The 189838-nt window shown below is 68.1% G+C and carries 174 protein-coding genes, 3 tRNA genes and 1 pseudogene; 106 read left to right on the top strand and 72 right to left on the bottom strand.

All coding sequences use genetic code 11. From position 1 onward, the window contains the following. Positions 1-82 precede the first annotated feature (82 nt). The 6 genes from QLH51_RS01000 to QLH51_RS01025 all read right to left on the bottom strand — a co-directional run bounded on the left by QLH51_RS01000 (position 83) and on the right by QLH51_RS01025 (position 5224). Complete coding sequence (locus QLH51_RS01000; protein WP_125653794.1) at positions 83-811, bottom strand: AAA family ATPase; 729 nt, start codon at positions 809-811, stop codon at positions 83-85. A gap of 359 nt (positions 812-1170) precedes the next feature. Beyond that, on the bottom strand, positions 1171-1413 hold the full coding sequence (locus QLH51_RS01005; RefSeq protein ID WP_125653796.1) for a hypothetical protein: 243 nt from the start codon (positions 1411-1413) through the stop codon (positions 1171-1173). Between the two features lie 98 nt (positions 1414-1511). Beyond that, complete coding sequence (locus QLH51_RS01010; protein ID WP_125653798.1) at positions 1512-2588, bottom strand: hypothetical protein; 1077 nt, start codon at positions 2586-2588, stop codon at positions 1512-1514. Between the two features lie 413 nt (positions 2589-3001). After that, positions 3002-4360 carry a hypothetical protein gene (locus tag QLH51_RS01015; RefSeq protein ID WP_125653800.1) on the bottom strand — a complete coding sequence of 453 codons (1359 nt, stop codon included), beginning with the start codon at positions 4358-4360 and terminating at the stop codon, positions 3002-3004. Beyond that, positions 4357-4560, bottom strand: coding sequence for a hypothetical protein (locus tag QLH51_RS01020; RefSeq protein WP_125653802.1), 204 nt, complete (start codon positions 4558-4560; stop codon positions 4357-4359). Before QLH51_RS01020 ends, QLH51_RS01015 begins: the two co-directional genes overlap by 4 nt. Position 4561: 1 nt before the next feature. After that, positions 4562-5224 carry a hypothetical protein gene (locus tag QLH51_RS01025; RefSeq protein ID WP_125653804.1) on the bottom strand — a complete coding sequence of 221 codons (663 nt, stop codon included), beginning with the start codon at positions 5222-5224 and terminating at the stop codon, positions 4562-4564. 223 nt (positions 5225-5447) lie between these two features. Here QLH51_RS01025 and QLH51_RS01030 point away from each other — a divergent pair, with 223 nt between their 5' ends. The 16 genes from QLH51_RS01030 to QLH51_RS01105 all read left to right on the top strand — a co-directional run bounded on the left by QLH51_RS01030 (position 5448) and on the right by QLH51_RS01105 (position 23898). Next, positions 5448-7718, top strand: coding sequence for a hypothetical protein (locus QLH51_RS01030; protein ID WP_125653806.1), 2271 nt, complete (start codon positions 5448-5450; stop codon positions 7716-7718). A gap of 900 nt (positions 7719-8618) precedes the next feature. Beyond that, a complete protein-coding gene (locus tag QLH51_RS01035; RefSeq protein WP_125653808.1) occupies positions 8619-10646 on the top strand; it encodes a S8 family serine peptidase in 2028 nt (675 codons plus the stop codon). A gap of 786 nt (positions 10647-11432) precedes the next feature. Continuing rightward, the gene (locus QLH51_RS01040; protein ID WP_125653810.1) at positions 11433-11888 is read left to right on the top strand and encodes a hypothetical protein; all 456 of its coding nucleotides are present in this window, start codon (positions 11433-11435) and stop codon (positions 11886-11888) included. Next, a complete protein-coding gene (locus tag QLH51_RS01045) occupies positions 11885-12310 on the top strand; it encodes a hypothetical protein (RefSeq protein WP_125653812.1) in 426 nt (141 codons plus the stop codon). The genes QLH51_RS01040 and QLH51_RS01045 overlap by 4 nt, the downstream gene beginning before the upstream one ends. A 200-nt stretch (positions 12311-12510) precedes the next feature. Beyond that, positions 12511-13047 carry a hypothetical protein gene (locus QLH51_RS01050; protein ID WP_125653814.1) on the top strand — a complete coding sequence of 179 codons (537 nt, stop codon included), beginning with the start codon at positions 12511-12513 and terminating at the stop codon, positions 13045-13047. Beyond that, positions 13047-13682 carry a hypothetical protein gene (locus tag QLH51_RS01055; RefSeq protein ID WP_125653816.1) on the top strand — a complete coding sequence of 212 codons (636 nt, stop codon included), beginning with the start codon at positions 13047-13049 and terminating at the stop codon, positions 13680-13682. The genes QLH51_RS01050 and QLH51_RS01055 overlap by 1 nt, the downstream gene beginning before the upstream one ends. 105 nt (positions 13683-13787) lie before the next feature. Beyond that, the gene (locus tag QLH51_RS01060; protein WP_125653818.1) at positions 13788-14282 is read left to right on the top strand and encodes a hypothetical protein; all 495 of its coding nucleotides are present in this window, start codon (positions 13788-13790) and stop codon (positions 14280-14282) included. Positions 14283-14430: 148 nt separating this feature from the next. Continuing rightward, on the top strand, positions 14431-15060 hold the full coding sequence (locus QLH51_RS01065; RefSeq protein ID WP_125653820.1) for a hypothetical protein: 630 nt from the start codon (positions 14431-14433) through the stop codon (positions 15058-15060). Continuing rightward, positions 15057-15407 (top strand): hypothetical protein, encoded by a 351-nt coding sequence (locus QLH51_RS01070; protein WP_125653822.1) that lies wholly within the window; start codon positions 15057-15059, stop codon positions 15405-15407. The genes QLH51_RS01065 and QLH51_RS01070 overlap by 4 nt, the downstream gene beginning before the upstream one ends. Beyond that, on the top strand, positions 15404-16144 hold the full coding sequence (locus QLH51_RS01075) for an ImmA/IrrE family metallo-endopeptidase (protein ID WP_125653824.1): 741 nt from the start codon (positions 15404-15406) through the stop codon (positions 16142-16144). The genes QLH51_RS01070 and QLH51_RS01075 overlap by 4 nt, the downstream gene beginning before the upstream one ends. Before the next feature lie 405 nt (positions 16145-16549). Beyond that, the gene (locus tag QLH51_RS01080; RefSeq protein ID WP_164516029.1) at positions 16550-17071 is read left to right on the top strand and encodes a hypothetical protein; all 522 of its coding nucleotides are present in this window, start codon (positions 16550-16552) and stop codon (positions 17069-17071) included. A 73-nt stretch (positions 17072-17144) separates the two neighbouring features. Further along, positions 17145-18899 carry an ATP-binding protein gene (locus tag QLH51_RS01085; RefSeq protein ID WP_164516030.1) on the top strand — a complete coding sequence of 585 codons (1755 nt, stop codon included), beginning with the start codon at positions 17145-17147 and terminating at the stop codon, positions 18897-18899. After that, positions 18899-21040, top strand: coding sequence for a DEAD/DEAH box helicase family protein (locus QLH51_RS01090; protein WP_164516031.1), 2142 nt, complete (start codon positions 18899-18901; stop codon positions 21038-21040). Before QLH51_RS01085 ends, QLH51_RS01090 begins: the two co-directional genes overlap by 1 nt. Positions 21041-21062: 22 nt before the next feature. Then, positions 21063-21293, top strand: coding sequence for a hypothetical protein (locus QLH51_RS01095; RefSeq protein WP_125653832.1), 231 nt, complete (start codon positions 21063-21065; stop codon positions 21291-21293). Continuing rightward, a complete protein-coding gene (locus QLH51_RS01100) occupies positions 21290-23431 on the top strand; it encodes an AAA family ATPase (protein WP_164516032.1) in 2142 nt (713 codons plus the stop codon). The genes QLH51_RS01095 and QLH51_RS01100 overlap by 4 nt, the downstream gene beginning before the upstream one ends. Positions 23432-23442: 11 nt before the next feature. Further along, entirely contained in the window at positions 23443-23898 is a 456-nt protein-coding gene (locus QLH51_RS01105) for a hypothetical protein (RefSeq protein WP_125653836.1), read from the top strand. A gap of 9 nt (positions 23899-23907) precedes the next feature. Here QLH51_RS01105 and QLH51_RS01110 read toward each other — a convergent pair whose 3' ends face one another. Further along, complete coding sequence (locus QLH51_RS01110; protein ID WP_125653838.1) at positions 23908-25047, bottom strand: cysteine desulfurase family protein; 1140 nt, start codon at positions 25045-25047, stop codon at positions 23908-23910. A gap of 109 nt (positions 25048-25156) precedes the next feature. Between QLH51_RS01110 and QLH51_RS01115 the strand changes: the two genes are divergently transcribed. The 7 genes from QLH51_RS01115 to QLH51_RS01145 all read left to right on the top strand — a co-directional run bounded on the left by QLH51_RS01115 (position 25157) and on the right by QLH51_RS01145 (position 33816). Further along, on the top strand, positions 25157-26119 hold the full coding sequence (locus QLH51_RS01115; RefSeq protein ID WP_164516033.1) for a DUF4007 family protein: 963 nt from the start codon (positions 25157-25159) through the stop codon (positions 26117-26119). Continuing rightward, positions 26116-29469: an ATP-binding protein gene (locus QLH51_RS01120; RefSeq protein WP_125653842.1), complete on the top strand. Its 3354-nt coding sequence runs from the start codon at positions 26116-26118 to the stop codon at positions 29467-29469. The genes QLH51_RS01115 and QLH51_RS01120 overlap by 4 nt, the downstream gene beginning before the upstream one ends. Continuing rightward, the gene (locus QLH51_RS01125) at positions 29466-30296 is read left to right on the top strand and encodes a phosphoadenosine phosphosulfate reductase family protein (RefSeq protein WP_125653844.1); all 831 of its coding nucleotides are present in this window, start codon (positions 29466-29468) and stop codon (positions 30294-30296) included. The genes QLH51_RS01120 and QLH51_RS01125 overlap by 4 nt, the downstream gene beginning before the upstream one ends. Continuing rightward, on the top strand, positions 30284-31222 hold the full coding sequence (locus tag QLH51_RS01130; RefSeq protein ID WP_125653846.1) for a protein NO VEIN domain-containing protein: 939 nt from the start codon (positions 30284-30286) through the stop codon (positions 31220-31222). The genes QLH51_RS01125 and QLH51_RS01130 overlap by 13 nt, the downstream gene beginning before the upstream one ends. Next, on the top strand, positions 31219-31812 hold the full coding sequence (locus tag QLH51_RS01135) for a class I SAM-dependent methyltransferase (RefSeq protein WP_125653848.1): 594 nt from the start codon (positions 31219-31221) through the stop codon (positions 31810-31812). The genes QLH51_RS01130 and QLH51_RS01135 overlap by 4 nt, the downstream gene beginning before the upstream one ends. A gap of 202 nt (positions 31813-32014) precedes the next feature. Beyond that, complete coding sequence (locus QLH51_RS01140) at positions 32015-32188, top strand: hypothetical protein (protein WP_164516034.1); 174 nt, start codon at positions 32015-32017, stop codon at positions 32186-32188. Positions 32189-32199: 11 nt separating this feature from the next. Further along, the gene (locus tag QLH51_RS01145) at positions 32200-33816 is read left to right on the top strand and encodes a recombinase family protein (RefSeq protein WP_125653850.1); all 1617 of its coding nucleotides are present in this window, start codon (positions 32200-32202) and stop codon (positions 33814-33816) included. Here QLH51_RS01145 and QLH51_RS01150 read toward each other — a convergent pair. After that, positions 33787-33862 (bottom strand) — tRNA-Thr (locus QLH51_RS01150). The genes QLH51_RS01145 and QLH51_RS01150 overlap by 30 nt on opposite strands. A gap of 161 nt (positions 33863-34023) precedes the next feature. On the opposite strand from QLH51_RS01150, the gene QLH51_RS01155 reads away from it, so the two are divergent. The 6 genes from QLH51_RS01155 to QLH51_RS01180 all read left to right on the top strand — a co-directional run bounded on the left by QLH51_RS01155 (position 34024) and on the right by QLH51_RS01180 (position 46439). Next, positions 34024-35151 (top strand): PAS domain-containing protein, encoded by a 1128-nt coding sequence (locus QLH51_RS01155; RefSeq protein WP_125653852.1) that lies wholly within the window; start codon positions 34024-34026, stop codon positions 35149-35151. Between the two features lie 106 nt (positions 35152-35257). Then, positions 35258-39871: an NAD-glutamate dehydrogenase domain-containing protein gene (locus QLH51_RS01160; RefSeq protein WP_125653854.1), complete on the top strand. Its 4614-nt coding sequence runs from the start codon at positions 35258-35260 to the stop codon at positions 39869-39871. Positions 39872-40368: 497 nt separating this feature from the next. Beyond that, positions 40369-41991 (top strand): DUF5597 domain-containing protein, encoded by a 1623-nt coding sequence (locus QLH51_RS01165; protein WP_206428723.1) that lies wholly within the window; start codon positions 40369-40371, stop codon positions 41989-41991. Beyond that, positions 41991-44861 carry a glycoside hydrolase family 31 protein gene (locus tag QLH51_RS01170; RefSeq protein ID WP_125653856.1) on the top strand — a complete coding sequence of 957 codons (2871 nt, stop codon included), beginning with the start codon at positions 41991-41993 and terminating at the stop codon, positions 44859-44861. The genes QLH51_RS01165 and QLH51_RS01170 overlap by 1 nt, the downstream gene beginning before the upstream one ends. Before the next feature lie 55 nt (positions 44862-44916). After that, entirely contained in the window at positions 44917-45969 is a 1053-nt protein-coding gene (locus tag QLH51_RS01175; RefSeq protein WP_125653857.1) for an aldose epimerase family protein, read from the top strand. An 86-nt stretch (positions 45970-46055) separates the two neighbouring features. Beyond that, positions 46056-46439, top strand: coding sequence for a hypothetical protein (locus tag QLH51_RS01180; RefSeq protein WP_125653858.1), 384 nt, complete (start codon positions 46056-46058; stop codon positions 46437-46439). Positions 46440-46678: 239 nt separating this feature from the next. Here QLH51_RS01180 and QLH51_RS01185 read toward each other — a convergent pair whose 3' ends face one another. After that, entirely contained in the window at positions 46679-47596 is a 918-nt protein-coding gene (locus QLH51_RS01185) for a TraB/GumN family protein (protein WP_125653859.1), read from the bottom strand. A gap of 168 nt (positions 47597-47764) precedes the next feature. Between QLH51_RS01185 and QLH51_RS01190 the strand changes: the two genes are divergently transcribed. After that, entirely contained in the window at positions 47765-50905 is a 3141-nt protein-coding gene (locus QLH51_RS01190) for a helicase-related protein (RefSeq protein ID WP_125653860.1), read from the top strand. 157 nt (positions 50906-51062) lie between these two features. After that, a complete protein-coding gene (locus tag QLH51_RS01195; protein ID WP_125653862.1) occupies positions 51063-51827 on the top strand; it encodes an SDR family oxidoreductase in 765 nt (254 codons plus the stop codon). A gap of 83 nt (positions 51828-51910) precedes the next feature. On the opposite strand, the gene QLH51_RS01200 is transcribed toward QLH51_RS01195, so the two are convergent. Next, positions 51911-52198 carry a 4a-hydroxytetrahydrobiopterin dehydratase gene (locus tag QLH51_RS01200; RefSeq protein ID WP_125653865.1) on the bottom strand — a complete coding sequence of 96 codons (288 nt, stop codon included), beginning with the start codon at positions 52196-52198 and terminating at the stop codon, positions 51911-51913. 49 nt (positions 52199-52247) lie between these two features. Between QLH51_RS01200 and QLH51_RS01205 the strand changes: the two genes are divergently transcribed. Genes QLH51_RS01205 through QLH51_RS01215 form a run of 3 tightly spaced genes read left to right on the top strand, consistent with a single transcriptional unit; the run spans position 52248 to position 53835 of the window. Then, positions 52248-52643: a metallopeptidase family protein gene (locus QLH51_RS01205; RefSeq protein WP_125653867.1), complete on the top strand. Its 396-nt coding sequence runs from the start codon at positions 52248-52250 to the stop codon at positions 52641-52643. Next, complete coding sequence (gene ccmA / locus QLH51_RS01210) at positions 52640-53203, top strand: heme ABC exporter ATP-binding protein CcmA (protein WP_206428724.1); 564 nt, start codon at positions 52640-52642, stop codon at positions 53201-53203. Before QLH51_RS01205 ends, ccmA begins: the two co-directional genes overlap by 4 nt. After that, positions 53200-53835: a heme exporter protein CcmB gene (locus QLH51_RS01215; RefSeq protein ID WP_125653871.1), complete on the top strand. Its 636-nt coding sequence runs from the start codon at positions 53200-53202 to the stop codon at positions 53833-53835. The genes ccmA and QLH51_RS01215 overlap by 4 nt, the downstream gene beginning before the upstream one ends. Before the next feature lie 25 nt (positions 53836-53860). On the opposite strand, the gene QLH51_RS01220 is transcribed toward QLH51_RS01215, so the two are convergent. The 12 genes from QLH51_RS01220 to coxB all read right to left on the bottom strand — a co-directional run bounded on the left by QLH51_RS01220 (position 53861) and on the right by coxB (position 66592). Further along, positions 53861-54730: a class I SAM-dependent methyltransferase gene (locus QLH51_RS01220; protein ID WP_125653873.1), complete on the bottom strand. Its 870-nt coding sequence runs from the start codon at positions 54728-54730 to the stop codon at positions 53861-53863. Then, positions 54730-56124, bottom strand: a complete 1395-nt coding sequence (thrC, locus tag QLH51_RS01225; protein ID WP_125653875.1) for a threonine synthase — start codon at positions 56122-56124, stop codon at positions 54730-54732. The genes QLH51_RS01220 and thrC overlap by 1 nt, the downstream gene beginning before the upstream one ends. Positions 56125-56135: 11 nt before the next feature. Then, a complete protein-coding gene (locus tag QLH51_RS01230) occupies positions 56136-56744 on the bottom strand; it encodes an SURF1 family protein (protein WP_125653877.1) in 609 nt (202 codons plus the stop codon). Further along, entirely contained in the window at positions 56741-57124 is a 384-nt protein-coding gene (locus tag QLH51_RS01235; protein WP_206428725.1) for a DUF983 domain-containing protein, read from the bottom strand. The genes QLH51_RS01230 and QLH51_RS01235 overlap by 4 nt, the downstream gene beginning before the upstream one ends. Continuing rightward, the gene (locus QLH51_RS01240; protein WP_125653879.1) at positions 57124-58038 is read right to left on the bottom strand and encodes a cytochrome c oxidase subunit 3; all 915 of its coding nucleotides are present in this window, start codon (positions 58036-58038) and stop codon (positions 57124-57126) included. The genes QLH51_RS01235 and QLH51_RS01240 overlap by 1 nt, the downstream gene beginning before the upstream one ends. Positions 58039-58090: 52 nt before the next feature. Then, the gene (locus QLH51_RS01245; RefSeq protein WP_125653881.1) at positions 58091-58624 is read right to left on the bottom strand and encodes a cytochrome c oxidase assembly protein; all 534 of its coding nucleotides are present in this window, start codon (positions 58622-58624) and stop codon (positions 58091-58093) included. Further along, a complete protein-coding gene (locus tag QLH51_RS01250) occupies positions 58621-58755 on the bottom strand; it encodes a hypothetical protein (protein WP_277924127.1) in 135 nt (44 codons plus the stop codon). The genes QLH51_RS01245 and QLH51_RS01250 overlap by 4 nt, the downstream gene beginning before the upstream one ends. Then, positions 58752-59651, bottom strand: a complete 900-nt coding sequence (locus QLH51_RS01255; RefSeq protein ID WP_125653883.1) for a heme o synthase — start codon at positions 59649-59651, stop codon at positions 58752-58754. The genes QLH51_RS01250 and QLH51_RS01255 overlap by 4 nt, the downstream gene beginning before the upstream one ends. Positions 59652-60137: 486 nt before the next feature. Continuing rightward, a complete protein-coding gene (locus QLH51_RS01260) occupies positions 60138-61529 on the bottom strand; it encodes a DUF1501 domain-containing protein (protein ID WP_125653885.1) in 1392 nt (463 codons plus the stop codon). Beyond that, positions 61526-63286: a DUF1800 domain-containing protein gene (locus QLH51_RS01265; RefSeq protein WP_125653887.1), complete on the bottom strand. Its 1761-nt coding sequence runs from the start codon at positions 63284-63286 to the stop codon at positions 61526-61528. The genes QLH51_RS01260 and QLH51_RS01265 overlap by 4 nt, the downstream gene beginning before the upstream one ends. A 458-nt stretch (positions 63287-63744) precedes the next feature. Next, complete coding sequence (gene ctaD, locus QLH51_RS01270) at positions 63745-65403, bottom strand: cytochrome c oxidase subunit I (RefSeq protein WP_125653889.1); 1659 nt, start codon at positions 65401-65403, stop codon at positions 63745-63747. 1 nt (position 65404) lies between these two features. Continuing rightward, positions 65405-66592 carry a cytochrome c oxidase subunit II gene (gene coxB / locus QLH51_RS01275; protein ID WP_125653891.1) on the bottom strand — a complete coding sequence of 396 codons (1188 nt, stop codon included), beginning with the start codon at positions 66590-66592 and terminating at the stop codon, positions 65405-65407. Positions 66593-66796: 204 nt separating this feature from the next. Here coxB and pyrE point away from each other — a divergent pair, with 204 nt between their 5' ends. From pyrE to QLH51_RS01315, 8 genes are all read left to right on the top strand, one after another. Next, entirely contained in the window at positions 66797-67378 is a 582-nt protein-coding gene (pyrE, locus tag QLH51_RS01280) for an orotate phosphoribosyltransferase (RefSeq protein ID WP_125653893.1), read from the top strand. Further along, positions 67375-68103: a pyridoxine 5'-phosphate synthase gene (locus QLH51_RS01285; RefSeq protein ID WP_125653895.1), complete on the top strand. Its 729-nt coding sequence runs from the start codon at positions 67375-67377 to the stop codon at positions 68101-68103. Before pyrE ends, QLH51_RS01285 begins: the two co-directional genes overlap by 4 nt. A gap of 142 nt (positions 68104-68245) precedes the next feature. Continuing rightward, positions 68246-68653, top strand: coding sequence for a holo-ACP synthase (acpS, locus tag QLH51_RS01290; RefSeq protein ID WP_125653897.1), 408 nt, complete (start codon positions 68246-68248; stop codon positions 68651-68653). A gap of 8 nt (positions 68654-68661) precedes the next feature. Continuing rightward, a complete protein-coding gene (gene lepB, locus QLH51_RS01295; RefSeq protein WP_125653899.1) occupies positions 68662-69615 on the top strand; it encodes a signal peptidase I in 954 nt (317 codons plus the stop codon). Further along, positions 69612-70250: a maleylacetoacetate isomerase gene (maiA, locus tag QLH51_RS01300; RefSeq protein WP_125653901.1), complete on the top strand. Its 639-nt coding sequence runs from the start codon at positions 69612-69614 to the stop codon at positions 70248-70250. Before lepB ends, maiA begins: the two co-directional genes overlap by 4 nt. A gap of 40 nt (positions 70251-70290) precedes the next feature. After that, positions 70291-71205 carry a hypothetical protein gene (locus QLH51_RS01305; protein ID WP_125653903.1) on the top strand — a complete coding sequence of 305 codons (915 nt, stop codon included), beginning with the start codon at positions 70291-70293 and terminating at the stop codon, positions 71203-71205. Beyond that, positions 71205-71717 carry a DUF2141 domain-containing protein gene (locus QLH51_RS01310; RefSeq protein WP_125653905.1) on the top strand — a complete coding sequence of 171 codons (513 nt, stop codon included), beginning with the start codon at positions 71205-71207 and terminating at the stop codon, positions 71715-71717. Before QLH51_RS01305 ends, QLH51_RS01310 begins: the two co-directional genes overlap by 1 nt. Before the next feature lie 13 nt (positions 71718-71730). Beyond that, positions 71731-72924 (top strand): glycosyltransferase, encoded by a 1194-nt coding sequence (locus tag QLH51_RS01315; RefSeq protein WP_125653907.1) that lies wholly within the window; start codon positions 71731-71733, stop codon positions 72922-72924. Positions 72925-73057: 133 nt separating this feature from the next. Here QLH51_RS01315 and pepN read toward each other — a convergent pair whose 3' ends face one another. Beyond that, positions 73058-75646 (bottom strand): aminopeptidase N, encoded by a 2589-nt coding sequence (gene pepN, locus QLH51_RS01320; RefSeq protein WP_125654256.1) that lies wholly within the window; start codon positions 75644-75646, stop codon positions 73058-73060. A 97-nt stretch (positions 75647-75743) separates the two neighbouring features. Here pepN and QLH51_RS01325 point away from each other — a divergent pair, with 97 nt between their 5' ends. The 3 genes from QLH51_RS01325 to QLH51_RS01335 all read left to right on the top strand — a co-directional run bounded on the left by QLH51_RS01325 (position 75744) and on the right by QLH51_RS01335 (position 80078). After that, positions 75744-77417 carry a M20/M25/M40 family metallo-hydrolase gene (locus QLH51_RS01325; protein WP_125653909.1) on the top strand — a complete coding sequence of 558 codons (1674 nt, stop codon included), beginning with the start codon at positions 75744-75746 and terminating at the stop codon, positions 77415-77417. A gap of 135 nt (positions 77418-77552) precedes the next feature. Next, entirely contained in the window at positions 77553-79163 is a 1611-nt protein-coding gene (locus tag QLH51_RS01330) for a M28 family metallopeptidase (protein WP_125653911.1), read from the top strand. Positions 79164-79250: 87 nt separating this feature from the next. Beyond that, entirely contained in the window at positions 79251-80078 is an 828-nt protein-coding gene (locus tag QLH51_RS01335; RefSeq protein ID WP_125653913.1) for an NAD(P)-dependent oxidoreductase, read from the top strand. On the opposite strand, the gene QLH51_RS01340 is transcribed toward QLH51_RS01335, so the two are convergent. The 3 genes from QLH51_RS01340 to QLH51_RS01350 form a co-directional block, all read right to left on the bottom strand. Then, on the bottom strand, positions 79988-80896 hold the full coding sequence (locus tag QLH51_RS01340; RefSeq protein WP_125653915.1) for a DMT family transporter: 909 nt from the start codon (positions 80894-80896) through the stop codon (positions 79988-79990). The genes QLH51_RS01335 and QLH51_RS01340 overlap by 91 nt on opposite strands. Next, entirely contained in the window at positions 80893-81894 is a 1002-nt protein-coding gene (locus QLH51_RS01345) for a threonine aldolase family protein (protein ID WP_125653917.1), read from the bottom strand. The genes QLH51_RS01340 and QLH51_RS01345 overlap by 4 nt, the downstream gene beginning before the upstream one ends. Positions 81895-82153: 259 nt before the next feature. Beyond that, positions 82154-84313, bottom strand: a complete 2160-nt coding sequence (locus QLH51_RS01350) for a transglycosylase domain-containing protein (protein WP_125653919.1) — start codon at positions 84311-84313, stop codon at positions 82154-82156. Positions 84314-84449: 136 nt separating this feature from the next. Here QLH51_RS01350 and QLH51_RS01355 point away from each other — a divergent pair, with 136 nt between their 5' ends. Further along, the gene (locus QLH51_RS01355; protein WP_125653921.1) at positions 84450-84812 is read left to right on the top strand and encodes a DUF4440 domain-containing protein; all 363 of its coding nucleotides are present in this window, start codon (positions 84450-84452) and stop codon (positions 84810-84812) included. Between the two features lie 148 nt (positions 84813-84960). Here the strand turns inward: QLH51_RS01355 and QLH51_RS01360 are convergent, their stop codons facing one another. Beyond that, entirely contained in the window at positions 84961-85401 is a 441-nt protein-coding gene (locus QLH51_RS01360) for a DUF3291 domain-containing protein (protein WP_125653923.1), read from the bottom strand. After that, positions 85398-85964 (bottom strand): HNH endonuclease, encoded by a 567-nt coding sequence (locus QLH51_RS01365; protein WP_125653925.1) that lies wholly within the window; start codon positions 85962-85964, stop codon positions 85398-85400. Before QLH51_RS01365 ends, QLH51_RS01360 begins: the two co-directional genes overlap by 4 nt. 56 nt (positions 85965-86020) lie before the next feature. On the opposite strand from QLH51_RS01365, the gene gluQRS reads away from it, so the two are divergent. From gluQRS to QLH51_RS01395, 6 genes are read left to right on the top strand one after another with little or no spacing between them, the layout of a single operon-like run. Continuing rightward, a complete protein-coding gene (gene gluQRS, locus QLH51_RS01370; RefSeq protein ID WP_125653927.1) occupies positions 86021-86920 on the top strand; it encodes a tRNA glutamyl-Q(34) synthetase GluQRS in 900 nt (299 codons plus the stop codon). A 9-nt stretch (positions 86921-86929) separates the two neighbouring features. Beyond that, a complete protein-coding gene (locus QLH51_RS01375) occupies positions 86930-87157 on the top strand; it encodes a twin transmembrane helix small protein (RefSeq protein ID WP_125653929.1) in 228 nt (75 codons plus the stop codon). Positions 87158-87164: 7 nt separating this feature from the next. After that, positions 87165-87731, top strand: coding sequence for a cob(I)yrinic acid a,c-diamide adenosyltransferase (locus QLH51_RS01380; RefSeq protein WP_125653931.1), 567 nt, complete (start codon positions 87165-87167; stop codon positions 87729-87731). An 11-nt stretch (positions 87732-87742) separates the two neighbouring features. Continuing rightward, the gene (gene egtB / locus QLH51_RS01385; RefSeq protein ID WP_125653933.1) at positions 87743-88999 is read left to right on the top strand and encodes an ergothioneine biosynthesis protein EgtB; all 1257 of its coding nucleotides are present in this window, start codon (positions 87743-87745) and stop codon (positions 88997-88999) included. After that, positions 88999-89970, top strand: coding sequence for an L-histidine N(alpha)-methyltransferase (gene egtD, locus QLH51_RS01390; protein WP_125653935.1), 972 nt, complete (start codon positions 88999-89001; stop codon positions 89968-89970). The genes egtB and egtD overlap by 1 nt, the downstream gene beginning before the upstream one ends. Further along, positions 89967-90791 (top strand): endonuclease/exonuclease/phosphatase family protein, encoded by an 825-nt coding sequence (locus QLH51_RS01395; RefSeq protein WP_206428728.1) that lies wholly within the window; start codon positions 89967-89969, stop codon positions 90789-90791. The genes egtD and QLH51_RS01395 overlap by 4 nt, the downstream gene beginning before the upstream one ends. 114 nt (positions 90792-90905) lie before the next feature. On the opposite strand, the gene QLH51_RS01400 is transcribed toward QLH51_RS01395, so the two are convergent. After that, positions 90906-91958: a DUF1176 domain-containing protein gene (locus QLH51_RS01400; RefSeq protein ID WP_125653939.1), complete on the bottom strand. Its 1053-nt coding sequence runs from the start codon at positions 91956-91958 to the stop codon at positions 90906-90908. 87 nt (positions 91959-92045) lie between these two features. On the opposite strand from QLH51_RS01400, the gene QLH51_RS01405 reads away from it, so the two are divergent. From QLH51_RS01405 to QLH51_RS01415, 3 genes are all read left to right on the top strand, one after another. Then, positions 92046-92915 carry a 3-hydroxyacyl-CoA dehydrogenase NAD-binding domain-containing protein gene (locus QLH51_RS01405; RefSeq protein WP_125653941.1) on the top strand — a complete coding sequence of 290 codons (870 nt, stop codon included), beginning with the start codon at positions 92046-92048 and terminating at the stop codon, positions 92913-92915. A gap of 65 nt (positions 92916-92980) precedes the next feature. Next, a complete protein-coding gene (locus QLH51_RS01410; protein ID WP_206428729.1) occupies positions 92981-93397 on the top strand; it encodes a hypothetical protein in 417 nt (138 codons plus the stop codon). Next, the gene (locus QLH51_RS01415) at positions 93394-93594 is read left to right on the top strand and encodes a helix-turn-helix transcriptional regulator (protein WP_125653945.1); all 201 of its coding nucleotides are present in this window, start codon (positions 93394-93396) and stop codon (positions 93592-93594) included. The genes QLH51_RS01410 and QLH51_RS01415 overlap by 4 nt, the downstream gene beginning before the upstream one ends. Positions 93595-93727: 133 nt before the next feature. Here the strand turns inward: QLH51_RS01415 and QLH51_RS01420 are convergent, their stop codons facing one another. The 3 genes from QLH51_RS01420 to QLH51_RS01430 all read right to left on the bottom strand — a co-directional run bounded on the left by QLH51_RS01420 (position 93728) and on the right by QLH51_RS01430 (position 95932). Next, positions 93728-94030, bottom strand: coding sequence for a YggT family protein (locus tag QLH51_RS01420; protein WP_125653947.1), 303 nt, complete (start codon positions 94028-94030; stop codon positions 93728-93730). 61 nt (positions 94031-94091) lie between these two features. Beyond that, on the bottom strand, positions 94092-94988 hold the full coding sequence (gene argB / locus QLH51_RS01425; RefSeq protein WP_125653948.1) for an acetylglutamate kinase: 897 nt from the start codon (positions 94986-94988) through the stop codon (positions 94092-94094). 287 nt (positions 94989-95275) lie between these two features. After that, on the bottom strand, positions 95276-95932 hold the full coding sequence (locus QLH51_RS01430; RefSeq protein ID WP_125653950.1) for a queuosine precursor transporter: 657 nt from the start codon (positions 95930-95932) through the stop codon (positions 95276-95278). Between the two features lie 130 nt (positions 95933-96062). On the opposite strand from QLH51_RS01430, the gene QLH51_RS01435 reads away from it, so the two are divergent. Both QLH51_RS01435 and QLH51_RS01440 read left to right on the top strand, forming a co-directional pair. After that, positions 96063-97325: a NupC/NupG family nucleoside CNT transporter gene (locus QLH51_RS01435; protein WP_125653952.1), complete on the top strand. Its 1263-nt coding sequence runs from the start codon at positions 96063-96065 to the stop codon at positions 97323-97325. A gap of 98 nt (positions 97326-97423) precedes the next feature. Then, entirely contained in the window at positions 97424-97831 is a 408-nt protein-coding gene (locus QLH51_RS01440) for an Hpt domain-containing protein (protein ID WP_125653954.1), read from the top strand. A gap of 173 nt (positions 97832-98004) precedes the next feature. Here QLH51_RS01440 and bfr read toward each other — a convergent pair whose 3' ends face one another. From bfr to purL, 4 genes are all read right to left on the bottom strand, one after another. Continuing rightward, on the bottom strand, positions 98005-98493 hold the full coding sequence (gene bfr / locus QLH51_RS01445) for a bacterioferritin (RefSeq protein WP_125653956.1): 489 nt from the start codon (positions 98491-98493) through the stop codon (positions 98005-98007). 102 nt (positions 98494-98595) lie between these two features. After that, positions 98596-98766, bottom strand: coding sequence for a (2Fe-2S)-binding protein (locus QLH51_RS01450; RefSeq protein ID WP_125653958.1), 171 nt, complete (start codon positions 98764-98766; stop codon positions 98596-98598). 82 nt (positions 98767-98848) lie between these two features. Then, the gene (locus QLH51_RS01455; RefSeq protein ID WP_125653960.1) at positions 98849-100090 is read right to left on the bottom strand and encodes a DUF418 domain-containing protein; all 1242 of its coding nucleotides are present in this window, start codon (positions 100088-100090) and stop codon (positions 98849-98851) included. A 57-nt stretch (positions 100091-100147) separates the two neighbouring features. Then, positions 100148-102361, bottom strand: a complete 2214-nt coding sequence (gene purL / locus QLH51_RS01460; protein ID WP_125653962.1) for a phosphoribosylformylglycinamidine synthase subunit PurL — start codon at positions 102359-102361, stop codon at positions 100148-100150. 242 nt (positions 102362-102603) lie between these two features. On the opposite strand from purL, the gene QLH51_RS01465 reads away from it, so the two are divergent. Further along, positions 102604-102843 (top strand): hypothetical protein, encoded by a 240-nt coding sequence (locus tag QLH51_RS01465; RefSeq protein ID WP_125653964.1) that lies wholly within the window; start codon positions 102604-102606, stop codon positions 102841-102843. Between the two features lie 45 nt (positions 102844-102888). Here QLH51_RS01465 and QLH51_RS01470 read toward each other — a convergent pair whose 3' ends face one another. From QLH51_RS01470 to aroQ, 5 genes are all read right to left on the bottom strand, one after another. Beyond that, complete coding sequence (locus tag QLH51_RS01470; protein ID WP_125653966.1) at positions 102889-104481, bottom strand: phospholipase D-like domain-containing protein; 1593 nt, start codon at positions 104479-104481, stop codon at positions 102889-102891. A 385-nt stretch (positions 104482-104866) separates the two neighbouring features. Further along, the gene (arsC, locus tag QLH51_RS01475) at positions 104867-105202 is read right to left on the bottom strand and encodes an arsenate reductase (glutaredoxin) (RefSeq protein WP_125653968.1); all 336 of its coding nucleotides are present in this window, start codon (positions 105200-105202) and stop codon (positions 104867-104869) included. Positions 105203-105398: 196 nt separating this feature from the next. Continuing rightward, complete coding sequence (gene accC, locus QLH51_RS01480) at positions 105399-106748, bottom strand: acetyl-CoA carboxylase biotin carboxylase subunit (protein ID WP_125653970.1); 1350 nt, start codon at positions 106746-106748, stop codon at positions 105399-105401. A gap of 160 nt (positions 106749-106908) precedes the next feature. Continuing rightward, positions 106909-107427, bottom strand: a complete 519-nt coding sequence (gene accB / locus QLH51_RS01485; protein ID WP_125653972.1) for an acetyl-CoA carboxylase biotin carboxyl carrier protein — start codon at positions 107425-107427, stop codon at positions 106909-106911. A 43-nt stretch (positions 107428-107470) separates the two neighbouring features. Then, positions 107471-107905, bottom strand: coding sequence for a type II 3-dehydroquinate dehydratase (gene aroQ, locus QLH51_RS01490; protein WP_125653974.1), 435 nt, complete (start codon positions 107903-107905; stop codon positions 107471-107473). Positions 107906-108015: 110 nt separating this feature from the next. On the opposite strand from aroQ, the gene thiS reads away from it, so the two are divergent. After that, entirely contained in the window at positions 108016-109020 is a 1005-nt protein-coding gene (gene thiS / locus QLH51_RS01495; protein WP_125653976.1) for a sulfur carrier protein ThiS, read from the top strand. Between the two features lie 90 nt (positions 109021-109110). Further along, the gene (locus QLH51_RS01500) at positions 109111-109293 is read left to right on the top strand and encodes a CsbD family protein (RefSeq protein WP_125653978.1); all 183 of its coding nucleotides are present in this window, start codon (positions 109111-109113) and stop codon (positions 109291-109293) included. 149 nt (positions 109294-109442) lie between these two features. On the opposite strand, the gene QLH51_RS01505 is transcribed toward QLH51_RS01500, so the two are convergent. Beyond that, positions 109443-111095, bottom strand: coding sequence for a thiamine pyrophosphate-binding protein (locus tag QLH51_RS01505; RefSeq protein ID WP_125653980.1), 1653 nt, complete (start codon positions 111093-111095; stop codon positions 109443-109445). Positions 111096-111222: 127 nt separating this feature from the next. Between QLH51_RS01505 and QLH51_RS01510 the strand changes: the two genes are divergently transcribed. From QLH51_RS01510 to QLH51_RS01520, 3 genes are all read left to right on the top strand, one after another. Continuing rightward, positions 111223-111924, top strand: coding sequence for a CoA transferase subunit A (locus QLH51_RS01510; protein ID WP_125653982.1), 702 nt, complete (start codon positions 111223-111225; stop codon positions 111922-111924). Between the two features lie 119 nt (positions 111925-112043). Further along, complete coding sequence (locus QLH51_RS01515) at positions 112044-112937, top strand: 5'-nucleotidase, lipoprotein e(P4) family (protein ID WP_125654258.1); 894 nt, start codon at positions 112044-112046, stop codon at positions 112935-112937. A gap of 4 nt (positions 112938-112941) precedes the next feature. Beyond that, positions 112942-113577 carry a CoA transferase subunit B gene (locus tag QLH51_RS01520; RefSeq protein WP_125653984.1) on the top strand — a complete coding sequence of 212 codons (636 nt, stop codon included), beginning with the start codon at positions 112942-112944 and terminating at the stop codon, positions 113575-113577. A gap of 227 nt (positions 113578-113804) precedes the next feature. On the opposite strand, the gene QLH51_RS01525 is transcribed toward QLH51_RS01520, so the two are convergent. Continuing rightward, the gene (locus QLH51_RS01525) at positions 113805-115061 is read right to left on the bottom strand and encodes an MFS transporter (RefSeq protein ID WP_125653986.1); all 1257 of its coding nucleotides are present in this window, start codon (positions 115059-115061) and stop codon (positions 113805-113807) included. 141 nt (positions 115062-115202) lie between these two features. On the opposite strand from QLH51_RS01525, the gene leuC reads away from it, so the two are divergent. The 6 genes from leuC to grxD all read left to right on the top strand — a co-directional run bounded on the left by leuC (position 115203) and on the right by grxD (position 119660). Continuing rightward, the gene (gene leuC, locus QLH51_RS01530) at positions 115203-116639 is read left to right on the top strand and encodes a 3-isopropylmalate dehydratase large subunit (protein ID WP_125653988.1); all 1437 of its coding nucleotides are present in this window, start codon (positions 115203-115205) and stop codon (positions 116637-116639) included. 123 nt (positions 116640-116762) lie between these two features. Next, entirely contained in the window at positions 116763-117392 is a 630-nt protein-coding gene (gene leuD, locus QLH51_RS01535; protein WP_125653990.1) for a 3-isopropylmalate dehydratase small subunit, read from the top strand. Next, positions 117355-118350: an NADPH:quinone oxidoreductase family protein gene (locus tag QLH51_RS01540; RefSeq protein WP_206428731.1), complete on the top strand. Its 996-nt coding sequence runs from the start codon at positions 117355-117357 to the stop codon at positions 118348-118350. Before leuD ends, QLH51_RS01540 begins: the two co-directional genes overlap by 38 nt. 388 nt (positions 118351-118738) lie before the next feature. Further along, the gene (locus tag QLH51_RS01545; protein ID WP_125653992.1) at positions 118739-119062 is read left to right on the top strand and encodes a DUF1476 domain-containing protein; all 324 of its coding nucleotides are present in this window, start codon (positions 118739-118741) and stop codon (positions 119060-119062) included. Beyond that, on the top strand, positions 119062-119304 hold the full coding sequence (locus QLH51_RS01550) for a BolA/IbaG family iron-sulfur metabolism protein (protein ID WP_125653995.1): 243 nt from the start codon (positions 119062-119064) through the stop codon (positions 119302-119304). Before QLH51_RS01545 ends, QLH51_RS01550 begins: the two co-directional genes overlap by 1 nt. Positions 119305-119336: 32 nt before the next feature. After that, positions 119337-119660 (top strand): Grx4 family monothiol glutaredoxin, encoded by a 324-nt coding sequence (gene grxD / locus QLH51_RS01555; protein ID WP_125653997.1) that lies wholly within the window; start codon positions 119337-119339, stop codon positions 119658-119660. Positions 119661-119871: 211 nt separating this feature from the next. Here grxD and QLH51_RS01560 read toward each other — a convergent pair whose 3' ends face one another. Further along, entirely contained in the window at positions 119872-120156 is a 285-nt protein-coding gene (locus QLH51_RS01560; RefSeq protein ID WP_125653999.1) for a CsbD family protein, read from the bottom strand. 29 nt (positions 120157-120185) lie between these two features. Next, positions 120186-120494, bottom strand: coding sequence for a hypothetical protein (locus QLH51_RS01565; RefSeq protein ID WP_206428732.1), 309 nt, complete (start codon positions 120492-120494; stop codon positions 120186-120188). A 437-nt stretch (positions 120495-120931) separates the two neighbouring features. Between QLH51_RS01565 and QLH51_RS01570 the strand changes: the two genes are divergently transcribed. From QLH51_RS01570 to QLH51_RS01595, 6 genes are all read left to right on the top strand, one after another. Beyond that, the gene (locus QLH51_RS01570) at positions 120932-121300 is read left to right on the top strand and encodes a BlaI/MecI/CopY family transcriptional regulator (RefSeq protein ID WP_125654003.1); all 369 of its coding nucleotides are present in this window, start codon (positions 120932-120934) and stop codon (positions 121298-121300) included. Continuing rightward, positions 121297-122937, top strand: a complete 1641-nt coding sequence (locus tag QLH51_RS01575; protein WP_125654005.1) for a M56 family metallopeptidase — start codon at positions 121297-121299, stop codon at positions 122935-122937. Before QLH51_RS01570 ends, QLH51_RS01575 begins: the two co-directional genes overlap by 4 nt. Positions 122938-123061: 124 nt before the next feature. Continuing rightward, positions 123062-123919: an MBL fold metallo-hydrolase gene (locus QLH51_RS01580; protein ID WP_125654007.1), complete on the top strand. Its 858-nt coding sequence runs from the start codon at positions 123062-123064 to the stop codon at positions 123917-123919. Beyond that, positions 123904-124620 (top strand): DUF4230 domain-containing protein, encoded by a 717-nt coding sequence (locus QLH51_RS01585; RefSeq protein ID WP_125654009.1) that lies wholly within the window; start codon positions 123904-123906, stop codon positions 124618-124620. The genes QLH51_RS01580 and QLH51_RS01585 overlap by 16 nt, the downstream gene beginning before the upstream one ends. 196 nt (positions 124621-124816) lie before the next feature. After that, positions 124817-125812 (top strand): quinolinate synthase NadA, encoded by a 996-nt coding sequence (gene nadA, locus QLH51_RS01590; RefSeq protein ID WP_125654011.1) that lies wholly within the window; start codon positions 124817-124819, stop codon positions 125810-125812. Between the two features lie 110 nt (positions 125813-125922). Continuing rightward, positions 125923-126834: a LysR substrate-binding domain-containing protein gene (locus QLH51_RS01595; RefSeq protein WP_125654013.1), complete on the top strand. Its 912-nt coding sequence runs from the start codon at positions 125923-125925 to the stop codon at positions 126832-126834. Here QLH51_RS01595 and QLH51_RS01600 read toward each other — a convergent pair. The 8 genes from QLH51_RS01600 to QLH51_RS01635 all read right to left on the bottom strand — a co-directional run bounded on the left by QLH51_RS01600 (position 126744) and on the right by QLH51_RS01635 (position 139430). Continuing rightward, positions 126744-129689: an FAD-binding and (Fe-S)-binding domain-containing protein gene (locus tag QLH51_RS01600; RefSeq protein ID WP_125654015.1), complete on the bottom strand. Its 2946-nt coding sequence runs from the start codon at positions 129687-129689 to the stop codon at positions 126744-126746. The two genes, QLH51_RS01595 and QLH51_RS01600, sit on opposite strands and share 91 nt — an antisense overlap. Next, positions 129686-131017: a 2-oxoadipate dioxygenase/decarboxylase HglS gene (hglS, locus tag QLH51_RS01605; protein WP_206428733.1), complete on the bottom strand. Its 1332-nt coding sequence runs from the start codon at positions 131015-131017 to the stop codon at positions 129686-129688. The genes QLH51_RS01600 and hglS overlap by 4 nt, the downstream gene beginning before the upstream one ends. Positions 131018-131030: 13 nt before the next feature. After that, positions 131031-132452: a succinylglutamate-semialdehyde dehydrogenase gene (astD, locus tag QLH51_RS01610; protein WP_206428734.1), complete on the bottom strand. Its 1422-nt coding sequence runs from the start codon at positions 132450-132452 to the stop codon at positions 131031-131033. After that, on the bottom strand, positions 132449-133645 hold the full coding sequence (locus QLH51_RS01615) for an aspartate aminotransferase family protein (protein WP_206428735.1): 1197 nt from the start codon (positions 133643-133645) through the stop codon (positions 132449-132451). Before QLH51_RS01615 ends, astD begins: the two co-directional genes overlap by 4 nt. 215 nt (positions 133646-133860) lie before the next feature. Then, positions 133861-136509, bottom strand: coding sequence for a TonB-dependent receptor (locus QLH51_RS01620; RefSeq protein ID WP_164516035.1), 2649 nt, complete (start codon positions 136507-136509; stop codon positions 133861-133863). Between the two features lie 424 nt (positions 136510-136933). Then, positions 136934-137119, bottom strand: a complete 186-nt coding sequence (locus QLH51_RS01625) for a hypothetical protein (RefSeq protein WP_125654023.1) — start codon at positions 137117-137119, stop codon at positions 136934-136936. A gap of 89 nt (positions 137120-137208) precedes the next feature. Then, a complete protein-coding gene (locus tag QLH51_RS01630; RefSeq protein WP_125654025.1) occupies positions 137209-138357 on the bottom strand; it encodes an ABC transporter ATP-binding protein in 1149 nt (382 codons plus the stop codon). Beyond that, the gene (locus QLH51_RS01635; RefSeq protein WP_164516036.1) at positions 138354-139430 is read right to left on the bottom strand and encodes a LacI family DNA-binding transcriptional regulator; all 1077 of its coding nucleotides are present in this window, start codon (positions 139428-139430) and stop codon (positions 138354-138356) included. The genes QLH51_RS01630 and QLH51_RS01635 overlap by 4 nt, the downstream gene beginning before the upstream one ends. Positions 139431-139565: 135 nt before the next feature. Here QLH51_RS01635 and QLH51_RS01640 point away from each other — a divergent pair, with 135 nt between their 5' ends. From QLH51_RS01640 to QLH51_RS01690, 11 genes are all read left to right on the top strand, one after another. Beyond that, on the top strand, positions 139566-140843 hold the full coding sequence (locus tag QLH51_RS01640) for a hypothetical protein (RefSeq protein WP_164516037.1): 1278 nt from the start codon (positions 139566-139568) through the stop codon (positions 140841-140843). Continuing rightward, positions 140840-142123 carry an ABC transporter substrate-binding protein gene (locus tag QLH51_RS01645; protein ID WP_164516038.1) on the top strand — a complete coding sequence of 428 codons (1284 nt, stop codon included), beginning with the start codon at positions 140840-140842 and terminating at the stop codon, positions 142121-142123. The genes QLH51_RS01640 and QLH51_RS01645 overlap by 4 nt, the downstream gene beginning before the upstream one ends. After that, positions 142120-142995, top strand: a complete 876-nt coding sequence (locus tag QLH51_RS01650) for a carbohydrate ABC transporter permease (protein ID WP_125654034.1) — start codon at positions 142120-142122, stop codon at positions 142993-142995. The genes QLH51_RS01645 and QLH51_RS01650 overlap by 4 nt, the downstream gene beginning before the upstream one ends. Next, a complete protein-coding gene (locus QLH51_RS01655) occupies positions 142992-143831 on the top strand; it encodes a carbohydrate ABC transporter permease (protein ID WP_125654036.1) in 840 nt (279 codons plus the stop codon). Before QLH51_RS01650 ends, QLH51_RS01655 begins: the two co-directional genes overlap by 4 nt. 23 nt (positions 143832-143854) lie before the next feature. Beyond that, positions 143855-144913 carry a glycoside hydrolase family 130 protein gene (locus QLH51_RS01660; RefSeq protein WP_125654038.1) on the top strand — a complete coding sequence of 353 codons (1059 nt, stop codon included), beginning with the start codon at positions 143855-143857 and terminating at the stop codon, positions 144911-144913. Positions 144914-145151: 238 nt separating this feature from the next. Then, positions 145152-146144 (top strand): DUF1861 family protein, encoded by a 993-nt coding sequence (locus QLH51_RS01665; RefSeq protein WP_125654040.1) that lies wholly within the window; start codon positions 145152-145154, stop codon positions 146142-146144. Next, positions 146141-147034, top strand: coding sequence for an aldo/keto reductase (locus tag QLH51_RS01670; RefSeq protein WP_125654042.1), 894 nt, complete (start codon positions 146141-146143; stop codon positions 147032-147034). The genes QLH51_RS01665 and QLH51_RS01670 overlap by 4 nt, the downstream gene beginning before the upstream one ends. Before the next feature lie 55 nt (positions 147035-147089). Next, positions 147090-147521, top strand: a complete 432-nt coding sequence (locus QLH51_RS01675; RefSeq protein WP_206428737.1) for a DUF2946 family protein — start codon at positions 147090-147092, stop codon at positions 147519-147521. A 111-nt stretch (positions 147522-147632) separates the two neighbouring features. Then, the gene (locus QLH51_RS01680; protein ID WP_125654044.1) at positions 147633-149714 is read left to right on the top strand and encodes a TonB-dependent receptor; all 2082 of its coding nucleotides are present in this window, start codon (positions 147633-147635) and stop codon (positions 149712-149714) included. After that, a complete protein-coding gene (locus tag QLH51_RS01685) occupies positions 149711-151072 on the top strand; it encodes a PepSY-associated TM helix domain-containing protein (protein WP_125654046.1) in 1362 nt (453 codons plus the stop codon). Before QLH51_RS01680 ends, QLH51_RS01685 begins: the two co-directional genes overlap by 4 nt. Positions 151073-151124: 52 nt before the next feature. Next, positions 151125-152120 carry a ligase-associated DNA damage response exonuclease gene (locus QLH51_RS01690; RefSeq protein ID WP_125654048.1) on the top strand — a complete coding sequence of 332 codons (996 nt, stop codon included), beginning with the start codon at positions 151125-151127 and terminating at the stop codon, positions 152118-152120. Positions 152121-152926: 806 nt separating this feature from the next. Here QLH51_RS01690 and QLH51_RS01695 read toward each other — a convergent pair. Beyond that, on the bottom strand, positions 152927-153649 hold the full coding sequence (locus QLH51_RS01695; RefSeq protein ID WP_164516039.1) for a hypothetical protein: 723 nt from the start codon (positions 153647-153649) through the stop codon (positions 152927-152929). Between the two features lie 223 nt (positions 153650-153872). Between QLH51_RS01695 and QLH51_RS01700 the strand changes: the two genes are divergently transcribed. The 5 genes from QLH51_RS01700 to QLH51_RS01720 all read left to right on the top strand — a co-directional run bounded on the left by QLH51_RS01700 (position 153873) and on the right by QLH51_RS01720 (position 158473). Further along, positions 153873-154307 (top strand): DUF3576 domain-containing protein, encoded by a 435-nt coding sequence (locus QLH51_RS01700; protein ID WP_125654052.1) that lies wholly within the window; start codon positions 153873-153875, stop codon positions 154305-154307. Positions 154308-154317: 10 nt separating this feature from the next. Continuing rightward, positions 154318-156813 carry a leucine--tRNA ligase gene (leuS, locus tag QLH51_RS01705; protein ID WP_125654054.1) on the top strand — a complete coding sequence of 832 codons (2496 nt, stop codon included), beginning with the start codon at positions 154318-154320 and terminating at the stop codon, positions 156811-156813. Continuing rightward, a complete protein-coding gene (gene lptE, locus QLH51_RS01710; RefSeq protein ID WP_125654055.1) occupies positions 156810-157307 on the top strand; it encodes an LPS assembly lipoprotein LptE in 498 nt (165 codons plus the stop codon). Before leuS ends, lptE begins: the two co-directional genes overlap by 4 nt. After that, a complete protein-coding gene (gene holA / locus QLH51_RS01715) occupies positions 157304-158308 on the top strand; it encodes a DNA polymerase III subunit delta (RefSeq protein ID WP_125654057.1) in 1005 nt (334 codons plus the stop codon). The genes lptE and holA overlap by 4 nt, the downstream gene beginning before the upstream one ends. 78 nt (positions 158309-158386) lie before the next feature. Beyond that, positions 158387-158473 (top strand) — tRNA-Leu (locus tag QLH51_RS01720). 40 nt (positions 158474-158513) lie between these two features. On the opposite strand, the gene QLH51_RS01725 is transcribed toward QLH51_RS01720, so the two are convergent. Further along, positions 158514-160052, bottom strand: coding sequence for a hypothetical protein (locus tag QLH51_RS01725; protein WP_125654059.1), 1539 nt, complete (start codon positions 160050-160052; stop codon positions 158514-158516). Then, positions 160049-161755: an Hsp70 family protein gene (locus tag QLH51_RS01730; protein WP_125654061.1), complete on the bottom strand. Its 1707-nt coding sequence runs from the start codon at positions 161753-161755 to the stop codon at positions 160049-160051. Before QLH51_RS01730 ends, QLH51_RS01725 begins: the two co-directional genes overlap by 4 nt. A 147-nt stretch (positions 161756-161902) precedes the next feature. Here QLH51_RS01730 and QLH51_RS01735 point away from each other — a divergent pair. The 4 genes and pseudogenes from QLH51_RS01735 to QLH51_RS01750 all read left to right on the top strand — a co-directional run. After that, a pseudogene (locus tag QLH51_RS01735) lies at positions 161903-162919 on the top strand (glycoside hydrolase family 43 protein); the annotation flags it as partial. 215 nt (positions 162920-163134) lie between these two features. Then, on the top strand, positions 163135-165873 hold the full coding sequence (locus tag QLH51_RS01740; protein WP_125654065.1) for a TonB-dependent receptor: 2739 nt from the start codon (positions 163135-163137) through the stop codon (positions 165871-165873). A gap of 25 nt (positions 165874-165898) precedes the next feature. Continuing rightward, positions 165899-167731 (top strand): methyl-accepting chemotaxis protein, encoded by a 1833-nt coding sequence (locus tag QLH51_RS01745; protein ID WP_125654067.1) that lies wholly within the window; start codon positions 165899-165901, stop codon positions 167729-167731. Positions 167732-167734: 3 nt separating this feature from the next. Continuing rightward, entirely contained in the window at positions 167735-168742 is a 1008-nt protein-coding gene (locus tag QLH51_RS01750; protein ID WP_125654069.1) for a DUF2332 domain-containing protein, read from the top strand. Between the two features lie 14 nt (positions 168743-168756). Here the strand turns inward: QLH51_RS01750 and QLH51_RS01755 are convergent. Next, positions 168757-168830 (bottom strand) — tRNA-Gln (locus QLH51_RS01755). Between the two features lie 165 nt (positions 168831-168995). On the opposite strand from QLH51_RS01755, the gene QLH51_RS01760 reads away from it, so the two are divergent. Both QLH51_RS01760 and QLH51_RS01765 read left to right on the top strand, forming a co-directional pair. Next, complete coding sequence (locus QLH51_RS01760; RefSeq protein ID WP_125654266.1) at positions 168996-170036, top strand: Ppx/GppA phosphatase family protein; 1041 nt, start codon at positions 168996-168998, stop codon at positions 170034-170036. Further along, complete coding sequence (locus QLH51_RS01765; RefSeq protein ID WP_125654071.1) at positions 170033-170746, top strand: RlmE family RNA methyltransferase; 714 nt, start codon at positions 170033-170035, stop codon at positions 170744-170746. The genes QLH51_RS01760 and QLH51_RS01765 overlap by 4 nt, the downstream gene beginning before the upstream one ends. Here QLH51_RS01765 and QLH51_RS01770 read toward each other — a convergent pair. Then, complete coding sequence (locus tag QLH51_RS01770; RefSeq protein ID WP_125654073.1) at positions 170736-171797, bottom strand: SDR family oxidoreductase; 1062 nt, start codon at positions 171795-171797, stop codon at positions 170736-170738. The two genes, QLH51_RS01765 and QLH51_RS01770, sit on opposite strands and share 11 nt — an antisense overlap. A 97-nt stretch (positions 171798-171894) precedes the next feature. On the opposite strand from QLH51_RS01770, the gene QLH51_RS01775 reads away from it, so the two are divergent. Next, the gene (locus tag QLH51_RS01775; protein WP_125654074.1) at positions 171895-172275 is read left to right on the top strand and encodes a winged helix-turn-helix transcriptional regulator; all 381 of its coding nucleotides are present in this window, start codon (positions 171895-171897) and stop codon (positions 172273-172275) included. Positions 172276-172497: 222 nt separating this feature from the next. On the opposite strand, the gene rpoZ is transcribed toward QLH51_RS01775, so the two are convergent. After that, positions 172498-172842 carry a DNA-directed RNA polymerase subunit omega gene (gene rpoZ, locus QLH51_RS01780; protein WP_125654076.1) on the bottom strand — a complete coding sequence of 115 codons (345 nt, stop codon included), beginning with the start codon at positions 172840-172842 and terminating at the stop codon, positions 172498-172500. 122 nt (positions 172843-172964) lie between these two features. On the opposite strand from rpoZ, the gene QLH51_RS01785 reads away from it, so the two are divergent. The 3 genes from QLH51_RS01785 (at position 172965) to QLH51_RS01795 (ending at position 175157) form a co-directional block, all read left to right on the top strand. Further along, the gene (locus QLH51_RS01785; protein WP_125654077.1) at positions 172965-174113 is read left to right on the top strand and encodes a phospholipase D-like domain-containing protein; all 1149 of its coding nucleotides are present in this window, start codon (positions 172965-172967) and stop codon (positions 174111-174113) included. A 329-nt stretch (positions 174114-174442) separates the two neighbouring features. Then, the gene (locus tag QLH51_RS01790) at positions 174443-174787 is read left to right on the top strand and encodes a hypothetical protein (RefSeq protein ID WP_125654079.1); all 345 of its coding nucleotides are present in this window, start codon (positions 174443-174445) and stop codon (positions 174785-174787) included. A 34-nt stretch (positions 174788-174821) separates the two neighbouring features. Continuing rightward, a complete protein-coding gene (locus QLH51_RS01795; RefSeq protein WP_125654081.1) occupies positions 174822-175157 on the top strand; it encodes a hypothetical protein in 336 nt (111 codons plus the stop codon). 75 nt (positions 175158-175232) lie between these two features. Here QLH51_RS01795 and QLH51_RS01800 read toward each other — a convergent pair whose 3' ends face one another. Beyond that, positions 175233-175838 carry a TlpA family protein disulfide reductase gene (locus tag QLH51_RS01800; protein ID WP_206428738.1) on the bottom strand — a complete coding sequence of 202 codons (606 nt, stop codon included), beginning with the start codon at positions 175836-175838 and terminating at the stop codon, positions 175233-175235. A 16-nt stretch (positions 175839-175854) separates the two neighbouring features. Here QLH51_RS01800 and argH point away from each other — a divergent pair, with 16 nt between their 5' ends. From argH to QLH51_RS01825, 5 genes are all read left to right on the top strand, one after another. Beyond that, positions 175855-177219: an argininosuccinate lyase gene (gene argH / locus QLH51_RS01805; RefSeq protein WP_125654268.1), complete on the top strand. Its 1365-nt coding sequence runs from the start codon at positions 175855-175857 to the stop codon at positions 177217-177219. Next, positions 177216-177455 (top strand): LPS translocon maturation chaperone LptM, encoded by a 240-nt coding sequence (gene lptM, locus QLH51_RS01810; protein WP_125654086.1) that lies wholly within the window; start codon positions 177216-177218, stop codon positions 177453-177455. Before argH ends, lptM begins: the two co-directional genes overlap by 4 nt. A gap of 166 nt (positions 177456-177621) precedes the next feature. Then, positions 177622-178887, top strand: coding sequence for a diaminopimelate decarboxylase (gene lysA, locus QLH51_RS01815; protein ID WP_125654088.1), 1266 nt, complete (start codon positions 177622-177624; stop codon positions 178885-178887). Further along, a complete protein-coding gene (locus tag QLH51_RS01820; RefSeq protein ID WP_125654090.1) occupies positions 178884-179639 on the top strand; it encodes a precorrin-2 dehydrogenase/sirohydrochlorin ferrochelatase family protein in 756 nt (251 codons plus the stop codon). Before lysA ends, QLH51_RS01820 begins: the two co-directional genes overlap by 4 nt. Further along, positions 179636-180589: a CorA family divalent cation transporter gene (locus QLH51_RS01825; protein WP_125654092.1), complete on the top strand. Its 954-nt coding sequence runs from the start codon at positions 179636-179638 to the stop codon at positions 180587-180589. Before QLH51_RS01820 ends, QLH51_RS01825 begins: the two co-directional genes overlap by 4 nt. A 364-nt stretch (positions 180590-180953) precedes the next feature. Here QLH51_RS01825 and QLH51_RS01830 read toward each other — a convergent pair whose 3' ends face one another. The 12 genes from QLH51_RS01830 to QLH51_RS01885 form a co-directional block, all read right to left on the bottom strand. Next, positions 180954-181487: an NADPH-dependent FMN reductase gene (locus QLH51_RS01830; RefSeq protein ID WP_125654094.1), complete on the bottom strand. Its 534-nt coding sequence runs from the start codon at positions 181485-181487 to the stop codon at positions 180954-180956. 202 nt (positions 181488-181689) lie between these two features. Next, positions 181690-182091 (bottom strand): flagellar export chaperone FliS, encoded by a 402-nt coding sequence (fliS, locus tag QLH51_RS01835; protein WP_125654096.1) that lies wholly within the window; start codon positions 182089-182091, stop codon positions 181690-181692. Next, positions 182091-183596 (bottom strand): flagellar filament capping protein FliD, encoded by a 1506-nt coding sequence (gene fliD, locus QLH51_RS01840; protein WP_125654098.1) that lies wholly within the window; start codon positions 183594-183596, stop codon positions 182091-182093. The genes fliS and fliD overlap by 1 nt, the downstream gene beginning before the upstream one ends. Positions 183597-183647: 51 nt before the next feature. Beyond that, the gene (locus QLH51_RS01845) at positions 183648-184775 is read right to left on the bottom strand and encodes an EscU/YscU/HrcU family type III secretion system export apparatus switch protein (RefSeq protein WP_125654100.1); all 1128 of its coding nucleotides are present in this window, start codon (positions 184773-184775) and stop codon (positions 183648-183650) included. After that, positions 184772-185554 carry a flagellar biosynthetic protein FliR gene (gene fliR, locus QLH51_RS01850; RefSeq protein ID WP_125654102.1) on the bottom strand — a complete coding sequence of 261 codons (783 nt, stop codon included), beginning with the start codon at positions 185552-185554 and terminating at the stop codon, positions 184772-184774. Before fliR ends, QLH51_RS01845 begins: the two co-directional genes overlap by 4 nt. Positions 185555-185939: 385 nt before the next feature. Then, positions 185940-186209 (bottom strand): flagellar biosynthesis protein FliQ, encoded by a 270-nt coding sequence (gene fliQ, locus QLH51_RS01855; protein WP_055758396.1) that lies wholly within the window; start codon positions 186207-186209, stop codon positions 185940-185942. Positions 186210-186214: 5 nt separating this feature from the next. After that, positions 186215-187066, bottom strand: a complete 852-nt coding sequence (fliP, locus tag QLH51_RS01860) for a flagellar type III secretion system pore protein FliP (RefSeq protein ID WP_125654270.1) — start codon at positions 187064-187066, stop codon at positions 186215-186217. Between the two features lie 83 nt (positions 187067-187149). Beyond that, a complete protein-coding gene (locus QLH51_RS01865; RefSeq protein WP_055758399.1) occupies positions 187150-187404 on the bottom strand; it encodes a FliO/MopB family protein in 255 nt (84 codons plus the stop codon). Then, positions 187404-187700, bottom strand: a complete 297-nt coding sequence (fliN, locus tag QLH51_RS01870; RefSeq protein WP_055758402.1) for a flagellar motor switch protein FliN — start codon at positions 187698-187700, stop codon at positions 187404-187406. Before fliN ends, QLH51_RS01865 begins: the two co-directional genes overlap by 1 nt. Beyond that, positions 187697-188578, bottom strand: coding sequence for a flagellar motor switch protein FliM (locus tag QLH51_RS01875; protein ID WP_206428741.1), 882 nt, complete (start codon positions 188576-188578; stop codon positions 187697-187699). Before QLH51_RS01875 ends, fliN begins: the two co-directional genes overlap by 4 nt. A 78-nt stretch (positions 188579-188656) precedes the next feature. Then, positions 188657-189325, bottom strand: coding sequence for a flagellar basal body-associated FliL family protein (locus QLH51_RS01880; protein ID WP_125654106.1), 669 nt, complete (start codon positions 189323-189325; stop codon positions 188657-188659). Between the two features lie 11 nt (positions 189326-189336). Continuing rightward, positions 189337-189838 (bottom strand): flagellar hook-length control protein FliK (locus QLH51_RS01885; protein WP_283514206.1); only part of this gene is annotated, 502 nt, incomplete at its 5' end.

A 189838-nucleotide genomic window follows, 5' to 3' on the forward strand; every position in this document is an offset into this window, starting at 1 on the left:
GCAGCCTTCTTCTGTCATGCTCGCGGCGAGCGGTTTCGGTCCAGCCCATATGATCCCCGTGGTCTTCGCAACCCTCGGTGAATCACAACTGGCTGAAATCGCTCAACCTAATTTCCGGTTGGGCTCTCAGGAAATCGAGCCGTTGGAAGATGTGGCTGAGATCACGCGGCAGCGCAAGGCGGGTTTCGAAGCCGAGACTGTTGCCGATACCCGTGGTTAGATCGGCCAAATGCTCTCCGATAGAGTCCTCAAACGCGGTGCTGGAGGTCCGGAAGGTCCGCGTCGCGACTTCGGCGATGATGCTGTAGATTCGTCCGCGGAGGTCATCGAAGTAGCTCGAATCCTTAATAGCGGGCACATATTCAAATTCGATTTGCCTGAGCAGGCCGTGCGCATTTGACCTTTCCGGTATGTCGACATGCGTCCGAATTTCCCGCCCGCGGCGGTTTGTCGATAGGCGATAACCCCAGTAACGGTCTAGGTGCAGTCCGCCACTTCGCCAGCGCTTCTCCCAAGCGACGATCTCGCCATTTGTTGAGTGGTACGAGGCGGGTATATTGAGCTCGAGACGAACGACTACCTCCTTCGCCGTCTTGGCTCGCTCAGGCACAAATAGGTTGTAGTCGTCCTCAAAGTTAAAAGGCTTGCCAGGGTTCGTCACGTCGTTGAAGAATAGATTAAGGGCTCGGAGGATGTTCGACTTACCGCTATCGTTCTTGCCCACAAAGACGGAGAGTCTGTCCGCAGGTATAGTTAGGCGCTGAATGGAGCGAAAATTCTCGATGTGAATTTGGTGGATGGTTACGCTCATTTATGCCCCCTGCTGCGGCAGCCCCAGCCGCGAAAGTCACTTGATTATCATGTATTTCGTTGCAGCCAAGAGCGTCCCGACCATCGGTTTCGCCGCTGATGGCCTGCACCGGCGGATGCTGCATTGCGCTACTGAGCCCGCGCGAGAGATACCCGACGTGCGTCCTTCCGCGACGGAGCATCAGAGGCTGGTACCAAGCAGACGTGCGATCACCGACTATTTGCGCCTGCACAGGGCACATATAAGCCGTCAGCCTACAATGAACGAACGTCCGGTTGTCGGAAGCGACGACATCACTCTGAGGGTCTGCATATGGGTCAGCGTTGCCGTTCTTCCGTCATTTTGCTTCCATTGCCGCGCTACTGATGGACATCGTTAGAAACAAGCTCAACGCCTTCGATGACATCCGCCCAGTAATGCATAGGAGATAGGTAAAGATCGCACGGTCCGCCATCATAGCACCAGAACCGACCGCCGGACGGCTCGCGTCCAGGCGACCAGCGCGCAAGATAATGACGAACGCCGTCGCTGACGTACAGAAGGCGGCCGTCCTTACGATCGTCCGGCATATCGTGGATAGATTGCATCATCGCGGTAATCATGACTGGCCTCCAAGCCTAATGGCAATCCTGCCAAGATAGGGATAGGTCTTGAGGCGGCAATGATGCCGGTAGACAATCGCGACCTGACCCGCGGTTGCTCATTCGGCCATGATGACGGGAAGGACGGGAGTGCCCACGACCTCCGCCGGAAATAGCAGTCGGTAGTGATCGGCCATCAGCTCATGCAGCAGCCTGTCGAGCTCCCGCCAAGTAGTGGCCCCGCCTTCAAAGCCGAACCGACAGAGTTCACGGCTTCGCTCTAACGTGTGGGGAGCGGCCACTATCACCGTGCCGGCGGGAACCAGCGTCGTTGTGGCTCCTGTCGGCACCCCCGTCACCGGATCGTGGGTGACCCGCGTGAGAGCATGCTTGTCAGAGAGCCGCTGCGTCGTCCCGTCGATGCGCACCAATTCCGGCTCGTCATGCGCGTCGATGAAGTCGAGGTGGGCCTGCAGTATCGCGGCTGCGACTTCCAGGAACGTGTCCATCAGCCTAGCTTTTCTCAGCGCCTTCGTGCGCGCGCTGTGCGTGCGGACGGCTTGCGCCAGCTGGGCCCGCTCCTCCTCAACCCGCGACAGCTCGAAGCGAATCCGTGCTCCAGGCGCTTGCGCCTTCACCGATCGGTCGGCCAGTAAGTCGTCGAGTGCCGTCACGCAGTCGGTGGCGTTGGTGGCCTTGATCAGCCTGCTGATCGCGTCGACGATGCTGTCAAAGGCGTACAACTGGCTCCGCAGCTCGACCCGGAGCCGGTAGACTATGTCTGGTATGTAGCCGTGCTCATTGGGGATCGGCAGAAGCCAGGTCGCCGCCAAGGCCCCGCGCCTGAGCTCGAAGTCCGGAAAGTTGACAGACCGCAGGAAGCGCTCGTTCTGGGCCTCGGTGCGGCTCTGCAGGCTGCGCTCGATGCGGTCCAGGATGCCGGACACCTTCCGCTCGCGGAATGGCTTTCGGTCCTTGGCGGAGAGGACGTGCATCTCCTTCCCCTTCCGCCGGACGCGCGGCAGGGCGCTCACGTCCGATCCCGTCAGCAGGTGGTACGTAATCGAGTCCTCGTTGCCGACGGTGACCAGCACGAAGAACTCTTCGATAGGTGTGCCGTCATCCGTCGCGTAGGCAGGCGCGATGTCGTGCGAGGTTGCGTCGTCCTGCGCAAACTTCGCCTGGACGATGCCCAACCGCGGCGCGAGCTCGTCGCTGAACCGGCCGCCGCCCCTGAGCTCGACCAGGAAGTCCGCGCCGTTAGTGTCGACTGAACGGGTGGAGCACAGTGAACCGCTCGAGCAGCAGTGCGCGCACGCGCGCCTCGCTCAGCGCGCCATTCGCCATCGACTTCAGCCAGGCCGGATCGGTCGTCATTGCACCTCTGGTTTTCTTCCAGTGCCACGCGGTGGCTGGATCAGCCCTTATCGGAGGCGGGGTGTGCGTTTAATATCCTTTTCGCGAACGGCAGCCGGGCAGCGGGCTGGAGCCAGCGCTTAGCACCTCCTCCGTTGCCAACATAAACGTATGGCAGAAGCTGAAGCGCTGAAAACTGGCCACGATATGGCCGGAACTGGATCTTCTTGCCAATCGGAACCTGCAAAGCCTGTCAGCCAATCGCAACCCTATGCTCGGGTATGACGTCGAGAAGGTAGAAGGCCCGGCGCGAGTCGCCTGCCGGACCGTGATGATCGCCCGAACCGCGCAGTCCTCGCTTGCGCAGAAAGTCTCGGGACGCCTCGATGGCCTTCCACGGATTCGTAGAGTTGCGATTGCCATCGGCCAAAACGGTGCGGCGATAGAAGGCGAGCAGTCCAACCTGTCGCGCGACAGACAAGCGGCGCAGCTTGGCGCGGCAATAGGTGGGCAACGGCCGCAGGATCGTCATCGCAGGTGACGCCTTTCCGGCGATCACTGCATCGATCATGGCGGGCAGCTGCTGCTCGGCCTGGATCAGGCGGCGGATGGCGACGCTCATGGCGGCCAATCGCGGCAAGCCATACCACTCGATGGCATAGGCCTTGGCCTCGACATTGCCGGTTCGGGGCGTTGCCGTACGGGCCAGGAACGGATCGGCGCGAAGCTGCGCCGCGATCCGCTGCATCATGGCGGCGACATCGGTCGGCGACAGTCTGGTTTCAACATTCTGATCAGCCCGTCCGACATGCTTGGCGGTGCGTCGGATGATGGGATCGGTGTGCTGGGTGAGCGACATGTTGACGCCCGACCAGGCTGGCTCAATCTCGTGATTGCGCCATTCGCCCGAACCGAAGAACAGGTCGATCACCGTGTCGAGCGCGACCCGGCGATCGCGCAGGTCGTTGAGCGAACCCTCGAGTGAGCGGTTGCCCGGAAGCAGAAAGCCATAGTCCGGCGTCTTGGTCAGCCGTGCACTGACCAGTTGGACGTCATGGGCGCACCAGATCAGCGCTTGCCCAACCAGCAGGTCGCGCAGGCGCTTCGTCGCGTCGGTCACCGCGTGGCTCTGCTGGAGATGACGGACGACAGACCCGAAACGCCCGCCGACCAGCGCAGTGTAAAGACCGGGCTTCTCGGCACTCAGCTGCCAAAGCCGCTTGACGTGGTCGTCGAAGGCGCGTCCGGGCGACCCATCTCCGAACCAATCTCCGACCAGTTCATGGGGTTCGAACTCTAGCCCCGTCGCTACCATCATGCGCTTCAGAAAGTGCTCGAGATCGTCCTGGGTCGTCGGGATGAGGTCCAGCGGGACCAATGCTTCCTTGGCATCGAGGATTGCAGGCGGCAGCGTGCGAATGTCGGTGGTCGACGGGCTGAAAAGGAGGCGGTCGAACCGGTCCTGGGCGACGCCACCGGAATAGATCCGTGCGTGCATGTCGCGGACCAAGCCGACGAGATCGCCGTCGCTTGCCAGCACGCCGCCGAGCAGGCTCGGCGCATCGGTCTTGCGGCCGTTAGCCTCGAGGTGATTGCGATAGGTCGGCTTCACAGGGCACGCTGCGCCGCGTCGATACGGCCCTTCAATGCGACGGCTGCCTGGGCGAGCTTTTCGCTGAGTGCGGCCATGTTCGCGAAGGCCTCATAGCCGGTGCCGCCCGCGTTGAATTCGGCATCGAAACGCGCGACCGCCTCGTCATACTCCTCGGTGAGCCGCTTGTACGCGGCGATACCCGCGTCGATCGTGGTCATGTCATCCATTGTCGTCCTCCAGGTTGGGTGGGAGCGAAGGCTCGCACCAGTAAGTCGGGTTGCCATTGTGCAGGCGGAGCCATTCGAAGGCCTCGCCGCGGTTCTTGAGATCGGGGCCCGGCACGGCGAGAAGCTCGCAAAGGGTGGCGACGAGCCCAGCTTGGCCAATGCTGATCGGCTGGGTCCGCCACGATGCCTTCGGATCGATTGGCCCGGTCTTGAGGAAGCGCTCGACCTCCTGGTCGTAGAGAGCCTTGCGGCGGCGCCACTGCAGGATACGCCCCCACTGATCGCACCAGGCCAGCCGAGTGGGATCAGCGAAGATCGAGCTGATGATGTCACCGATCATCGGTCCCGCGCCTGCCGCAATGGCGGTGGTCATCCAGCGCGCCATACGCTCTGGATGTGCGAACAGCCCGAGGAGCGCGGTGTCGCTGATGCCGTCCAGCCCCACCATGACGAGGGTGGAGCCGAGCGCATATTTGCGAGCGTCAGCCGAGCCGGGGCCGCCACGCCGCTTGTCCGCCGCGCGGTACTGACGCCGAAGCTCAGCGGCGCTTTCGGCGACGATGGCGAGCGTGTCGGCGATCCTTTGCTCGGTCGCCGCAAGGTCGTCGGCGATCGCCTGCAACCGATCAGAAGGGGTGGTGGTGACTGGGTCCATGCCCGCAAGCGATGCCGAGCCGACGCGCTGCGCGCCTCAACCCACCCCCGGTAAAACGACCAAGCCACCATCCGACTTTTGCCCAGGGTCGGTGGAGGCACCCAAAGGCAGAACGGTGTCAGAAGGTGGGAGGTAGAGGGGGTGGTGCGCGATAAAGGTTTGTTCTGCCAGAGGCAGACAAACGACGCGCCCACCCCCTCATCCGACACGAAGGGCAAGGCGGGTGACGATCGACTATGCGGTGTTGAAGGCGCGATCGGCGGATGTTTCCGCCGCGCTTGCCGATGCACGTAGCGCGCGGAACCTGTCGAGTCGCCGGAAGCGCGCGGCCGAGCGTGACGAGCGGATCGCGGAAGGCGTGCGACGTCGACGCAAGGCGATCACGGACCAGGAGGCAGACGCGTTCCTGAAGCGACGCCTGCGGATCAGGGTCGCTGACGCCGACCGCCCACGGACGGGATCACGCACGCCGCGCCGGTTGTTTACGCGTGGCGTCGAGCAGATGCTGAAGGGGACGACGGGACTGACCGACGCCCGTGGTCCCGATGGTCGCCACGCGATCCACTATTCCTTCACCCCGCGCGGCTTCGGGTCGAAGAAGGGACGGCGATGGCGTGCCGGTGAGGCGGAGCGCGCCGCACTCTATTCGGTTCGCGAAGATGCGCTGGAGGATGGGGAACTGGGCTGGTGGTCGAACATCGCCGCCGACCGCAACGAACTCGTTGCCCATTATCGCGCGTCGGAGGCGCTGGAAAAGCACGACCGTGCCAATGCCACCGTCTACATCGTCGAGGTCATCGCGTTGCCGGCCGAACTGACTGCCGTGCAACGGCGGCGGGCAGCCGAGCGCATCTGTCACCGGCTGGAAACGTTGGGGCTGGCCTATACCATCGGGATCCACTTGCCCGATGCGGCAGGCGACCAGCGCAATTTCCACTTGCACTTGGTCTACTCGATGCGGCCGTGCCAGCGGATCGCGCCCTATGAATGGGATTTCGCCACCGCCAAGCGGACCGAGATCAATACGCCGGCCGGGATCATGCAGCGCCGTTGCGCCGTGGTGGTCGCAATCAACCAGACGTTGCGGGAAGCCGGTATTGCCAAGCGCTACACGCCATTGTCCAACCGCGAGCGCGGTATGGCGCCGCCGGAACGCGGCAAGGTCGGGCAGCAGGAAACCGCGTTGGCGCGGCGGTTGGCCGCGCTTGAGGATTGTCACGCACGCTTGGTGGCATTGCAGGCCCATACGCGATGGGTGCGGCAGACGCTGCTCGATGTCGCGGACCGACTGGATGCGGCACGCCGGAAGGTGATGCGCCATCTTGCCGCGGCGTCCATCGCACTTGGCCACGACGCCGTGGAGATCATCACGCCCACAGAACGTCTCGGCAAGGTCAGAGAGGCGCTCGATCGCGCCTATGACATCGTTGGTCGTTCAACGGCGAATGCTGATCTCCACCTAGAGTCGGCGCGGCGCGAAGTGCAAGCTCGTCGCCACTTAGCGGCGACGGATATCCCAGTGTCGATAAGTGGGATTACCCGTATCGATGATCGTGCTGGCACCATCAAACGCCTGGACGCCATCGCTATGCACGCGGACGAGACTATCCAGCAGATCCATACCGACGTCACACAAGCCCGGCAGCGAATGCCGGTGATGGAAGAGCTTATTTCCGACACGGCAACCGAGAATAACAATACAGTGACGGCCGCCGGCGACTCTGACCCCGCGGCTGCTATTCGTAGTGCTGCAACGGCATATGCCGAGTTGGCGAAGGCCGAACAGGCTGCGCAGACGATCGCGCTGGCTATGGTCGACAAGGCTCTGGCTTCACTGAAGCGCAAGGCCAAGGCGATACGGCGCGACGCCAACGGACTGTTCGTGGCCGACATAGCGGTTCTGCCCATCACCGAAAGAAAGGTATTGGCCCAGCACATGGCCGATCCACGCGTGCAGGAAGCACTGGCTGACCTGTTCGCCCGCGAGATTGCGAATGCATCGATTAGCTTGGGTGAGTTGACGACCGCAGCAGTGGGCCTCGGCCAAAACGGTCGGCTCAGCAACGAGCCCGGACGTAAACGACATGACAGAACCCATGATCAAGCGCTTCCTCACCGACGCGCCGGTATCCGATCCCCGGCAGGGCTGGCCGGCTTGCGCGTCCTGCGCGCAGTCGGTGTGGATGATCGACCGCGAGACGCCGCGGGCGTTCTGCCAGACCTTCGGCGGGATGACGTTCGGCGAGGAGGCCCGGTTCATCTCGAAGTGCGAGGCGCACCAGCCGATCGCCTGACCGATACCACAGGCATCGCGGCGACCTTAACGTCCGGACAAGCCCCGGGTCACCGTGACCCAGGGACCAGGCGAGGATTGTGGGAGCAAGCGGAGGATACTGCCCAGTATGGGGCACGCCCGCCGGCTTGGCCGAAGGGACGCGCCGATACAAGTGACGGGACGGTGTCCGGCCAAGGCCGTGACGATCACGGGCGGTAAGACGCCCGAAAAGGCGCGGCAGCAACGCGAACCTGCTTCGCGAGAGAAAGCACGGGCAGCATGATCCCACCCGACCGGGCGGTGATCCTGTTGCCGAAAGCCTTGCGATGCCCTTCTTTTTTGATCGGTCCGCGCCACAACCGCGTCCGACTGCTCGCCAACATGCTCCGGCCAATCGAATGGTGGCTGCGCTACACAGTAAAGCCATCCGCTGCACGGACGATCGGCCCTTTGATGCGCTGCGAGTCCGATACACCAGGCCTATACCCGCTCGACTGATGGGGGGCGATGAGGACAGGACACGGGTTGCCTCGCAAAAGGCTGAACACGAACGGTGATCTTGGCCGACCATTTTGTTTGCGATCACGTCTGGCGCTACGATCGTCGCTTGAGATTGTTAACCTGCTCGGGATAGAGTCGGCCTGTTCGCCAGCAGGCGGACCGAGGCGTGACAACCTCGTCGGTAAGTAGCCGTATGCCCGGCCCGAACCAGTTTCGGCCGGGGAGCGGGCGTGCATGTCCAGGGCTCTTCGGGGCCTAAAGACGCTCGCGCCTGTCTTACCGCAGGTTGTCAATCTCCGGCTCACGGGCCGGCACCGCCTCGTCAATGTGGGGCGGTGCCGCCGGCTGGGAAAGCCTGTCGGCACCGACGCGAACGGGGGTTCGGTCGTGGGTGCGATGAAAAAGGGCCGGGACAAGCGGTCGACCATTATCAGAAATACGGCGGTGGTAACCGCAACGATGCTGCTGGCTGCATGCGGTGGGGGCGGTGGCGTCAATTCGCCCGGCAGCAACGCGCCCCCGACCGGGGCGCCGGCTCCCACACCTACGCCAGCGCCCACACCGCCGCCGACGGCAGCGGACAGTGTAGAGTACAAGGCATCGGCCGGCGTTGCGGCGATGAAGGCCACCTATGCCTATGACAAAGGCATCACCGGCAAGGGCGTGACGATTGCCATCGTCGATACCGGCATCGATACAACCGGATCGGAATTTGCTGGCCGGATTTCGCCGGACAGCACCAGCTTCGATCAGAAGATTGCCCGCTGCCGGACCTGCCCGGCCGAGACGGTGCGGTTCGATCTGAAGGACGTCGATGGCCATGGTACGGAGACCGCAGCCATCGCGCTCGCCGCTCGTGACGGTCGCGGCATGCAGGGTGTGGCGCCTGACGCGACGCTGCTGGCGCTCAAGATCGCCGGCCCCGACATGACGAACGTCACGGAGACGTCGGGGCCCGTGCCACAGGGCGGCGGACCGAATTCCGCCCTGATTGGTCCGGCAGTTACCTACGCGGTGAACAAGGGCGCGTTCGTCATCTCGATGAGCCTTAACGGCTCTTCCACAGGTCAGGCCGCGATCGACCAGCGGGCGGCGATGGATCTGGTGCGGACGCAGAACAAGCTGGTGGTCCAGTCCGTTTCCAACTTCGTCGACGATAACAGTTTCAGCGGACAGATTGCGGAGACCATGGTCGGCAGCGATCTGGCCAACAAAGACTGGTTCCTGTTCGGCATTCGCGTCGACAAAAACCTACAGCCGCCCTCGGGTAACGGCACGCCGGGGCCGCTCGCGGACCGTATGCTCGCCGTGGTCGCGGCGGATGTGGCGGCCGTTGGCAAGGACGGCGAAGCTACCACGGTGACTGGCAACAGCTTCGCCGCTCCTGCGATCGCCGGTGCGGCGGCGCTGCTCAAGCAATATTGGCCGCAACTGGGCGGCAAGGAAATCAGCCGCATCCTGCTCGACACTGCTACCGATCTTGGTGCGGCAGGTGTCGACGAAAAATTCGGCGCTGGCCTGCTCAATGTCGAGAAGGCGATGCAGGCACAGGCACCGGCCAGCTCCTTCGCTGCCGCACAGTCCGTACTGGCGCGTTATTCGTCGCTCAGCGTATCGGGTCCGTTCGGCGGTGCCGCCGGTGCGGCGGCGTTGGGCGAGAAGGTTGCTGGTATGACAGTCCTCGACCGTTATGGCCGCAACTTCCAAATGACGGGTACATCCGGCATCCGTGCGCAGAGTTCTGGCCTTTTGGCCGGTGCGATGCTGACGCCGGTCGATCCGCCTTGGCTGATGCCCAGTACCACCGACGCAAGGTTCGGCTTCGTATCGCCGGCCACGACTACCGGTTACTGGCAGGGCGCGCGATCAAACCGTCCGGCTTTTGCCTCTTTTTATCCGGTACCGGGGCAGACGGTCACGCTGGGCGCGAACGTGGCGATCGGCCAAAGTGCCTCCCTTGCCGGAGCACCGTTGCGCGGGATCGGTGCGACACCGGTCGGCATGTCATCGAGTTGGGCCAGCGGGGGCTGGTCGGCGTCGTTCGCGTCAGGCATCTCGCGTGATCGTCGTACCGGGCAGCGCACTATCGCGGTGACGACGCCACTTGGGATCGGCATGGAGCTGACCAACCTTGCCGAGCATGGCCGGGCGCTGGGAATGAGCGGCGGCCTAGACCTCGGGCTGGCGGGTGCCACGACGACAATCGCGACGCTGACGATGCGACGCACCATTGCCGGGGTGGCGCTTTCGGTGCGGTCGACGGCTGCTACCACCCGCGTTTCAGGCGGATCTGCCCTGATGCGCTTCGACGAGCCAGTGTTTAGCACTGCCTTCGCGGTCGAAGGCTCGCGCGGTCTGCTCGGTGGTATGGCGACGCTCGGTCTGTCCTCACCCCTTCGTGTTGAACGCGCGCGCGCCACTATGCTGGTACCGGTGACCTACGACCTGATGTCGGGGGCGCTGGCAACCCAAATGGCGAGGGTCGATCTGGTGCCAAAAGCGCGTGAACTGGATGTGGAGCTCGGCTGGTCGGCGGCACTGTCGCCGATGTCGTCGCTGCGCTTCGGCATCGCCCGCGCTTTCGATGCCGGCCATGTCGCAGGTGCGACCGACACGGCGGGATACGTGACGCTGGTGCTGCGATGACCTGCCACCTCGCCGCACGCGCCCCGCCTGCGGGCTGACGCCGCCAGTCGGCGACCAAGTCGAAGACCACTAAAATTTGCGACGTCGGCACGGCTTCCCGGCGAACGATGTCGCGCATCCAACGAACGAGGAAGATGACGATGATCAGAACGATGGCGATCCCGACAATGATGTTGCTGGTGATAGGCGGTACGGTCAGCGTACCGAGCGTGGCACAGCCGGTGAAGACGGCACCCAAGCCGGCCAAGACGCTCGACATTGCCGGCATCCGCCCCGGCATGAAGACGGCCGACGCAGTGGCGCTGCTGCAGCGGACGGGTTGGACAGTGCGTGCCAATCCTGGCGACAGCTGGGCAGAGGTCGTAGCGGACGCGGTTGCCCGACGGCGCGATCAGATGCCGCCGAACTCCGCAAGATCCGGCGTGTATAGCTATAGCGCCGACAAGGGCGAAGAGAGCGTCTCGCTCAATATCACCCCGACGCCGGACGGTGGCCGGGTTGGTCTGGTCCAATATCGGGCGCCGCAAGCTGGCCGCAGTCACGAGCAAATTCGCGCTGAGGTGATCGCTCGCTACGGCCCGTCGATCTATGGCCCGCGCCAACGGGTACTGATCGCACCGCAGGGCAAGGACGGCGAGACGATGTCGCTCGAGGTGGACTCGACCGGGATGCACCTGACGCTGTCGCCAAGCAGCGCGGCGGACCGTGAAGCCCGCGCGCTGGTCGACCGGGCGGTGACTGCCCGGCTCGGCGCGGTCGGCACCTCATTTTTAAGCGGAGCGGCACATGCCCTACCTCATCGGCATGATCCTCGGCGATGTGCTCGGGCGGATCGGGTTCTTCCGCGCGGCGGGCGCAGCGCTGCTGCTGGGCGGGGTCGCGTTCCTCGCCTATCGTCTGGTGGCGGCGAACCTCGACCCGGCGATCGCCTACGGCGGCGGCGCAGCAGCACCGCTGGTGTTGTTCGGTTGGGCGATCTGGAATCCGGCGGCGTCGCGCTTCCGGCTATGGATCGTCGACGGCGTCTATCTCGCCGCACGGCTGGCGATGTGGTGGGCTGGCATCGCTTTCGCCATCGGCCTTGTTGCAGCCCAGTTCCGTATCGACCGCTGGCTAGCGGGGGAATGGCCGCAGGCGGCGACCGCCACCCTTTTCTGGCTGGTGCAGCGGGCACTGGGCGCGCAGGTCGCCCGCTCGCACCGGATCATGGGCGAGCGCAGCATCATTGAGGTGGACGCATGAGGTATCGGCTGACGCTGCGCATAGTCGCGGCATTGATACCCACCGTCACAGTGGCTGCCGCACCTCGACCGGTCGTGCTGGAGGCAACGACGATGGCCGACTGGCGGTCGGCCAAACTCGACGGGACCGGTTGCTACTGGTCGCCGCGTCGGGGCGGACCGATCCAATTCGTCGCTGCCGGTAACACGGCGATGACCAAAGTCGGCGGTCGCATCGTCATCCTAAAACCACGACGCGATGCAAAGCCCCTTTTCCCGTTCACCCATGACGCTTGGCGGGCCGATGACCTGACCATGCGAGTCGTGGATACCGCCCGGATTCGGGCGATGGGTTACGAAACGGTCACTACCGACGCGGTGCTGATCATCACCCGTCGCAACGTGACGATCCGGCTGCGCGGATCGATGATCTGCGGCTCGTAATCCTGATGATCACGAAGGTTTGACCAACCTTTTCCTGCATTCGGTCGAATGACGATGCGCCTTCATCGCGAAGGCGAAGGTAGACCGGCCGGCCCGGCCGGGGATGATTTGGGAAGTGCCTGCGGCTGTGCCGTAGAGGCGAAATGATGGTGCGGGGCCGGCGAGCAGCCCGCCGTTCCCGGGCAAAATCAAGGTCTTCCATGTACATCGTAAATCGAGAGCGCGAGCTCGCAAAGGCGCGCGCGCTATCCGCCGCGCTCGCCATCGCCGAGCGCGGCGGTTGGCAGATCGACCGGTCGGTGCCGATCATCCCGCCGCCCTTTCGGAATTACCTGCACATCGCCGCCGCCGAGTTGCTGCTGGTGCCGTCGATCGAGCCGTCACGCGGGGATCTCGACACCGTCGAGCGCGGCACCCGCATCGCCCGGTGCGATGCGCTGGTAGTGAAAGCGTCGAGCGCCGGACATCGAACCGTTTATTGTGCGGTCGGCGAGTGGCAGCGCCACGGTACCGTCTGGCATCACGCGAAAAGGCTGTGGCTGTCGCGCAGCAACGAGGGTTGGCTGGTGCCTGACCCGGCGGAGCCGGACGAGAGTGCGGCGGTCTTCCGCCTTTCCCCCGGGCGCCTGCGCCCGATGATGCCGGCACGGCTGTCCGCCGCTGACGGAGGTTGTGATCTGATGCCGGGGCTGGCGAGGGCCGATGCTTTCCTTGCCGCCGTCTGGGCGGATCGCTGATGAGCAAGCCGCTGCCCTGGATCAGCCCGTCGGATGCCGACGACATGGTGTACGACGACCCGCTCGGCTCGACGCCGGATTTCGGCTTCGCCCTGCTGCGCAAGAGTGCGAAGGGAAAGCGGAACAGCGTCGCCGATCTGGCCCGCGCCAAGCTGCAACCGAGCAAGCCGGCTGATACGGATTGGCTGGCAGATGGCCTGTGGCCGATCACCTGCACGATGCACCGCATCGTCACCGCGCCCGGTGTCGCGGTCCCGGCTGGCGCGCTGGAAGAAATCTTCCACGGGTATGACGCCAGAGCGAAAGCGCATCAGAAATTGCTGGCGGTCGTGCTGACCATGAGATTTCCGCATAGCTGGCAACCTGCCGACATCCTTTCGCTGGTCGGAATGTACACACTGAAAAAGCTGGCGCTGCAACGCCGACTGACCAGCATGATTGTCGTGCATATGCCAGGTGACGAACTGTCCGCTCGCCGGCCTCACGCCCATGTCGTCTGCATGGCGCGCGTCCATCGCTCCTCGGGCTGGGGCGAGGTGCACCCCGATCTTGTCGCCAAAACCGCGCAGGCGCGATTCCAGCAGGAATGGGAGGGTTTCTACGACATCTGGGTGCCACGCTACCGCGACGGCTGACTCCCTGAGGGCGGGATCCGCAGCGGTCCCGCCCGCCTGCCGGGGGCAAGAGACCAAGGAAGGAGGATGCTCCCCGATCCGGGGATGAAAATGGAGAAGACGATAATGACGACCGACAAGACCGCGATCATCCGCCGCCACACCGAGGCCGTCGCCCAGATGCTGGTCGGCAGCCGCGCGATGAAGCCCGGCGCGGCGATCCTCGCCGGCGAAATGGGCGGAGCCGAAGGGCGGCTGCGTATCGGTGCCATCGCGCACAGCAGCGGCAACGATCTGATCTATCTGGATTTCGCCGATGGCGAAGACGGCTATCAGCTGACCGGCATCACGCTGTGCGCCGTTCGCGACGGCATTTGCCACCTGCAGACCGACTGCCGCCTGTATTTGAGCCGGGGCGGATCGCGAGCAATCATTCTGCCGCAGGCGGGTATCCGCAAAGCATACCGGCTGGCGCCGGGCGAACTGATCCAACTGGCCCACCAGCCGGCCGACCGTGACGAGGGCATCGCCCGCGCCGAGGCGCGGCTCGCCAAGCTGGTCGCTCGCGACGCAATCTTCACCGATCGCGCCGCCGTCCGGACCCGGCCGCTGGCAGCCTGATCCAAACCGGCTGACACGGTCGGTCGATCATCGCCTCGACCGATCATGACGGCTCAACATCCCGGTGACAGAACCTCTCTACCTATAAAGCGGACGACCTCACAAATTCGGACAGCGGCCAATAAATATTTCATGCTTCTGTCCGAGAATGCTGAGCCGTCCGCTTTATAGAGTAAGGGAGGCCGTCATCTCAGCCGTCACGCCGACAGCAACACCGGTTCAGCCGCCCGCCGATGTCTATTCGACTGCCGAGGTCAACGCGATGCTGGAGGCACTGACGACAACCGACCATCAGCGTCTGCTGCGGCGGTCGCGCTATCTGGCGCAGGGACATTACATACTTTCCGGTGACCTGCGGCAGGAGGCGTTCGTCCGAGCGCTCGACGGTCGTCGCCAATGTCGGCGCGGCTACGACATCGTGAACTTCCTGATTGGGATCATGCGCAGCCTGACCTCGCAGGAACGGGAAGCCGAACGCGACGGCCTGCACCCGGTCCCGCTCGACCTCGACGACGATACGCTGGCGATGGCCTCGTTGGCGCCCAGCCCGGAGCAGGTCGGGCATGATGCGCTGCATTACCGGCGGACCCTGGCCGCGATCCAACAGTCGATTGGGAACGACCCGCAACTGGTCACGCTGCTGGATGCGGTGCTCGACGGTGAGAAGGGCATAGCCTTGCAGAACCGGCTGGGGCTCGACGCCAAGGCCCTCGCATCGTTGCGCAAGCAATTGCAGCGCAAGCTGGCGGCCGCCGCCAAGGACAGGAGCATACCATGATCACCGAAGCGGACGAACTGATGCAGCTGCGACTGTTGGACGACTTCCTCGACGGTGAGGATGTCGAACCTGATCTGGCCGACCTGCAGGCGGAGATCACCCGGGCGCAGTTGGCGGTAAAGAAAGCGAACCTGCGCGCGATCCGGGCCAAACTCGATGCCCGCACCGACGCTCGGGTTGTCCCGATCGATCGGGCGCGTCTGCGAGCGCAATTGCAGCAAGCGATTTCGGGCGATGCCGACCTGCGCATGACGCTCGCTGCCCGTGGCAACGACGACCATGATATCGACGACCTGATCGACGATCTCGCCGAACTTGACCATGACACCGGCGATCACCCTGCGTGACGGCAAGGTTTGAACGACCTGCCGAGCGCTTACTTCATGACCTCGGCATCACCGAACCCGGCGAGATCGACGTCGAGGTCATCGCCTGTGCCGTTGCCACGGCGGTGCGCTATCGTCGCCTTGCCGTTGGCGATGCGCGGATCGTCGGTCTGGGCGACCGGGCGATCATCACGGTCGACGACCGCGCCAGCCGCGTCCGGCAGCGGTTCTCCGTCGCGCATGAACTCGGTCATTGGCACCATCATCGCGGCCAACGGCTGATCTGCCATGGCGCCGCCGACCAACAAGACGGAGCGGCGGGCTGCGAACGCGAGGCGGACGGGTATGCTGCGGACCTGCTAATGCCCCGCTTTATGCTGGAACCATTGGTTGCTGGTGTCCCGATGTCATTCGATCTCGTCTATCAAGTTGCCGCCGCGTTCGGCGTCAGCGCGATGGCGGCTGCCTTGCGGCTTGCCGGTGTTCATCCTGCGGCATTCGCGCTTGTTGTCGAAGAAGCGGACGGGCGCCGATGGTTCAGACGGTCAGCCACCCTAAACCACCGTTGGTTTGTTCGGTCGAATGCACCATGCATGAGCGTGACGGCCGATCGATGTGGATTGCCTCATCCGAATGTCCCGTTCGCTGTGCCAGCGCCGCAATGGTTCCTGGGTCAGGGCGTGAAAGACGCGCAAGCGCTCTACGCCATCGACCGGATGGCATGCGGTCGGGCAACGCATCTTATCGTGGTGGTTTAGTCCGAGGGCACGCTACGGAAGATACTTGATGGATTGTGACTCGTCCGCTTTGGGCCGCAAACCTTACATAAGCTGCCTTTCGTTCATCAGAAGCCGATCGGCTGGACGGGATTCGATCGCTGCAGGGTTGGTGAGTGCGATCAGCAACCTAGGGTTGAGACCACTTCCGGCGCCAGCAGGTCCTTGGCCAGGCTCTGCAGGCCAGCCGGGCGGTCAGGAACTGCATCGTGCGCGTCCTGCGGTCGTTCAGCCCCAAGGCGTCGGAACTTTCCTTCCCCATCCTGAAAACGTGCGCCATACACCTTAGGGGAGACAATCCGTTTGCGGGTCGTTTTCCCCGTGATCGCCATGTTGGCGGTCACAACTCTCCGGGTGCCGCTGGTGCCCTTAATGGGAGCAACATTGATGCTTACTTTTTCTCGCGCGCGCGAGCGCGCCCTCCTGTCCCTCTACAGCTATATGCGCCGTCGCCGCGAACAGCGTCAGGCTGACATCGGCGAGCACGCCATAGGGCTCGCGCTCAGCGAGCGCCGGTCCGACCCGTTCCTCGCGCGCAACGCGATCCGCAACGCCCGCTGCACGCTACTCCGCCGCGTGCGGCGCGACGTCGAGCACCGCAAAGAGCTTTCCGCGGACCCGGACGGTGTCGACTCCGCGTTCGACCGCGTGATGGCGGGTGACACCATCAGCAAGGCGGCGCAGCTGCCTTCTCCCGAGCGCCGCTTGCTCATCGCCGATTCCTTGAACATGCTGCTCGATGAGGTCGAGCGGAGGCTAGGTGCCGACGGCCGCACGGTCGCCGAGCGCTTCCAGGACCCGGTCGACGAGGTGGCCGAGGAACTGGGCTTGCAGCCTTGGCGGGTGAAGGAGTTGCGCGCCGGTGTGCGTGCGATCGCCCTGCGCCTGACCGACGAGATCCGCCCCTGACCGGGACGTGATCGCTTGATTAAAAACGGACGCCGGCGGCCGCGCTGCCGGCGTCCACACTGGGATGTTGACGATGGCCAAACCGGTTCTCAAGCCAAAGCCGCAGCCCGCGCCGCTGAAGCCCGAGCCCGTGATTCAGACGGTCCAGGCATTGTTGGCGTTGCGCGATTCCGGCTTCACACTCGCGGCCGCCTTGGCGGAGGTGATCGACAATTCGATCGAGGCGAAGGCGACCAACATCCAGGTGACGCTGCACGAGGCCGTAGGCCGCGGCGGCAAGAGTTACGTCGATTACATCACCATCGTCGACGACGGCATCGGCATGTCGCGCGAGGTGCTCGCCAAATATCTGGTGATCGGCTTCAGCACCCGTTGGATGCAGAAGACGACGATCGGCAAGTATGGCGTGGGCGCGAAGCTCGCCGCGCTGAACTTCGGCCGCTGCATCGACGTCTGGAGCAGGGAGAGCGCGAAGGGCAGCTGGCAGCACGTCAGCATGGATCTAGGCGACATGGAGGATGCCGAGAGGCGCGGAGACCCGGATGCGGTTACTATCGCGCCGCCGGTCGCCAAGCCGGTGCCGGCGAGCTGGGTTGCCAAGCCGCCCTCCGGGACCGGCACCGTCGTGATCTGGAGCGACGTCGACCGCCTTGAGGCCGGGCGCGTTCATGACAGCTTCGACGCGCTGGTGCGCGACGCGCGAAAGGAACTCGCACGGATTTTTCGTGAATTCATTAACGGGGGTCTGACACTGACGGTCAACGGGTTCGACCTGCTGGCCGCAGATCCACTATTCCTGATGTCGGAGTCCTTCGCTGACGAACTACTGGCGAAGGAGGCCAAGGCCGCCAAGCAGAAGCCGCGTGGCCACTACGCCCCCCGCCTCGTGGTAGCGGAGGAGGAGGAGATTTACATCAAGGAGGCCGATGCGTCGGCGTGGCTGACCGTCACGGTCGCGCCGCCCGAGGTCCTGCGCGAGCGCGGCAGGGGGGGCGACGCGCTAGCCCGGTCGCTCAACATCAATGAATCGCAGGGGATGATCAGCTTCGTGCGGCTGAAGCGCGAGATTTCCTACACGATCGTCCCCCGGATGTTCCCCGGCGGCATCAAGGAGTCGGATCGGTTCATCGGCATCGAGGTTGCGTTCGACCCCGAGCTTGATGAATATTTCGGCGTCCGCAACGTCAAGCACGGCGTGGTGCCGCAATACGAACTGCGCAACCGCATTCGGCAGATGCTCAAGCCGTATGTCGGCACGGCTAGGAAAGCGATCCAGGACCAGTGGCGCGAGCAGGACAACAAGGACAACTCGACTGGCGGTGAACACGAATCTGTAGTTAACCGCGCAGGCGCGGTCGACAAGGGCCTGCCCAAGGCGCGGGCGCAGCCACTGTCCGAAGCGGCAATTCTCCAAATCTACCGTGAACTCGCCAAGGACGTCGGTCACAGCGATCCGAAGGCGGTGGACGAGTATGTCGAGCGCGTCAGCGCCCGCCCGTTCACGGTGGAGACCGTGGAGGGGTCCGGCAAGGACTTCATCGACATCATGTATCTCGGCGGCAGCAAGGTCGTGGTGCGGGTCAACAAGCGACATAAGTTCTATCGCGAAATCTGGGCCAGGCTGCTGGCCGTGTCCGAGGGCGAGGTCGAGGCGTCGGACGAGATGAAGGCGCTGGCGCGCCGGGCGACCGACGCGTTCACCCTGATGGTGATCGCCTACGCCCGTGCGACCGCGATGGACGACGATCCCGAGCAGTTCGAGGAGCTCAATACATGGTGGGGCAAGTTCCTCGACACGCTCATGTCCAAGGTCGTGAGCGACGCGTGATGACAAGCGCATCCACATCCGGCCCGGCGTCGGGCCGCGGGCTGCAGCACCTTAGCGATATCCGCCCGCTGCTGATCCTGCCCGATGACGACCTGCCCGGCGAGGTGCTGATCCCGGCGTTCCGCTCGAGCACGGGCGCGTTGTGCATGATGGGGTTCTTCTCGTCCGCGTCGCTGGCCGAGCTGGCGCCAGGGCTGGCGACGTTCCTGAACGAGACCGACGGCGTGCTCCGATTGATCGCCAGCCCTTTCATCTCGGCCGCCGACCAAGCCGCGATCGAGGCGGGCACGGCCGAGGCCGCCGCCGTCGCCGACGCCGCCCTGTCGAAGGTGGTCGTGACCGAGGATGCGCTCGCGCGCCACACGCTCGACTGCCTTGCGCACTTGCTGAAGGTCGGACGCCTGCAGATGCGCGTGGCGGTGATGCGCGACGGCCTCTTCCACCCCAAGGTGTGGGTGTTCACGGACGGTGCCGATCAGCTCGCGGTCCATGGTTCGGGGAACATGACCGCGGCCGGCATGACCTCGAACTACGAGCAAATCTCGGTGTCCAAGGACTGGGCCGACACCACGCAGCACTTCGTCGTCGACAAGCTGCAGCGGCGGTTCGACCGTCTTTGGAAGAACGTCGACGACCACTGCGTCGTGCTGGGCGCCTCCGAGGCGGTGCGCGCGGGCATTATGGCAGCGCTGCGCCCGGGCGAACCCAGGGAGCCGGATTTCGGCGCGCTGTTCGACCGTGCGAAGGCCGCCGCCGTCGAGGTGGTGTCGCGTCAGCCGCGCGGCTTCGCGATCCCGGCCGGCCTGCGCTACGAGGACGGTCCGTTCGCCCACCAGGGTGCCGCCGTCCGGGCGTGGGTCGATGCAGGGCACCGCGGCATCCTTGAGATGGCGACCGGCTCGGGCAAGACGATCACGTCGATGATCGCGGGGCAACGTCTCGTCGAGGCGGTCGGTCCCACGCTCATCGTCGTCGCCGCGCCCTACCGTCCCCTGGTCGACCAGTGGTGCGACGAGATCGAGCCGTTCGGGATCACGCCGGTCAACCTGACGCTGCTGTCCGGAGCGGCCGCGCGGGCAAGCGCGCTGTCGAAGACGGCGCGGAGGCTGAAGCATGGGCTGTCGAAAGCCGAGGCCGTGGTGGTCAGCCACGACACGCTGTGCACGCCCGAGTTCGCCGACGCGACGCGCAAGCTCGGGGTGCGGCTGCTGCTGATAGCCGACGAGGCGCACAATCTCGGCCGGGAGGGTTTCATCAACGAGCCGCCCGAGCACTTCGAGCACCGGCTCGCGCTGTCGGCGACGCCCGTCCGGCAGTATGACGACGTCGGCACCGCCGGGCTGGTCCGATTCTTCGGCGACGTGGTCTACAAGTTCACGCTGGAGCAGGCGATCGGCAAGTGCCTGGTCGAATACGACTACCACCTCGTGCCGACCTACCTCGACGAGGAGGAGATGGACCGCTGGTATGACCTGACGGCGCGCATCAAGCAGAACGCCTGGCGCACCGACGGCGGCAAGCCCGACGACTACCTCGCCAAGCTGTTCCGCGACCGGCGCGAGCTGCTCGAGACGAGCGGCGGCAAGATCGTCGCGCTCGACCGTGCGCTGGGCGGACTCGATACGCGCGCTCTGCGGCACACGCTAGTCTACGCGACCGACAAGAGCCCGCGGCAGCTCGAAGAGGTGAATGCGCTGCTTCGCCGCAGGGGCATCGCCTTCCACCAGCTGACCGCGACCGAGACCGGCGACCGCGCCAAGACGAGGGCGGTGATCGCGGCGTTCCAGGCCGGCGACATCCAGGTGCTGACGGCAAAGCGGGTGCTCGACGAGGGCGTCAACATCCCGCAGATCAGGCGCGCGTTCGTGCTCGCTTCGACTACCGTCGAGCGGCAGTGGGTGCAGCGCCGAGGTCGATTGCTGCGAACCTGCTCGTTGATCGGCAAGACGTCGTCGGACATTACGGATTTCCTTGCGCTTCCGCCCGGAATGGATGCGGGCGGCCTGGACGATGACGCGAAGTCTCTCGTAAGATCAGAGCTGAAGCGCGTACAGGAGTTCGGGGGATTGGCGCGCAACGCAGGGTCGAACGACGGGCCGCTGGCGCTGACCGCGAAGCTGGTCTCGGCAGCATTCGGATGATGGGGGGACTGCAACTATGCCAATGAACGATCGCAAGATCATTTCGATCATCCTGGAGGAGGCGCAGTCGCTGCCCGAGCGGTGCGATGGCTACCGCGAGGAAGTCGTGGCCGCGATTAGCGACGTCCTGGAGAACGAGCGCCAGCACCGCGTTGCCGGCACCAACATCCAGCAGAAGATCAACGAGAAGTGCAACGCGGTCGGCCGGTATCTCGCCGAGCGCCGGGCCGTCAGCGGGGGAGACAAGGCGTGAAGCTGTTGAAGGCCCACTTCTCGAATTTCCGGCTGCTGCGCGACCTGACGGTCGACTTCTCGGTGTCGGAACAGAAGCCCCTCACCGTCGTGCGCGCCGCGAACGAGAGCGGTAAGACGACGATGCTGAACGCGCTCCAATGGGGCCTCTATGGCGACGTCGCGCTGCCGAGCGGCGGCGCCGACATGCGCCTCCACCCGATCGACTGGGACATCGAGGCCGACGGCAGCCGCGTGCCGATCATGGTGACCATCGAGTTCGAGGTGACGTCGGTCCGCCGGTCGCCGACCGGGTTCAAGGAAACGCGCAAGCGCTACCGCCTGATCCGCTCCACGACCGAGGAGATCGACGGCGACGGGTTCACCCGCGCGCAGCCCTCGGTGCGGCTGCTGGTGATCACCGACACGGGCGACACCCCGCTGACGCAGCCCGAGGCGATCATCGCAGACGAGCTGCCGATCGAGCTGCGCGACGTGTTCTTCACCGACGGCGACCGGGCGCTCAGCTTCATCGAGGCAGACGTTGCGCTCACCACCAAGCGCGACCGCGTGCAGCGCGCGATCCGCTCGCTGCTAGGCCTCGGCGTGATCAAGGATGCGATGCGGCACGTCGAGAAGGCGGCGGTCGAGATCAACAAGTCTGCGAAGAAGCTCGGCGGCAGCGACGAGCTCGGCACGATCGCCAACCGGCTCGACGAGATCGAGGTCGACCGCGAGCGGCTGGCTGCCGAGCTGGTCGACGCGCGCAGCTCGCACGCGAACCTCGACGGGCAGATCGCGGAAATCGACCGCCGCATCGCGGCGGCGCTCGCCAAGGGTGATCGCGAGAAGCTCGGCCAAGACATCGAGTCCACCCGCAAGGAGATCGGGAAGATCGATGTGCAGCTCGATGCTGCCGTCAAGGAGCACGCCGCGCTTTTTCGCGGCATCGACGTCGCGCGCGGCGTACTCGGCGCGACGCTTGCGCCGGCCTACGCCAAGCTCGACACCCTCTACGACCGCAAGGAGATCCCGAGCGCGACGATCCCGGTGCTGGAGGACCGGCTCGACATCGGCTCGTGCATCTGCGGCGAGAGCCTGTCGGAGGTCCACGAGGACGGAGCGGCGCGACGCGCGCGCGTCAACGAGCTGATCGAGAAGAGCCGCCGCGCCGACGACATCCAGAAGATGGTAACCGCGCTCTACTTCGGCGCGAAGGCGCTGCAGTCGCCGGCGGACGGAGAGGCCCGCGCCTTTGGCGAGGCGTTCACTGCCGTGGTCGAGAAGCGCGATGGCCTGCAGGACCTGCGCGACGAGAATGGCCGCAAGCTGCGCGCGCTCGAGCTGCAGCTCGACGAGATGCCGGACACCGACGTCGCGAACCTGCGGAAGGCTCGCCGCGAGTTCGAGAACCAGAAGGACCGGGTCAAGTATCGGGAAGGCCAGATCGACACGCAGCTGTCGGGACTGGTCGCCGAGCGCACCGGTTTGGTCGAGCGTCGCGACGCACTGCTGCGCGAACAGTCGAAGGGTGCCAGAATCATCGCGGAGCTCGACGTCGCCAAGGACATCACTGGTGTCCTGCGCCGCGCCTTCGACCGCATCACCGACGAGGAGCTGATCAAGGTCAGTGACCTGACCAACGAGATATTCCTCGGCATGATCGGCGCCGATCCGGATCAGGGTGCGCTAATCCGGCGCGCCGAGGTCAGCAAGGAGTTCGACATCCTGGTCTACGGTCCGAGCGACCGGAAGCTCGACCCCGACCGCGACCTGAACGGCGCCTCCCGGCGCGCTCTGACGCTGGCCTTCATCCTCGCGCTGACGAAGGTCAGCGAGGTCGAGGCGCCGAACGTGATCGATACGCCGCTAGGAATGATGAGCGGCTTCGTGAAGCGGTCCGTGCTACGCAAGGCTTCGACGCTGAGCGCGCAGCTGATCCTCTTCCTCACCCACTCCGAGATCGAGGGTTGCGAGGCGATCCTCGACGAGATGGCGGGCGAGGTGGTCACCCTCACCAACCCCGCCCACTACCCTCGGATGCTGGTGAACGATCCGAGGTCGCCGACGCGGCAAGTGCTGCGCTGTGACTGCGATCACCGCTCGCACTGCGAGCTGTGCGAGCGGGTGGACGACGAGACGCCGGTGCTGGTAGCCTGAGGAGGGAAGCGATGTCAGACAAGTATTTCAACCCGTTCGCCAGCGTCGACATCCTCGTACCCGTCGAGTTCAAAGACGAGTTCGCGCGCTACTGCCAGACCGGGGGCCGCGCGGTGATCGACCACAGCCCTTTCCCGAGGATGGTAGACCTGTGGTTCCTTGCCGTCTGCTTGGCCGCCCGCCGGAACCTTGATCCCGTCGAGATAGACCGGCGCGACACCTACAAGATCATCGACGGCAGCATCTTCTCGAGCGACCCGTGGCGCGTGCACACGCTGATGCTGATCGCCATCGCCAAGTCCGACGAGGTCGGGATCGTGGTCGAGCCGCGCAGGATGATCAACCTTGCCAACGGGCTAGCGTCCGCTGGCTTCCCGCACGTGATGGACATGCTGAAGGAGGGGGCCGCCGAGCCGATCTGGAATCTGTCCGAGGCCGTCGAGCAGCTCGAGCGCGACGCCGCCTGAGCGCGGGCGTCAGGCGGCCGCGCGGGTCCTGACCGCATTGGCGATCGCCGCGATGGCTTGCTCGATCTCGCCGGTCGTCGTGTAGCGCCCGACCGACAGCCGGATCGTCCTCTCGGCGGCGGCCGCGTCCAGCCCGATCGCGCGCAGCACGTGGCTCGGCTCGGGGATGCCCGAGGTGCAGGCCGAGCCGGTCGACGCCGCCACACCGGGCTGCAGCCGCGCGATCACTGCGTCGGCGTCGCCCTCCGGCAGCGTGAGGCTAACGTTCCCGGGATGGGAGCCGGGGCCGCCGCCGTTGCGGACCGAGCCGGGGATCACGGCAGCCAGCGACTCCGCAAGGCGATCTGACCGGCGGCGCCAGTCGTCGACCTCCGCGGCGTCGGGCAGCACCGCGCACGCCGCCCCGAATCCGACGCAGAGCGGCATAGGCAGCGTCCCGGGCCGCAGGCCGTCCTCTTGCCCGCCGCCGAAGGCGATCGGCGACAGCGCGGGCCGGGCGTGGCGGGCGACCAGCAGCGCGCCGATGCCTGCGGGTCCGCCCGCCTTGTGGCTCGAGACGCTGACGATGTCCGCATGGGCCGCCAGTGCCGCCACGGCGTCGAACGCCAATGCCTGCGCGGCGTCGACGTGCAGTAGCGCGCCGGCGGCGTGGCACAGGTCAGCGATCGCGGCGATCGGCTGCGCGGTGCCGATCTCGTTGTTCACCGCCATCACCGACACGAGCCGGACGCCTGCGCCTAGCGCGTCGGAGAGCGCGTCCAGGTCGACGACGCCTAGCCCGTCGACGGGCAGCGTCGTTACAGGCGAACCGCGGCGGGCCCGCTCGCGCATCGGCGCGATGACGCTCTTGTGCTCGGTCGCGGTCATCGACAGCGGCAGAGTCGCGTCGCGGTGGAACCCGAGGATGACGATGTTGTTCGCCTCCGTCGCGCCCGAGGTGAACACGACCTCGTCTGCGTCGAAGCCGGTCGCGGCGGCGACTTGTTCCCGGGCGCGGTCCACGGCGTTGCCCGCGCGCCATCCGAAAGAGTGCTCGCTGGAGTGCGGGTTTCCGTAAGTATCTGAAAAGTGGGCGATCATGGCTTTGAGAACGCCCGGCGCGAGACCTGCGGTCGCCTGACTGTCGAGATAGATGCCGTTGTTCTGCACGTTGACACTCCGGCTGGACTGGGGAACACAACCAGCACGTTTCGATTGACGGATTTAGCCGTCCATTCTATTAGGGACTGGATAAATCGTCCAGTGCTGAGGTTTGGTCGTGAAGAGCCTGTTGGATCAGAATGGCCTGCAGCTGCAGTTCGCAGGCCACGAGACGTTCCCGCCAAAATACGGTTGGTTCAAGAAGTCGTTTGACGCCGTCCGGCAATTGGAGGGTGCCAATGAGGTCGAGACCAAGTCCATCTTTGCATCCGGTGATGCTATTTCGAAATTTGGTGTCGGGCGGAACATGGTGCTCGCGATGCGTCACTGGGCGCTTGCTTGCGGCGTTCTTAAGCCGGTCGGCGACACGCGAAACCCTGACTATGTGACGACTTCGGTTGGCCGGTCGATGTTCGAGGACGATGGCTGCGATCCGTATCTCGAGCAGCCCGCGTCGCTGTGGCTGCTGCACTGGAATCTGGCGAGGGCGCCCGGCCGCGCCACGGTGTGGTATTACGCCTTCAGTGAGTTCAACGAGGCAATCTTCAACCGCGAGACGCTGCGCAACCGCATCCTCGCGCGCATTGACGCCATCCCCGGCGCGAAGCGTCCGGCTGACGTGACGCTGACGCGCGACGTCGAGTGCTTCATGCGCACCTACGTGCGCAAGCGGGGCGCGCGCGCGGGCGAGGATGCGCTCGAGTCCCCGTTCGCCGAGCTTGGGCTGATCTCCTGGGTCGACGTCGGGTCGGCTGCGCAGTTCCGCCGCGGACCGAAGCCGACGCTCGGCGACGACGTTTTCGCGCACGCGCTGATGGAATTCTGGCGCCAGCGATACCCGAGCCGCAGGCACCTCTCGATCGAGACCGTGGCGTCCGAGCCCGGATCGCCCGGGCGCGTCTTCCTGCTCGACGAGGACTCGGTCGCCGAGCGGCTCGAGCGCATCGACGCGGCGACCAGCGGGCAGGTCTGGTGGGACGAGTCCTCGGGACTGCGGCAGATCGCCTGCAGGGACCCGGAGGCGGTCGATCCCCTCGGGTTGCGTAACGACGCCATCGTGCAGCTGGAGGTCGCGGAATGATGTTGATCGATAGGGTCGCGGTCGCACGGCGCTTCCAGCGCGCGACGCGCGTGGACATCGACAGCCCAATCGACGCGGTCGAGGGCTTCATTATGACCCCAACCGCCGCCGCCGTGCTGCGCACGACGCTCAGGCACCTCGGCGAGCACGGCCAGGGCGCGTTCACCTGGACCGGCCCGTATGGTTGCGGCAAGTCCAGCCTCGCCGCGGTGCTCGCCGCGCTGCTCGGTCCGGGCCCGGAGGCGCGTGCCGCCGCTGCCGGCGCGCTTGGCGCCGATCTGACCTCCGAGCTTTACGGGCTGCTGGGTGGTGCCCCCGAGTTCTGCGTGATCCCGGTCGTCGGCGCGCGGCGCGACGTCGGTGGCGCCATCCGGGAGGCCCTCACGGCGGCCGGCGTCAAGCCGACCGCGGGCGGTGTGGTCGCCGACCTGTTGAAGATGGTGCGCGGTGGCCATCGCGTGCTGCTGATCGTTGACGAGATGGGCAAGACGCTCGAGCACGTCGCGATGGAGGGTGGCGACGTGCACCTCTTCCAGGAGCTCGCCGAGGCCGCGTCGCGGTCGGATGGGCGCCTGCTTGTCATCGGCATCCTGCATCAGGCGTTCGACGACTATGCGCACCGGCTGGCACGCGAGGCGCGCGACGAGTGGCTGAAGGTCCAGGGCCGCTTCGTCGACGTGCCGGTGAACCTGGCGGGCGAGGAGCAGCTCGAACTGATCTCGCGTGCGATCGTCGCCGATGTCGCCGGCGCGCCGGGTACGCTGATGGCGTCGGTCGTCGCCGAGGCGGTGACCGCCGGCCGCCGCGGATCCGCCGATGGCTTGCGCGAGCGGCTGGAGAGGTGCTGGCCACTGAACCCGGTCGTCGCCACCCTGCTTGGTCCGCTGTCCCGCCGCCGCTTCGGGCAGAACCAGCGCAGCATCTTCGGCTTCCTCAACTCGGCCGAGCCGTTCGGCTTCCAGGACTTCCTGGCGCAGACGCCCGCCGACGCCGGCACCCTCTACGACACCGACTGGCTGTGGAGCTACCTCCGGTCCAACCTTGAGCCGTCGATCCTCGCCTCCCCGGATGGCCACCGCTGGTCGACGGCGGTCGACGCGGTTGAGCGTTGCGAGGCACGCGGGTCCGATCCCGCGCAGATCCGCATCGTGAAGACGGTGGCGCTCGTTGACATGCTGCGCGAGCGGTCGGGCCTGGTCCCGAGCCTGGACGTCATCGGTGCGGCCAACCCGGACCTCGAACCCCATCAGGTCGAGCGCCACGTCGAGGTGCTGAAGTCACTGTCCATCCTTATCGACCGCCGGCATCTGGGGTCGGTGTCGATCTACGCGGGGTCCGACTTCGATCTCGATGAGGCGCTTACCCGTGCCCGTGCCGAGTCCGGGGACGTCGACCTCTCCCACCTTCGGACGATAGGCGTGCTCGCGCCGGTCCTCGCCAAGCGGCACTACCACGTGACCGGCGCTCTGCGGTGGTTCGACGTCGACGTCGCCACGACCGACGAGGCGGCCGAGCGCATCGAGCGCTATTCGCCGTCGAAGGGCGCGACCGGGCTCTTCCTGCTGCTGATCAACGCGGCGGCCGAGGACAAGAAGCGGCTGGCCGCGACGTTCAAGCGCCTCTGCGAGGGCGTCGGCGACCGGCCGATCGCGCTCGGCCTCGCCTCCGACGGCTACACGTTGCGCGAGCTCGCGATCGAGCTGGTGGCCTACGACCGGATCGCCGCGACCCGCCCCGAGCTCCGGGGTGATCCCGTCGCCCGCCGGGAGCTGTCGGGCGCTACGGCCCGCTGTGCGGCCGAGCTCGAGGACCGTCTGCGCGCCAGCCTCGACGCGACCAGCTGGCGCGTGCCGGTGCTCGGCGAGGAGGGTTTCGATCTGACGGGGCCTGCCGGCGGCGCCGCGCGGCTGGCGGCCATTGCCTCAGAGATCGCGCGCAAGCTATATCCTGAGAGCCCACGCATCTCGAACGAGCTGCTCAACCGCACCAAGCCGTCCTCGAACGCGGTGGCGGCGTCGCGCGCGCTCATGCACGCGATGGTGGGTCGCCCTACAGAGCCCCGTCTCGGGATCAGGGACTTCCCGGCGGAGGGCGGCCTCTACGCCTCGATCCTTGATAAGGCCGGCCTGCACCGCGCCGATGGCGACGGCTTCCGCTTTGCGGCACCTGCGGGCGAGGATCCCTGCAACCTGCGCTTTGCCTGGCAGCGGGCCGACGACATGCTCAAGGCGGCCGGGCCGGGCGCGTCTCTCGGCAAGCTACACGACCTCTGGCGCGATAGGCCCATCGGCATGCGCGAGGGACTGCTGCCGGTGCTATCTCTGGCCTACGTTATGTCACGGCTTGACCGGGTTACGATCTACCTCGACGAGGTGTTCTCGCCTGCCGCTTCAGACTTCCTTGTCGACCGCATGATGCAGAACCCCGACGCCATCCGGCTGCGGTGGAGCGAGTTCAGCGAACAGCAGGTCGAGAACGTCACCGCCGTGGCGCGCGTCGTCTCGGCGGCGACCGGCTCGGTGGTGCCCGCGGGCGACCCGCTCGCTGTCTCGCGCGCCCTCGTCGGGTTGGTTCTCGGCGTCGCGCCCTGGACGCTTCGCACCACGCGGCTCTCGCCCACCGCGCGGCGCGTCCGCGACCTCGGCAAGAAGGCTTCGGACCCGAACAAGCTGCTGCTCGACGACCTTCCGCAGCTGCTTATTGGCGACGGCGAGGACAAGGCGGTGGACGTCGCAGGCACGGTCGCGGCCGGTCTCCGCGAGCTAATGGACGCCTACGGCGCCATGATCGACGAGGTCCGGACTGCGATGCTCGACGAGCTGCGCGCCTCCGACGACCAGCTCGAGGAGCTTCACGAGCGCGCGGCGACGGTGATCGCGCTCACCGGCAACTACCGCCTCGACGCCTTCGCCACGCGGCTGTCGACGTTCGACGGCGGTGTCGAGGCGGTTGAGGGCGTCGCGAGCCTCGCGGCGAACAAGCCGACGAGAGACTGGGTGGACCGCGACGTCGACGCCGCCAAGGTCGAGCTGGCGGCGCTGGCGCAGGAGTTCCTGCGCGCCGAGGGGCTCGCCCACGTGAAGGGACGTCGCGGCAGGCGGGTGCGCATCGCCGTGTTCGTGAGCGAGCCCGGACGGCCGGCGCTCACGACGCAGGAGGTGTCGGTGAGCGACCGCGAGCGCGTCCGTGCGCAGGAACTGGCGGAGGAGCTCCGCGCGAAGTTGCAGGGCGCCGGCGTGTCCCGCCCGGTCATGCTCGCCGCGCTTGCCGAGACGATGTCCGGCGTGGCCGGGAAGGAGGCCGAGGTGCTGCCGATCGACGACGGCCGTCGCAGGGTGCCGGGCGCATGAGGGAGCGTCACGTCCTCGGCATCTCAGGTGGCCGCGACAGCGCGGCGCTCGCGGTACACATGAGCCAGGCCCATCCCGAGCTGGAGATGGAATACTTCTTCACCGACACGGGCAAGGAGCTGCCCGAGGTCTACGAGTTCCTGGGTAAGCTCGAGGGCTTTCTCGGCCGGCCCATCGCCTACCTCAACCCGGAGCGCGGCTTCGACTTCTGGCTCGAGGAATACAACACGTTCCTGCCGAGCCCGAAGACGCGGTGGTGCACGCGCCAGCTCAAAATCCGGCCCTTCGAGAAGTGGCTTTGGCCGGCGCTCGACGCGGGCGACAAGGTCGTGAGCTACGTAGCCATCCGGTCCGACGAGGACTACCGCGAGGGCTACTCGTCGACGCATCCAAACCTCTCGGTCCGGCTGCCCTTCCGCGAGGAGGGCATCGACAAGGCGGCGGTCAACGAGATCCTCGAGTCCGCCGGCGTCGGTCTTCCTAAATACTATTCGTGGCGGTCGCGATCGGGTTGCTACTTCTGCTTCTACCAGCAGAAGATCGAGTGGGTCCGGCTGCGCGAGCGGCACAAGGACAGGTTCGACCTTGCCAAGGCCTATGAGAAGAACGCGCTCGAGCACGGCTCGCCGTTCACCTGGAGCGCCGGGGAGTCGCTGGAGGAACTCGAGCGGCCGGAGCGGATCGCGGCGATCGAGCGCGACCACCAGAAGCGCGTGGAGCGGCAGCGGGCGCGGATGGTGCCGAACCCGCTCCGGACCGACAACGACATGATCGACCTCGACGAGATCTACGGGCAGGCGAAGGTCTGTATCTCGTGCCACAAATAGCAGGCGCCGACGTCTGGGATGATCTTCTGCGCTCGGTTCGGACGCACCGCCACCGGGAGGCCCGGCACCTGAAGCCCGCCTGCCTGTGGGTGGTGGCGGACGGCCTCGGCAACGGATCGCTGGATCCCGACGACCTCGACCCAGGCATGGTAATCGAGGCGCTCGCGGCAGTGCTAGTCGAGGCCGGGCTGCCGGTACCGGACCGGCTGTGGCGGCCGCTGTGGCACCTCACCAACGACGGGGCGTGGGACTTTTTGGCCGAGGGCGGCCGATTGGAGCCGGCGGACTTCGGACCCGGACGCAAGCCGGAGACGATCTCGTCGGTCCTGACCCGGACTGACCGCATCGCGGTGAGCCCCGGGCTAAGCGGTGCCTGGCGTTCGGCGAGCGGGCGGGAGACCCTGCAGGATGGACTGCTGGAGATGCTGGCCGACGGTGACGACAACTCGAGGGCGACGGCGCGCTCGCTCATGCCTGGCTTGCCCGCCTCGAGCCATTCCGCCCCTGCGCTAGGGCGCGCCACGCGGACCCAGGGTCGTGTGAGCGATGTCGCCGTCCGCAGGGCCGTGGAGCTTCGCGCGATGGCGGTAACTGCCGAGCGCTATGTTGAGGAAGGCTGGATCGTCGTGGACGTTTCGTCCGCCGAGAGCCATGACCTCCTCTGCACACGCGGCCCCGAGCGCCTGCTGGTCGAGGTAAAGGGAACGGCGGGGCTCGGCGGGCGCGTCTTCCTGACGGCGAATGAGGTTTCGCTCGCGCAAGGCCCTCAGCCGACGGCCCTTGCCATCGTCTCACTTGTGAAGCTTGCGCGGGACGGCCAGGCAGTGGCGGCGCACGGCGGTTCGCTGAAGATCATCGACCCGTGGTCGCCTGCCCAAGGCGACCTGCAGCCCGTGACCTACAGATACCGGGTCCCCGCGACGTGACCGCCGAAGCTGCGACCCTCGCCTTCTACGACAGGAACGCCGAAGCCTACGCCACCTCTACGGTCGGCCTCGACATGTCCGAGGACCATGACAGGTTCCTCCGCCGACTGCCGCCCGGTGGGCTCATACTCGACGCCGGCTCGGGGTCCGGCCGGGACACGCTCGCGTTCATCCGCGCGGGCTTCCGCGTCGAGGCGTTCGACGCTTCGCCGGGCATGTGCCGGTTCAGCACCGAGCTGACCGGACAGCCGACGGCGCACATGTCCTTCGTCGATGTAGCGTGGACGGACAGGTTCGACGGCGTGTGGGCCAGCGCGTCGCTACTGCACCTCGCGCCTGACGAACTCATGGACGCGTGGGGCCGCCTTGCGCGCGCATTGGCTCGGGGAGGCTCAATCTACGCCTCGTTCAAGGTGGGTGCGGGGGTCAATGTCGGCTGGGACGGACGCACCTTTCACCTCGTCGACGAGCCTTCGCTGGAGGCGCTGCTCCTTGCTGGGGCACTGGAAGACGCCGACATCAGGACGAGAGCATCGGTGTCGGGCGCAGGCGACGCGTGGCTGAGCGTGGTGGCGACGAGGCGCGCCTGATCACTTACCTTTTCCCCGGTACGTCACCGACCACACCTTGAAGAATGGCCGGAATGGGTCGACAAGAGTATACGCGTGAGCGTCTGAATGTGGGTCTTTCTTGCCTAAACGTATTAACCGTGCGGACCTATGCGTTTTCACGACCAGCTTTTAGGCTGGCTAAGTTGACGCTTGAAATCCTGCGACTCGCCATCGCTCGCGGATGGCAAGCGAAAGCGATCACGAACAACGAGAGGTAGCGAACGTCGAAGCGCAGCTTCGATGCTGCCTCGACATGCCGCCTTCGTCTGGACAACCCGCCGTCACCCGGCGGGAATGCATGCTCGTGCTCGACGCGCTCGCCGGTGAGTTCGATTCACTGTTCGAACACAGATAGGGACAGGAAAATTGGCAAAAGCCAACCGCAGCCGGACCAGGGCTTTCGCGTATATGCGCTTGTCGGTCGACAAGGAGGGCGGTGCGCCTCAGAGCATCGATGCCCAGCGCAGTGCCATTCTCGCCTATGCGGCCAAGCATGACATTATGATCGTCGAGGAGTTTGCCGACGCCGGCTTCAGCGGTCAGACCGATAAGCGACCCGAGTTTCAGCGGCTGGTGCAGAGGGCCACCGCGCCCGATCATCCGGTCGATCTGGTCCTGATGTTCATGTTCAGCCGTATGGCCAGAAACATGCGACTGTTCTTCGACGTCGTGGGCAAACTGGACGACGCAGGCGTCGAGGTTCGGTCGATCACCGAGGACTTCGGCCAGGGCCGTGGCCAGCGGATCGGCCGGACGATCACGGCAATGATGAACGAGGAGCAGGCGCGCGATGCGGCGATCCTCACCCGGAAGAGCCGCAGGGAGAATGCACGGCAGGGCTTCTACAATGGCGGCCCGGTGCCGTTTGGCTACCAAACCTATGTCGCCCGGCAGGACGGTGAGAAGGAACGGCGAAAGCTGGCGATCGTCGAAGCCGAAGCGGCGATCGTACGCCAGATCTTCGACTGGGCCGACGTCGGGCGTGGCGGGCGTTGGATCGTTAAGCAGTTGAACGAAGCGGGGCGAACCCTCCGCGGCGCGAGGTTCGCCAACAGCAATGTTGCCGGCATTTTGGCGCGCGAGGTGTACACCGGCGTCTATCACGATCGTACCGCCGACGACGATGGGATCACCCCGGACGTGGAAGATGCTATCGCGGTCACCTGTCCCCCGATCATTGCCCGGGACCAGTTCGATCGCGTGGCAGCCATGCGGGCGACGCGCAATCCCAAGCGAATGGCACCGCATGTCGCTGCCGGCACCACGCTACTCACCGGAGTCGCCCGCTGCGGCATGCCCGGCTGTTCGAGCGGCATGACGATCCGCACGGGGAAAGGTGGTCGCTATACCTACTATGTCTGCAACGACAAAGTGAACCGTGGCGGGACCTGCACCTGTCCGAGCATCCGGCGCGAAAAGCTCGATGGCATGGTTCTGGATGCGATCGAGGCAAAGCTGCTGGCGCGAGACCGGTTGCGCACATTGCTCGCGGGCGTTCTCGATATCTCCCAAAGCCGGCAGGCGGAACGTGAGGCAGACCTTACCCGCAGTCGATCGGAGCGGACGCGGCTCAACACTGCGATCAGTAATCTGCTGATCCTGATCGAAGAAGGGACGATGAGCGCGAGAGACCCGGCGTTTGTCGACCGCATGGCGACCAACCGGGCGGCACTGGCGGCGGTATCAAGCCGGATCGATGTGCTGGAAGCGCAACTGGCGAAGGGCAAGCGCAGGATCGACGAGCAAACGATTGACCGTTTCGGCGACATGCTTCGCAAGAAAATGCGAAGCGACGACAGCACGCTCCGTTCGTCCTACCTCAAAATGTTCGTCTCGAACGTCAGCGTGTCGGATCACGAGATCGTGATCTCGGGCCCCATGTCGAGCTTGGAAAATGGGGTCTCGGTCGGACTTCCCGTCAAAGAGGGCGCGGTGCCCATCTTTGACCGGGAGTGGTGCCGCTTACAGGACTCGAACCTGTGACCCCCGCATTACGAATGCGATGCTCTACCAACTGAGCTAAAGCGGCGCAGGCGGACTTGCCGTCTGGAGGCGGGCGCTTACCAGTGGTGCGCGTGGGTGGCAAGCGTCTTTGCGTACGCGGCGGTGCCCTGGCGCTTTACCGGACGTTTACCGTGGCGTGTGCACAACCCGGCGTCATGGGGCGGAGTGCCCATGGGGACGTAAGCTATGGACATCGTGCGCGGATCGAACGAGCAGGGCGGCAGCGACGATCGCGAAGGCGTCGGCGGCGATGTCGTGGCGGTCGGTACCGACGAGCGGCGCATGCATGTCCGCGCGTACAACTATTGGGTGTCGCTGCTGGGTGGGCGGCTATGCCCCCTGATCGACGCGCTCGACCCGGCGGGGATCGCCGACTTTGGACCGAACAGCGTGCTGCTCGACTGCACGCAGGGGCATGAGGATGCGACGATCCGCTTCCTCGGCCATGCGCTGCGCGAGGAGAGCGGGACCGATTCGTCGATCGTCCGCCTGCGCCAGGTGCCGCCGCGCTCGCTGCTGTCGCGGCTGACCGACCATTATCTGCAGATCATCGCCAATCGCGCGCCGATCGGGTTCGAGGCCGAGTTCGTCGGGCATCGCGGCTTTCCGATGCTCTATCGCGGCATCCTGATGCCGTTCTCGTCGGATGGCGAGGCGATCGACTATCTCTACGGCGTCATCAACTGGAAGGAAGTGGTCGACACTGCCACCCAGTCGCAGCTTGCCGCCGAGCTGACCGAGTCGCGTCGCGGAGCCCCGCGGCGGAGCGAACCGGCGGCGGCGTGGGCCGATGGTCCCAGCGCCGCGCTGGCCGAACCGGTGGCGCCACGGGCGCTGGTGGATCGGCTGGTGGCGGTGCGTGGCCTGGTCGAGGCGGCGCGCGGCACCGGCGAGACGTCGGCGGCAACGTACGCCGCGCTGTCCGAGGCCTATGATTTCCTGACCGCGAGCGAAAGCGAACCGGCGGGCTATGCGGCGATGCTGGTCGGGGCCGGCATTGCGGTCGATCCGCGCACGCCGGTCGATGCGCTGGTCCGGCTGACCTTCGGGGGGCTGCATGAGGGCCATGCCCGGCTGCTGGCGCGCGCGCACCGCGCCGGGGTGGACGAGGGCGAACTGGTCGAATGGATCGAGCGTACCGCGGGCCGTCCGGCGGCGGCGGTCGCGCCGGTGGTCGTGCCGATCGCGGCGGGCGACGACGACTATGTGCTGCTGCTCGCCAGGGCGGTCGACGCCGGACAAGTGCAGATCGTCGGACGGGTCGACGGCGACCCGGCGATGGTCGAGCAGGCGCGGCGCCGGCTCGGGCATTGAGCCGGCAGCGTTGCCGCGGATCGTAATATAATTACCGCACTGCGACATTTTGTTCGCAACTGCCACAGGGGTTGAGCCGGCCGACAAGGCGTCGCATAGCCCCGGTATGACTCCGCAAAGCAAGCTCGCCCGCCCCCTGGAAACGCTGCTGGTCGACAGTGCGCTGCCCGGCGAAATCGAAGGTCTGGATGCGGCGGCACGTGCCGATGCCGCGCAGTTCGTGGCGGCGACCGCTGCGCACCGTTCCCCCGGCACGGTCAGCGTCGCGCTGGAAACGCTGACCCGCGGCGAGCAGCGCCGGATGCGGCTGGCGGTGGTCAACGACGACATGCCGTTCCTGGTCGATTCGATCGCCAGCACCATCGTCGCGCACGACATCGCGATCGATCGCATCCTGCATCCGGTGATCGCGGTCGCCCGCGACGCGGCGGGCACGCTGACCGGCCTTGCCGGCGAAGGCCGCCGCGAATCGATGATCTATATCGAGATGGAGCGCGCCGAGGCGCGCGTCCGTCACGCACTGGTCGCCGAGGTCGAACGCAATCTGGAACATGTCCGCGCCGCCGTCACCGACTGGCGGGCGATGCAGGCGGCGATGCAGGCCGATGCCGCGCGGCTGACCGCCGATGCCGCCACGGCCGAGGATGCGGCGCTGCTCGGCTGGTTCGTGAACGGGAACCTGACGCAGCTGGCGCATGAGCGCTGGTCGCGCGACGGGACGGTGTCGGAACGGCTGGGGCTGTCGCGCGCGCGGCTCGACGTGCCGCTGCTGGCCGATGTGTCGCGCCAGCGGGCGATCGAATGGTTCGACGCGGGCAATGTCCAGCCGCTGCTGCTCAAGTCCAACTGCATCTCGACCGTCCACCGTCGCGCACCGGTCGACCTGGTGCTGGTGCCGGTCCGCGAAGGCGATATCGTGACCGGCATGTCGATCCATGGCGGGCTGTGGACCAGCGCGGCGTTGCAGGCCGACCCGGCCGAGGTGCCGGTGCTCCGCCGCAACCTGGCCGAGCTGCGCGCGAAATTCGGGTTCGATCCGTCGGGCCATGCCGGCAAGGCGCTGAACCACGCGATCTCGACGCTGCCGCACGACCTGACCACCGCCTTCCATCCCGAATCGCTCGAACAGCTCGCGCTGACCGCCATGTCGGTCGCCGACCGGCCGCGTTCGCGGCTGGTGCTCATCAAGTCGGCGCTGGGGCGGCACCTGTTCGCGTTCGTGTGGCTGGGCCGCGACGACGTGACCACGCAGCGGCGCCTCGCGATCGGCGACATGCTGGCGCAGGCGGCCAACGCGTCGGTGCTGAACTGGTCGATCGCGATGGAGGATGGCGAGGCGGCGCTGATCCGCTACGTGCTCGACCTGCGACAGGACGGGCGGATGCCCGACGCCGCCGATCTCGACAAGCGGATCGAACGGATGGTGCGCGGCTGGCGTTCGGCGGTCGAAGGCGCGCTGAGCGAACTGGTGCCCGAGGGTGCGACGCGGATGGCGCTGCGCTTCGCCAACGCCTTCCCGGCCAATTACCGCAATTCGAACCAGCCCGAGGAAGCCGCGCGCGACATCGTGCGCGTCGCCGGGCTGACCGACGCCGCGTCGCGATCGGTCCGGATCGTGGCCGAGGGCGGCGACCGGCTGCGGATCAAGGTCTATCGTCGCGGCGGCGCGCTGGCGCTGTCCGACGCGGTGCCGGTGTTCGAGCATTTCGGCTTTCGCGTGGTCGAGGAACTGCCGACCCGGCTGGAGGACGACGAAAAGAGCTTCATCCACGATTTCGAGGTCGCGGTCGCATCGGGCGGAACGCCGAAGTTCGACATCGCGACCGTCGAGCGCGCGATCGAGGCGGTGCTGGAGAACCGCGCCGAGAACGATGCGTTCAACCGTCTGACCGTCGAGGCGGGGATCGCACCCGCCGCGGTCGTGCTGTTGCGCGCGTGGTTCCGCTATCTGCGCCAGACCGGGCTCAGCTATGGCCTGGTCACCGCGGTCGATGCGCTGCGCCGTGCGCCGGGCGTCGCCACTGCGCTGATCGAGCGGTTCAACGCCGCGCACGATCCGTCGCGCAAGGATCGCAACGCGGGTGTCGCCGCCGCCGATGCCGCGATCGAGGCGGGGCTGGATGCGGTGTCGGCGATCGACGACGACCGGATCCTGCGCAGCTATCGCGGCGTGGTCGCCGCCACGCTGCGCACCAACGCCTTCGCGCCCGCCGCCGACGAGGCGCTGGCCTTCAAGCTCGACAGCGCCAAGGTGCCGGGACTTCCCAAGCCGCTGCCGTGGCGCGAGGTGTTCGTCTATTCGCCCCGCGTGGAGGGCATTCACCTGCGCGCCGGTCCGGTGGCGCGCGGCGGCCTGCGCTGGTCCGACCGGCGCGACGACTTCCGCACCGAGATCCTGGGGCTGATGAAGGCGCAGCGCGTCAAGAATGCGGTGATCGTGCCGACCGGCGCCAAGGGCGGCTTCTACCCCAAGCAGCTGCCCGCGCCGTCGAACCGCGACGCGTGGCTGGCCGAAGGGACCGAAAGCTACCGCATCTTCATCCGGTCGCTGCTGTCGATCACCGACAACATCGTCGACGGCAAGGTCGTCCATCCGGCCAGCGTCGCGATCCATGACGGCGAGGACCCCTATTTCGTGGTCGCGGCGGACAAGGGCACCGCGACGTTCAGCGACGTCGCCAATGCCCTCGCGCTCGAACGCGGCTTCTGGCTGGGCGATGCGTTCGCCAGCGGCGGCAGCGTTGGCTACGACCACAAGGCGATGGGCATCACCGCCAAGGGCGCGTGGATTTCGGTGCAGCGCCATTTCCTCGAAATGGGCGTCGACGTGCAGACGCAGTCGATCGACGTGGTCGGGTGCGGCGACATGTCGGGCGACGTGTTCGGCAACGGCATGCTGCTGTCGAAGGCGATCCGGCTGAAGGCGGCGTTCGACCATCGCCACATCTTCCTCGACCCCGCGCCCGACGCGGCGGCAAGCTGGACCGAGCGCGACCGGCTGTTCCAGCTGCCGCGCTCGAGCTGGGCCGATTACGACCCGACGCTGATTTCGGACGGTGGCGGCGTGTTCCCGCGCACCGCCAAGACGATCCCGCTGTCCGAACCGGTCCGGCAGATGCTGGGCGTGGTCGAGACCGAGATGGAGCCGAGCGCGCTCATGTCGGCGATCCTGCGCAGCTCGGTCGACCTGATCTGGTTCGGCGGGATCGGCACCTATGTGAAGGACCGCGCCGAAAGCCATCTCGACGTCGGCGATCCCGCCAACGACCGCATCCGCGTCGATGCGCAGAGCCTGCGCGCCCGGGCGATCGGCGAGGGGGCGAACCTGGGCGTGACGCAGGCGGCGCGCATCGCGTTCAGCGCGCAGGGTGGCCGCATCAACACAGACTTCATCGACAATTCGGCCGGTGTCGATTGTTCGGACAACGAGGTGAACATCAAGATCGCGCTCAACCGCGAGGTGATCGAAGGGCGGCTCGCGATCGAGGATCGCAACGCGCTGCTCGCGCGGATGACCGAAGATGTCGCGCATCTGGTGCTGGAGGATAACCGTCTCCAGACGCTGGCGCTGTCGGTGATGGAGAATGACGGCCCCGTCGCGGTGCCGAGCTATGTCCGCGTCATCGAAATGCTGGAGGCGGCGGGCAAGCTCGACCGCGTGGTCGAGGGGCTGAGCGGCAACGACGACTATGTCCGCCGCGCACAGGACGGTCGCGGCCTGACCCGTCCCGAACTGGCGGTGCTGCTGGCCAGCGTGAAGCTGGCGCTGCAGGAAGCGATCGAACACGCACCCCTGGCGGCCGACCCCGACATGACGGGCGACCTGCTCGCCGCCTTTCCGCGCGAGATGCAGGAGAGCCACAGGCAGGCGATCCTCGACCATCGCCTGCGTGGCGAGATCGTCGCGACGAAGCTCGCCAACCGCATCGTCAACCGGCTGGGCGTGCTGCACGTCTTCGAACTGGCCGAGGAAGAGGGCGAATCGCTGGCCGATATCGCGGCGATGTTCGTCGCGGCCGAACGGCTGTTCGACATCGACGCGCTGTACGACCGGATCGAGGTGGCCGACATTTCCGAACGCGCCCGCATCGCGCTGCTTGATGAGGTCGCGGTCGGCGTACGTTCGCAGATCGCCGACCTGCTGCGCGCCTTCCCGGCCGGCACCACCTCGGCCCATGCCGTCGCGCACCTGCAAAAGGGGGTGGCGAGCCTTGCCGGGCAGACCAGTTCGCTGCTGCGCGCCGAAGCGGCCCAGCAACGCGACCGGATCGCCGGCGTGTTGCAGGATGCCGGTGCGCCGCAGGATCTGGCGGGACAGGTCGTGCGCCTGTTCGAGATGGACGGCGCGGTCGGCCTCGCCGATCTCGGCCGTCGCCTGAAGCTCGACGAGACGCGGCTGACGCAGGCGTTCACCCATCTCGGCTTCGCGCTGGGCCTCGACTGGGCGCAGGCGGTGGCGGCGCGTATCCAGACGGGCGATCCGTGGGAGCGGCTGCTGATCGCCGGCCTCGCGCGCGATTTCCAGCAGTTGCGCTTCGACTTCCTGAACCGCAACGCCGGCAAGGACCCGCAGGCGGCTGTCGAGAAGTGGCTGGAGGCGAACCGTGACCGCGTGGCGCAGTTCGCGGCGCTGGTCCACCGTGCGCGGCAGGCGCCGGTGGCGGGTGCGGCGATGCTGGCGCAGATCGCCGGACAGGCGCGGGTGCTGCTCGCGCGGTAGTTCGATGGAAGGGGCAGGTGCTCCTATCCCCGCGCAGGCAGCAGTCCGGAGCAAAGGAAGCAGGAGAAGGCCGCCGCCCCCACGTCGTCCCGCCGCCGGCCGGGGTCTCTCCCGGCCTGCGCCGGGACGACGTTTGGGGGCGGGGGCAAGACCGGGTGACGGACAGCGGCAACTCACCGACCGGATCCCTGGAGCTTGGTCCATCCCTGTTGAAACGGGCGTCATCCCGGCGAAGGCTGGGATCTCCCGGTGGTAGCGCGCAGCAAGAGCCGATGGAGACCCGAGCCTACGCTGGGGTGACGTCCCATACAGATGGATCAAATTTTAGCCCGCGCCGTTCGGGGCGCCATCTCCATCCGACGGAACGCGGTAAATTCCGGAATTGGTAGCGCTAAGAACCATTTGTATGACATAGGAACTCGCGATAGAGAGCGGTGACAACGCTGTCGGTGCCGGGCCAACCGTGCATCGCAACCAGCGGACCAGAGGAGGGCGATATGGCGATGTGGCGCAGATGGGCGATGGCAGGCGCGGCATGGGCGATGGTCGCGGCACCGGTCGCCGCGATGGCGCAGGGCACGCTGCCGAAGCTGGTTGCGAAGGATGGCCGCCACGCGCTGCTGGTCGATGGCGCGCCGTTCCTGATGCTGGGCGTGCAGGCGAATAATTCGAGCAACTATCCCGAAATGCTGCCGCAGGTCTGGCCGATGGTCGAACGGCTCCACGCCAACACGCTGGAAATTCCGGTCGCGTGGGAACAGATCGAGCCGGTCGAGGGCCGGTTCGATTTCGGTTATCTCGACGCGCTGCTGCCGCAGGCGCGCGAACGCGGCGTGAAGATCGTGCTGCTGTGGTTCGGCACGTGGAAGAACACGTCGCCCGGCTATGTGCCGGCATGGGTCAAGACCGACAATGCCCGGTTCCCGCGGATGCGGACCAGGGAAGGCAAGACGCATTACGCGATGTCGCCCCATGGCGCACAGACGCTGGCGGCGGACCGCAAGGCGTTCGTGGCGTTGATGCGCTACCTGAAAGACAAGGATCCCGACAACACGGTCATCATGGTCCAGCCCGAGAACGAGGTCGGGGTGTACCAGCAGGGGCGCGACCATTCGGCGGAGGCGAACCGGCTGTTCGCTGGGCCGGTCCCGGCGAAGCTCGGCAAGCGCGGCACATGGACGCAGGCTTACGGCGATGGCGCGGAAGCCGCGTTCAATGCGTGGTACACCGCGCGCTATATCGACGAGATCGCCGCGGCGGGACGGGCGGTCAAGGACCTGCCGATGTACGTCAACGCCGCGGTCGGCGATCCCTTTGCGGCGCCCGGCAAGTCCGGCGGCGCGAGCGGCGGACCCGACTGGCAGGTGATCGACGTGTGGAAGGCGGCGGCGCCGCACATCGACGCGGTCACGCCCGACCTCTACACCCGCGATGCCAAGAACTATCTGAAGTTCCTCGACCATTATGCGCGGGCCGACAACGCGCTGATGGTACCCGAAACCGGCAATGCCGCCGACTTCGCGCGCTTCCTGTGGCCGACGCTGGGGCGCGGCGGCATCGGCTGGGCACCGTTCGGCATGGACGCGACCGGCTATTACAATCATCCGCTGGGGGCGGTGACGCTGGACGATGCGACGATCGAGGCGTTCGCGGCCAAATATCGCTTCCTGAAACCCATGGCGCGCGGCTGGGCGCGGATGGCCTATGCCCATCCCGGCTGGGGCACGGCCAAGGGCGCGCCGGACGCCGAACAGTCGAAGGTGATGGGCCGCTGGCGTGTCGCCGCCAAATATGGCGAATGGCAGTTCGGCAGCATGGATTCGCCGTGGCTGAAGGCGCAGCCGCCCGCTTCCGCCACCCAGCCGGTCGGCGGCGCCGCGGTGCTGCAGATCGCGCCCGACCAGTTCCTGGTGACCGGCACCGACGTCCGCGTCAGCTTCGACGCGGTCGACAAGACGCGCGGCGACACCGCGATGATGCTGAAGGTCGAGGAAGGGACGCTGGCCGATGACGGCAGCTTCCGCGCCCGCCGGGTGATGAACGGCGACCAGACCGATTACGGATTGAACTTCACTGCGCAGCCGATGCTGCTGCGCGTGACCATGGGAACGTACCGCTGATGAAGACGCTTCGCTGGACGCTGTTGTCGCTCGCCCTGTCGGCCTCGCTGCCGGCGCTTGCCGCCGATGTGGCGAAGGTGCCGGGTGGCGTCGTCGTCACCCCCGATGCCGGCCCTGCCAAGCGCGTTCGCGTGCTGGTCTATGGTCCCGACCGGTTCCGGGTGACGGCGGTGCCGGACGCGACGCTCGATACGCCCGACAGCCTGATGGTGACCGCGAAGCCCGCGGGCGACTTCACGGTCAGCGAGGCGCGCGGCGTCGTGCGGGTGAAGGCGGCGGGCGGCACGGCGGAGATCGACCTTGCCGACGGGCAGGTGCGGTTCCGCGACGCGGCCGGCAAGCTGACGCTGGAGGAATCGCCGCGCGCCGGGTTCGTGCCGGTGACGGCGGGTGGCGAGAAGTTCGTGAGCGTGCGCCAGCAGTTCAACCGCGGCACCGACGAAGGCTTCTACGGTCTCGGCCAGCACCAGAACCGGCAGATGAACTATAATGGCGAGGACGTCGAACTCGCCCAGCACAATATGGATATCGGCATCCCCTTCGTCGTGTCGACGAAGAATTACGGCGTGCTGTGGGACAATAACGGCATCACCCGCGTCGGCAATCCGCAGCCCTACCGGCTGGTGGGTGAGGGGATGCGCGTGACTTCCGGCGGCAAGCCCGGCTGGCAGGCACAATATTATCTGGGCGACCGGCTGGCGGTGACCCGGACCGAGGCGACGATCAACTACCAGTTCATCAAGGACCAGGCGAACTGGCCGGCGGCGGCCAAGGCGCAGACCGTGGCGGCGACGACAGGTCAGAACACCGCGGGCAACGCGGTGCAGACGCAGAAGGTCGTGTGGACCGGGACCGTCATGCCGACCACCACCGGCGTACAGAAATTCCGCCTCTATTCGTCGAGCTACGTGAAGGTGTTCGTCGACGGCAAGGAAGTGCTGAACCGCTGGCGGCAGAACTGGAACCCGTGGTTCCACAATTTCGACCTGCCGATGACCGCGGGCAAGGCCGCGGAGGTGCGGATCGAATGGGAGCCGAATGCCGGCTATATCGCACTGTTCCAGAACGATCCGCTGCCGCAAGCCGATCGCCATTCGCTGTGGTGGTCGTCGGACGTCGCCCATGCGCTCGATTACTACTATGTCGGCGGTAAGGACATGGACGGCGTCATCGCCGGCTATCGCGCGCTGACCGGCAAGGCGGCCCTGATGCCGCGCTGGGCCTATGGCTTCTGGCAGAGCCGTCAGCGCTATAATACGCAGGACGAACTGCTAGGCGTCGTGCGCGAATATCGCAAGCGCCGCCTGCCGATCGACAACATCGTGCAGGACTGGTTCTACTGGCCCGAGGACCAGTGGGGCTGCCACTGCTTTGATCCCAAGCGCTTCCCGAAACCGCAGCAGATGGTCGACGAAATCCATGCCAACGATGCGCGGATCATGATTTCGGTCTGGCCGAAATTCTATCCGAACACCAAGAACGCGCAGGAACTGGCTGCCAAGGGCTATCTGTATCAGGGCAATCTTATCGCGAAGGAACGCGACTGGGTCGGCAAGGGCTATCTGAACACCGATTACGACCCGTACGCCCCCGAAGCGCGCACCATCTATTTCCGGCAGATGAAGGAGGCGCTGGTCGACAAGGGCTTCGACGCGTGGTGGATGGACGCGACCGAGCCCGACATCCATTCGAACCTGTCGATCGAGGAGCGCAAGGACCGGATGGGGCCGACGGCGCAGGGGCCGGCGGAGGAGTTCTTCAACAGCTATCCGCTGGTCCATGCCGAGGGCGTGGCCGACGGCCTGCGCGTCGCCAAGCCCGATGTGCGGCCGTTCATCCTGACCCGTTCGGGCTATGGCGGCATCCAGCGCGCCAGTGCCGCGCTGTGGTCGGGCGACGTCGCGTCGCGCTGGGACGATCTGCGCGACCAGATTTCGGCCGGCGTCAACCTGTCGATGTCGGGCATTCCCAACTGGACGCACGACATCGGCGGCTTCGCGGTCGAGGATCGCTACAGCAAGAAGGACCCGGCGCATCTGGCCGAATGGAAGGAACTGAACCTGCGCTGGTTCCAGTTCGGCGCGTTCAGCCCGCTGTTCCGCAGCCATGGCGAGACGCCGTTCCGCGAAATCTACGAACTGGGTGCCGGCGACCCGGCACTGTACCAGGCGCTCGGGAATTACGACCGGCTGCGCTACCGGCTGCTGCCCTACATCCTGTCGCTCGCGGCGGAGAACTGGCACCGCGACGGGACGATGATGCGCGGGCTGGTGATGGACTTCGCCGCCGATCGCAAGACATGGGGCATCGACGACCAGTATATGTTCGGGTCGGCGTTCCTGGTGGCGCCGGTCACGCAGTTCGGCGCACGCAACCGGCAGGTGTACCTGCCCGCCGGAGCCGACTGGTACGACTTTGCGACCGGTGCGTATCTGAAGGGCGGACGGACCATCACCGCCGCCGCGCCGCTCGCCACCATGCCGCTCTATGTCCGCGCCGGATCGATCGTGCCGACCGGTGCCGAGGTCCAGTCGACCGCCGAGCAGCCCGACGGGCCGTTCGTGCTCCGCGTCTTCACCGGCAAGGACGGCGCCTACACATTGTTCGAGGATGACGGCCTGAGCGAAGGCTATCGCAAGGGGCAGTCGACGCAGATCCCGGTGACGTGGAACGAGGCGCGCAAGACGCTGACCATCGGCGCACGGCAGGGCAGCTTCCCCGGCATGGTCGCCAGGCGTGCGATGTCGGTGCGTTTCCACACGCCCGGCAAGGCGGTGGCGCCTGACTTCGCCGACAATGGCGCGACGGCGTTCGTGTATGACGGGCGCGAGGTGACGGTACCGCTCGCCGGACGGCCGCAGACGCGGTAAGCCCCTTCGTCATCCCCGCCTGCGCGGGGATGACGAGTGTTCTTGGGGAGAGGTCATGGCAGAAGCGGATCGGATCGCCTTCGGCACGCTGGACGGTGCCCCGGCGGAGGCGGTCGAGCTGCGCGCCGGCGCGCTCTCGGCGCGTATCCTGCCGTTCGGCGCGACGCTGCAATCGCTATCCATGCCCGACCGCGACGGTCACGTCGCCGATATCGTGCTCGGTTTCGACGACGTGCAGTCCTATCGCGACCGGCCGTCATGGTTCGGGGTCACGGTCGGCCGCTATGCCAACCGCATCGCCCGCGGCCGGTTCAGCCTCGACGGGCGCGACCATGTGCTGGAGGTGAACAACGCCCCCAACCATCTACACGGCGGGTCGGACGGGTTCGACCAGCGGCTGTGGGACTTGGCGGACGTCGGTCGCGACGACGCGTCGGCATGGGTGCGGCTGACGCTGGTCAGCCCCGATGGCGATGCCGGCTATCCCGGCACGCTCCATGCCAGCGCGACCTACACGCTGACGGCGGACGCGCTGACGATCGACTATGCCGCGACCAGCGATGGGCTGACGATCGTCAACCTGACCAACCATGCGTTCTTCGACCTCAGCGGAACCGGCGACGCGCTTCGCCATTTGCTGACGATCGAGGCGGACGCATACCTCCCGGTCGACGCCACCTCGATCCCGACCGGCGAGCGGCGCGCGGTGGCGGGCACGCCGTTCGACTTCCGCGTCCCCCATGCGATCGGCGAACGGGTCCGTGACGGGCGGGACGAGCAGATCGCGATCGGCCGCGGCTACGACCATAATTTCATCGTGCGCGGACAGGCCGAAACGCTGCGCCCGGCGGCCGTGCTGGCCGATCCGGTATCGGGGCGGACGATGACGCTGTCGATCACCGCGCCGGGGCTGCAGCTCTATTCGGGCAATTTTCTGGGCGGTGCGGAGCCGGGCAAGGGCGGGCGGCTGTACCGGCAGGGCGATGCGGTGTGCCTCGAGCCGCAGGCGTTTCCCGACAGCCCGAACCGGCCGGACTTTCCATCCGCCCGGCTCGATCCCGGCCGGACGTGGCGCAGTTCGATGCGGTTTGCGTTCAAGTCCGGCTGAGCTTGTCGCGGCGCGTCATGCGTCTTCGCCGTGCAACATAACGTTGCTTGACGAAGCCGGTTGCGTTTGCGAACGGCTTTAACCCTATGAAGCACCCCCTTCTCCTCGCCGCCACCGCCGCGGCCTTCGCCCTTTCGGCCTGCGGTCAGCAGCAGCCGGAGCAGCTCGACACGCGCGCGCCCGATCCGCTGGCATCGCAGCTCGCCAACCGCGCCCCGGTGGAACTGCCCCCGCCCGTCAAGGCGAGCGTGACGTTCCGCTGCAAGGACAACAGCCTCGTCTATGTCGACTTCTTCGAAGGCGACACCCAGGCGAATTTCCGCGCCAAGCAGGATGCGGCACCCGTCCGCCTGAAGGCCGAGGAAAAGGGCAAGCCGCTGACCGGCGAAGGCGGCTACAGCCTGACCGGCAGCCCCAAGACCATCACCCTGACCCAGCCGGGCAAGGCCGCGCAGACCTGCAACGCCTGATCGGATTGCCGGTGGCGGCTCCCTTCCGGGCCGCCATCGTTCGACAGCCTCACGGCCGGCGGAGCGATCCGCCGGCCGTTTCGTATGTGGTCTTGATGGTCCTGCTTCCGTTCGTCCTGAGTAGCCGCTGAGCCTGTCGAAGCGGTGTATCGAAGGACTGCCACGCGTGCTTCGACACGGGTCTTCGACTTCGCTCAGCCCCTACTCAGCATGAACGGATCGGCTGCGATCTCGACGCCTCAATACTTCACCCGCGTCGCGCGCAGCTTGTAGCGCTTGAGCGCGTCCTGCACGCTGCCGTTGCCGGCCAGATGGCCGGCGCCCACCGCGACGAAGACCGTGCCAGGGCGCTTCATCCGGTCCTCGATCCACTTGGCCCAGCGTGCGTTGCGATCGGTCAGCAGCACACGCTTGAGTTCGGGCGACACCGTCATCTCCTCGTTCATCGTCGCCGCCAGCGCATCGGGATCGCCGCGGCGCCACTGGTCGACCATCTTGTCGATCGACGTGCCTGCGGTCGGCAGTTCCTTGATCGTCTCGGTCAGGAACGTAACCTGCGCCGCATCCGACAGCGAATCGAAGAAGCCGAACTGCTGCTCCAGCGTTTCGAGGCCGGTGACCGGCTTGCCCGCCGCCTTGGCCGCCTGCGAGATCGCCTGCTCGGCACCGCTCGCCGGGTCGTAGCCCTGCTTCTGCAACGTCACCAGCGTCAGCGTGGAGGCGGCGAACCACGGGTCGAGCTGTTCGAGCGCGCCGGCGGGCAGCCCGGCATCGGCGACCGCCCTGGCATAGGCCGGGCGTTCCGCCTCGGGCAGCTTTTCGCTGAGCTTCGGACCGGTGACGTTGACCGCCGACTTCATCACCGCCGCCTGCGCCTGTTCGGGCGTCGGCATCGGGATTTCCAGCACGACCTCGTTCGACTTGTCGAATGCGGTCCGGACCGCCTCGTCGAACCACGACAGGCCGGGTTTCAGGACGTGGATCGTCCCGAACAGATAGATGGTCGTGTCCTTGTCCTTCACCACCCACAGCGCCGGATCGGCCTCGTCCGCGGCCATCGCGGCGGGTGCCGGCGGCGCCTTCGCGGTCTGGGCCCAGGCGGGCGCGGCGGTCAGCAGGCTGAATGCGGCGGCATAGCGCAGCAGGATCGAGGACATGCACATCTCCATGACGCCGGTGGCCGGCGGGTCGTGCCGGTCATAGCAGCGCGCCGCGCGCCACGACAGGAGATTTGCCGTTCGTCGACAAGGCAGGAACGTCCGGGCCCGACGCTTCGTTGGGTGGGTCTATCGCCCCGATATCAGGGCCTTGCCGGGAACTCCGCCATGTCGAACGCCACCACCCCCGACCGAGCCACGCCAGGGGGAGGGCGGATCGCCATCGGCCCTGTCGCCGCCGGACTGGCCCGCGCCATCGCGCAGCAATCGCTGCTGTTCGTCGCATCGGACGAGGTGCGCGCCGCCGCGATCGCCGACCTGTTGCGCGCGTTCGTGCCCGAAGCGGAGATCGTCCATCTACCCGCCAGCGACGCGCTGCCCGGCGACGATGCCCCGGCATCGCCCGGCAATGCCGGCGCGCGCGTCGCGGCGCTTCGCCGCCTGCGGATCGCCGATGCGGAGCAGCGCCGCTTCGCGTGCATCACCACGCCGGAGGCGACCGCGCTGCGCATCGCCGCGCCGGGCGATTTCGACGCCGCGCCGCCGGTGCTGCGGGTCGGCGATGCGATCGACCTGTCGGGCTTTGCCGAACGCGCCGTCGACCTCGGCTATCTGATCGACGACCGGGTCGACGAACCGGGCGAGGTCGCGGTGCGCGGCGGGGTGGTCGACCTCTTTCCCGCCGATGCGGTCGGCCCGATCCGCATCGCGGTCGAGGACGGCCACATCGCCTCGATCCGCCGCTACGACCCGGTCACCCAGCGCGGCGATGCCGATCTGGAGATGGTGACGATCGGCCGCGCCGCCGAACCGGTGGCGACCGATGGCGTCGCGCTGCTCGACCATGTGCCCGGTGCCGCCGTGGCGATGGACGGCGACGCGTCCGCACGGCGCGCGCGGTTCATCGATCTCGCACAGGACGCCACGCGCCGTCGCCGCCGCCATGCCGCCGCACTGATCGACGGCAAGGCATGGGGCGCGCTGCTGAACGAGCGCGAGTGCATCACCCTGAACGACGCCGCCGAACCGCCGCGCTTCGTGACCGGGCGTGCCCCGGCCCGCGCCTTCGGCAGGTTCGCGCGCGACGTGCTGGACGACGGGCGGCTGGTGCTGGCGGGCAGCCCGCGCGACCTGCGTTTCCTGCGCAAGAAGCTGGCGACGCTGGGCCGGACCGAACCGGTGACGATCGCGTCGTGGGACGAGGCGACACGCGCCGCGCCGGGCAGCGCGATGCTGCTGGTCGCGCCGCTCGACCGCGGGTTCGTGACCGACGGCGTCACCGTGGTCGCGGGCGGTGACTTGCTGGGCGGGCGGGCGCGGGGCGACGAACTGGCGGCGGCCAGTGCCAATCCGATGTTCGCCGAAGCGGGCGAGCTGCGCATCGGCGACGTGATCGTGCACGAGGACTTCGGCATCGGCTGCATCGCCGGGCTGGAAACGCTGCCGGGCGACGCCGGTGATGCGATCGTGCTGGACTATGCCAAAGGCGCGCGGCGGCTGGTGCCGGTGATGGAGGCCGATCGCATCTGGCGTTATGGCGCCGATGCCGATGCGGTGACGCTCGACGCGCTGGACGGGGCGAGCTGGCAGAAGCGGCGCGGGGCGATCGATACCGCGATCGCCGAAAGCGCGCGCGAACTGGCCGCGATCGCCGCCGACCGCGACAAGCTGCGGGTCGCGCCCGTAGCGGCCGATATCGCCGCCTATGAACGCTTCGCCGCCGGCTTCCCCTTCACCGAAACCCCCGATCAGGCCCGCGCCATCGCCGCCGCGCGCGACGACCTGGCGGCGGGCAAGCCGATGGACCGGCTGGTGATCGGCGACGTCGGCTATGGCAAGACCGAGGTCGCGCTGCGCGCCGCCGCGATCGTGGCGCTCGCCGGGCGGCAGGTCGCGATCGCCGCGCCGACGACGGTGCTGGTCCGCCAGCATGTCGAGACGTTCCGCCGCCGGTTCGAGGGCACGGGGATCGAGGTCGCCGGCCTGTCGCGCCTGTCCGATGCGGCGGAAAAGAAGCGCGTGAAGGCCGGCCTCGCCGACGGATCGATCGGCGTGGTCGTCGGCACGCAGGCGGTGGCGGGCAAGGGCGTCGACTATCGCGATCTCGCGCTGGTGGTGATCGACGAGGAGCAGCGCTTCGGCGCGAAGGACAAGGCGCGCTTACGCGAACTGGCCGACCATGTCATGACGCTGTCGGCGACGCCGATCCCGCGCACGCTGCAAGGCGCGCTGATCGGGTTGCAGCAATTGTCGGTCCTCGCCACCCCGCCCGCGCTGCGCCAGCCGATCCGCACCGCCGTCGCCGATTTCGACGAGGTGACGGTGCGCACCGCGCTGCTGCGCGAACGCACCCGTGGCGGGCAGAGCTTCGTCGTCGTGCCGCGGATCGAGGATATCGCCCCGCTGGAGGCGCGGCTGCGCAAGCTCGCACCCGAACTCGACCTGATCGTCGCACACGGCAAGATGCCGGCGGCCGAGATCGACGCGGCGATGGTGCGCTTCGCCGAAGGGGAAGGCGACGTGCTGCTGGCGACCAACATCATCGAGGCCGGGCTGGACGTACCGCGCGCCAATACGATGGTCGTCCACCATGCCGACCGCTTCGGCCTGTCGCAGCTCCATCAGCTGCGCGGGCGCGTCGGGCGTGGCGGGCGGCGGGGGCAGGTGCTGTTGCTGACCGATCCCGACCAGTCGATCGCCGATGCGACCTTGAAGCGCCTGCGCACCTTGCAGGCGTTCGACCGGCTGGGCGCGGGCTTCGCGATCAGCGCGCGCGACCTCGACCTGCGCGGGGCGGGCGATCTGGTCGGCGAGGCGCAGGCCGGGCACATGAAGCTGATCGGCATCGACCTCTACCAGTATCTGCTCTGCCGGGCGCTCCGCGCGGCGCGCGGCGAGAATGTCGACCGCATCGTCCCCGAACTGCATCTCGGCATCGCCGGCCGCCTGCCCGAGACATGGATACCAGAAGCCGAGGTGCGCCTGATGCTCTATGGCCGCCTCGCCCGGATCGAGGACGAAGGCGCGCTGGACCGGTTCGAGGAGGAGCTGGAGGACCGTTTCGGCGCGCTGCCCGAACCGGCACGGCTGCTGATCGAACTGGCGCGCGTCCGCCTGCTCGCACGCGGGGCGGGCGTGGCGAAGGTCGATGCCGGCCCCGCCGCCATCGCGCTGACCCCGCAGCACAGGGGCGACGCGCCGAAGGGCCTTACCGAAAAGAACGGCCGCTGGATCGTGCCGGCGCGGATCGACGATCCGGGCGAACGGCTGACGAAGGTGGGCGAGGTGCTGGAGGCGGTGGCAGCCTGACATCCGCACGAACCTTGGCGTCACCCCAGCGCACGCTGGGGTCTCCTGCGGCTTCTGCGATGTGCCATCACCGGGAGACCCCAGCCTGCGCTGGGGTGACGTTCGTTGCGACCACATCCCGCTGGCATCGCGGGGTGTTCTGCCCAATGATGCGGGCATGACGCAATCCATCTTCATCACCGGCGGCGGGTCGGGTATCGGGCGGGCGGTCGCCCGGTTGTTCGCGGCACGCGGCTGGCGGATCGGGCTGGCCGACGTGAACGCCGCCGGCTTGGCCGACACCGCCGCGCTGTTGCCGGGCGGCGCGGCGACGTTCGTGTTCGACGTGACCGACCGCGCCGGCTGGGACGCGGCGCTGTCCGCCTTCGCCGGGGACGGCGCGATCGACGTCGTGTTCAACAATGCCGGGATCGCGGCGGGCGGCATCTTTGCCGAAATGGCGCCCGCGGCGATCGAGCGGACCATCGCCATCAATCTGACTGGCGTGGTGTACGGCGCGCACGCGGCGCATTCCTGTCTGAAGGCCAGCGGCGGCTGCCTGCTCAACACCGCCTCCGCCGCCGGCATCTACGGCACCGCCGGCGCCGCGGTCTATTCGGCGACGAAATTCGGCGTACGCGGCCTGACCGAGGCACTCGACGGCGAATGGGCGGCCGACGGCATCCGCGTGCGCTCGCTGATGCCCGGATTCATCGATACGCCGCTGCTCGACGCGTCGCTGGCGGGCACCAACTACAATGTCCGCCAGCAGGTGCGCGCCGCGGGCCTCGAATTCACCCCCGTCGAGGTCGTGGCGCAGGCGGCATGGGACGCGGTGCATGGCGACGCGGTCCACACGCCCGTAGGCCCCACCGCCAAACGCATGCGCTTCGCCGCGCGCTGGATGCCGGGCAAGCTGCGCCAGCAGATGCGGCGGCGCTGAACGACCCTGCAAACCTGCCGTTCATGCTGAGTACCTGCTTCGACAAGCTCAGCTCCTACTCAGCATGAACGGTCAGGCGGCAGTCACTCCACCAGCGCGTCGATCGCCTGCGCCATGTCGATATCGCGATCCGACAGCCCGCCCGCGTCGTGCGTCGTCAGCAGCACGTCGACCCGGTTGTAGACGTTCGACCATTCGGGGTGATGATCGGCCTTCTCCGCCAGCATCGCCACCTGCGTCATGAACGCGAACGCCTGACTGAAATTGTCGAAGGTGAAGCTGCGGACGATCGCGTCGCGCGCGGCGTCATGGTCCCAGTCGGGCAGCCCGTCGAGCGCATCGGCGCGTTCGGCTTGGCTCAGCGGTTCCATCCATCCCCTCCCTTGTATCTGCGTGGTCCCAGCGCCTATTGCGGGAACCATGTCCGATCAAGCGCGAAGAGCCCCCGGCGCCGCCGAGATGGAAGCGTTGGCGCGTGCCGCGCTGGCGCGTATTCCCGAACCGTTCGCCGGCCACCTGTCCGACATCGTGCTGCTGGTCGAGGAATTCGCCGATGACGAGACGCTGGCGGCGATGGAGATGGAACCGTACGAACTGACCGGCCTGTACCATGGCAGTCCGGTCGGCGATAAATCGGCGTTCGACGGCATGCGCCTGCCCGATCGCATCCACCTGTATCGCCAACCGCTGCTGGCCGAATGGTGCGAGACCGGCGTCGACCTGCGCGATCTGATCCGGCACGTCGTGGTGCACGAGGTCGGCCATCATTTCGGCCTGTCCGACGACGACATGCACGCGCTGGAAGACGCCGATTGACGCTGGCCTTCAGCGACGTGACGGCGCAGCGCGGGGGGCGGGTGCTGTTCGCCGGCCTGTCGTTCGCGCTCGGGCCAGGCGGGGCGTTGCGGGTGCAGGGCCCGAACGGCGTCGGCAAGTCGACGCTGGTCCGCATCGCTGCCGGGCTGTTGCCTCCCGCGGCCGGCAAGGTCGCGCGCGACGGGACGGTCGCGCTGCTGGCGGAGGCGACCGCACTCGATGCGCAACTGCCGCTCGGCCGCGCGCTGGCGTTCTGGGCGGCACTCGACGGCACGCGCGACCGGTTGCCGCAGGCGATGGCGGCGATGGGGATCGACCCGCTCGCCGACGTGCCGGTGCGGATGCTGTCGACCGGGCAGAAGCGCCGCGCGGCGATCGCACGGGTCATCGCCTCGGGTGCGCCGCTCTGGCTGCTCGACGAACCGGCCAACGGCCTCGACACCGCCGCGCTGGACCGGCTGGAAGCGGCGATCGCGGTGCATCGCGCCGGCGGCGGGGCGGTGCTGGTCGCCAGCCATGTGCCCGTCGTGCTGCCCGATGCGCAGGTGCTGGCGCTGTGATCGCGCTGGTGCTGCGCGAACTGCGCATCGCGTGGAGCGGCGGCGGGCTGCTGCTGCCGGTCGCGTTCTTCCTGCTGGTCGCGACGCTGTTCCCCTTTGCGATCGGGCCGGATGCGGCGCTGCTGGCGCGGATCGGCGGCGGGGTGGCGTGGGCGGCGGCGCTGCTGGCGGCGCTGTTGCCGGTCGAGCGGCTGGTCGCGCCCGACATGGACGGCGGCGTGGTCGATCAGCTGGTGGTGCGCGGGTGGAGCGAGACGAGCATCGCCGCGGCCAAGACGATCGGCCATTGGCTGGGCTTCGCACCGGCGGTGATGCTGGCGGCGGCACTGTCGGCGGCGCTGCTCGGGATCGACGGCACGACGCTGCTGGCGCTGGAGGCCGGGCTGCTGCTCGGCACGCCGGGGCTGGCGGCGCTGGGCGTGGCGACGGCGGCGTTGGTCGCGGGCCTGCGCGGCGGTGGCGCGGTCGCCGGGCTGGTGATGCTGCCGCTGGCGCTGCCGCTGGTGATCTTCGGCGCGGGCGGGATCGCGGGCGGGGCAGGGGCGCTCAAGCTGCTCGCCGCGACCAGCCTGCTGCTGTGCGTCGGCGGACCGATTGTCGCGGGCGCGGCGCTGCGGATCGGACGAACCTAAATACTCCCCGCGCCGGGGAGGATCGTCAGTCGTTACGCCACCGCGCGAAAATGGCCGTCGGCAGGGCCAGCCCACGTGTTTCCTCGCGCACGCCCAGCTCGCCGCACTCCACCGTCCCGCCCAGATCGCCCAGCGACTGGCGCAGCAATTCCCCGATCGCCAGCGCCGACATGCGCACCGCATACACCGTCAGGAACAGGAACCGCGACTCGGCGTCGAGCAGCTGCCGGCAATCGGCGATCATCGCGGGCAGATGCTCTTCCAGCTTCCACACCTCGCCATTGGGCCCGCGCCCCCATTTCGGCGGATCGAGGATGATCCCGTCATAGCGCCGCCCGCGCCGCACCTCGCGCGCGACGAACTTGGCGGCATCCTCGACCAGCCAGCGGACCGGCTTGTCGGTCATCTCCGACAGGGCAGCATTGGCGCGCGCCTGTTCGACCGACTTCTTCGACGCATCGACATGCACGACGCGCGCCCCCGCTGCCGCCAGTGCCAGCGACCCTACGCCGGTATAGCCGAACAGGTTCAGGCACTCGGGATCGCCCGCCCCGTCCAGCCGCCCGCGCATCCAGTCCCATACCGGCGCCATGTCGGGGAAGAAGCCCAGATGCCGGAACGGGGTGTTGTTCGCCGAAAACCGCACCTCGCGCCACGTCAGCGGCCAGTCGCGCGGGGGTTGCTTGAAGAACTGCCAGCGCCCGCCGCCCTCCTCGTCCGAACCGGGTACGAACTCGCCATGCGCGTCCCAGTCGGGCAGGGCGGGCGCCCACATCGCCTGCGGTTCCGGGCGGATGAAGCGGTACGGGCCGTAGCGTTCGAGCTTGCGACCATGGCCGCAATCGATCAGCCCGTAATCGGCCCACGGCTCGCCGATGAGTGCGATCGGGTCCATCAGCTGCGCGGCGTCGCCCGTTCGGCGATCCAGGCGGTCACCGCGTCGAACGTCGCGGGCAGCGTGACATAGCGCTCCTCGCGCTCGAACAGGTCGCCGACCCTTGGCGGCAGCGTCGCACGGGTGCCGATCGCGCGTTCGACCGCATCGGGGAATTTCGCCGGATGCGCGGTCGCCAGCGTCACCATCGGTGCGTCGATCCCGCTGTCCAGCGCGGCGGCCAGCGCGATCGCGGTATGCGGGTCGATCGTCTGCGCGGCGTTGTCGCACGCCCAGCGCATCGCCTGCGCCATGCGGTCGCCATCGACCCGTGCGCTCTGGAACAGCGACGCCGCGCCCTGGCTCTGGGCATTGGTCAACCGCATCGCCCGCGTGCCCTCGAACCCGCGCATCTGTTCGCCCAGCGCCACGCCGTCGCGCCCGCCCAGATCGTAGAGCAGCCGTTCGAAGTTCGAACTGACCTGGATATCCATCGACGGCGTCGCGGTCGGCGTTACCCTCGCGCTCGAATAGTCGCCGTTGGTCAGCGCGCGGTGCAGGATGTCGTTGACGTTGGTCGCGACGATCAGCTTCGCGATCGGCAGCCCCATCCGCGCCGCGACATAGCCGGCGAACACGTCGCCGAAATTGCCGGTCGGGACGGAGAAGGCGATCGCCTTGTCCGGGCCGCCCAGCCGCACCGCGGCATAAAAATAATAGACCACCTGCGCCATCAGCCGCGCCCAGTTGATCGAGTTCACCGCCGACAGGCGGAAGCGACCCGAAAAACCGGGGTCGTTGAACATCGCCTTCACCAGCGCCTGCGCCGTGTCGAAATCGCCCTCGATCGCGATGTTGTGGACGTTGGGCGACAGCACCGTCGTCATCTGCCGCCGCTGCACGTCGGAGACGCGGCCGGCGGGGTGCAGCATGAAGATATCGATATTGTCGCGCCCCGCCACCGCGTCGATCGCCGCCGATCCGGTGTCGCCGCTGGTCGCGCCGACGATCGTCAGCCGCTCGGTCGTGCCGGTCAGGAACTTCTCGAACAACAGCCCCAGCAGTTGCAGCGCGACGTCCTTGAACGCCAGCGTCGGCCCGTGGAACAGCTCGAGCAGCCACTGGTCATGGTCGATCTGCACCAGCGGCGTCACCGCGGCATGGCTGAACCGGCCATAGGCGGTCTCGCACAGCGCGCGCAGCTCGGCTTCGCTGAGCGACGTGCCGACGAACGGCAGCATCACCCGCACCGCCGTCTCGGCATAGCTCAGGCCCGCCAGCCCCGCGATCTCGTCGCGGGCCAGCGTCGGCCACGCATCGGGCAGGTACAGCCCGCCGTCGCGCGCCAATCCGGCCAGCGTCGCGCCGGCGAAGTCGAGGGTGGGCGCGTCGCCCCGGGTGCTGACATACCGCATGGGGGTGGCGGTTAGCGGCTGCGGCGGCGAAGTGCCAGCAAGTATATGATGACCGCCGCCAAGGCGAAGGCGAACCACTGGATCGCATAGGCCATGTGGTTGTCGGGCAGACTGGCGGGATCGGGCCGGCGGCTGGGGGCCAGGCCGGGGGCGGCGGTGTCCGACACGATCATCGGCGCGGGCGGCGGGGCATGGCCGCTCATCCGGTCGAGCAGCGTCGGCCCGCCCGGCGCGTGGCTGAGCGTGCCGGCCACCGCGCCACCGGCCCATGCCGGCCGCAGCTTCGGATCGCTCGCCACGCCCATATCGACCTGAAACCGCTGCCCGCGCGCCGACAGGCAGGTGGCGATGTGGCGATAGCCCGACACGCCCTTTGCCGTGCGCCCGGCGCCCATCGTCCAGTCGACCACCCGCGCACAGTCGGCGGTCACCCGCGCGAACAGCAACTCGTCGGTGATCCGCCGCGGCAGCGGCCGGGCGGGCTGGTCGAGATTGGCGGTGGCGCGGGCGATCAGCACCGCCTTTTCGGCGCGGCGCTGCAACTGCCACAGGCCGAGCGCGATCATCGCCGCGACGGCGAGCAGGACGACCAGCGTGGGGACGATCGGCAGGCGCTTCATGGTTGCGGGTCGATCCGGCCTTCGCGGGCACCGCGGGCATATTCGAGCGCGAGGAGCACGCCCTTCGCCACGCGCAGCGACCCCACCACGCCGCCGATGGTCAGCGGCACCCACAGCACGACATGCACCCAGAAGGGCGGCCCGACCGACAGGTCGAGCCAGATGGCGAGCACCGTGACGATCCCCCCGAGGATCAGCGTCAGGAACGCCGCCGGCCCGTCGCCGACGTTGAACGCGGCGAAATCGAGGTCGCAGGCGGTGCAGCGGTCGGCAAAGGCGACCACGCCCCCGAACAGCGTCTTCGCCCCGCAGCGCGGACACAGGCCGCGCACGCCGCAATCGAAGGGCGCGGGTCCGCCCGCGCCCATTTGCTCAGGCATCAGCCGCCATGGATCGGTGCGCCCCAGCCGCCCCATACATAGATGACGACGAACAGGAACAGCCACACGACGTCGACGAAGTGCCAGTACCACGCGGCCGCTTCGAAGCCGAAATGCTGCTTCGGCGTGAAGTCGCCCTTGTACGCACGGATCAGGTTGACCGCGAGGAAGATGGTGCCGACCAGCACGTGGAAGCCGTGGAACCCGGTCGCCATGTAGAAGGCCGCGCCGTAGTTCAGCCCCTTGAACGGCATCGGCGCGTGGATGTATTCATATGCCTGGATGCACGAGAACAGCGCGCCGAGCAGGACGGTAAGCCACAGCCCCTTCTTGACGCCGTCATTCTCGCCCACGCCGATCGCGCCCCACAGGCCCTTCAACGCGCCGCCGCGCTGGTTGTGGATCAGCGCATGGTGCGCCCATGTCACGGTGGTGCCCGACAGCAGCAGGATGAAGGTGTTGAGCAGCGGCAGTTCGAAGGCGTTGAGCACTTCCAGCCCCGCCGGCGGCCACTGTGCCGCGACCGCGGTATTGCCCGCCTCGATCAGCGAGACGCCGTCCTCATGGCTGTACTGCACGGCGGCGGGGAACAGCGAGAAGTCGAACCACGACCAGAACCAGCCGACGAAGAACATCACTTCCGACGCGATGAACAGGATCATGCCGTAGCGCAGGTGCAACTGCACCACCGGCGTATGGTCGCCCGCCTTCGCCTCGCGGATGACGTCCGCCCACCAGAAGCCCATGCACGACAGCGTCGCGATCAGTCCCGCGCCGAACACGAGGCCGCCCAGCGCCGCCTCGTTCATCCACATGATGCCGCCCGCCGCCAGCGCGAACGCGGCCAGCGAACTGGCCAGCGGCCAGATGCTCGGGGGAAGGATGTGAAAATCGTGGTTCTTCGCGCCTGCCATCATCCGTCCCTAACGCTGTCGCGCCTGTGCCGGCGCGTGAATGATCGCGACCCTAGCTTGTCGTCGCGCCCGAATCCACCGGGTAAAATGTGTAGGACAACGTGATCGCGCGAATGTCCTTCGCGTCAGGATCGTCGTGGATCCTGGGGTCGACGAAGAAGATGACCGGCATCCGCACCTTCTCGCCCGGTTGCAGCGTCTGCTGCGTGAAGCAGAAGCACTGGATCTTGGTGAAATACTTGCCCGCCTGGGATGGCGTCACGTTGAACGTGGCGGTGCCGGTGACCGGGCGGCCGGACACGTTCTTCGCGGTGAAGAACGCCATGTCGCGCGCGCCGATATCGACGGTTTCCGAAGCGCGTTCGGGCTTGAACTCCCATCCCAGCGCCGGATTGGTGTTGGCATCGAAGCGCACCACGACCTTGTCGCCGATCCCGCCCGGCGCCTGGTCCCCGCGCTGCGTGGTGCCGTTGAACCCGGTCACCTGACAGAACATGCGGTACAGCGGCACGCTGGCGAACCCGACCCCGGTCATGCCGACCACCGCGGCGGCGGACAGCAATGCGGTGCGCAGGTTACGGGTCACGCGCCCATCCCTGCGCGGATCTTGACGATGGTGATCGCGAACATCAGCACCACGAAGGCGCCGAGCAGCCACGCCATCACCTTCGCGCGCTCGCGCTGCCGCGCGCGGATGCGGTCGTCATGCTCGCTCATGCCATTATCCACCGGTCGGCGACCAGCGCGCCGAACATCGCAAAGAGATACAGGATCGAAAAGGCGAACAGCCGCTTTTCGGGCTTCATCTTGTCGTCCTGCGCCGTCGTCCGCGTCGCCACCTGCACCGCCAGCACCCCGAACGTCGCGGTCAGCAGGCAGGCGACAATGCCATAGACCGGCCCGGTCAGCCCCAGCGGCCACGGCGCCACCGCGACCGCCGCCATCGGGATCGTGTACAGCCCGATCTGCGTCCGCGTCACCCGCTCGCCCGCCACCACCGGCAGCATCGGCACACCGGCATTGGCGTAATCGGTCTTCACGAACAGCGCGAGCGCCCAGAAATGCGGCGGCGTCCACAGGAAGACGAGGCAGAACAGCAGGAACGGCAGCAGCGCGACGTCGCCGGTCGCCGCCGCCCAGCCGATCAGCGGCGGGAACGCGCCCGCCGCACCGCCGATGACGATGTTCTGCGGCGTGCGCCGCTTCAGCCACACGGTATAGACCAGCACGTAGAACAGGATCGAGAGGCAAAGGATCGCGGCGGCGGCGATATTCACCGCCAGCCCCATCAGCACGACCGAGAAGATCGCGAGGCCGACGCCGAAATGCAGCGCCGATTCGCGGTCCATCCGCCCGGCGGGCAGCGGGCGGCCCTGCGTCCGCTTCATCTTGGCGTCGAGGTCCGCCTCATACCACTGGTTCAGCGCGCCCGCGGCACCTGCGCCCAACGCGATGCACAGCACGGCGGTGAAGCCCAGCACCGGATGGATCGGCACGGGTGCTGCCAGCATGCCACACAGCCCGGTGAAGACGACGAGCGTCATCACCCGGGGCTTGGTCAGCGCCAGGAAGTCGCGCCAGTCGGCGGGCAGGGTAATCGTCTGCGCGGTCATCGCCGCGCTATATCGGACTGTTGCGGCTGGGGAAAGCATTGCGCGCGTCGTCATTCCTGCGAAGGCGGGAATCCATAGACGCAGCGTCGGTGGTGCGCGCCAACGGCGGTCGGCGGCTATGGACCCCCGCCTGCGCCGGCATGACGAACGGGGGGAAGCGCGCAGGCCCTTACCGGAACCGCCCCGATAGCGACACGCCCACGATCCGCGGATCGTTGAACACCGCCGCCATATAGTTCTCGATCACGCCCTTCAGGTTCTTTTCGTTGGTGATGTTGCGCGCGAACACCGACAGCTCCCACGCGACCGACGGCGGGGCCGTCGGTCGCGAGCTGTTCGGCGCTCCCCATCCCCCTGCCGTACCCCCGCCTGCGCGGCGGTAAGAGAAACGACCTTTCGCAGCGGCATCCCGCCGGGGGAGGGCGAGTCGTCGATACGCCTTCCGGCCGAACGTCGATCAAGGGCAGGGCACCGTCCGCCCCTTCTTCAAACGAAACCCTGCGACCAGCTCGACCGGTCGTAATTGCCGATATTGGGCAGCACCGTCGTCAGGTCGCCGTCGCCCACGCCGAACCAGCGCGCCAGCGTCGACGCATATTGGTCGACCGCCATGGTCGGGATCAGCCGCCCCTGGCCGACATCGTCGGCGGTATTGTGGCCGATCGCCGGCGCGCTGCCATGGAAGCGCCTGCCCTTCACCGCGCCGCCCATGACGAAGTGCATCGATCCCCAGCCATGGTCGACGCCGTTGCCGTTCGACGCCAGCGTCCGCCCGAAATCGGACCCGGTAAAGGTCGTGACCCTGTCGGCGATGCCCAGCGCCTGCGTGGTGTCGTGGAACGCGCGCAGCGCCGCCGCGAGCCGCGCCAGCAGCACCGGCTGGCTGGCGGCGAGGTTGTCGTGCAGGTCGAACCCGCCCATCGATACGAAGAATACCTGCCGCTTCGCGCCGATATCGCCCGACACCGCGATCATCCGCGCGACCATGCGCAGCTGGTCGGACAGCGGGTTGCCGGCCGGGAACAGCGTCATCGACGATTCGGGCACCCCGGCCAGCGCATTGGCCAGCTGCGCCTGCGTATCCATCGCCCGCTTGTTCACCCGCGCATATTCCGAAGCGAACATATGCGGATTGGCTTCGGTCATCAGCCGGCCGAGCGTCGCCGCGGCGGTCGCCGAACCATAGAGCGACGTCCCGCCGCGCAACAGCGCCACCGGGCCGCCGGTCCCGACATTGTACTGGATCGCCTGCCGCCCGGTCAGGAAGACGGCATTGCCCGACGCGTTGATGCAGGTCAGCGTCGCGGCGCCGTTGCCCGACTGGTACAGATCGCCGATCCGCCCGCCCCAGCCGGACAGCGCGCCTTCCGGGCTCGACGCCTGGAAAAAGCTCTGCTGGTCGTTGTGGCTGAACAGCTTGGGCGGCACGCGGACCGACCGGTTCAGGAACTGCGCGCGCGTCGTCGGCTCGATCAGCGTGCCGACGTTCAGCGCCACCGCCAGCCGCCCCGCGTCGAACAGCGGGTTGAGCGGCGCCATCGCCGGGGCAAGCGCATAGGCGCGCCCGCCGGGGTCGGCGGCGGGCACCAGCGCCGTCGCCTGCAACGCGTCGCGGTTCAGCGCCAGGCTGCCGCGCGCCGCGGCGTAAAGCGCGTGCGACGCCGGATCGTACGGGACCAGCGTGTTGTAATGGTCGTTGCCGCCGTTCAGGAAGACGCAGACCAGCGCCTTGTAATCGCTGGCGGTCGCCGCCGCCGCTTCGCCGATCGCGCCCAGCGTGGTGACCAGCGGCGCGGCGACGCCGGCCATGCCCAACGCTGCCGAACGCTGGAGAAAGGCCCGGCGCGACACGTCGTTCAGGATGGTCGGAGCGTTCATTTCAGCACCAGATAATCGGGCGAGGCGAGGGTCAGCAGGATCGCGACCCCCGTGCGGTTGAGCATGGCGTTGTTCGCGGTCGTGGGGATGCTGTCGACCGCGGTGCGGATCGCGGTCACCGTGGACCCGCGCAACTGCCCGGCGGCGAGGATCAGGTTGACCTCGTCGACCAGCTTGCCGCTGTCCGCTGCCAGCGCCATCATCGGCGCATAATCGGCCTTCACGTCGCCGGTGCCGCCGCCGACCATCGACTGCATGTAATTGATGTACGCGATGTTGGTCTGTTCGCTGGTGATCTGGAACTCGGGCGCGACCATGCCGGCCTGCGCCATCGGCGTGCCCGGCGGGGTATAGCCCGGCCGGACGAAGCCGAAGACGCTGGGCGCGCGGCCGATCGACTGGCCCAGCCGCGCCGTGGTGCTGGTCGTGTCGCCGATCGCCCATGCGTCGCCGGGCGAGGTGACGCCGAACGCGCGCGCCCAGTTGGTGAAGCGCTGCACCGGGTCGCGCAGCCGCCCGCCGCTGGTGCTGGCGAGTGCGGCGGCATCGTCGCGCGCTTCGGGATCGAGCAGGATCGCGCGGATTACCGCCTTCATGTCGCCGCGCACGCCGCTGCCATTGTCGGCGAAGGCGGCGGCGACCCGGCCGACATAGCTGCGGCTGGGGTTGGACGTCACCATCCGCTGGATCAGCTGCCTCGATACGAACGGGGCGACGTTGGGGTGGCGAAAGAGGATGTCGAGCGCGGCATCGATCGCGGCGAACCCGCCGCCCGACACCGTCGCGCCGAGGAAGGTGGCCGGCCCCGTCTCGTTGGCCGATGCGGTGATGACCAGCGGCTGGCGCATCCGCTCGGGCGTGGTGTTGTCGTTGCTGGCGAGGGTCAGTCCGGTGAACACCCGCGCCAGCTGGGCCACGTCATCCTGCGTATAGGTTTCCAGCGGGACGCCGTTGGCAGTGCGCACCGTGCCGTCCTGCTCGAGCTGATATATGCCCAATGTGAATAACTGCATCAGCTCGCGCGCATAGTTCTCGTCGGGCAGCTGGCCGTTCGACGGATTGGCCTTGCGGCTGCCGATGAAGCTCAGGAACGACCCCATCGCCGCGTTGCGCGTGATCGCGCCCAGCAGGGTGCGATAGTTCCCGAACGCATGGTCGAGCAGCAAATCATTATACCCAGCCATCGCAAAGGCGCGCCAGGAAAGATTCATCCCGCCGATCCCGACCACCAGAAAGTCGAGCAGCGCCAGCGCGACCCGCTGGCGCAGCGGATCGCCGCCGGCGATCGCCTGCCGCCAGACGCTGGGGTCGTATCCGCTCTGCCCGTTGATGTTCGCGGTGTTGGCGGCGTCGTTATAGCCCTTGGCGACCAGCCAGTCCCAGTGGCTCGGGTCGCGCGGGCGGGCGAATTGCGCGTCGATCCAGCCGGCGATGCCGCTGCCCAGAACCGAATCGATCGTGGTGCGGCTGGCGCCCATCGTTGCCTGCGCGAGGAAGCGGCTGGCACCCTGCGCGGTCAGCGCGGCGGTCGTCGGTGACGGGCTGGGGGTCGGCGTGGGGGCCGGGACCGATACCAGTCCGCCGCCGGCACCGGTCGATCCGCCCGAATCGCATGCGGCGAGCAGCGCCGCGGCTGCGACCGCTCCGCGGCGGCTGACCGGCACCGGCGATGCCGCGTCCGCTACCTTCGGGTTCGTCGTCGCTTCGGAAATCGCAATCGGACCATCGCCGTCGATGGTCTTGTCGTCGCCGACCATGGCATCCCCCAGACCTGTGGTCCGGTGTTAGGGCGCGCATGGTTGGCGAACTGTTAATGACGCGAATTAATTTGGGCCAACAGCTTGTAACGAAAGTCGAAACGCCTGGTTTCGGATGGTACCGAAGTCGTTTCGACCGCGTGCCAAATACTTTCAGAGTTTGATCCGTCAGCATGGAGCCGCCGCCCTGGAGTTTGATCCATTCGCACGGAACGTCACCCCAGCGAAGGCTGGGGTCTCCATCGGCTCGCGCTACGCACTACCCCGGGGTATCCCGGCCTTCGCCGGGATGGCGCCCGTTTCAACAGCGATGGATCGAACTTTGGCGGCACGGTGCGTCGTTACGCTACCTTCACCGTACGAACGCCCGACATCGCACGGTAACCCGCTCCGGTCCGCAAAAGAAAAACGCCCCGGATTGCTCCGGGGCGTCGTTCGTTTCGCCGATGATGCTGCGATCAGTCGATCTTCGGCAGCGTTTCGAACTGGTGGAACGGCGGCGGCGAGGACAGCGTCCATTCCAGCGTCGTCGCACCTTCGCCCCATGGATTCCCCTCCGCCTTGCGGCCCGCCATTAGCGAGATGACGACGTTGACGAAGAAGAACACCATGCCCAGCGCCATGATCGCATAGCCGGCCGAGGCGATGTGGTTGAAGAACGCATAGGCGTCCGGATAGTCCGGGTAGCGCCGCGGCATGCCCTGCGTGCCGAGGAAGTGCATCGGGAAGAACATGACGTTCACGCCGATGAAGAACACCCAGAAGTGCAGCTTGCCCAGCAGTTCGTTGTACATCCGGCCCGACATCTTCGGAAACCAGTAGTAGAAGCCGGCGAACAGCGCGAACACCGCGCCGAGCGACAACACGTAGTGGAAGTGGGCGACGACATAATAGGTGTCGTGTAGCACGTCGTCGACGCCGCCATTGGCGAGCACGACACCGGTCACGCCGCCGACGGTGAACATGAAGATGAACCCGATCGCCCACAGCATCGGCGTGGGGAAGCGAAGCGATCCGCCCCACATCGTCGCGATCCACGAGAAGATCTTGATGCCGGTCGGCACCGCGATCAGCATCGTGGCGGCGGTGAAGTACATCTTGGTGTTCACGCTCAGGCCGGTGGTGAACATGTGGTGCGCCCACACGACGAAGCCGACCGCGCCGATCGCGACCATGGCGTACGCCATGCCGAGATAGCCGAACACCGGCTTCTTGCTGAACGTCGCGACGATGTGGCTGACGATGCCGAAGCCCGGCAGGATCATGATGTACACTTCGGGGTGGCCGAAGAACCAGAACAGATGCTGGTACAGGACCGGGTCGCCACCGCCGGCGGGATCGAAGAAGGTCGTGCCGAACTTGCGATCGGTCAGCAGCATGGTGATCGCCGCCGCGAGGACGGGGAGCGCAAGGAGCAGCAGGAACGCGGTGACCAGCACCGACCACACGAACAGCGGCATCTTGTGCAGCGTCATGCCCGGCGCGCGCATGTTGAAGATGGTGGTGATGAAGTTGATCGCACCCAGGATCGACGATGCACCGGCAAGGTGCAGCGACAGGATCGCCATGTCGACCGACGGGCCGGGCTCGCCATAGGTCGACAGCGGGGCGTAGACCGTCCAGCCCGTACCCGCGCCGCCGCCGAACATCGTGCTGCCCAGCAGCAGGAGGAAGGCGGGGATCAGCAGCCAGAACGAGATGTTGTTCATCCGGGGGAACGCCATGTCGGGCGCCCCGATCATGATCGGCACGAACCAGTTGCCGAAACCGCCGATCATCGCCGGCATCACCATGAAGAACACCATGATGAGGCCGTGGGCGGTGATGAGCACGTTCCAGAAATGCAGCGCCTGGTCGCCTTCGTGGCCCGACAGCCACGGCAGCCACTGGATGCCCGGTTCGGCCAGTTCGAGGCGCATGACCCCCGAAATCGCCCCGCCGATGATCCCCGCGACGATCGCGAAGATCAGGTAGAGCGTGCCGATGTCCTTGTGGTTGGTCGACATGAACCACCGGGCGAAGAAGCCCGGCTTGTGGTCCGCATCGTGATGGTGCGCGTCATGGCCATGTCCGTGCGCATCGAACGCATTGTGGCCGGAAAGGGCGGTATCGGTCATCTTACTGGTCCACATTGCCGACGCCGCCGCCGTTGCCGGTGGTGCGCTGGGTGGAGGGAGAGGCGGCTTCGGTCGCGTTGACGACCGGCACGTCGGCCGCGTTGCTGGCGTTCGACGTCGCGTCGGCGACGTCGGCGCCCGGCTGCGGGATCACGGCGCTGCTGGGTGCTGCGGCTTCCGCAGCGCTAGGCAGCGTCCCGCCCTTGGCACGGATCCACTGGTTGAACTGCGCCACCGGCACCGCTTCGACCGCGATCGGCATGTACGCATGGCGCGCACCGCACAACTCGCTGCACTGGCCGAAATACAGGCCGGGCTTTTCGATGGTGAAGCTGGTTTCGTTCAGCCGTCCGGGCACCGCGTCGAGCTTGATCCAGAACGCCGGGATCGCCCAGCTGTGGATCACGTCGGTCGCGGTGGTGATGAGACGGATCGGCACGCCGACCGGCAGCACGATGCGGTTGTCGACCGCGAGCAGGCGGGGACCGTCGGCATCGGTGCGGAACCGCTGGCCGGCGGCGACCTCGTTCTTTTCCTTCAGCATGTTGGCGGTCACCGACACGCCGCCATAATCGGGATATTCGTAACTCCAGAACCACTGGTTGCCGATCGCCTTCAGCGTCACCGCATTGTCGGGCGCCGGCTTGAACTGGCGCGCGAGCAGCCCGATCGAGGGTACCGCGATCAGCGCGAGGATCAGCACCGGGGCGGCGGTCCAGATGATCTCGATCGTCGTGTTGTGCGACGTCTTCGACGGGACCGGGTTCGCCTTCTCGCGGAAGCGGATCGCGACATAGGCGAGCAGGAACAGCACCAGCAGCGAGATGGCGACGACTACCGGCATCAAGATGTTGTTGTGGAATGCCTTCGCCTCGCGCCCGTTCGGCGTGAACTGCTGCTGCAGGTCGATCTTGCGGTCGGTCGGCTGGCCGATATCGGCCGCCGCGATCATCCGCGGCGATCCGTCGGCGTTCAGTGTCGGATCCTGCACCGCGGCCGGCGCGGGCGCATCCGCCGTCGCGGCCGGTGCCGCCTGTCCGGTCGGATTGGCGGCGGCCGATCCGGGGGGCGGTGCGCCCGCCTGCGGCGCGGTCGCGACCTCGGTCGTGCCCGGCGTCACCGCCTTCGGGGCGGCGGCATGGACACCACCCGCCAGTGCGGCCGCCGCCGCAATCACCAACATCCTCATCCCAATGCTTCGCATCGTGTATCGTCACCCCGTTATGTGGCACGCGGCACGCTTCTAGATCGGCGTGGTCGCGTCGCGCGGGCGTTTGGAAACCCTAACCCACCGGGCTATACGCGGCATGTCGCCCGGCCTCAAGCGATGGTTGCGAACGCACCCGCCACCGGCCTACAGCGGCGCGGGACGGCAACCGGCGGGACGACAGCCATGAACGACGACGCGATCCTCGACGAATTCCGGCAGGCCGAAGCGCTGCTGGAGGGACATTTCATCCTGTCGTCGGGGCTGCGATCGTCGCGCTACCTGCAATGCGCCCGCGTGCTGATGGACCCGCGCCGCGCGGCGCGGCTGTGCGATGAACTGGCCAGCCGCCTGCCCGCGGAGGTGCGCGAACGAATCGACGTCGTGATCTCGCCGGCGATGGGCGGCGTGATCGTCGGGCACGAGATGGGCCGCTCGCTGGGCGTGAGCGCGATGTTCCTCGAACGGCCGACCGGGACCTTCGAACTGCGCCGCGGCTTCCGCATCGATCCGGGCACCCGCGTGCTGATGATGGAGGATGTGGTGACCACCGGCCTGTCCTCGCGCGAGGCGATCGCCGCGATCGGTGCGGCCGGCGGCGAAGTGGTCGCCGCGGCATCGCTGGTCGACCGGTCGAACGGATCGGCCGACCTCGGCGTGCCCTTCTTTCCGCTGATCCGCCTCGACGTGGCGAGCTATCATCCCGACGCGCTGCCCGCCGACCTCGCCGCGATCCCGGCGATCAAGCCGGGGAGCCGCGCGGCATGAGCCGCTCATTGCGCCTCGGCGTGAATATCGATCACGTCGCGACGGTGCGCAACGCGCGCGGATCGGGCTATCCCGATCCGGTGCGCGCCGCGCTGCTGGCGGCGGCGCATGGTGCCGACGGCATCACCGCCCATCTGCGCGAGGATCGCCGGCACATCACCGACGACGACATCGCCCGGCTGTCGAGCGAACTGACCGTACCGCTCAACCTTGAAATGGCGGCAACCGACGAGATGCTGGGCATCGCGCTGCGCCATCGTCCCCACGCCGCCTGCATCGTCCCCGAAAAGCGCGAGGAGCGTACGACCGAGGGCGGGCTGGACGCGGCGGGGCAGCACAATACGCTGGCACCGATGGTGCGCGAACTGGGCGCGGCGCGGGTGCGGGTGTCACTGTTCATCGAACCCGATGCGCAGCAGATCGCCGCCGCCGTCGCGCTGGGCGTGCCGGTCGTCGAGCTGCACACCGGCCGCTACGCCGAACTGGCGGGCGACGAACAGGTCGCCGAACTGCGCCGCATCGCCGACGCCGCCGCGCTGGCGGCGAAGAACGGGATCGAGGTCCATGCCGGCCACGGCCTGACGTTCGACAATGTCGTGCCCATCGCCGCGATCCCGCAGCTGCGCGAACTGAACATCGGCCACTTCCTGATCGGCGAGGCGGTGTTCGGCGGGCTGGGCCCGGTGGTCGCGCGGATGAAGGACCTGATGGAGACCGCGCGGTGATGACATCCTACCCGGCACGGAGAGGGGGACCGCCGCGAAGCGGTGGTGGAGGGGGCTCGCCCCGATCGCAACCATTGTGGAGCAGGACGCCCCCCTCCACCAGCCTGCGGCTGGTCCCCCTCCCCGTGCCGGGGAGGATTGGATGATCGTCGGTCTCGGTTCCGACCTGTGCAATATCGAGCGCATCCAGTCCTCGCTCGACCGTTTCGGCGACCGGTTCCTGCAGCGCGTCTTCACCGGGGTCGAACAGGCCAGGGCCGCCCGCCGCCCCTTCACCCGCGCCGGCACGCTCGCCAAGCGCTTCGCCGCCAAGGAAGCGTTTTCCAAGGCGGTCGGTACCGGCTTTGCCGCGGGCGTGTTCATGCGCGATATCGGCGTGGTCAACGCGCGCTCCGGTGCGCCGACACTGGCGCTGACCGGCGGCGCGAAAGCACGACTTGACGCGATGATCCCTGCGGGCCACGTCGCAAGGGTGCATTTGACGATGACCGACGACCACCCTTGGGCACAGGCGTTCGTCATCATCGAAGCGGTGCCCGAGACAGAGTAGGACGTTTGATGGCCGATCATCTGGCGCTGGAGGACAACGTACCCGCGCCGTCGCAGCCGACCCCCGCCGCCACCCATTCCGCGCCCCGGCGCGCCCGGCTCGACTGGAAGGGTGAGCTGCGCGGGCTGTTCTGGCTGTTGCTGGTGGTGCTGGGTTTCCACAGCTTCATCGCCAAGCCGTTCTACATCCCGTCCGAATCGATGCTGCCGGGCCTGCGCGTCGGCGACCGGCTGGTCGTCAGCAAATATGCGTATGGCTGGTCGTTCGTCTCGCCGACCATCCCCGATCCGGTGGCGATGTTCCGCGACGTCGTCCTGCGCCAGCCGCAGGAGACGTGGAGCGTGCAGCTGCCGGCGTGGCACGGTCGCCTGTGGGGTTCGATGCCCGAGCGCGGCGACGTGGTGATCGTCAAGCCGCCGGGCAGCAACACCGACCTCATCAAGCGCGTCATCGGCCTGCCGGGCGACCGGCTGGAGGTGGCGGGCGGCGTCGTCTACATCAACGACGTCGCGATCCCCCGCCGCGCGATGGGCGACGCGATGATCCCGGTCGACGCCAATACCCGCTGCGATCCCGATCAATATCCGGGTGCCTTGGTGCGCACCGACAAGGGCGCGTTCTGCCGCCTGCCGCTGTTCCGCGAGACGCTGCCCAACGGTCGCCAGTACGACACGATCGACTTCCGCTATTCGCAGGGCGACAATTTCCCCGCGATCGTGATCCCCGCCAACCACGTCTTCCTGATGGGCGACAATCGAGACAACAGCGCCGACAGCCGTTTTTCGGAGGCCGAGCGCGGGCTGGGCGGACCCGTGCCGTGGGAGAATATCGGCGGGCGCGCCGAATTCATCACATTCTCGCTCGACGGCACCACCAGCCTGAATCCGGCGACGTGGTTCAGCGCGTTCCGCAGGGGGCGCGCCGGCACGTCGCTGGTACCGTCCGGCGGGACCGGACGGTGAGCGGCTACACGCTCTACGACTATCACCGTTCGTCGGCGGCCTACCGCGTCCGCATCGCGCTGAACCTGAAGGGCGTGGCGTGGCACAGCGTGCCCGTGTCGCTGCTCGAGGACGAACAGCGCTCGCCCGAACATCTCGCACGCAACCGCCAGGGGCTGGTGCCCGCGCTCGACATTGGCGGGGGCACGATGCTGACCCAGTCGCTGGCGATCCTCGACTGGCTCGACGCGGCGCATCCCGCGCCCCGCCTGTTCCCCGCCAAGCCGCTGGCGCGGGCCCGCGCGCTGGCGCTGGCGCTGGTGATCGTCGCCGACATCCATCCGATCGACAATCTGCGCGTGCTGCGGCGGCTGGAATCGCAGTTCGGTGCCGATGCGGATGCCAAAGCCGACTGGTATCGCCACTGGATCGCGCAAGGGCTGGGCGCACTGGAGGCGGGGGCACCGGCGGACGGGTATTTCGGCGGTGTCGCGCCGGGCGTGGTCGATTGCTGCCTCGTGCCGCAACTCTACAATGCCCGCCGCTTCGACCTCGACCTGACGCCGTGGCCGCGGCTGCTGGCGATCGATGCGCGCGCGGCGCAGCTGCCGGCGCTGCGGGCGGCGCACCCCGATGCGATGGCCCCGCCGGCATGACGCTGGCCGCCGGACCCACAAGCCGCTAGAGCGGGATGACATGGTAACCGATGCCGAACCCGCTGCCGGGCGTCCCGATCTTGCCGGGCTGGAGCCGCTGGAGCGGTTCCGCCCGCGCTGGCCGCGCATCGTGGGGGCGCTGCTTTCCGGGCTGATGATCGTCGGGCTGGCGTGGGAGCTGTTCGACCATGGCTGGGCCGGGGTCGAGCTGGCCGCGCCGGATTCGCCGTGGTTCTACCTGTTCTTCGCGCTCGCCTATTTCGCGCCGCCGCTGTTCGACTTCGTCATCTTCCGCGCGTTGTGGCGGTTGCCGTTCGACGGGTTCGGGGCGCTGGTGCGCAAGCGGATCGCGAACGACGTGGTCATCGGCTATTCGGGCGACGTGTTCTTCTATGCCTGGGCGCGCGCGCGGCTGAAGATGGTGACCGCCCCGTTCGGCGCGGTGAAGGACGTGACGATCCTGTCGGGCATCGCCGGCAACATCGTGACGGTCGCGATGCTGGCGGTCGCGCTGCCCTTCGCGTTCGAGCTGTTCACCGCGCCGCAGCTGCGGATGCTCGCCTGGTCGGCTGCGGTTGCGGTCGGCATTTCCGGCGTGCTGCTGCTGTTCTCGCGCCGGGTCTTTTCGCTGCCGGGCGCGACGCTGCGTTGGATCTTCGGCGTGCATGCCGCGCGGCTGGTACTGGGGTCGCTGGCCTTCGGCATCGCCAGCTATTTCGCGATGCCCAACGTCTCGATCACGTGGTGGCTGTTCCTGGCGGCCGGGCGGCTGGTGGTGGCGCGGCTGCCGCTGTTGCCGAACAAAGACCTTCTTTTCGCCAACTTCGCGATTATGTTTATCGGGCATGGCGAAGCCCTGTCCGATCTCGTCGCATTCATCGCGACGCTCACCCTTTTCACCCATGTGGTGCTGATGGCGGCGTTCGGGCTTCCTGCGCTCGCAAGGAAAGAATGATGAAATTGCCCTTGACGCTGCTCGGCGCGGCGTTGCTCGCTGCCAGTCCGGCTACCGCCCAGTCGATCGGCAGCGATGCCGGTGCGTGCAATGCAAATCAGGGGCCGGCGATCCGCGTCAACGTGGTGGGCCTGAAGGATCGCACCGGCCGGCTGAAGCTGGAACTGTATCCGGCGAACGACGACGATTTCCTGAAGGACGATCGCGACCTGCGCAAGGAGGGCAAGTTCTTCCGCCGCATCTGGGCCGAGATGCCGGCATCGGGCGCGGTGCAGCTTTGCATCCGTGCGCCGTCGCCGGGGCGCTATGCGCTGCTGTTCACACATGATCGCGACGGGCGCAACAAGTTCAACTTCATGCGCGACGGTGCGGGCTTTCCCGGTCCGGCGAAGCTGGGACGGGCGCGGCCGAAGCTGGCGCAGGCGATCATCACCGTGCCCGCCGGCGTCACGACCGCGACGATCCGTGCCCAGTATCTGCGCGGGCTGGGCGGTTTCGCCCCGCTCGGCTGAGCGGCCGCCGCCGATGCGCGTCGTCGACGTCAACGAATTCTACTCGCCGACCGGCGGGGGGGTGCGCACCTATATCGACCACAAGATGACGATCATGGCCGAACTGGGCCACGAACTAATCGTCATCGCCCCGGCCAAGGCGAATTCGGTCGAGGAGCGTCCCGGTGGCGGACGCATTCACTGGGTGAAGGCGCCGACGCTGGTGCTGGACCCCAATTACGGCATCTTCGTGCGCGGCGGGGCGATCCACGCGCTGCTCGACGAACTGCATCCCGATGTGGTCGAGGCGTCGAGCCCGTGGCGCCCGGCGACGATCGTCGCCGACTGGCCGGGCCATGCGGTGAAGGTCTATTTCGCGCACAACGACAATGTTGGCGCCTACCCCTTGCGCTGGTTCGAGCGGATGGCGAGCCGCGAGCGGATCGAGGAGGCGTTCATGTGGTGGACGCGCTACATGGCGCGCTATCTCGACAGGATGGACGCGTTCGTCACCAACGGTCCGGCGCTGGAGAAGCGCCACGCCGCGCGCGGGCTGACGGTCCATGCGTCGATGCCGCTGGGCATCCAGCGCGGCTTCTTCTCGCCCGAGCATCGTGACGCGGCGTTGCGCGCGTCGCTGCTCGAACAGCTGGGCCTGCCGCCAGAGGGGCATCTGCTGCTGGGACTGGGGCGGCACCATGCCGAAAAGCGCTGGCCGATGATCTTCGACGCGGTCGAGATGGCGGGCGAGCATCTGCCCGTCGGCATGATCCAGATCGGCAGCGGGGTGCATACCCGGCGGCTCGAACACCGGTTGAAGAACAGCCCGCATATCAAGCTGTTCCGGCCGGTTTACGACCGGGTCCGCCTCGCCCGGATCATGGCGAGCTGCGACGCGCTGATCCACGGGTCGGATGCCGAACCGTTCGGGCTGGTCGGGCTGGAGGGGCTGGCGTCGGGCCTGCCGCTGATCGTGCCCGACGAGGGCGGCTGTGCCGAGATCGCCGAGCCGGACTTCGCCGAAACCTATGCCGCACGCGATCCGCGATCGGCGGCGGACGCCATCGCGCGGATGTTCGCGCGGGACTATGATGTGGTGAAGGCGGCGGCCGACGCGGCGGCGGCGCGCGTCCGCACCGACCGCGACCATGCGGTCGACCTGATGCGCTATTATGAGGGGTTGGTCGCGGAGAAGGCGCAGCGATACCCGGAGTGGTTCAGCCATTGATATCCTCCCCGGCACGGGGAGGGGGATCAGTTGAAGGCTGGTGGAGGGGGGCTTCAACCAGCGGCTCGTTTGCGGAAAGCCCCCTCCACCATCCGCTGCGCGGACGGTCCCCCTCCCCGTGCCGGGAAGGATATCAGGACAGCGACTTCCCCACCTGTTCCAGCATATCCTTCGACAGTCCCGGCACGGCCAGGATGCGGTCCAGCTCGGCCCGCATCCGTTCGCCGCGCGCGCGGTCGAAACGGCGCCAGCGGCCGAGCGGGGGCAGCATCTTGGCGGCGGTCTGCGGATTGATCCGGTCGAGCGCGATCAACTGGTGGCCGAGGAAGCGGTATCCGGCACCGTCGGCGCGGTGGAACGCCTTCTGGTTCATGCTGAACGCACCGATCAGCGCACGGGCGCGATTGGGATTGGTCAGCGTGAAGTCGCGATGCCCGGCCAGTTCCTCGACCTGTTCGAACGCATCGGGCCGCGTCGACAGCGCCTGGGTGGTGAACCATTTGTCCAGCACCAGAGCGTTGTCGCGATAGCGGTTGTAGAAGATGTCGAGCGCGGCGATGCGATCGTCCGACCCGGAATTGACCAGCGTCATCAGGGCGCCCTGCCGGTCGGTCATGTTGTCCGCATCGCCGAACTGGGCGAAGGCGATGGCGTCGGCGTCGCTCGCCCCCGATGCGGCGATATAGCCAAGCGCGACGGTGCGCAGCCGCCGCTTGCCCTTGGCATCGGGGGTATATTCGAACGCGTCGGCCTGCGTCGCGGCGTAGGCCGCACGCCATTCGGTCAGCAGCGCGCGGCCGATATCGCCGCGCAGCGCCTCGCGCGCGGTGAAGATCGCGTCGGGATCGACCACGCCCATCTGGTCGCCGATGAAGCTGTCGGAGGGCAGCAACACCGCTTCGGCGACGAATGCCCGGTCGAGCCGGTCGTCGGCCAGCGTGTTCGCGACCGCGTCGATCACCGCGCCGTGATCGCCGTGCCCGCTGGCGACCGAGGCGACCAGCGTGTCGAGCATCAGCTGCTGCATCGCCTCGTACCGGGCGAACGGATCGTCGTCGTGCGCGCTGAGGAACGCGAGGTCGGCCGAGGTGCGGTCGGTCTCGACGATCACCGGCGCCGAAAAGCCGCGATTGATCGACAGCACCGGACGTTCGGTCACCGTCTCGAACGTGATCGATGCGCTGTCCTCGTCGAACAGGAACAGGCGTTCGTCGCTCAACGGTCTGCCGGTCTCGGCGCCGAACAGCCGCAGCTTGAGCGGCAGGACCATCGGCTGCTTGTCCGCCTGTCCCGGTGTCGGCGGGGTGCTCTGCCGCAACGACAGCGTGGCGCGGCCGCCGCCGGGCACATGGTCGAGCGTCGCCGACACGCGCGGCGTCCCCGCCTGCCGGTACCAGTGGCGGAAGCGCGACAGGTCGACGCCCGACGCGTCCTCCATCGCCACCACGAAATCCTCGCACGTCGCGGCCGTGCCGTCGTGGCGCGCGAAATACAGGTCGGTGCCCGCGCGGAACGCGGCCTGCCCGAGGATCGTCGCGATCATCCGCACGACCTCCGCCCCCTTGTTGTAGATGGTGGCGGTGTAGAAGTTGCTGATCTCCTGATAGGCATCGGGGCGGATCGGATGGGCGAGCGGCCCGGCATCCTCGGGGAACTGCGACGCGCGCAGCGACCGCACATCCTCGATCCGCTTGACCGCGGCCGATCCCTGATCGGCGGAGAACTGCTGGTCGCGCAGGACGGTGAAGCCCTCCTTCAGCGACAGCTGGAACCAGTCGCGACAGGTGACGCGGTTGCCCGACCAGTTGTGGAAATATTCGTGCGCGACGACGGCGGCGATGCCGTCGTAATCGTAATCGGTCGCGGTGTCGGGGTCCGCCAGGATGTAGCGGCTGTTGAATATGTTCAGCCCCTTGTTCTCCATCGCTCCAAAATTGAAATCGTCGACCGCGACGATGTTGAACACGTCGAGGTCGTATTCGCGGCCATAGACGCGCTCATCCCACGCCATCGACGTTTTCAGCGCGCGCATCGCATGGTCGGTCTTGGCAAGGTCGGGCGCGCGGACCCAGATGCCGAGTTCCACCTCGCGGCCCGATGCCGTCACGAAGTGTGCGCGATTGGCGACCAGGTCGCCGGCGACCAGTGCGAAGAGATAGCAGGGCTTGGGGAAGGGATCGGACCATTCCGCCCAGTGGCGCCCGTCGGCCGAATCGCCCGACGCCACCGGATCGCCGTTCGACAACAGCACCGGGAAGCCATCCTTGTCGGCGGTCATCCTTACCCGGTAGCGGCTGAGGATATCGGGCCGGTCGGGGAAGAAGGTGATGCGACGGAACCCCTCCGCCTCGCACTGGGTGCACAGGTTGCCACCCGACGCATAGAGACCCATGAGCTGGGTATTGGCCTGCGGGTCGATCGCCACCTCGGTCGTGACTTCGTGCGCGTCGCCGGGCAGGGGGAGGACGAGCGCGCCGTCCTCCAGCCGCCAATCGTTGCGCAGGACCCCGTCGACCGTGACCGACAACGGGGTCAGGCCGTCGCCGTCGAGCCGCAGCGGCCCGTCGCCGTTCCGCACCACCGACAGCGTCGCCCGCACCCGCGTGTCCTTCGGATCGAGATCGAATTCCAGCGCGACGTCGGGCACGGCCCAGGCCGGCGTGCGGTATTCGCTGCGCCGGATGACAGGCGGGGCCATCGGGCTACGCGTCGCATCGACCATCATCATCCTTGACCCTCAATCCACGTCCGCGGCTGCGTTGCATGCGCGCACGGCACAAGCTACGCCTGTATCTATGGTCGCTTGTCGAAGGATTCCAATGTTCCGTCCAGCCTTGTTGCTCGGTCTTCTCATCAGCACCGCCGCCGTCGCGCAGGATGCACCGCCGGCCACGGCGCCTGCCGCTCCCGCCGCCGCCGAAACGCAGGCGCGCAACGCGGAACTGAACGCGGTCCTGCCGCCCGCACAGGCGGCGATGAAGGCGCATGTCATGTTCCTGGCGAGCGACGCGATGCGCGGTCGCGATGCCGGCTCGCCCGAATACGACATCGCCGCCAATTACGTCGCGTCGCAATTCTACGCCGCCGGGCTGCGTCCGGCCGGTGACGCGGGCAGCTATCTACAAAACGTACCGTTGATCCGGATGAACGCCGCCGACAAGGGGACGCTGAGCCTGAACGGCCAGCCGCTGACCTTCGGCGAGGAGTATCTGCCCGGCATCGATCCGCGTGCGGCGGAGGCGAGCTTCAAGGGACAGGTCGTCTATGTCGGCTATGGCATCGTCCGGCCGGGCCGCGACGACTATGCCGGCCTCGACGTGCGCGGCAAGATCGTGGCGGTGGTACGCGGCGCGCCGGACGGGCTCGACAGCGAGGAATCGGCGCATTTCGGCGGCATCGCGACCAAGGCGGCGATCGCGAAGGCAAAGGGCGCGGTCGCGGTGATCGCGCTCCAGACGCCGGCGCTCGCCGAACGGATGCCGCTGTCGAAGGCGGCGGCCGGCTATCAGAGCCCGAGCGTGAGCTGGGCCGAGGCCAACGGCGCCGGCCATGTGATGGGCGGCGGCGTGCCGACCATCGCGACGCTGGGCGTCGCCGGGGCCGAGAAGCTGTTCGCCGGATCGGGCACTACGTGGGCCAAGGCGGCGCAGGAGCTGTCGGCCAAGGGGCCGTTCCGCGGCGTGGCATTAAAGCCCGCGCTGGCCGCGACGATCAGGACCGAGATCAAGCCGCTGCCGAGCTACAACGTCGCCGGCATCCTGCCGGGCAGCGATCCGGCCGTCGCGTCGGAAACGGTCGTGCTGTCGGCGCATCTCGACCATGTCGGTGTGGGCGCGCCGAACAAGAAGGGCGACACGATCTACAACGGCGCGATGGACAATGCGGTCGGCATCGCTTCGCTGATCGAGGAGGCCAAGCGGTTCAAGGCGGCGGGCAAGGCGCCGCGCCGCTCGATCCTGTTCCTGGCGGTGACGGCCGAGGAAAAGGGGCTGGTCGGCTCCGACTATTTCGCCAACAACCCGACGATCGGGAAGGCGCGGATCGTTGCCAACGTCAATCTCGACATGCCGATCATCACCTACAAGTTCACCGACGTCATCGCCTTCGGCGCGGCGCGCTCGACCCTGGGCGATATCGTGAAGCGGGCGGCGACGACGGCGGGCGCGACCTTCTCGCCCGATCCGATGCCGGAAATGGCGCTGTTCGTGCGTTCCGACCATTATCGCTTCGTGCAGCAGGGGGTGCCGTCGGTGTTCCTGTGGCCGGGCACGTCGGGACCGGGCAAGGCGGCGGTCGACGCGTTCTTCGCCAACAATTATCACCAGCCGTCGGACGAGGTGGTGCAGGGCCCGCCGATCGACTGGGAATCGGGCGAACGCTTCATCAACGTCAATTACCAGATCGCCCGCGACATCGCCGACGCCCCGCAGCGGCCGGCGTGGAACAAGGGCGATTTCTTCGGCACGCTGTATAACGGGTACGGCGCGAAATAGAGGTTCGCCCCGTATCGTTGCCCCAGCAAAGGCTGGGGCCTCCCGGTAACGAAGGACGCGCTTCGTTACCGGGGAGATTTCAGCCTGCGCTGGAACGACGATCGTTTTTGCGTCGCGACTCACAAGGAACTGCTCATGCGCGCCCTCCTCCCCCTGTTGCTGCTGGCCGCGCCGGCCGCCGCGCAAACCGCGCCGCTGACCCCGGACGAAGCGGCGATGCGGGCGCATGTCGCGTTCCTCGCCGCCGACGACATGAAGGGTCGCGAGCCCGGCACGCCCGAATATGACCGCGCCGCCGCCTATGTCGCGCAGCAGATGCAGGCCGCCGGCCTTCAACCGGCGGGCGACGACGGCACCTATCTGCAAAAGGTGCCGCTCGCTTCCGCGGTGCCGGTCGGGCAGGGCAGGCTGAGCGCCGCCGGACGGCCGGCGCTCGCCTTCGGCACCGATTACCTGACCTCGACCAGCTTCCTCGAACCCGATTTCAGACGCACGGGTGAGGTGGTGTTCGTCGGACGCGGCGTGGTCGATCCGGCGCACGGCATCGACGACTATGCCGGGCTGGACGTACGCGGCAAGATCGTCGCCTATCTCTACGGCGCGCCCGCCAGCCTGCCGAGCGAGGTCCGTGCGCATCTGGCCAGCGGCGATACCAAGCGCACCACCGCGGCGACGCGCGGCGCGATCGGCGTGATCCAGATCGAGAATACCGAACAGACGCATCGCTATCCCTTCAGTTATCTGATGGCGATCTATCGCAGCCCGCGCATGACGTGGGCTGCGAAGGACGGCCGCCCCCATGTCGCCGGCGCCGCCGCGCCATCGGTCGCGTCGCTGAGCGCCGCGGGCGCCGCCAAGCTGTTCGCCGGATCGGGCCTCGACTGGGCGGCGGTGGTGAAGGCCGATGCCGCCGGCCAGGCCTTGCCGCGCGGTGCCACCGGCGTGCGCGTGACCAGCCGCCAGCGTTCGAAGGTCACCCGCTTCGCCAGCAGCAACGTCGTCGGCGTGCTGCCCGGCAGCGATCCGGTGCTGAAGGGCGAATATGTCGCGCTGTCGGCGCACCTCGACCATATCGGCGTGTCGACCGATCCGACGCTGCCCAAGGGCGCCGACCGGATCAACAACGGCGCGATGGACAATGGCGTCGGCACCGCGGCGATGATCGAGGTGGCGAAGCAGTTCGCCGCCGATCCGCGCAAACCGCGTCGCAGCCTGGTGTTCGTCAGCGTGACCGCCGAAGAAAAGGGCCTGATCGGCAGCGAATATTTCGCGTTGCATCCGACGGTGCCTCGTGGATCGATCGTCGCCGACGTCAATCTCGACATGCCGATCCTGTCCTATCGCTTTCAGGACATGGTCGCGATCGGCGCCGATCATTCGACCGTGGCGCAGGCGGTGGCGCGCGCGGCAGGCAAGCGCGGCATCGCGCTCAGCCCCGATCCCGAACCCGAAGAGGCGATCTTCGTCCGGTCCGACCATTACAGCTTCGTCAAGGCGGGGATCCCGGCGGTTTCGCTCGACACGGGTTGGAAGGGGCCGGGCAAGGCGGCGGTCGCCGACTTCCTCGAGCATCGCTATCACCAGCCCGGCGACGACATGAACCAGATTTTCGACTGGACGGCGGGGCGGATGTTCGTCGCGATCAACCATGACATCGCGCTCGACCTCGCCGACGCGACCGAGCGGCCGCGCTGGAACAAGGGCGATTATTTCGGGCTGCTGTATAACGGCTATGGGGCGAAGTGACACTGGACCTGCTCGACATCACATCTCACCGCGCACGTCATCCCGGCGCAGGCCGGATTCCCCCCGGCGGAAGGCAGCGGTAAACCGATGCGCCTCCTGATCTTCGGCATGGGCTATACCGCACGGGCGATCGCCGCACGGCTCGAACCGCATGGCTGGCGCGTGGTCGGCACCACCCGCGACGGGCGCGACGGCACCGTCGCCTTTGCCGACCATGACCGCGTGCGGTTCGAGGGGCGTCAGGCGACCGCGATCCTGTCGAGCGTACCGCCCGATGCCGATGGCGATCCGGTCCTCGCCACCTATCGCGACATACTGGCCGGACCGACACTCGCCTATCTGTCGTCGACCGGCGTTTACGGGGATGCCGATGGCGGGTGGGTCGATGAAAGCGCATCGGTCGCCGGTCGCCGCGCCGGCCGCAACGCGGCGGATCGCGACTGGCTCGACCATGGCGCGCGCGTCTTCCGTCTGCCCGGCATCTACGGCCCCGGCCGCTCGCCGCTCGACCGTGTCGCGGCAGGAGAGGCGCACCGCGTCGATCGCCCCGGGCAGGTGTTCAGCCGTATCCACGTCGCCGACATCGCCGAGGGCGTCGCGCGCGGTCTGTCGGCACCGGCGGGAGCGTATAATCTGTCCGACGACCTGCCGGCACCGCAGAACGACGTCGTCACCTACGCGGCACAGTTGCTGGGGCTGGACCCGCCGCCCTTCGTCGCACTGGAATCGCTCAGCCCGATGGCGCGCGCCTTCTATGCCGAGAACCGGCGGGTGGCGAACGGCAGGGCGAAGCGGGTGCTGGGCTGGCGCCCGCGCTACCCCGATTACCGGTTCGGCCTGCGCGCCTTGAGCGCCACGACCAGCCCGGCCAGTGCCAGCGCCGCGCCGCCGCCGGCCAGCGGCGACCAGCGATAACCCTCGAACAGGGTCGACAACAGCATCGCGATCACCGGCACGACCACGCCGTTATACGCCGCCTTGGCCGGGCCGATCACGCGGATCAGCCCGTAATACAGGGTGAAGGCCACCGCCGAGGCGACAATGCCGAGGTAGAGCAACCCGCCGACATAGGACCAGCGCCAGTCGAACACCGGCGGCCCGACCGTCGCGCTCGCATAGACGGCATCGATCCCTGCGCCGATCAGCATCGCGATGCCGAGCAGCGGCACCATCGGATAGGCCTTGGCGGTCGACGTCGCCTGCATGACGTTGGCGACCGACGCGGCGAACACCCCGGCAAGCGCGATGGCGAGCCCCAGCAGCACCGCCGCGCCGTTTTCGGGATGCTCGCGCGCCTCGTGCAGGAACAGCAGCGCGACGCCGGCCAGCGCGATCACCGACCCGACCAGCAGCTGCCGCCCCATGCGCTGGCCGAGAAAGATGCGGGCGAGCACCGCGTTGGGCACGACCAGCAGCGCGTACATCAGCGCGACCAGCCCCGAGGTGACATATTGTTCGGCGCGGTAGACGAAGTTGAAGTTGAGGCAGAACTGCGCGAAGCCGAGGCCGAGTGCGAACAGCAGACCGCGGCGGTCGAGCGCGATGCGGTTGCCGCGCCACCATGCCCAGAGCAGCATCGTCACCCCGGCGATGACGAAGCGGTACGTGACCGACCACGACGCGGGCACCACGCCCAGCTGGTCGCGGATCACGATCCATGTCGATCCCCAGATCAGCGTGACGATGAAGAACGGGACGAGGACCGTCGGCGTCGCGGAGCGCGGCGTTGTCACAGCGCGGCGATCGCCTGCGCCAGCGGAGCGACGGTCGCCGCATCCTGATCCCACGCGACCACCAGTCGCGCCTGCCCGGTGCCCCAGTCGTAGAAGTCGAACCCCGCGCTGCGCAAACCGGCGGCTTCACCGGCGGTGAGGCGCAGGAACACCTCGTTCGCCTCGACCACATGGACCAGCCGGTCGCCCGCCGCCTGCGCCAGCACCGCCGCGCCGGCATTGGCGGCGCGGGCATTGTGCAGCCAGACGTCGCCGTCGAGCATCGCCAGCAGCTGCGCGGCGAGGAACCGGCCCTTGGACGCCAGCAGCCCGGCGCGCTTGCGGCGATAGCGCGCGACCTTCGCGAGATCGGGGCGGAAGAACACCAGTGCCTCCGCCGACATGCCGCCATTCTTGATGAAGCCGAACGACAGCGCGTCGACGCCTGCCCGCCACGTGACGTCGGCAGGCGCACAGCGGAGATGGGCGACGGCATTGGCGAAGCGCGCGCCGTCCATGTGCAGGCCGAGGTTGCGCGCCCTGGCGAGCGTGCCGATCGCAGCGACCTCGTCCGGGCCATAGACCCGACCCGCCTCGGTCGCCTGGGTGATCGAGATCGCGTGCGGCTGCACCTGATGCACGTCGTCGCGGATCGTCGCCAGGAACGCTTCGATGGTATCGGGGGCGAGCTTCGCGCCGTCGCCATCCAGCAGCATCAGCTTGGCGCCATGGGTGTAGAATTCGGGCGCGCCGCCCTCGTCATTCTGGATGTGCGCGTGTGCGTGACAGACGATGCCGCCATGCGGCGGGCACATCGCGGTCAGCGCGAGGCAGTTGGCGGCTGTGCCCGACGGGACCCACAATACCGCGACCTCGCACCCGAACAGCTCGCCGAACCGCGCATCGAGCCGCCGGCTCAGCGCGTCGCCGTCATAGGCGGTATCCTGCCCGTTCGCGGCGACGATCGCGTCGAGGACCGCGGGGCAGGCGGGGGCGGCGTTGTCGGAAAAGAAGCGCATCGCAGCGTGTTGGCGGTGCAGGGGGCGGGGGTCAATGGCGGTTGCGGCGCGCGAGCGGTGGACTCGTCATCCCCCGGATCAAGTCCTGGGTGACGGGTAGATGGGTTCGCCGCCCCTATTCTTCGTCACTCCCGCGTAGGCGGGAGTCCATATCCGCTGGCGTTTGCGGTCAGATCACTGCCGTTGCGTCAATGGATTCCTGCCTCCGCGGGAAGGACGAGGGGGCGTGGTGGCCGTCATCGGGAATGACGGGGAAGCCCTACTGCTCGTCCTCCTCCGGCGCGCGGCGGTCCTCCGGCAGCAACGGTTCGTCCTCGCGGCGGCGGCGTTCGCGGGGGTCGAAGCGGACCTGGCCGTCGCGGTCGAGCGAGACGTCGAAGCCGGGGCCCTCGACCGTCACCGGCCCGTCGTCGGGAATGCCCAGCACGTCCTGTACCGCGTCGATCGCATTGTCGATCGGTTCGGGTTCGGGGGTGGTGACCGGGATTGGGTCGCGGATGTTCAACGCCTGGCGCATGAAATCGCGCCAGATGCGCGCGGGCAGGCCGCCGCCGGCCAGCCCCGGATTGGGCGTGTTGTCGTCATTGCCCAGCCACACGCCGGCGACGATCCCGCCGGCATAGCCGACGAACAGCGCGTCGCGATTGTCCTGCGTCGTGCCGGTCTTGCCGAACGCGTCGACCGGCAGGTTGGCGGCGATGCCGGTGCCCTGCCGGATCGAGGCGGCGAGCAGCGTGCGCATCCCCTCCAGCTCCTGCCGCGACAGCGTCCGCCGGGTCGAGCGCAGCCGGTCGAGCCAGGTCGGCTCGTCGGTTACGGCAAGGCCGCGCGGGATCACGGGCGCCTCGCCCGCGGCGATCGCGGCATAGGCGCTGGTGAGTTCGAGCAGCGACACCGTCGAGGTGCCGAGCGCGATCGAGGCTTCGTTGGCGATCGGGGTCGAGATGCCGAGGTCGCGCGCGGCGCGAATGACGTTCTTGACGCCGACCTCCTTGGTCAGGCGCGCGGCGGCGACGTTGCTCGACCGCTGGAACGCGCGTTCCAGCGTGATCGCGCCCAGATAGCGCCCGTCGCTGTTGCGCGGTTTCCATTCGCCGATCGTCACCGGTTCGTCGAGCACCTCGCTGTCGGGGGTCAGCCCGGAACGCATCGCGGCGAGATAGACGAACAGCTTGAAGGTCGATCCCGGCTGGCGCCGCGCCTGCACCGCACGGTTGAACGGGCTGGCACCGTAATTCTTGCCGCCGACCATCGCGATGACCCGGCCGTCGGGGCGCATCGCCACGATCGCGACCTGCGTCTGCTTCAGCCCGGCGTTGCGCACCGCGCGTTCGGCGGCACGCTGCATGCGGATTTCCAGCGTCGTCGTGACCTTGCGATCCGCACCGACGCCGCCCTCGCGGTCGCGCGCCTGCGGCAGGACCCAGTCGGCGAAATAGGTGCCCGAGGGCAGGGTGCTGTTGTCGGTGACGCGCAGCACCGCGGGCCTGACCCGGTTCGCTTCGGCCGGGGTCAGGTAGCCGGCGGCCTCCATCGCGCCGACGACCACCGCCTGCCGCGCCCGCGCGCCCTTCAGGTTGCCGGTGGGCGCGAGGCGCGAGGGCGCCTTCACCAATCCCGCCAGCATCGCCGACTGGCCGACGGTCAGGTCCTTGGGCGCGCGGCTGAAATAATGGCGGGCGGCGGCGTCGAGGCCGTAGGCGTTGTCGCCGAAATAGGCGTTGGACAGATACCGGGACATGATCTCGTCCTTGGTCAGCCACGCCTCCAGCCAGAAGGCGATCAGGACCTCGCGGATCTTGCGTGCGGCGGTACGGTCGGAATCGAGGAACGCGTTCTTGGCAAGCTGCTGCGTGATCGTGCTCGCGCCCTGTCGCACGCCGCCTGCCGCGGTATTGGTCCACATCGCGCGGGCGATGCCGCGCGGATCGATGCCCCAGTGCGTGCGGAAGCGGCGGTCCTCGATCGCCATGAACGCTTCGGTGACATGCGCGGGCAGCGTGGTCGCGTCGACCGGCTTGCCGATATTGGCACCGCGCTCGGCGATCGGCGTGCCCTCCGCCGACAGCAGCGTGATCGACGGCGGGGCGGGCGGTTCGAGCGATTTGGACAAAGGCGCGGTCAGCGCCAGCCAGCCGATCGCGATCACCAGCAGGACGATGAAGACGCCGAAGCCGCGCATGACCCAGCGCAGCCACCAGCGCAGCGGACGGCGTTTGCCGGCGGGCGTCGGTGCGTCGGGCGGGGGCGGCGGATCGCCAGCGCCGGGAAAGCTGCGGTCGTAATCGGCCAGCGCCTCGTCGAACGCCGCCAGCCGCCGCCGCCGTTCCAGCGCGTCGCCGGTCAACGGGGTCGACAGGCGACCGATCCGGCTGGGATGGATCGGGCCGGAGGGCGGGGACGGGGGATCGTAAGCCATGATACCGGCCGTGTATTATCGGTCTGATACAGCCTCGGCAAGCACGGTTGCGGCGGGGCGAGGGTGCGGGGCGGACGGTATTCGGAACCGTGGCGACGCCCGAACGCTAAACGCCGGCAACAACGGGAGATTTACCGTGGACGACGATCGTATCTGGAATTTCGAGGAAAGCCTGTGGACCGCCGACGCGGCGCATTACGAGGAGTCGGTCGACAACGAATGCCTGATGGTGCTGCCGACGCCGCCGTTCGTGTTTACGGGCGGGCAGGCGATCGACGCGGTCAAGGACACGCCGCGCTGGGAGCAGGTATCGCTGACCGAGCGTCAGGTCGCGCGGCCGCAGGAAGGGCTGATCGTGGTCGCGTACAAGGCGGAGGCGCACAAGGGCGGCGAGGCGTATGTGGCGTATTGCACCTCGACCTATCGCTGGATCGAGCACGGCGTCTGGACGGTGGTCCAGCACCAGCAGACGCCGCCGTTGACGTCGAAGGGGGACTGAGCGCAGCCTTCGTCATTCCCGCGCAGGCGGGAATCCATAGCCGCTGCCGTGTAAGGTCGAGCCGCTGCGGTTGCGTTTATGGGTCACCGCCTGCGCGGGGACGACCAACGACGAACGACGAACGACGAACGACGAACGACGAGTGGCGTCAGCGCTCGCGCTTCGGCGTCAGCCACACGCCACCTGTCGTTCGTGGCATGTCGAACGTCATCGGATCATGACCGTTCGCAGGACGATGTACTTTCGAGGCGCGACCTTCGCTTCGCATCCGCCGGTCGGCTTCGTTCCAGTCGGGTAGCGTCGCATCGTCCTGCACCCAGTGCGCGACGCTCGCCTGATCGCACCAGTTCATCAGCTTTGGCATCGCGCGGCGGTGCGGCCCGACGGTCATGTAGGCGCGCATCGCTGCGGCGTCGGTCCACGCCGTCATCGTCCAATAGGTTTGCCGCCGATCCGCGAGCATCCGCCCGCCCAGATAGCCTTCGGCGCGCCTGACCTGTCGCGCGCTCTGCCACGTTTCGATCAGGAACGCGGGAAGGAAGCGGATGGCGCGGACGCGCAGCCGGGTGATGCTGACGAACGCCGTCACGCCTCCAGCTCGACGTCCCAGTACAGCCAGTCGTGCCACGTCTCGTGCAGGTGGTGGGGCGGGAAGCGGCGGCCCTGTTCCTGCAGCTGCCAGCTGGTCGGACGGATCGGGCGGACGTGGAGCGGCATCGCCGCCTGTTTCGGGGTCCGGCCGCCCTTGCGCAGGTTGCACGGCGCGCAGGCGGTGGCGACATTTTCCCATGTCGTGCGGCCGCCCTGTGCGCGCGGGATGACGTGGTCGAAGGTCAGGTCGTGCGTCGCGCCGCAATACTGGCAGCTGAACCGGTCGCGCAGGAACAGGTTGAAGCGGGTGAACGCCGGAAATTCCGACGGCCGGACATATTGCTTGAGCGCGATCACCGACGGCAGCTTGATGCGCGCGGTCGGGCTGCACACTTCGCGGTCATATTGGTCGACGATGTCGACCCGGTCGAGAAACACGGCCTTAACCGCTGTCTGCCATGGCCAGACGCTGAGCGGATAATAGCTCAACGGCGTATAGTCCGCGTTGAGCACCAGCGCGGGACAGCCATCGGGATGGCGGAGGCGATCGGGATGGTACATGAAGTCCCCCTCGCGTAAACGTCGCCGCCGATATGATCGGCAACGATGACGCGGACATGACAGCACGGGGCGATAGCGCGAGTCAAACCGGCGCGGTCGTCACCCGTTTCGCGCCGAGCCCGACCGGCCTGCTCCATGCCGGCCATGCGGTCGCGGCGATCGAATCGCACGATCGCGCGCGCAGGGTGGGTGGACGGTTCCTGCTCAGGATCGAGGATATCGATGGCGCGCGCAGCCGGGCGGAGCATGTCGCGGGCATCCTGGCCGACCTGCAATGGCTCGGCCTCGCATGGGACGGGGAGGTCGTGTTCCAGTCGGCGCGGATGCCGATATATGCCGCCGCGCTCGACCGGTTGCGGGCGCGCGGGCTGGTCTATCCCTGTTTCTGCACCCGTGCCGAAATCGCGCGCGAGGTGGCGGCGAGTGCGTCGGCGCCGCACGGGGTCGACGGCGTCGTCTATCCGGGAACCTGTCGGCATATCGCCCCCGACATTGCTGCGGCGCGCCTTGGCGAGCCGCATGCGTGGCGGATCGACATGGCGCGGGCGGTGGCGCTGGCCGGGCCGCTGGCGTGGCACGACGAGATCGCCGGGCGGGTCGTCGCCGATCCGCTGGCGCAGGGCGACGTGGTGCTGGCGCGCAAGGATGCCGGGACCAGCTATCATCTGGCGGTGACGCTCGACGACGCCGCGCAGGGCGTGAGCCATGTCGTGCGCGGGGTCGATCTGTTCGCGGCGACGCATGTACACCGGCTGTTGCAGGCGCTGCTCGACCTGCCGGTGCCGGTATGGCGGCACCATCCGCTGTTGCTGGGCCCGGACGGGCAGCGACTGGCCAAGCGCAACGGCTCGCCGACGCTGGCCGGGCTGCGCGCGGCGGGCGTCGACGGGCGCGCCTTTGCCGACTATCTGCGCGACGGCACGCTACCCATTGGCTTTGCGCGGGCGAACGCCTAGTTTCAGTAGATGAACACCTTCCTCGTCCTGTTGCTGATCGCGGCGATGATCGCGGTCGTCGTCGCGCTGGTCCGCGGCATCGTGTCGTTCCTGGCACAGGGGTCCGCCGAGGTGCGGGGCGAGGGGCCGAGCGAACATGCGCTGAAATCGAACAAGATGATGCAGGCGCGCGTGCTGTTCCAGGCGATCGCGATCCTGATCGTCGTCGTGCTGCTGTTCGTCGCCGGCCGCACCTGACGCACCGATGGTAAAGCTGACCAAGATCTATACCCGCACCGGCGATGGCGGAACGACCGGGCTGGTCGATGGATCGCGCGTGGCGAAGGACGCCGCGGTGATGCAGGCGATCGGTGACGTCGACGAAGCCAATTCGGCGCTGGGCGTCGCGATCGTCGCGCTGGGCGATCATCCGGACGCGGCGACGCTGCTGACGATCCAGAACGACCTGTTCGACCTGGGTGCCGATCTGGCCACGCCGGCCGCGATCGGGGGGGCGCTGCGCATCGTGCCCGAGCAGGTGACCGCGCTGGAGACGGCGATCGACCGCGCCAATGCCGGATTGTCGCCGCTGACCAGCTTCATCCTGCCCGGCGGCTCGGGGGCCGCCGCGGCGCTGCATCTGGCGCGCGCGATCGTGCGGCGGGCGGAGCGATCGGCGGTGGCGGCGTCGCACGATGCCGCGCTCAACCCGCATCTGCTCGCCTATCTCAACCGGCTGTCGGATTTTCTGTTCGTTTTCGCGCGGCTTGTGAACAAAAGCGCCGGCGGCGACGTTTTATGGGTCCCGGGCGGGGAGCGTCCGAAACCCTAGGAGCGACGACCATGCGAGCGACACCGGCCGATCGGTCCGACCATGCGCTCGTCGATCGCTACCGCGCCGTCCGCTCGCTGACCGACGATCTTGCCGCGCCGCTGTCCGATGCCGATGCCACCGTGCAGTCGATGGACGATGCCTCGCCGGTCAAATGGCATATGGCGCACACGACGTGGTTCTTCGAAACCTTTGTCCTGCGCGATCATGTGCCGGGCTACAGGCTGCACGACGAACGCTTCCCGTTCCTGTTCAACAGCTATTACGAGGCCGAAGGTCGTCGTCATGCCCGCGCGCGGCGGGGGATGATTACCCGGCCGAGCCTCGACGAGGTGCGTGGCTATCGCGCCGCCATCGACGCGGCACTGGTCGCGGCGTTTCCCGGCCTGAACGATGCGGCGCGCGCGCTGGTCGCGCTGGGCTGCAACCACGAGGAACAGCATCAGGAACTGCTGCTGACCGACATCCTCCATCATTTCAGCGAGAACCCGCTGGAACCCGCGATGTTCGCGCCGGAGCCCAAGCGCCCGGTCGGCGTGCCGGCGCCGATCGGCTGGATCGGGCATGGCGGCGGGATCGTGCAGGTCGGGCATGGCGGAGCGGGCTTCGCGTTCGATTGCGAGGGGCCGCGCCACGACGCGTTGCTCCATCCCCATGCGATCGCCGACCGCACCGTCACCAATGGCGAATGGGCGGCGTTCATCGCGGACGGCGGCTATGCCGATGCCCGCCTGTGGCTGGCCGATGGCTGGGCATGGGTGCAGGCGAACGGCATCGTGGCACCGCTCTATTGGGAACGGCGCGACGACGTATGGACCCGGTTCGGGCTGGACGGGCGCCGGGCGATCGACCCCGCCGCGCCGGTGACGCATGTCAGCTTCTTCGAGGCGGATGCCTATGCCAGCTGGGCCGGGGCGCGGCTGCCGACCGAGTTCGAATGGGAAGCCGCCGCAGCGGCGCACGACCCCGCGGGCGGCAACCAGCTCGACCACGCCCATGCCGTCGAACCGCGGCCGTCGACGGGCGGGCCGGCGTTCTTCGGCGACGTGTGGCAATGGACCGGCAGCGCGTACCGCCCCTACCCGCGCTTCCAGACCGCCGAGGGTGCGGTCGGCGAATATAACGGCAAGTTCATGAGCGGGCAGTTCGTGCTGCGCGGCAGTTCGTGCGCCACGCCGCGCGGCCATTCGCGCGCCTGCTACCGCAACTTCTTCTACCCCCATCAGCGCTGGCAGTTCACCGGCGTCCGCCTTGCGAAGGATCTGTGATGCTCAGGAGCGACGACGTGCCGATGGCGACCCGCACCGATCCCGCGTTCCGCGCCGATGTGCTGGCCGGGCTGTCGCTGTCGCAAAAGGCGATTCCCGCGCGCTGGTTCTACGACCGCAAGGGGTCGGAGCTGTTCGAGGACATCACCGCCCTGCCCGAATATTATCCGACGCGTGCCGAGACGGCGATCCTCCGGACGATCTGCCCCGAGCTGGTCGGCGCGGTCGGCGACGGGGTGGCGGTGGTCGAGTTCGGATCGGGATCGTCGGTCAAGACGCCGATCGTGCTGAACTGCATCGAACCCGCCGCCTATGTCCCGATCGATATCTCGGGCGATTTCCTGCGGTCGTCGGCGGCGACGCTCGGCAGCCGGTTTCCCGGCCTGCCGGTGCTGCCGGTCGAGGCCGATTTCATGCACCCCGTGCCGCTGCCCCCGCAGGTTGCGGACATGCCCAAGCTGGGCTTCTTTCCCGGATCGACGATCGGCAACATGGAGCCGCTGGCCGCCGGCACGTTGCTGCGCGCGATGCGCGACTGGCTGGGCGAAGGCGCGATGCTGCTGATCGGGATCGACCGGATCAAGGACGAAGCGACGCTGGTCGCCGCCTATGACGATGCGGCCGGGGTGACGGCGGCGTTCAACATGAACCTGCTCGACCGGATCAATCGCGAACTGTCGGGCACGGTGCCGGTCGACGCCTTTGGCCATGAGGCGCGCTGGAACGACGATGCCGCGCGGATCGAAATGCACCTGCGCGCGACGCGCGACGTGGCGTTCACCGTCGACGGCCGCGACTTCGCGATGCGGGCGGGTGAGACGATCCATACCGAGAACAGCCACAAATATGGCGACCGCGACGCGCGATTGCTGTTGCGCAGCGGCGGATGGACCCCGGTGCAGCAATGGTGCGGCGACGGCTCGTTCTGCGTGATCCTTGCCGAAGCACGGCCGGTGCCGATCGCGCCGTGATCTGGTGGCTGCTCGCGCTCGGGGCGCTGGCGAGTGCGTTGCCGGCCATGGCGCGCGATCTGACGGTGATGACCCTCAACATCCGGCTTCCGGCCGATGGCGATGGCGCGAACCGGTGGGAGCTGCGCCGCGACCTGACCGCCGCGACGGTCGGCCGTGCCGATCCCGACGTCATCGGCACGCAGGAATTGTTCAAGCGACAGGGCGACGATCTGGTCGCCCGCCTGCCACGCTATCGCTGGATCGGGGTCGGACGCAGCGGCACCGGCCGCGCCGATGACGAGCATATGGGCATCTTCTACCGCGCCGACCGGTTGCAGGTCGAACGCTGGGGTAATTTCTGGCTGTCGGACACGCCGGACCTGCCGGGCAGCATCAGCTGGGGCCATCCCTATCCGCGGATGGTGACGTGGGTGATATTTCGGGAGGGGGACGGAAAGCGATTCGCGATGTTCAACACGCATCTGCCCTATCGTGCAGAGGACGAGCCGGCGCGGGAGAAGGGTGCGGCGCTGCTGGCGTCGCGCATCCCGGCGATCGCCGGCGATCTGCCCGTGGTGGTGACGGGCGATTTCAACACCGTGCCTGAGAGCGCGACCCATCGGAAGTTGGAGCAGGGCCTGACCGACGCTTGGACCGCAACGCGCCAACGTAGCGGGCCGGAAGCGACCTTCCACGGTTTCACCGGCAAGCCCGACCGGCGGATCGACTGGATTTTCGCGCGGGGGTTTACGTTGCGGGCGGTGCGGACGATCGACACGCGGCGGGGCGCGCTGTTCCCGTCGGATCATTATCCGGTGGTGGCGACGTTGCGCCGGTAGTGCCGTCGCCGCACGGGGACTGAACGTCTTCCCGGCGACAGCGCGCGGCGGGAACCGGTCGAGACCCCGGCCTGCGCCGGGGCGACGTGACGGTTCGAGCGTGACGACGGGCCCTTACCGGATCACCCGTGCGCTCCACGTCCGGATGAAGTCGGGATTGCCACGGCATTCCGCCATCTCGCGCAGTTCGATCAGGCGGAAGCGGGTGCCGTCCCACGCGTAACGCTGCACGACGCCGCAGTCGCCGAGCCCGCGACCCTTGGCAAAGGTGTCGAGGATGCCGTCCTCGAACGTCGCGTTGTAGACGAGGTCGTCGGCGGGATCGCCGGCGACCGGCTGGTCGAACTGCGCGGGGACGGCGGTGCCGCGCTCGACGACGAACAGCGCGGACAGGAGGTTATATGCCCCTTGCGCACAAGGTACGATCGCCAGCGTGCGCGGACCGTCGAGCGTCTGGGTCGTCGCCTCGGGCAGGTCGTCCTCGTCGCAGCCGGCCTCCTTGCGCATGCGGGTGACGAGCAGGGGGTCGAGCAACGCCGCCTCGCCGCTGATCGCCGCTGCGCGCACGACGGGGAGCGCGGGGGCGGGGCGGGTGTCGGGCCTGCTGCCCTTTGCGACCAGCGCGCCGGTGGTGCCGGCGCGGCCCTGCCGGTCGTCGATCCAGCGCAGCGCCGCGGACGCGCCCTTGAGCGGCATGGTCGTGACCGTCGCACCGTTGGCGTCGAGCAGGGTCAGCGTCCGGCCCGTGGCGAGCCGGGTCGCCAGCGCCATTGCCGGGGCGCCGGTCAGCTCGATCGCCTCGTTCCGGGCCGTGCCGCCGCGGGCGACCGCTTCGCCATCGACCTGCGCGGTCAGCGGCAGCGCGATCGTCGCCTGGCTGCGCAGCCGGATCGCGACCGGTGCGTCGGGGCCGGGGCCGCGTTCGATCGACAGCGTCAGTGCGGGCGCGTCGCCGTCCTCGGGCATCAGCGATCCCGTCTGGCACGTGCCGCCATTGTCGCAGCCGACCGCCCAGTCGCCGAAGCGCGCGAGCGGCAGCGGGCGCGGCGGCGTCGCGGTGTCGGTGACCGGGACGGGCGCAGGCGTGGGCACTGCGCCGGGCGGCTCCGACGGGCCGTTGCAGGCAAGGAGCGTCAGCGGCAGGGCGAGGGACAGAAAACGGCGCATGGTGGTGCGATACCGGCATGCGCGTCCGATCGAAAGCCGCTATTGCCGCGTTCGAGCCGTGAAACGGCGGCGTAGAGAGGACGAGAGATGAAGACGATTGGCGTGATCGGCGCAGGCCAGATGGGGGCGGGCATCGCCCAGGTTTCGGCGCAGGCGGGCTATGCGGTGCTGCTGTCGGACGTATCGGTCGACCGCGCACAGGCGGGCAAGGACGGAATCGGCAAGCAGCTGGCCCGTGCCGTGTCGAAGGAAAAGATTACCCAAGCCGACGCCGACGCCGCACTCGCCCAGATCACTCCCGTAGGTGACCTTGCCGCGATGGGCCCGTGCGATCTGGTGATCGAGGCGGCGACCGAACGGGAAGCGATCAAGCGCCAGATCTTCGAAACCGTCGGCAAGGCGCTGTCCGACACCGCGATCCTCGCCAGCAACACCTCGTCGATCCCGATCACGCGGCTGGCGCAGGCCGCACCCGATCCGGCGCGGTTCATGGGGGTGCACTTCTTCAATCCGGTGCCGGTGATGGGCCTGATCGAACTGATCCGCGGCCTTGCCACCAGCGACGCGACGGTCGCGGCGGTCGAGGCGTTCGGGCAGAGCCTCGACAAGCGCATCGTCCATGCCAACGACGCGCCGGGCTTCATCGTCAACCGCGTCCTGATGCCGATGCTGAACGAGGCGTGCTTCGCGCTGGGCGAGGGGGTGGCGACTATCGCCGATATCGATGCGGCGTGCCAGCTGGGGCTCAATCACCCGATGGGGCCGTTCACCCTGGCGGACTTCATCGGGCTCGACACCTGTCTCGAAATCATCCGCGTACTGTTCGAAGGGACCGGCGACCCCAAGTTCCGCCCCGCGCCGCTGCTCGTCAAATATGTCGAGGCGGGCTGGTACGGCCGCAAGGTCAAGCGCGGCTTCTACGACTATTCGGGACCGGAGCCGGTACCGACCAGGTAAAGGACACTTGACGTAAAGCAAGCTTGTCATGTAAAGCGTCCTTCACATTAATGGAGGACGCCGACATGGAACGACGCAATCCGGCGCAACGGCGCTATCTGATGCGGTTCATGCCGCTGATGGGTTCCTACGCCCTGATCCTGATCGGGGTCAGCGCGGCGCAACGCCATGGTACGATCGCTGGCGCGACGCTGGGGCTGATGTCGGTATTGCCGGCGATCCCGCTGGTGGGCGTCATCATCGTCATGGGGATGTATCTGCGCGAGGAGCGGGACGAGTTCATTCGCAACCAGCTGGTGATGGCGATGCTGGGCGGGACCGGGCTGCTGCTCGCCGCGACGACGGTGTGGGGGTTTCTGGAGAATAACGGCGTCGTCGGCCATCCGCCGACCTTCCTCGTCTTTCCGTTCTGGTGCGGCGCGATGGGGATCGTCCAGTGCGCGATGGCGCTGCACGCCCGGCTGACGAACCCGGCCGAATGAACAACCATCTCAAGGAACTGCGGGCGGTACGCGGCTGGTCGCAGCAGCATCTGGCCGAGCGGCTCGACGTATCGCGCCAGAGCGTCAACGCGATCGAGACGGGCCGCTACGACCCGTCGCTACCGCTGGCGTTCCGTATCGCCGAATTGTTCGAAGTGACGATCGAGGACGTCTTCGTCAGCCCGACCAGAGTTTGATCCATCCCTATTGAAACGGACGTCATCCCGGCGAAGGCCGGGATCTCCCGATGGCAGCGCGCAGCAGGAGCCGATGGAGACCCCAGCCTACGCTGGGGTGACGTTTCCGTGCGAATGGATCAAACCCTGAGAGTTAGATGAACGTAGCCACCGTCGCGCGATAGATGGCGGGCAGGATGATGCCCTGCAGGATGCCGATCAGCACCAGCACGACGAACGGCGCGAAGTCGAGCGCGCCGAAATCGGGCAGGACCCGCCGGATCGGCCGATAGATCGGTTCGGTCACCGTCGCGAGGCCGCGATAAAGCGAGCGGATGAAATCGTTGTGGGTGTTGATGACGTTGAACGCGATCAGGATCGACAGGAGCGCCTGTACGATGATGATCCACCACACCACGTTCAGCAGCACCTGAATGATATCGAGCAGGACGTTCAACGGATGGGGCCTTTCGCGGTTGGGCTCCGACTATAGGGACGCAGCCCGCAGTCTCCAAGCCTTACGCGTGTACCAGCGTGCCGGCACCCTGCTGGGTGAAGATTTCGAGCAGCATCCCGTGCGGTACGCGACCATCGAGGATGACCGCTGCGTCGACGCCCTGCGCCACCGCCGACACGCACGTCTCGACCTTCGGGATCATGCCGCCCTTGATCGTGCCGTCGGCCTTCAGCTCGGCGATCCGCGCGGCGTCGAGGTCGGTCAGCAGCTCGCCGGTCTTGTCGAGCACGCCGGCGACATCGGTCAGCAGGAAGAAGCGCGACGCGCCCATCGCCCCGGCGATCGAGCCGGCCATGGTGTCGGCGTTGATGTTGTACGTCTCGCCATCGGCGCCCAGTGCCACCGGGGCGACGACGGGAATGAAGCCGTCGCGCGCGAGGCTGTGCAGGATGGTCGGGTCGACCGCGACCGGCGTGCCGACGAAGCCCAGGTCGACATGGCGTTCGATCCCCTGTGCGCGATCGGGTTCGTTGCGGCCCACCTTTTCGGCGATGACGAGGCGCGCGTCCTTGCCCGAGATGCCGACCGCCTTGCCGCCTGCTGCCGCGATCCACGCGACGATTTCCTTGTTGATCTTGCCCGCCAGCACCATCTCCGCGACCTCGGCAGTCGCGGCGTCGGTGACGCGCAGGCCGTCGACGAAGCGCGATTCGACGCCGAGGCGCTTGAGCATCGCGCCGATCTGCGGTCCACCGCCATGCACCACGACCGGGTTGATGCCGACTTGCTTCAGCAGCACGACGTCCTCGGCGAAGTCGCGCGCCAGTTCGGGGTCGCCCATCGCGTGGCCGCCATATTTCACCACGAAGGTGCGACCGGCATAGCGTTGCAGATAGGGCAGCGCCTCGGTCAGCGTTTCCGCCTTGGCGAGCATCTTCGGGTCGGGAGCGTTCGTCATGGGTGCGCGCTGTAGCGGGGTCGGGGATCGGAAGGAAGAAGCTGGTTCACGCGGAGGCGCGGAGGAAGAGAAGGGTTTGATCGCGCAGAGGCGCAGAGAACGCAGAGGGGATGCGCCCGCCGCGACAGCGGCACTTCATCTTCGCCGCCGCGAAATCAGAGGGCTTCGCCGGACAAGATGCAATCGCCGGCCCCACCACCTCTCTGCGTTCTCTGCGCCTCTGCGCGAACCAAAACTTCCTTCCTTCTCTCCGCGCCTCCGCGCCTTCGCGTGAAACCGAATCCTTCCTACCGCACCCGATCCAGCCGCCGCCCCAGCCCGACGAACGCGTAGATCAGCGGCGGGACCAGCACGATCGACAGCACGACCTTCGCCAGCATCTGCCCGACGACCAGCTGGCCGATCGGAAACACGCCGTAAAAGGCGACGGTGATGAAGATCAGCGTGTCGACGATCTGCGACAGCACGCTGGAAACGGCGGCGCGCAGCCACAGCATCCGGCCTTCCCCCCGCTTCAACCAGCCGAAGATCGTCACGTTCAGCGTCTGCGACACACCGTACGCCACGATCCCCGCCATCCAGATGCGCAGGTTGGAGCGCATGACGAGGTCGAAGGCGGCGAGGCGATCGGCCTCCATGCTTTTCGCAGCGGGCAGTTCGAGGACGATCGCGACCAGCAGCATCGAGGCGAGCAGCGGCAGGAAGCCGAACCACACGAGATGCTTGGCGCGCAGCGCGCCGTAGAGTTCGGCGACCGCGCTCGACACCACGACCAGCAGCAGGAAGGCGAAGATGCCCGCCTCGACCGCGAGCGGGCCGATCGCGACCTGCTTGTTGCCCAGCACCCCGGCGATGCAGACCATGCCGCCATAGAAGATCGAAAAGATGAACAGCGCGCGGGGGATGGTGATCGTCGCGGGCGCCGGCGGGGAAGGGGTCGTCATGGCCCTTGCTAGTCCCGAAAACTGCTGATGGCAAAAGCGTTTGTGGCCGCTGGCGTCGCGGGCACCGGCATGGCATGTCACGGCGGTTTGGGCCGTCCGGGGCGGGCGGCGGGGCAGGGTAATCGCTTACATGACTCGTTTTCTGATCGGCATCGCCGGCATCGTCGTGATTCTGGGGATCGCCGTCGCATTGTCGACCAACCGCCGGGCGATCCGGCTGCGCGTGGTCGGTGCGGCGTTCGCGCTGCAGGTCGGGATCGCGGTACTGGTGCTCTACACCCCCTGGGGCAAGGGCGTGCTGGGCTTCCTGTCGGGCGGGGTCGCCAACCTGCTCGCCTACGCCAATGCCGGCACGTCGTTCCTGTTCGGACCGCTGGCCCGGCCGGAGATCGGCGGGCAGAGCTTCGCCATCGCCGCGCTGCCGGTCATCATCTTCTTCGCGTCGCTGGTGTCGATCCTCTATTATCTGGGGATCATGCAGCTGGTGGTGCGCTGGATCGGCGGCGGTATCGAGAAGGTGATCGGCGTCAGCAAGGTCGAATCGTTGTGCGCCGCCGCCAACATCTTCGTCGGACAGAGCGAATCGCCGCTCGTCATCCGCCCCTATCTCAGCGGGTTGACCCCGGCGCAGCTGTTCACCGTCATGACCAGCGGCATGGCCGGCGTGGCGGGCACGATCCTGGCGGCCTATGCGTCGATGGGCATCCGCATCGATTTCCTGCTGGCCGCCAGCTTCATGGCGGCACCGGGCGGCATCCTGATGGCCAAGATCATCATGCCCGACACCCCCGAACCGGCGGCGGGCGAACTGCCGCTGGGCGACGACCGCGAGGCCGAGGCGATCGCGCTGGCCGAGGCGACGCACGACGAGGAACGCCCGGCCAACATCATCATGGCGGCGGCGCAGGGCGCGCAGACCGGCGTCAAGCTGGCGGTGGCGGTCGGCGCGATGGTGCTGGCGTTCGTCGCGCTGGTGGCGCTGGCCAACGGGCTGCTCGGCGGGGTCGGCAACTGGTTCGGGGTCGCCGACCTCAGCTTCCAGCGGTTGCTCGGCTATGTCTTCGCGCCGGTCATGGTCCTGCTGAACGTGCCGTGGAACGAGGCGGGGATCGCCGGCGGCCTGTTCGGGCAGAAGGTCGTGCTGAACGAGTTCGTCGCCTATATCTCGCTGGGCGAGGCGGGCGCGCAGCTGTCGACCCGGACGGTCGCGATCATCACCTTCGCACTGTGCGGCTTCGCCAATTTCTCGTCGATCGCGATCCAGATGGCAGTGACCGGGAGCCTTGCGCCCAACCAGCGGCCGATGATCGCGAAGCTGGGCATCCGCGCCCTGGTCGCCGGCAGTCTCGCCAACCTGATGTCGGCGGCGCTGGCGGGGTTGCTGCTCAGCTGAACCGCGTTCGTCATAAACGCCTTGTTTACGACGCAGGCGGTAGGGAAGGCTCTATCGCGCCGGACGCGGCGTGCAGTTGAGTGACGGGGACCGCGAACATGAACGACGAACTGATCGATCAGCGGGTGCTGGCGGCGGCGCGCGCCGAACTGGGCGCGAATTTCGTCCGGATTCTCGGTTATTTCCGCGAGGACGGGATCAAGTCGGTCCGCGCGATCGAGGCCGCGATGCGCGATCAGAATGCGGCGGCGATGGTGCTGCCCGCGCACACGCTGAAGGGCGAATCGCGCCAGTTCGGCGCCGAGATGCTGGCGGACATCGCCGAAGGGATCGAAACGATCGCGCGCAGCTGCGTCGAGCTGCGCGACGTGCCGACCGAGGCGATGGAGCATGTCGCCCGCCTGCGCCCGACGTTCGACGCGACGCTGGCGATGCTCGACCGCGACAACAACCCGCTGGCCACCCGCCGCCCGACCGGGTTCGGCAAGCGTCCCGTCGCGCTGTAGGTTTTGCCGGACGGGCGTCGACGGGGTGCCCAGACGGGCAAGCACTGCGCGATCAGGCCATGTCTTCCCAATGCCGTCGCCCCGGATCAAGTCCGGGGCGACGAAGTGTTCGCGCGGCGTCCGCGTCAATTCGCCGCAAGCGACCGGCTGCGCAACGCAGCCGGTCGGGCGGATCAGGCGTGCTTGTCGTATTCGGCGACCGAGTTCAGCTGGACATAGTTCTGGATGCCCATGCGCTCGATCATCTCGAACTGGGTTTCCAGCGTGTCGACATGCTCTTCCTCGTTCATCAGGATCTCGGCGAACAGGTCGCGGCTGACGAAATCGCGAATGCTCTCGCAATAGGCGACGGCTTCGCGCAGCTGCGCCACCGCCTCGACCTCAATCGCGAGGTCGGCCTTCAGCACTTCCTCGACCGATTCACCGACGCGCAGGCGTCCGAGCAGCTGGAAATTGGGCAGGCCGTCGAGGAACAGGATACGCTCGGCCAGACGGTCGGCGTGCTTCATCTCGTCGATCGATTCGTGGCGTTCGAACTGGGCGAGCTTGTGGACGCCCCAATGGTCGAGCAGGCGATAGTGCAGCCAATACTGGTTGACCGCCGTCAGCTCGTTCTTGAGCGCCTCGTTGAGGAACTCGATGACCTTTGCATCGCCCTTCACGTCGTTCGTCCTTTTATGATGATGGACGGCCCATACGCGGTTTGGGCAACGAACGACAGTCAAAAAATGGCGGAAATCCGCGGGTTTCAGCAGGTGCGAACGCTATGCAGCCGCACGTTCCGCATCGATAATGGCTCGCGCGAACGGCACGCACTGACCGCATTTCGCCTGGCAGCCCAGCGCACGATATGCCTGACACGCGCTGCTCGCACCACCACGGGCTGCCGCGCGGACATCGCGTTCCTTCAATGCATTACAGACGCACACGACCATATTCGACCCTCGCTCTGACGAACGTGCGTATAATGGTAGTGAAAGTCGTTCGCAAGAACTCTTGCGGATGATTCGCATCAACTCACCGTATCGATGCGCTCCGGTCGACGCGCAGCGGCTGTCGCCGCCATCGGGCGAGCGAGCGCCACAGCCATTCGAACGGGCCGTAACGATGCCGGGCAAGCCACGGCGCCGACCATGCCAGCATCGCCGCGCACATCGCGAGGACGGGCAGGTACAGCGCGGCGCGGGGCCACGCCCCGAACTGCCCGAGGCCCCAGCCGTAGAAGACGCAACACATCACGATGCTGCTCGCCAGATAGTTGCTGAGCGCCATCCGCCCGACCGCCGCGACCCGGGCGGTGATCGCGCCGCTCCCGGCCGACAGCAGGATCGCGGCGGCATAGCCCGGGATCATGATGGCGCGCAGCGGCGGTGCGACCGCAAAGGCGCCGGTGAGGACCGGGCCGGTGTCCAGACCATGGGCGAGCATCCATGCGGTAAGCAGGACATAGCCGGTCCCGCCGATACCGATGCCGGTCACCGCCCAGCGGCGCAGCCGGCGTCGCGGCCACGCACCGGTCAGCATCCCGCTGCGCAACGCCGCCATGCCGAACAGCATATAGCCCAGCGTCTCGAACCCGATGAACAGCACGTTGAACAGCGTCGTGGCGAGTTCGGCGACATTGTGCCCCGCGATCCCGGCATAGGTGCCGCGGAACAGCGCGATCTCCTGCGCCAGCAGGGCCGGGGCGGGGATGCCGAAGCCGTTTTCGAAATCGCGCAGGCCCTGCACGGCGGCGGGGGTATGGGCGGCCTGCATCGCGTAATAGGAAAGCGCGATCGAGCCGAGGAACAGCCAGGTGAGCACGGCGAAGAGGATGCCGAAGCCAATCATCCCGCGCACCGACATGCCGCGAAAGCCATAGGCGACCGCGCCGACCAGCGCATAGTGCATCAGGATGTCGCCCGACCACAGCAGCGTGGCATGGGCGAGGCCGAGGACGAACAGCCACGCCATCCGCCGGTAATGGACCGCCGCCGGGTCCGCGCCGCCCGCCTGCGCGCGGTCGACCACCAGCAGCAGCGAGGCGCCGAACAGGAACGAGAACAGCCCGCGCATCTTGCCGTCGAACGCGACCATCGTCGCGACATAGGCCCACAGGTCGGCCGGCCCCGCCAGTCCCCACGCACGGGGGCTGAGCCGCGCGGCATCGGGCAGCGCGAAGCCGAGGATATTGACGAACAGGATGCCCATCACCGCCACGCCGCGCACGACGTCGAGCGTGATGATACGTTCGGCGGCGGGGCGGGGGCAGGTCATGGAAATCCCCTGCCCGATCGCGCGGGCAGGGGGAAGCGCGTCAGGCGAGGGCGGCGCCTATGCCACCGCTCCCATGAGCGCCGGGAAGAAGCCTTCGTGCGCGGCGCGCAGGTCGTCGAGCGATACGGCGAAGTCGCCATCGGTCAGTTCGAAGATGATCCGGCTGCCGATCGTCCGGCCGATCGGTTCGGCGTCGACCCCGGCCTTTTCCGCGCCCTGCAGGAATTCGAGCAGGGCATGGTCGTGGACGGTGACGATGTAGACGCCCTGGTCCTCGGCGAACAGCGAGCGGGCGATGTCGTCGAACGGCAGCTTGCGGTCGAGGATCGCGCCGACCCTGCCCGCCAGCGCCATTTCCGCGACCGTCACCGCGACGCCGCCGTCGCTTACGTCGTGGCAGGCGGTGATCTGTCCCGACAGGATCGCGCGGCGGATATAGCCGCCGGTGCGGCGTTCGCCCTCGAGGTCGACCGGCGGCGGCGGGCCTTCCTCGCGGCCGTGCAACTCGCGCAGCCACAGCGACTGGCCGAGCGACCCGGTGCGGTCGCCGACGCGCAGGATGATGTCGCCGGTCTGCTTGAACGCGATCGTCGCCGACTTTTCCCAGTCCGCCAGCAAGCCGACGCCGCCGATCGCCGGGGTCGGCAGGATCGCCGAGCCGCCGCCGGTGGCCTTCGATTCATTGTAGAGCGACACGTTGCCCGACACGATCGGGAAGTCGAGCGCGCGGCACGCCTCGCTCATCCCCTCCAGACAGCCGACGATCTGGCCCATGATCTCGGGCCGCTGCGGGTTGGCGAAGTTCAGGCAGTTGGTGACGGCCAGCGGCGTCGCGCCGACCGCGGTCAGGTTGCGATAGGCTTCGGCGATCGCCTGTTTCCCGCCCTCGACCGGGTCGGCGAAGCAATAGCGCGGGGTGCAGTCGGTGGTCATCGCCAGCGCCTTCTGCGTACCGTGCACCCGCACCACCGCCGCGTCGCCGCCGGGGCGCTGCACGGTGTTCGCGCCGACCATGTGGTCATATTGTTCCCAGATCCAGCGACGCGACGCGATGTCGGGCGATCCCATCAGCCTGACGAGATCGGCAGCAGGATCGGCGCATTCGGGAACGTCGGTCAGCTCGGCCGGCCTGAGCGTCGGCACGTGCGGCCGGTCGTACAGCGGCGCGTCGTCGGCCAGCGGGGCAAGCGGAATGTCCGCCACCACGTCGCCCTGCCATTTCAGCACCATGCGCCCGGTGTCGGTGACATGGCCGATGACCGCGAAGTCGAGTTCCCATTTGTCGAAGATCGCGCGGGCGAAATCCTCGCGGCCGGGTTTGAGCACCATGAGCATCCGCTCCTGGCTTTCCGACAGCATCATCTCGTACGGGGTCATGCCGCGTTCGCGCTGCGGCACGTCGTCCATGACCAGTTCGATGCCGACCCCGCCCTTCGACGCCATTTCGACCGAGGAGGAGGTGAGGCCGGCGGCGCCCATGTCCTGGATCGCGACGATCGCGTCCGACGCCATCAGTTCGAGGCATGCCTCGATCAGCAGCTTTTCGGTGAAGGGGTCGCCGACCTGCACGGTCGGGCGCTTCTCCTCGGCATCCTCGCCGAAGTCGGCCGAGGCCATGGTCGCGCCGTGGATGCCGTCGCGGCCGGTCTTCGACCCGACATAGACGATCGGATTGCCGACGCCCGATGCGGCCGAATAGAAGATCTTGTCCTGATCGGCGATGCCGACGGTCATCGCGTTGACGAGGATGTTGCCGTCATAGGCCGGGTGGAAATTCACCTCGCCGCCGACCGTCGGCACGCCGACGCAGTTGCCGTAACCGCCGATGCCATGGACCACGCCGGCGATCAGGTGGCGCATCCTGGGATGGTCGGGCCGGCCGAAGCGCAGCGCGTTGAGATTCGCGATCGGCCGTGCGCCCATGGTGAACACGTCGCGCAGGATGCCGCCGACGCCCGTCGCCGCGCCCTGATAGGGTTCGATATAGGACGGGTGGTTGTGGCTCTCCATCTTGAAGATCGCCGCCTGACCGTCGCCGATATCGATGACGCCGGCATTCTCCCCCGGACCGCAGATGACCTGACGTCCGGTGGTGGGCAGCTTCTTCAGGTGGATGCGGCTGGATTTATAGCTGCAATGTTCCGACCACATGACCGAGAAGATGCCGAGTTCGGTCAGGTTCGGCTCGCGGCCCATCGCGTGCAGGACGCGATCATATTCCTCGGGCGACAGGCCGTGTTCGGCGACGATCTCGGGCGTGATCTGGGTCATGGCTGCGCCTCTAGCGCGCGGAGCCGGGCGGTGCCAGCCGGTTTGTTGCACGGCCCGATTGTAACACGCCGGCAGTGTTGCGTTGCAGAAAGGGGACAGTGACGGAACAAAAATGCTGCAACGCACGTATAACGTTACGGAGAGCCCGCGATTGTGGGAACCCATGGCAACGCCAAGCGTCGGTGGCCCGCGTCGCCGAGCTCGGCGTAGCATGGCATCATGCCGAGTAAGGGAGAATGTGAATGGTTTCGAAGTTCCTGACGGCGATCGCCGCCACGACGCTGGCTGCGGCCCCGGTCGCCGCCAACGCCGCGCAGAACGCGTCGGCGCTGTCGGTCGCCAAGTCGGTCCGCGCGACCGCCCCGACCAAGGGTGGCCAGAAGCTGGCCGGCGGCGGCATCGTGTTCGCGCTGCTGGGTGCGGCGATCATCGCCGGCGGCGTCTTCATCGCCGTCGACGACGACAAGTCGGACAGCAACTAAGTCCGGGTCGGGCGGGGCGTCGCGATCGACGCCCCGCCCCGCTTGCTACCGCGGCGGCGTGCCGCGCTTCTTACACGCCTGCCACAGCATCATGCCGATCAGCGTACCGCCCGCGACGGTACCGCCCACCGCCACCGCGGTCATGACCGGCGACAGCGTTTCGTCCGCCCGGTGCAGATGCGGGCGATGCTTCTTCAGCCGCTTGAGCAGCGGCGTCCGCTCCGACAGCGATTCGAACATCTCGCCCGGCCCCTCGGGATCGAGGATCTTGTTGTCGGCCAGCCATTCGGTGACCGCGCCGAGATCGGGGATCTCGTAGGGGCGCAGCGAGCGGCCCTCGCCGCGCAGCTCCTCGATCGTCGCGATCAGCGAGCCGGTGCGTGCCAGCGTCGTCTGGATCGTCTTGCATTCCACCCCGAGATGCTCGGCGAGAAGGGAATCACGGATGCCGGCGATGGTCCGGCGTTCGTCGGCGTTGGCGTGGCGCGTCGCATCGACCGTCACGTCGCATTCGGTGTCGAGCCGCAGCGAACGATTGTTGAAGTTGGACGAGCCGACGCGCAGCAGCTGGTCGTCGATCACCGTCACCTTGGCATGGACATAGATCGCGGTGCCGCCGGCGGTGAAGGGGTGGTAGAGCCGCAGCCGGTCGTGGCGGTCGCGTTCCTTCAGCGCCTGGAACAGCCGGGCGCGGGCGGAATCCATCGCGACGGGCTCCAGCCAGCCTTCGGCCGTGGTCGGGTTGACGATCACGATCTCCGGACCGTCGGGTTCGTCGAGCCGCTTCGCGATCGCCTCGGCGATCTTGCGCGAGGCGAAATACTGGCTCTCGGCATAGAGGAAGCGCTCGGTACGCGCGATCAGGTCGAGATAGAGCGTCTCGATCTCGTGCACCGGTTCCTGTTCGGTCATTTCGGGAATGGTGCGGGCGATCGCGACCTCGATATCGGTGAAGTCGGCGTCGAGCCCGGTCGGCCAGCAGCCGCCGGTGCCGGTCGGCGCGGGCAGTTCGCCGCCGCCGGAGATCGCCCAGCGATGGCGGCACATTGCGCCCAGCGCCGCGGCGACCGGCCCTTCGAGCGCGGTCGTGACGTCGTGCCATGGCTGGTAGGGGGTGCCGTCGGGCTCGACCCGGCGGGGATCGTCGTCGCGGTGATCGCGCGTGTCCCAACGGTCGACCGTCATGTCGATCCCGCCGCAGAACGCCACGTCGTCGTCGATCACTACGACCTTCTGGTGATGCGACCCGGCGATCGGGTGGTGACCGTCGAGGCGCAGATGCACCTGCGGGTCCTTGATCCACTTCGCGATGCGGACCAGCGTCTGACCGTGGAACAGCGTCTTGATCGCGCCGGTGTCCCAGCGCAGGATATGGACCTGCAGGCCCGGCGTGCGGCGCACCAGCCAGCTGATGAACGCGCCGACCTTTTCCGGGCCTTCGCTGGCGGCATCGGTCTTGAACCGGATGCGTGCGTCGAAGTCCCAGCCGATCAGCATGATCTGCTTCTTCGCCTTCAGCATCGCGTCGCGGGCATGGGTGAAGTAGTTGTCGGCATCGACCAGCACGGTCGCGCGCGTGGCACGCTCGATCCGCCAGCAGTTGCGACCCGGTTCGAGCGGTGGGGTATGACGCGCCATGCGCCTGCCATGGCATCCTATCGTTACGGTTCCAAGCGATTGCGGTGGGTCGGCGCGGCTTTGGTGGCCCAAAGGTCACAAAGGTCACACTTGCGCGCGGTTTGTGGCGATGTGGGATCGATGACGTTCGGGGTGGGTGGCCTCGGCGGACGGTAGGAAAGAGCGTGCGGCGAGGGTGGCAGGGGGTTGGCGTGTAGGAAAGTGGTTTTTCGGATGGCGCGATACGGTGTGACCGTCCTGTCAGAGTTCGATCCATCGGTATGGAACCGTCACCCCGGCGAAGGCTGCGGTCTCCCTCGGCTCGTGCTGCGCGCTACCACCGGGACATCCCGGCCTTCGCTGGGATGACGTTCGGGGCGGGCGCAACAAATGGTTGCGCGGGCTGCTACAGCAACTCGTGGACGCGCTCCGGCGGGCGGGCGATCAGGACGCCCTTTGCCGTTTCGACGATCGGGCGTTCGATCAGGATCGGGTAGACGACCATCGCGTCGAGGATGCGCGCGTCGTCGGCGTCCTTGAGCGGTCCGGCCTCGGCTTCGCCGGTGCGCAGCGCGTCGCGTGGGGTCAGGCCGGCACGCGCGAGCAGGGCGGCAAGGGCGTCGCGGGTCGGCGGGGTCTTCGGATATTCGACGACCGTCACGTCGGCGCCGGCCTGCGTTAGCAGCGCGAGCGCCGCGCGGGATTTGGAGCAGCGCGGGTTGTGGTAGATCGTGGCTTTCATTTGCGTATCCTCCCCGGTGCGGGGAGGGGGACCGTTCGCGTCGACGAGGGGCGGAGGGGTTGGCCGGCTCCAGCGCCGTTGCGATTGGGGAAGCCCCCCTCCACCATCCTTCGGATGGTTCCCCTCCCCGTTTCGGGGAGGATTTAGGCGTTACGTTCGATCAAACTCCTCCCCGCAAAGCGGAGAGGAGTTCAGTTCAGTCGTTCCTGGCCAGCCAGTCCTCCAGCCACTTGATCGTATAGTCGCCGGCCTGAAATTCGGGATCGTCCAGCAGCGCCTGGTGCAGCGGGATGGTGGTCTTCATCCCCTCGATCACGAACTCCTCCAGCGCGCGGCGCAGGCGCATCAGGCAGCGTTCGCGGGTGGTGCCGTAGACGATCAGCTTGGCGATCATGCTGTCGTAATAGGGCGGCACCTTGTAGCCGGCGTACAGGCCGCTATCGACGCGGACGTGCATCCCGCCGGGGGCATGGAAGTGCTTCACCGTGCCGGGCGAGGGCGCGAAGGTGCGCGGGTCCTCGGCATTGATCCGGCATTCGATCGCATGGCCGTGGAAGCGGATCTGTTCCTGCTCGCACGACAGGCCGTGCCCTTCGGCGACGCGGATCTGTTCGCGGACAAGGTCGAGGCCGGTAATCATCTCGGTCACCGGATGTTCAACCTGCAGGCGGGTGTTCATTTCGATGAAGTAGAACTCGCCGTCTTCCCACAGGAATTCGATCGTGCCCGCACCGCGATAGCCCATGTCGGCCATCGCCTTTGCACAGATGCCGCCCATCCGGTCGCGGTCGGCCTGTCCGAGGACGGGCGAGGGCGCTTCCTCCAGCACCTTCTGGTGGCGGCGTTGCAGCGAGCAGTCGCGCTCGCCCAGATGCACCGCATGGCCGTTGCCGTCGCCGAACACCTGGAACTCGATATGGCGCGGGTTGCCGAGATATTTCTCCATGTAGACGGTGGCGTCGCCGAACGCGGCCTTCGCCTCGCTGCCCGCCTGCTGCATCAGCGTTTCGAGCTGGTCCTCGCTGGCGCATACCTTCATGCCGCGTCCGCCGCCGCCCGACGCGGCCTTGATGATGACCGGATAGCCGATCGACGCGGCGATCGCCTTCGCCTCCGCGACATCGGCGATCGGGCCGTCGGAACCGGGAACCAGCGGCAGGCCGAGCTTGCCGGCGGTGCGCTTCGCCTCGACCTTGTCGCCCATCACCCGGATATGCTCGGGCTTGGGTCCGACGAAGATCAGGTTGTGCAGTTCGACGATCTCGGCGAACTTGGCGTTTTCCGACAGGAAGCCATAGCCCGGATGGATCGCGTCGGCGCCGCTGATCTCGGCGGCCGAGATGATGTTGGGGATGTTGAGATAGCTGTCGGTCGCCGAGGGCGGACCGATGCAGATCGCCTCGTCGGCGAGGCGCACGTGCATCGCATCGGCATCGGCGGTCGAATGGACCGCGACTGTCTTGATCCCCATTTCGTGGCAGGCACGGTGGATGCGGAGCGCGATTTCGCCGCGATTGGCGATCAGCAGTTTCTTGATGTCGGGCATATCTTTGTTCCTAGATCGCGTGGCACCCACCGGCCCGCTTGTCCTGAGTAGCCATTGAGCGAAGTCGAAAGGGCGTATCGAAGGACGGCTGCTTCGATACGGGCCTTCGACAAGCTCAGTCCCTACTCAGCACGAACGGAAGGGGCGGGGTGCGTTGCGATTACTCCACGACCACCAGCGGCTGGTCGAATTCGACCGGCTGGCCGTTCGACACCAGAATCTGCGTCACGGTGCCGGCCGCCGGCGCGACGATCGGGTTCATGACCTTCATCGCCTCGACGATCACCAGCGTGTCGCCCGCCGCGACCTTCTGCCCGACCGTGATGAACGGCTTGGCTTCGGGATTGGCGGCCAGATAGACGGTGCCGACCATCGGCGAGGTGACCGGCGGCACGGCGCTTACGGGTGCGACGGCGGCACCGGCCTCGATCGTGGTCGCGGCGGCGCCGGCGAGTTGCGGCTGGGGCGCGGCCTGCGGGGCATAGGCGGGGGCATAGGTCGCCTGCGCGATCGGCGCGGGCTTGCGCACCACGCGGACCTTGCGCGCGCCGTCCTCCACCTCGACCTCGGTCAGGTCGGTTTCGTCGAGAACCTGTGCCAGCGCGCGGACGAGGTCGATGTCGACGCGCATCGCGTGGCTGGTGAACGGCGTTCCTTCGCCCTGATTGTCGTCTGCCATGGTAACCCCCAAAGGTATCTCTTTATAAAAAACCGCGCCCTTGTCAGATGCGGGCGGCCGCTTCAAGCGCGACCAGATAGGAAAGCGCGCCGAACCCCGCCACCGTGCCGCGCGCCGCGCGCCCGACATAGCTGATGTGACGAAAGGCTTCGCGGGTATGCGGATTTGACAGATGGACCTCGATCACCGGGGTCTTCACCGCCTTGATCGCGTCGTGGAGCGCGATCGAGGTGTGGGTGAAGGCGCCGGCGTTGAGCAGCACCGCCTTCGCACCCTCCGCCTGCGCCTCGTGCAGCCAGTCGACCAGATGGCCTTCGTGGTTCGACTGGCGCAGGTCGATCGCAAGGTCCAGTTCGCGGGCGCGGTCCTCCAGCATCCCGGCGATGTCGTCGAGCGTGTCGTGGCCGTAGATTTCCGGCTCGCGCAGGCCGAGCAGGTTCAGGTTCGGGCCGTTGAGGACGAAGACGGTGGCGGGCAACGGGGCGCTTTCGGTTGCGGGGGCTTGGCTGCCCTCCCTATATGCGGCGCACCATACCCGGAGCGGACCCGCTAAGTCGAGGCTTTGGCGTACAGGGCACAGGAGACGACATGCACACCGACGGCACCATCAGCATCATGGTCAATGGCGACCATATGCGCGTTCGCGACGGCATCACGCTGGCCGAGCTGACCGCGCAGATCGGACTGGTGCCCGAAAAGGTAGCGGTCGAGCGCAATCTGGAGGTCGTGCCGCGATCGACGCTGACGCAGGTGAAGGTCGAGGATGGCGACGAGCTGGAGATCGTGCATTTCGTCGGCGGTGGCGATCATGCCAGGGCGATCGATGCCGATACGTGGAGCGTGGCGGGGCGGACCTTCACCTCGCGGCTGATCGTCGGCACCGGCAAGTACAAGGATTTCGAACAGAATGCCGCCGCGGTCGCCGCGTCGGGCGCCGAGATCGTGACCGTCGCGGTGCGCCGCGTGAACGTCAGCGATCCCAAGGCGCCGATGCTGACCGACTATATCGACCCCAAGAAGATCACCTATCTGCCCAATACCGCCGGCTGCTTCGACGCCGACAGCGCGATCCGGACGCTGCGCCTCGCGCGGGAAGCAGGCGGCTGGGACCTGGTGAAGCTGGAGGTGCTGGGCGAGGCGCGCACGCTGTATCCCGACATGGTCGAGACGCTGCGGGCGACCGAGGTGCTGGCGAACGAGGGCTTCCTGCCGATGGTCTATTGCGTCGACGATCCGATCGCGGCGAAGCGGCTGGAGGATGCCGGCGCGGTCGCGATCATGCCGCTGGGCGCGCCGATCGGGTCGGGCCTTGGCATCCAGAACCTCGTCACGATCCGGCTGATCGTGGAGGGGGCGAAGGTGCCGGTGCTGGTCGATGCCGGCGTGGGGCAGGCGTCGGACGCGACGGTGGCGATGGAGCTGGGCTGCGACGGGGTGCTGATGAACACCGCGATTGCCGAGGCGAAGGACCCGGTGCTGATGGCTGCGGCGATGAAGGCGGCGGTGGAGGCGGGGCGCATGGGCTATCGCGCCGGGCGGATGCAGCGGCGGCGCTATGCCGATCCGTCGAGTCCCTTGGCCGGTCTGATTTGAATCAACTTTGATGGAACCGGTCGGTGGCTTTGCGCTTTTGTATAATCGCAATCCAGCGAGGGACACCTCGCCAACTGACAGGAGCCATTCATGGGTGAATTCACCGACAAGCTCGCCGCAGCAGGCAACAAGGTCGCCGGCAACGTGAAGGAAGCCATCGGCAAGGCGACCGACAACGAGCGTCTGGAAGCCGAGGGCGAGGCCCAGCAGGTCAAGGGCACCGGTCAGGACGTCAAGGGCAGCGTCAAGGGCGCGCTCGGCGACAAGATCTGAGCTGACAGGCACCGCGTACCGCCGATGTAGTGGCGGATGGTGCAGGGCCGCTCCGGGAAACCGGGGCGGCCCTTTTCGTTTTCGGGGTGTCGGGTCAGGGCGCGGGATGAAACCCGGCGATGCGGCAGGTCGACCCGACCCGACCCAACCTAACGCTCCCGGATCGCGGCGATGGTGGTGCCGTGGGTGATGACGTCGATGTCGGTCCTGATATGGAGCAGGCGGACGCCGGTGCGCGCCAGGGCGCGGTCGAGCGCCGGGGCGAACTGCGCGGTGGTTTCGACCGTCTCGGCCCAGCCGCCATAGGCGCGGGCGAGCGCGGCGAAATCGGGGTTGGTGAGGCCGGTGCCGCTGACCCGCGCGGGATATTCGCGTTCCTGATGCATGCGGATCGTGCCGTAGCCGCCATTGTCGACGAGGATGACGAGCAGGTTGGCGCGATGCTGGATCGCGGTCGCCAGTTCCTGTCCGTTCATCAGGAAATCGCCATCGCCCGCGATCGCGACCGCGAGTTTGTCCGGCTCGCGCAGCGCGGCTGCGACGGCGGCCGGCGTGCCATAGCCCATCGCGCCGCAGGTCGGGGCGAGTTGGGTGCCGGACCAGCCATAGTGCCAGTAGCGGTGCCACCACCCCGAGAAATTGCCCGCGCCGTTGCAGATGATCGTGTCGTACCCCGACAGCCGGTCGCGCATCGCGGCGACGCAGGGGCCGAGATCGAGCGTCACGTCGCGCGGCGCGGGGGTGGACCATGCCAGCCATTCGGCATGGGCCTCGGTGCCCGCCGGAAGCGCTGCGGCGGGCGGCTCGGCTTGGGCGAGCATCCGGGCGAAGGCGGACGGATCGGCGGCGATGGCCAGATCGGCGTGGTAGACGCGGTCGAGTTCGGCGGGGTCGGGATGGACGTGGATCAGCGTCTGGCCCGGATGGTCGGGGGTGATTAGGGTATAGCCGTCGGTAGTCGCCTCCCCCAGCCGCGCGCCGATCACCAGCAGCAGGTCGGCATCCCTGATCCGCCGGACCAGTCGGGGGGCGGGGCCATAGCCGAGATTACCGGCCCATGCCGGGTGATCGTTGGCGATGGCGTCCTGCCGGCGGAAGGCGCCGGCGACGGGGATGCCCCAGCGTTCGGCGAAGTCGGCGAAGGTTGCGCCGGTGGCCGCGTTCCAGCCCGCCCCGCCGACGATCGCCACGGGGCGTCGGGCGGTGCGCAATGCTGTCAGAACCGCGCCGAAGTTGGCGGGGTCGAGCGTGGTTTCCAGTTTCGCGAGCGGCGGCCGGTCGGCGACGGTCGCTGTTTCGCACAGCATGTCCTCCGGCAAGGCGATCACCACCGGTCCCGGCCGTCCGGATGTCGCGGTGCGCCACGCGCGCGCGACATATTCGGGGATGCGCGCCGGATCGTCGATGCGCAGCACCAGCTTTGCAAGCGGCGCGAACATCGCCGGGAAATCGACCTCCTGAAACCCTTCGCGGTCGCGCATCCCCCGGTCGACGTCGCCGATGAACAACAGCATCGGCACCGAATCCTGCCGCGCGACATGGACCCCGATCGAGGCGTTGGTGGCGCCGGGGCCGCGGGTGACGAAGGCGACGCCCGGCCGCCCGGTCAGCACGCCGTCGGCACAGGCCATGAAGCCGACGCCCCCTTCCTGCCGGCAGGTCACGAGGTCGATCGCGGGCGTATCGTGCAGCGCGTCGAGCACGGCGAGGAAACTTTCGCCCGGCACATGGAAGATGCGGTCGCAGCCATGGGTGACGAGGGCATCGACCAGGATACGGCCGCCGGTGCGCGAATCTGTCATGACGACACGCTAACCGCCGGTGCCGCGCGGCGCCAGTGGCGCACGAAGTTGAAGGGCGGTTCAGGTTCTTGACCCGTCGTGCCGGCCATGCGTAATCCGGACGCAGAAGACTGTTGGGAGAGTGGCGATGAAGAAGCTGTACCCGAATGCGCAGGCCGCGCTCGACGGGCTGCTCCATGACGGCATGACGCTGTGCGCGGGCGGTTTCGGGCTGTGCGGCATTCCCGAACGCCTGATCGACGCGATCGAGGCGTCGGGGGTCAGGGACCTGACCATCGCCAGCAACAATGCCGGGATCGACGGACAGGGGCTGGGCAAGCTGCTGCGCAGCCGGCAGGTCAGGAAGATGATCTCGAGCTATGTCGGCGAGAACAAGGAGTTCGAGCGGCAATATCTGAGCGGAGAGCTGGAGGTCGAGTTCTGTCCGCAGGGGACGCTGGCCGAACGCTGTCGCGCGGGCGGGGCGGGGATTCCGGGCTTCTATACCAGGACCGGGGTCGGCACGCTGATCGCGGAAGGGAAAGAGGTGAAGCAGTTCGACGGCGAGGATTACATCCTCGAACGCGGCATCCGCGCCGATGTGGCGATCATCAAGGGGTGGAAGGCCGACGAGGCCGGCAACCTTATCTTCCGCAAGACCGCGCGCAACTTCAACCAGCCGATGGCGACCGCCGCGAACATCTGCGTCGCCGAGGTCGAGGAAGTGGTGCCGGTGGGGTCGCTCGACGCCGATGCGATCCACCTGCCGGGGATCTACGTGAAGCGGATGATCGTCGGCGCGCCGTACGACAAGCAGATCGAGTTCCGTACCGTGCGCGAGCGGGCGTGATGGGCTTGCGGCGATTGTCCGGTATTCCCGCGCAGGCGGGGATCGAGGGTGGTGAAGCGCCGACGTCCGCGCCGGTGGCTCTGGATCCCCGCCTTCGCGGGGATACGGGAGTGTCCGCTATGGTACACCGCGCGCTGACCCTCGGCACTGCCGCGTTCGCCCTGTCGGGCTGCGTCGTCGCGGTCGGGAACCAGTCGGCACCGGCGGCGCCCGCCACCGTAGCGGGCGTGCCGTCGGGGATGCAGTATCTCTACGGTTCGGGCGAGGCGGCGGCGGCGAGCCGGCAGGCCTATTCGGCGCTGGTCCGCTATGTGCAGCAATATCAGCGCGACCGCACGACGCTGCGGCGGATGCCGCTCTCGGCGGTGCTGGCGCCCGGCGCGACGCTGGCACAGCCGGGGCAGCTGCCCTGCACCGGCAAGGCCGCCGTCGTGTTCGACGTCGACGAGACCGTGCTGCTCAACACCGGGTATGAATATGCCGATGCGCGTGGCGGCCTGTCCTATGACGCGGCGCGCTGGGAACGGTGGGAGCGTTCGGACGGGCGCGCGACGCGGGCGGTGCCCGGTGCGGTCGAGGCACTGGCGCAGCTGCGTGCGGCGGGGGTGACCGTCGTGTTCAATTCGAACCGCAACGCCGCGACCGCTTCGTTCACCGAGGCCGTGCTGAACCGCGCCGGCCTTGGCCCCGCACGACATGGCAGCACGCTTTTCCTGAAAGGCGATGCGCCGGGCGGATCGGCCAAGGATGCCCGGCGGGCACTGATCGCCGCCAAATTCTGCGTCGTCGCGCTGGTCGGCGACCAGCTGGGCGATTTCAGCGACCTGTTCAATGCCGGGCTGAAACCCGCCGAGCGGCGGGCGGCGGCGGATTCGCCGGCGATCGCCGGTCTGTGGGGCAATGGCTGGTTCGTGCTGCCCAACCCCGTATACGGCACCGCGCTGGCCGGTGATTTCGACGACGTGTTCCCCAATGATCTGCGCTGGAGCGATCCAGGCGCGCGCAAGGAGTAACCCCATGGCCTGGACCCGCGACGAGATGGCGGCACGCGCCGCCCGCGAGCTGAAGGACGGTTTCTACGTCAATCTGGGGATCGGCATCCCGACCCTGGTCGCCAACCATATCCCCGAGGGCGTCGAGGTGACGTTGCAGTCGGAGAACGGGATGCTGGGCATCGGCCCGTTCCCGTGGGCCGGCGAAGAGGACCCCGACCTCATCAACGCCGGCAAGCAGACGATCAGCGAATTGCCGCAATCGGTGTATTTCAGCAGCGCCGACAGCTTCGCGATGATCCGCGGCGGGCATATCGACCTGACCGTGCTGGGCGCGATGGAGGTGTCCGAGAAGGGCGACATCGCCAACTGGATGATCCCGGGCAAGATGGTGAAGGGCATGGGCGGGGCGATGGACCTCGTCGCCGGGGTCAAGAAGATCATCGTCGTGATGGAGCACACGTCGAAGAACGGCGACCCGAAGTTCATCCCCGAATGCACGCTGCCGCTGACCGGGCTGGGGGTGGTCGACATGATCGTCACCGACCTGGCGGTGTTCGCGCGCGACGACCATGCGAGCCCGTTCCGGCTGATCGAAACCGCGCCGGGGGTGACGGCGGAGGAAGTACGTTCGAAGACGACGGCGAACTACGTGGGGTAGGGCGGAAGAAGGTTGGTTCACGCGAAGGCGCGGAGACGCGGAGGAAGAAGAAAATTTGGTTCGCGCAGAGGCGCAGGGGACGCTGAGGGGTTGTGGGCCGGGCGGCTACAGCCTGTCTGATGAAGCCGCTCTCCTCGCCGCCACGGGCTTGAAAGCCGCCGGGGCGGCGGGGCTCTCCACGCACACAACCTCTCTGCGTCCTTTGTGCCTTCGCGTGAATCAACCTTCTACCGCGCCGCCGTCTCCGGCATCTTCCACCACAGCAGCGCCAGCCCTGCGCCCGCGATTGCGGCGAGCAGCAGGAACGCCGCGTCGTAGCCGCCGCGCACGATCATCACGCCGGCCAGCGTGGTGCTGAGCGCGCCGCCCAACCCCTGTACCGTCGCCACCGCGCCCTGTGCGGCATTGAAGCGGCCGGTGCCGCGCATGATCGCGGCGACCACGACCGGCAGGAGCGCGCCGAAGATGCCCGCGCCGATGCCGTCGAGCAGTTGCACGCCCAACAGCCATGCCGGCGCGTCGGTCAGCGTATACAGCACGCCGCGCGCCGCCAGCACGGCCATGCCGACCAGCAGGATCGGGCGATGGCCCCAGCGGTCGGCGTTGCGGCCGACGACGATCGCGACCGGCACCATCACCAGCTGCGCGCCGACGATGCAGGCGGCGACGAGCGAGGTCGCCTGTCCCGCGCCGACCTCGCGCCCGAGCAGCTGGCCGACCGCGGGCAGCATCGCGGCGTTGGCGAGGTGGAACAGGAACGCCGCCCCGGCGAAGATCGCCAGCGCCGGATTGGCGGTCAGGGTGCGGACCAGCGAGGGGGCGGGGTCGCACGGTTCGTCCGCCTCGCCCGGCTTGCCGTCGCACCCGCGGGCGACGTCGTGGTCGATCGCATCGCCATCGACCCACAGGATCGCGACGATGCTGCACACCGCGAGGATGCCCATCAGGTAGAAGACGACGACCGGTCCGAACTCCCATGCGAGCAGCCCGGCCAGCGCGGCGGCGACGGCGTTGCCCGCGTGGTTGAACGCTTCGTTGCGTCCGACGCGGCGGGTGAATGCCCGGGGCCCGACGATGCCGAGCGAGATCGCGGCGATGCCCGGTGCGAACACCGCGCCGGCGACGGCGGCGACCGACTGGGTCGCGGCGACCATGAAGAAGCCCGACACGATCGGCAGCGCGATCGACGCGAGCGTCACGAGCAGCGCGGCGACGACCAGCAGCGCGCGCTTGGCGCGGATTCGGTCGACCAGCGCCCCCGCCGGTGTCGTCGCCAGCAGCCCGGCGATGCCGGCGATGGTCATCACCATGCCCGCCGTCGCCTCGTCCCAGCCATGTGTCGGCCCGCGCACCGAGACGAGGTAGATGGCGAGATACGGCCCCAGCCCGTCGCGGACATCGGCGAGGAACGCGTTCATCGCGTCGAGTGCGCGTCCGTTGCGGGCAGCGTCCCCGCCGGGGGCGGGGTCGGTCGGTCGAGCCATGCGCAGTCCCCGTCGCGAGCGGTGATCGGCGGAAACGTATATCATCTACGAAGGGTCCGCCGGGCAGTACGAAACTCCCGTTTCGGTAATAAAATGTCGCACGACCTTCCGTCGCCGATGGTTTTCGGTTAACGCGCGGACATGAACAGCGCTCCGCAGACCTTGTACGAGAAAATCTGGAACGATCACGTCGTCGAACGGCGGGATGACGGCACCTGCCTGATCTATATCGACCGGCATCTCGTCCATGAAGTCACCAGTCCGCAGGCGTTTGCCGGCCTGCGCGCCGCCGGGCGGCGGGTGCGGCGGCCCGAACTGACGCTGGCGGTGCCCGATCATAACCTGCCGACGACGCCGCGGGTCGATGCGGCGGGCCATCGCCTGCCGATCGCCGATCCGGCGAGCGCGCAGCAGCTGGCAGCGCTGGAGAAGAACGCACCCGATTTCGGCATCCGCTATATCGATGCGACGGCGGCCGAACAGGGCATCGTCCATGTCGTGGGGCCGGAACAGGGCTTCACCCTGCCGGGCACGACGCTGGTCTGCGGCGACAGCCATACCAGCGCACACGGGGCGCTGGGCGCGCTGGCGTTCGGGATCGGCACCAGCGAGGTCGAGCATGTACTGGCGACGCAGACGCTGCTGCTGCAACAGTCGAAGACGATGGAGATCCGCGTCGACGGGACGCTGGGCTATGGCGTGTCGGCCAAGGACGTGGTGCTGGCGATCATCGGCAGGACCGGCGCGGCGGGCGGCACCGGCTATGTCGTCGAATATACCGGCGAGGTGATCCGGGACCTGTCGATCGAGGGGCGGCTGACGGTCAGCAACATGTCGATCGAGGGCGGGGCGCGCGCCGGGCTGATTGCGCCCGACGAGACGACCTTCGCGTATCTGAAGGGGCGGCCGATGGCGCCGGCCGGGGCCGATTGGGACCGGGCGGTCGAGTATTGGCGGACGCTGCCGACCGACGCGGGCGCGCGGTACGACCGGGTGGTGCAGTTGCACGCCAGCGACATCGCGCCGTCGCTGACCTGGGGTACGAGTCCCGAGGACGTGGTGCCGATCACCGGGGTCGTCCCCTCGCCCGACAGCTTCGCGGACGCATCGAAGCGCGTCGCGGCGCAGAAGTCGCTCGATTACATGGGGTTGACGCCGGGCATGCGGATGCAGGACGTGCCCGTCAGCTACATCTTCATCGGCAGTTGCACCAACAGCCGGATCGAGGACCTGCGCGCCGCGGCCAGCGTGGTGAAGGGGCGGCATGTCGCGGGCGGCATCAAGCAGGCGCTGGTCGTGCCCGGATCGGGGCTGGTCAAGCGGCAGGCCGAGGCCGAGGGGCTCGACCGCATCTTTACCGAAGCCGGGTTCGAATGGCGCGAACCGGGCTGTTCGATGTGCCTGGCGATGAACCCGGACAAGGTGCCGCCGGGCGAACGCTGCGCTTCCACCAGCAACCGCAATTTCGTAGGACGGCAGGGACCGGGGGCGCGGACGCACCTGCTGTCCCCCGCGATGGCGGCGGCGGCGGCGGTGACCGGGCGGCTGGCCGATGTACGCGAACTGGTGACGGAGTAGGCATATGAAGCGGGTTCTGGTCGCGTTGATCGCAGGCGCGGTGTTGAGCGGGATGGCGGCGGCCTATGCGTCGGTGCGCCCGGCGGTGGCGAAGCCCGCCCCGCCGCAGGACAAGCGCGCCTGATGGAGCCGATCGTCCATGTCGACGGGCGCGCCTATCCATGGGGTGCCAAGAATATCGACACCGATATCATCATTCCGGCGCACTGGCTGAAGACCACGACGCGCGAGGGGCTGGGCAAGGGCGCGTTCGAGAGCGTGCGCGCCGAACCCGGCAACCTGTTCGACGATCCGCGCTATGCTGGGGCGCCGATCCTGATCGCGGGCGAGAATTTCGGCTGCGGCTCCAGCCGCGAACATGCCGCATGGGCGCTGACCGACATGGGCGTCCGCGCGGTGATCGCGCCGAGCTTTTCCGACATCTTTTCGGGCAACGCGATCAAGAACGGGATCGTGACGGTCGTGCTGCCGCAGGACGCGATCGACCGGCTGGTCGAGGTGGCGAGGGACCAGCCGGTCGCCGTCGATCTGGAGACGATGACGGTCACCACGCCGTATCAGGATCGCTTCGCCTTTACCCTCGATCCGTTTCGTCGCCGGTGCCTGATGGAAGGGCTGGACGAGATCGGCATGACGCTGGCACAAGATACCGCGATTTCGAAATACGAGTCCGGCGTGTCCCATGCGCGACCGTGGCTCCATCAGGAGAGCGGTGATGCGGGCGTTGTTGTCGACGGAGCCGGGCGGGCCTGACACGCTGACGATCGGCGAACTGCCCGATCCGCAGCCAGGCAAGGGGCAGGTCGTCGTCGCGGTGAAGGCGTGCGCGGTCAACTATCCCGACGTGCTCATCATCGAGGACCGGTATCAGTTCCGTCCGGCACGGCCGTTCGCGCCGGGCGGCGAGGTGGCGGGCGTGATCGACAGCGTCGGCGAGGGCGTCACCGGCTGGGCGGTCGGCGACCGGGTGATCGCGGTCACCGGGCATGGCGGCATGGTCGGGAAAGTGGCGGTGCCGGCAGCGGCGCTCCACCGCCTGCCGCCAGACCGCAGTTTCGAAGAGGGCGCGGCGTTGCTGCTGACCTATGCCACCGCGATCCATGCGCTGGTCGATCGCGGGCGGATCGCCGCGGGGCAGACGCTGTTGGTGCTGGGGGCGGCGGGCGGCGTCGGGGTGGCGACGATCGAACTGGGCAAGGCGTTCGGCGCGCGGGTCGTGGCGGCGGTATCGTCGGAGGAAAAGGCGGCGGCAGCCCGCGCGGCGGGGGCGGACGAAGTGGTCGTCTACCCCCATGCCCCGTTCGACAAGGTGGCGTCGAAGGCGCTGGCCGATACGTTCAAGGCCGCGGTCGGCGGGCAGGGCGCGGACATCGTGTTCGATCCGGTCGGCGGCGACTATGCCGAACCCGCGCTGCGCAGCGTCGGGTGGGAGGGGCGCTATCTGGTGGTCGGCTTCCCGGCGGGCATCCCGAAGCTGCCGCTCAACCTGACGCTGCTCAAGAGCTGCGACGTGTGCGGCGTGTTCTGGGGCGCGTTCGCGATGCGCGATCCGGCGGCGAACGCGGCGCATGTCGCGACGCTGTTCCGGCTGTGGGACGAAGGGGCGATCGCGCCGCGCGTGACGGGGACGTTCCCGCTGGAGCGCGGCGGCGAGGCGATCGCGGCGCTGGCCGGGCGGGCGGTGATCGGGAAGCTGGTGGTGGTGCCGTAGCGAGGCAGGGGTTTTCACGCGGAGGCGCGGAGAGATCTGGCCTGCCGTGATAGCGGCTTTCGCCGCCCGTAGGGTCTGATCCGATCGAATGGAACCGGACGTCTCCCGGCGAAGGCCGGGATATCCCGTGGCAGCACGCAGCAGGGATCGTGTGAGACCCCCAGCCTTCGCTGGGGTAACATTTCCCCGCAGGCGGATCGGGCTCCGGCAGGGGAAAAGGCATTGGCGGTCGGCAGCGACTGCCCCAGGCCCTCTCTCTGCGCCTTCGCGCCATCTTATGCCAACGGCCGTGCCGGTTCTGGGGAGGCGTGGCGACGCGTTGCGCGCGCCGTTGCGCGGAACCCGGCTGCGTCCTATCTCGGGCGGGAGGGACGAGTAGGGGAATAGCATGACGACGTTCGACGACCGGGAACGTGCCTTCGAGGCCAAGTTCGCCCGCGATGGCGAGATGGCGTTCCGCGTGACCGCGCGGCGCAACAAGCTGTTGGGCCACTGGGCGGCCGAGCGGATGGAGCTGACCCCGGCCGAGACGGACGCCTATGCCACGTCGGTCGTACAGGCCGATTTCGAGGAAGTCGGCGACGACGACGTCGTGCGCAAGCTGATTTCCGACCTGGCGGCCGCCGGCGTCGATTGCGACGAGGCGTCGATCCGTCAGGCGATGGCCGATTGCGAGGTCGAGGCGCGTCGCCAGCTGCTGGAGAGCATGTGATGCCGATGGAAGCACAGGCGATCGAGGCGCTGATCGTCGCGGCGATTCCCGATGCGGTGGTCGAGATCACCGATCTGGCGGGCGACGGCGACCATTATGCCGCGCGCGTGGTGTCGGAAAGCTTTCGCGGCAAACCGCGCATCGCGCAGCAGCGCGCGGTCTATGCGGCGCTGGGCGGACGGATGGGCGGCGAACTGCACGCATTGCAACTGACCACCGGCGTCCCCACTCCACAGGCATGAAGCGCCCGCCGGGCGACAGCAAGGATATGACGATGACCGACGATACCAACGCCCGCATCGATGCGGTGGTAAAGAACAACCCGGTGGTGCTGTTCATGAAGGGCAGCCCGCTGTTTCCGCAATGCGGCTTTTCCAGCCGCGCGGTGGCGATCCTGAACCACCTGAACACCCAGTTCGAAAGCGTCGACGTGCTGCAGGACCAGGGTATCCGCCAGGGGATCAAGGCCTATTCGGACTGGCCGACCATCCCGCAGCTCTACGTGGGCGGCGAGTTCGTCGGTGGATCGGACATCATGATGGAGATGTACGAGAGCGGCGAGCTGGCCGAGCTGCTGGGCGGCGACAAGGTCGCCTGATCCGCCCCGTTCGACAATGAAAAGCCCGGCCGCAGCGATGCGGTCGGGCTTTTTCGTGGGAAGCCGTTCCCCGTCGCATCGGACCGTCACCCCAACGAAGGCCGGGGTCTCGAGCGGCTCCTGCGCCGTGCCGTCATGGGGCGATCCCGACCTTCGCCGGGATGACGGCCGATGCGAGGGGGATGGATCGAGCGTTGCCCCAGGCTGCCGATTACTTGCCGCGCAGCGTGTTGATGAGCGCGATGCCCAGCACGCCGCCCAGCGCGGCCGAGGCAAACGGGCGATCGCGCACGAACTGGCGGACCTGATCGATCACCGGGCGGAGCGTGTCCTCGATCGTGTCCTTCGCCTCGCCGTAACGCTGCTGGACCTTGCCGCCGAGCTGGTCGGCCTTGCCCTCGTCGCGCAGCGTCCGGTCACCGGTGGCGGTCCCAAGGCCTTCCTTGAGCTTGCCGCCAAGGTCGGTGGCGGCGCCGGTCAGGGTATCGGTGTTCATCGGGTGTCTCCGTGGGTGGGTGAGAGGGATCAGCGTGCGGGCGGGTTGGTCACGACGCCGCAACCGGCGGCGGCGCGGGCGACCTCCAGCGGGACCCGGGGGTCCTTGACCGCGCCGGCGGCGCGGACGAAGTCGCCGACGGTCAGCCGGCCGGGCGTGGTATCGCCCTCGCGCGCGGCGCGTGCAGCGTTGCCCAGCTGTTGCAACTGGCCCAGCGACAGGTTCGCTTCCAGCCGGTCGCCGACGCATCGCGACTGGTCGGGCGCGAAGCCATAGCCCTCCAGCGAGGACGCGATGCGCGCCGACGGGTTCACGCAGGCCGACGTGGCGAACGCCAACAGTCCGCCGATGGCAACAAGTCCCGCGGTGTGCATGGAGTTTCCCCTGTGGTCAGGCGGGATAAACCCGGCAGTGCCGCCGTTGGGTCCGTAGTATTCCTGCACTATTTTCGTCCGACATCTTCGCCATGTCCCTGCGAACTGCGCGACCGGCGGCAGGCGTCTTCGCAAGATCGACGTGCATCGGCGGGGGAAGACCCGGGGTGGGCGGACCGGCAACTGGAGGAGGTGCCGGTCCGCCCGAATTGAAGCGCGAACGCATCGGGTGCCAATACCCTCGCAGCAATTGTGCCATTTTCCCGGCAGGCTGGTTTCGGCGGGTTTCGACGGTTAACGGCGCTTCACCATCCCGGGCAGGTGTAAGCCATCCCGACAGGTTGCGGCGGCAGACAAGATTACGCTTGTAAACGTAACGACCACGGGTGTAGTCATCTGCCATGGCCGAACGAATCAGCGATGCCGAGCATGCCGTGATGGAAGTGCTCTGGGACCAGAACCCGCTTACCGCGCAGGAGGTGGTCGAACGCGTCGCCCCGGCGCGCGACTGGAGCGCGAACACCGTCAAGACGCTGCTGGGCCGGCTGCTCGCCAAGCAGGTGATCGACGCGGAGGAGGACGGGCGGCGCTATCGCTATCGCCCGCTGGTCGCGCGCGAGGAATATGTCGCGGGCGAATCGCAGAAGTTCATCGACCGGCTGTTCGGCGGCAGCCTGACGCCGCTGGTCGCGCACCTGGCCGAACGCGACCAGTTGAGCGCGAAGGAAATCGACGAGATCGAGGCTCTGTTGAAGGCGCTGAAACAATGATCGGATGGGCGGTGGAAACGATCGCGGCGACGACGCTGCTGATGGTGCTGGTGCTGATGCTGCGGGGGCCCGTCGCGCGGCGCTTCGGTCCGCAGGCGGCCTATGCGCTGTGGGCGCTGCCCGCGCTGCGCATGATCCTGCCGCCCATTCCCGATGCGTGGCGCCCGGTCGACATCGCGCCGATCGGTGCGGCGACCGAACCCGGCGTCATCATGCTGGGCGTGCCGGTGGCCGAGGTGCCGGCGCTGCCGCAGGGCTGGGGCATGGCCGACGTGCCGCTGGCGGTGATCGGCCTGTGGCTGCTGGGCGCGGTCGGCTTCGTCGCGTGGCACATCGTCCGGCACAACCGTTTCTGTGCGAAGGTGCTGGCATCGGGCCGGGCGAAGGGCATCGCCGGAGGGCATGTCCGGATGATCGAGACGCGCCATGCCGCCGGGCCGCTCGCGTTCGGGGTGTTCCACCGCTATGTCGCGATGCCGGTCGATTTCCGCGAACGCTATGACGAGCGCGAACAGGCGTTGGCGCTGGCGCACGAGCTGGGCCACCATGCCCGGGGCGACCTGCTCGCCAACTGGTTCGCGCTGGTCGTGCTGGGGTGCCACTGGTTCAATCCGGTCGCGTGGCGCGCGTTTCGGGCGTTCCGGGCCGACCAGGAAATGGCGTGCGATGCGATGGTGCTGGCGCGCGCCACACCGCAAGTCCGCCACGCCTACGCCACCGCCATCGTCAAGTCCGCGCACGGGCAGGGGCTGTCCGCCGCCTGCCACCTGCACGGCGTCCATGAACTGAAGGGGAGACTCATCATGTTGTCGAAGCATCGGGTGATGTCGCCCGCCACCCGCCGGATCGCCGGCGGCGCCACGCTGGCGCTGGCCGTGATCGGCCTCGGCATCACCGCGTCGGGAACGGAAGCCGCCGAGACGTTGCGCGGCAAGGTGGAGGACGCGACCGGCGTCGAGATCGCGAGCGTCGAGGCGAAGGCGGCAGCCGCGCTCGCCCCGGTGGCGGCGATCGTCCCGGTGCAGGCGGCGACGGCGGCACCGCTGCCCGCGCCCGCCGAGCCGGCACCGCCGCCGGCGATCGCCGCACCGGCCCGGGCCGTGCAGCCGGCGGCGCCTGCGATCGCCGCGCGTCCTGCCGTACCGGCCGCCCCGGCGGCGCCGGCGGCCCCGGCACAAGGAGCGGTGCGCAAGATCGTTGTCCAGAAATTCGACGGCGACGGCAAGCTGCTGGGTCAGAGCGTCAGCGACATTCCCGACGTCAGGGTCGTCAGTGCAAATTGCGGCCCCGGCGATGCCCGGCAGACCAGCATGACCCGGATGGAGGGCGGCAAGCAGGTCACGGTGATCTGTTCCGACCGCATCCGCATCGTCACCCGCGACGCGCAGTTCCGCGCCGAACAGGGGGCGAAGCTGGCGGCGATCAGTGCGGCGCGGGCGGCGCAGGGCGAAGCGCAGGCGGCGCAGGGACAGGTCTATGCGCGGCAGGGGCAGCGCGCGGCACTGGCCGGGCTGCGCTCGGCACGCGCCTCGATCATGGCGAACAAGGACATGCCCGCCATCGCCCGCACCAGCGCACTGGCGGGCATCGACGACAGCATTCGCGAAATCCAGTCCGAGATCGATTCGGAGGACTGACACCGGGTCCGCGGACGTTCTGCCCCGTTCGCCCGCGGCAGGGCCGGCCGGCATCGCGCCGGCCGGCCCGTCGCTGCGACCATCGCCTTGCATCGCGCGCCCCCAGCCGCCATCTCCCGGAGCAATGGCCGAATTTTCCCCCGGTATCGCCCAGCCGCTCGAACCGCTGGTGACGCGCGTGCTGGCGCGCAACGCATCGCCCTATACCCATACCGGCACGCAGAGCTTCGTCGTCGGCGGCAGCGGTGCGGTGGCGGTGATCGATCCGGGGCCGGTCGACGACGTGCATCTGGACGCGCTGCTGGCCGCGGTCGGCGACCGGCAGGTCGCGGCGATCCTGTGCACCCATACCCACCGCGACCATAGTCCGGCTGCCCGGCCGCTGGCCGATCGCACCGGCGCGGCGATCATCGGTTGTGCGCCGCTGACGATGGACGATGCCGGCCCGCGCGCCGATGCCGCGTTCGACGTCGACTATCGCCCCGACCGGGTGCTGGCCGATGGCGAGGCGGTGGCGGGCGACGGCTGGACGCTGGTCGCGGTCGCGACGCCGGGGCACACGTCGAACCATCTGGCGTTCGCGCTGCCCGAAAGCGGCGCGCTGTTCAGCGGCGACCATGTCATGGGCTGGTCGACGACGATCGTTTCGCCGCCCGATGGCGACATGGGCGATTACATGGCCAGCCTCGACAAGCTGTTGGGGCGCGAGGACCGGGTCTATTATCCGGCGCATGGCGACGCGGTCGACAATCCGAGGCGGCTGGTGCGCGGGATGCTGGGCCACCGCAAGCAGCGCGAGGGACAGATCGCGCGCGCGATCGAACGCGGGACCCATGACGTGCCGGCAATGGTCGCGGGCATGTATGCCGGGCTGCACCCCAGGCTGCTCGGCGCGGCGGAGCGGTCGGTGCTGGCGCACCTGATCGACATGGAACAGCGCGGGATCGTGCGGCAGGAGGGGGCGACATGGCATCGCATGTGAGGCCGCAGGCGATCCGGCTGATCGTCGCCGTCGTCGTGCTGCTGGCTCTGGGCATCGGCGGCTGGGTGGCGTGGCAGCGCTATCAGGAACGCTATGTCGTCACCACCGAACCCGATAGCGGGCAGGCGGTGACGCGGATCATCACCGCGCGGCTGTCGGGCGCGAGCGCGCTGAAGGTCGCGTCGCTCACCGGCACGCTGCAGGCGAGCGCCAGCGACACGCGCGGCTTCGGCTGGCTGCGCTCGGACCAGGTGGTGAAGATGCCCTATGCGGTCGATTATTTCGTCGACCTGGGCGGGATCGGCGAGGGGCAGCTGAGCTGGTCGGCCGACACCCGCACGCTGGTGGTCGACGCCCCCGACGTCACGGTCGCGAAGCCCAATATCGACGAGGCGGCACGGACGCTGGTCCAGACCAATGGAGTCTACGTAACGCGCGAGGCGGCGGCGGCGCTGGCGCAGCGGGTGTCGAGCGTGGCGCAGAACCGCGCCGAGCGCGAGGCGCGCAGCCCCGAACGGCTGGCACAGGCGCGCGAGATGGCGCGGGCTGGACTGGCACGGGTGCTGGCAGCGCCGCTGGCGGCAGCGGGCGAGCGCGACGTGCGGGTGGTGGTGACATTTCCGGCGGAGCGGGGCTTGCGGGACGGGGAGCGCTGGGACGTGTCCGCCCCGCCGGCCGAGGTGCTCGGCAATCGGCGGTGACAAGCCGGCTTCGGCACATTAGGGGCCGGTTCAAGATGAAATGCCCGTTCGTCCTGAGTAGCTGTTGAGCCTGTCGAAACAGCGTATCGAAGGACTGCTTGGGGCAGGTGCTTCGATACGGGTCTTCGACTTCGCTCAGCCCCTACTCAGCACGAACGGAAGATGAGGTGGCATTTGCCAGCTCGAGGAGACGATGATGAACGCGCGCACCGAACTGCCCACCGGCACCGACCTGCTGGCCGAGATCGACCGGCTGCGCCGCGAGCGCAACGCCGTCATCCTCGGTCATTATTACCAGAAGCCCGAGATACAGGACCTCGCCGATTTCGTCGGCGACAGCCTCGACCTGAGCCGCAAGGCGGCGGCGACCGATGCCGATGTCATCGCGTTCTGCGGCGTGCGCTTCATGGCGGAGACGGCGAAAATCCTGTCGCCCGACAAGACCGTGATCCTGCCCGACATGGACGCGGGCTGTTCGCTGGAGGACAGCTGCCCGCCCGAACAGTTCGCCGCGTTCCGCGCGCAGCATCCCGATCACATCGCGCTGACCTACATCAACTGTTCGACCGAGGTGAAGGCGCTCAGCGACATCATCGTCACCTCGTCGTCGGCGGAAAAGATCCTGTCGCAGCTGCCCGCCGACCAGAAGGTGATCTTCGGTCCCGACCGCAATCTGGGTGGATATCTGACGCGCAAGACCGGGCGCGAGATGCTGTTGTGGCCGGGCGTGTGCATCGTCCACGAAGCGTTCAGCGAAACCGAGTTGTTGAAGCTCAAGGCGCAATATCCCGGCGCGCCGGTCGCGGCGCATCCCGAATGCCCGGCGATCATCCTCGACCATGCCGATTATGTCGGGTCGACCAGCGGCATCCTCGCCTATGCCGCCGACTTCCCCGGCGACACGCTGATCGTCGCGACCGAACCGCACATCATCCACCAGATGGAAAAGGCGCTGCCGCACAAGCAGTTCATCGGCGCGCCGGGCGCGGACGGCAACTGCAACTGCAACATCTGCCCGTATATGGCGCTCAACACGCTGGAAAAGCTCTACATCGCGTTGCGCGACCTGTCCCCCAGGATCGAGATCGAGGAAGGGCTGCGGGTGCGCGCCAAGGTGTCGCTCGACCGGATGCTGGCGATGGCGAGCGGGACGGTGGGGCTGGGCGACCTGGGGCCGCTGCGCGCGGGATGATCCGCCGCTTGCCCCGGTAGCGCCGTCCGGCGGGAACCACCGGCCGGACCTGTGGGCCGGACGCGCGGCCGCTTGCGTGCGGGGGGCAGGGGTGCCAGCGTGGCAGGCCCATGCCGATCGATCCGCCCGACGTGCACCGCCGCGAACTGCCGCCGCTGCCGGCACTCGCCAGTTTCCTCGCCGCGGTCGAGACGAGCAGCTTCTCGCGTGCGGCGCAGCGCATGGCGCTGACGCAGAGTGCGATCAGCCGGCAGATCGCGCTGCTGGAGGACTGGCTGGGCACGGAGCTGTTCGAACGGCGCGGGCGGCGGGTGACCCCGACCCCGGCGGCGATCGCCTATGCCGCGGCGGTCGGTCCGGCGGTCGAACGGGTGCGCAGCGCGACCCGCCGGCTGCTGGTCCCGCCCGACGACCGCGCGCTGACCATCGCGACGTTGCCCAGCTTCGGCATGCGCTGGCTGGCACCGCGGCTGCCGGGGCTGTCGGCGCGCCATCCCGAATTGCTGGTGAACATCGCCGCGCGGTCCTACACCTTCGATTTCGCCGGGGAACGCTTCGACGCGGCGATCCATTTCGGCCTGCCCGACTGGCCGGGGGCGGACCATGCGCTGCTGTTCCACGAGGATGTCGTGGCGGTGTGTTCGCCCGACTGGCTGGCGCAGCATCCGGTGGCGCGCCCGGCCGACCTGCCGCGCCACGCGCTGCTGTCGCTGGAGGCGCGGCCCGATGCATGGGGGCGCTGGTTCGCCGCCGCCGGCATGGCCGATGCGGCGGCGGAAGGGCCGGTGTACGAACATTTCCTGATGCTGGCGCATGCGGCGGCGGCGGGGATGGGGGTCGCGCTGATCCCGTCGTTCCTGATCCGCCCCGAACTGGCGGCGGGCACGCTGGTCGTGCCGCTCGCCGTGCCGCTCAGCGCGCGTGAGGCATATTACCTCGTCTGGCCGCGCGGCGGGGTGCGCAGTCCGTTGTTCGACCGGTTCCGCGACTGGCTGCTGGACGAAGCCGCGTCGGAGGCGTGAAGCCGCCGGTCGATCGCCTCGACCGGGTGGAGCGGGCGGCGGCCGGTCATCCGCTTCGTCTGGCAGCGGCAGGAAAAGCCGGTGGCGAGCATCGCGTCGTCCCGTGTCACCGCCGCCCAGCCGAGCGCGAAGATATCGTGCGACAGCCGCTGGTTGCGCGCCTCGTGCCCGAACATCCCGGCCATCCCGCAACAGCCGGTCTTCGTCGGGGTGGCGGCGATGCCGAACCCGGCCAGCGCCTCGGCCCAGTGCGACAGCGCCTGCGGGCGCAGCGCCTGTTCGGTGCAATGGCCGAGCAGCCGCAGCGGCTGCGGGTCGGGCGCCAGGGCAGGCACGCGACCGTTGCGCACGGCATCGGCCAGCACCGTCTCCAGCCCGGCGACCTCGATCGCGTCGCCGGTCGCCTCTGCATATTCCTGTGTGAACATCAGCGCGGTGGCGGCGTCGATCCCGATCAGCTGGACGCCGGTGTCGGCCAGCCCGCGCGCCTCGGCCATCCGCGCCACCGCCACCGCCACGAAGCGGTCGCGCATCCCCAGCAGGTGCAGCACCTTGCCGTTGCGCCGCGGCGGCACGCGCCACACGCGATGGCCGCAGGCAGTCAGGACGCGCGCGGCGGCGGCGGTCACCCCGCGATCGAAGCTGGCGGTGAAACTGTCCTCGACCAGCACGACGGTGTCTGCCCGGTCCTCTGCCGATAGCGCCGCCAGTCGTTTGGGGGTCGCGACCGGCGGCAATCTGTCGGTCTGCTTGGTAAAGGCGGGCAGGTCGACATAGCCGAGCGCCTGCGCCACGCCGGTGCGGGCGATCGCATTGGCGAACCGCGGCATCCGCCGTCCCGCCGCCAGCATCGCCTCCATCCGCGCGACGACATGGTGGGTCAGGGGGCGGGTGCGCTTCGCCCAGTGCCGCTCGGCAAAGCGCGACGCCATCGTCGGCACGTCGACCCGCACCGGGCACAGCGTCGTGCACGCCTTGCACGACAGACAGGTGGCGAGCGACGCCTGCGTATCGCGCTCGATCGCGGCGTGGTCGGCACGCTCGGCCGGGGTCGGGCGGGGAATCGAATCGAGCCGCGCCCATTCGCGCAGCAATGCCGCGCGGCCCTTGGGCGACTGGGCGCGGTCGCGCGTCGCCTTGTACGACGGGCACATCAGGTCCTGCGCGCTCCAGCCGAAACAGGCGCCGTTGCCGTTGCACGCCACCGCGCGGTCGAACGCCTGTGCATGCGGGGCGGCGATCCCGCGGTCGTGCTCCCCACGGAACGGTACGCCGTCGATCCGGTCGACCGGTTGTCCGGCGGGCGCGGCGAGCTTGCCGGGATTGAGGCGGTTGTCGGGGTCGAACGCCGCCTTCAGCCGTTGCAGTTCGGGATACAGGCTGCCGAAGAACAGCGGCGAGAACTCCCCGCGATAGCCGCGGCCATGCTCGCCCCACAGCAGCCCGCCATAGGCCCTCGTCAGTTGCGCCACCGCGTCGGAGATCGGGCGGATCAGCGCCGCCTGATCGGGATCGCGCAGGTCGAGGAACGGGCGGACGTGCAGGCAGCCGACATCGGCATGGCCGAACATGCCATAGCTCAGGCCGTGGCCGTCAAGCAGCGCGCGGAACTCGGCGACGAAATCGGCCAGCCTTTCCGGCGGCACGGCGGTATCCTCGACGAAGGGCACCCCCTGCCGCGCGCCACCCAGCCGTGCGAGCAGCCCGACCGACTTCTCGCGCAGGCTCCACAACTGACCGATCGCTGCGTCGTCGCGCACGATCCGGCAATCGCCCTGCGGCCCGATCGCCGCCAGTGCGGCGAGACCGGCGTCGATGGCCGCATCGTCGTCGGCGGTGAATTCGACGAAGTTCATGGCGGCGACCGGCCTGTCGCTGCCGCCGAGCAGCCCTTCGACGCTCGCCCAGATGATGTCGTCCTGCGCGACGCCCAGCACCTTGTCGTCGATGATCTCGATCGCGACCGGATCGGCGGCGATCAGCCGCTGCACGTCGCGCATCGCGGTGTCGAACGCGGCGTAGCGGATCACCGCCAGCGCGCGCCTGGCGGGTTTGGGCGCGACCCGCAGCGTGATCGAGCGGATCAGCGCCAGCGTCCCCTCCGACCCGGCGAGCAGGAAGGCGAGGAAGAACCGGTCGGCATCGGCGTCATACGCCTTTTGCAGGTTATAGCCGGTCAGCCCGCGGTTCATGTCGGGAAAGGTCGCGGCGATATCGGCGGCGCGGGTGGTGACGATGCGCAGCGCCTCGCGGTGGATGGCGGCGACGATGCCGCTGCCCGCGGCGATCGCCTCCGCCGCCGCCCGCGTCATCGGCTCGGCGCGCCATTCCGTCCCGTCGGACAATATCAGGTCGAGTGCGACGATATAGTCCGACGTCTTGCCCCAGCGGCGCGATCCCTTGCCCGACGCATCGGTCGCGACCATGCCGCCGATCGTCGCGCGGCTGGCGGTCGACACCATCGGCGGGAAGAAGCGGCCATGGTCCCCGAGGAACGCGTTGAGCTGGTCGAGGACGACGCCCGGCTCGACCGTCACGGTGTTTCGGTCCGGGTCGAACGCGCCGATGCCGCGCATGTGGCGCGCGAAGTCGACGATGATCCCGTCGTTGAGCGACTGGCCGTTGGTCCCGGTATTGCCGCCGCGCGCGGTGAACGAGAGGTCGGTATCGCGCACCGCGCGCACCAGCAGCGCGACGTCGCTCGCGCTGCGGGGATAGACGATCGCCGCCGGGCGCACCTGATAGATCGAATTGTCGGTCGCCGCGACCTGCCGCGCGCCCAGCCCCGCCTCGACATCGCCGGCGAACCCGGCCGCCGTCAGCCGAGCGGACAGCGCATCGACCGCGGCCGTCACGCCGCGTCGCGCAGGTGCGTTCGCAGCGCGGCGATCGACCGGGCCTCGGTCGCGGCATAGAGCGCCAGTTCGTCCTGCACCGGCGCGCCCAGCGCGGCCTCGAACGCCGCCTGCGCCGCCGCCGCGCCATAGCTGCGTTGTGTCGCGCCGCCGAGGTTCGACTGGAAGATGCCCGCGGCGCTGACCGGCAGGAAATCCTCGTACACCAGCGGTACCGCGCGTACCCGTCCCGCCGCGATCCAGTCGGTCAGGTCGCCGGTCCGCGGCGCGGCACCGATCGCTTTGTAGCGGAAATAGGCGAGACCCTGTTCGCGCAGGGCATCGATCGTGTCGGGGAAGTCGGCGAACGCATCCGCCAGCCGCGCGGCATAGTCGCCACTACCCTGCCGCGCCTGTGCCAGCAGCCGGTCGTAGAGCGCACGGCCCTTGGGCGTCAGCGCCGCGCCACGCTGTTCGATTTCGCCGAAGCGCGCGGTGTGCTGTCCGGGCTGGTCGCCGGGGAAGGTCACGCCCTCCTCGATCGCCTTGAAGCTGGTCTGGCGCAGCAGGATCGGGACGGCGCGCGGCGGCGGCCCCTCGATCACCGCCTTCGCATCGATCCCGCGGCGCTCCATCTCCGCCTGCGCGGCGTCGATGTCGAGCGTGCGCGGGGTCAGGTGGTTGATGTGCGGCCCACGGAACGCCACGATATCGGCGATCAGCCGGTGCGCGCCGTTCAGCCGGGCATAGCCGGCGGCATCGACCCGCGCATCGCCGTGCCAGCGAAAGGTTTCGAGCAGTCCGGCGACGAAGCGGTCGGCAGCGCCATCGTCCAGCCCGCCCTCGGCCTCGGCACGTTCGATCAGGCGGATGGCGTCGTCGGTGAAGATGCGGCGGGTGGACAGGATCGCCTCCGCCTCGGCGCGCAGCGCGTCGTCCCCGATCAGTTCGAGCCGCAGCAGCGAGGTGAAGACGCGGAACGGGTTGGCGGTGAGCGCCGCCGCGTCGATCGGGCGGAACGCGGTCGAATGAACCGGCACGCCGGCCACCGACAGGTCGTAATAGCCGACCGGGTGCATCCCCATCACCGCAAAGGCGCGGCGCAGCATGGCGAGTTCGGCGGGCGTGCCGACGCGGATCGCGCCGTGCCGCTCGACGTCGAGCCGGTCGAGTTCCCCTGCCGCCGCCAGATCCGCCGCGACATCGGGGCGCTCGGTCAGGGTGCGTTCGTTCACCTCGACGACGATCGACAGCAGGTCGCCGTAGAGCGGCACTTCGGCGCGGTACATCGCCGACATCGCTTCGGAAAAGCGGGTGCGGATGGCGTCGGAGGGGATGAAATCGGTCATCATACTTTCCGGATCAGGCGGCAGGGGCGCGCAGCATCGGGCGCAATGCATCGGCATTGCCCGCGGCGCTGCCCGCCTCGAAACTCGCCATCGGATAGGCGCAGTAATCGGCGGCGTAATAGGCGCTGGGACGGTGATTGCCCGAATCGCCGATCCCGCCGAACGGCTGCGCGCCCGCCGCGCCGGTGGTCGGGCGGTTGCGGTTGACGACGCCGGCGCGCGCCTCGACCACGAACCGGTCCCACAGCGCGTCGTCGGTGGTCAGCAGCCCGGCGGACAGGCCGAAGCGGGTGTCGTTGGCGGCGGCGACGGCGCTGTCGAAGTCGGCGACCCGGCGGACTTGCAGGACCGGCGCGAAGATTTCCTCGTCGGGTATGGTGACGCCGGTCACGTCGAGCAGCGCGGGGGTGACGAACGCGGCGCTGCGGCCGGCGACGCCGCCGAACGGCACGATCGCACGGGCCCCGGCGGCGCGCAGCGCGTCGACCTGCCGTGCGGCGGTCGCGGCGGCGGCGTCGGAAATCAGCGGCCCGATATAGGGATTCTCGTCCCAGTGCCCGATCGGCAGCTGCGGGATCAGCGCAACGACCGCGTCCACCACCGCATCGCCGAACGCACCCTCGGGCACGATCAGCCGCCGCGCGCACGAGCAACGCTGGCCGGTGGTGACATAGGCCGACTGGACGATCGTCGCCGCGATCTCCGCCACGTCGCCGTCCCACGCGATCAGCGGGTTGTTGCCGCCCAGTTCGAGCGCGAGGATCACTTGCGGACGGTCGGCAAAGGCCCGGCGGAAATGTGTGCCGGTCGTTGCCGATCCGGTGAACAGCAACCCGTCGATGTCGGCCGCGACCAGCGCCTCGCCGGTGTCGCGCGCGCCCTGTACGACGCCCAGCACGCCCTCGGGCAGGCCGGCGTCGTGCCACGCCTGAGCCATCGCCGCGCCGACGGCGGGCGTCAGTTCGGACGGCTTGAACACCACCGTGTTGCCGGCCAGCAGTGCGGGGACGATATGGCCGTTGGGCAGGTGCCCGGGGAAGTTGTACGGGCCGAGCACCGCCATCACCCCGTGCGGGCGGTGGCGCAGCACCGACGCGCCGAACGGCATCGCGCCGTGCTTCTCGCCGGCACGCTCGGCCTGCGCGGCGATCGACAGTTCGACCTTGCCGACCATCGTGCCGACTTCCTGCGTGGTTTCCCATAGCGGCTTGCCGGTCTCGCGCGCGATCAGTTCGGCGAGCGTGGCGGTGCGCTCCTTGAGCAGCGCGGCATAGGCGCGCGCGACCGCCACCCGGTCGGCGACGCCGGTCCGGCGCCAGTCGCGAAACGCCGCCCGCGCCCGCGCCACCGCCGCATCGACCGCTTCACGGGTGGCGACGGGGCCGGACCAGACCGTCTCGCCGGTCGCGGGGCAGGTCGAGGTCAATATGTTCATGCCGCCTGCTCCAGATGCCCACGCGCCGCGCCGCATGCCGCCTCCAGCCGGGTGACCGCCTCGGCGACCTCCTCGGGCGTAATCAACAGCGACGGCAGCAGCCGCACGCAATTCTCGCCACCCCCGGCGACCAGAATGCCGTGGTCGCGCGCCACGGCCATGAAGTCGCGGTTATTGGGGATCATCTTGAGGCCGATCAGCAACCCCTTGCCGCGCACCTCGGCGATCACGTCGGGGAAGCGACTGCGCAGGGCTTCGAGCCGTTCGAAGAAGTCCGCGCTGGCGGCGCGGGCATTGGCGAGCGTCGCGTCGTCGGCGATCGCGTCGAACGCGGCGATGCCGACCGCCATTGCCAGCGGATTGCCGCCGAAGGTCGTGCCGTGGACGCCCGGCGTCATGCCCTTTGCGGCATCGGCGGTGGCGAGGCAGGCGCCGACCGGAAAGCCCGATCCCAGTGCCTTCGCCAGCGCCATGATGTCGGGCGCCGCGCCGTCGAACCACTGGTGCGCGAACAGGCGGCCCGTCCGGCCCATGCCGCTCTGCACCTCGTCATGGATCAGCAGGACGCCGTGGCGGCCGGTCAGCTCGCGCAGGTGCCGCAGCCATTCGCCCGACAGCGCCCGCGCGCCGCCTTCGCCCTGGACCGGCTCGATGATCACCGCCGCGGTGGTCGGGCGCGCGATGGCTTCCTCGATACCCGCCGCATCGTCGAGCGACAGCTGGACGAAGCCCGGCAGGCGCGGGCCGCAGCCCTCCATGTAACCGGCATTGCCCGACGCGTTGATCGCGGCATAGGTCCGCCCGTGGAACGACCCGGCAAAGCCGATGACGTCGATCCGTTCCGGCCGGCCGTTCACGTGATGATAGCGGCGCGCGGTCTTGATCGCGCATTCTACCGCTTCGGTGCCGGTATTGGCGAAGAACACGCAATCGGCGAACGACGCATCGACCAGCCGCTGCGCCAGCGCCTCCTGTCCCGGAATGCGGAAGATGTTGGAGACATGCCACAGCTTGCCGGCCTGCTGCGTCAGTGCGGCAACCAGCGCAGGGTGGGCATGGCCCAGCGCGTCGGTGGCGATGCCCGCGACGCAGTCGACATAGCGCCGCCCGTCGGTATCGATCAGCCAGACGCCCTCGCCACGATCGACCGCGATCGGCGCGCGATTGTACAGGTTCATCAGCGGATCGGTCATGACGGCTCCTCATTCGCGTCGGGAATGCGCCGGCAGTCCCGTACGCGTCCTATTGGAACAGCGTTCGGCTCGCGGCAAACGCAATGCCCTCATCTGCTGATGCGGATCGGTAATGAGCAAGCGTCCTCGGCGGTAGTGTGCCGGGACGGGAGGGGCAGGAGCGATCGACATTCCGTACCCCGGCCTCCGCCGGGGTACGGTGCGGATGTGCTGTCCTAGAAGTTCAACCGCACGCCCAGCGCATAGCGCGGCCCATAGGTTTCGAACGAGATCACGCGTTCCTTGTAGACCGAATACAGGAAGGTCTTTTCGTTGAAGAGGTTCAGGCCCTGCGCGAAGAACGTCACCTGATCGTTCAGCGCATAGTTGATGCTCGCGTCCCAGATGCCATAGGCGTCGACATTGACCGGCTGGCCGCGATTGCCCTGCATCGTCTGTTCGTACGCATTGCGGTAGTTGTACGCGATACGCGCCTGCAACGGACCCTTTTCATAGAAGGCGACGGCATTGTACGTCGTCGCATCCGGATCGACCAGGCTGACATTGGCTTGCACCCCCAGGCCGTCGAGCGGCTCGGGCAGGCCGGTGAAGGTGTACTGCCCCGAAAACTCGATGCCGCGATAGCTGCGGCTGCCGATATTCTCCGGCCGGGTCCGGCGGAAGTCGAGGCCGAGCACCTGGATCGTCGTCGTCGTCGATTCGGACAGGTTGTCGAGGTCCTTGGCGAACAGCGCGACGCTCAGGAAACTGGAGCGGTCGAGATACCAGGTCAGCGCCGCGTCGTAATTCCACCCGATCATCGGTTCGAGGCCGGGGTTGCCGTCGGTGATCGCCCGTTCGCGCGGCCGCGGGTTGATGTTGCGGATGAGCAGCAGGTCGCTCAGGGTCGCGCGGGTCAGCGTCTTGGCGACCGCCGCCTGGAACACGACGTCCTCGAACACGTCGAGCTTGAAGTTGGCGCTCGGCAGGAACTGGCCGTAGGACCCCGTCTCGGTGATCGGCTGCGGCGCCGACAGGTTGACGATCGGATCGCCGCCGCCCGGCGGGGTGGTGATGCTCAGGATTTCCTGTCCCACCCCGCGCGAGGTGACGTCGGTGCGGGTGTAGCGCAGCCCGATATTGCCCGACCACCGGCGCGAACCGAAATCACCGCCCAGCGACGCCTGCACGAAGCCGCCGATGGTGCGCTCCTGCGCCGAACCGCTGTTGCCGGGCACGGGGATGACGCCGAAGGTGCCGCCATTGGCCGCCAGCGCGGCGCGGGCCGCGGCCGGGTTGGCCAGCTGGTTGATCGCCGCATCGGACAGCAGGTATTTCGCCAGATCGGCCGCCGAATAGGTCGGATAGTCGCTGTCGAACATGCCGCTGCCGAGGAAGTTCGTGCCCTCCGCCGTGCCGGTGAACACGCTGCCCGGGATCGACACGCCGGCGCCGCAATACAGGCATTGCAGCGCATCAGGCGTCTTGAACGAGAAGCGCGCCTTTTTGCGGTCCGAATAGTTCACGCCGCCCGAAATCCGGGTGAGGATGCCCATGTCGGCATCCCATTTCAGGTTCGAATTGACCTGATAGATCTCGTCGGAAACGCTGACCCCTTCATAGGTCAGGAACCCGGCCTTCGCGTTCGACGTGTCGAGGATGTTGCCGAGACCCGTATAGACCGGCAGCCCGTTCCCGCCGATCGTGAAGCGCACGCCGGCCGGCGAATAGCCGGGCGTGGCGAGGTTGCTTTCGAACCATGCCTGGTTGCCGCCGGTATTGTCCTCCGCCTTCGACCACGAGAAGTCGAGCGTGCCGGTCAGCCGGTCGGACGGCTTCCATGCGAGGTTGGCGCCCGCCTGATAGGTCGTGGCGAGGCGCGGGCGGATCTGGTTGGTGAACATCGGTCCCGACGAAATGCCGGTATAGCTGGTGACGGTGTTGTTCTGGTCGACCGTCGCCGCGGTCACGTCGCCCGGCCCCCCGAACACGAAGAACACCTTGTTGTCGTCGTTGACGTCGAGCTGCGAATACAGCCCGTCGAGCGTCAGCAGCAGCGTGTCGGTCGCGCGCCACTGTGCGGTCAGCAGTCCCGACAGCCGCTTGCGGCTGGTGCGGTTGTTGCCCCATTCGACATAGGTCGGGACCGACACCCCGCGAAACTCGGGCGTGCCGTCCCTGTTCAGGTCGAGGCTCTGGTTCGCTTCCCACCCGTCGGTGAAGATGCGCTTCCCCTGGATCTTGCGGTCGATGTAAGAGAACGCGCCGAGGATGCCGAAATCGCCGCCGCCGAAGGTCGTGCTGAACAGCCCCGACGCCTGGGGCGAGAATTGCCCGCGCAGCTTGTCGTAATTGGCCTGCGCCGACAGCGAGACCTTCGTACCGGTAAAGTCGAACGGCCGCGCGGTGTACATGTCGACCGTCGCGGCGATGCCGCCCTCGATCTGCGCGGCGGTCGGCGTTTTCGACACGTCGACCCGGTTTATCAGTTCGGCGGGCAGGATGTCGAAGCTGAATTCCCGGCCCTGATTCTCGGTCGCGAGGATGCGGCCGTTGTAGAGCGCGGTGCTGAATGCCGGCCCCAGGCCGCGGACGGTGATGAATTGCCCCTCGCCATTGTCGCGCGAGATGGTGACGCCGGGAATGCGCTGGATCGCCTCGGCGATGTTCTGGTCGGGCAGTTTGCCGATGTCGTCGGCGACGATCGAATCGACGATGTTGTCGGCGTTGCGCTTGATGTCGACCGCGCGGCGCAGGCTTTCGCGCAGGCCCGTGACGATGATGTTGCCGTCCTCGGCGGGGACCGCCGCGTCCTGCACCGTGCCGGCGGGCGGCGCGGGCGTGTCCGCGGGCTGGGTCTGCGCCGCTACCGAAGGGGCAACCATAACCGTGGCCATTCCGGCCAGGCTGAGCAAGCGGAACCGCGTTACGGATTTCATACCGAATCCTCTCCTGTCGTCTTCCGATTCGTCGTGGCCGTTCGTGCGGCCATCGCTACGGAAGGAAGCGTCAGGTTTAACGATCAACCTGACGCCCGACAAGCCGTCTTGTGCGCCAACGTACGATGGTTGTTGGAAGGTTGTGCGCGGTCCGGTTTTTGTTGCCTTGGAGCGTCTTCAGCTCCCGCGAAAGCCGCGCGCTGAACCACAACTCCACCGTACCCCCGCGCAGGCGGGGGTCCAGAGCCACACAGAACAGCGGCTGGCGCGTGTCGCCCTGGACCCCCGCCTGCGCGGGGGTGCCGCAAAACTCGGGTAATGAGGACTTTCGCAGAAACCCCGGATCAGGTCCGGGGTGGCAGGGCAGCCCCTACGCCAGCTGCCACACGGCATAGCCGGCGAGCAGCACCGCGGCGGCCGCCGACATGCCCAGCAGCACATAGCCGAGATAGGTCATCATCGGCGGGTTCGGTCGCTGCATCCGCTGGTTGCGGGATGCCGCCGACAGGATGAAGCTCGCCAACAACCCATAAGTGAACACCGCCGTCTCGACCATCGCCCGTCAAATCCCTTGCAGCCTGCGCGGATCGCCCCCGGCTCACCGCTTGTGGGGCTAAATCATAGCTGGCGCAGGCTAGCAATCGGTTAAGGTGGAACCGATCGCCCGGTTGTGTCGTTCTGTCCTGTTCGCCTGCGCAGGGTCCGATCCGGATGGTCCTGCGCTACCGCCTGCCCGTCACCGTCGAACACCAGCAGCCGCGCCGGATCGGCGTACAGCGTCACCGCGCCGGTAATGGCGTGATGCCCGTCCAGCTTGGCGCGGAACGCGTCGCCCGTCGTCAGCTGGCCATAGAGATAGGTCGAATGGCCCAGCGCCTCGACCGCCTCGACCGTCATCGGCAGCGCGACACCGTCGGCGGTCGCCTCCAGCCGCAGATGCTCGGGCCGCAGCCCCAGCGTCGCGCGATCCCCGACCGCCAGCGCCGGCCCGCAGTCGCACGCGAAGCGCACGCCCCCCGCGCTTTCGAACAGCGTCGCCGCCCCGTCGCGCCCGACCACTACCGCGCCCAGCAGGTTGATGCGTGGACTGCCGATGAACCCGGCGGTGAAGACGTTGGCCGGCCGGTCATAGACGTCCAGCGGGGTGCCGACCTGCGCGATCTGCCCCCGGTCGAGGATCACCAGCCGGTCGGCCAGCGTCATCGCCTCAACCTGATCGTGGGTGACGTAGATCATCGTGGCGCCCAGCCGCCGGTGCAGCGCCGCCAGTTCGTGGCGCATCCTGACCCGCAGGTCGGCGTCGAGGTTGGACAGCGGTTCGTCGAACAGGAAGATTTCCGGATCGCGCACGATCGCCCGGCCGATCGCGACCCGCTGCCGCTGCCCGCCCGACAACTGGTGCGGCATCCGGTCGAGCAGCGCGTCCAGTTCGAGGATTTGCGCCGCATGTGCCACGCTTTCCGCGATCCGCGCCTTGCCGACCTTCATGTTCTTCAGGCCGAAGCTCAGATTTTCCGCGACCGTCATGTGCGGGTAGAGCGCATAGGACTGGAACACCATCGCCACGCCGCGGTCCGACGCCGGCACCCGCGTCACGTCGCGATCGCCGATGCGGATCTGGCCGCCGCTCACGCTTTCCAGTCCGGCGATCATCCTGAGCACGGTCGACTTGCCGCAGCCCGACGACCCGACCAGCACGACGAACTCGCCCGCCGCCACGGTCAGGTCGATTCCGCGGATCGTCTCCGCGCCGTCATAGGCCTTGGTCAGCCCTTCCAGCACCAATGCGCTCATTCGGTTTCCAGCTCCCATGCCGCCGCGCTGCTGTCGCCCGCCACGAACTGCGCGGCGATGCGGATCGGGGTTCCCGCCTGTACCGGGGCGCACAGCAGCGCCTCGGCCGCCTTGCGCCCCTTTTCGAACGCATTCTGGCGTACGGTGGTCAGCTTCAGCCCGTCGGACGGGCGACCGGGCGGGTCGATCCCGTCATAGCCGGTCACCGACATGCGGCGCGGCACCGACAGCCCCAGCGCCTGGCACCGCGCGACCACGCCGTGCGCCAGCCGGTCGGAAAAACACACCATCGCGGTCAGGTCGTGCTGGCGCCGCAGCAGCCGGTCGACCGCGCGCTGGCCGCCGTCCTCGTCATTGGGCGTCTCGCACACCAGCACGCCTCCGGGCGCGACACCCGCCGCCTCGAACGCGTCGCGGCAGCCGAGCACGCGTTCGTGGACGACGTGGTTCTCGTCCGACACGTCATGGCCGAGCGTAAAGATGTCGCCATGGTCCTGCGCCCAGGGGAAGGTGACGATCGCGATCTGGCGATGGCCCAGCGTCAGCAGGTGCGACACGACCTCGCGCATCATCGCGCGGTCGTTGGTCAGCACGCTGGGCAATTCGGGCGCGTCGAAGTCGACGACCACCGTCGGCAGGCCGCGTGCCAGCGCCTTGCGGATCGTCGGATGGCTCTTGTACGGCGCGTTCAGGATATAGCCGTCGACGATCGCGGTCAGGTTGTCGAGCCGTTCGGGATGCTTGTCCTTGAGCGGAATCAGCACGATGTTCGCGCCTTCCTCCTCGCACACCGACGATATGCCGCGCAGGAACGCGATGTCGTGCGCGTCGGTGAAGGCATAGCTCAGCTGGTCGTTGAACAGCACGCCGATCGCGCCGCAGCGCCCGGTGCGCAGCGATCGGGCAGCCGGGTTCGGCCCTTCGTAATGCACCTGCGCGGCATGGGCGAAGATGCGGTCGCGCAGGTCCTTCGACACCTTGGTCGGGTTGTTCCACGCGTTCGATACCGACGTATGGGTGACGCCGAGGTCGGACGCGATCGATTTGAGCGTGGCGCGTTTCGCGCGAGCCATGGGCTTCCTCTCCGGGTGGCGGTTCCACCGTCTCGGGTCCTGCCTAACCCGCTGCCTTGACACCTGCAACCGCCAAAGTTTAACGATAAACCTGTCCACCCGGCATTCCGGGGGTGCAGGAGAGGAGCGATCCCGATGGTCGGAACCAGGGCCTTGCGCGTTCGATCGCTCCTGTGCGCCGCGCTGCTGGGCATGGCGATGCCGGTCGCGCTGCCGGTGGCGGCGGCGCAATCGACCGCGCCTGCCGCGGCGATCCCCCGGGTCAACCTTTCGCATCTCGACCATCTCTATGCCGAAACCATGATCGGCGGCGAACGGGTGGGCGTGGTGCATATCTACAGCGAGGCCCCCGATTTCCGCTTCGCGATCGAACCGCGCGAGGGGTTCACCTGCGTCGACGACGTGGCGCGCGCGATCGTGCTGCTCGCCGCCGCCCCGCGCCCCGATGCGCGGCGGCTGCACCGGATCGACATGCTGACCCGGTTCGTGCTGCGGATGCAGGCGGACAATGGCTATTTCCACAATTTCCTGTGGGGCGACGGGCGGATCAACCGCGAATACCGCACCTCGCTGGCCGAGCTGAACTGGTGGTCGCTGCGCGCGCTCTGGGGGCTGGAGGCGGCGCTGCCGCACCTTCCCGCCGCCACCGCCGCGCGCGCCCGGACGGCGGCGGACCGGCTGGTCATGAACCTCAAGCGCGATCTGCCGACCGGCGCGAACGCCACGACCAAAGTCGCCAACATCATCGTGCCCACTTGGCTGCCGCTGGAATCGGGCGCCGATGCCGGATCGACCGCACTCCTCGGCCTGCTGCCGCATTACCGGCGAACCAACGATGCCGCGACGCGCGCGCTGATCGAACGGATCGGCGAGGGGATGCTGGTGATGCAGGCGGGTGACGCGCAGCGCTTTCCGCATGGTGCGCATCTGAGCTGGCGCAACCAGTGGCATGCGTGGGGCAATGCGCAGGCCTATGCCCTGTTGCGCGCGGGCAAGCTGCTCGACCGGCGCGATTTCATCGCCAGTGCCTTACGCGAGGTCGATCACTTCTATCCCTATCTGTTGCGCACGGGGATGCGCGCCAGCTTCACGCTGGAAAATATGGGCGACGGTTTCGCCGCCCGCGACGCAGAGCGCTTTCCGCAGATCGCCTATGGCATCAGCCCGATGATCCTCGCCGCCACCGAGGCGTATCGCCAGACCGGCCAGCCCCGCTACCGCGCCACCGCCGAACGGCTGGCGACCTGGTTCACCGGCGCCAACGATGCGGGCCGGGCGATCTATGATCCGGCCAGCGGGCGGGTGCTGGACGGGATCAACGGCAAGGGAACGGTCAATCCCAATTCGGGCGCGGAATCGACGATCGAGGGGCTGTTCGCGCTCACCGCGCTCCACGGCACCCCGCTGCCGTGACCAGCCGGCGCGAGGCCCTGGGCGTTGCGTTGGGCGGCATCGCGCTGCTCGCCGGCTGTAACGGCCGGCGCGCGGAGAAGCGCACCGACCGCATCCAGCTGTGGGTCGCGCCCAACGCGGCGGAGGAAAGCTTCTGGAAGGTCGCCGTCGCCCGGTGGAACGCGGCGAAGCTCGGCCTGCCGGTATCGTTCACGACCATCCCGACCGCAGGCAATTCGGAGGATACTGTGCTGTCGGCGCTGGTCGCCGGGACCGAGCCTGATCTCAGCACCAACATCTTTTCGGGTTTCGCGGTGCAGTTGGCCGCGCTGGGGCAGGTGGCGAACCTCGCCGCGATGCCGGGCTATGGCGACCTGCTCGCGCGGCGGCACATGGGCTCGATCATGCCCGGCTGGACGCAGGGGCCCCAAGTCGTCGCATTGCCGATCTATTCCAGCCCGACGCTGATCTGGTGGCGTGCCGACCTGCTCGAAAAACACGGCCTGTCGGCACCGCCGGCGACCTATGACGAGCTCTACGGTTTCTGCGCACGCTACGGCATCGCCAGCACCCGCTACGGAATGCAGGTCGTCGCCGGGCGGGCGTGGCAGGATCGCTGGTTCGACTTCATCTCCTATTACTACGCCGCCAGCGGGGGCCAGCCCTATCTGGCCGGATCGCGCGCGCTGTACGATAACGCCGCGGGTGCCCAGGCGGCGGGGTTCGTCGACCGCATGTTCCGTGAAGGCTGGACCGCGCTCGACTTCGATGCCGAGGAGCCGTTGGTCTCCGGCCTCGCCGCCGGCGCGGTGCGGGGGCCGTGGGATGTCGAGCGCTTCGCCAGCATCTATCCCGACACGCTGGCGCGGATCGCGGTCGGGCCGATGCTGGCGCAAGCCCCGGCGACCGGCCCCCGATCGACCTTTTCCGACAGCAAGGGCGTCGTGATCTTCCGCAGCAGCCGCGTCCAGCGCGAGGCGTTCGCGTTCCTGTCGTGGGTGCTGGGCGAGGAGGCGCTGAACCTGTTGTGGTTGCAGCGCACCGGCCTGTCGCCCGCGCGCGACGACCTGCTGACCAATCCCGCCTTTGCCGACTATTATCGCGGCAACCCGCTGGCGCGCGCCTATGCCGATCATGTCGCGACTGCCCGGCCCCCGGCATTGTCCGAACATACCATCGATATCCAGAAGATCATGAGCGCGCGGCTGGTCGAACCGCTGATGCTGGGCACGACCAGCCCGGCCGCCGCGCTGGCCGATGCGGTGGCACGGACGGACAGGATGCTGGAGGTGCAGGGATGACGACGCGGCTGTCGCGGGAAGCGGTGATCGGGCTGGCGCTGGCGTCGGCCTATCTGCTGTTCACCGCCGTCTTCTGGGCCTATCCCTTCTTCTGGCTGGCGAAGCTGTCGGTCACGCAGTGGCGCTTCTTCGACGAACCGGTGTTCACCGGCGCACGTAACCTCCTCCTGAGCGTGCAGGACCCGCAATTCCTGCAAGCCTTGTGGAATGTGGTGCGCTTCCTTTGCTTCTACCTGCCGACCGCGTTCGGCGGTGCGCTGGTCGTCGCGTTCGGGTTGCAGCATGTCGGGCGGGGCAAGGCGTTCGTGGCCTTGTGCTTCCTGTTGTCGAACGTGTCGTCGGGCGTGGCGCTGTCGCTGGTGTTCGCCAAGATATTCTCCTCGACCGGGCCGCTCAACACGATGCTGTTCGAGCTGGCGGGGGTCCGCGTGCCATGGACCAACGACCCGACGCTGGCGATGCTGGCGATCGCGCTGGTCGTGGCGTGGAAGTTCGTCGGCTATTACGGGCTGATCCTCTATTCGGGGCTGCTGGCGATCCCGAAGGAAATCTACGACGCGGCGCGGCTCGACCATGCCGGGCCGTGGACGCGCCTCACCCGGATCACGCTGCCGATGATGAACCCGCAGCTGATGATGGTGCTGACCTTTGCGATCCTCGTGTCGTTCGGGCTGTTCACCGAACCGTTCATCATCACCGGCGGGGGGCCGAGCGACAGCACGGCGACGCCGCAGATGATGATCTACGAAACCGCGTTCCGCCGGCTGCAACCCAGCCATGCGGCGATGATGAGCATCCTCGTGGCACTCGTCACCTATGCGCTGGTGCAGCTCGCCCGGCGGCTGTTCGAACGAAAGGTCGTGCTGGCATGAAGGCGTTCCTGTCGAGGCGGACGCCCGGCGGCTGGGCGGCGACGATCGCCATCTATGCGCTGGCGCTGAGCTGGCTCTATCCGTTCGCATGGATGGTCACCGCGTCGCTCAAGCCCGCGGCGCAGATCTACAATACCGGATTGTTCGAGGGCGATTTCACCTTCGACAATTTCCAGTTCCTGTTCGCGACCGCCGACAAGCTCGACCGGCCGTTTCTGGGGGCGCTGGGCGTGTCGGCGGTCGTGACGCTGACCGTCACCGCCTCGGTGCTGCTGACCTCGGCCTTCATCGCCTTCGCGCTCGCGCGGATGCGGTTTCCGGGACGGAAACTGTTCGGCGACTTCCTGCTGCTCCAGATGGTCATCCCGACCAGCATGTTCATCCTGCCGCTGTTCGTGCTGGTGAAGCAGATGGGGCTGCTCAATTCGCTGGGCGCGCTGATCCTGCCGTCGATGATGTCGGGCTGGGGCATCTACATGATGTCGCAGTCGTTCCGGACCATGCCCGAGGAATATTTCGACGCCGCGCGCCTCGACCGCGCCAGCTTGTGGCAGATGGTGACCAGGATCGTCGTGCCGCTGAACAAATCGATCATCGCCATCGTCGCGCTGTTCACCTTCACCGGTACATGGGACAATTTCCTGTGGCCGCTGATCGCGATCTCCGACACCGACCGGATGCCGCTGTCGGTGCTGCTGGCGACGTTCAGCAAGCAATATGGCGGCTATGCCGGGCCGGTGATGGCGGGCGCGGTGTTGCAGACGCTGCCGCTGGTGCTGCTGTTCCTGCTGTTCCGCCGCCATTTCCTCCAGGGCATGTCGCTGTCGCTGAAGTGACGGCCGCTACACAAGGATTCCCGATGCTACAGCGTTCCCCGCGCAACCCGATCGTCGCGCCCGAACATGTCCGCCCCAGCCGCCCCGACTGGCAGGTCGACGGCACGTTCAATGCCGGTGTGGCGCGGTTCGGTGATCGGACGATCCTGCTGGTCCGCGTCGCCGAAAGCGTCGCCGGCGTCGGCGAAGGCGAGGTCCGCGTGCCGGTGCTGGAGCAGGCCGACGGGGCGTGGACCTGCACCACGCGCGGCTTTCGCAGCGACGATCCGGCCTACGACTTTTCCGACCCGCGCATGGTGCGCTCGCGCGTCGACCCGCGCGACGTGTTCCTGACCTCGCTGTCGCACCTGCGCCTCGCGCGCAGCACGGATGGCGAAGCGTTCACCGTCGACGACGCGCCGTTCCTGTTCCCCGCGAACCGCAGCGAGCGCTTCGGGTGCGAAGACGCCCGGATCACCGCGATCGAGGGACGCTGGTACATCAACTATACCGCTGTCTCCGACCTCGGCATCGCCACCGCGCTGGCGGTGACCGACGATTTCGTGACCGTCGAGCGGCTGGGCATCATCCATGCCCCCGACAATCGCGACGTGTGCCTGTTTCCGCGCAAGGTCGATGGACGCTACTGGTGCCTCCACCGCCCGGCGCCGCTGCACCTCGGGCGGCCCGAAATCTGGATCGCCAGTTCGCCCGACCTGCTCCACTGGGGCGACCACCGCCACCTCGCCGGCCATGTGCCCGGCGGCTGGGAGGGCAACAAGATCGGCGGCGGTGCGCAGATGATCGAGACGGATCGCGGCTGGCTGCAAATCTATCACGGGGTCGATGCCGACCAGCGCTACAGCCTCGGCGCGCTGCTGCTCGACCTGCACGATCCGCGCATCGTCCGCGCGCGGCTGGAACGGCCGCTCGCCGAACCGGTCGAGGCGTATGAGGTGAGCGGCTTCTTCGACAACGTCGTCTTCAGCTGCGGCGCGCTGGTCGAGGGTGAGAGCCTGCGGGTCTATTACGGCGCGGCCGACCGGGTCATGGCGCTGGGCACCGTGGCGTTGCCCGATCTGTGGCGGGCGATGGGGGTCTAGGATTGATCGACATTCAGCGAATTGGAGCGCCATCCAGCAGGATCAGGAGCCTTTCTGGTTCACGTACCCCCGCGCAGGCGGGGGTCCAGAGCCACGAACGTCGCCCTGCCGTTACTCTGGACCCCCGCCTGCGCGGGGGCACGGCCTGAATGTCGATCGGTCCTAGCGGACACGTTCTCCACGGCCGTACCCCCGCCTGCGTGGGGGGCACGAAAAAATCGCGTACAGGAAACCATCGATGGACCACGACAGCATACCCCGCGTGAAAACCCGCTACGCCGCCTTTGCCGGCGACCCGCCGCAGGGGCGGACGGGGCGGCTGGTGTTTACCGGGGTCGACGGGCTCGACGTGTACAATATCTCCGCGCCGTTCCGCTCGGGCGGGCGGCGGGTGATCGCCGGGCGGGTCGAGGCGCGCGACAGCGAACATTCGACCGCGATCTTCTTCGAGGAAACGGGCGGCGTCTGGCACCCGATCGACGGTGCGCCGCGCTTCGCGTTGCAGGACCCGTTCGTCACCGTCATCGGCGGCGAGCTGGTGTTCGGCGGGGTCGAGGTCCGCTTCGGCGCGGGCGAGCCCGAATGGTGGACCGTCTTCTATCGCGGTCGCGACATCTTCGACCTCGCGCCGTGCTTTGCCGGGCCGCTGGGCATGAAGGACATCCGGCTGTGCGAGCTGGCCGATGGTCGCGTCGCGGTGTTCACTAGGCCACGCGGCGCAAAGGGAGGGCGCGGCACGATCGGCTATACCGAGGTCGCGTCGCTGGATGCGCTCAGCGTCGAGGCGATCGACGCCGCGCCGATGCTGACGGCCATGTTCCACCCGCTCGACTGGGGCGGGGTGAACGAGGCGCATCTGCTGGCGAACGGCGAGGTCGGGCTGATCGCGCACATCGCCTATTTCGAGGACGATACGATGTATAGCGCGCGGCATTATTACGCCGTAGCCTTCGTGTTCGATCCCGCGACGCACGGCTGGCGCGACCTGCGCATCCTCGCCGGACGCGACCAGTTCGGTCCCGGCGCCGCCAAGCGCCCCGATCTGGTCGATGTCGTCTTCTCGTCCGGCATCGAGGTGACGGGCGACGTCACCCGCCTCTATGCCGGCACGTCGGATGCCGAGGCGCACTGGGTCGAAATCGCCTATCCGTTCGACATCCCGCTCGCCCGCGCCGCCGGCACGCATGACGTTTCGACGTTGATCGTACCGGAACAGCGCCTACAGGCATGACGATGTTGACCATCGATCCCGCACCGCGTCCGCTGGGTGCCAGCGACATCCTCGTCTCCCCGCTCGCGTGGGGCATGTGGCGGCTGCACGGCGGCGTCGCCCATGCGCATACGCTGGTCGAGGCGGCGCTGGACGCGGGCATCACCCTGTTCGACACCGCCGACATCTATGGCACCGACACGCCCGCCGGCTTCGGATCGGCCGAGGCGCTGTTCGGCGACGTGCTGGCGCAGGCGCCCCAGTTGCGCGACCGCATGGTCATCGCGACCAAGGGCGGCATCCGCCCGGGCAATCCCTATCGCTCCGACGCGGCCTATCTCGCGCAGGCGATCGACGACTCGCTCGCCCGGCTGCGGATCGAACGGATCGACCTGTACCAGATCCACCGCCGCGACTTCCTGACCCATCCGCAGGAGGTCGCCGCCAGCCTGACGCGCATGGTCGACGCGGGCAAGGTCCGCGGGATCGGCGTGTCGAACCACCGCCCGGCGGAGGTCGACGCGTTGCAGGCGTTCCTGAAACTGCCGATCCTGAGCACCCAGCCCGAATTCTCGCCGCTGCATACCGCGCCGCTGACCGACGGCACGCTCGATCAGGCGATGGCGCGCGGGCTTGCGGTGCTCGGCTGGTCGCCGCTGGGCGGCGGGCGGCTGACCGACCGGTCGCATCCTGCCGGCGGCCTGCTGGCCGATCATGGCGCGCGGTTCGGGGTCGATGCCGCGACCGCCGCGCTGTCCTGGAGCATGGTCCACCCCGCGCGGATCATCCCGATCGTCGGATCGCAGACGCCGGAGCGCATCCGTGCCGCCGCCGGTGCGGTGCGGGTCGAATGGACCCATGCCGAATGGTATGCGGTGTTGCAGGCCGGGATGGGCGCGACGCTGCCCTGAACGGTCGGCCGGCAACGGCCATGACAAGCGGTTCCGGCTGGGCTACGGCGCATCGGTGCTTCGCCTGCGCCGCCTTGCCCTGACCCATAACGCGTTGGCGGCGCTGATGATTTGCGTCGCCTTGCTGATGAAGGCGCTGGTCCCCGCCGGGTTCATGCCGGCGATGGTCGACGGGCGTTTCGTCATCGCCATTTGCTCGGGTACGGGGCCGGTTTCGGCATCCCCGCCGGCAATGGCCGGAATGGCGGGTATGGCGGGCATGACGCATGGCGGGCACGACCGGCCGGACGAGCAGCACGACAACAAGCCGCAACCCTGCGCCTTTGCCGGGCTGCAATCGCCGTCGCTCGCCGCGGCGGACCCGGTCGTGCTGGCGATCGCGGTTGCCTTCGTCCTCGCGCTGGGGCTGCGCATCGTTGTCGCGTTGCGGGCGGCGTTGCCCGCGCATCTGCGCCCGCCGCTCCGCGGACCTCCCGTCGCCGCCTGATCCCGTCCGGCCCGCTGCGCCAAGGCGCGGGCCGACTTCAGCCGCAGCCTGCTGCCCGCCCGCCGATCCGGCGGGGGGTGCGCTGCGGCGCGATCATCAGGGGTAGTTTTCATGAAATCGTTTCTGGCCGTATCGACGGCCATGCTGTGCCTTGCGCCCGCCACCCATGCGCAGGAGCGCGAGGCCGGGCGCGACGAGACCATCGTCGTCACCGGCACCAGGAATGGCGACTTCGCCGCGAAGTCGGGCATTCCGCTCGACCGGGTGCCGCAGGGTATCCAGATCCTCGACGACGAGGACCTGGTCGAACGCGGCGTGCGCAGCGTCGGCGACGCGTTGCGCGCGGTACCGTCGGCCAATGTCGGTGGCAGCCGCGTGTCGCGCTACCAGAGTGCCGGCCTGAAGATCCGCGGCTTCGCGGCGGACCAGATGCGCAACGGCATCCGCCAGCGCTATTACGAGGATGTCGACGCCTCCGCCCTGTCCAACATCGCGCGGATCGAGGTGCTGAAGGGGCCATCGGCGGTGCTGTACGGACAGTCGGGGGTCGGCGGCATCCTGTCGATCATCACCAGACGGCCGACCGATACCCCGCAGGCGATGCTCGCGCTGACCGGCGGCATGTTCGGGCAGAAGATGGCGACGATCGACGCATCGATGCCCTTGTCCGGCACGCTGGGCATCCGCGTGACCGGCGAGGTCGAACGATCGGGCACCTTCGTTGAACATCAGTCGCTCAACCGCGAGAACCTAGGCATCACCCTGGCATGGCGGCCGAGCGCTGCGGTGTCGGCGCATCTGGTCGCAGAATATGTCCGCCGCACCACCGTCAACAACCCCGGACTGCCGGTCGTCGGTACGGTGCGCTGCAACGGCGTAGGCACCGTACGGCGCGGCGCGTTCCTCGGCGAGCCGGACTTCACCGATCTCGTCGCCGATGCGCCGCTCGTCCAGGCGTGGGTGGCGTTCGACATGGGGGCGGGCTGGTCGCTGACCCCGCGGTTCCAGTATTCGGAGTTCAACACCTCGCTCGATCAGGTGCGGTTGCTCGGCACGGTGCCCGGCCAGCCGACCCGCATCCAGCGCAACGGCCGGCGCGGGCGTGAGGAGGACCGCTATACCATCGCGCAGCTCGACCTGACGGGGGGTGCGACGACGTTCGGCATCCGCCACGACCTGCTGTTCGGGATCGAGCACAGCGCCGAGCGTCCGACCTTCCGCCAGTTCGACATCGTCGCCGGCGATATCGCGCCGATCGGCGTGCTGAGCCCCGTCTACAGCTATGCGGCGCGCGCGCCCCGGCTGGCGTTCAGCTTCCACACGCAGGGGAAGGTCGATGGCTTCGCCGCCTATGCGCAGGACCAGATCGGGTTGAGCGACGCGTGGAGCGTGGTTGCGGGCGTGCGGCATTCGTCGTTCGATTACGAGAACCGCCGCACGACGCCGACGGCCCGGACGCGCGACGCCGACACCATCGCCAACACCACGTGGCAGCTGGGCATGACGCTTCGGCTGGGCGGTGGCTGGTCGCTGTTCGGCGGGTATAACAAGGGGTTCGACATCGACCCCGTGGTCGGATCGCGCAGCCGCGCCGGCGCGCCGTTCCGCCCCGAGACCTCCGATCAGGTCGAGGCCGGGCTGCGCCTGATCCGCGACCGGCTGCGCGCCAGCCTGTCCGCTTTCCGCATCCGCCGCAACGCCGTGGCGGTCACCGATCCGATCGACGTGAACTTCCAGGTTCAGGAGGGGCAGCTGCGCGTGCAGGGCGTGGAGGCCGAAGGCGAATGGACGCCGGTCGACGGCTGGTGGCTGCAGGGCGGCTATGCGTATCTCGACGGACGCGTCACGCGGACGACGACACCGACGATGCAGGATGCACGGCTGGGCGATACGCCCGACCATAGCGCGACGGCTTCGACCCGCGTCGCGCTGGGGCCGGTCGAGTTGCGTGGCGGCGCGTACCATGTCGGGCAGCGCCGGCTGGTGAACGGCAGCCCAGTCGTGCTGGACAGCTATACGCTGTTCGATCTGGGATTGGGGACCGATATCGGGCCGGTGCGGATCGATGTCGCGCTGACCAACGTCGCCGATACGACCTATTACACCGCCAATGGCGGCGCGAACTTCGTCTATCCGGGCGATCCGCGCATGCTGTCGGTCCGGCTCGGCTATGCGCTGGGAGGAGGGCGATGAACGATCCGCGCCTATATCGCACGATCTGGCGGTGGCATTTCTATGCCGGGCTGATCGTCGCGCCGTTCCTGCTGATCCTGAGCATCACCGGCGCGATCTACCTGTTCAAGGACGAGCTGAATGACGCGCTGATGCCCGGATTGCAGATCGTCGCGCCGGTCGCGGCGCCGCTCGCGCCGTCGCGGATGATCGCCGCGGCGGTGGCGGCGGTGCCCGGCGTCCCGACGCGGATCGACCTGCCCGAAGCACCCGACCGGCCGGCCAAGGTATGGATCGACGCGGCGAGCGGCGAACCGCGCCAGGTGATGGTCGATCCCGGATCGGGGCGGGTGCTGGGCAGCTATGTCTATACCCACACGCTGGTCGGGTTCGCCGATGTGATGCACGGGTCGCTGACCTTCGGCCCCTGGGGCGACGCGGTGGTCGAGCTGGCGGCATGCTGGGCGCTGATGCTGATCGCGTCGGGGCTGTTCCTGTGGTGGCCGCGCGAGCGCCGGTCGCTGGCGGGCGTGTTGTGGCCGCGGCTGCGGGCACGCGGACGCCTGTTCTGGCGCGACCTGCACGCGGTGACCGGCATGTGGAGCGTCGCGCTGATCGCGTTCCTGCTGGTGACCGGACTGCCATGGGCGGTGGTGCAGGGGCCGCTGGTGCGCGGCGTCTTTACCGCGATGGGGATCGGCAACGAGGCGGCGGGGTTCGACCATGTCGCCCCGCAGAGCCGGCCGATGGGGGCGCTGGGCGGGATGCCGTGGAGCCAGGAGACGATGCCGATGGCGGCATCCGATCCGGCGCATGCCGACCATGGCGGCGGGGCCACGCATGCGGCGATGCCCGACCATGCCGCCGTCGCCGGGACCGACGCCATCGCCGTCAGGGCGCGGGCGGCGGGGATCACCGGCGGCTATCGCCTATACCTGCCGTCCGGTCCCACCGGCATCTACACCGTGCTGGTGTCGCCGCGCCATCCCGAGGGGCAGCGGACGTTGCAGTTCGATCGCTGGTCCGGGCGACTGATCGGGCAGAATGGCTGGAGCCGATACGGCATCGGTGCAAAGGCGGTCGAGCTGGGCGTGCAGATTCACATGGGCCGCTATTTCGGACTCGCCAACCAGTTGCTGATGCTGTTGCCGTGTATCGCGATCGTGCTGCTGGTCGTCAGCGGGGTGACGATGTGGTGGCGCAGGCGGCCCAGCGGGCGGCTGGCCGCACCGCCGCCGGTCAGTGGCGCGCGACTGCGCGGGGCGATCACGCTGCTGGCGGTGGCGGGGGTAATGCTGCCGCTGTTCGGGGCGTCGCTGCTGGTGCTGGCGGTGGTCGACCGGGTGGTGGCGCGCCTCGGGCGGCCGGTAGCGGCGTGACCGGTTGGGGGCGGCCCTTGGCATGCTTCCCCCTACGCCCCATGTCGCATCCATGGCCCTTGCCCGATGGATCACGCCGCATCCCAGCGGCATTCACCTGCCCGCGATCGATGTGTGGATCGATCCGTCCGAACCGGTCGCGCGCGCGCTGGTGACGCATGGCCATGCCGACCACGCGCGGGGCGGGCATGGCGCGGTGTGGGCGACGCCCGAGACGCTGGCGATCATGGCGGCACGCTATGGCCCGCAGAACGGCGTGCCCGTGGCGTACGGCGAAAGCGTGCGGATGGGCGACTATGACATCGCGTTCGTGCCCGCCGGGCATGTGCTGGGATCGGCGCAGATCGTGCTGGACCATGGCGGCGAACGGGTGGTGGTGTCGGGCGACTACAAGCGCCGCGCCGACCCGACCTGCGCCCCGTTCCAGCCGGTGCCGTGCGACGTGTTCGTCACCGAGGCGACGTTCGGCCTGCCGGTGTTCCGCCACCCGGAAACGCGCGACGAGATCGACAAGCTGCTTGCCGCGCTCCGCATGGAGCCCGAACGCTGCGTGCTGGTCGGCGCCTATGCGCTGGGCAAGGCGCAGCGGGTCATCGCCGAGGCGCGGGCGATGGGGTTCGACGATCCGATCTACCTGCACGGCGCGATGCAGCGGTTGTGCGACCTCTATGTCGAACTGGGCGTGGATTTGGGCGAACTGCGCCCGGCGACCGGTGCGACCAAGGCGGAGTTGCAGGGGCGGATCATCGTCGCGCCGCCGTCGGCGCTGGGCGACCGCTGGTCGCGGCGGCTGCCCGATCCGATCACGGCGATGGTCAGCGGCTGGATGCGGGTGCGCCAGCGCGCGCGGCAACGCGGCGTAGAACTGCCGCTGATCCTGTCGGACCATGCCGACTGGGACGAACTGACGCAGACGCTGACCGAGATCGCGCCGAAGGAAGTATGGGTGACGCACGGTCGCGAGGACGCGCTGGTCCATTGGTGCATGACGCGGCAGATCAAGGCGCGAGCGCTGGACCTGATCGGGTTCGAGGACGAGGATGATTGAGCGCTGGCCGGCGTCGCGTCGCTGTGCCGGTCATCCTCGCGAATGCCGGGATGTATCGACGTTCCTTCGTGACCGGAACTGCTGCTCCGCTCGTCACCCCGGACTTGATTGAGACCTCAGCGAAAGTCTCGAACAGAACCAACTCCTCGCCTTACCCCGGCGAAGGCCGGGGTCCAGTTGGAAAGGCTTTTCCGTATCTCACCAATGCTCCCCAACTGGGCCCCGGCCTTCGCCGGGGTACGGATCGAGGGCTTTTGCAGAAGTCTCGACTTGATCCGGGGTGACGCTTCTCAAGGTCGATCCATCGCATCGGCTCAGCGGCATTTCCACAAGTGAGTACGATCGGCCGGTAAAGGCAGAACAATGGCTGCTTGAGCCTTCAACCTTGGCCGGGGCGACGTTCAATTGTCGATGGATCGCCGCCATTACTGTCGAGGGGAAGCAAGACCCCGGATCGAGTCTGGAGTGACAAGCAGGGCGGGAGGCCTGTCCGGTACGACGCCGGCCCGGCGGAATGGGCAGGGCGCTAACCGTTACTGAACTGTCGATCAGGGTCGGAACGACATTCAGCGGCAGCTACGGATTTCGCCCTTCCCGCGCAGGCGGGAATCCATCGACGCCGACGTTTCGACTGGATTTGCGATGTTGGCGCATAGGGACTTCCGCCTGCGCGGGAGGGACGACAGGGGATGGAACGTGGTCCTGCGTCCAGCGAACCGAATGCCGATCCGCTCCACGACTGCGCCGGTACGCACGTCAGGCTTCAGGCATCGGCCGGCGGTGGATTCCGCGGGCGCACGCGCGAATCAGAAGCGGAACGCGGTGCCCACGTAGATCGCTTGGCCTTCGCGGCGCTCGGGTGCGACGCGCAGCATCCGTTCGCGGTCGGTGCGATAGCGCGAACCGGCGGTCACATCGAGGTTGCGGGTCAGCTTGTACGAGCCGCCGGCATCGAGCGAATAGCTCGACGCGTCGGCGATCATCTTCGGCTGGTCGCCCGACAGATGGTCACCGACCGCGCTGACGCGGCCGGTCAGCTTGCGCGGGGTGTAGGGCATTGCCAGCGCCAGCGGCTCGCGGGTGCCCGGCTGGCCGACGTCGAGGCGGGTCAGATCGCCCGACAGCGCCATCCGCTTCAGCCCCGATGCCATGCCGAGATTATAGGCGACGGGGTTCAGCGCCGGCATGGTCGTCACGGCGGCAACGCGGTCGGCCGGGCGCTCGGCCTGCAACGTGGCGCTGCGCACCGCGATCTTGATCGTGCGGCTGCCGATCATCGATCCTTCGGACGGCGTGAACTGGAACCCGGTCGGGTTGAGCGGGGTGCGCGACAGCGCGGCGGCGAGTCGCGGATCGGCCGAGGCCGGGGTGAAGCCGCCGAAGCTGCCCAGCGGCATCCGGCCCAGATCGAGGCGCTTAAGGACGCGCGGCGCGCGCTGTTCCTGTGCGAACAGGGCAGGCGACGCACCAAGCCCGGCGGCAATGGTTGCCCCCAGTCCGATGCCAGCCAAAATCCTGCGACCCGTCATGTTTTTCCTCACTCCCCGCTAATGGCGCTATCACGATTCGGTTGCGCGTATCCACCGCCTGCCGTCGCTTTCCCTGGCACTGTTGCATCGAACCCACATATTTGTCCGACCAGCGCGATCGGCCGTGTGGAGCCCTCACACACCAACCCGCTTGCCGGGTCCGCGCCACCTCCTATAGAAGCGGCGCGAAATGCCATATTGGCCTGTAGTCAAGGAACCGCCGATGAACCGCCCGCTGCTGATCGCGTTGCTGGCAACGCTTGCCCTGCCGATGGCCGCATGCAGCGGGGGCAAGGGGCGCGTGTCGGGCGACCTCGCCGCGTCGAAGGTGACGACGATCGGCGTCAACAGCTATCTGTGGCGCGCCAGCCTCGACACGCTGTCGTTCATGCCGCTGACCCAGACCGATTCGAACGGTGGCGTCATCGTCAGCGACTGGTACGTCAATCCGGCGACCCCGACCGAGCGGACCAAGGTGACGGTCACGATCCTCGATCAGGACCTGCGCGCCGATGCGCTGCGCGTCGCGGCGCTGCGGCAGGTGAACCAGAACGGCCAGTGGATCGAGGCGCCGGTGGCCGCCGCCACCGTGCAGAAGCTGGAAGACATCATCCTGACCCGCGCCCGCGACCTGCGCCGCGGCGCCGTGACGGGCTGATCCGACGACCATGACTCCGCGTTTTTCGCCGGCCGAGGCCGATTCCCGCTGGCAGGCCGCATGGGACTCGGCGCAGACTTTCGTCGCCGACGACCATTCGACGAAGCCGAAGCGCTACGTCCTCGAGATGTTCCCCTATCCGTCGGGGCGCATCCATATGGGGCATGTCCGCAACTACACGATGGGCGACGTGCTGGCGCGGTTCCTGCGGATGACCGGCCATGAAGTGCTGCACCCGATGGGGTGGGACGCGTTCGGCATGCCCGCGGAAAATGCGGCGATGGAGAAGAAGGTCCATCCGGGCACATGGACCTATGCCAACATCGCGGCGATGAAGGCGCAACTCAAGCGCCTCGGCCTCGCGTTCGACTGGTCGCGCGAGTTCGCGACCTGCGATCCCGACTATTACGGCCACGAACAGGCGCTGTTCCTTGAACTGCTCAAGGGCGGTCTGGTCTATCGCAAGGAATCGGCGGTCAACTGGGACCCGGTCGACATGACCGTGCTGGCCAACGAACAGGTGATCGACGGGCGCGGCTGGCGATCGGGTGCGCTGGTCGAGAAGCGCAAGCTCAGCCAGTGGTTCCTCAAGATCACCGACTTCGCCGACGACCTGCTGGCAGGACTCGGCAGCCTCGACCAGTGGCCCGACAAGGTCCGGCTGATGCAGGAAAACTGGATCGGCAAGTCGGAAGGGCTGCAATTCGCGTTCCAGCCGGTCGCTCCGTTCGACCAACGGATCGAGGTCTATTCGACGCGGCCCGACACGATCTTCGGCGCGAGCTTCGTCGCGATCGCCGCCGATCATCCAATCGCGCGGACGCTCGGCGAAGGTAACGCCGACGCTGCGGCGTTCATCGAGCTGTGCAAGCAGGGCGGGACCACTGCCGCCGAGCTGGAAACGGCCGAGAAGCTGGGCTTCGACACCGGCCATCGGATGCGGCACCCGTTCGACGCGGGCGTCGAATTGCCGGTGTATATCGCCAACTTCGTGCTGATGGATTACGGCACCGGCGCCGTGATGGGCGTGCCGGCGCATGACCAGCGCGACCTCGATTTTGCGCGGAAATACGCGCTGGAGGTCCGCCGGGTCGTTGCCGATGGCGACCTGACCGATGCGTTGTTCGAGGGGGCCGAGGCCTATACCGGTCCCGGCCGGCTGGTGAACTCCGACTTCCTCGACGATATGGACGTCGCCGCCGCCAAGCGCGCGGTGATCGAGCGCGCCGAAGCCGGCGGCTGGGGCAAGGGCACGACGGTGTGGCGCCTGCGCGACTGGGGTGTCTCGCGCCAGCGTTACTGGGGCACGCCGATCCCGATCGTGCATTGCGACGATTGCGGCGTGGTGCCGGTGCCGACCGAGCAACTGCCGGTGAAGCTGCCCGACGACGTGTCGTTCGACATCCCCGGCAACCCGCTCGACCGCCATCCGACGTGGAAAGCTGTCGACTGTCCGGCGTGCGGCAAACCGGCGCGGCGCGAAACCGACACGCTCGATACTTTCGTCGATTCGTCGTGGTATTTCATCCGCTTCGCCAGCCAGCCCTCGACCAAGCCGTTCGACCGGGCGGTCGCCGAAAGCTGGCTGCCGGTCGGGCAGTATATCGGCGGGGTCGAACATGCGATCCTCCACCTGCTGTACGCACGCTTCTGGACCCGCGCGCTCAACCATGTCGGGCTGATCGACCTGAAGGAGCCGTTCGCCGGCCTCTTCACGCAGGGCATGGTCACGCACGAGACGTACAAGGCAGCGGACGGCCGCTGGCTGGCACCGTCCGAAGTGACCGACGGCATCGAAACCGCGACGGGGGATGCGATCACCGTCGGCCGCGTCGAGAAGATGTCGAAGTCGAAGAAGAACACGGTCGATCCCGAACCGATTCTCGATCGCTACGGCGCCGATGCCGCGCGCTGGTTCATGCTGTCCGACAGCCCGCCCGAACGCGATTTGCCGTGGAGCGAGGCCGGCATCGAGGGCGCTGAACGTTTCGTGAAGCGGGTGTGGAAGCTGGTCGCGGCGCATGTACCCGGCGGCAGTAGCCCGGACGCGTTGACCCGCACCGTCCACCGCACCATCGCCGGTGTCGCCGACGACATCACCGCGCTGCAGTTCAACAAGGCGGTGGCCAAGCTCTACACGCTGCTGGGCGAGGCGGAAAAGGCGAAGTCCCTGTCGGATGCCGATATCGATGCGCTGCTGCTGCTGGTCAGCCCGATGATCCCGCATGTGGCGGAGGAAGCATGGTCGCAGCTCGGCCGCCCCGGCCTGATCGCCGACGCCGCATGGCCGCTGGTCGATGCCGCGATGCTGGTCGACGCCGAATCGACGATCGCGGTGCAGGTCAACGGCAAGCTGCGTGACACCATCGTGCTGCCCAAGGGCATCGCCAAGGAAGACGCCGAAGCGGCGGCGCTGGCGAGCGAGAAGATCGTCCGTGCGCTGGAGGGCAAGGCGCCACGCAAGATCATCGTCGTGCCCGACCGCCTCGTGAACATCGTCGCATGATCCGCGCCGCCGTCCTTGCCTGTGCCCTTCTGCTCGGCGGCTGCGGGCTGCGACCGCTCTATGGCGGTGGCGAGGGCGGGGTGGTGCGCCAGACGCTGTCGGGGGTCGAGGTGGCGCCGATCGCCGGGCAGAATGGCTGGCTGGTGACGAACGCGTTGCGCGACCGGCTGCGTGCCGAGGGGCCGGCGCGTTACCGCCTCGAAATCCGGCTCGACGACGACATCACCGGGCTGGGCGTGCGGCGCGACGATTCGATCACGCGCGAGCGGCGGACGCTGCGCGCGCGCTATCAGTTGATCGACCTGTCGAACGGTGCGGTGACGCTGGACGCGACCGCCGGATCGGACGCGGGGATCGACGTGGTCACGTCCGAATATGCGACGATCGCGGCGGAGCGCACCGCACTCGAACGGCTGTCGGTGATCGTCGCCGACCAGATCGTGACCCGCATCGCGGTGACGCTGCCCCGGTCCGGCCAGAAGCCGGGGTCGTGAAGCTCCGGCCCGAGCAGGTCGCGGCCAAGCTCGACCGGCCCGGTCCCGATATTCGCCTCTATCTGTTCCACGGCCCCGATACGGCGGGCGCGATGGCGCTGGCCGCGCGACTGGCGAAGGGGGTGGGCGAGGGGGCCGAACGCGTCGACATGGACGGGGCGATGCTGAAGAGCCGCCCCGGCCTGCTCGCCGACGAAGCGGCATCGATGTCGCTGTTCGGCGAGGCGCGCTGCATCCGCGTTACGGCCATGGGCGAGGAGTCGGTCGAGGCGGTGACACTGCTGCTCGCTGCGACAAGCGCCGGCAATCCGGTCGCGGCGATCGCGCCGACCGTCAAGGGCACGTCGAAGCTGGTGAAGCTGGTCACCGCATCGCTCAACGCGGTCGCCGTCGCCTGCTACGTGCCCGATGCGGCGCAGGCGGCGAAGCTGGCGGTGACGATGGCCCGCGACCATGGCCTGCGGCTGCTGGGCGACGTGCCAGATCGGCTGGCGGCGGTGACGGCGGGCGACCGCGCGGTGCTGGCCAGCGAGATCGAGAAGCTGGCGCTGTACCTCGACGCTTCCCCCGATCGGCCGCGCGATGCCGATGGCGAGGCGTTCGAGGCGATCGGCGCGTCGATCGCCGATGCCGAGCTGGGCGGGATCGTCGGCGCGATGATCGCGGGCGACGCGGCGGCGGCGGCCTTGCCCGAAATGCCCGGCGGCGCGATCCCGCTGCTGCGCGCGGTTGCCCGGCGGCTGTTGGCGCTGGCCGAGATGCGCGGTGAGATCGACGAGGGGGAGAGCGTCGACCGAGTGATGGAGCGGCACCGCGTGTTCTTCAAGGAACAGGCGACGACGGCGCAGGCGCTGCGCCGGTGGGATGCGCCGCGGCTGGCGCGTGCGCTGGAGCGGATCCGCGATGCCGAACGCGCCGCGCTGTCGGGCAGCGGCCTGGGCGAAGTGATGACCGCTGCCGAGGCGATCGCCATCGCCCGTGCTGCCGCGCGCGGGCGATAAAAGCATTTGCGCGGGGCTTCGGGCGCTGCTAGGGGCACGCTCCTGCCAGCCAAGGGGGCGACCCCAAGGTGTTCACGTGCGGTCGTGGCGGAACTGGTAGACGCGCAACGTTGAGGTCGTTGTGGCCGAAAGGCCGTGGAAGTTCGAGTCTTCTCGACCGCACCATTTCCCGTTCCGTGATCGGAACGGGGCTATCCCCAAAGCATCATTTCGGCACGGTCGGCGGATCGCCCGCGACCACTACCAGCGGCTGTACGTCGCGCAGCAGTTGCAACCCCATCCCGTTCTGCGCCGCGAGCCCAGCTTCGCGCAACGCGATCTCCAGCGTGCAGCGCGCCGCCGGGTCCTTGTCGTCGCGCAGCACCTGCCGGATTTTCGCTACCGGCCACCCCGTGCGCTTCGCGATTTCTTCGACGATCGCGCCGGGCACGTCGAAACGGTGATCGCGGTTCACCGGCGCAACACTTTGCGTATGCAGCATCACCTCGCGCAGCAGCTCGCGTTGCCGATCGCGCAGATATTGCGGCAGCAGGTCGGGAGCCATTGCGACGTTGGCGGTAGTGCAGGCGGCGGGATTGCCCGCGCGCACCGCGCGCATCGCGTCGAGGTCGAACCGGGTCAGATGAAGCAGCAGGCTCTTGGGCGGCGTGTTCATGCCCGCCTGCAAACGCTTGGCGGTCAGCTTGCCGATCACCGCGTTGCCCGCCATCGCCTCCTCGGTGCGATTGGCGGGAGCCTCGGCATTGGCAACCGCGGCAACGATATCGAGGGCGAGACCGGGATTGACCTTCTGTACCTCCGCCAGTTCCTTGCCGGTCAGCGTCTGTGCGACATAATCAGCGTCGAGCTTGTCGGGTTTGGTCGGCGACGACCAGTTGGCACCGATCCGCACCGCCGCGACGATCAGGAACAGCACGATCCAGAAGCGGACCGGCATGCGCGGTCTGTCGCCGGCAGGCCGGCTCCACTTCGCGACCCGTTCCGGATTCATCCAGCCTTCGACATCGGGATAGCGCTGGCGGACCGTCGCCAGCAGGTCGCGGACGCTGGTCGGCGACGTCGACCAGTGGCGGCGGCCGGCATCGGCGCGGGTCAGTTCGATCCACGCCTTGTGCTGGCGGTGCCCGGGGTCGGCGAGCAGGGCGGCGAGGCGGGTGGCGCCGATCCGCTCGACGATCGCCTGCGCCTCGGGCAGCAGGGCATAGTCGTCGCGCCGCGCGATCCATCCGAACGCCTTCGCCGCGGGTTCGAGCAACGGGTCGGAACGCGGAACGCTCGCCGCCAGTATTTCCGCGAACCAGCGTTCGGCATCGGTCGCGAAATCGACCTGTTCGAGCCGGGGATCGCCCAGCAGCGCGCGGCCGTGATGCTCGATCGCCGCCAGTTCGTCGGCGGTGGGCGGTGCATCGTCGTCGACGAACAGCAGGGCACGCAGCGCCCGGTAATGCGCGTCGATCGCGTCGATCCGCGCGGCGGCCTCGATCGCCCCGGCGCTCGGCGGGGAGGGCGGCGGTGGTGGCGGAGCGACGTCGTCCTGTGGCTCGGGATCGAACGCCGGCCCGGTGACCGGATCGGGATCGGCGGCATGGGCTAGCGCCTGGTCGCGCGCGGCGCGCAGCCGTGCGAAGCCCGCGGGATCGGCATCCACGTCCATCGCCTTCAGCCGCGTGGCATAGGCGCGGCGGATCGCGGCGCGGTCGGTGGTGGGGTCGAGGTCGAGCGTGGCCCAGACGCCGCGCCTCACAGGAACCGCTCGCCTTCGATCTGGTCCAGCACCGTGCCGAACGCCGTGCGCGCCTCGCCGATGATCCGTTCGTCCTGCGTCGCCAGCGCGCCTTCGAACTGGCCGATCATCTGGCCGATCGCGGCGCGGGTGTCGCCGAGGAACGATTCATATGCCCGCCGCGCCCGTGCCAGCAGCGCGACGTTGGCGGCGTCGTCACGCGGATGGACCTTCAGCGCGGCCAGCGCGGCGCGGCGCTTTTCCAGCTCGGCGGCGTCGGGCGCATCCTCGTCATCGACGATCACCAGGTTGCGGGTGACCCCGGTCTGCGGAACGCTGACGTCGATTTCGAGCAGCCCCGAACTGTCGTAGCTGAAGCGGCATTCGATCGAGACCGATCCGGCGGGGCCGGGGGGCACGGGCACGGTGATCTCGCCCAGCCTGACGTTGCCCGCCACCTCGCGCGCTTCACCCTGATACACGCCGAACTGTACCTTGCGCTGCTGGTCGGTGAGCGTGGAAAAGGACGAGACCCGGCTGATCGGAACCGCCGAATTGCGTTCGATGATCGGCGAGAACAGTCCGGTGCGGAACCCGCCGCGTCCGTCCGGCTCGGTGGTGTCGACGCCCAGCGTGAAGGGGCACACGTCGGTCAGGCGGATCTCGTCGAGCCCGGCGTCGCGCGCCAGCAGCCCGGCCTGCACCGCCGCGCCCATCGCGACGGCATGATCGGGATGGACGGTGGTCGCGGGAAAGCGGCCGAACATGCGGGTGACGGCGCGGCGGACGATCGGCATCCGCGTCGCACCGCCCACCAGCACCACCTCCGACAGCGTCGCCGCGGCGATGCCGCTGTCGCGCAGCGAGCGCAGCACGGGTTCGCGGATACGCTGGATCAGCGCGGCGGCATGCTCCTCGAACGCGGTCGCCGTGACCGGTGCGGTCAGCGTCACGTCGCCGGTCGTCACGCGCAGATCGGCGCTGTCGTCCTCGCTCAGCGCCCGGCGACAGCGTTCGGCCGCCTGTGCCAGCAACGCGGCGGCCCGGTCGGCCGGCATCTTGCCGAGCACGCCGTCGGGATCGAGCGTGGCCCGCGTCAGATCGATCAGGCAGTCGTTGAAATCGTCGCCACCCAGCCGGTTGTCGCCCGCCGACGCGCGCACTTCGATCACGCCGTCGAACATCTCGACGATCGACACGTCGAAGGTGCCGCCGCCGAGATCGAACACGAGGAACGGTTCGCGGTCGGCGCGGTCGGCGATGCCGAATGCCAGTGCGGCGGCGGTCGGTTCGTTGATGAGCCGCCGGATGGGCAGGCCGGCGAGGTCGCCCGCACGCCGCGTCGCCTTGCGCTGGCGATCGTTGAAATAGGCGGGGACGGTCACGACGGCGCCGGTCACCGCCGCGCCGGTGAACGCTTCCGCATCGCGCTTCAGGCTGGCGAGGACCAGCGCCGACAGCGCCTCCGCGTCATAGTCCTGCTTCGCCAGTCGCGCGGTCTCGCGCGTGCCGATCCGCCGTTTGAAGCTGGTGACGGTGCGATCGGGGTGCGTCGCCATCCGGTCGCGCGCCGCGCGGCCCACCAGCACAGCATCGTCGTCGCCGAGGCTGATCGCGGAAGGGGTGAGGAACTCGCCCAGCGCATTGGGCACCATGACCGGCCCGTCGTCGCGCCAGATCGCACAGGCACTGTTGGTCGTTCCCAAATCGATACCGACGATCATATCGCTTCCCAGCCGTCCTTGCGGACTTTTGTGTAGCGCCTGTCCGACGTCAGGCAATCTCCCATCGGGCGCCGGACCGGGGTGCCGTTGCAATTCGCCATGGACCGGTTGATTGTCCGACATAATCGAGATCGTGCTGGAGAGAAGATGTCCGTTTCCCTGTCGCGCCGTCTGTTCGTGGCCGGTGCCGCCGTTGCGGTTGTGCCTGCTGCGGCGCTTGGGCGCGGGATGTTCAACCCGCTGGTGCGCAATCGTGCCGATGCGCAGGTGTTTCGCCACCGCGACGGCTGGTATTACCTCACCGGATCGGTGCCCGAATATGACCGGCTGGTGCTGCGCCGCGCGCGGACGATCGCGGGGCTGGCGACCGCGCCCGAACGCATATTGTGGCGCCACGATGCGCAAGGGCCGCGATCGGGGTTCCTGTGGGCACCCGAACTGCACCGGATCGACGGCCGCTGGATCCTGTATTTCGCCGCCGGTCCCAAGGGGCCGGGCGACGGCTTTCGCATCCGGACCTGGGCGCTGGTGTGCGACGGGGCCGATCCGATGGCGGGCAGCTGGTCGGTGCTGGGACAGTTGCAGACGCCGTGGGACAGCTTCAACCTCGATTCGACCAGCTTCGTCCATCGCGGCACCCGCTATCTGGCATGGGCGCAGAAGGAGCCGGGGATCGCCACCAATTCCAACCTGTACCTCGCGCCGCTCGCCACGCCGCTGACGCTGGCGGCGCCGCCCGCGCGGCTGACCGTGCCGACGCTGCCATGGGAGGTACGCGGGTACAAGGTCGCGGAGGCCCCGGCGCTGCTGGCGCGCAACGGGCGGCTGTTCCTGACCTATTCGGCAAGCGCCACCGATGCGCGCTATTGCATGGGGATGCTGACCGCGCGCGACGATGCCGACATCATGGACCCGGCGGCATGGTCGAAATCGCCGGTGCCGGTGTTGCAGACCGATCCGGCGCGCAGGATCTTCGGCCCCGGCCACAACAGCTTCACCGTCGACGAGCGCGGGCGCGACATGCTGGTGTTCCACGCCCGCGATTACGAGAAGATCGTCGGCGACCCGTTGTTCGATCCGAACCGCCACACCCGGGTACAGCCGATCCGCTACGACCGGGACGGCGTGCCGGTGTTCGACCCGCCGGCCGGCAACGGGCCGTTGTGACGACGACGGGCCGTCCCGGCGGACGTCCGATCCATCTGCCGGAAGCCTGAAGCATCGTGCCGGACCGGTTCCGGGACGGCGAGGAGGCGCGCCGGGCGATCGGCCTTCACGCCATTGCCCGGCCACGCAAATCCCTGTGATTTTAACCATATGGTATTCAACCCGGCGCTAAACCCCGGCCATCGAGGGAATGGGTCCGGGGAATGCGGGAAATGCGTAACTGGGGGTATCTGCTGGCGGCGACCGCCTGTGTGACGGTGGCGGCGCCGGTGGGGGCGCAAGGGCTGCGCGGAGTCGTACCGGCCGCAGGCGAGAAGGCCGATACCAAGCCGGCTGCCGAGTCGTCGGCCAACACCTCCGACATCGTCGTCACCGCGACCCGGCGGTCGCAGCGGCTGTCGAACGTGCCGATCGCGGTCAGCGCGTACAGCACCGCCGCGCTCCAGAATTCGGGTGCGACCGACATCCGCCAGATGACGCAGCTCGCGCCGTCGCTGATCGTGTCGTCGACCGGATCGGAAGCGAACGCGACCGCCCGGATGCGCGGCATCGGCACGGTCGGCGACAATCCCGGCCTCGAAAGCTCGGTCGCGGTGTTCATCGACGGCGTCTATCGCAGCCGCACCGGTTCGGGCCTGAACGACCTGGGCGAAGTCGAACGGATCGAGGTGCTGCGCGGGCCGCAGGGCACGCTGTCGGGCCGCAATTCGTCGGCCGGCGCGATCAGCATCTACACCAAATATCCCTCGTTCAAGTTCGGCGGCTATGGCGAGGCGACCTATGGCAATTTCAACGCGGTGCGCCTTGCAGGTGCGGTGACCGGGCCGATCGTCGCCGACAAGCTCGCGTTCCGCATCGACGGCGTCTATGGCAAGCGCGACGGCTTTTACCGCGATGTCGTCAACGATACCGACTATAACGACCGCAACCGCTATTTCGTGCGCGGGCAGCTGTTCTTCCGCCCGACCGACGATTTCTCGATCCGGCTGATCGGCGACTATACCCGCCGCGACGAAAAATGCTGCGGCGCCGTCTATATCAACACGCAGGAAAAGGTCGATCCGACGCCGGGCGTACCGGGCGATTACGTCCCCGCCGGGCAGAACCGCATCGTGTCGATCCTGCGCAGCCTGGGCGGCGTGATGCCCAGCGACGGCGATCCGTACAACCGCCGCGTCGCCAACACCCGCGGGCGCGCGTACAGCAACGTCACCACCGACTACGGCGCGTCGGCGCGTATCGGCTGGACCATCGCCGACATGCAGCTGATTTCGATCAGCGCGTATCGCGAATACAAGGCGGGGGGCGCCGCCGATGTCGATTACGGCAGTCTCGACATCGCCTACCGCCCCGACGACGGCAACGCGTATCGCCAGTTCCGCACCTTCACCCAGGAAACGCGGCTGAGCGGCGGACTGTTCGACAACCGGCTCGACTGGATGGTCGGCGGCTATTACGCGCACGAGAAGCTGGAGGTCGTCGACAATCTGCGCTTCGGTGCGGATTACGGCGCGTTCGCGGCGTGCCGCGTCGTCGCGACGATCAACCCGCTGGAGGCGCTGCGCGGCCCGCGTGCCACCGGCTGCCTCAGCGCGGTCGGCCGCGCCGCGCTGACCCCGGCGGTGGGCGCGCAGATCATCGCCGGCATCGACCGGCTGAGCACGCTGAACGACCTGGGCTCGATCCGCGACGTGTATGACCAGACCAGCAGCAACTATGCGTTCTTCACCCACAACATCTTCAAGCTGACCAGGACGCTCAGCCTGACCGGAGGCCTGCGCTACACCAACGAGCGCAAGCGGCTCGACGCCAGCTTCGTCAACAACAACACCGTCTGTCCGGCACAGCAGGCCGCGCTGCGTCCGCTGCTCGGCAGCGCCAACGCGACGCTGCGCACGCTGGCCGGCGGCATCCTCACGCTGACCTGCACCGGCAATTCGTCGTCGGCGCTGACCGGCGTGCCGGTCGAGGATTCGCTGCGCGAGGGGCAGGTGACCGGCACGACCGTGCTGTCGTGGAAGCCGGTGGCCAGCACGCTGCTCTATGCGTCCTATGCGCGCGGCTACAAGGCGGGCGGCTACAATCTCGACCGGTCCGACCTGTCGGCGACGGTGTTCGCCACCCCGACCGCGGCGGCGGCGCCCAACCTGCGCTTCGACCCGGAAACGGTGCAGGCGTTCGAGATCGGGGTGAAGTACAGCTCGCCCAAATTCACCGCGAATCTGGCGGCGTTCCGCTCGGCGTTCCGTAATTTCCAGCTGAACACGTTCAACGGCACGAACTTCATCGTACAGAACATCAGCGCGTGCGCCGACTCGCTGGGCGGCGCGGATGGCGACAACGATTCGTCGACCGGGCGCTGCACCGGCAAGGTCGGGGCGGGCGTCATCACCCAGGGGATCGAGCTGGAGGCGGGCGCCTATCCGGCGGCGAACGTCGCGTTCAACCTCGGCTATACCTATGCCCACACCCAGTATCGCGACAATCTGGTCGGCAGCGAATCGGGCGAGCCGCTGAACGCCGCGCTGTTCCTGCTGCCGGGCAACCAGATGTCGAACGCGCCGCGCCACACCATCACCAATTCGGCGGTGTGGACCCCGCCGGTCGGGGGCAAGCTGACCGCGCTGTTCTATGTCGATAGCCGCCTGTCGAGCGACTACAATACCGGCTCCGACCTGTTCGCCGAAAAGCGGCTCGACGGCTTCTTCCTGATGAACGCCCGCATCGGCCTGCGTGGGGCGGAACAGCGCTGGGCGATCGAGTTCTGGGGCCAGAACATCCTCGACACCGATTACCAGCAGGTCGCCTTCTCCGCCCCGTTCCAGGGTTCCGGCAGCGTGTCGCAGGTGACGCGCTTCGGCGCGCCCGCCTTCGGCGTCGGCAATGCGATCACCTCGTCCTACCTCGCGGAACCGCGGACCTACGGCATCACGCTGCGGTCGCGGTTCTGATTTACCGCAACGGATCGGCAACCCGATGAAGATACCTCGCAAGCTCGGCCTGTCGTTCCTGACGATCTGTGCCTCCGCCGCGGTCGTGATGCTGGTGTTCTTCGCCAGCATCATGCTGATCGCGCGGTCGACCGAACGGAACAACCACAGCAGCGACGTCTATGCCATGGCGCTGACGCTGGAGACCGCGATCCTGCGCCAGAACAGCCAGTTCCGCGGGTTCCTCGTCACCGGCGACGTGTCCTACCTCAAATCCTATGAGGAGGCGCGCAAGGAGTTCGACGACACCGCCGTCGAACTGGCGTCGCTGGTGACCGTCGCCTCCGAACAGCAGCAGCTGGCCGAGGCGCGGCGCGAGACGCTGGCGTGGCGGCGCAACTGGGGCGACCGGCTGATCGCGCGGGTCAAGGCGGGCGAACGCGATGCCGCGCAGGAGGAAGTGCGCGGCGCCGGGGCGGCGGTGCTGGTCAGCAAGATCGCGCTGCCGCTGCGCGCGCTGCGCGCGACCGAGACCGAGGCGATGGAGGCCAATGCCGCGGCACAGGCGGGCGCGATCCGCGCCGCGCTGATCGCGCTGGCGATCGGCAGCGTCGCGCTGATCGGCATCGCGATCACGCTGGCGGTGATGCTCAGCCGCCAGATCGCCCGGCCGATTACCGCGCTGACGCAGGCGATGGCCGACCTTGCCGATGGCCGCCACGACATTTCGGTCGAGGCCGCCGGGCGCAACGACGAACTGGGCGACATGGCGCGCGCGGTGCTGGTCTTCCGCGACACGGCGGCGGCGAAGGTCACCGACGATCGCGACCGCGAAACCGCGATGACCGCGATCGGCAGCGGGTTGCGCAGCCTGTCGCAGGCCGACCTGACCGCGCGCGTCGCCGACGTGCCCGCCGCGTTCCGCGCGCTGTCGGACGATTTCAACCTCGCGACGTCCAGCCTGAACCGCGTGCTGGGCGACGTGCGCAGCAGCGTGCATGCCATCAAGCACAATTCGGGCGAAATCAGCCAGGCGGCGATGGACCTTGCCGAGCGGACCGAGCGCGAGGCGGCGGCGCTGCAGCAATCGTCCTCGGCGCTCGACGACGTCACCCGCTCGATCCGCGACGGGGCCGGGGCGGCGATCGGCGCGAGCAGCGCGATGGCCGATACCCGCAACGAAGCCGAACGCGGCGACACCGTCGTGCGACAGGCGATCGCGGCGATGCACGGCATCGAGCAGGCGAGCAACGAGATCGCCGAGATCATCAGCCTGATCGACGGTATCGCGTTCCAGACCAACCTCCTCGCGCTCAATGCCGGGATCGAGGCGGCGCGGGCCGGCGAGGCGGGCAAGGGCTTCGCGGTCGTCGCGTCCGAGGTCCGCGCACTGGCGCAGCGATCGGCCGATGCCGCCACCGAGGTCAAGAACAAGGTCAAGGCCGCGTCGACCCATGTCCAGTCCGGGGTCGAACTGGTCGGGCAGACCGGCGAGGCGCTGGGCCGGATCATCGAACGGGTGGCGAGCGTCGGCACGTCGATCGATTCGATCGCCCGGTCGTCGGACCATCAGGCGACCAGCCTGGGCCAGATCAACGTCGCCATCGCCGAGATGGACGCGATGACGCAGCAGAATGCGGCGATGGTCGAGCAGACGTCGGCTGCCGCGCGCCAGCTGGTTGCGGAGGCCGAGGCGCTGGCCCAGTCGGTGGCGACCTTCGCGATCGATGCCGCCGCCGCCGAAGCCGCCGCGCCGCCCGCGACCGACAACGTGACGTCGCTGCACCGGCAGCGTGCCGCGCGCCAGCCGCGCCGCTGGGTGACGCCGCCCGAACCCGCGCCGCTGAAGGTCGCGAACGACGAATGGGATGCGTTCTGATCCATGTCCGGGCCGCTGGTGGACCATGCACGGGTCGTGCGCGACCTGGGATCGACGTTCGTCGCGGCGATCCTGGAAGCGGGCGAGCGCCAGCTGCACCGCGCACCGCGCACCGCGCGGCTGATCGCGTGCTGGCCGGGCGACGCCGCGGCCGATGCGCTGGCGATGCGCTTCAACGGCGCGCTGCACGCGCTTGCCCGGCGCGGCGACCGGCCGGCGCTGACCCGGCTCTACGCCGCGCAGGACGGTGACTTCGAAACGGTGATCGGCGAGACGATCGCCGAGGCCGACGGCTTCATCGCCGACTGGATGCGCGAACCGCCGCAGACCAACGAGGTCGGCCGTTCGGCGGCGATCATGGCCGCGCTGATGACGCTGCGCACCCGGATCGATCTGCCGGTCGAACTGATCGAGCTGGGCGCCAGTGCCGGGCTGAACCTGAACCTCGCCGAATATGCCTTCGACCTGGGCGGGGTGCGCGTCGGCCGTGCCGGCTCTCCGGTGCACATCGCTCCCGAATGGCGCGGCGGCCCGCCGCCGCTGCGACCTGTCGAGGTCGTCGCGACGCAGGGCGTCGACCTGCGCCCGCTGGCCGCGGCGGACAGCGACGCGCGCGAGCGGCTGATGGCCTATGTCTGGGCCGACCAGCCCGACCGCGCCGAACGACTGGCGCATGCGCTCGCCATCGCCTGCGATCGTCCACCGATGATCGCCTGCGACGATATCGCGCGCTGGCTGCCCGGCGTGCTGGCACGGCCGCCGGCCCCCGGCATCTGCCGCGTCGTCGTCCACGCCATGGTCCTGCAATATTGCAGCCCCGCCACCCATGCGACGGTCGCCGCGGCGCTGGCGGCGGCCCGCTATCCGCTGGCCCGCATCGGTTTCGAATGGACCGAAGCGCGCGACGCGGTGCACCTGACGCTCACCACCTATCCCGACGGCACGCGCCGCCACCTGGCGACCTGCCATGCCTATGGCCACTGGATCGACTGGCACGGCGACGCGGGATAGGGGCGGTTGTTCGCTGGATGCCCCGTGAGGATTCGAACCTCAATTAACGGAGTCAGAGTCCGTAGTCTTACCTTTAGACGACAGGGCAGCGTCGCAGCGAGGGCGGTCCGATAGGCTGGCCTGCCGATCGTGTCAACGCCGAATCGCTCGATTCGTCGCAACGCCTTGTGGGGGACGGCCGGTTTCGCTAGGCTGGATGCCAGGCACCGAGCGGCGTCCGGCCGTGACGGATAGAACATAAGTGAGTGACGGCATGGGGGATCTTTCCGCCCGGTTGCCGCACCGGGGTGCGCCTGGCGCTTCCCGCAAGGCATCCTCTTCGCCCGCGCGGCCGCGCTGGCCGGGCGCGCGCCATTATGCCGCGCTCGATCTGGGCACCAACAACTGCCGGCTGCTGATCGCCCGGCCGCAGGGCGATGGCTTCGCGGTGGTCGATGCGTTCTCGCGCATCGTCCGGCTGGGCGAGGGGCTGGCGGCGACGGGCCGCCTGTCCGACGCGGCGATGGACCGCACCGTCGCCGCGCTGAAGATCTGCGCCGAAAAGCTCAAGCGCCGCGACGTGACGCTCGCGCGGTCGGTCGCGACCGAGGCGTGCCGCCGCGCCAGCAACGGCCCCGCCTTCGTCGAACGCGTGCTGGCGGAAACCGGCATCCACCTCGACATCATCACCGCCGAGGAGGAGGCGCGGCTGGCCGTGCTCGGCTGCCATGCGCTGCTCGAACCCGGGACCGGCCCGGCGCTGGTGTTCGACATCGGCGGGGGCTCGACCGAACTGGTGCTGCTCGACGCGTCGAGCCCGGTGCCGCGCGTGCTCGACTGGCATTCGGCACCATGGGGCGTGGTGTCGCTGACCGAGAGCCTGGGTGCGGGCAGGGAGGCGCCGACGGCGTCGGGCGCCTATGCCCGGATGCGCGCCTGCGTGACCGAGAGCTTCGCCCCGTTCGCGAAACGCCTGCCCGCGACCGACGAACCGCGCCGGCTGCTCGGCACCAGCGGCACGGTGACGACGCTGGCCAGCGTCCATGTCGGCCTCGCGTCGTACGACCGGTCGCAGATCGATGGCCTGATTGTGCCCGCCGAAGCGATGCTGGCGGTCAGCCAGCGGCTGGCGGGCATGAGCCTGGCCGAACGCGGCACCGTGCCGTGCATCGGCAGCGAGCGCGCCGATCTGGTGGTCGCGGGCTGTGCGATCCTCGAAACGATTCTGGCGCTCTGGCCCGCCGAGCGGCTAGGGGTCGCCGATCGTGGGATTCGCGAAGGAATCCTGCGCCGATTGATGGCAGGAACCCGATGACCCGCGGCAGCCCCCCCGGACGACAACGCGTACGCACCGCCCGTGCCCGCTCGGCCCAGTCGACGCGCTGGCTCGAACGCCAGCTCAACGACCCGTACGTCAAGAAGGCGCGCGCCGAAGGCTATCGCAGCCGCGCGGCGTACAAGCTGATCGAGCTGGACGAACGCTTCAAGCTGCTGCGCGGGGTCAAGCGCGTCGTCGACCTCGGCATCGCGCCCGGCGGCTGGACGCAGGTCGTGCGCAAGGTGCGGCCCGAATGCACCGTCGTCGGCATCGATTTGTTACCGGTCGACCCGATCGACGGGGTGACAATCCTGCAGATGGATTTCCTTGCCGACCATGCGCCCGACAAGCTGCGCGAGGAACTGGGCGGCGAGGCCGACCTCGTCCTGTCGGACATGGCGGCGAACACCGTCGGCCATCCGCAGACCGACCACCTGCGCACCATGGCGCTGGTCGAGGCGGCGGTGATGTTCGCGTGCGAGATCCTGCGGCCGGGCGGCGACTTCGTGGCGAAGGTGCTGGCGGGCGGTGCCGACAACGAACTGGTCGCCGAGCTGAAGCGCAATTTCCACGCGGTGAAGCACGCCAAGCCCCCGGCGAGCCGCAAGGATTCGTCCGAATGGTACGTCATCGCGACGAACTTCAAGGGGCGGCGCGATGCGGGACCGGGGCCGGGCGCGCCGGCCCCGGACGACGTCACGGAATGATGCGGTCGGCGCGCAGCCGTTCGAACAGCTCGACGAAACTGTCGTCGGTCGCGCGATAGCCGGTGAAGCCCAGCCGCCGGCTTTTCGACATGTCGGCCACGACCTCGATCGGGCGGCCGAGATCGGCATCGGTGTGCCATGGCGACGCCAGCCGGTGCAGGTCGGGTTCGACCAGCCCGTGTTCGGCGGCGATCGCGGCCCAGCGCGGCGCATCGTCCGCCATCTGCTCCGCCAGCGGCCGGACGGTGCCGTCGAACGGCACGGCTTCCACCCCGAACCAGTCGGCGATCCGCTGCCACATCCATTGCCAGCGAAAGACGTCGCCGTTGACGATGTTGAACGCCTGATCGTGCGCGGCGTCGGTCTCGGCCGCCCATAGCAGATGCGCGGCGAGCTGCCCGGCATCGGTCATGTCGGTCAGCCCGTGCCACTGTGCCGCCGATCCGGGGAAGACGAACGGGCGCCCCGCCGCGCGGCACAGCGTCGCATGGACCGCCAGCGTCGTGCCCATGTTCATCGCATTGCCGACCGCCTTGCCGATCACGGTATGCGGGCGGTGAACGCTCCAGCTGAATCCGTCGCGCTTCGCGGCGGCGAACAGTTCGTCCTCCTGCGCATAATAGAAATTGGCGACGTCCAGCCGCCCCTGTTCCTCGCGGAACGGCGTCTGCGGCAGCATGCCCTGTCCATAGGCCTCGAACGGCCCGAGATAATGTTTGAGGCCGGTGACCAGCGCGACATGGCGCGGGGCGTCGGGGCGGGGCAGCGCGTCCAGCAGGTTGCGCACCATCGCGCCGTTGACGCGGATATTCTCCGCCTCGCTGTCCTGCCGTGCCCAGGTGGTGACGAACACCGCATTGGGACGCAGACCGGCCAGCGCCGCGCGCGTCCCGGCGGCATCGGTCAGGTCGGCGGCGAGCGGCCGCACGCCGTCCTGCGCGACCGGGCGACGGGCGAGCCCGTGGACGGTCCATCCCCGTTGCCCGAGGAGCGCGGCGGTCGCCCCGCCGACGATCCCGCTCGCCCCCACCACCAATGCCGTTCGTGCCATCGTCCGTTCCTTTTCTTTGCAGGACCGGGCAGTTAGGAACGGGACGACCGGGGTTGAAGACGGCACCGGACAGGCCCCCAGGCACCAGAGAGTACCCATGCACCCCGGAACCGACGAAGCCGACTGGCGCGAGGATTGCGCGCCGCGCCGCGTGCTGTCGCTGTTCGCGACCAAATGGACCAGCATGGTGCTGCACACGCTCCACGCGCGTCACGGCGGGCAGGCGCGGACCGGCGTGCTGCTGCGCAGCCTGCCGGGCATTTCCAAGAAGATGCTGACGCAGACGCTGCGCGAGATGGAGGAGATCGGCCTGATCGAGCGCCACGTGCTGGCGGCGATGCCGCCCGCGGTCGAATATCGCCTGACGCCGCTGGGGTGCCGGTTCGTCGCGCCGGTGACGATGCTGTACGACTGGGGGCGGGCCAATGCCGATGCGCTCGACGCGCTGGGCCGCCGGCCGGGGGCGCGGTGGGGGTGAACAGTTGAGCTGCAATCCCATCCGTCCGTGCTGAGCAGGGGCTGAGCGAAGTCGAAGACCCGTATCGAAGCACCTGCCCGAAACGGTCCTTCGATACGCCATTTCGACAAGCTCAAGGGCTACTCGGGACGAACGGCTTGCCTGTAGTTGCCATACCCGCCCCAAAGAAAAAGGGCGGCCCCGCAGGACCGCCCCGTTTCGAGTCGAAATAATCGGCCGGCGTCAGCCGTCGTAGTCGCCGCCGACATTCTGGTTGCGCGGCGGCGCGGCGGCGGTGAGGCGCAGCGCCTCTGCCGATGCGGCCAGCGAACCCAGTTCGTCCGGTGCTTCCTCGTCGTCGATCTGCACCTTCTGCATCGAACCGATCACCGCCTCGCGCAGATGCTCGGGCGTGATGTTCTCCTCGGCGATTTCGCGCAGCGCCACGACCGGATTCTTGTCGCGGTCGCGATCGAGGGTCAGTTCGGCACCGCCCGAAATCTGGCGGGCGCGCTGGGCGGCCATCAACACCAGGTCGAAACGGTTGGGGATCTTGTCGACGCAATCCTCGACGGTGACGCGCGCCATGAAACGCCTTCCTTGCAAAAACGGAGGGTATCGGAAAGCCGGGTGCCTACCGGGGGATGCGCGCAAAGTCAATGAAACTTGGGCTACCCGCGGCCGTTACGCTCAGGCAACAAGGAGACGGCATGGCCGACCACCCGCAACCGACCTTCGCCGTCGCCGGCAACCAGTTGACGCTGCTGACCGAAGGGCCGGCGCGGCTCGACGCGTTGCTCGCCCTGATCGCGGGCGCGCGGCGGTCGCTGCGGTTCCTGTTCTACATCTGGGAGGAGGATCGCGCGGGGACGCAGGTGCGCGACGCGCTGATCGCGGCGGCCAGGCGCGGGATACGCGTATCGCTGATCGTCGACGGGCTGGGCGCGGAGGCGGCGGCCAGCCGCGGCTTCTTCGGCCCGCTGCGCGAGGCGGGCGGCGAGGTGTGCGTGTTCGTGCCGCGGATCGGGCGGCGCTATCTGCTCCGCAACCACCAGAAGCTGGCACTGGCCGACGAGGCACGCGTGATCGTCGGCGGCTTCAACATCGAGGACGCCTATTTCGGCACCGTCGCCGAACAGGCGTGGCGCGACCTGGGGCTGCTGGTCGACGGGCCGGCGGCCGGGCGGCTGGCAGGGTATTTCGACGCGCTCAAGGCATGGACCGCGCTGCCCGGCGCGCCCTTGCGCAGATTGTCGCGGCTGCTGCGCGAATGGAGCGAGGAGCGCGGGCCGATCCGCTGGCTGCTGGGCGGGCCGTCGCAGCGGCTTTCGCCGTGGGCACGGACGCTCAAGCACGAGATTCGCCATAGCAATCGCATCGACATGATCGCCGCCTATTTCGCGCCCGGCCCGCTGATGACCCGGCGGCTGGACCAGGCGGCGAAGCGTACGCGGCTGCGCATCGTCGTGCCGGCCAAGACCGACCATGCCATCGCGCTGCTGGCGGCGCGCTTCACCTATCGCAACCTGCTGCGCCACCGCGTCGAACTGTACGAATATCGCCCGACCAAGCTGCATACCAAGCTGTTCGTGACCGACGACGCGGTGCATATCGGGTCGGCCAATTTCGACGTGCGCTCGATGTTCCTGAACATGGAACTGATGCTGCGCGTGGAGGACGCCGCGTTCGCCGCCCATCTGCGCGCCTATATGGACGGCGAGATCGCGCAGTCGCAGCGGGTGACGCGCGAACTGCACCGCGAGCGTTCGGGCTGGTGGGCGCGGGTGAAGCAGGCCGGCGCCTATTTCGTCATGTCGGTCCTCGATCCCGAGGTCACCGTCTGGCTGAACCGGGACTAGGGCCGATCGACATTCAGCGAATTGGAGGGCCATCCAGCAGGATCAGGAGCCTTTCTGGTTCACGTACCCCCGCGCAGGCGGGGGTCCAGAGCCACGAATGTCGTCCTGCCGTTACTCTGGACCCCCGCCTGCGCGGGGGTACGGCCTGAATGTCGATCGGTCCCAGGGCGGTCACGATATCGGTCAACCCGGACGATATCGTCATCCCGGGATCAGGTCCGGGGTGGTGGCAGAAGCGGGCAATCCGACGGGAAACGCCCATGCCTCGCTGAACATGGTGTCCACCCAAACCCCTTGAGTAGCGGCCACCGCTGGTCCATCGCACGCCGATGGATATTCCCGCTCTCTACGCCCGGCTGATCCAGGCGATCGGCGACGGCACCGGCATGGCCGACAGCCTGTTGCACGTCCATGCCGGCATGGCTGTGCTGCTGCTGACGCGCGTGCTGACCGGATATCGCCTGTCGACGCCGGTCCCGCTGGCGGTGGTGGCGCTGGCCGAACTGGGCAACGAAGTGCTCGACCGGATGCATTACGGGTCGTGGCGCTGGGACGATACGCTGCTCGATATCGTGAACACGATGTTCTGGCCGACGATGCTGTTCATCGGCCTACGCCTGCGCAACCGGTTCGAACCGCGCGCCAGGCCGCGTGCGGAAGGGAACATCGCCTGATCGCAGGGGGTTATGACGGTCGAGGAGAGTTTCCATGGCCGATACCCCCGAACACCGCGACGTCGATCCCGAACGCACCGCCCCGCGCAACGCGTTCGACCACCACGGCGGCTATTCCGGACAGGCGTTCGATCGCGATCGCGCCGCGCAGCAGGCCGCAGCCGAAGCGCGCCCCGCCAGCCCGACCCCGCCCGACGACGGGCGCGACATCCCGCCCGAAACCGGCCGCCGCGCCTTCACCGCGCCCAATGGCGAGGTGCACGGGAGTGGCGCGAACGCCGGCGGCGGCGGGCAGGGCGAGAATTTCGACGACGATGCCCCGGGCGAGGGGGCCGGGGTGCCGCCTGCCGACCGCGCGCCGGATCGGTGAAGAAGGGCGCCGTTCATGCACCTCGCCACCAGCGTCATTCCACCCTGCGCCGGGGTGACGTTCTAGGGGAAGGGCCTACGCCTTCGCCTCGCCGATCAGCTTCGCCGCGTCCGCCCCGGCCCAGTCCATGCCGCCGGTCACCCGCCACACTTCCTTGCCACCGGCGTCGTAGAGGATCGTCGTCGGCAGGCTGACCCCCATGCCGGTCGAGAATTGCAGTTGCGGGTCGCGATATGCCTTCAGGTGCGTCAGTTTGCGCGTCGTCAGGAACGGCTGGACCTTGGCCGGCTCCATGTCCTGCGACACGGTCAGCAGGTGCAGCGCCGCGCCTTCGCGCGCGGCCAGCGCGTCGAGCGTCGGCATCTCGCGCACGCACGGCGCGCACCATGTCGCCCACAGGTTCACCAGCACCGGCTTGCCCCGGAAATCGGCCAGCGTCACCGGCTTGCCCGCGCCGTCCTGAAACCGGTAGGCCGGCATCGCCTCGCCCTTGTGGCTGCGATCGACCTTCGCCGCGGCTTCGGGGGCGGTGTCGTTCGCGGCGGGCGCGATGTCGGGAACGGTGCCATCGGGAACGGTGCCGTCCCCTTCAGCCGCCGCTTGCTCCGGCGCGGCGGCTCGCTTATCGCAAGCGCCGACGAACAGGCTCAGTCCAAGGAGAAGCGCGATTACCGGGCGCATGGAAAGCTCCAACAGCATGTGGGGCGGGCGCTTCGCCGAAGGCCCGTCGGCGGTGATGCGTGAGATAAACGCCTCGATCCCCTTCGACAAGCGAATGTGGCGACAGGATATCGCCGGGTCCAAGGCGCACGCAACGATGCTGGGCGCGCAGGGGATCGTCGATCCGGCCGATGTCGCCACGATCCTCGACGGGCTGGACGCGGTCGCGGCGGACTATGCCGAACATGGCGTCCCCGACGACCTGAGCCTCGAGGACATCCATATGCTGACCGAGGCGCGGCTGGCCGAGAAGGTCGGGCCGGTCGCCGGGCGGCTGCACACCGCGCGCTCGCGCAACGATCAGGTCGCGACCGATTTCCGGCTGTGGACCCGCGACGCGATCGACGCGGTCGATGCGGCGCTGGGGCAGTTGCAGGCGGCGCTGCTGGTGCGTGCCGGGGAACATGCCGCGACCGTCATGCCGGGCTTCACCCATTTGCAGGTCGCGCAGCCGGTGACGCTGGGCCATCACCTGATGGCGTACCACACCATGGTCGCGCGCGATCGCGGCCGCTTCGCCGACGCCCGCGCGCGGCTGAACTACAACCCGCTGGGATCGGCGGCGCTGGCCGGCACCGGCTTCCCGCTCGATCGTCACGCCACCGCCGCCGCGCTGGGGTTCGCCGGGCCGACGGTCAATTCGCTCGATTCGGTCAGCGACCGCGACTTCGCGATCGAATATCTGACCGCCGCCGTGCAATGTTCGCTGCACCTGTCGCGCCTCGCCGAGGAATTCGTGATCTGGGCGTCGCAGATGTTCGGGTTCGTGTCGCTGTCCGACCAATGGTCGACCGGCAGTTCGATCATGCCGCAGAAGCGCAATCCCGACGCCGCCGAGCTGGTGCGCGGGCACAGCGGGCGGATCATGGGCTGCATGACGTCGCTGATGGTGACGATGAAGGGCCTGCCGCTCGCCTATTCGAAGGACATGCAGGACGACAAGCCGCCGGTGTTCGAGGCGACCGACCTGCTCGCGCTGTCGATCGCGGCGATGACCGGCATGATCGAAAGCGCGACCTTCCGCCCCGAGAGGATGCGCGCGGCGGCGGAGACCGGCTATTCGACCGCCACCGACCTCGCCGACTGGCTGGTGCGCGAAGCGGGCGTGCCGTTCCGCGAGGCGCACCACATCACCGGCCGCGCGGTCAAGCTGGCGGAGGAACGGGGCTGCCGGCTCGACGGCCTGACGCTCGACGACCTGACCGGCATCGACGACCGCATCCATGCCGGCATCTTCGACGTGCTGAGCGTCGACGCCTCGGTCGCCAGCCGCAAGAGCTTTGGCGGCACCGCGCCCGAACGGGTGCGCGAAGCCATCGCCGCCGCGCGGGGGCAGGCATGACGCGCGCGCTCGCCCTCGTCGCGGTCGCACTGGCGCTCGCCGGCTGCGGCCAGCGCCGCGACCTGCGCCCGCAGGAGAACGCATCGCTGCCGCCGGCACCATATGGTGCCACCGCGACGCCGACCCCCGCCGAACTGCTCGACCCGACGACCCAGCAGCGCCCGTCGCGCAGCGACGAACTGCTGACCGAATCGAAGCCGCGCGGCGACGACCCGTTCGCCCTACCGCCGCGCTGACGTTAATCCATGCACCTGAACCGTTCGTGCTGAGCAGGGGCTGAGCGCAGTCAGAGACCCGTATCGAAGCAGCCGCGACCCACGGTCCTTCGATACGCCCTTTCGACAGGCTCGATGGCTACTCAGGACGAACGGCAGGTATCTACATCCGGACCAAGGCTCTCCCATGGACAGTTTCACCCTTCGCGACGGTACGCTCCATGCCGAGGATGTCGGCCTCCCCGCCATCGCCGACGCGGTGGGCACGCCGGTCTATGTCTATTCGACCGCCACCCTCGAACGGCACGTCCGCGTGTTCCGCGACGCGGTGGCCGGGCTGGGCAAGGGCGAGCCGCTGGTCGCCTTCGCGGTAAAGGCCAATCCGAACAAGGCGGTGCTGGCGACGCTGGCGCGCGCCGGCATGGGGGCCGACGTGGTCTCAGGGGGCGAGCTGTACCGCGCGCTCGACGCCGGCATGGACCCGGACAAGATCGTGTTTTCCGGCGTCGGCAAGACGGCCGAGGAAATGGCGCAGGGGCTGGCCGCCGGCATCGGCCAGTTCAACATCGAATCCGAACCCGAACTCGACATGCTCTCGGCCGTTGCCGCCCGGCTCGGCAAGGTCGCGCAGATCGCGATCCGGGTGAACCCCGACGTGGTCGCCGGCACCCATGCGAAGATCTCGACCGGGGGCAAGGAGAACAAGTTCGGCATCGACTATCACGCCGCCCCCGCCGCCTACGCCCATGCCGCGTCGCTGCCGGGGATCAGGGTGCGCGGCGTCGCGGTGCACATCGGCAGCCAGCTGACCGACCTGGCGCCCCTGGAGGCCGCGTTCGGACGGGTCGGCGCGCTGATCGCCGATCTGCGCGCGGCGGGGCATGACATCACCCATGCCGATCTCGGCGGCGGTCTTGGCGTCCCCTACGACCCGGCGAAACCGCTGCCGCCGTCGCCCGCCGCCTATGGCGCGATGGTCGCGCGGGCGACCGCCGGCTGGGACGCGCGGCTGATGTTCGAACCCGGGCGGCTGATCGTCGCCAATGCCGGGGTGCTGGTGTCGCGGGTCATCCGGGTGAAGCAGGGCGCGGTCGCGCCGTTCGTCGTCGTCGATGCGGCGATGAACGACCTGCTGCGCCCCAGCCTCTACGACGCCTATCACGATATCCGCGCGGTGACCCCGACCGGCGAACGCGCCGTGACCAACATCGTCGGCCCGGTGTGCGAGACCGGCGATACCTTTGCGCTGGGGCGGGAGACCGACGTCGTCGCCGCCGACGATCTGGTCGCGTTCATGACCGCCGGCGCGTACGGTGCGACCATGGCCTCGACCTACAATTCGCGCGCGCTGGTGCCCGAGGTGCTGGTGTCGGGCGACCGGTTCGGGGTGGTACGCGAACGCCCGCCGATCGAGGCGCTGGCCAACGCCGACCGCCTGCCGCCCTGGCTGTGAACGGCCTGCCGATCCTGCTGCGCACCGCCGGGCGGCGCGTGATCCTGGTCGGGGAGGGGGAGGCGGCCGACGCCAAGCGCCGCCTGCTCGAACGCAGCGGGTTGCAGGTCGTCGGCGATGCGGCCGACGCCCCGATCGCGGTGGTCGCGGTCGAGGACGAGACGCAAGCGCGCGCCGCGATCGATGCGCTCAGGGCGCGCGGAGTGCTGGTCAACGCGGTCGACCGGCCCGCCGATTGCGACTTCACCCTGCCGGCGATCGTCGACCGCTCGCCGGTGCTGATCGCGATCTCGACCGGCGGGGTGTCGGCGGGCCTCGCGGCGGCGATCCGCCAGCGGCTGGAGGCGATGCTGCCGGCCGGCGTCGGGCGACTGGCCGAAGGGCTGGGTGCCGCCCGCGCTGCGCTGCGCGGCCGCTTCCCCGATGGCGGCGACCGTCGCCGCGCGATCGGCGCCGCGATCGCGGCGGGCGGCCCGCTCGACCCGATGGTGCCGCACGGCGAGGACGCGGTCGCGCGCTGGCTGGCCGATGTCGCGCCGGTCGCGGGCCGGGTGGAGTCGATCCGCCTGCGCTCGGCCGATCCCGACGACCTGACCCTGCGCGAGGCGCGCTGGCTGGGACAGGCCGACCGCATCCACCATGCCCCGGACGTGCCGGCCGCGATCCTCGACCGCGCGCGGGCCGATGCGGTGCGGATCATGGGACCGTTGCCCGCCGCGCCGCCGCCCGGCCTGACGATCGACCTCGCATGACCTGCCGCGCATGGCAGATCGAGGGCAACCGGACCCGGCAGGTCGATCCGCTGGCGGCGGTCGACGCGACCGGCGGCTTCGTCTGGATCCACCTGCACGGCGAGGGGGGCGAGGTCGCGGCGTGGCTGCGCGATCATGCCCGTCTGCCCGACTATGTCATCGATCCGCTGACCGCGGTCGAGACGCGCCCGCGCTGCGACGCCATCGGCAAGGGGGCGTTCGTCAACCTGCGCGGCCTGTCCGATGATGTGCTCAGCAGCGCCGATCCGCTGGCTTCGGTCCGCCTCTATGCCAGCGCCGGGCGGGTCCATTCGGTGACCCGGCGCAAGCTGACCGCGTTCCACATCGTCGTCGACCGGGTCGAGGCGGGGGAGGTGGCCGATCCCGGCGACCTGATCGTCGCCTTCGCCAGCGCGATCACCGAACAGCTCGACCCGCTGATCGCCGACCTCGGCGACACGCTCGACGAATGCGAGGAGGCGCTCGACCCGGCGCGCATCTTCGAACAGCGCCGGGCCGTCACCCACACCCGCGTCCGCGCGATCGGCTATCGCCGCTTCCTCGTGCCGCAGCGTTCGGCGCTGGAGAAGCTGGGGCAGCTTCCCGGCGACTGGCTGCAACAGGACGACCGCCTCCACCTCGCCGCCGCCGCCGACCGTGCCGCGCGGATGGCGGAGGAGGTCGATTCGATCCGCGAGCGCGCCGCGCTGGTCCACGAAACCCTGACCGACCTGCGCGCCGAACAGCTCGACCAGCGCTCGCTCCAGATCGCGATCGTCGCGATGGTGTTCCTGCCGCTGACCTTCGTCACCGGCCTGCTCGGCATGAACGTGAAGGGGATACCGTTCGCCGAGGAACCCTGGGCCTTTGCCGGCGTGGTGGCACTGTGCGTGGCGATGAGCGCGGGGATCGTGGCATGGTTCGCGCGCAAGCACTGGATCGGGCGGTAGGCTGGCCCAGCCAGTACCCCTGTCGTCACCCCGGACCTGTTCGAGACCTCTGCGAAAGTCTCGAACCTATCCATGAAGTGCACCGTACCCCCGCGCAGGCGGGGGTCCAAGATTCAAGCAAAACAACGGTTTGCGTTCGTGACCCTGGACCCCCGCCTGCGCGGGGGTACGGGAGAAGACGAGGAATCGAGGGCTTTTGCAGAGGTCTCGAACAGGTCCGGGGTGACGAGGAAGGACCGCTTTCCTACAACCCCGAACCCTGCCACCCTCCGATCGGCTCTTTCAAACCGTCGATTCCACCGTCCATCCGCAACGGTGCGCGCAAGGCGTGGCGAGTGTGACTTTCGTGACCTTTGGCCGCTTCCTACCGCGCGACGAAGCCGATCATCTGCTCGGCCATCAGCCGCAGCTGGCCGTCGGCCTTGTCGATCGCGCCGTCCTCGACGGTGTTGATCGCGACCCCGACCGGCGTCGGCCAGCCGCGCAGGGCGTGGGCGACGGTGCGCAGCGTGCCCAGCGTCGCGACCGCTGCCTGCCACCCGGCCGCCGTCGCCACGATGCCGACCGGCATGCCGTCGAAATAGACGCGGTCGTCGCGGCGCAGCATCTCGACATGGTCGAGCGCGTTCTTGACCAGCCCCGACAGCGTGCCGTGATAGCCCGGCGATCCGATGATGACCCCGTCGGCGTCGCGCAGGACCCGCAGGAACGACTGGATGCGGGCATTGCCCTGCGCCGCTTCGGGTTCGTAGTTCGGGAAATCGATCGCCGACCCGGTCAGCAGCGTGGTCCGCGCGCCCAGCGCCCCGGCATGGGCCAGCGCCCGTTCCAGCGCGGCGGCGGTGCCGGACGTCGGGCGCAGCGTGCCCCCCAGCGCGACGATATGCGGTTGCTTCATGGCCGAGAGCGCTAGCGGATCGCGGGGCGCGATGCCACCCGTTGAGAGAGTGGGCACTACGCGCTCTTCCATACCCCCCACCCGCGTCACCCTAGCGAAGGCTGGGGTCTCCCCGTGGAAATTGCCGCCCGTCAGCCGAGGGAGACCCCAGCCTGCGCTGGGGTGACGGTTCGTGGCGAGAATAGAAGGAAGGGGTAACCCCCTATCGCGGCCGCACCGCTTCCCACGCCTCGGCGATGTCGGTCAGCGACGCCGCGGCGTTCAGGAACGGCTGCGCGTCCTGCCCGATGCTGGCGTTGACGATCTGGTCGCGCAGGCCCGTGTAGAGCCGCGACAGCGTCTGCGACAGGTCGCCGCCCTTGTCGTAATCGAGTCCCGCCTCCAGCGCGAAGAGGATCGCGGTCGCGCGGGTCACGCGTTCGCCCTTCATCGCATACTGGCGGTTCGTCGTCGCCCATGCGGCGGAGCGCAGCGCGCGGATCGCTTCCTCGTACAGCAGCGCGACCAGCGCGTGCGGATCGGCGCCGCCGGTGCGCGCGGCCAGGTCGACCGAGCGATAGGTCTGGGCGGGATCGCCGGCGAGGGCGGTGGCATAGCGGGCCATTATTCGCTTCTCGTCCACATCTTGATCTGGTTTTCCATGAACGTCTGCTGTGCCTTGTACGCGGCCACGCGCGCCTCGGACGCCGCGAACTGCTGCGTCATCCGGGTCGAGGTCGTCTCGGTCTGCTCGGCGACCTTGGCCTGTTCCTTGGCAAGGGTGGTCTGCGCCTCGGCATAGCGCTTGTCGCTGGCGCCCAGCCCCAGCGTCGCGCTCTTGGCGGTCGTGGCGATCCGGTTGAGCGCGGCGGGCAGGCTGGTGCCGGTCGTGCCGTCGGTGCCGGTGGCGGCGGCGAACATCGCCTCGACCGCATCGGGATTGTTCGCCAGCGCGCGGGTCAGCATGTCCTTGTCGACGCGCAGCGTCCCGTCGTTGTTGGTCGCGACCCCGATCGACGACAGCGTTCTGGGACTGCCGTCGGTGGCACCGGTCAGGTCGGCGATCGTCAGGCGCTGCAACGCCCGCTTCATCGCCGTGGCCGCCGGATCAGCGCGCAGGTCGCCGGTGATCGGGTCGGTCGCCTTGTTCACCGACGCCAGCATCTCGTTATAGGCGGCGACGACGTTGTTGACCGCCTCGGTCAGCGCCTCGGTCGGCTTGGACGAACTGAGCGTCACCGGGCCGGTGTCGGTCGTCACCGCCTTCAGCTCCAGCTTGACGCCCGGCGCGCCGGTCACGGTGTTCGACGCGCTGACCATCGGTACGCCGTCGATGCTGAACACGGCGTTGCCCGCGCGGGTCACGACCTCGGCCCCGCCATTGCCGGCGTCGAAATCGACGTTCAGCCGCTCCAGCCCCGGCGTCGCGCTGCCGGCATCGGGCGTCGCGGTCAGGGTGAATGCCTGGTTCGCGCCGTCGGTGCTGCGCAGCACGAGCCGCTGGCCGTTGGCGTCGGTCACGACGCTGGCGGTGACGCCGGCCTTGGCGGCGGTGATCTTGTCGGCGACCTTCTGCAGCGAGGTCGCATCGCCGGCGGTGATCGTGATCGGCGGGATGGTCGTGCCGTTGGCGTTGAACGTGCCGTCCGATCCGACGCTGCCCAGTTTCAGCTGGAGCGTGCCGGTGCCGACCGAACCGGTGGTGCTGAACGTGTCCTTGGTGACCGCGACCTGCGACGTGGCCAGCCGGGCGACGGTCACGCTGGCGTTGAGGCTGGCGACCTTCGATCCGGCGGCGACCGACACCTTGACCGCCGGGCCGCTGCTGCTCAGTTGCGTCGACAGCCCGCCGGTTTCGGCCAGCGTGGTGAGCGCGGTGGCGAAGCCGGTGATGCCCGACTTCAATGCGGCGACCGAAGAGATCTGCGCGGTCAGCGTCTCGGACCGTTTGGTCAGCTGCGCATTCTTGTTGGCGAACTGCGCCTCGACCAGGTTCTTGACCAGCGCGGCGGTATCGACGCCCGATCCGGCACCCAGCGCGTTGGCGAGGTTGGGGGTGGTCGCCTTGGTCGTGGTGGTGGTCTTGGCCGTGGTGGCGGTGGCCGTCGCACTGGTCGTCGTGATCGCCATTGGTCATCCCCGGTCCGTCTCCCCCATCCAACGGCACGCGGGGCCGAATCTTTAGGAAGTTTTCACCGAAAGATTGCCGTTCTCGTCGAAGCGCGCTTCCCTCGGCACCGTCACCGGCGGCTGGATGCCGCCCGCCTGCCGGTTGACCCCCATGACGAACGCCAGGACGGTGGCGATGGCGAGGTACAGGTCGTCGCGGATCTCCTGCCCCTGCCGACTGGTGTAATAGACGGCGCGGGCGAGCTGCGGATATTCAAGCATCGGTATCTTCGCTTCCGCCGCCAGTTCGCGGATGGCGAGTGCGGTGGCGCCGCGGCCCTTGGCCACCACCACCGGCACCTGATCGCGGCCATGGTCGTAGCGCAGCGCGACCGCGAAATGGGTCGGGTTGGTCAGCACGACCTGCGCCTCGCCCACCGCCTGCCGGAACCCGCCCTTCAGGATTTCGTGGCGACGCTGGCGGATTTGCGCCTTCACATGCGGATCGCCGTCGCTTTCCTTGTGCTCGTCGCGCACTTCCTGCTTGCTCATCTGCAGCCGCTGCATCCGCTGGAAGATCGCCAGCGGCACGTCGAGGCCCGCGATCAGCACCAGCCCGCCCGCCATCACGAACAGCAAGGTCAGGAACGTGCCGCCCAGATCGCCGACCGCCTGGTCCACGTTCGACGACACGAGGCCCACCGAGCTGACTGCGGCCTTCTTGAGCATGACATAGCCGATCGCGCCGAGGAGGATGACCTTGAGCAGCGACTTGCCCAGTTCGGTCCAGCCCTGCGTGCCGAAGATGCGCTTCATCCCCGAGGCCGGGTTGATGCGCGACCCCTTGGGCGCCAGCGCGCCGCCGTTGAAGCGGATGCCGGTCAGCCCCGCCTGCGCGAGGATCCCGGCCGATACCGCGAGCGCGAGGATGCCGCCCAGCGACGGCAGCAGCTTCCACCCCGCCTCGATCAGCGGGCGCCATGGCTGGAAATCCTCGACGTCGGCGCGACCGAAGGTGAAGCTGGCGGTCATGATCGCCTTGCACGCCCCCACAAGCGAGGGCCCGAGCAGCGCCAGCCACGCGCACCCGGCAAGGATCACCAGCGCCGCGCCCAGCTCCTTGGACTTGAGGATGTCGCCGTCTTCGCGCGCCTTGTCGAGGCGCTTCTGGGTTGGGCTTTCGGTTTTGTCCTCGCTCACCGGACGCCTCCCAGCACCAGCGTATTGGCGGCGTCCAGCGCCTCCTGCACGATGACCAGCATGTAATCGGTCATCGCCGGCAGCGCGACGAACAAGGCGACGACGCCGACGAACAGGCTGGCCGGCAGCCCGACCGCGAACAGGTTCAGCGCCGGCGCCGAGCGCGACAGCATCCCCATGACGAGGTTGAGGCACAGCAGCAGGAACCCGACCGGCAGCGCGAGGAGCAGTCCCGACAGGAAGGCATAGCCGCCGAAGATCGCGATATTCTCGAGCTTGGCGGGGGTCAGCCACGCCGCACCCGGCGGCAGCAGCTCATAGGAGCGCACGATCAGGTCGATCAGCAGCAGATGCCCGTCGAGCGAGAGGAACAGCAGCGTCAGCAGCACCGACAGGAAGGTGCCGAGCGCCGGGCTCTGCGCCCCGTTCTGCGGATCGACCATCGCCGCGAAACCGATGCCCATCGAGATGCCGATGACCTCGGCCGCGATCAGCGGCGCGGCGAACGCGATCTGCAGGACGAAGCCGATGGCGAGGCCCACCAGCCCCTCGGCAGCGATGCTGAGGAAGGTGGTGAGCGAGAAGATTTCGGTCGGGATCGCGAACGGCTGCGCCTTGAGCACCAGCACCGAGATCGCGGCGGACAGCAGCACCCGCACCTGCACCGGCATCGCCACCGCGCCGAACACCGGTGCGACGATGAACGCCGCGCCGATGCGGACCATGGTGAACAGCAGCGCCCAGAGCTGCGGCTCGACGGCAAGGCCGAGGCCTAGCATGGGGTGGGTGGTCCCGACGCTATCCGCGGCCTCAGCCGCACCCCCGCGCAGGCGGGGGGCCAGAGCCACGAACGCCGCCGCCTGTAACACTGGACCCCCGCCTGCGCGGGGGTACGGAAATGGCCTGAGACACTTGGAACCCGTACCCCGGCGAAGGCCGGGGCCCAGTTGGGAGACGGCAGCGGCTCCATCAAACCGGCCCGCAACTGGACCCCGGCCTTCGCCGGGGTACGGCTGTGGCCGGGTAGGCGACCAGCCAACGCCACATCGTCATTCCGGCGAAGGCCGTAATCCATTGTGCCCGGCGCCATCGACGACACGCAACCGTCCCCCGATCCACGGATCCCGGCCTCCGCCGGAATGACGCAGGGAGAGCGAGCGAATGTCACCGCACCAGATCCGGAATCCGTTCGAAGATGCTCGTCGTGAAATCGCTGAGCAGCCCGAGGATCATCCCCCCGAACACCGCCAGGCTGATGCCGACCACCGCCAGCTTGGGCACGAACGACAGCGTCTGTTCGTTGATCGACGTCGCCGCCTGGATCATGCCGAGGATCAGCCCGGACAATAGCGCAGGGATCAGAATGGGTGCCGCGACCAGCGCCAGCACCCACATCGCCTCGCGCGCGACGGTCATGAAATATCCTGCGTCCATCTGCGCTAACTCACGAAAGAGGCGGCAAGGCTGCCCATGGTCAAGGCCCAGCCATCGACCAGCACGAACAGCAGCAATTTGAACGGCAGCGAGATGATCGTGGGCGACAGCATCATCATGCCCAGCGACATGAGGACCGTCGCGACGACCAGATCGATGACGATGAACGGCAGGAAGATCAGGAACGCGATCTGGAACGCGGTCTTGAGCTCGCTGGTGACGAAGGCGGGCAGCAGGATCGAGAACGGGGTGTCGGCGGGCGTCGCGATCGGGCCGGTCCTTGCCATCTGCGCGAACATCGTCACGTCCTTGGTCCGGGTCTGCTTCAGCATGAAGGCGTGCAGCGGGCGGCTGGCATTCTCGATCATCTGGGTCGAACTGATCTGCCCGGCGGCATAGGGCTTGATCGCCGTCTCGTTGATCCGGCCGATGACGGGCGACATCACGAATAGCGACAGGAACAGCGACAGGCCGATCAGCACCTGGTTGGGCGGCGTCTGTTGCAGCCCCAGCGCCTGACGCAGCACCGCCAGCACGATGATGATCCGGGTGAAGCTGGTCATCATCAGCAGGATGCCGGGCAGGACCGACAGCAGCCCCATGATGATGAGGATCTGGAGCGACAGCGCCATCGGCGCGTCGTTCGCGCCGCCCAGCTGCCCCAGCGCCCGGTCGAGCGCGTCGGCGGCACCCGGCGCGGGGGCGGGGGCCGCCGGCACGCCCTGTGCCATCGCCGGCACGGCGAGGAACAGCATCAGCGCGATGCCCAGCACCGCCAGCACGACCTCGAACCGCCAGTGCGGCAGCGCGCGTGAGGGCCGGCGTATCGTCACGACCGGTGTCGGCACGGTCGCCATCGTCCTGCGGCGCGCGGCGGCGACCGGCGACGGCCGGACCCGCATCCGCGCCAGCACCGGTGCGAGCTTCCCCCCCGCGAACCTCACTTGTCGCCCCGGTCCAGCAGCGTCACGCCGTTACGGCTGACCGACACCAGCAGCAGCCGGTCGTCGAATTCCAGCACCGCCAGCTTGGTGCCGGTCGACACCATCATCGTCTCGCGCACCTTGACCAGCCGTTCGCCCTGATTCCCCGGCATCCGCGCTTCCAGCCGACGCCACAGGTACAGGCAGCCGATCATCAGCCCGCACACCAGCGGCAGCAGGATGACCAGCTTCAGGATGTACGACCACATCATCAGCGGCTGACCCGCTTGTCCGGGCTGACCAGTTCGGTCATCCGCACGCCGAAGCGGTCGCCGACCGTCACCACCTCGCCCCGCCCGATCAGCGTGCCGTTGACGAACACGTCGAGCAGCTCGTTGGCGGCGCGGTCCAGCTCGATCACGCTCGATTCGCTCAAGGCCAGCAGTTCGCGCAAGGTAAGCTGGGTCGACCCGATCTCCACCGTCAGCCGGACGTCGACATCCTGCAACAGCTTGAAATTGGCGGCGAGCGACGCTTCGGCGGGGAAGCCGCCGGTCATCTCGTTCATTGGAATTCCTCTTCGAAACCGGGGTCGATGGAGTTGAGCTTGATCGCGGCCTGTCCGTTGGCGGTGCCGACCGTGCCGGTGCCCAGCCGCCGGTTGGCGACCCATACCGGCACCTGCGGCCCGAAACTGATCGGTATGACGTCGCCTTCCTTCAGCTCCAGCAGCAGCGCGAGCGACACGACCGGTTCGGCCAGCACCGATCGCACCGGCAGCTTCACGCTCATCACCGCGCGGGTCAGGCCCGCCAGCCATTTGGGATCGGGCGCGCTCTTGCCATGCACCTTGGTCGACAGCTGCGGCGCATGCGGTTTCAGCGCGGCGACCGGATAGAGGATGTCGATGAAGGTCGGCTCGCCATCGCCCGACGCGATGCCGAAGCGGGTCGCGATCACCGCGTCCTCGCCGTCGATCGCGCCCATCATCGCCGGGTTCGATTCGGGATTGCCGGGTTCGAAGCCGATGCCGGCCAGCGGCCCCCATGCCTCGCCCAGCGGCGCGGCGATCGCACCGGCCAGCCGGCGCAGCATCGCCTCCGCCGCCGGCGAGAATTCGGCCGGCAGCGGGGAGGGGGCTTCTCCGAACCCGCCGAAGAAGATGTCCAGCACCTCGAGCAGGAACGCGCCGTCGAACACGATGATCGCCGGGCTCCCCCCGGTCGACAGCGTCATCGGCACCCATCCGGTCAGCTTGTCGGCCCGCCTCGCGGCGACATAGCCGGCGAAGCGATCGACCTCTACCGGTTCGGACCAGCTGCGCACGCCCCGCCGGAGCAGCGGTTCGAACACCTGCCGCATCGACCGCGCCATGCGCGCCGACAGATGCTCCAGCGCGTGGAGGTCGCCGAAGGGGTTGAGGTTCGCCACGCCCAGGCTGGGCACGTGCGACGCCGGCGGAGTCCGGCGGGCTCGTTCGCGGCGCTCGGGCGCAGTGGTGGACGGGCTGTTAACCATGCCCGTTTACTGAACGACAAATTGGGTAAAATAAACGTTACCGATGCCGCCAAAGCCCTCTTTTTGTACCAGTGTGTCGTTGATCGCCTTCTTGACGCGCAGCGACAGCTGTTTCTTGCCGTCGGCGGTGAACACCTGATCCTCGGTCGTCTCGCCCAGCGCGAGCAGGATCGCCGATCGCACCGCGATCTCGTGGGTCTTCAGATTGTCGAGCACCTTGTGGTCGTACGACGTCGAAATGGCGATGCCGACCTGGATGAAGTGGACCGAATCGGCGAGGTTGGAGGTGAACTCCTTCTCCATCGCGTAATAGCTCGACGCATAGCGATCGCCGCCTTCGCCCTCGGGCGTGGGCTTGCCGCCTTCGCCGGTGCTGGCTGCGCCGCCGCCTTCATTCTCGCCGCCGCCATGGTCGCCGCCTTCGCCGCCACCCTCGCCGCCTTCGGAGCTGGCCTTCGTTTCCTCGGACTTGGGGACCAGCTTGGGCAGGTCCTTCTTCTCCTCATGGCCGCCGTCCTTGCCGCCGCCGCCGATCAGCCCCGACGAGCTGGCATACAGTCCGGCGCCGACGCCGCCGCCCAGCAATACCAGCACGCCGACCGCCATCACGACGATCTTGCCCAGCTTGCCCTTCTTCTTGGCCGGCTTTTCGTCCGGCGCGTCCTTGTCGCTCATGTCGTGGTTCCTCAGGCGATTCGTTGATTATCGTTCGTGGATGGCTGTCCGGCGGTCGTCGTCGCCGGTCGCGGGGCGCGGGGCGGGGCGTTGCCCTGCTCCTGCGCCTGCCGCTGCGATTGCTGCTGCGTACCGACATCGACCTGCATGCCCCCCAGCTTCAGCCCGCGCGCCTCGGCCAGCTGCACCAGCCGGGGCTGCGCGTCGGCCAGCAGGCGGCCGGCATCGGCGTTCTCGCTGTTGAAATGGACATGGACCTTGCCGTCGTCGGACGTGCGGATCGCGATCTCGACATCGCCCAGCGCGTCGGGCGACAGGCGGATGCGCGTCTCGCCGCCGGTGCCTGCCGACTCGCGCAGCGTCTCGATCCGGTCGATCATCCCCTCCATCCATTGCGGCTGGCGGGTATCGAGCGTCGGCTGTCCCGCCTGCGCCGCCGCCGCGACCGGGCGCAGCACGACGGGGTCTGGCGCGGCTGCCGCGGTCGGCAGCGCCGGCGCATCCTCGTCGCGC

The sequence above is a fragment of the Sphingomonas sp. 2R-10 genome (genome assembly GCF_030062225.1).
Taxonomy (GTDB): Bacteria; Pseudomonadota; Alphaproteobacteria; order Sphingomonadales; family Sphingomonadaceae; genus Sphingomonas.

Bases quoted from the DNA above. Each gene is read 5' to 3' on its own strand.
- argB (WP_125653948.1), bottom strand. From the start codon at position 94,988: ATGACGAACGCTCCCGACCCGAAGATGCTCGCCAAGGCGGAAACGCTG.
- lptM (WP_125654086.1), top strand. From the start codon at position 177,216: ATGACGCGCGCGCTCGCCCTCGTCGCGGTCGCACTGGCGCTCGCCGGC.
- QLH51_RS01635 (WP_164516036.1), bottom strand. From the start codon at position 139,430: ATGGCTCGCGCGAAACGCGCCACGCTCAAATCGATCGCGTCCGACCTC.
- QLH51_RS01570 (WP_125654003.1), top strand. From the start codon at position 120,932: ATGGCCGAACGAATCAGCGATGCCGAGCATGCCGTGATGGAAGTGCTC.
- coxB (WP_125653891.1), bottom strand. From the start codon at position 66,592: ATGAGGATGTTGGTGATTGCGGCGGCGGCCGCACTGGCGGGTGGTGTC.
- QLH51_RS01410 (WP_206428729.1), top strand. From the start codon at position 92,981: ATGGAACGACGCAATCCGGCGCAACGGCGCTATCTGATGCGGTTCATG.
- QLH51_RS01315 (WP_125653907.1), top strand. From the start codon at position 71,731: ATGCGCGTCGTCGACGTCAACGAATTCTACTCGCCGACCGGCGGGGGG.
- astD (WP_206428734.1), bottom strand. From the start codon at position 132,452: ATGAACATATTGACCTCGACCTGCCCCGCGACCGGCGAGACGGTCTGG.
- QLH51_RS01170 (WP_125653856.1), top strand. From the start codon at position 41,991: ATGAAGACGCTTCGCTGGACGCTGTTGTCGCTCGCCCTGTCGGCCTCG.
- QLH51_RS01050 (WP_125653814.1), top strand. From the start codon at position 12,511: ATGTACATCGTAAATCGAGAGCGCGAGCTCGCAAAGGCGCGCGCGCTA.
- QLH51_RS01740 (WP_125654065.1), top strand. From the start codon at position 163,135: ATGCGTAACTGGGGGTATCTGCTGGCGGCGACCGCCTGTGTGACGGTG.
- QLH51_RS01685 (WP_125654046.1), top strand. From the start codon at position 149,711: ATGAACGATCCGCGCCTATATCGCACGATCTGGCGGTGGCATTTCTAT.
- QLH51_RS01625 (WP_125654023.1), bottom strand. From the start codon at position 137,119: ATGGTCGAGACGGCGGTGTTCACTTATGGGTTGTTGGCGAGCTTCATC.
- QLH51_RS01085 (WP_164516030.1), top strand. From the start codon at position 17,145: ATGGCCAAACCGGTTCTCAAGCCAAAGCCGCAGCCCGCGCCGCTGAAG.
- QLH51_RS01185 (WP_125653859.1), bottom strand. From the start codon at position 47,596: ATGTCCTCGATCCTGCTGCGCTATGCCGCCGCATTCAGCCTGCTGACC.
- QLH51_RS01700 (WP_125654052.1), top strand. From the start codon at position 153,873: ATGAACCGCCCGCTGCTGATCGCGTTGCTGGCAACGCTTGCCCTGCCG.
- fliP (WP_125654270.1), bottom strand. From the start codon at position 187,066: ATGGCGACCGTGCCGACACCGGTCGTGACGATACGCCGGCCCTCACGC.
- QLH51_RS01240 (WP_125653879.1), bottom strand. From the start codon at position 58,038: ATGGCAGGCGCGAAGAACCACGATTTTCACATCCTTCCCCCGAGCATC.
- purL (WP_125653962.1), bottom strand. From the start codon at position 102,361: ATGACCCAGATCACGCCCGAGATCGTCGCCGAACACGGCCTGTCGCCC.
- QLH51_RS01520 (WP_125653984.1), top strand. From the start codon at position 112,942: ATGGCCTGGACCCGCGACGAGATGGCGGCACGCGCCGCCCGCGAGCTG.
- thrC (WP_125653875.1), bottom strand. From the start codon at position 56,124: ATGCGGTATGTCAGCACCCGGGGCGACGCGCCCACCCTCGACTTCGCC.
- QLH51_RS01880 (WP_125654106.1), bottom strand. From the start codon at position 189,325: ATGAGCGACAAGGACGCGCCGGACGAAAAGCCGGCCAAGAAGAAGGGC.
- QLH51_RS01510 (WP_125653982.1), top strand. From the start codon at position 111,223: ATGAAGAAGCTGTACCCGAATGCGCAGGCCGCGCTCGACGGGCTGCTC.
- QLH51_RS01615 (WP_206428735.1), bottom strand. From the start codon at position 133,645: ATGACCGATCCGCTGATGAACCTGTACAATCGCGCGCCGATCGCGGTC.
- QLH51_RS01660 (WP_125654038.1), top strand. From the start codon at position 143,855: ATGCTACAGCGTTCCCCGCGCAACCCGATCGTCGCGCCCGAACATGTC.
- QLH51_RS01305 (WP_125653903.1), top strand. From the start codon at position 70,291: ATGGTAACCGATGCCGAACCCGCTGCCGGGCGTCCCGATCTTGCCGGG.
- QLH51_RS01670 (WP_125654042.1), top strand. From the start codon at position 146,141: ATGACGATGTTGACCATCGATCCCGCACCGCGTCCGCTGGGTGCCAGC.
- QLH51_RS01540 (WP_206428731.1), top strand. From the start codon at position 117,355: ATGCGGGCGTTGTTGTCGACGGAGCCGGGCGGGCCTGACACGCTGACG.
- QLH51_RS01095 (WP_125653832.1), top strand. From the start codon at position 21,063: ATGAACGATCGCAAGATCATTTCGATCATCCTGGAGGAGGCGCAGTCG.
- QLH51_RS01595 (WP_125654013.1), top strand. From the start codon at position 125,923: ATGCCGATCGATCCGCCCGACGTGCACCGCCGCGAACTGCCGCCGCTG.
- QLH51_RS01760 (WP_125654266.1), top strand. From the start codon at position 168,996: ATGGGGGATCTTTCCGCCCGGTTGCCGCACCGGGGTGCGCCTGGCGCT.
- fliN (WP_055758402.1), bottom strand. From the start codon at position 187,700: ATGAACGAGATGACCGGCGGCTTCCCCGCCGAAGCGTCGCTCGCCGCC.
- QLH51_RS01375 (WP_125653929.1), top strand. From the start codon at position 86,930: ATGAACACCTTCCTCGTCCTGTTGCTGATCGCGGCGATGATCGCGGTC.
- QLH51_RS01440 (WP_125653954.1), top strand. From the start codon at position 97,424: ATGAACGACGAACTGATCGATCAGCGGGTGCTGGCGGCGGCGCGCGCC.
- lepB (WP_125653899.1), top strand. From the start codon at position 68,662: ATGGCCGATCATCTGGCGCTGGAGGACAACGTACCCGCGCCGTCGCAG.
- QLH51_RS01550 (WP_125653995.1), top strand. From the start codon at position 119,062: ATGCCGATGGAAGCACAGGCGATCGAGGCGCTGATCGTCGCGGCGATT.
- QLH51_RS01690 (WP_125654048.1), top strand. From the start codon at position 151,125: ATGGCCCTTGCCCGATGGATCACGCCGCATCCCAGCGGCATTCACCTG.
- QLH51_RS01405 (WP_125653941.1), top strand. From the start codon at position 92,046: ATGAAGACGATTGGCGTGATCGGCGCAGGCCAGATGGGGGCGGGCATC.
- pepN (WP_125654256.1), bottom strand. From the start codon at position 75,646: ATGGTCGATGCGACGCGTAGCCCGATGGCCCCGCCTGTCATCCGGCGC.
- QLH51_RS01070 (WP_125653822.1), top strand. From the start codon at position 15,057: ATGATCACCGAAGCGGACGAACTGATGCAGCTGCGACTGTTGGACGAC.
- QLH51_RS01255 (WP_125653883.1), bottom strand. From the start codon at position 59,651: ATGACCGCGCAGACGATTACCCTGCCCGCCGACTGGCGCGACTTCCTG.
- fliD (WP_125654098.1), bottom strand. From the start codon at position 183,596: ATGGCGATCACGACGACCAGTGCGACGGCCACCGCCACCACGGCCAAG.
- QLH51_RS01080 (WP_164516029.1), top strand. From the start codon at position 16,550: ATGCTTACTTTTTCTCGCGCGCGCGAGCGCGCCCTCCTGTCCCTCTAC.
- thiS (WP_125653976.1), top strand. From the start codon at position 108,016: ATGCACACCGACGGCACCATCAGCATCATGGTCAATGGCGACCATATG.
- QLH51_RS01620 (WP_164516035.1), bottom strand. From the start codon at position 136,509: ATGGTTGCCCCTTCGGTAGCGGCGCAGACCCAGCCCGCGGACACGCCC.
- QLH51_RS01000 (WP_125653794.1), bottom strand. From the start codon at position 811: ATGAGCGTAACCATCCACCAAATTCACATCGAGAATTTTCGCTCCATT.
- QLH51_RS01575 (WP_125654005.1), top strand. From the start codon at position 121,297: ATGATCGGATGGGCGGTGGAAACGATCGCGGCGACGACGCTGCTGATG.
- egtD (WP_125653935.1), top strand. From the start codon at position 88,999: ATGCTCAGGAGCGACGACGTGCCGATGGCGACCCGCACCGATCCCGCG.
- QLH51_RS01500 (WP_125653978.1), top strand. From the start codon at position 109,111: ATGGGTGAATTCACCGACAAGCTCGCCGCAGCAGGCAACAAGGTCGCC.
- QLH51_RS01680 (WP_125654044.1), top strand. From the start codon at position 147,633: ATGAAATCGTTTCTGGCCGTATCGACGGCCATGCTGTGCCTTGCGCCC.
- QLH51_RS01560 (WP_125653999.1), bottom strand. From the start codon at position 120,156: ATGAACACCGATACCCTGACCGGCGCCGCCACCGACCTTGGCGGCAAG.
- QLH51_RS01345 (WP_125653917.1), bottom strand. From the start codon at position 81,894: ATGCGCTTCTTTTCCGACAACGCCGCCCCCGCCTGCCCCGCGGTCCTC.
- QLH51_RS01795 (WP_125654081.1), top strand. From the start codon at position 174,822: ATGGCCGATACCCCCGAACACCGCGACGTCGATCCCGAACGCACCGCC.
- QLH51_RS01790 (WP_125654079.1), top strand. From the start codon at position 174,443: ATGGATATTCCCGCTCTCTACGCCCGGCTGATCCAGGCGATCGGCGAC.
- fliS (WP_125654096.1), bottom strand. From the start codon at position 182,091: ATGGCCCGCTATGCCACCGCCCTCGCCGGCGATCCCGCCCAGACCTAT.
- QLH51_RS01230 (WP_125653877.1), bottom strand. From the start codon at position 56,744: ATGAAGCGCCTGCCGATCGTCCCCACGCTGGTCGTCCTGCTCGCCGTC.
- QLH51_RS01800 (WP_206428738.1), bottom strand. From the start codon at position 175,838: ATGCGCCCGGTAATCGCGCTTCTCCTTGGACTGAGCCTGTTCGTCGGC.
- QLH51_RS01265 (WP_125653887.1), bottom strand. From the start codon at position 63,286: ATGGTCGGCGACGACAAGACCATCGACGGCGATGGTCCGATTGCGATT.
- grxD (WP_125653997.1), top strand. From the start codon at position 119,337: ATGACCGACGATACCAACGCCCGCATCGATGCGGTGGTAAAGAACAAC.
- QLH51_RS01695 (WP_164516039.1), bottom strand. From the start codon at position 153,649: ATGACGGGTCGCAGGATTTTGGCTGGCATCGGACTGGGGGCAACCATT.
- fliQ (WP_055758396.1), bottom strand. From the start codon at position 186,209: ATGGACGCAGGATATTTCATGACCGTCGCGCGCGAGGCGATGTGGGTG.
- QLH51_RS01035 (WP_125653808.1), top strand. From the start codon at position 8,619: ATGAAGGCCACCTATGCCTATGACAAAGGCATCACCGGCAAGGGCGTG.
- arsC (WP_125653968.1), bottom strand. From the start codon at position 105,202: ATGAAAGCCACGATCTACCACAACCCGCGCTGCTCCAAATCCCGCGCG.
- QLH51_RS01470 (WP_125653966.1), bottom strand. From the start codon at position 104,481: ATGGCGCGTCATACCCCACCGCTCGAACCGGGTCGCAACTGCTGGCGG.
- QLH51_RS01060 (WP_125653818.1), top strand. From the start codon at position 13,788: ATGACGACCGACAAGACCGCGATCATCCGCCGCCACACCGAGGCCGTC.
- QLH51_RS01125 (WP_125653844.1), top strand. From the start codon at position 29,466: ATGAGGGAGCGTCACGTCCTCGGCATCTCAGGTGGCCGCGACAGCGCG.
- QLH51_RS01120 (WP_125653842.1), top strand. From the start codon at position 26,116: ATGATGTTGATCGATAGGGTCGCGGTCGCACGGCGCTTCCAGCGCGCG.
- QLH51_RS01190 (WP_125653860.1), top strand. From the start codon at position 47,765: ATGTCGAACGCCACCACCCCCGACCGAGCCACGCCAGGGGGAGGGCGG.
- QLH51_RS01765 (WP_125654071.1), top strand. From the start codon at position 170,033: ATGACCCGCGGCAGCCCCCCCGGACGACAACGCGTACGCACCGCCCGT.
- QLH51_RS01180 (WP_125653858.1), top strand. From the start codon at position 46,056: ATGAAGCACCCCCTTCTCCTCGCCGCCACCGCCGCGGCCTTCGCCCTT.
- QLH51_RS01310 (WP_125653905.1), top strand. From the start codon at position 71,205: ATGAAATTGCCCTTGACGCTGCTCGGCGCGGCGTTGCTCGCTGCCAGT.
- QLH51_RS01775 (WP_125654074.1), top strand. From the start codon at position 171,895: ATGCACCCCGGAACCGACGAAGCCGACTGGCGCGAGGATTGCGCGCCG.
- QLH51_RS01730 (WP_125654061.1), bottom strand. From the start codon at position 161,755: ATGATCGTCGGTATCGATTTGGGAACGACCAACAGTGCCTGTGCGATC.
- QLH51_RS01505 (WP_125653980.1), bottom strand. From the start codon at position 111,095: ATGACAGATTCGCGCACCGGCGGCCGTATCCTGGTCGATGCCCTCGTC.
- nadA (WP_125654011.1), top strand. From the start codon at position 124,817: ATGAACGCGCGCACCGAACTGCCCACCGGCACCGACCTGCTGGCCGAG.
- QLH51_RS01435 (WP_125653952.1), top strand. From the start codon at position 96,063: ATGACTCGTTTTCTGATCGGCATCGCCGGCATCGTCGTGATTCTGGGG.
- QLH51_RS01655 (WP_125654036.1), top strand. From the start codon at position 142,992: ATGAAGGCGTTCCTGTCGAGGCGGACGCCCGGCGGCTGGGCGGCGACG.
- QLH51_RS01040 (WP_125653810.1), top strand. From the start codon at position 11,433: ATGCCCTACCTCATCGGCATGATCCTCGGCGATGTGCTCGGGCGGATC.
- QLH51_RS01745 (WP_125654067.1), top strand. From the start codon at position 165,899: ATGAAGATACCTCGCAAGCTCGGCCTGTCGTTCCTGACGATCTGTGCC.
- QLH51_RS01285 (WP_125653895.1), top strand. From the start codon at position 67,375: ATGAGCCGCTCATTGCGCCTCGGCGTGAATATCGATCACGTCGCGACG.
- lptE (WP_125654055.1), top strand. From the start codon at position 156,810: ATGATCCGCGCCGCCGTCCTTGCCTGTGCCCTTCTGCTCGGCGGCTGC.
- ctaD (WP_125653889.1), bottom strand. From the start codon at position 65,403: ATGACCGATACCGCCCTTTCCGGCCACAATGCGTTCGATGCGCACGGA.
- QLH51_RS01465 (WP_125653964.1), top strand. From the start codon at position 102,604: ATGGTTTCGAAGTTCCTGACGGCGATCGCCGCCACGACGCTGGCTGCG.
- argH (WP_125654268.1), top strand. From the start codon at position 175,855: ATGTGGGGCGGGCGCTTCGCCGAAGGCCCGTCGGCGGTGATGCGTGAG.
- QLH51_RS01160 (WP_125653854.1), top strand. From the start codon at position 35,258: ATGACTCCGCAAAGCAAGCTCGCCCGCCCCCTGGAAACGCTGCTGGTC.
- QLH51_RS01825 (WP_125654092.1), top strand. From the start codon at position 179,636: ATGACCTGCCGCGCATGGCAGATCGAGGGCAACCGGACCCGGCAGGTC.
- QLH51_RS01365 (WP_125653925.1), bottom strand. From the start codon at position 85,964: ATGTACCATCCCGATCGCCTCCGCCATCCCGATGGCTGTCCCGCGCTG.
- QLH51_RS01585 (WP_125654009.1), top strand. From the start codon at position 123,904: ATGGCATCGCATGTGAGGCCGCAGGCGATCCGGCTGATCGTCGCCGTC.
- QLH51_RS01430 (WP_125653950.1), bottom strand. From the start codon at position 95,932: ATGACGACCCCTTCCCCGCCGGCGCCCGCGACGATCACCATCCCCCGC.
- QLH51_RS01545 (WP_125653992.1), top strand. From the start codon at position 118,739: ATGACGACGTTCGACGACCGGGAACGTGCCTTCGAGGCCAAGTTCGCC.
- accC (WP_125653970.1), bottom strand. From the start codon at position 106,748: ATGCCCGACATCAAGAAACTGCTGATCGCCAATCGCGGCGAAATCGCG.
- acpS (WP_125653897.1), top strand. From the start codon at position 68,246: ATGATCGTCGGTCTCGGTTCCGACCTGTGCAATATCGAGCGCATCCAG.
- QLH51_RS01155 (WP_125653852.1), top strand. From the start codon at position 34,024: ATGGACATCGTGCGCGGATCGAACGAGCAGGGCGGCAGCGACGATCGC.
- QLH51_RS01350 (WP_125653919.1), bottom strand. From the start codon at position 84,313: ATGGCTTACGATCCCCCGTCCCCGCCCTCCGGCCCGATCCATCCCAGC.
- QLH51_RS01525 (WP_125653986.1), bottom strand. From the start codon at position 115,061: ATGGCTCGACCGACCGACCCCGCCCCCGGCGGGGACGCTGCCCGCAAC.
- QLH51_RS01580 (WP_125654007.1), top strand. From the start codon at position 123,062: ATGGCCGAATTTTCCCCCGGTATCGCCCAGCCGCTCGAACCGCTGGTG.
- gluQRS (WP_125653927.1), top strand. From the start codon at position 86,021: ATGACAGCACGGGGCGATAGCGCGAGTCAAACCGGCGCGGTCGTCACC.
- QLH51_RS01865 (WP_055758399.1), bottom strand. From the start codon at position 187,404: ATGATGTGGTCGTACATCCTGAAGCTGGTCATCCTGCTGCCGCTGGTG.
- QLH51_RS01380 (WP_125653931.1), top strand. From the start codon at position 87,165: ATGGTAAAGCTGACCAAGATCTATACCCGCACCGGCGATGGCGGAACG.
- QLH51_RS01020 (WP_125653802.1), bottom strand. From the start codon at position 4,560: ATGACCACGATCGACGCGGGTATCGCCGCGTACAAGCGGCTCACCGAG.
- QLH51_RS01335 (WP_125653913.1), top strand. From the start codon at position 79,251: ATGCGCCTCCTGATCTTCGGCATGGGCTATACCGCACGGGCGATCGCC.
- pyrE (WP_125653893.1), top strand. From the start codon at position 66,797: ATGAACGACGACGCGATCCTCGACGAATTCCGGCAGGCCGAAGCGCTG.
- QLH51_RS01415 (WP_125653945.1), top strand. From the start codon at position 93,394: ATGAACAACCATCTCAAGGAACTGCGGGCGGTACGCGGCTGGTCGCAG.
- QLH51_RS01165 (WP_206428723.1), top strand. From the start codon at position 40,369: ATGGCGATGTGGCGCAGATGGGCGATGGCAGGCGCGGCATGGGCGATG.
- QLH51_RS01200 (WP_125653865.1), bottom strand. From the start codon at position 52,198: ATGGAACCGCTGAGCCAAGCCGAACGCGCCGATGCGCTCGACGGGCTG.
- QLH51_RS01515 (WP_125654258.1), top strand. From the start codon at position 112,044: ATGGTACACCGCGCGCTGACCCTCGGCACTGCCGCGTTCGCCCTGTCG.
- egtB (WP_125653933.1), top strand. From the start codon at position 87,743: ATGCGAGCGACACCGGCCGATCGGTCCGACCATGCGCTCGTCGATCGC.
- QLH51_RS01055 (WP_125653816.1), top strand. From the start codon at position 13,047: ATGAGCAAGCCGCTGCCCTGGATCAGCCCGTCGGATGCCGACGACATG.
- QLH51_RS01140 (WP_164516034.1), top strand. From the start codon at position 32,015: ATGGCAAGCGAAAGCGATCACGAACAACGAGAGGTAGCGAACGTCGAA.
- QLH51_RS01330 (WP_125653911.1), top strand. From the start codon at position 77,553: ATGCGCGCCCTCCTCCCCCTGTTGCTGCTGGCCGCGCCGGCCGCCGCG.
- QLH51_RS01045 (WP_125653812.1), top strand. From the start codon at position 11,885: ATGAGGTATCGGCTGACGCTGCGCATAGTCGCGGCATTGATACCCACC.
- QLH51_RS01195 (WP_125653862.1), top strand. From the start codon at position 51,063: ATGACGCAATCCATCTTCATCACCGGCGGCGGGTCGGGTATCGGGCGG.
- QLH51_RS01260 (WP_125653885.1), bottom strand. From the start codon at position 61,529: ATGAACGCTCCGACCATCCTGAACGACGTGTCGCGCCGGGCCTTTCTC.
- leuC (WP_125653988.1), top strand. From the start codon at position 115,203: ATGAACAGCGCTCCGCAGACCTTGTACGAGAAAATCTGGAACGATCAC.
- rpoZ (WP_125654076.1), bottom strand. From the start codon at position 172,842: ATGGCGCGCGTCACCGTCGAGGATTGCGTCGACAAGATCCCCAACCGT.
- accB (WP_125653972.1), bottom strand. From the start codon at position 107,427: ATGGCAGACGACAATCAGGGCGAAGGAACGCCGTTCACCAGCCACGCG.
- QLH51_RS01830 (WP_125654094.1), bottom strand. From the start codon at position 181,487: ATGAAGCAACCGCATATCGTCGCGCTGGGGGGCACGCTGCGCCCGACG.
- QLH51_RS01770 (WP_125654073.1), bottom strand. From the start codon at position 171,797: ATGGCACGAACGGCATTGGTGGTGGGGGCGAGCGGGATCGTCGGCGGG.
- QLH51_RS01450 (WP_125653958.1), bottom strand. From the start codon at position 98,766: ATGGTCGTGTGCGTCTGTAATGCATTGAAGGAACGCGATGTCCGCGCG.
- QLH51_RS01205 (WP_125653867.1), top strand. From the start codon at position 52,248: ATGTCCGATCAAGCGCGAAGAGCCCCCGGCGCCGCCGAGATGGAAGCG.
- QLH51_RS01250 (WP_277924127.1), bottom strand. From the start codon at position 58,755: ATGAGCGAGCATGACGACCGCATCCGCGCGCGGCAGCGCGAGCGCGCG.
- QLH51_RS01105 (WP_125653836.1), top strand. From the start codon at position 23,443: ATGTCAGACAAGTATTTCAACCCGTTCGCCAGCGTCGACATCCTCGTA.
- lysA (WP_125654088.1), top strand. From the start codon at position 177,622: ATGGACAGTTTCACCCTTCGCGACGGTACGCTCCATGCCGAGGATGTC.
- QLH51_RS01640 (WP_164516037.1), top strand. From the start codon at position 139,566: ATGGTCGGAACCAGGGCCTTGCGCGTTCGATCGCTCCTGTGCGCCGCG.
- QLH51_RS01455 (WP_125653960.1), bottom strand. From the start codon at position 100,090: ATGACCTGCCCCCGCCCCGCCGCCGAACGTATCATCACGCTCGACGTC.
- leuD (WP_125653990.1), top strand. From the start codon at position 116,763: ATGGAGCCGATCGTCCATGTCGACGGGCGCGCCTATCCATGGGGTGCC.
- QLH51_RS01175 (WP_125653857.1), top strand. From the start codon at position 44,917: ATGGCAGAAGCGGATCGGATCGCCTTCGGCACGCTGGACGGTGCCCCG.
- fliR (WP_125654102.1), bottom strand. From the start codon at position 185,554: ATGCTAGGCCTCGGCCTTGCCGTCGAGCCGCAGCTCTGGGCGCTGCTG.
- QLH51_RS01650 (WP_125654034.1), top strand. From the start codon at position 142,120: ATGACGACGCGGCTGTCGCGGGAAGCGGTGATCGGGCTGGCGCTGGCG.
- QLH51_RS01025 (WP_125653804.1), bottom strand. From the start codon at position 5,224: ATGGACCCAGTCACCACCACCCCTTCTGATCGGTTGCAGGCGATCGCC.
- QLH51_RS01785 (WP_125654077.1), top strand. From the start codon at position 172,965: ATGGCCGACCACCCGCAACCGACCTTCGCCGTCGCCGGCAACCAGTTG.
- QLH51_RS01400 (WP_125653939.1), bottom strand. From the start codon at position 91,958: ATGCGCCGTTTTCTGTCCCTCGCCCTGCCGCTGACGCTCCTTGCCTGC.
- leuS (WP_125654054.1), top strand. From the start codon at position 154,318: ATGACTCCGCGTTTTTCGCCGGCCGAGGCCGATTCCCGCTGGCAGGCC.
- QLH51_RS01005 (WP_125653796.1), bottom strand. From the start codon at position 1,413: ATGATTACCGCGATGATGCAATCTATCCACGATATGCCGGACGATCGT.
- hglS (WP_206428733.1), bottom strand. From the start codon at position 131,017: ATGACCGATTTCATCCCCTCCGACGCCATCCGCACCCGCTTTTCCGAA.
- QLH51_RS01065 (WP_125653820.1), top strand. From the start codon at position 14,431: ATGCTGAGCCGTCCGCTTTATAGAGTAAGGGAGGCCGTCATCTCAGCC.
- QLH51_RS01090 (WP_164516031.1), top strand. From the start codon at position 18,899: ATGACAAGCGCATCCACATCCGGCCCGGCGTCGGGCCGCGGGCTGCAG.
- QLH51_RS01325 (WP_125653909.1), top strand. From the start codon at position 75,744: ATGTTCCGTCCAGCCTTGTTGCTCGGTCTTCTCATCAGCACCGCCGCC.
- QLH51_RS01630 (WP_125654025.1), bottom strand. From the start codon at position 138,357: ATGAGCGCATTGGTGCTGGAAGGGCTGACCAAGGCCTATGACGGCGCG.
- QLH51_RS01750 (WP_125654069.1), top strand. From the start codon at position 167,735: ATGTCCGGGCCGCTGGTGGACCATGCACGGGTCGTGCGCGACCTGGGA.
- QLH51_RS01235 (WP_206428725.1), bottom strand. From the start codon at position 57,124: ATGCCTGAGCAAATGGGCGCGGGCGGACCCGCGCCCTTCGATTGCGGC.
- QLH51_RS01665 (WP_125654040.1), top strand. From the start codon at position 145,152: ATGGACCACGACAGCATACCCCGCGTGAAAACCCGCTACGCCGCCTTT.
- QLH51_RS01220 (WP_125653873.1), bottom strand. From the start codon at position 54,730: ATGGACCCGATCGCACTCATCGGCGAGCCGTGGGCCGATTACGGGCTG.